General features: G+C 71.7%; 144 protein-coding genes, 14 tRNA genes, 1 other RNA gene, 7 pseudogenes and 1 riboswitch (1 of these 167 cut by a window edge). Of the genes and pseudogenes, 80 read left to right on the forward strand and 86 right to left on the reverse strand.

The annotated features are described in order from the left end of the window. The 6 genes from ACFZCP_RS24110 to ACFZCP_RS24135 form a co-directional block, all read right to left on the reverse strand. On the reverse strand, positions 1-257 hold the 5' portion of the coding sequence (locus ACFZCP_RS24110) for a hypothetical protein (protein WP_391429827.1). Its footprint begins 61 nt before the window's first position; 257 of the gene's 318 nt are visible here — the first part of the coding sequence; it begins with the start codon at positions 255-257; its stop codon lies beyond the left edge, outside the window. A gap of 1 nt (position 258) precedes the next feature. Then, positions 259-651, reverse strand: a complete 393-nt coding sequence (locus tag ACFZCP_RS24115; RefSeq protein ID WP_391429829.1) for an RRQRL motif-containing zinc-binding protein — start codon at positions 649-651, stop codon at positions 259-261. After that, the gene (locus ACFZCP_RS24120) at positions 648-1,772 is read right to left on the reverse strand and encodes a conjugal transfer protein (RefSeq protein WP_391429831.1); all 1,125 of its coding nucleotides are present in this window, start codon (positions 1,770-1,772) and stop codon (positions 648-650) included. The genes ACFZCP_RS24115 and ACFZCP_RS24120 overlap by 4 nt, the downstream gene beginning before the upstream one ends. Then, positions 1,772-2,434, reverse strand: coding sequence for a diguanylate cyclase domain-containing protein (locus tag ACFZCP_RS24125; RefSeq protein ID WP_391429833.1), 663 nt, complete (start codon positions 2,432-2,434; stop codon positions 1,772-1,774). Before ACFZCP_RS24125 ends, ACFZCP_RS24120 begins: the two co-directional genes overlap by 1 nt. Continuing rightward, positions 2,431-2,700 carry a DUF6284 family protein gene (locus tag ACFZCP_RS24130; RefSeq protein WP_391429835.1) on the reverse strand — a complete coding sequence of 90 codons (270 nt, stop codon included), beginning with the start codon at positions 2,698-2,700 and terminating at the stop codon, positions 2,431-2,433. The genes ACFZCP_RS24125 and ACFZCP_RS24130 overlap by 4 nt, the downstream gene beginning before the upstream one ends. Before the next feature lie 137 nt (positions 2,701-2,837). Then, positions 2,838-3,014, reverse strand: coding sequence for a hypothetical protein (locus ACFZCP_RS24135; RefSeq protein WP_391429837.1), 177 nt, complete (start codon positions 3,012-3,014; stop codon positions 2,838-2,840). Between the two features lie 595 nt (positions 3,015-3,609). On the opposite strand from ACFZCP_RS24135, the gene ACFZCP_RS24140 reads away from it, so the two are divergent. The 3 genes from ACFZCP_RS24140 (at position 3,610) to ACFZCP_RS24150 (ending at position 5,897) form a co-directional block, all read left to right on the forward strand. After that, entirely contained in the window at positions 3,610-3,993 is a 384-nt protein-coding gene (locus ACFZCP_RS24140) for a GntR family transcriptional regulator (protein ID WP_391429839.1), read from the forward strand. Between the two features lie 153 nt (positions 3,994-4,146). Further along, positions 4,147-4,932, forward strand: coding sequence for an aminotransferase class IV (locus tag ACFZCP_RS24145; protein ID WP_391429841.1), 786 nt, complete (start codon positions 4,147-4,149; stop codon positions 4,930-4,932). 119 nt (positions 4,933-5,051) lie between these two features. Then, on the forward strand, positions 5,052-5,897 hold the full coding sequence (locus tag ACFZCP_RS24150) for an SUMF1/EgtB/PvdO family nonheme iron enzyme (RefSeq protein ID WP_391429843.1): 846 nt from the start codon (positions 5,052-5,054) through the stop codon (positions 5,895-5,897). 166 nt (positions 5,898-6,063) lie between these two features. Here the strand turns inward: ACFZCP_RS24150 and ACFZCP_RS24155 are convergent, their stop codons facing one another. Further along, positions 6,064-7,467, reverse strand: a complete 1,404-nt coding sequence (locus ACFZCP_RS24155) for a hypothetical protein (protein ID WP_391429845.1) — start codon at positions 7,465-7,467, stop codon at positions 6,064-6,066. Positions 7,468-7,470: 3 nt separating this feature from the next. After that, complete coding sequence (locus tag ACFZCP_RS24160) at positions 7,471-8,037, reverse strand: hypothetical protein (protein WP_391429847.1); 567 nt, start codon at positions 8,035-8,037, stop codon at positions 7,471-7,473. Between the two features lie 168 nt (positions 8,038-8,205). Between ACFZCP_RS24160 and ACFZCP_RS24165 the strand changes: the two genes are divergently transcribed. Beyond that, positions 8,206-8,310, forward strand: a tRNA-Ser gene (locus ACFZCP_RS24165). A 135-nt stretch (positions 8,311-8,445) separates the two neighbouring features. On the opposite strand, the gene ACFZCP_RS24170 is transcribed toward ACFZCP_RS24165, so the two are convergent. The 15 genes from ACFZCP_RS24170 to ACFZCP_RS24240 form a co-directional block, all read right to left on the reverse strand. Further along, complete coding sequence (locus ACFZCP_RS24170; RefSeq protein ID WP_391429849.1) at positions 8,446-9,822, reverse strand: tyrosine-type recombinase/integrase; 1,377 nt, start codon at positions 9,820-9,822, stop codon at positions 8,446-8,448. Positions 9,823-9,879: 57 nt separating this feature from the next. After that, complete coding sequence (locus ACFZCP_RS24175) at positions 9,880-10,065, reverse strand: helix-turn-helix domain-containing protein (RefSeq protein ID WP_391429851.1); 186 nt, start codon at positions 10,063-10,065, stop codon at positions 9,880-9,882. Between the two features lie 162 nt (positions 10,066-10,227). Next, positions 10,228-11,475, reverse strand: a complete 1,248-nt coding sequence (locus tag ACFZCP_RS24180; protein WP_391429853.1) for a DUF3631 domain-containing protein — start codon at positions 11,473-11,475, stop codon at positions 10,228-10,230. Between the two features lie 190 nt (positions 11,476-11,665). Continuing rightward, positions 11,666-12,592: a bifunctional DNA primase/polymerase gene (locus ACFZCP_RS24185; protein WP_391429855.1), complete on the reverse strand. Its 927-nt coding sequence runs from the start codon at positions 12,590-12,592 to the stop codon at positions 11,666-11,668. Beyond that, a complete protein-coding gene (locus tag ACFZCP_RS24190) occupies positions 12,589-13,320 on the reverse strand; it encodes a DNA methylase (protein ID WP_391429857.1) in 732 nt (243 codons plus the stop codon). Before ACFZCP_RS24190 ends, ACFZCP_RS24185 begins: the two co-directional genes overlap by 4 nt. A gap of 90 nt (positions 13,321-13,410) precedes the next feature. Then, positions 13,411-13,860 carry a single-stranded DNA-binding protein gene (gene ssb / locus ACFZCP_RS24195; RefSeq protein ID WP_391429859.1) on the reverse strand — a complete coding sequence of 150 codons (450 nt, stop codon included), beginning with the start codon at positions 13,858-13,860 and terminating at the stop codon, positions 13,411-13,413. Positions 13,861-13,881: 21 nt separating this feature from the next. Beyond that, on the reverse strand, positions 13,882-14,343 hold the full coding sequence (locus tag ACFZCP_RS24200) for a hypothetical protein (RefSeq protein ID WP_391429861.1): 462 nt from the start codon (positions 14,341-14,343) through the stop codon (positions 13,882-13,884). Positions 14,344-14,551: 208 nt separating this feature from the next. Next, positions 14,552-16,723 (reverse strand): hypothetical protein, encoded by a 2,172-nt coding sequence (locus ACFZCP_RS24205; protein ID WP_391429864.1) that lies wholly within the window; start codon positions 16,721-16,723, stop codon positions 14,552-14,554. After that, complete coding sequence (locus tag ACFZCP_RS24210) at positions 16,723-17,325, reverse strand: hypothetical protein (protein WP_391429866.1); 603 nt, start codon at positions 17,323-17,325, stop codon at positions 16,723-16,725. The genes ACFZCP_RS24205 and ACFZCP_RS24210 overlap by 1 nt, the downstream gene beginning before the upstream one ends. Beyond that, entirely contained in the window at positions 17,322-17,600 is a 279-nt protein-coding gene (locus ACFZCP_RS24215; protein WP_391429868.1) for a hypothetical protein, read from the reverse strand. Before ACFZCP_RS24215 ends, ACFZCP_RS24210 begins: the two co-directional genes overlap by 4 nt. 4 nt (positions 17,601-17,604) lie before the next feature. Further along, the gene (locus ACFZCP_RS24220) at positions 17,605-18,105 is read right to left on the reverse strand and encodes a hypothetical protein (protein ID WP_391429870.1); all 501 of its coding nucleotides are present in this window, start codon (positions 18,103-18,105) and stop codon (positions 17,605-17,607) included. Between the two features lie 45 nt (positions 18,106-18,150). Continuing rightward, on the reverse strand, positions 18,151-18,489 hold the full coding sequence (locus ACFZCP_RS24225) for an RRQRL motif-containing zinc-binding protein (protein WP_391429872.1): 339 nt from the start codon (positions 18,487-18,489) through the stop codon (positions 18,151-18,153). Then, the gene (locus ACFZCP_RS24230; protein WP_391429874.1) at positions 18,489-19,463 is read right to left on the reverse strand and encodes a DUF2637 domain-containing protein; all 975 of its coding nucleotides are present in this window, start codon (positions 19,461-19,463) and stop codon (positions 18,489-18,491) included. The genes ACFZCP_RS24225 and ACFZCP_RS24230 overlap by 1 nt, the downstream gene beginning before the upstream one ends. Then, complete coding sequence (locus ACFZCP_RS24235) at positions 19,460-19,747, reverse strand: DUF6303 family protein (RefSeq protein ID WP_391429876.1); 288 nt, start codon at positions 19,745-19,747, stop codon at positions 19,460-19,462. The genes ACFZCP_RS24230 and ACFZCP_RS24235 overlap by 4 nt, the downstream gene beginning before the upstream one ends. Continuing rightward, entirely contained in the window at positions 19,747-20,004 is a 258-nt protein-coding gene (locus ACFZCP_RS24240; protein WP_391429879.1) for a DUF6284 family protein, read from the reverse strand. Before ACFZCP_RS24240 ends, ACFZCP_RS24235 begins: the two co-directional genes overlap by 1 nt. Before the next feature lie 517 nt (positions 20,005-20,521). Between ACFZCP_RS24240 and ACFZCP_RS24245 the strand changes: the two genes are divergently transcribed. The 3 genes from ACFZCP_RS24245 to ACFZCP_RS24255 all read left to right on the forward strand — a co-directional run bounded on the left by ACFZCP_RS24245 (position 20,522) and on the right by ACFZCP_RS24255 (position 22,502). Further along, entirely contained in the window at positions 20,522-21,367 is an 846-nt protein-coding gene (locus ACFZCP_RS24245; protein WP_391429881.1) for a sigma factor-like helix-turn-helix DNA-binding protein, read from the forward strand. Between the two features lie 2 nt (positions 21,368-21,369). Then, complete coding sequence (locus ACFZCP_RS24250; RefSeq protein WP_391429883.1) at positions 21,370-22,176, forward strand: hypothetical protein; 807 nt, start codon at positions 21,370-21,372, stop codon at positions 22,174-22,176. Positions 22,177-22,277: 101 nt separating this feature from the next. Continuing rightward, a complete protein-coding gene (locus ACFZCP_RS24255) occupies positions 22,278-22,502 on the forward strand; it encodes a hypothetical protein (RefSeq protein WP_391429885.1) in 225 nt (74 codons plus the stop codon). A gap of 94 nt (positions 22,503-22,596) precedes the next feature. Here ACFZCP_RS24255 and ACFZCP_RS24260 read toward each other — a convergent pair whose 3' ends face one another. Beyond that, entirely contained in the window at positions 22,597-23,271 is a 675-nt protein-coding gene (locus ACFZCP_RS24260) for a hypothetical protein (RefSeq protein ID WP_391429887.1), read from the reverse strand. A gap of 726 nt (positions 23,272-23,997) precedes the next feature. Between ACFZCP_RS24260 and ACFZCP_RS24265 the strand changes: the two are divergent. Both ACFZCP_RS24265 and ACFZCP_RS24270 read left to right on the forward strand, forming a co-directional pair. Continuing rightward, positions 23,998-25,525 (forward strand): annotated as a pseudogene (locus ACFZCP_RS24265) (serine/threonine-protein kinase). Between the two features lie 369 nt (positions 25,526-25,894). Then, positions 25,895-26,962, forward strand: coding sequence for an alpha/beta fold hydrolase (locus ACFZCP_RS24270; RefSeq protein ID WP_391429889.1), 1,068 nt, complete (start codon positions 25,895-25,897; stop codon positions 26,960-26,962). Positions 26,963-26,992: 30 nt separating this feature from the next. On the opposite strand, the gene ACFZCP_RS24275 is transcribed toward ACFZCP_RS24270, so the two are convergent. Continuing rightward, positions 26,993-27,859: a bifunctional DNA primase/polymerase gene (locus ACFZCP_RS24275; protein ID WP_391429891.1), complete on the reverse strand. Its 867-nt coding sequence runs from the start codon at positions 27,857-27,859 to the stop codon at positions 26,993-26,995. Between the two features lie 366 nt (positions 27,860-28,225). On the opposite strand from ACFZCP_RS24275, the gene ACFZCP_RS24280 reads away from it, so the two are divergent. From ACFZCP_RS24280 to ACFZCP_RS24315, 8 genes and pseudogenes are all read left to right on the forward strand, one after another. Next, complete coding sequence (locus tag ACFZCP_RS24280) at positions 28,226-28,546, forward strand: hypothetical protein (protein WP_362694391.1); 321 nt, start codon at positions 28,226-28,228, stop codon at positions 28,544-28,546. A 202-nt stretch (positions 28,547-28,748) separates the two neighbouring features. Then, positions 28,749-29,900: an acyl-CoA dehydrogenase family protein gene (locus tag ACFZCP_RS24285; RefSeq protein WP_362694394.1), complete on the forward strand. Its 1,152-nt coding sequence runs from the start codon at positions 28,749-28,751 to the stop codon at positions 29,898-29,900. Continuing rightward, a complete protein-coding gene (locus tag ACFZCP_RS24290) occupies positions 29,897-30,856 on the forward strand; it encodes an OB-fold domain-containing protein (RefSeq protein ID WP_391429894.1) in 960 nt (319 codons plus the stop codon). The genes ACFZCP_RS24285 and ACFZCP_RS24290 overlap by 4 nt, the downstream gene beginning before the upstream one ends. 1 nt (position 30,857) lies before the next feature. Continuing rightward, positions 30,858-31,889: an acyl-CoA dehydrogenase family protein gene (locus tag ACFZCP_RS24295; RefSeq protein ID WP_391429896.1), complete on the forward strand. Its 1,032-nt coding sequence runs from the start codon at positions 30,858-30,860 to the stop codon at positions 31,887-31,889. After that, a pseudogene (locus tag ACFZCP_RS24300) lies at positions 31,879-32,292 on the forward strand (MaoC family dehydratase); the annotation flags it as partial. The gene ACFZCP_RS24295 and the pseudogene ACFZCP_RS24300, both read left to right, overlap by 11 nt. 218 nt (positions 32,293-32,510) lie before the next feature. Then, positions 32,511-33,677 carry a lipid-transfer protein gene (locus tag ACFZCP_RS24305; protein ID WP_391429898.1) on the forward strand — a complete coding sequence of 389 codons (1,167 nt, stop codon included), beginning with the start codon at positions 32,511-32,513 and terminating at the stop codon, positions 33,675-33,677. Positions 33,678-33,838: 161 nt separating this feature from the next. Beyond that, positions 33,839-34,396: a SigE family RNA polymerase sigma factor gene (locus ACFZCP_RS24310; protein ID WP_362694410.1), complete on the forward strand. Its 558-nt coding sequence runs from the start codon at positions 33,839-33,841 to the stop codon at positions 34,394-34,396. A 98-nt stretch (positions 34,397-34,494) separates the two neighbouring features. Next, positions 34,495-36,150, forward strand: a complete 1,656-nt coding sequence (locus tag ACFZCP_RS24315; RefSeq protein ID WP_362694413.1) for a long-chain fatty acid--CoA ligase — start codon at positions 34,495-34,497, stop codon at positions 36,148-36,150. Positions 36,151-36,360: 210 nt separating this feature from the next. Here ACFZCP_RS24315 and ACFZCP_RS24320 read toward each other — a convergent pair whose 3' ends face one another. After that, positions 36,361-37,587, reverse strand: coding sequence for an MFS transporter (locus ACFZCP_RS24320; protein ID WP_391429901.1), 1,227 nt, complete (start codon positions 37,585-37,587; stop codon positions 36,361-36,363). Between the two features lie 121 nt (positions 37,588-37,708). Here ACFZCP_RS24320 and ACFZCP_RS24325 point away from each other — a divergent pair, with 121 nt between their 5' ends. Next, complete coding sequence (locus tag ACFZCP_RS24325; RefSeq protein ID WP_391429903.1) at positions 37,709-38,290, forward strand: TetR family transcriptional regulator; 582 nt, start codon at positions 37,709-37,711, stop codon at positions 38,288-38,290. A 241-nt stretch (positions 38,291-38,531) separates the two neighbouring features. Here ACFZCP_RS24325 and ACFZCP_RS24330 read toward each other — a convergent pair whose 3' ends face one another. Beyond that, the gene (locus ACFZCP_RS24330) at positions 38,532-43,352 is read right to left on the reverse strand and encodes a PAS domain-containing protein (protein ID WP_391429905.1); all 4,821 of its coding nucleotides are present in this window, start codon (positions 43,350-43,352) and stop codon (positions 38,532-38,534) included. Between the two features lie 462 nt (positions 43,353-43,814). Then, on the reverse strand, positions 43,815-44,294 hold the full coding sequence (locus ACFZCP_RS24335; RefSeq protein WP_362694426.1) for an SSI family serine proteinase inhibitor: 480 nt from the start codon (positions 44,292-44,294) through the stop codon (positions 43,815-43,817). Positions 44,295-44,477: 183 nt separating this feature from the next. Between ACFZCP_RS24335 and ACFZCP_RS24340 the strand changes: the two genes are divergently transcribed. After that, positions 44,478-44,568 (forward strand) — tRNA-Ser (locus ACFZCP_RS24340). Positions 44,569-44,797: 229 nt separating this feature from the next. Then, positions 44,798-44,870 (forward strand) — tRNA-Arg (locus tag ACFZCP_RS24345). Positions 44,871-44,947: 77 nt separating this feature from the next. On the opposite strand, the pseudogene xerC reads toward ACFZCP_RS24345, so the two are convergent. The 4 genes and pseudogenes from xerC to ACFZCP_RS24365 all read right to left on the reverse strand — a co-directional run bounded on the left by xerC (position 44,948) and on the right by ACFZCP_RS24365 (position 48,288). Further along, positions 44,948-46,181: pseudogene (gene xerC / locus ACFZCP_RS24350) on the reverse strand (tyrosine recombinase XerC). A gap of 401 nt (positions 46,182-46,582) precedes the next feature. Then, positions 46,583-46,819 (reverse strand): hypothetical protein, encoded by a 237-nt coding sequence (locus tag ACFZCP_RS24355; RefSeq protein WP_391429908.1) that lies wholly within the window; start codon positions 46,817-46,819, stop codon positions 46,583-46,585. A 564-nt stretch (positions 46,820-47,383) separates the two neighbouring features. After that, entirely contained in the window at positions 47,384-47,572 is a 189-nt protein-coding gene (locus ACFZCP_RS24360; RefSeq protein WP_391429910.1) for a DUF1918 domain-containing protein, read from the reverse strand. Positions 47,573-47,796: 224 nt separating this feature from the next. Further along, complete coding sequence (locus tag ACFZCP_RS24365) at positions 47,797-48,288, reverse strand: MarR family transcriptional regulator (protein ID WP_391429912.1); 492 nt, start codon at positions 48,286-48,288, stop codon at positions 47,797-47,799. Between the two features lie 84 nt (positions 48,289-48,372). On the opposite strand from ACFZCP_RS24365, the gene ACFZCP_RS24370 reads away from it, so the two are divergent. The 8 genes from ACFZCP_RS24370 to ACFZCP_RS24405 all read left to right on the forward strand — a co-directional run bounded on the left by ACFZCP_RS24370 (position 48,373) and on the right by ACFZCP_RS24405 (position 57,859). Beyond that, entirely contained in the window at positions 48,373-48,747 is a 375-nt protein-coding gene (locus ACFZCP_RS24370; RefSeq protein WP_362694435.1) for an HGxxPAAW family protein, read from the forward strand. A gap of 177 nt (positions 48,748-48,924) precedes the next feature. After that, positions 48,925-49,797 carry a DUF2797 domain-containing protein gene (locus tag ACFZCP_RS24375; RefSeq protein WP_391429915.1) on the forward strand — a complete coding sequence of 291 codons (873 nt, stop codon included), beginning with the start codon at positions 48,925-48,927 and terminating at the stop codon, positions 49,795-49,797. A gap of 182 nt (positions 49,798-49,979) precedes the next feature. Continuing rightward, the gene (locus ACFZCP_RS24380) at positions 49,980-50,342 is read left to right on the forward strand and encodes an antibiotic biosynthesis monooxygenase (protein WP_362694441.1); all 363 of its coding nucleotides are present in this window, start codon (positions 49,980-49,982) and stop codon (positions 50,340-50,342) included. Positions 50,343-50,463: 121 nt separating this feature from the next. Beyond that, positions 50,464-51,204, forward strand: a complete 741-nt coding sequence (locus ACFZCP_RS24385; protein ID WP_362694444.1) for a response regulator transcription factor — start codon at positions 50,464-50,466, stop codon at positions 51,202-51,204. After that, on the forward strand, positions 51,201-52,823 hold the full coding sequence (locus ACFZCP_RS24390; RefSeq protein ID WP_391429918.1) for an ATP-binding protein: 1,623 nt from the start codon (positions 51,201-51,203) through the stop codon (positions 52,821-52,823). The genes ACFZCP_RS24385 and ACFZCP_RS24390 overlap by 4 nt, the downstream gene beginning before the upstream one ends. Before the next feature lie 13 nt (positions 52,824-52,836). Then, positions 52,837-54,402 (forward strand): glycosyltransferase, encoded by a 1,566-nt coding sequence (locus ACFZCP_RS24395; RefSeq protein WP_391429920.1) that lies wholly within the window; start codon positions 52,837-52,839, stop codon positions 54,400-54,402. After that, a complete protein-coding gene (locus ACFZCP_RS24400; protein ID WP_391429922.1) occupies positions 54,399-56,684 on the forward strand; it encodes a glycosyltransferase family 39 protein in 2,286 nt (761 codons plus the stop codon). Before ACFZCP_RS24395 ends, ACFZCP_RS24400 begins: the two co-directional genes overlap by 4 nt. A 419-nt stretch (positions 56,685-57,103) precedes the next feature. Beyond that, positions 57,104-57,859 (forward strand): TetR/AcrR family transcriptional regulator C-terminal domain-containing protein, encoded by a 756-nt coding sequence (locus tag ACFZCP_RS24405; RefSeq protein ID WP_391429924.1) that lies wholly within the window; start codon positions 57,104-57,106, stop codon positions 57,857-57,859. A 42-nt stretch (positions 57,860-57,901) separates the two neighbouring features. On the opposite strand, the gene ACFZCP_RS24410 is transcribed toward ACFZCP_RS24405, so the two are convergent. The 5 genes from ACFZCP_RS24410 to ACFZCP_RS24430 all read right to left on the reverse strand — a co-directional run bounded on the left by ACFZCP_RS24410 (position 57,902) and on the right by ACFZCP_RS24430 (position 62,993). After that, on the reverse strand, positions 57,902-58,372 hold the full coding sequence (locus ACFZCP_RS24410) for a TIGR03618 family F420-dependent PPOX class oxidoreductase (protein ID WP_391429927.1): 471 nt from the start codon (positions 58,370-58,372) through the stop codon (positions 57,902-57,904). A gap of 55 nt (positions 58,373-58,427) precedes the next feature. Continuing rightward, positions 58,428-58,775 carry an STAS domain-containing protein gene (locus tag ACFZCP_RS24415; RefSeq protein ID WP_391429929.1) on the reverse strand — a complete coding sequence of 116 codons (348 nt, stop codon included), beginning with the start codon at positions 58,773-58,775 and terminating at the stop codon, positions 58,428-58,430. A gap of 176 nt (positions 58,776-58,951) precedes the next feature. Continuing rightward, entirely contained in the window at positions 58,952-59,773 is an 822-nt protein-coding gene (locus tag ACFZCP_RS24420; RefSeq protein ID WP_362694465.1) for a YceI family protein, read from the reverse strand. Positions 59,774-59,926: 153 nt separating this feature from the next. Beyond that, a complete protein-coding gene (locus ACFZCP_RS24425; protein ID WP_391429931.1) occupies positions 59,927-62,485 on the reverse strand; it encodes an MFS transporter in 2,559 nt (852 codons plus the stop codon). A 13-nt stretch (positions 62,486-62,498) separates the two neighbouring features. Beyond that, a complete protein-coding gene (locus ACFZCP_RS24430) occupies positions 62,499-62,993 on the reverse strand; it encodes a MarR family transcriptional regulator (RefSeq protein WP_362694471.1) in 495 nt (164 codons plus the stop codon). Positions 62,994-63,197: 204 nt separating this feature from the next. On the opposite strand from ACFZCP_RS24430, the gene ACFZCP_RS24435 reads away from it, so the two are divergent. Further along, a complete protein-coding gene (locus tag ACFZCP_RS24435) occupies positions 63,198-63,395 on the forward strand; it encodes a hypothetical protein (protein ID WP_362694474.1) in 198 nt (65 codons plus the stop codon). A gap of 21 nt (positions 63,396-63,416) precedes the next feature. Here ACFZCP_RS24435 and ACFZCP_RS24440 read toward each other — a convergent pair whose 3' ends face one another. The 9 genes from ACFZCP_RS24440 to ACFZCP_RS24480 all read right to left on the reverse strand — a co-directional run bounded on the left by ACFZCP_RS24440 (position 63,417) and on the right by ACFZCP_RS24480 (position 68,973). Continuing rightward, positions 63,417-64,187: a hypothetical protein gene (locus ACFZCP_RS24440; protein WP_391429934.1), complete on the reverse strand. Its 771-nt coding sequence runs from the start codon at positions 64,185-64,187 to the stop codon at positions 63,417-63,419. 61 nt (positions 64,188-64,248) lie between these two features. Beyond that, the gene (locus ACFZCP_RS24445) at positions 64,249-65,175 is read right to left on the reverse strand and encodes a SigB/SigF/SigG family RNA polymerase sigma factor (RefSeq protein WP_391429936.1); all 927 of its coding nucleotides are present in this window, start codon (positions 65,173-65,175) and stop codon (positions 64,249-64,251) included. Positions 65,176-65,485: 310 nt separating this feature from the next. Beyond that, positions 65,486-66,337: a SigB/SigF/SigG family RNA polymerase sigma factor gene (locus ACFZCP_RS24450; RefSeq protein WP_391430077.1), complete on the reverse strand. Its 852-nt coding sequence runs from the start codon at positions 66,335-66,337 to the stop codon at positions 65,486-65,488. Positions 66,338-66,510: 173 nt separating this feature from the next. Further along, positions 66,511-66,804 (reverse strand): Dabb family protein, encoded by a 294-nt coding sequence (locus tag ACFZCP_RS24455; RefSeq protein ID WP_362694486.1) that lies wholly within the window; start codon positions 66,802-66,804, stop codon positions 66,511-66,513. 10 nt (positions 66,805-66,814) lie between these two features. Next, the gene (locus ACFZCP_RS24460; RefSeq protein ID WP_153540120.1) at positions 66,815-66,994 is read right to left on the reverse strand and encodes a hypothetical protein; all 180 of its coding nucleotides are present in this window, start codon (positions 66,992-66,994) and stop codon (positions 66,815-66,817) included. A 185-nt stretch (positions 66,995-67,179) separates the two neighbouring features. After that, positions 67,180-67,264 (reverse strand) — tRNA-Ser (locus ACFZCP_RS24465). A gap of 45 nt (positions 67,265-67,309) precedes the next feature. Continuing rightward, positions 67,310-67,798, reverse strand: a complete 489-nt coding sequence (tadA, locus tag ACFZCP_RS24470) for a tRNA adenosine(34) deaminase TadA (protein WP_391429938.1) — start codon at positions 67,796-67,798, stop codon at positions 67,310-67,312. Between the two features lie 74 nt (positions 67,799-67,872). Next, positions 67,873-68,415, reverse strand: a complete 543-nt coding sequence (locus ACFZCP_RS24475; RefSeq protein ID WP_391430079.1) for a hypothetical protein — start codon at positions 68,413-68,415, stop codon at positions 67,873-67,875. Positions 68,416-68,757: 342 nt separating this feature from the next. Then, on the reverse strand, positions 68,758-68,973 hold the full coding sequence (locus ACFZCP_RS24480; protein ID WP_362694707.1) for a hypothetical protein: 216 nt from the start codon (positions 68,971-68,973) through the stop codon (positions 68,758-68,760). A 104-nt stretch (positions 68,974-69,077) separates the two neighbouring features. Here ACFZCP_RS24480 and upp point away from each other — a divergent pair, with 104 nt between their 5' ends. Continuing rightward, positions 69,078-69,713 carry a uracil phosphoribosyltransferase gene (gene upp / locus ACFZCP_RS24485; protein ID WP_391429940.1) on the forward strand — a complete coding sequence of 212 codons (636 nt, stop codon included), beginning with the start codon at positions 69,078-69,080 and terminating at the stop codon, positions 69,711-69,713. A gap of 113 nt (positions 69,714-69,826) precedes the next feature. Here upp and ACFZCP_RS24490 read toward each other — a convergent pair whose 3' ends face one another. Continuing rightward, positions 69,827-70,462, reverse strand: coding sequence for a LytR C-terminal domain-containing protein (locus ACFZCP_RS24490; RefSeq protein ID WP_391429942.1), 636 nt, complete (start codon positions 70,460-70,462; stop codon positions 69,827-69,829). A gap of 98 nt (positions 70,463-70,560) precedes the next feature. Next, a complete protein-coding gene (locus ACFZCP_RS24495; protein WP_003999914.1) occupies positions 70,561-70,857 on the reverse strand; it encodes a type II toxin-antitoxin system VapB family antitoxin in 297 nt (98 codons plus the stop codon). Positions 70,858-70,971: 114 nt separating this feature from the next. Here ACFZCP_RS24495 and ACFZCP_RS24500 point away from each other — a divergent pair, with 114 nt between their 5' ends. Beyond that, positions 70,972-72,543: a helicase HerA-like domain-containing protein gene (locus tag ACFZCP_RS24500; protein WP_391429944.1), complete on the forward strand. Its 1,572-nt coding sequence runs from the start codon at positions 70,972-70,974 to the stop codon at positions 72,541-72,543. Positions 72,544-72,561: 18 nt separating this feature from the next. Here the strand turns inward: ACFZCP_RS24500 and ACFZCP_RS24505 are convergent, their stop codons facing one another. The 5 genes from ACFZCP_RS24505 to ACFZCP_RS24525 all read right to left on the reverse strand — a co-directional run bounded on the left by ACFZCP_RS24505 (position 72,562) and on the right by ACFZCP_RS24525 (position 75,608). Next, complete coding sequence (locus ACFZCP_RS24505) at positions 72,562-72,687, reverse strand: hypothetical protein (RefSeq protein ID WP_391429947.1); 126 nt, start codon at positions 72,685-72,687, stop codon at positions 72,562-72,564. 49 nt (positions 72,688-72,736) lie between these two features. Further along, a complete protein-coding gene (locus ACFZCP_RS24510; RefSeq protein ID WP_391429949.1) occupies positions 72,737-73,072 on the reverse strand; it encodes a hypothetical protein in 336 nt (111 codons plus the stop codon). Positions 73,073-73,169: 97 nt separating this feature from the next. After that, positions 73,170-73,838: a DUF308 domain-containing protein gene (locus ACFZCP_RS24515; RefSeq protein ID WP_391429951.1), complete on the reverse strand. Its 669-nt coding sequence runs from the start codon at positions 73,836-73,838 to the stop codon at positions 73,170-73,172. A gap of 336 nt (positions 73,839-74,174) precedes the next feature. Further along, positions 74,175-74,834 carry an HhH-GPD-type base excision DNA repair protein gene (locus ACFZCP_RS24520; RefSeq protein WP_391429952.1) on the reverse strand — a complete coding sequence of 220 codons (660 nt, stop codon included), beginning with the start codon at positions 74,832-74,834 and terminating at the stop codon, positions 74,175-74,177. 24 nt (positions 74,835-74,858) lie between these two features. Continuing rightward, positions 74,859-75,608, reverse strand: a complete 750-nt coding sequence (locus ACFZCP_RS24525; protein WP_391429954.1) for an SIP domain-containing protein — start codon at positions 75,606-75,608, stop codon at positions 74,859-74,861. A gap of 76 nt (positions 75,609-75,684) precedes the next feature. Between ACFZCP_RS24525 and ACFZCP_RS24530 the strand changes: the two genes are divergently transcribed. From ACFZCP_RS24530 to ACFZCP_RS24580, 11 genes are all read left to right on the forward strand, one after another. Beyond that, positions 75,685-77,988: a penicillin acylase family protein gene (locus ACFZCP_RS24530; RefSeq protein ID WP_391429956.1), complete on the forward strand. Its 2,304-nt coding sequence runs from the start codon at positions 75,685-75,687 to the stop codon at positions 77,986-77,988. Further along, on the forward strand, positions 77,981-78,697 hold the full coding sequence (locus tag ACFZCP_RS24535) for a GNAT family N-acetyltransferase (RefSeq protein ID WP_391429958.1): 717 nt from the start codon (positions 77,981-77,983) through the stop codon (positions 78,695-78,697). Before ACFZCP_RS24530 ends, ACFZCP_RS24535 begins: the two co-directional genes overlap by 8 nt. Next, the gene (locus tag ACFZCP_RS24540; RefSeq protein WP_362694516.1) at positions 78,684-79,160 is read left to right on the forward strand and encodes a cupin domain-containing protein; all 477 of its coding nucleotides are present in this window, start codon (positions 78,684-78,686) and stop codon (positions 79,158-79,160) included. The genes ACFZCP_RS24535 and ACFZCP_RS24540 overlap by 14 nt, the downstream gene beginning before the upstream one ends. Continuing rightward, positions 79,157-79,918 (forward strand): SDR family oxidoreductase, encoded by a 762-nt coding sequence (locus tag ACFZCP_RS24545; RefSeq protein WP_391429961.1) that lies wholly within the window; start codon positions 79,157-79,159, stop codon positions 79,916-79,918. The genes ACFZCP_RS24540 and ACFZCP_RS24545 overlap by 4 nt, the downstream gene beginning before the upstream one ends. Positions 79,919-80,027: 109 nt before the next feature. Further along, positions 80,028-81,953: a copper resistance protein CopC gene (locus ACFZCP_RS24550; RefSeq protein WP_391429963.1), complete on the forward strand. Its 1,926-nt coding sequence runs from the start codon at positions 80,028-80,030 to the stop codon at positions 81,951-81,953. An 8-nt stretch (positions 81,954-81,961) separates the two neighbouring features. Beyond that, positions 81,962-82,564, forward strand: a complete 603-nt coding sequence (locus ACFZCP_RS24555; RefSeq protein ID WP_391429965.1) for a poly-gamma-glutamate hydrolase family protein — start codon at positions 81,962-81,964, stop codon at positions 82,562-82,564. A 419-nt stretch (positions 82,565-82,983) separates the two neighbouring features. Next, a complete protein-coding gene (locus ACFZCP_RS24560) occupies positions 82,984-83,937 on the forward strand; it encodes an EamA family transporter (RefSeq protein ID WP_391429967.1) in 954 nt (317 codons plus the stop codon). Between the two features lie 179 nt (positions 83,938-84,116). Beyond that, a complete protein-coding gene (locus ACFZCP_RS24565; RefSeq protein WP_391429969.1) occupies positions 84,117-84,848 on the forward strand; it encodes a DUF1524 domain-containing protein in 732 nt (243 codons plus the stop codon). 256 nt (positions 84,849-85,104) lie between these two features. Continuing rightward, a complete protein-coding gene (locus ACFZCP_RS24570; RefSeq protein WP_362694534.1) occupies positions 85,105-85,728 on the forward strand; it encodes a DUF6230 family protein in 624 nt (207 codons plus the stop codon). A 17-nt stretch (positions 85,729-85,745) separates the two neighbouring features. Further along, complete coding sequence (locus tag ACFZCP_RS24575) at positions 85,746-86,273, forward strand: DUF6114 domain-containing protein (protein ID WP_391429972.1); 528 nt, start codon at positions 85,746-85,748, stop codon at positions 86,271-86,273. Further along, positions 86,263-87,360: a hypothetical protein gene (locus ACFZCP_RS24580; protein ID WP_391429974.1), complete on the forward strand. Its 1,098-nt coding sequence runs from the start codon at positions 86,263-86,265 to the stop codon at positions 87,358-87,360. Before ACFZCP_RS24575 ends, ACFZCP_RS24580 begins: the two co-directional genes overlap by 11 nt. A gap of 199 nt (positions 87,361-87,559) precedes the next feature. Here the strand turns inward: ACFZCP_RS24580 and ACFZCP_RS24585 are convergent. Then, a tRNA-Ser gene (locus tag ACFZCP_RS24585) sits at positions 87,560-87,647 on the reverse strand. A gap of 120 nt (positions 87,648-87,767) precedes the next feature. Here ACFZCP_RS24585 and ffs point away from each other — a divergent pair. The 6 genes from ffs (at position 87,768) to ACFZCP_RS24615 (ending at position 97,033) form a co-directional block, all read left to right on the forward strand. Next, positions 87,768-87,866: signal recognition particle sRNA small type (gene ffs / locus ACFZCP_RS24590), an RNA gene on the forward strand. A 76-nt stretch (positions 87,867-87,942) separates the two neighbouring features. Next, a complete protein-coding gene (locus ACFZCP_RS24595; RefSeq protein WP_391429976.1) occupies positions 87,943-90,264 on the forward strand; it encodes a DNA polymerase III subunit gamma and tau in 2,322 nt (773 codons plus the stop codon). A gap of 310 nt (positions 90,265-90,574) precedes the next feature. Then, complete coding sequence (purD, locus tag ACFZCP_RS24600; protein WP_391429978.1) at positions 90,575-91,858, forward strand: phosphoribosylamine--glycine ligase; 1,284 nt, start codon at positions 90,575-90,577, stop codon at positions 91,856-91,858. A gap of 520 nt (positions 91,859-92,378) precedes the next feature. Next, the gene (locus ACFZCP_RS24605) at positions 92,379-94,316 is read left to right on the forward strand and encodes a hypothetical protein (RefSeq protein WP_391429980.1); all 1,938 of its coding nucleotides are present in this window, start codon (positions 92,379-92,381) and stop codon (positions 94,314-94,316) included. 248 nt (positions 94,317-94,564) lie between these two features. Further along, positions 94,565-96,061 (forward strand): N,N-dimethylformamidase beta subunit family domain-containing protein, encoded by a 1,497-nt coding sequence (locus ACFZCP_RS24610; protein ID WP_391429982.1) that lies wholly within the window; start codon positions 94,565-94,567, stop codon positions 96,059-96,061. 72 nt (positions 96,062-96,133) lie between these two features. Then, entirely contained in the window at positions 96,134-97,033 is a 900-nt protein-coding gene (locus ACFZCP_RS24615) for a phosphoribosylaminoimidazolesuccinocarboxamide synthase (RefSeq protein WP_362694556.1), read from the forward strand. Between the two features lie 41 nt (positions 97,034-97,074). Here ACFZCP_RS24615 and ACFZCP_RS24620 read toward each other — a convergent pair. The 8 genes from ACFZCP_RS24620 to ACFZCP_RS24655 all read right to left on the reverse strand — a co-directional run bounded on the left by ACFZCP_RS24620 (position 97,075) and on the right by ACFZCP_RS24655 (position 101,585). Beyond that, positions 97,075-97,150 (reverse strand) — tRNA-Gly (locus tag ACFZCP_RS24620). A gap of 23 nt (positions 97,151-97,173) precedes the next feature. Next, positions 97,174-97,788: a response regulator transcription factor gene (locus tag ACFZCP_RS24625; protein WP_362694559.1), complete on the reverse strand. Its 615-nt coding sequence runs from the start codon at positions 97,786-97,788 to the stop codon at positions 97,174-97,176. Next, entirely contained in the window at positions 97,785-99,029 is a 1,245-nt protein-coding gene (locus ACFZCP_RS24630; protein WP_391429985.1) for a histidine kinase, read from the reverse strand. Before ACFZCP_RS24630 ends, ACFZCP_RS24625 begins: the two co-directional genes overlap by 4 nt. 18 nt (positions 99,030-99,047) lie before the next feature. Continuing rightward, positions 99,048-99,827, reverse strand: coding sequence for an ABC transporter permease (locus ACFZCP_RS24635; protein WP_391429987.1), 780 nt, complete (start codon positions 99,825-99,827; stop codon positions 99,048-99,050). Then, on the reverse strand, positions 99,824-100,762 hold the full coding sequence (locus ACFZCP_RS24640) for an ATP-binding cassette domain-containing protein (protein WP_391429989.1): 939 nt from the start codon (positions 100,760-100,762) through the stop codon (positions 99,824-99,826). The genes ACFZCP_RS24635 and ACFZCP_RS24640 overlap by 4 nt, the downstream gene beginning before the upstream one ends. Positions 100,763-100,887: 125 nt before the next feature. Continuing rightward, positions 100,888-100,960: transfer RNA gene (locus tag ACFZCP_RS24645), tRNA-Gly, on the reverse strand. 79 nt (positions 100,961-101,039) lie between these two features. After that, a tRNA-Gly gene (locus ACFZCP_RS24650) sits at positions 101,040-101,111 on the reverse strand. Positions 101,112-101,267: 156 nt separating this feature from the next. After that, entirely contained in the window at positions 101,268-101,585 is a 318-nt protein-coding gene (locus ACFZCP_RS24655) for an Lsr2 family protein (RefSeq protein ID WP_031164632.1), read from the reverse strand. 310 nt (positions 101,586-101,895) lie between these two features. Between ACFZCP_RS24655 and purS the strand changes: the two genes are divergently transcribed. From purS to purL, 3 genes are read left to right on the forward strand one after another with little or no spacing between them, the layout of a single operon-like run. Continuing rightward, complete coding sequence (gene purS, locus ACFZCP_RS24660; protein ID WP_007383088.1) at positions 101,896-102,159, forward strand: phosphoribosylformylglycinamidine synthase subunit PurS; 264 nt, start codon at positions 101,896-101,898, stop codon at positions 102,157-102,159. Beyond that, complete coding sequence (gene purQ, locus ACFZCP_RS24665; protein ID WP_067316422.1) at positions 102,156-102,836, forward strand: phosphoribosylformylglycinamidine synthase subunit PurQ; 681 nt, start codon at positions 102,156-102,158, stop codon at positions 102,834-102,836. The genes purS and purQ overlap by 4 nt, the downstream gene beginning before the upstream one ends. After that, positions 102,833-105,091: a phosphoribosylformylglycinamidine synthase subunit PurL gene (gene purL, locus ACFZCP_RS24670; protein ID WP_391429993.1), complete on the forward strand. Its 2,259-nt coding sequence runs from the start codon at positions 102,833-102,835 to the stop codon at positions 105,089-105,091. Before purQ ends, purL begins: the two co-directional genes overlap by 4 nt. 141 nt (positions 105,092-105,232) lie before the next feature. Here purL and ACFZCP_RS24675 read toward each other — a convergent pair whose 3' ends face one another. Then, positions 105,233-105,844, reverse strand: a complete 612-nt coding sequence (locus tag ACFZCP_RS24675; protein ID WP_391429995.1) for an MFS transporter — start codon at positions 105,842-105,844, stop codon at positions 105,233-105,235. Positions 105,845-105,908: 64 nt separating this feature from the next. Here ACFZCP_RS24675 and ACFZCP_RS24680 point away from each other — a divergent pair, with 64 nt between their 5' ends. The 4 genes from ACFZCP_RS24680 (at position 105,909) to purM (ending at position 110,028) form a co-directional block, all read left to right on the forward strand. After that, entirely contained in the window at positions 105,909-106,706 is a 798-nt protein-coding gene (locus ACFZCP_RS24680) for a sterol carrier family protein (RefSeq protein ID WP_391429997.1), read from the forward strand. Positions 106,707-106,762: 56 nt separating this feature from the next. Then, positions 106,763-107,197, forward strand: coding sequence for an META domain-containing protein (locus ACFZCP_RS24685; protein WP_391429999.1), 435 nt, complete (start codon positions 106,763-106,765; stop codon positions 107,195-107,197). A gap of 193 nt (positions 107,198-107,390) precedes the next feature. Beyond that, complete coding sequence (gene purF, locus ACFZCP_RS24690) at positions 107,391-108,920, forward strand: amidophosphoribosyltransferase (RefSeq protein ID WP_362694588.1); 1,530 nt, start codon at positions 107,391-107,393, stop codon at positions 108,918-108,920. Positions 108,921-108,954: 34 nt separating this feature from the next. Then, complete coding sequence (gene purM / locus ACFZCP_RS24695) at positions 108,955-110,028, forward strand: phosphoribosylformylglycinamidine cyclo-ligase (RefSeq protein ID WP_362694591.1); 1,074 nt, start codon at positions 108,955-108,957, stop codon at positions 110,026-110,028. 66 nt (positions 110,029-110,094) lie between these two features. Here the strand turns inward: purM and ACFZCP_RS24700 are convergent, their stop codons facing one another. Further along, a complete protein-coding gene (locus ACFZCP_RS24700) occupies positions 110,095-110,352 on the reverse strand; it encodes a DUF3073 domain-containing protein (RefSeq protein ID WP_362694594.1) in 258 nt (85 codons plus the stop codon). Between the two features lie 319 nt (positions 110,353-110,671). Further along, the gene (locus ACFZCP_RS24705) at positions 110,672-111,769 is read right to left on the reverse strand and encodes a Glu/Leu/Phe/Val dehydrogenase dimerization domain-containing protein (RefSeq protein WP_362694597.1); all 1,098 of its coding nucleotides are present in this window, start codon (positions 111,767-111,769) and stop codon (positions 110,672-110,674) included. 250 nt (positions 111,770-112,019) lie between these two features. Here ACFZCP_RS24705 and ACFZCP_RS24710 point away from each other — a divergent pair, with 250 nt between their 5' ends. After that, entirely contained in the window at positions 112,020-112,862 is an 843-nt protein-coding gene (locus ACFZCP_RS24710) for a hypothetical protein (protein ID WP_391430003.1), read from the forward strand. Between the two features lie 517 nt (positions 112,863-113,379). Beyond that, positions 113,380-113,586, forward strand: coding sequence for a developmental transcriptional regulator BldC (bldC, locus tag ACFZCP_RS24715; RefSeq protein WP_003949541.1), 207 nt, complete (start codon positions 113,380-113,382; stop codon positions 113,584-113,586). Positions 113,587-114,208: 622 nt separating this feature from the next. Here the strand turns inward: bldC and ACFZCP_RS24720 are convergent. The 9 genes and pseudogenes from ACFZCP_RS24720 to ACFZCP_RS24760 form a co-directional block, all read right to left on the reverse strand. Next, positions 114,209-114,355 (reverse strand): annotated as a pseudogene (locus ACFZCP_RS24720) (DUF6274 family protein); the annotation flags it as partial. Positions 114,356-114,552: 197 nt separating this feature from the next. Continuing rightward, a tRNA-Asp gene (locus ACFZCP_RS24725) sits at positions 114,553-114,627 on the reverse strand. 95 nt (positions 114,628-114,722) lie between these two features. Further along, positions 114,723-118,679, reverse strand: coding sequence for an ATP-dependent RNA helicase HrpA (gene hrpA / locus ACFZCP_RS24730; RefSeq protein ID WP_391430005.1), 3,957 nt, complete (start codon positions 118,677-118,679; stop codon positions 114,723-114,725). Positions 118,680-118,738: 59 nt separating this feature from the next. Further along, entirely contained in the window at positions 118,739-119,050 is a 312-nt protein-coding gene (locus ACFZCP_RS24735; RefSeq protein WP_391430007.1) for a hypothetical protein, read from the reverse strand. After that, on the reverse strand, positions 119,047-119,241 hold the full coding sequence (locus tag ACFZCP_RS24740; RefSeq protein ID WP_362694612.1) for a DivIVA domain-containing protein: 195 nt from the start codon (positions 119,239-119,241) through the stop codon (positions 119,047-119,049). Before ACFZCP_RS24740 ends, ACFZCP_RS24735 begins: the two co-directional genes overlap by 4 nt. Before the next feature lie 80 nt (positions 119,242-119,321). Beyond that, positions 119,322-119,395, reverse strand: a tRNA-Phe gene (locus ACFZCP_RS24745). Between the two features lie 24 nt (positions 119,396-119,419). Next, positions 119,420-119,494: transfer RNA gene (locus ACFZCP_RS24750), tRNA-Asp, on the reverse strand. A gap of 37 nt (positions 119,495-119,531) precedes the next feature. Continuing rightward, positions 119,532-119,604, reverse strand: a tRNA-Glu gene (locus tag ACFZCP_RS24755). Positions 119,605-119,684: 80 nt separating this feature from the next. Beyond that, on the reverse strand, positions 119,685-121,262 hold the full coding sequence (locus ACFZCP_RS24760) for a metallophosphoesterase (RefSeq protein ID WP_391430009.1): 1,578 nt from the start codon (positions 121,260-121,262) through the stop codon (positions 119,685-119,687). An 83-nt stretch (positions 121,263-121,345) separates the two neighbouring features. Here ACFZCP_RS24760 and ACFZCP_RS24765 point away from each other — a divergent pair, with 83 nt between their 5' ends. The 7 genes and pseudogenes from ACFZCP_RS24765 to ACFZCP_RS24795 all read left to right on the forward strand — a co-directional run bounded on the left by ACFZCP_RS24765 (position 121,346) and on the right by ACFZCP_RS24795 (position 127,698). After that, the gene (locus ACFZCP_RS24765) at positions 121,346-121,696 is read left to right on the forward strand and encodes a metallopeptidase family protein (protein ID WP_189219145.1); all 351 of its coding nucleotides are present in this window, start codon (positions 121,346-121,348) and stop codon (positions 121,694-121,696) included. Positions 121,697-121,804: 108 nt separating this feature from the next. Beyond that, entirely contained in the window at positions 121,805-122,320 is a 516-nt protein-coding gene (locus ACFZCP_RS24770; RefSeq protein ID WP_391430011.1) for a hypothetical protein, read from the forward strand. 266 nt (positions 122,321-122,586) lie between these two features. Continuing rightward, complete coding sequence (locus tag ACFZCP_RS24775) at positions 122,587-124,737, forward strand: DEAD/DEAH box helicase (protein ID WP_391430013.1); 2,151 nt, start codon at positions 122,587-122,589, stop codon at positions 124,735-124,737. A gap of 309 nt (positions 124,738-125,046) precedes the next feature. Beyond that, a complete protein-coding gene (locus ACFZCP_RS24780) occupies positions 125,047-126,552 on the forward strand; it encodes an amino acid permease (protein WP_362694624.1) in 1,506 nt (501 codons plus the stop codon). 99 nt (positions 126,553-126,651) lie between these two features. Next, a tRNA-Lys gene (locus ACFZCP_RS24785) sits at positions 126,652-126,724 on the forward strand. 261 nt (positions 126,725-126,985) lie between these two features. After that, positions 126,986-127,141, forward strand: a pseudogene (locus tag ACFZCP_RS24790) (DNA mismatch repair protein MutT); the annotation flags it as partial. Between the two features lie 71 nt (positions 127,142-127,212). Next, positions 127,213-127,698: a MarR family transcriptional regulator gene (locus ACFZCP_RS24795; RefSeq protein ID WP_391430016.1), complete on the forward strand. Its 486-nt coding sequence runs from the start codon at positions 127,213-127,215 to the stop codon at positions 127,696-127,698. Between the two features lie 120 nt (positions 127,699-127,818). Here ACFZCP_RS24795 and ACFZCP_RS24800 read toward each other — a convergent pair. Then, positions 127,819-127,911 (reverse strand): annotated as a pseudogene (locus tag ACFZCP_RS24800) (FMN-dependent NADH-azoreductase); the annotation flags it as partial. 135 nt (positions 127,912-128,046) lie between these two features. On the opposite strand from ACFZCP_RS24800, the gene ACFZCP_RS24805 reads away from it, so the two are divergent. The 4 genes and pseudogenes from ACFZCP_RS24805 (at position 128,047) to ACFZCP_RS24820 (ending at position 132,842) form a co-directional block, all read left to right on the forward strand. Further along, complete coding sequence (locus tag ACFZCP_RS24805; RefSeq protein ID WP_391430018.1) at positions 128,047-128,712, forward strand: nitroreductase family protein; 666 nt, start codon at positions 128,047-128,049, stop codon at positions 128,710-128,712. A 428-nt stretch (positions 128,713-129,140) separates the two neighbouring features. After that, on the forward strand, positions 129,141-130,751 hold the full coding sequence (locus ACFZCP_RS24810) for a histidine kinase (protein WP_391430020.1): 1,611 nt from the start codon (positions 129,141-129,143) through the stop codon (positions 130,749-130,751). Then, positions 130,742-131,383 (forward strand): annotated as a pseudogene (locus ACFZCP_RS24815) (LuxR C-terminal-related transcriptional regulator); the annotation flags it as partial. The gene ACFZCP_RS24810 and the pseudogene ACFZCP_RS24815, both read left to right, overlap by 10 nt. 256 nt (positions 131,384-131,639) lie before the next feature. Then, positions 131,640-132,842, forward strand: a complete 1,203-nt coding sequence (locus ACFZCP_RS24820; RefSeq protein ID WP_391430022.1) for an alpha/beta hydrolase family protein — start codon at positions 131,640-131,642, stop codon at positions 132,840-132,842. A 95-nt stretch (positions 132,843-132,937) separates the two neighbouring features. Here ACFZCP_RS24820 and ACFZCP_RS24825 read toward each other — a convergent pair whose 3' ends face one another. Together ACFZCP_RS24825 and ACFZCP_RS24830 are read right to left on the reverse strand one after the other, a co-directional pair. Beyond that, positions 132,938-133,972, reverse strand: coding sequence for a GAF domain-containing protein (locus ACFZCP_RS24825; protein WP_391430024.1), 1,035 nt, complete (start codon positions 133,970-133,972; stop codon positions 132,938-132,940). A gap of 155 nt (positions 133,973-134,127) precedes the next feature. Next, positions 134,128-134,826 carry a TetR/AcrR family transcriptional regulator C-terminal domain-containing protein gene (locus tag ACFZCP_RS24830; protein WP_391430026.1) on the reverse strand — a complete coding sequence of 233 codons (699 nt, stop codon included), beginning with the start codon at positions 134,824-134,826 and terminating at the stop codon, positions 134,128-134,130. A gap of 127 nt (positions 134,827-134,953) precedes the next feature. On the opposite strand from ACFZCP_RS24830, the gene ACFZCP_RS24835 reads away from it, so the two are divergent. Next, complete coding sequence (locus tag ACFZCP_RS24835; protein WP_391430028.1) at positions 134,954-135,559, forward strand: NAD(P)H-dependent oxidoreductase; 606 nt, start codon at positions 134,954-134,956, stop codon at positions 135,557-135,559. An 11-nt stretch (positions 135,560-135,570) separates the two neighbouring features. Beyond that, positions 135,571-135,867: a hypothetical protein gene (locus tag ACFZCP_RS24840; protein WP_391430030.1), complete on the forward strand. Its 297-nt coding sequence runs from the start codon at positions 135,571-135,573 to the stop codon at positions 135,865-135,867. Positions 135,868-135,880: 13 nt separating this feature from the next. Here ACFZCP_RS24840 and ribA read toward each other — a convergent pair whose 3' ends face one another. Both ribA and ACFZCP_RS24850 read right to left on the reverse strand, forming a co-directional pair. Further along, positions 135,881-136,516, reverse strand: a complete 636-nt coding sequence (gene ribA / locus ACFZCP_RS24845) for a GTP cyclohydrolase II (protein WP_362694648.1) — start codon at positions 136,514-136,516, stop codon at positions 135,881-135,883. A 177-nt stretch (positions 136,517-136,693) separates the two neighbouring features. Further along, positions 136,694-137,341 carry a MarR family transcriptional regulator gene (locus ACFZCP_RS24850; RefSeq protein ID WP_391430033.1) on the reverse strand — a complete coding sequence of 216 codons (648 nt, stop codon included), beginning with the start codon at positions 137,339-137,341 and terminating at the stop codon, positions 136,694-136,696. A gap of 73 nt (positions 137,342-137,414) precedes the next feature. Between ACFZCP_RS24850 and ACFZCP_RS24855 the strand changes: the two genes are divergently transcribed. The 5 genes from ACFZCP_RS24855 to ACFZCP_RS24875 all read left to right on the forward strand — a co-directional run bounded on the left by ACFZCP_RS24855 (position 137,415) and on the right by ACFZCP_RS24875 (position 142,730). Then, the gene (locus ACFZCP_RS24855; protein ID WP_391430035.1) at positions 137,415-138,548 is read left to right on the forward strand and encodes a dihydrofolate reductase family protein; all 1,134 of its coding nucleotides are present in this window, start codon (positions 137,415-137,417) and stop codon (positions 138,546-138,548) included. Between the two features lie 65 nt (positions 138,549-138,613). Continuing rightward, positions 138,614-138,687, forward strand: a tRNA-Met gene (locus ACFZCP_RS24860). 257 nt (positions 138,688-138,944) lie between these two features. Continuing rightward, entirely contained in the window at positions 138,945-140,141 is a 1,197-nt protein-coding gene (locus ACFZCP_RS24865) for a SpoIIE family protein phosphatase (protein ID WP_391430037.1), read from the forward strand. Between the two features lie 248 nt (positions 140,142-140,389). Continuing rightward, positions 140,390-140,557: riboswitch (cyclic di-AMP (ydaO/yuaA leader) on the forward strand. 7 nt (positions 140,558-140,564) lie between these two features. Next, complete coding sequence (locus ACFZCP_RS24870; RefSeq protein WP_391430039.1) at positions 140,565-141,599, forward strand: peptidoglycan DD-metalloendopeptidase family protein; 1,035 nt, start codon at positions 140,565-140,567, stop codon at positions 141,597-141,599. A gap of 174 nt (positions 141,600-141,773) precedes the next feature. After that, complete coding sequence (locus tag ACFZCP_RS24875; RefSeq protein ID WP_391430041.1) at positions 141,774-142,730, forward strand: aldo/keto reductase; 957 nt, start codon at positions 141,774-141,776, stop codon at positions 142,728-142,730. Between the two features lie 175 nt (positions 142,731-142,905). On the opposite strand, the gene ACFZCP_RS24880 is transcribed toward ACFZCP_RS24875, so the two are convergent. The 4 genes from ACFZCP_RS24880 to ACFZCP_RS24895 all read right to left on the reverse strand — a co-directional run bounded on the left by ACFZCP_RS24880 (position 142,906) and on the right by ACFZCP_RS24895 (position 148,390). Beyond that, a complete protein-coding gene (locus ACFZCP_RS24880) occupies positions 142,906-144,207 on the reverse strand; it encodes a PrsW family glutamic-type intramembrane protease (RefSeq protein WP_391430043.1) in 1,302 nt (433 codons plus the stop codon). Between the two features lie 18 nt (positions 144,208-144,225). Further along, complete coding sequence (trmB, locus tag ACFZCP_RS24885) at positions 144,226-145,068, reverse strand: tRNA (guanosine(46)-N7)-methyltransferase TrmB (protein WP_391430045.1); 843 nt, start codon at positions 145,066-145,068, stop codon at positions 144,226-144,228. A 395-nt stretch (positions 145,069-145,463) separates the two neighbouring features. Continuing rightward, positions 145,464-146,681: an L-2-hydroxyglutarate oxidase gene (gene lhgO, locus ACFZCP_RS24890; protein ID WP_391430047.1), complete on the reverse strand. Its 1,218-nt coding sequence runs from the start codon at positions 146,679-146,681 to the stop codon at positions 145,464-145,466. Positions 146,682-146,962: 281 nt separating this feature from the next. Then, a complete protein-coding gene (locus ACFZCP_RS24895; RefSeq protein ID WP_391430049.1) occupies positions 146,963-148,390 on the reverse strand; it encodes an MFS transporter in 1,428 nt (475 codons plus the stop codon). A gap of 826 nt (positions 148,391-149,216) precedes the next feature. Here ACFZCP_RS24895 and ACFZCP_RS24900 point away from each other — a divergent pair. Then, positions 149,217-151,325 carry an asparagine synthase-related protein gene (locus tag ACFZCP_RS24900; RefSeq protein WP_391430051.1) on the forward strand — a complete coding sequence of 703 codons (2,109 nt, stop codon included), beginning with the start codon at positions 149,217-149,219 and terminating at the stop codon, positions 151,323-151,325. 398 nt (positions 151,326-151,723) lie between these two features. Continuing rightward, positions 151,724-155,386 carry a BTAD domain-containing putative transcriptional regulator gene (locus ACFZCP_RS24905; RefSeq protein ID WP_391430053.1) on the forward strand — a complete coding sequence of 1,221 codons (3,663 nt, stop codon included), beginning with the start codon at positions 151,724-151,726 and terminating at the stop codon, positions 155,384-155,386. An 82-nt stretch (positions 155,387-155,468) separates the two neighbouring features. Here ACFZCP_RS24905 and ACFZCP_RS24910 read toward each other — a convergent pair whose 3' ends face one another. After that, positions 155,469-157,523 (reverse strand): sigma-70 family RNA polymerase sigma factor, encoded by a 2,055-nt coding sequence (locus tag ACFZCP_RS24910; RefSeq protein ID WP_391430055.1) that lies wholly within the window; start codon positions 157,521-157,523, stop codon positions 155,469-155,471. Positions 157,524-157,911: 388 nt separating this feature from the next. Next, on the reverse strand, positions 157,912-158,730 hold the full coding sequence (locus ACFZCP_RS24915; RefSeq protein WP_391430057.1) for a TetR family transcriptional regulator: 819 nt from the start codon (positions 158,728-158,730) through the stop codon (positions 157,912-157,914). 377 nt (positions 158,731-159,107) lie between these two features. On the opposite strand from ACFZCP_RS24915, the gene ACFZCP_RS24920 reads away from it, so the two are divergent. Beyond that, positions 159,108-160,487 carry an FAD-dependent oxidoreductase gene (locus ACFZCP_RS24920; RefSeq protein WP_391430059.1) on the forward strand — a complete coding sequence of 460 codons (1,380 nt, stop codon included), beginning with the start codon at positions 159,108-159,110 and terminating at the stop codon, positions 160,485-160,487. Between the two features lie 130 nt (positions 160,488-160,617). After that, positions 160,618-162,273 carry a SpoIIE family protein phosphatase gene (locus ACFZCP_RS24925; protein ID WP_391430061.1) on the forward strand — a complete coding sequence of 552 codons (1,656 nt, stop codon included), beginning with the start codon at positions 160,618-160,620 and terminating at the stop codon, positions 162,271-162,273. Between the two features lie 372 nt (positions 162,274-162,645). Here ACFZCP_RS24925 and ACFZCP_RS24930 read toward each other — a convergent pair whose 3' ends face one another. Then, on the reverse strand, positions 162,646-163,938 hold the full coding sequence (locus ACFZCP_RS24930) for an MFS transporter (RefSeq protein ID WP_391430082.1): 1,293 nt from the start codon (positions 163,936-163,938) through the stop codon (positions 162,646-162,648). Positions 163,939-164,048: 110 nt separating this feature from the next. Between ACFZCP_RS24930 and ACFZCP_RS24935 the strand changes: the two genes are divergently transcribed. Continuing rightward, the gene (locus ACFZCP_RS24935; protein WP_362694687.1) at positions 164,049-164,597 is read left to right on the forward strand and encodes a MarR family transcriptional regulator; all 549 of its coding nucleotides are present in this window, start codon (positions 164,049-164,051) and stop codon (positions 164,595-164,597) included. Positions 164,598-165,020 lie beyond the last annotated feature (423 nt).

Consider the following 165,020-nt stretch of genomic DNA (forward strand, 5'->3'; position numbering starts at 1 on the left):
TGCCGGGCCTTCTGCAACGCGGCGATCTCGGCGGTCAGCCGGATCTGCACCGCCTCCCACACGGTGTCCAGCTTCTGTTCGGCGCGGGCGGTGTTCTTGCCACGCATGACCCGGTAGGAGCCGCCGGCCAGAGCGGCGAGGACCTGGCGCCGCTCGGAGCCGGTCAGCGGCCACATCTCCTGGTTGCGGACCGCTTCGAGCTTGCGGGTGGTCTGCAGAATCTCGCGGTCCAGGCGACGGGTGTCGGGCTTGCCCATGTCAGGTACTCCTCGGGGCGTCGGAGTGGTCGGGGTAGGCGCAGGGCGCGCAGGCGCCGAGGGAGGGCGGGATGACGTATCCGGCGTCCCGGCGGCAGTGGGGGCAGGTGCGGCGGGCGCGCATCATCGCTGCGTGCGCGTGCCATCGGGCCGGGGTCATCGGTCTCACCGGGCGGGCGAGGCTGACCCGGTACAGGTACGCGGTCAGCGGCTCGCGGCGGCGACGCGGCCGCAGCAGTTGTGCCGCGACGTCCTGACCGCCCGGCCGCAGGCCCCGCGCTCGGAGTTGGCGGCGGGTGGCCAACCCATCCGGGGCCAGACGCCACGGGTAGGTCGGGACGCCGAACCGCTCGCCGGTGGGATCGAAGCAGTCGGCGAGCGTCAGCCGCGTCACGCGGCCACCGGCCCGGCGCTGGTGTCGGTGCCGTGCTCAGCGCGTTCGGCCTTGAGCGTGTCGCGCAGCGTACGGGCCTTGGCCGGTGCGGTACGGACCGCCTTGCGGATCGCTTCCGCGGTCAGTTCCTCATCCGCCCAGTCGGCCGTCGCCTTGCGCGCCTCGGTGAGGAGTTCGTCCGCCGTGCGAGTCGGTCGGGACGATCGAGCTGCCGCCGGAACCCGACCGGTCGGCCTACGGCGCGGCCGGGCCGGGACAGAGGCGGGAGGCTCGATCGGCAGCACTTGCTCACCCGCGACCGCTTCCGAACTGGCCCGTTCGCCGTCGACCGGGGCCGGGTCGGCGGGGGCCGATTCCCGCAGGTCAGGGGTGGACTGATTTGCATTGACCTGCGATATTTCATCCTGGTTTGCGGTCACGGTGGGAGCCTCCGGGGTCGCCGTCTCGATCGAGTCGACCGGGGGGCTGTCCGGGAGTGCGGTCGGGGTGGCGAACATCGCGGCCAAGGCCGCGTCCGCCCCGCTGGTGAACCGCTCGCGCTGCACGTCCAGCAACCGCAGGCTGAGCGCGTGATCCCCGTGCCCGACCTTGGCCGCGAGCTTCCACGACGCCTTATCCGCCCTCTCGCGGGCCTTGGAGGCGGGGTGGTTGGCCGCGACCGCGCACTGATAGGCCAGTTCCCGGACCACGGCCGCCGCGCGGGCCTCGGCTTCCGCGTCGCGGCCGTCGGTGTGGACGACGATCCGGCGGGCGAGAAACGCCATCCCCTCGGCCGAGACGCACATGCCCATCGGGGTCACGGCGTAGATGACGGTCCGGCCCGGGTCGGGGCCGGCCATCGCGGCCATGACGGACGCGGCGACGGGCAGGGCCCACAGCCCGATGCGGATGATCCGGGGCGAGGACTGCCCCAGCATGGTCAGCCCGAGCAGCACGATCGCCAGCACCGCCGTCGCACCCTCGCCGGCAGCGAGCGCACCGAGGGCGGTTCCCCGGCCGTAGGCGCGGCCGATGTTGCTGTAGGTGCCGATGCCGCCGATCACGCCGGTGGCCACCATCGGCGAGAACGCGGCCGTCAGAACGGTCTTCTGGGCCTTGGACAGCGGCTTGCGCTCGCTCATCACGCCTCCCCCTTGCGGGTGCCCGGCCGGCCGTGGCGGCGGCCGTTCACGGTGGGCAGCGCGGGCGCCGTCTCATGCCGGGGGGCGATGCTGACGCCCCCGCCCTCCTGCTTGATGCGGTACATCTGCTCGTCGGCCAGCCGCAGCAGGGCCGACAGGTCGGCGGGCGCGCGCCAGTAGCGGGCGGCCCCGATCGAGACGTGCACGTCGATGTCCCCGCCCGGGAACGGCACCGGCCGCTCAAGGCCGTGGAGCAGATCCAGGAGCTTCCCGTTCAGGTTCTCGGTGACGGTGGCGGCCGCACCGCACACGTCGGTGACGGCGGCGAACTCGTCCCCGCCCAACCGGCCGGCCACGCCGTGGTGCCCGGCCGCCCACGCGCCCAGCCGCATGCCGGTCGCGCGGATCACCGCGTCTCCGGCCGCGTGGCCGCGGGTGTCGTTGATCTGCTTGAACCAGTTCAGGTCCAGCACGAGAACGGCCCGCTGCTGCCCCTTGGACAGGATCTTGCGGGCGCGCTCCTCGAACGCGTCCCGGGTCCACAGCCCGGACAGCGGGTCGTGGCGGGCGGTCTCGATCCGGCGGGTCAGCCGCAGCGCGTGAACGGACCAGCCGGCCGCTAAGGGCAGGCCCGCGGCGGCAGCAAACATCAGCTCACTCATGCCGCACCCCCCGGCAGGCTCGCCGCGGTGCTGCGGTTGGCCAGCGCCACCCGCTCGGCCAGCACCCGGGCCAGCGCGCGGCGCGTGCGCCGGGTGTCCAGCTCGGTCGGCGTGCGGTCCAAGGTGATGATCTGTGCGTCGAGCAGGTCGACCTCCGCCAGGATCAGCGGCATCTCCTGCTCGATCGCGTCCAGTTCCGCGTCCGTCGGCTCCATGAAGTCGGCGAACGCGGTAACAGCGTCCTGAACAGTGACGATGTGTTCCACGGGTCGTGGTTCCTCTCAAAGGTGGAACGGCCCAAACAGCACCCCCGGAGCTGCAACTCCGGGGGTGCACGCCGTTAAGGGGGGATGGTCAGACGGAGCGGGAGATACCGGCGATGCTGTCGCGGGCGTAGTCCTGGCTAGTAGCCGCCGTTGACCTCGCGGATCTTGACGTTCTTGCCGTGTCCGTCGCGGAGGCGGACGAGCGTGAAATAGTTGCCGCCGACGTCGGTGATCCGGTGCGGCTCGCCCTCGTGCTCGACGTCGGTGCCGACCTGGTGGACGTTCGGGTGCTTGGGGTTCGTGATGCGGCGCATGGGATCCCCTTCGAGGGTCGTTGGACGGGAAGGAGTGGGGCCCGGCTTCATAGGAGGTGCGGGAGGGGCCTCATCAAACGGGCAGGCCACCGATATGAAGCCGGCGCCCTGCCCGCATGACGAGTGACGGGCAAGCCCGTCACTGTCATCTCGCGGCTCCGTACGCGCCTCGCTCCCTTTCGCTAGCGACGGGCTTCCCCGTCTGGCCGGCGCGTGGTCACCGCGCCACTCAGTCGTCACTCGCTGAGTGGAAGCGCCCATCCCTTGCGGGTGTCATGGACCGGGTGCAGCCCAATCACCGGGATCCCCGCGATCCGGTCCCTGGGTCTACGCCCGAGGGTCAGACCAACGGCTTAGCCGATGACACCGATCGATCCGTGAAGACGACGGACTTCTACGTCTCCCCTGCCGCTCGAACCGCGTGTAAGCAGGTCCGGCGGGATCCCTCTTGGTGCGAACGTGCAGGCCAAAAGCGCCTTAGCTGAAGCGACCTAGGTCGCTTTCCGTTGCCATGAAAGCTACCTAGGTCGCTTTGGGTCGTCAAGCGCTCCCCGCGACCTGATTGCAAACGACCTAGGTCAAGTACGCTTTCGGGGTGGACTCACAGCCGAAGAGGAAGCCCAACGCTCGCGAAATCGCAGCCAGGATCAGAGGCGAGATCGCCGCAGGGACGTTCGGACCGGGGGATCGCCTCCCTGGCGCGCGGGCCTACGCCAAAAAGCTCGGTGTGGCCCTGATGACCGTGCAAAACGCCTACGCGCAACTCCAGGAAGATGGGTTGGCCGAAGGGGTCGCAGGGAGCGGCACCTACGTCCGCGACCCCGCCTCCGGCGAGCAGGGGCCCCGCGAGGCCGCGCAGCGCCTGACCGAGCTGCAGGCTGAGGTCGTGCGCGTCTCGACCGAACTCGCCGGCCTCGTCGAGCGCGTCAAGCAGCTTGAGGCGGTCGTGGGCCCCACCGAGGGGGAGCCTGGCGCTTAGCGTCTCTCGCGGTCCGTTCGTCATCATGCTCTTAGCGTGTCCCGCCGAGCGCCCCGTGAGTACGTACTCCCGCCGCCCCTGCACCGAACTAATCCGAACTTTGGCTGTCTAACAGGGTGTTGGTGGCCCGTCAGTGACTGCAAGACTGGCCGCATGGCTGAACTGAACGGAAAACCGGTCACCCTCGACGAACTCCAGAGCCTCGCCCTGACGAACTACGGGCACTTCACGTCCATGCGCATGGAGGACGGCACCATCCGGGGCCTGTCGCTTCATCTGGACCGGTTGGTACGCGACTGCCGAATCGTCTTCGGCGTCGAGTTGGACCGCGAGCAAACGCTGAGCTACATCCGTAAGGCAGCCGAGGGCGTTGCCGGGATCGCTGGTCTCCGCGTCACAGTCTTTGATCCCGCGATCGACATGGGACGTCCCAGCGATGCCAAGGAGCCCCACGTTCTGGTGAACTTGCGGCCGGCGGGAGCCATGCCCCCGCCCCCGCTCACCGCCAAGTCCTTCACCTTTACGCGCGACAGCGCGGCCGTGAAGCACATCGGTCTCTACTCGCAGCTTCGGATTCGGCGTGACGCACAGCTCGCCGGGTTCGACGATGCGGTGTTCGTCGAACCGGACGGCCGTATCTCGGAGGGCGGCACGTGGAACCTCGGTTTCGTCAACCAGGACGGGACGGTTATTTGGCCAGATGCCCCCGTTCTCCCCGGTACGACCATGCTCCTGCTCCAGGGCCTGGACGCTCCCAAGCAGGTGACGGCCCCGGTACGGCTTGCCGATGTCCCGAACATGGCCGCCGCATTCGCCACGAACACGACGATCGGCGTGCGCTCCGTGAGCGCACTCGACGACGTGCAGTTCCCTCAGGACCACCCCGTGCTCGATGCACTGCGCGACGGGTACGCCGGGATCCCCGGCGACCGGCTGTAGCCGAGTGCCGCTGCCCCCGCCAGGGCGGCGATTCACGACAGAGGTAGCCCATGCCACTCGTTACGAAATGGACCGGACGTGAAGTTAAGGCACTGCGTGAAGCCGTACGAATGAGTCTCATGGAGTTTTCCGAGAAGCTCGGGGTGTCCGATCGCATCGTCTCACGGTGGGAGGGAGACGGCGAACAAGCCAGCCTGCGCATGGTGAACCAAGCGGCTTTGGACACCCTGCTCGCCAAGGCCGACCAGGATGCTCAGGGACGCTTCGTTGGCATCCTTGCGGCGGACGACATTCCCACCCAAGCAGTCATCGAACCTGATGAAGATCAGACGAGCAGCGGCGAGTACGTGAAGCATCCCGGTGACGGGAAGCTAATGGCGCATGTTCCAGAAGGGATCTTTCTGTCAGGGGAGGACGACGATCCGGTGTGGGTGGACGAATTCCACATCGACACCTTCCCGACGACGAACGCGGACTACGCACGGTTCTGCGCGGCCACTCGGCACCCGGTTCCTGAGCACTGGGCGAACGGTCGATGCCCGCGTGAGTTGTATGACCACCCGGTTGTGCACGTGACATGGCGCGACGCCAATGCGTACGCGACATGGGCAGGGAAGTCGTTGCCAACAGCTGAACAGTGGGAGAAGGCGGCGCGCGGTACCTCCGGCAGGATTTTCCCGTGGGGGGACCAGAAGACTGCCGCGAAGTGCAACGTTCGAGAGACCGGCGTGGAGCGTACAACGTCCGTCTCTCGATACCACAGCGGCGTTTCGCCTTACGGGGTCTACGACATGGTAGGCAACGTGTGGGAATGGCTTGCAACGCCAACCGTGCCAGGGCGATACGAACTCCGTGGGAGCGCCTTCACGAGTCCGTTGTTCCGGGGTGTACCTGCCGTTCCCAACGATGCCGACGACACAATGCATGATGATGACACCGGGTTTCGTTGTGTCGGCGGTCTCTGACCAGATGTCCGTCCGTTCGGCATGACTGGTGAGAATCTCTAGGCTGCGGCCAATTAGTCGCTGGTCTCAGCCTATGACGTTATTCGCTGGATGCGTGGCCGACCTATGTTGCGACCGGTGTCCCTGACTACTCAGGCGGAGCCCCCAGGCTGCCACCTTTGTTATTTCACCAGGGGAATCGTTTGTCTTCTGTAACGAATCGCCGGAATTCCCTAAGCGTGTTTGGTGAGGCTTGATAAAGAAGATCGAGCCCTAGGTGGGCTAAGATATGGAGGCTAATGGCCACTCCTACAGACTCGACCGTAGAGCGGTCAAAGTCTACTTCAATATTTTGGCGAGACCTGGGCCATCGAAGCTCGACAGCCATGACCCGAGCGAACTCCCCGAGCGCCTCGGAAAGCGCCTGCATGTCCATGGAATCGCGCAGGCCTTCAGTAGTGCTGCTCCGAATCCGAGTTTTGCTTCCAGGGGAGGTGAATTCGATGCCTTCAATTCCGTACTGATCAAGGCGATGCTCAATTTCGAACCAGCGAGGAGCGATTCCCAGTTCGGTCCGGTGGGCAATTTTGCGTCGGTCGTCGACGAACTTGAAGTCCACCTCGCCGCATCGTAGATGCAAGTGGGAGTCCATGACTTCCCAGTAAGGAGGCCATTCAAGGTTATCGAACAAGTTGGGCTGGCTTCTGTCGACTGCCGCACCGCGCGCATTGATGCGGTCTAGATTTGCGTTGACCAGTAGGTCAAGATTCCTGCTGCGTTGCCAGTGCTCCAGCTCCTGCAAGTGCCCTAGCGTCAGATTCTCTCCGAGATTCCGCCAGAAGTCATTATTGATCACGCCTTCCAGTGAGAGCAGAAAAGGAAGAATCTGCGTTAACTCTCCCGAGGATAGGGACGTCACTGTTTCGTGAGTCCCGGGAAAGTTGTCCGCGTCGCCACCCTGGCTAACCCACATGACTTGCATGACGCGCTCGATGCGCGAAGAGAAGGCCGGTGAGAGGTGGTCGTTCATCGCCCTGACGCTAGCCGAGACCTGAGGCCTGTCTAGCCTTGAGAGCGCAGAGTCAGCGAAAGAGACAGCGCGCTGTACCGCCACGGCTGAATCGCCAACCAGATATCCCTTTCCGCCCTGCAGCAAGGATGCTTTGAGCATCTGAGTTACAGGGGTGCGGGCGTCTTCCCTGGAAATCGACTCTAGCGTCGATGTGCTTGACAGAAGGCATTCATCGTACTCATAGGTCGCGGGTTCTGACTCGTGAGGGGCGCGCCCCCCAGCGGCAATGGCGATGAATGCTGGAGAGTCTTCGTGAAGACTTTTCAAGTCCCTTTGAATCAAGGGCGTATCGACGCTGAATCTCAGATAAATGTCACGAGTGGGTCGCTGCCCACCGGAACCCCAAGTTAATACGAAGTCGGGGATGAAGGTGTGATTGAAGTAATCCGTGGACTTGATTTCGGTTTTTGGGTCCAAGGATTGAAGTTCGCGGGCGACCGCATGCTTAACGTCTCGCATCGCCGCTTCGGGAGACGCCTGGTGGAGTGCATTCTGAATCTGGGCGTCAATCGTCTGCATGCTTTACGCCCCCCTCGTAATGAAAGAGCGAATGTGGCCCAGGTACTCCCGTTTCATCATCAGCTCTTCTTGTCGTTCCGATAAGACAATGAGCCATAGTCGGTTGGCTAGCAGCTTGCCGATTTCCGGGTCGTAGTCATCCTCTCCGAGTTTAGCGGGGTAGTCCTTAACTGCTTCCTGGATCGTAGCCTCGTCGCACAATTTGGTCCACGCCCCCATGGCGAATGGATGCCATGTTATCCACATGAACTCACACTCTCGATCAAGGCCGTCTTTTATCATCCTGGCCGTAGCCGAGTAGCAATCGGTCAAGTACTCGCGATACTTGGGTCCTTGATTGTCGCTCGTGTAAGCTTTAATTTCCGCATAAAACGGGTTCTTCTTTTCGTTCTCGAAATAGCCAGCTACGTCCCAGGATTCGTGCTTCCCGTTCAGTAGTGTCAATGTCGTCATCTGCGGCGCTTCGTAAACAATCCAAGGGGCGTTCACGCGCGTGGTGCTCTCCAGCCACGCTTGCGCGAAGTAGGCGCCCTCACGGCCCCGTTCCTGCTGCTGTTCACCTGCCGCCATGGAGTAAGTATGGGGACGCCGGCGCCACTGTCACCAGGGCGATCTAGAAGTTGCTTTGAGTAATGCTCGGGCCAGCGATCGTGTTCCTGTCGCGACAGTCGACATGGCCGTGCCGATCACGCGCTAACCCTACTGGTGGGCCATGTGTGGGACAGGCGGCCCCTCTTGGGAGCTGAAACAGTGCATGACCAGGGCATTCGTTCTGCACGCTTGACGGTCTTGAAAACCGTCGTGGCAGCGATGTCACCGTGGGTTCAAATCCCACCGCCTCCGCAAAGGTCATGAGCCTTGCAGGTCAGAAGGGGTGTCTCTCGGGGAGGGGCACCCCATCTGCATGGAACCTGTCTCACCGTGGCTCGCCGGTATCCCACCTCTGATCAGCGCGTGCGGCCAAGCTGCGGCCAAGAATCAAGAGCCCTCGGCCCCCTCGCCGTGCTCTGCCAGTCCCTGCTCGATCAGCGCGTTCATCTTGGCTTCTTCGCCATCCAGGACTTTGGCGTAGTACCGCTGGAGCACGGCGACGCTCTGCCCCGCGCGGCGGGCTGTCTCGGCGAGGCTCACCCCGGAGCGGAGCCAGAACGACACACACGCATGCCGCAGGTCATAGGGGATGGCAGCGAGCGGAGACGCCACCTGCGGGGCAGTGAGCGCCTTCCTACGAGCCTCCTTCCAGACCGCGCCGTACTCCTGCGATCGGATCGGCCCGCCTCGCACGGCGCTGAACAGTTGCCCCTCAGCCGAGGTCCCGAACGCATCCAGGTGGGAGCGCAGGATGGAAACAAGAACCGGCGGGATGGGCACCGGACGGACTGCCCTGCGTGCCCGGTGCTTCAGCTGCCGCTCCTCGTACGGCTTGCCATCGTCCGTCCACGCAGAGCCCACCTGCGGGCGGGCTCCAACGAGCAGGAGCCGCCCCCATCCCTCGGCGGGTAGCTCGCACTGATCGGCGCTCAGCATGGACACCTCCTCTGGCCGCATGGCCGCGTAGTAGATACACGCGAAGAACGCGACCAAATGGGCGCCCCGCGGACCCTGAGCGTGCACGGCATCCAGCAAGGCCCGCGCCTGTGTAGGAGTGGCGACGCTACGCACATCCAGCGCCTCTACCGCCTTGGGGGTCTCCCAGTGCACGCGGTGCAAGGGGTTGCCGGGCAACAGCTCGTGTTCCACGGCAAGACGCAGGCAGTTACTCAGCACCGCACGGCGCCGCCGAAAGGTGTTCGCGGCGGCCGGCTTGCCGTCTTGCCGCTGCGCCAGGTGTTCCAGCACCGCGCGCATCCGTTTGGCGCTGTCCAGGTCGACCACGGCCGGCGCGTTGCGCTCCACCCACGTCAGCGCCCTAGCCTCAGCTTCCGGTGGAGCCTGGTCGTGCCTACCGGCGTTGAAGGCCCACTGATAGAGGGCTCGACGCAACACGTCATTGTCCGGACGCCCCTTCCCTGGCGGGCAAAGAGCCATCGTGGCGATAGTCAGGCTTTCGGCGATGCTCGCCCGGTGCTTCGCTGCCGCAGTCGGCCACTTCCGCGCAGCGTGCGAGCGGGCGTGGGCGTACCAGCTCGTGCGGTTCCGCTCACGCAGCTCCGAGACAGGAAGACCGGTCTCCGTGTCGAAAGGCTCGCCTTTGCGAGTCGCGGTCAGTAGCTCCGCGCGGCGGGCGTCCGCGAGCGTCTTGGTAGCGAATTTTTCCTGGAACTCCTCTCCAGCAACCAGCCAACGAAGCTGGAAAGGTGCGGCCTTGCTGGCGCGCTTACGGATGCTCCAAATGCGCACGTCATAGCTGTGCATCGTGCTCCCTCATGGGCAGGGGCGCCGCCACCGCGGCGCCCCTCGTATGCGGTCAGGTCAGGCAGCGATCTCGTGTTCGGCCCACCACGCGTCCAGGTCCCTGCGGCGGCAGCGGATCTGACCGTTCGGCAGCTTGATCAGCTTTGGCGCCTTGCCGCGGGCGCGCAGGCGGTAGAAGGCAGCGCGGCTCATATCGATCTCTTCGAGGACTTCGCGGAGCTTGAGCTTCTCGGTGCCAGCCAAGGCGGTAACTCCTTTGTCGTCTCTCTTCTGGGGGATCCGCCACGTCCGCCACGCCGCCACATCGCAGGTCAGAGCCTTGATCGTGTGGCGGATAGCGATTTTGTGGCGGATAGGTGCCGCCACACCCCTGGGTGGGTGTGGCGGCCAGGGGCGGCCAGCCGGTCAGCCGGTGAGGGTGGGCTGTGTGGCGGTTTCCGCGGGCGTGTGGCGGATGCTGGTGGCGTTATCCGCCACGGATTCACCCCCGTTGACCTGCGGTGTGGCGGACGTGGCGGACGTGGCGGATTTCTCGGGGGGTGGGGGGCAGTAACGCTTCCACGCGTCCGCGAGATCTTCCGCGTAGTAGCCCTTGGGGAAGCCTGAGGGGGTCCTGATGCCGCGCGGCTTGATGGGCTTGTTGTTCGGCGTGACGTACTGGCCCAGCAGCCGGGCAAGGATGCGCGCGTTGACCGGCTTTTCGTCCAAGTCGCCCCATGGGCCGTCGTCCATGCGGAGAAGGCCTTCGATGATGGCGGCAGTGGGCATGCGGTCGGCGCCGCAGAACACCTTGTCGCGCAAGTCGGTCAGCAGCCGAACCCCCAGGGAGGCCTCGTCGCCTTCCTGCGCGGCGTGGACCAGCTCCAGGCAGGCAACGCGGGCCCGCTCCGGCCAGTGCCCGCCGGCCGCGTCCGCGACCGCGAGTAGGGGTTCCCATACGTCGGCGGGCCGGTCGGACACGCCCTCGGGCATCTCGGGCCAGGCTTCGGCGACGGCTTCGCGGACGGTGTCGGCCCACTTGGCGAGCCGGTCGCGCAGTGCGTGGCCCTGCCTCTCGTGCGTACGGCGGCGGTAGGGCTCGACCTTCTCGTTCGGGGCCCGCTTGCGCATGCGGATGATGACCGAGCGGGTGAGGATCGTGTCGGGCAGGGAGCCGAGTCCGGCCATGGCGACGGCGCAGAACGAGGAGAACCAACCGGCGTTCTGGTTGGATCCGTCCCCGACACACCGCAGCGAGTTGCCGCCGCGCCGGTAGCCGGAGTTGAGGAACCCTCGTACCTCTTCGTTGCCGCCGGCCTTGGGTCCGAACACGGTGTCGATCTCATCGAAGAGCAGCGTCGGCATGCCCTCGGTGGCCTCCACCAGCCGGAACAGGGCGTTGGCGGACGCGTTGACAGTGATCGACGCGTTCGGGGTGAGGGTTTCCACGATCTCCAAGGCCCGGGACTTGCCCGACCCCGGTTCGGGGCTGAGGAATGCCAGGCGGGCGGTGCCGTCGAAGGCGTCGATCAGGTGGGCGTGTGCGTCCCACAGGGCGACGGCGACGTAGGCGGCTTCGGTGGGGAAGACGTTGAAGCGGCGATGGAAGGCTTCCACCTCGTCCAGCAGGGCGGCCCCGTTGATGGACGGTTTGGTGGGCGGGGTGCCGGTCATGCGAGGGTCCTCCCTTTCTGGGGGATCCGGGACGTACCGAGGTATCGGGAGGCGGGGGGAAGAGATGAAAGGACGCCTTCGGCGTCGTTCTTTCGGGCGCCCACCGGCCGTTCAGGGCCCGGCTGTTCGGCGCTGTACGGGCCGTCCAGGGGCCGCGGGAGGCAATCCAGGTGGGGGGAGGCGGGGCTGGTCATACGGCTTCCCGTGGTGTGGCGTGGGCGAGGATCCATTCCATGGCGCTGCGGATGGTCGTGCGGCACTCGGCCGCGGACAGTCCCGTCGATTCCCCCGCCGCCTGGATTGCTTCTTCGACCGTGTGGCGGGTGATGTGGCCCCAGGCGACGAACCGGGCCACCTTGCAGGTGCTGTTGTGCAGCGTGTTGTTCCGCCCGTCCGGGCCGCCCTCGGTTGCGGCCCTGATGACGTCGCACTCCCGCTCCAGCGCGGTGCGGGCGGCCTTGGTGCCGTCCCCCACCCTGGTGTGCGCGGCCGCGGCCGCGGGTTTGGCCGGCTCGGTGAGCAGGGCGGTGAGCCAGTCGGGCAGCGAGGCGACGGGGGCCGCCTCGGCGACCTCGTAGGCGCCCTGCGGGGTGGTGCTGCCAGCAGCGACGACGTAGCCGCCCCACGCGCGGGTGTCGATGTGCGGGGCGAGCCGCTTGACGCTGCACTTCAGCCGTGTGCCGGGCGGGGTGGTGTAGTACAGGTGCTGTCCCCCGCTGGGGGTCCGCACCTGGTAGGTGAGCGGGGTGGGCTGTCCGGCGCGCTCGCAGAGCGCCTTGAAGGAAGTGGCGCCGTCAGGCGCTCCTTCTTGCTCTTCCGTCTTCGGCACGTCCAAGTCGACCACCAGCAGTCCGGCCGGTCCGGTGGCGATAGCGACGTTGTAGGGCCGGTTCGCCCACGCCAGTTGGATCAGTTCGGGGTCGGTGGTGGCCCGCTGCTCCGGGGTGCGGTGCCCACCGGTGCAGCGTCCGGTGGCGGGGCAGGAGCGTTCGGGGTGGCCGGCCGCCCGCTTGGTGCCGGGGTGCAGGGGGATGACGGGCCAGCCGCGCTCTGCGGAGCACAGAGCGGCGGCCAACAGGTGCAGGTGCTCCAGGACCACGGTCGTCGGCTCGCTCATGCCGCCGCCTGGAGGTTCTGGGAGGCGAGGAAGGCGCGGCCGATCCACTCGGTGTAGGCCGGGGGCAGGGCCTCCCGCAGGCGCAGGTGGTCCGTGGACCAGTTGATGCCCTTCGCCTGGCGGATCTCCTCCACGGTGGCCTTGCCGCCGCCCTGGCCGTACGCGGCCACGTAGGGACCGTCGTGGTACTCGCCGTGCCTCCACCCGCGGACCCGGCCCCGGTGCTTGGGGTGTGCGGGCCTGAGGGCGGTCCAGCGGCCGAGTTCGAAGTAGCGGTGCATGAGCACGGCGAGGCCGAACTGTTCCCCGCACAGGCGGATGTCCTTGCGGACCTCGGAGCCGGCCACGTTCTCGATGACGTACGGGCGGCCCGTCGCCTCCAGCGCCGCCCTCACGGGTTTGATGAGCCGGGGGTAGGTGCGGCCGATGGCGGCATTGCGGGCCTTGTTGGTGCCCTTGGTCGGGGCGCCCTCGCCCTGGCAGGGCGGGGACACGTGGATGAAGTCGAATTCGTGGCCGTGGGCGCGGACGAACTCCACCACGTCGCCCTGGTGGAAGGCGTCGCCGCAGTAGTCGGGCTGTGGTTCCTTGTCGACGCCGGTGATGTGACAGCCGGGGAAGGCGCGCCGGTAGCCTTCGGTGCCGCCGCCGATGCAGCAGCAGCCGTCCAGGACCTGTAACGGCCGGTTCAGGGCGAACGCTCGCCCGATGAGGATGGATTGGGTCATGCTGGGAGACCTCCACAGGTCTGTTGATGGCTGGTGGACAAGGGCGGCCCCGCATTCATTGGCGTGAGGTGGGGGCCGCCCTTGGCGTAGCTAGAACGGGGGTTCGTCGCCCGGTTCCGCGGGGTTGCCTGCGGTGTTCCACGGGTCGTTGGCGGCCGGGCCGGACTGCGTGGCGCGCCGGGGGTTGATGGTCACGGTGGTGAAGCGGACGGATGCGCCGATGTCGTCGATCTCGACGGCGAGCATGGAGCGCTTCTCGCCTTCCGGGGTGGTCCAGTCGTGCTGTCGCATCCGCCCGTTGGCCACCACCCGGGAGCCCTTCTTCAGGCTGTCGGCGACGTGTTCGGCCAGGGTGCGCCAGGCGGCGCAGCGGTAGAACGCGGTGGTGCCGTCCTTCCACTGATTCGCGGTGCGGTCGAAGGTGCGCGGGGTGACGGCGATCGTGAACTTCGCGAGGGCGGCGCCGCCCTCGGTGAACTTCATCTCGGGGTCGTCGGTCAGGTTGCCGATGAGGGTGATCGGGGTCTCTCCGAACGACATGCTGATATCTCCCTGCGTTCGTCAGCCGTGGAAGTGGCTGCGCTTGATGACGGCCTTGCGGATGTTGACCGTGGTCTCGGCCGCGCCGGAGGTGGCGGCGCGGGCGGGGGTGCGGAGGGCGAGGGCGATGACGGCGAGCCAGAACAGGACGCCCGAGCCGAAGCCGGCCGCGGCGTTGATGACCTCCCCGGCGCCGTAGCCGATGCCGGCCGCGAGGGCGCCGCCGCCGATGCCCGCGGCGACGAGCCGTTGGGCGAGTGGGTCGAGCAGCGGCAGCGGAGTCAGGTCGCGCGGCTGAGGCATGGGTATCGGGGGCGGGGCGAGGTGTTTGGGCATGGGGACCATGCGGCCGTAGGCGTCGGGCACCCACACCACCGGACCGCGCTCCGCGGACAGCTCCACCGCGGCCGGCATCGTGTACGGGACGGGTTCCAGGACCATGTCCTGGGCGGGGGTCTGGTAGGGCTGAAGGGGATGGTTCACGGGTCCTCCAGGGCAGGCAGAGGCCGCCCCCACGCCTGAATGCGTGGTGACGGTGCGTGATTGTCACGGGGGAATGTCACGGCCGCTCGTGACTGTCACGAGGGCGATGTCACGGCGTTTCCGCGTGACTTTCCTATAGGCCCCCGCCCGCCGTGACAGTGACAGTCACGGCGGGCGCGACAGTGACATTCGTGACGATGCGTGATGGCTAGGCGGCGTCGGCGACCGGGCGGACGATGGTGTACTCGCCGTGGGCGTCGTGGCGGAGCACGCCCTGGCGGACGAGTTCGTTCAGCTCCTTGTGGAGCCAGCCCCGCTTGCGGCCCGCGGCCACGGCGACGGGGATCAGGTCGCCGGTCTCGAAGGCGAGACGGTCGGTTGCGGCCCACTGATCGATCTGGCCGTGGAGGATGGCGCGGGCCTCTTCGGTGGAGGGCCGGTCCTGCTGCTCGAAGGCGAGCGGGGTGTCGGGGTCGGCGTCGGGGACGTCGTCCTCCAGGCGGAGGCGGGCGTAGCCGGCGTCGGGTTCCGGGTCGGCGGGGATGTGGCCCATCACCTCCTCGTAGACGTCCTGCAGTTCCATCGCGGCGGCCTCCTCCACTGCCGGATCCACGGCGTCCATCTCGTCGTCCGTGTCGTCCATGGCGTCCTCCGGTTCGTCCCAGTCCTCCAGCTCCGGCGGCGGAACGGTGTGCAGTCGGGCGGGGGCCGCTGCGGGCGTGTGGTCGGGGGCGTTGGTGCGGTTGGTGCCGTGGTGGGTGCGTTGTTCGTATGCCAGGCCGGCGGCTCGTGCGGAGATCTCGTCCAGCGGATCCCGGTATGCGGCGGCGGCCAGGATCATGTCGCGGATCTGGTCGCGGACCGTCTTGGTCAGGGCGCCGCGTACCTCGGTCGTCCACCGCTTGGAGGGGATGCCCATGCCGGTGGCGTAGGCGTAGCCGGGCCGGTCGGAGCCCCAGTCGGGGATCGCGCCGGATTCGGTGACCCGGTCGGGCAGGCAGAACGCGGCGTCGGAGGCTTCATCGACGCCGAAGCAGGCGGCGGCCTGCAGGTTTGCGCGGACGTCGGTGTCCAGGTTTTTCCAGGTGGCGCGCTGGAGGCTGATGACCAGCCACATCCCGACCGACCGGGCGGTGCGTGCGATCTTGGAGATGACGTCGAAGTCGGCGACGTCCGCGGCCTCTTCGATCCACACCAGCATCGCGTTGAGCTTGGAGGCCGGGGTCCACTGGTCCAGCCCTTCCTCGGCGAGTTCGTCGCCGCGGGCGGCGATGACGCCGGGCAGGCAGCGGAGCATGGCCTTGGCTTCCTTGGTGCTGCCCTTCTTGCGTGTGACGAGCCAGTCGAAGCCTTCTTCCATGTGCCCGATGGTCTGCGCGCCCTTGGACAGGTCGATCAGCCACACCGACATCTGCCGGCGGGTGAGCAGGTGGGCGAGGACGGCGCGGGCGAACTCCGACTTCCCGGAGCCGGTCACCCCCATGACGAGCAGGTGCTGGAGGATCTCGGCCAGGAAGGGGTTGATCCACCAGACTTCCCCGTCCGCGTAGAGGCCGGCCGGGATCGGCTCGGTGGGCAGGAGCCCCAGTTCCTGCGGGGGCTGGAAGGGGACACCGTCCTTGAGCAGGTCGGCGACGCGGGCGGAGAACGTGCCGCGGCCGGCGTTGTCCGGGTCGCGGGTGACCGTGATCGCGGACGGCGGCACGTGCAGCGCGGCCGCGATCTTCGGGGCGGCCGACTGCACGTCCTCCACCGTCTTGCCCGGATCGGGCCAGACCTCGGCGGTGACCATGCCCTTGCCGTTGCCCTTGGCTTTCTTGACCTGTACCTTTTCCAGGCCGATGGCTTCGGCGAGCTTGCCGAGACCGCCCTTGTCGGTCTCTTCGGTCTCGTCGTGGGCGTTGCGCATGATCTGCCGCACGTTCCATGACGCCGCGAACAGCCCGCCCCCGAGCAGCCACAGGTCGGTCATCGGGTGGCCGAAGGGGCCTGCGGAGACTGCGCAGGTCAGCCAGCCCATGCCTGCGGCGACACTGGTCGTGGCCTGCGCGCGGCGGTAGCGGCGGAACTTGTTCGTGCCGCCCGCCACGGCCCACGTGACGGCCGACAGGACGACCCCTCCGGCGCCCATGCCGGCCGACGCGAGCCCGGCCGACAGGGCACTGTTGCCCCACATCTCGTGCACGCCCCACCCCGCCAGCGGGGGCAGGACGGCGGCGCCGACCCACGGCGGCAGATACGGCGCGGCCTTGGCCGCGATGTGGCTGCCGATGGTGGAGAGGATGCCGCCCTGCCCACCGGGCAGGGCGGCGAGCGCGTAGCCGTTCTGCCCGTCCCACCCACGCAGCCCAGGGCCGTTGTCGCGGTTACGGCGGGGCATCAGTCCTCCCCGATCGTGAACGTGGGGCGGGCCGTCTTGCCGTTGCGCTTCTGCCTGGCCTCCTGCTCCGGCTTGACGAAGTGCCGGTTGAAGGAGTGCGCCATCTTCAGCGCGCCCACCCCGAGTGCCTTCGCGGCCTCCGCACTGACCTTGAGGTGGGCGGAGACGAGACGGGCCTTGATCCGGGACTGGGCGCCGAAGGTATACCACTTGCCCTTGTAGGTCGACAGCACACCGTTGAGCTCCTCGGCCCGCATGCCCAGGATCAGGTGCAGCTCACGGCCAAGGTGATTGATGGCCTTGGCCAGGGCCATGATGTCCTTGTCGTTGCGGATCTCGATCCGCTCGATCGCGTAGATCAGCCGGTCACCCTGGTGCCGGTCAGCCGCCCCACCACCGCCGGAGCCGCCGTTGGTCCCGCCGCCGGCACCGCGGTTGGTGCCGATATTGACGTTGTAGGTGCGCTCCTTGTGGGTGTGCCGGGTCCGGCCGCTGCCGGAGGACGCGCCGCCGTTGCCCTTGCTGTTGCTGCTGTTCCTGGTGCTGTTGGCCGGGCCCCAGGGCCATTGGTCGTTCGGGTTCCTGCTGGGGGGAGTGCTCACTGGTCGTCCTCCTCGAAGACGAGCGGGTCACCGAGCAGCGGTGAGGTGGCGATGAAGTCGACGCTCCAGCCGTCATCGACCGCGTCCGCGGCCTGCTCGATGAGCCGGTGGGAAGCCGCGAACCGTGCCGTGACGGCCGCGGCGTACAGGTCGGTGGGCCGCCACCGGGTCTGTCCGGAGACGGCGTGAACGAGGGCGGTCAGGGTGCGGGCCGCTCGTGAGCCGAACGCCCACGAGCGGTCCAGCAGGCTGGCACGGTGTGAGCCGAACACCACGGGTTCAGCTCTTCCGGCGGATGAACAGCCACGACGCCTGTGCCGCGAGGGTGTTGACCAGCCACAGCACCAGCAGGGGCCCGGACAGGGGCCCGAGGGCGGCGGCCAGGGCCAGCCACAGCAGCACCGATGTGGCCGCGACCGTGAGCCCGACCCGCCAGGCGAGGACGGAGCGGCCGGCCGGGCGGCGCTTCAGCGCGAAGACCAGCCAGCCCGCGGGGGCGGTCACCAGCGGGACGAGGGTCAGCCCCGACCACCACGCCCACCAGTGCAAGAGGCCGGTCAGTGGCAGAGCAGCGACCGACAGGAGGAGCGGGGCGAGACCGCGGCGCCGGTCCCAGACGCCCAGCATGAGCGCGCTGCCCAGCTCGGCCAGCAGGGAGGGGCGTTCGGGCACGACGACCACGAACGGCTGATGAGAGCGGCGGCCGCGCTGGTGCGGGATGCGGACGGTGTGGACGCCCGCGGCCGTCTTCCGGACGCGGGCACGAGTACGACTGGACACAGCAAGGCTCCTAGTCAGGAGGAATGGTTTGGGGTGCTGTGCAGGTCAGGCCGCGGCCTGCTCGTCGGGGTAGGCGCAGGGCGCGCACATCCCGAGCGAGGTGGGGATCACGTAACCGGCATCCGTGCAGCACTGCGGGCACGTGCGGCGTGCGCGGTTGGCCTTGGCCAGCGCCGCCCGCTTCGCCGGAGTCATCGGCCGCACAGGCTTAGCCAGCTCCACGCGGTACAGGTAGCCCACCAGCGGCGGCCGGCGCCGACGAGGGCGTTCGATCTGCGCGACCACGTCCTGCCCGCCGGGCCGTAGCCCCTTCGCGCGCAGCTGGCGCAGCGTGGCCAGGCCCTCAGGTGCCAGGCGCCAGGGGTAGATGGGTAAGGCGGCCATCAGCGGCTCGCGATGGCCAGCTCAGCCCCACCCGTGCCGGGGTCGCGATGCTCTGCGTACCGGGTGGAGACCCAGCCCACCGACCAGCCGCACAACTCCGCCGCGGTCCGCACCGGCAGCCCCGCGCCGAAGGCCGCGGCCACGATCTGGCGGGCCTCCTCCTCCGGCAGCTTGCCGGCGGCCGGGCCGCGCTGCAGCAGCGCCTCGCGTTCACGGCGTTCACGCTCAGCGCGCTCCCGCTCCTCGTTCTCGGCCCGCCGCGCGGCCTCCCGCTCATGCTGTTCACGCTCCCGCTCAGACTGTTCACGGTCGCGTTCACGGCGTTCACGCTCGGCCCGCTCGGCCGCCTCCCGGGCCTCCCGCTGCTCGCGCTCCCGCTGAAGGTGTCGCTCCTCGCGATCAGCCTCCTCGCGAGCCAGCCGGGCTTCGTGTTCACGCTGTTCACGCGCCAGCATCGCGGCATGCTCGCGCTCCTCCCGCTCCCGCTGCCGGGCGGCCTCCTCACGGTCGCAGGCGGCCTGCTCGGCACGCTCGCGTTCGGCCCGCTGCTGCTCCTCCAGCACGCTCACGGCGGCAGCGAGGGCGCGGCGGTAGGCAAGGCCGGTCTCGGCGGTGACGATCAGCAGCAGCGGAGCCACCGCGTGCACGGCCACGCCGACCAGGTCTTTCTTCAGTCCGGAGTCGGCCGTGTTCAGCGCCAGCGTCATCGCGCCGGTCATCCACCGCAGCGTGATCGGCCACCGGCCGCCGTGCCCACCAAGGCGGGCCAGGATCGAGTCCAAGCGGACGCAGACGACCACCGCGGCATCCACCACCAGCGGCAGAATCGGTGCCGTCCACGCCCACTCGCCCGGAGTGTGGGCGGCCATCAGCGGGGTGACGGTCAGGATCGAATACAGCATCGCGCCGCAAACGATCAGCCACGTACCCACCGACAGCGCGCGCTCGGCTGAACGGATCTGAACGCCGTTCACGCGTCCGCCCCCTCCCGTGAACGCACCCGCACGCAGGCCATCAGCCACACCGGCGAGGACGGGTCGGCGGCGTCGGTGTTGTACTCCACCCACTCCCACACCGCGTCCGGCACCGGCTCGAAGCCGAGCGAGTTGAGTGCCTGCGTGCGCTGCGTGAACGTCGGCAGCGCGGTCTGCCGGAAACTGTGCGCCGGCCACGGGGCGGGCGCGTCCCGTAAGGCCACGTACAGCAGCCACCGGCCCGGGCTCCCGGAGATCAGCTGCGCCCGGTACTCGCGCGCCATCACGCGGCCTCCCCCGGGACAGCGCGGTTGGCGAGCGCCGCCCGCTCCACCAGCACGCGGTGCCGGTCGCGGCGGGCACGCCGCTGGTCCAGCTCGGCCGGTGTCCGCTCCATCAGGGCGATCTGTACGTCCAGCGTCTCGATGTCGGCGAGGATGCGCGGCATCTCCCGCTCGATCGCGTCCAGCTCGGCGTCCGTGGGCTCCAGCCAGTCGGCGAACGCGGTAACAGCGTCCTGAACAGTGACGATGTGCTCCATGGGTCCTGTCTCCCTGCAAGATGACAACGGCCCGAACCGCGCCCCCGGTGTTCCCGCACTGGGGGCGCTTGCCGTTGAGATGAGGGCCGCACTCGTACAGTGCGGCTCGACCGCGGGAAAGGCGGTCAGAGTGCCCCGGGCGGGATTCGATCCCGCGCCCTCGCGGCAGGGTGCCGGGGCGGCGTACGTGTCTCCTTCGGGGTGCCGCGCCCGTATCAGGTAGCGCGACGTGATCCCGTTGTAGGCATGTGGAGACGTGACCTTTCGGTCTAAGCCGTCCCGAAGTGACCAGGGTCGGGTCCGCCCTCGGCCCGCTCTGTCCCGGGCCCCTTGGGGCTGCAAGAGCCCCCATTAGTCGTGCATCCATGCAGGTCAAGCGGTCGCTACGGATCTTCCCCAGCTTGCTTAGGGGGGGTTGCCGTCTCGCTTGTTAGGTACCGTAGGCAAGCGGCGGGCTGCGCGCAACCCCCTCTCGCGATAAACTCCGATAGCCCCCCTAGGCATGGATGGGAGAGTCGTGCACGACGACATGGATCAGGTCTCCGGGATCAAGGACCCCGTTGACCGCGCCAAAGCCGCAATCGACCTGATGGCGCGGTATCAGAGCCGGGTGAATGAGCTATCCCGCATTCGGCGCGAGGCGATCGAAGAGGCTCAGGCAGCAGGAATGACCCAAGCCGAGATCGCGACACGGCTAGGCGTCAGCCGGGGGCGAGTAGGGCAGCTCGCGTCTGCTGGCCCTCCGCCCGAGCGGGCGTTCTTCGGCACAGACCTGGTCACGGTGTCCGTTGCCGGCATGTACGAGGCAGGCAAAGGACCTGATCAGAACCCCAGCGAAGTGGTCACCCGGGAGGACCTCAACAACTTCGAGCATCTGCGCAAGCTGGTGGCTGGCATGAAGCTCGATGCTCAGTACGAGGTGATCCCACCCGCCGGGATCGTCAATCTCAACCGGGACAACCACGTCGTCATCTGCGGCCCCCGCCGCTCTCCGATCGTGGCGCAGGTACTTGAAGGGGACGACAACCTGCGGTTTACGAAGGACACGGCGTGGCACGTAGTGGAGCAGGTGACCGGCAAGGAATACCGGTCACCCGCCGATGAAGACGGGTCGGCTGGCGACGTCGGTTACCTGGGGCGGCTCCCGCGCCTGGACGGCAAGGGGACGTTCCTCTACATCGCCGGCATCCACGCCATCGGAGCGAGCGGGGTCGTCCACTACCTGGAGAACAACCTGGCCGAGCTTTACCGAGAAGTCCGCACCCGTCGTTTCTCCACCCTCATTTCGTGCCGTTACGACCCGAAGACGCTCGAAGTGCTGGAGAGTCGACGCGTCACCCCGCTGTACCGACACGAAGGCTGAGCATGCGCGTCGCCATTGACACCCAACCTGGTGGAGCCGCTCCCAATGAAGACTGGGTGGCCGGCACGCCGACACTCGCCGTGGTGCTGGACGGACTCAGCACAGCGGGCCTGGACACGGGATGCCGACATGGCGTCCCGTGGTACGTGGCCCACCTCGGCAGTCAGCTTGTCGCCCAGTTGGCCAACCCGGGAACCTCACTCGCCATCGGCCTGGCAGGAGCGCTGGAACAGGTGGCGGCGCTGCACCCCGAATGCGACCTGGGCAACCCCGGGACGCCCTCAGCAACTGTCGCTGTCCTCCGGGAGCGAGAAGGATTCCTCGATCATCTGGTCCTGGCGGACTCCCCGGTCGTTCTCGAAGGACACCAGAACCTCACCGTGATCACTGACCTTCGCGTGGACGACGTGCTCCCGGAGCTGAGGGCCGAAGTCGAACAGTACGAAACTCACACGGCAGACCACAGAGAGGCCCTGCGGCGATTCGTGACCGCTCAGCGGCAGACCCGCAACACCTCAGCCGGTTACTGGGTGGCGGCGGCCGGTCCAGAAGCGGCCGATCACGCGCTTGTGGGCAGCACCCCCACCGACGACGTACGCGCCGCAGCGGTCCTCTCCGACGGTGCGTCGCGTCTCGTCACTGAGTACGGCATGGCAACGTGGCCCGAAGTCTTCAAGACGCTCAGGATCGGTGGCCCGCGAGAGCTGATCAACACCGTCCGGAAGGTTGAAGCCACGGATCCGACTGGACGACGGTGGCCACGCTACAAGCCGGGTGACGATGCTTCCGCCGCCTTCTGCCAGTGGTGATAGTCGCAGGTCAGTGAGGGGCAGCCTCTAATACAGCTACTGCGCGAGGATGTTGAGGGACCCGCCGTGCGGGTCCCAGCGGCTGGCGTGATGCTGGATGCATGACTGGGAAGCGCCCCATCACCGTTCATCTGCCGTCCCCGACCGGCGGTCGGCGGGTCCGTGTCGACGGCGAGATCCTTGGCCTGGCGCACAATGTGCGAGACCTTGTGGAGTTCCTGCGCCGGGCAGGGCTGGAGATTGAGCCTGAGCAGGTCGCCGACTCACCGTTGATCGATTGGCGCGGGATGGGACCCGGTCGCTGGGAAGTTGAGACCCCAAAATGAGGCGGGCTCATGGATGGAGCCCTTCAGCCTCATCCGCTGGCCTGCCCGGAGCAAGCCGGGGCAGCCCACTGCGGCACAAACCCTGGTAGTTGTTCTAGAAAATACTGAAATGATTCAAATATGCGGCCGGGGGCGAGGATTTACTATCCTTCTTGGCGTCGTTGTGGGTAACGACGCCGAATATGATCGTTGCGACAAGGGTGAGAATTGCAATCACGGCCGCCAGTGTTTCGTTGGCCGTGAATTTCCAGTACCTCTCCGGAAGCTCATCCCGTCGGATCCAGAATTCTGCCTTTCGGGCGCGTGACACCGTACGGCCAACAATCAGCCCCATGAACCCGCCTGTCACCCAGGCGGCGATCGACACGACCAGTTCCGCCTTGGTGGAACCGGTCGTGAGCCACATGGTGATCGGTGTAGCCAGTGATGCAAAGCTGACCCCCCAACTAGCAAACGACCAGCTAGGTCCGTACCAAAATTCCCGCTTGAAAGGTCTTGTGTCCCTAATCAGGGGTTCAAGTGCGGCATGTTTGCCACGCACCCATCCTGGATCCCCATCGATTCGACAAGAGACCCTCCCATCGTCATAGACGCTCACCAGGATGACCCGGTCGGGTTCGTCTTGCGATCTTCGTTCCCTGGCATGGATCTGAAAATTATCCAGAACCTCTGGATTTCCAATCTCGGTAGATTCAGCAACCGAGTCGGCCAAATCGTCGAAATTGTCAGCCTCAAGTGTGATGATTGAGCGTTCCGTAGAGATGCGCACTCGCGCGTCTGTGGGAAAGCCATCAACGATGGCGCGCAATAGGCGATCAGCGGTGCGGCGAGACAGCTTGCATCCCCGCACGCTGAAGTGAGCCCTCGCGACAGGAGGGAAGGAGTTTCCAGAAGCCACTGGCAGTCCTTCAGTGAGCTGCAGCAAGTCACGCGCAGTTTAAGTCCAGTTGGCGAGTTGTGATGCCGGATTGGCGCATCTTGGTTCCTCATCCGGTCGCGTACAGACTGTGATCAGCAATCCTGCACGTGAACACGTCGCTGCCTGCGGTTCGCGTGCTACGCGGCCATCCTCTGGCCAGGTGGATACTCCAGGAGAGTCCCGACATGGCGAACGACCAGCTCAACTGGCAGGTGGGGCCCGTCTGATTCACGGTCTTGAAAACCGTCGTGGCAGCGATGTCACCGTGGGTTCAAATCCCACCGCCTCCGCAGTGGCCATGAGCCTTGCAGGTCAGAAGGGGTGTCTCTCGGGGAGGGGCACCCCTTCTGCATGCGGCGGGTGCGGTCCGGATGCTGATGCTGTGTGCGGCGGGTGTGGTCCGGAGTGCGGCGGTGTGATCTGCCGGCGGCGTCCAGCGTCGGCCGTGCGCGGCACGCCGGGAGTTCCTGACCAAGTGGCGGTCGTGTCCGAATATTCGATATTCGGATGGGTTATCGTGCCTTCTCGACTTCGACTGTTCGCGAACGGGAAGCAGGGAAGGGGGGCGGTCCCGCGGTGTCCGATCTTGGGCGGCTCGTCGCCGACCGGTACCTGCTGGTGGAGCGGGTGGGCAGCGGTGGCATGGGCACCGTGTGGCGTGCCGAGGACAGGCTGCTCGGCCGCCACGTCGCCGTGAAGAAGCTGCGCATACCGCCGCACCTGCACGACGACGAGATCCGGACGCTCCACGAGCGGACCCGCCGCGAGGCCCGCAGCGCCGCCCGGATCTCCCACCCGAACGTGATCGTGGTGCACGACGTCGTCGACGACGAGGGCCTGCCGTGCATCGTCATGGAGTACATACCCTCGGACACCCTGAGCGACGTCCTCAAGCGCCGCGGTGCGCTGCCGCCCGCCGAGGCGGCCCGGATCGGCGGTGCCATGGCGGCCGCCCTGCGCGCCGCCCACGGCGCCGGGGTCCTGCACCGGGACCGTCAAACCCGCCAACGTCCTGCTCGGTCACGACGGGCGGATCGTCCTCACCGACTTCGGGATCGCCATGGAGTCGGGAACGTCGTCCCTGACCAAGTCCGGCGAGTTGATCGGTTCCATCCGCTACCTGGCACCCGAACGCCTCAGGAGCGGGGACGCCGGTCCCGGTCCCGCCAGCGACCTGTGGGCCCTGGGGGCAACGCTGTACCAGGCGGTCGAGGGGCGGCACCCGTTCCAGCGTGACACCCCGATCGAGACCGCGTACGCCATCGCCACCGACTCGTACGAGCCGCTGCGCAGCGCCGGGGACCTGGCCCCGGTGATCGAGGGGCTGCTCGTCAAGGATCCCGGACAGCGGATGGACGTGCACGAGGTCGAACGCCGCCTGGGCGATGCGACCGTCACACGGACCGCTCCCCTCGACCCGCCCGCGCGGCCGGACCGTGCCGCCGATCCACAGCCTCACGCGCAGAAGGAACGAAAGGGCAGCGGCAACCGCCGCCGTACGGTGCTGCGGTCGCTCCTGGCGGTGGCACTCGCCGCCTGTGTGGCGGGCGGCGCCCTGTGGTGGCTCAGGGGCGGCGCCGAGGCGCCGGGTGCCCTCGCGAACGGGGTGAAGTCCTCCGCCCCTGCACCGAGCACCAGCTTCGCCCTGCCGCCGCTGCCCGCCGGATACCGCCTTCAGGAGGCGGACACCGGCATCTCCGTGCCGGTCCGGGACGGCTGGACCAGGAAGACGCTGCCCGGCGGCGAAGTCGCCTACATCGACGCGTCGGGCCTGGTGGGCCTCAGGGTCAATGCCGTCCGGTTCGCGGGTGCCGATCCTCTGCGGCACTGGCGCGAGACGGAAGAGGCCCAGACCCGTCGCGACAATCCCGGCTACGAACGGGTGAGGATGGCCGCGACGACCTTCCGGGGACGACCCGCCGGGTACTGGGAGTTCACCTTCGACGGCAGGGAACGGAAGTACCGGGCGGCGGAGTTGGCCTTCGCCGGCAGCGACGGCACCCAGTACGTGATCTACCTGTCCGCGCCGAACGAGCAATGGCACCGGTACCGGCCGGTCTTCGACACCGCCGCCCGTGGCGTCCGCTTGAGCGACGACGGCTGAGCCACCGGCGGAAGGCACCGCCGGTGGTCCGCCCGGGCACGTTCTGCGCGACGCGCACCCGGCACTGGTCGTCGTGCGGTGACCGCCGACGCACGTCGAGGCCCCTCTCAGGAGGCCGCACAAGCGTGAGCGCGAGCCCGGCCGCCTGCCCCCTGGTCAACCGCCCGACCACCCGGCGGGATGCGCCCCTGGTCAACCGCCCGACCACCCGGCCGCCGGCCCCTTGGCCGCCCGCCCGGCTGACCGTGCGTGCGCCGAACGGGCGCACGGGGCGTGCCGGTCGCGTGCGTGGTGTGACGGCTGTCGAAGGCTGGGGCCCGTCCGGGCCCACCGACGGCCCGTCTCCGTCACCAGGAGGTGCGCACCCCGATGCGCCGAGTCCTCAAGGCCGCGGCCGCCGCTCTGCTCACGGTGGCCTGCCTGCTCACAGCAGGCCCCGCCGCGTCGGCCGCGCCCCCCGCGTCCGCCACTTCGCCCGCTTTCCTCAGGCCCCCCGTGCCCGCCGCCTCGGCCGCCTCCCCCGCGCGTTCTGCACCGCGGTATGCCGACGCCGAGGTCGTCCGGGCGCCGGCCGAGAACGCCTTCGGGGACCTGGGGACGGTCAGCTGGGGCCTGGCGCTGCTCGCCTCCCTGCCCGATCCCGACCGCTCTCCGGCCGGTGCAAACGACTTCACCTGCAAACCCTCGGCCGCGCACCCCTACCCGGTGGTGCTGGTCCACGGCACCTTCGAGAACGCCTTCGACAACTGGAGCGGGCTCGCCCCGGTGCTGAAGAACGCCGGGTACTGCGTCTTCGCCCTCGACTTCGGCGAGAGCAAACCCCACGCGGTGATGAAGGGGACCGGCGCGATCCCCGCATCGGCCGGGCAGTTGGCCGCGTACGTCGACAAGGTGCTGGCCGCCACGGGGGCGTCGAAGGCCGACCTGGTGGGCCACTCCCAGGGCGGCGGCCTGCTGCCCCAGTGGTACCTGCGCTTCGATGGCGGTGCCGCGAAGGTGCACCACCTGGTGGGCATCAACCCCAGCAGTCACGGCACCACCGCAAGCGGTCTGGCTCATCTCGCGGACGGGGTGCTGGACGTGCTGGGGCATGCCGGCAAGCCGCTCGGCCTCGACAGCCCCGCGGCCAAGGACCAGACGATCGGCTCCGCGGTGCTCCGGCAGCTGTACGCCAAGGGGGACACCGAGCCAGGCGTCACCTACACCAACATCGTCACCCGTACCGACGCGGTCGTGACCCCGTACACCAACCAGTTCCTCGACGCCGGGCCGGACGCGACCGTGCACAACATCCTGCTGCAGCACACCTGCCCGCTGGACCTCACCGGTCACGGCGGCGGCCCGTACGACCGGAACGTGTACCGGCTGGTGCTGAACGCCCTCGACCCCGCGCACGCCGAGCCGGTGCACTGCACGGTCATGCCGGTTCCGGCGTGACGGCGGCCGGCCGGTGCGGATGCGGGCGGCTCACGGGTGGTGTCCCGTCATCCGCGCCGCCGACGCGATCGTCGCCCGGGCCTCGCGCTCGGTCAGGCCGGTGTGCAGGGCCGCCTCGACCAACGGGGTGAGCAGGGCGGGGCCGAGGCCGTTCTCGTAGGCGCGGCAGGCCGCCCAGAAGAGGCGGGTGTTGCGCTGGCCCTCGTGGGCGCAGAGCACGAAGTGCACCAGGCCCCGGCCGTGGTCGCCGGCGGGCGGCGGCGCCGGATGCGTGGCGCGTGGCGGCGGCAGGAGCAGCCGTAGCAGGGCCGGCGGGCAGGCGGCGGGCGCCAGATGTGCGGTGCCGTGCGCGGTGGTGTACTCGCCGCGTCCGGTGCGGGAGCCGGGGCCCACGAGATAGCCCCCGGCGCCCCGGATGTCGATGCCGGGGGCGAGCCGGCCGGCCGAGTTGGGGACGATCACGTCCGGTGGGCCGGTCAGCCACAGGTGGCGGCCGCCGCTCGGGGTGAGGACGACGACCGTCTCGGGGATCGTGAACAGATGCCGCAGGGCCAGTTCGCTGAGGGCGGCACAGGAGTCGGTGCCGGACTTGGTGTCCAGGTCGACGCCGATGAGGTGGTACGGGGGCAGCCCGCAGGCGATGCCGTAGCCGGTGGCCCGAGGTGCGGCGGCGAACAGCTCGCGGATGCGGAGCGGGTCGGTGGAGGCGTCGTACACGCCGTGGCCGAAGCGGCCGCACTCGCCGTGGCAGGGCGTGGGGTCGGGGTCGTCGCGGTGCGGGGAGCGCAGGGCCGGGAGCTTCGTCCGGGACAGGGGGATGACGGCCAGTCCGCGTTCGGCGGCTGACAGGGCGTGTGCGAGGGCCAGCGTCGTGGCCTGCCGGTCGGTGGTGGCCATGGATCCATGTTCGTACACACGTTCGAAAAAAGAAAGAGGAGCTGGTGGCGGCGCGCCGGGGCGGAAAGGTTGGCCGGAAAGGTGCGGGAACGATTCATCTGTTGTGGCGCTTGAAGGCTGAAGGTCCGCTCTGTCACGTGATGAGGCATGAGATGCCTAAAGATGGCGTTAGGGGTTTATCGACTTGTCATCACGCTTGCGTGCGAATCGCGGCTTCCGGGGCGGTTAGTCGGTGATTCGGGGGGCAACTCTGGAGTCGCGACGTCGTCCACAACGCCGAGGCGGTCGGCCAACTGCCTTGGAAACAGCCGTACTTCACGTAGTGCCGGCCCTAGGGCCGCACAGTGCTCGGTTCTGGAGGAACACATGGCAAGCATCCGTACCGCCCGCGTTCTCGCCGCCGTCTCCGCTCTCCCACTCGCAGCCGCCCTCTTCGCCGGTGTCGCTGCCGCGGACAACGGCGCCATCGCGGACAACGGATCGAGCGCCAACGCCGGTGTGGCAGGCATCATCGGCAGCGGTGTCGGCCACAACAACAACGGAAACTCGTCCACCACCCAGCAGAACGCGGTCGGCTCCCACGCCTCGAACCAGAGCAACACCGCCCAGGTCAACGGTTCCGCCTTCACGGGCATCCAGCAGGGGAACGGGAACATCGCCGTCCACTTCACCCCTCTGTGGGGGTGAGTCCGGACCGGGGCCCCTTGTGGTGAGGGTCCTCGGGGGGTGTGCTTCGGGGTCATGAAGCGTCTGCGCGGCGGTACTTCGGTGCCGCCGCGCAGGCGTGTCCGCCGGTGTGCGGGCGGGGCCCGCGACCTTGACAGGGACCTCTACCTGACGGACAGTCAGAAACCGTCCTGTCAGGTACGCGAGGCCGGGAGGGCCCGCCGTGCACCTCGCCCCCACCGGGCGCCAGCAGCGCCTGCGCGCCGAACTGCGCTCCTACTTCCGTACCGTGATGCCCGCGAGCGGCGAACCCGCCGACGCCCGAGCCCTGCTGCGCCGCATCGGCGCCGACGGCTGGCTGGGCCTCGGCTGGCCGGCCGAGTACGGCGGCCAGGGGCGGGGCGCGGACGAGCAGTTCGTCTTCTTCGACGAGGCGTACCGGGCCGGTGCCCCCGTCTCCATGGTCACGCTCAACACCGTCGGCCCCACCCTGATGAAGTACGGCAGCGAGCGCCAGAAGGCCCGCTTCCTGCCCCGGATCCTCAGCGGTGACCTGGTCTTCGCGATCGGCTACACGGAACCCTCGGCCGGCACCGATCTCGCCTCGCTGCGGACCCGGGCCGTCCGGGAGGGCGAGGGGTGGCGGATCGACGGGCAGAAGATCTTCACCTCCGGCGCCCAGCACGCCGACTGGATCTGGCTCGCCTGCCGCACCGACCCCGAGGCGCCCCGGCACCGCGGCATCTCGCTCCTCCTCGTGCCCACCGACGCCCCCGGGTTCTCCTGGACGCCGATCGAGACCGTCGGAGGGCAGACCACGACGGCGACGTACTACGACGGCGTCCGCGTCCCCGCGCAGAACCTGGTCGGCGCCGAGAACGACGGCTGGTCGCTGATCACCAGCCAGCTCAACCACGAACGGGTCGCCCTCGCCGCGATCGGGATGCAGGCCGAGGACTTCCTGGCGGCGGCGCTCACCGCCGCCCGCACCCCCGATCCGGTGAATGGGCGGCGCCGGATTGACGAGTCCTGGGTGCGTTTCCGGGCGGCCGAAGCACACGCCCGGCTGGCGGCGAACCGCCTGCTCAGCTGGCGTCTGGTGGCGGACGTGGGGGCGGGCCGGCTCGCCGCCGGCGAGGCGAGCGGGGTGAAATTCGCGGGAACGGAATCGGCTGTCGCGACGTATCGCATGTGTCAGGAGATCGCCGGCGAGGCGGGGCTGGTCCGCTCCGGTTCCCCGGGGGTCCTCGGCGACGGCGAGCTGGAGCGGCTGAACCGGGCGGCCCAGATCAACACGTTCGGGGGCGGGGTGAGCGAGGTGCAGCGGGAGATCGTCGCGACGATGCGGCTCGGGATGACGAGGGGGCGCAGGTGAGCGAGGAGGACGTCGGGACCGACGCGCTGGGCGCGCGGCTCAAGGAGTACGAGGGGTTGCCCGCCGCCGTTGCGGCCGCGGGCAAGGACCCGGTGAACCTGCCGATGATCCGGCACTGGTGCGAGGCGATGGGCGACACCGGCGAGGCCTATCGCGGACCCGGCGCGATCGCCCCGCCCACCATGCTCCAGGCGTGGACGATGGGCGGTCTGACGGGCCACGAGGGCCGCACCGGCGCCTACGACGAACTCCTCGGCCTGCTGGACGAGTCGGGCTGCACATCGGTCGTGGCCACCGACTGCGAACAGGAGTATCTGCGGCCCCTGCGCCCCGGCGACGAGGTCACCTTCGACGCGGTGATCGAGTCGGTCTCCGGCCGCAAGACGACCAGACTGGGCACCGGGTACTTCGTCACGACCCGCATGGACGTACGGGTGGACGGAGAGCCGGCGGGCACCCACCGCTTCCGCATCCTCAAGTACGCCCCGGCGCGCCGCACACCCCCGAAGCCGCGGCCCCGGCGCCCCCGTCCGGTGGTCAACCGGGACAACGCCGGCTTCTGGGAGGGCGTGGCCGCACACCGGCTCCTCGTCCAGCGCTGCACGGGCTGCGGCACCCTGCGCCACCCCTGGCTGCCGGGCTGCAACGCCTGCGGCTGCCCGGACTGGGACACGGCCGAGGCGAGCGGCGAGGGCACGGTCCACTCGTACGTGGTGATGCACCACCCGCCCTTCCCGGCCTTCACGGAATCCGGCGGTGCCGACGGCACCGCGGGTCCCTACGCGGTCGGCCTGATCGAACTCGCCGAGGGCGTGCGCATGGTGAGCAACGTGGTCGGGGTGCCGTACGACAAGGTGCGCATCGGCCTGCCCGTCCGGGTGGAGTTCCGCAGGTACGAGGACGAGGAGGGCGGCCTGGTCCTGCCGGTCTTCCGGGTCGTCGAGGGGGAGGGCTGACATGGACTTCACGCCCACCGAGGCCCAGGCGGAGGCCCGCGACCTGGCCGCGCGGATCTTCGGCGACCTCTCCACCCATGAGCGGCTGAAGTCCGCCGGCACCGGCAGCGACCCCGAGCTGTTCAAGGCGCTGTGCACGGCCGGCCTGGTCGGCGCGGTGGCGGAGCTGGGCCTGCTCGGCCTGGTGCTGCTCCTGGAGGAACAGGGGCGCACGACGGCCCAGGTGCCCTATGCGGCGACGTGTGTGTACGGCCTCCTGGCGGTCACCGCCCACGGCACCCCCGAGCAGCGGGAGCGGCTGCTGCCGGGCATCGAGGACGGCTCGGTGGTGGTCGGCGGGGCGCTCCGGGAGCAGGGAGGCGTACGGGCGTCGGCGCACGGTGAGCTGACCGGCTCCGTGTCCGTCGTCCCCTGGCTCCGGGACGCCACCCACGTCCTGGTCGCCGACACCGGCCGCCGTCTGTGGCTGGCCCCCCTCGGCGAGGGCACCGGGATCGCCCCGGTGGAGCTGACGGCCCCCTGGTCGGCGGCCCGCCTCACCCTGGAGCGGGCACCGGCGGAACCTCTCGGCGGCCCGGGCGCGGACGCCTGCGCCGACGTCCTCGCCACCGCGCGCACCGCCTTCGCCGGGCTCCAGGCCGGGGTGTGCGCCGGGTCGCTGGCGCGGGCGGTGGCGCACACGAACACCAGGGAGCAGTTCGGGCAGCCGCTCGCCACCCGGCAGGCCGTCCAGCTCCGGGCTGCCGACGCCCACATGGACACCGAGGCGATCCGGGTGACGGCGTACGAGGCGGCCTGGCGGCGGGACGCGGGGCTGCCGTACGCCACGCATGCGCTGACCGCCGCCTGGTGGGCCTCGGAGGCCGGGCAGCGGGTCGTCCACACCGGCCAGCATCTGCACGGCGGGACGGGAGCCGACCTCGACCATCCGGTGCACCGGCACTTCCTGTGGGGGCGGCAGCTGGACGCCCATCTGGGATGCGGTGCCGAAATACTGCAGGAACTGGGGGAGTTGATCGCGCATGGGGAGTGAGAAGCGCTCCGGGAGGCCGGAGGCGGGCACCGAGCTGCCGCCGCTGGAGATCCCGGTCACCCGCACGCTGATCGTGGCCGGGGCGATCGCCTCCCGGGACTACCAGGACGTGCACCACGACGCGGAGCTGGCCCGGCAGAAGGGTTCCCCCGACATCTTCATGAACATCCTGACGACCAACGGGCTCGTCGGCAGGTACATCACGGACCACTTCGGGCCGGCCGCGATCCTGCGCAGGGTCGCCATCCGGCTGGGGGCACCCAACTATCCCGGGGACACGATGGTGCTGACGGGCCGGATCGAGGAGGTCGACGGCGACACGGCGACGGTACGCGTGATCGGGGCCAACGCCCTGGGCCGGCACGTGACCGGCACGGTGACCGTCAGCGTCCCGGCCCCGGCAGGGACATCCGGCTCCGGTCCGGCCCTGGCAGGGACATCCGGCTCCGGTCCGGCCCTGGCAGGGACATCCGGCTCCGGTCCGTCCCCGGCAGGGACATCGGGTACCGATCCGGCCCCGGCACGCACGCCCGCATCCGCCCCGGCCCCGGCACCGATACCCGGATCCGCCCCGGACCAGACCCCCGCATCCGCCCCGGGCCCGGACCGGGAGGCCGCGTCATGAGCGTGCGTACACGGGACCGGCTCGGCGGCCGGGCGGCGATCGTCGGCATCGGGGCCACCGAGTTCTCCAAGGACTCCGGGCGCAGTGAGCTGCGGCTCGCGGTGGAGGCGGTGGGGGCCGCGCTGGCGGACGCGGGGCTCACACCGGCGGACGTGGACGGTCTGGTGACGTTCACGATGGACACCAGCCCGGAGATCACCGTCGCCCAGGCCTGCGGGATGGGCGAGCTGTCCTTCTTCTCCCGCGTCCACTACGGCGGCGGGGCGGCCTGCGCGACCCTGCAGCAGGCGGCGCTCGCGGTGGCCACGGGCGTGGCGGAGGTGGTGGTCTGTTACCGGGCCTTCAACGAGCGGTCGGGCCGCCGATTCGGCTCGGGCGTGCAGCACCGGGAGCCCTCGGCGGAGGGCGTGGCGCTCGGCTGGGTGCTGCCGTTCGGGCTGCTCACCCCGGCCTCCTGGGTGGCGATGGCGGCCCAGCGGTATCTGCACACCTACGGGCTGACCCCCGAGGCGTTCGGACACGTGGCCGTGGTCGACCGCACGTACGCGGCGACGAACCCGGCGGCCTACTTCCACGGCCGCCCCATCACCCTCGCCGACCATGCGGCCTCCCGCTGGATCGTGGAGCCGCTGCGGCTGCTGGACTGCTGCCAGGAGACCGACGGCGGGCAGGCCCTCGTGGTGACGTCCCTGGAGCGGGCCCGGGACCTGCCGCGGCCGCCCGCCGTGATCGCGGCGGCCGCCCAGGGCGCGGGCCGGGCGCAGGAGCAGATGACCAGCTTCTACCGGGACGACCTGTCCGGGCTGCCGGAGATGGGCGTGGTCGCCCGCCAGCTGTGGCGGACGTCCGGGCTGGGCCCGGCCGACATCGACGTGGGGATCCTGTACGACCACTTCACGCCGTTCGTGCTGATGCAGCTGGAGGAGTTCGGGTTCTGCGGCAGGGGGGAGGCGGCGGACTTCGTGTCCGCGGGGCGGCTGCCGCTGAACACGCACGGGGGCCAGCTCGGGGAGGCGTATCTGCACGGTATGAACGGCGTGGCGGAGGCGGTGCGCCAGCTGCGGGGCACGGCGGTGAACCAGATACCGGGCGCGACCCGCACCCTGGTGACGGCCGGTACCGGGGTGCCGACGTCCGGACTGGTCCTGACGGCCGACGGATGAGCCCGCGGGCGGTGCTCCTCAGGGGCGGACCCGCAGACGAGCCGGCCGGGTACTCCACCTTCAGGAGGTGGAGAGGACCCCACCCGTACAACCTGAGGGGGACCCGGCTTCGGGACCTGGGACCGATCCGCCGGAGCACTGTCCGCTCCTAGCGTGGAGCCATGACCACACCCGTCTGCACCAGCGCCTCGGCCGCCGCCGCACCAGCGCGGCGGACCTCTTCGTACCCGTCGTTCTCCTCGTACATGAGGGCCCGTCAGCCGGTCCTGCTGCGCACTGCGCGCTCGCTGACCGCGAACCCCTGCGATGCCGAGGACCTGCTGCAGACCGCTCTCACCAAGACCTATGTGGCCTGGGACCGGATCGAGGACCACCGGGCGCTGGACGGCTATGTGCGCCGGGCGCTGCTGAACACCCGCACCTCGCAGTGGCGCAAGCGCAGAGTGGACGAGTTCGCCTGCGACGAACTGCCCGAACCGGAGCCCGTGTCCGGCGGGGAGGACCCGGCCGAGCGGCAGGCGCTGCACGACGCCATGTGGCGGGCGATAGCCCGGCTGCCCGCACGGCAGCGCGCGATGGTCGTCCTCAGGTACTACGAGGATCTCAGCGAGGCCCAGACGGCCGAGGTGCTGGGAGTCTCGGTGGGAACGGTGAAGTCCGCGGTCTCCCGGGCCCTGGGCAAGCTGCGCGAGGACCCGGAGCTGGGGCTTGTGCGCTAGACCCCAGTTTCCGTCTGCCTAGTGACATACCGCGTGGTATGCGCGGAGAATCGGCGCAACCTCTACCCCCCGTAGGCAATGCCGCCCAGGAGGACGCCGTGCTGAGCACCATGCAGGACGTACCGCTGACCGTCACCCGTATCCTCGTGCACGGGGTGCTGGTCCACGGCCGGTCCCAGATCACCACCTGGACCGGGGAGGGCGAGCCGCAGCGGCGCAGTTTCTTCGACACCGGGGTGCGCGCGGTCCAGCTGGCGAACGCCCTCCGGGACGAACTCGGAGTCCGGGGCGACGACCGGGTCGCCACGCTGATGTGGAACAACGCCGAGCACGTCGAGGCGTACTTCGCGATCCCGTCCATGGGTGCGGTGCTGCACACGCTCAACCTGCGGCTGCCCGCCGAGCAGCTGGTGTGGATCGTCAACCACGCCGCCGACCGGGTGATCATCGTCAACGGGTCGCTGATCCCGCTGCTCGCCCCGCTGCTGTCCAAGCTGCCGACGGTGGAGCACATCGTCGTCTCCGGCCCCGGTGACCGCTCCCCGCTCGCGGGCGCGGGCGCGCGGGTGCACGAGTACGAGGAGCTGATCGCGGGCCGGCCCACCACCTACGACTGGCCCGAGCTGGACGAACGCCAGGCCGCCGCGATGTGCTACACCTCCGGCACGACCGGCGACCCCAAGGGCGTGGTGTACAGCCACCGTTCGATCTACCTGCACTCCATGCAGGTGAACATGACCCAGTCGATGGGCCTCACCGACCAGGACACCTCGCTGGTCGTGGTGCCCCAGTTCCACGTCAACGCCTGGGGCCTGCCGCACGCCACCTTCATGACCGGCGTCAACCTGCTGATGCCCGACCGTTTCCTGCAGCCCGCCCCGCTCGCCGAGATGATCGAGCAGGAGAGGCCCACGCACGCGGCCGCCGTCCCCACCATCTGGCAGGGCCTGCTCGCCGAGCTGACCGCCCGCCCCCGGGACGTCTCCTCGCTCACCCAGGTCACCATCGGCGGCGCGGCCTGTCCGCCCTCGCTGATGAAGGCCTTCGACAAGCTGGGCATGCGGGTCTGTCACGCCTGGGGCATGACCGAGACCTCCCCGCTCGGCACGGTGGCCCGCCCGCCGGCCCACGCGGTCGGCACCGAGGAGGAGTTCGCCTACCGCCTCACCCAGGGCCGCTTCCCGGCCGGCGTCGAGGCACGCCTGACCGGCCCGGGCGGCGAGCGCCTGCCCTGGGACGGCGAGTCCGCGGGCGAGCTGGAGGTGCGCGGCAACTGGATCGCGGGCGCCTACTACAACGGCCCCGACGCCGAACCGCTGCGCCCCGCCGACAAGTTCAGCGAGGACGGCTGGCTGAAGACCGGAGACGTCGGCACGATCTCCTCCGACGGCTTCCTCACCCTCACCGACCGCGCCAAGGACGTCATCAAGTCCGGCGGCGAGTGGATCTCCTCGGTCGAGCTGGAGAACGCGCTGATGTCCCACCCGGATGTCGCCGAGGCCGCCGTGGTCGCCGTACCCGACGACAAGTGGGGCGAGCGCCCGCTGGCCACGGTCGTCCTCAGGGACGGCGCGAGCACCGACTTCGAGACCCTGCGCGCCTTCCTCGCCGAGGAGGGCAAGATCGCCCGGTGGCAGCTGCCCGAGCGCTGGACCGTCGTCGAGGCGGTGCCGAAGACGAGCGTCGGCAAGTTCGACAAGAAGGTGCTGCGCCGGCGGTACGCGGAGGGCGAACTGGACGTCACGAGCCTCTGACCGCCCGGGGACGGGTGCCGCGGCGGAGCACGACGGCCCTGGGACGGCGGGTCAGCCGGTCCGGGGCCTTCGTCGCGAGACACCGGGCGGCTCCTGAAGCCCCTGGCGTCGCACCCCCGTGGTCGTCCGTCCCCGCACCCGCCCCTGGCGCCGGACCTCCCGGGTCACTCATTCCCCGCACCCGCCCCTGGCGCCGGACCCCCTGGTCACTCATCCCAGCACGCGCCCCTGGCGCCGCACCCCCGTGGTCACCCATCCCAGTACCAGCCACGTCCCCGCCACCGCGGTGACGCCGCTCCAGCCCCAGTGGCCGAAGGCCAGGCCCGCCAGGGTGGAGGCGAGGGCGCCGCCGGTGAAGCCGGCAACGACGTAGGCGGTGTTGGCGGTGGCCGGGGCGGAGGTGGTCGTCAGGGCCAGCGTCTGGTTGGCGACATGGGATGCGACCAGGGCGGCGTGGACGGCGACGGCGGCCGCGAACAGCGCGATCAGCATCCGGCCGCCGAGCCAGAACAGCGGCACGGACACGGCGGCGAGCAGATACGCGGACCGTACGACCTTCGCGGCACCGAAGCGGTCGACCAGGCCGCCGGCGAGCGGAGCCATCGCGCCGGCCGTGAGGCCGAAGAGCCCGAACAGCCCGGCGGTCGCGGTGGACAGTCCGTACGCCGGGCCGGTCAGCAGCAGGGTCAGCGACGTCCACAGGGCGCTCCAGGCGCCGAACATCCCGGCCTGTCGCACGCACGCCCGCCACAGGTCCGGCGAGCGGCGGACGAGTCCGGGCAGCGCGGTCAGGCCGGCGAAGAGCGGACCGGTCCGGCGGCGGTGCTCCTTCGGCAGGGCGCGGGCGGTGGCCAGACCCAGGACGAGGGTCAGCACACCGGCCCCGGCGAACACCCACCGCCAGCCGAAGGCCTGTCCGGCGAGGGAGCCGACGACCCGGGCCGCGACGATGCCGGTGAACAGCCCCGCGATGACGGCCGCGACATGGCGGGCGCGGTGGTGGGCGGGGGCGCGCTCGGCGACCAGCGGGACGAGCAGCTGCGGGATCACGGTCGCCGCGGCGGCCACGAAGACGGCGGCCGCGAGGGCGGCGGTGCCGGGCGCGGCCGCCCCGAGCGCCAGGGCCGCAGTCGTGGCGACGGAGAGCAGCGCGACCAGCGGGCGCCGGTCGACGCGGTCGCCGAGCGGGGCGAAGAAGAGCAGCCCGGCCGCGTAGCCGAACTGGGCGACCGAGGCGATCCAGGTCACGGCCGAGGGGGTGGTGCCGAAGTCGTGGGCGATCAGGGGGAGCAGCGGGGCCGCGAGGTAGATGTTGCCGGCCGTGACGGCGGTGCAGACGGCTATGAGCAGAAGGAAGGACCGGCCGGAGGCGCCGGCCCGGTCAGGGGCGGGACTCCCCGCCTGTGGTGCCCGGCGGGTGGTGGTCGCTGACGGCATGAGCGGGGGCACTCCTTGAAGGCGATGACGGCAACCAACTGGTTGGTTGGCTGCTTCGACAGGGTGCACCTGCGCCGGATTCCCTGTCAACCAAATGGTTGGTTGGCGGTACTCTGGCCGCATGGCAGCAGTCAGGGACCCCGAGGCCACCAAGGCACGCATCTTCGAGGCGGCGGTCGCCGAATTCGCCCGGCACGGCATCGCGGGCGCCCGCATCGACCGCATCGCGAGCGGGGCCAAGGCCAACAAGCAGCTGATCTACGCCTACTACGGCAACAAGGCGGAGCTGTTCACGCAGGTCCTGGGACGGTGCATGGTCGACCTGGCCGGGGCCGTCCCCGTCGACCCGGACGACGTCGAGGGCTGGGTGGACCAGCTGCTCGACTACCACGCCGCACACCCCGAACTGCTGCGCCTGCTGTTCTGGGAGGGCATCGAGTACGGCACGGCCGAGCTGCCCGACGAGCCCGCGCGCCAGGCCCACTTCGCCCGCAAGGTCGCAGCCCTCAGGGACGGCCAGGACCGCGGTGTCATCACGGACGCGATTCCGGCCGGCGACCTGCTCATCCTGCTGACCGCCCTGACCAACTGGATGGCCGTGGTCCCGCAGATGCGGCGCATCCTCGCGGGTGCCGAGGACACCGACCGGGAGCGCCTGCGCGCCTCGATCAAGGAGGCGGCCCGCAGGCTGTTCGCCCGCTGACCGCCGCCGAGCCGAGGGGTGCGCGCCGTCCACCGCTGCGCTGTCCGCGACCCCTGCCGACCCGCTCGCTGTCCGCCGACCCCTGCCGACCCGCTCCTTGGCCGCTGACGGCTGACGGCTGACGGCTGATCGCTGCCGAGCCCACGGGTGCCTTGCCGACGGGGGCCTAGCCGTCCGCTGACCCCTGCCGACCCGTTCGCCGGTTGGTGCCCATCAGTCGGTGCCGATCAGTCGGTGCCCATCAATTGGTGCCGATCCGCGCCAGCAGGTCGACGATCCGGGCCTGCACCTCACCGCTGGTGGAGCGCTCCGCGAGGAACAGCACCGTCTCGCCCGAGGCCAGCCGCGGCAGGTCGGCCTGATCGACCGCGGCCGTGTAGACGACGAGCGGGGTGCGGTTGAGCTGCCCGTGCGCGCGCAGCCAGTCCACGATCCCGGACTGCCGCCGGTGCACCTGCATCAGGTCCATCACCACGAGGTTCGGATGGAACTGCCCCGCCAGCGTCACCGCGTCGTTGTCGTTCGCGGCCCGCGCCACCTGCATCCCGCGCCGCTCCAGCGTCGAGGTCAGCGCCAGCGCGATCTCCGCGTGCTCCTCGATCAGCAGCACCCGCGGCGGATGCTGCTCACTGTCGCGCGGCGCCAGCGCCTTCAGCAGCACGGCGGGATCGGCACCGTACGCCGCCTCGCGCGTCGCCTGTCCGAGCCCGGCCGTGACCATCACCGGCACCTCGGCCGCGACCGCCGCCTGACGCAGCGACTGGAGCGCGGTACGGGTGATCGGCCCGGTCAGCGGGTCCACGAACAGCGCGGCGGGGAAGGCCGCGATCTGCGCGTCGACCTCCTCGCGGGAGTGCACGATGACCGGCCGGTAGCCACGGTCGCTCAGCGCCTGCTGGGTCGTCACGTCCGGCGCGGGCCACACCAGCAGCCGGCGCGGGTTGTCCAGCGGCTCCGGGGGAAGCTCGTCGTCCAGCGGCACCGGTCGCGGGGTGTCCGCGATCTCGACGGCCCCGCCGGGACCGTCCAGCGGTTCGGGTCCCTCGGCCGCGTTCGCGTCCGGAGCCCCTATGGCGTACGAGCGTCCGGCACCCTCGGTGGCCGGGGCGAGCCGGGACTGTCCCGCGAGCGAGGGCTGCGCGGGCGGCTGTTCGGCCGGCGGATGCGGACGGGCCGCCTGCTCCTGCTGCGGCTCCGGACGCGCGGCCGGGTCGGGCGGCGTGCCCAGCTTGCGCCGGCGGCCGGAACCGCCCGGCGAGTGCGGAGGCGGGGTCGCGGTCGGCTGCTGCACCTGCGCGGCCTGCCGCGAGAACGGCACACCCTGTCCCAGCGTCCGCACGCTGATGGCCCGCCCCTGGGTGGAGTTCGGGTCGACGGGTGCGGCCGCGGCCCCCGTGGCCTCGGCGGGCAGGGGCTGGGCCGCCCGCGCAGGCCGGCCACCGTTGTGCTCCGGGGAAACCGGGGTGCCGGGGGCCAAAGTGGCGGTACCGGGCTGCCGCGCCGCGGGGGGCGCCTGCGGGGCGGGCACGCCCGCGCCGGACGTGTCGTCGGCGCCGGGCCACTGCTGCGGGACAGCTGCCGAGGGGGTCCCGGCGGCCGGGGTCGAGGCGGCCTCGGCCGCCGCGGGGCCGGGGCCCGCCTCCTGCGGAAGCGGCTGGGCGGGCCGGCCCGCCGTCCGGGTGCCGGCCGCAGGGGTGTTCTCGGCCGCCGCGGTGGGCACCGGCTGTCCGGGAGCCGCCTGGGCGGGAACGGGCCGGCCGGGAGCCGCCTCGGCCGGAACCGGCTGCCCCGGCGGCACGGGCACACCCTGACCTGCGGTGCCCTGACCTGCGGTGCCCTGACCTGGGGTGCCCTGCGCGGGAACGGCGGCGTCGGGCCCGGAGGCGTGGGGTACGGAGGTGTTCGGTACGGATGCGCCGGGCGCGACTGCCTGCCGACCGGGGACGGCCTGGGCGGCGGCACCGGGCTGGGCCGTGATGCCCGGCTGGACAGGCACGCCGGGCTGAGCGGCGACACCCGCCGGAGCGGCGACGCCGGGCAGGCCCGCGGGCCCCGCCGGTACGCCCGCCTGACCCGGACCCTGGGCCTGCGCCGCCATGGGCGCGGACGCCGGTGCCGGGACACCCTGTCCGGCAGCACCCTGCGCCGGAACGCCGGCGTCCGGGGTCGGCCGACCGGAAACGGGCTGCCCCGCGGTGGCAGGAGCGGCCGACGGAACCTGGCCGGACCGACCGGCCGGCGCGGGCTGCCCGGGGGCGGCCGGTACCGGAGTCGTACCCGCCGGCTGGGCAACGGCCCGTCGGCGGCGGCCGGTCGGTGCGGTCGTGGGGTGCGGCTGGGGCGGGGTGTGGTCCTCGGACTGGTCGAGCGGTACGGCGTCGTGCCGGCCGTCGTCGCCGGGCACTCCCTCGCCGGGCACGGGCAGCCGACCGGGCACGGCCACCGGAGCCTGACCGGGCACGGCCACCGGAGCCTGAGCCTGACCGGCCAGGGGTACCTGAGCCTGACCAGGGAGCTGGGCACCCGCAGTCGTACCGCCCGGAGTCGCCGGGACCGGACCGTTCAGAGCCGCCGGAGTCGTGCCCACCGGAGCGGCCGGAGCCGGACCTGCCGGAGCCGTACCGTTACCCGGGCCCATGGCCGGACCCATGTCCGTGCCCTCGCCCTCGCCCGTGCCCGTCGCCGCGTCCGCGGAGTCGGGGGAGCGGTCGGCCTCGGCCGGCGGCAGGGCGAAGACCGTACGGGCACCCGCCTCCTGCGCCGCGGCACGCTCCGCCGCGGCGGCCAGCGCGCGCCTGCGCCGCCCGGTCGGCTGCGCGTCCTCGGCCGGGTCCTGCTGCGCCGACTCGCCACCGGCCACGGGCAGTGCGGGCGGCAGGGCGGCCTGCGGCTCGCCGGAGCCGCGCCGGGCCCGGCGTCCGGTGGGCGGTGCCGGCACACCCTGCGGCGGCACGGCGGCACCGAGTCCGCTGCCCGCGGCGGCGGTTCCCGCGGCATGCTCCGCCGCGGTCATCACGGCACCCTCGGCCACGCCCGTACCTTCACCGGCGCCACCGCCGGCATTCTCGGCGGGGCGTCCGCGCCGCCGTCCGGTCCCGGACGCGGCGGGCACGGCCTCCGCGCCCTCGCCCGGGACCGGCGCCGCGGCCTCGATCGCCGCGGCACTCGCCGCAGCACGCCTGCGGCGCCGCCCGGTCGGCACGGACGCCTCCGCGTCGCCGCCACCGGACTCACCCGGTTCACCGGACTCACCGGGAACATCGCTCTCCAGGAAGGCGTCCGTGGAGGCCCGCCGGGCCCGCCGCCGTCCACCGCTGGAACCCAGCTCGGCGAGGCCGGCGCCCTCGGTGCCGTACGCGGCCAAGTCCTCGGCGTCCGGCACCCGGTCGGCGACCGCGCCGGCTCCGCCGCCGAGCGGCACTTCGAGCACGTACGCGCTGCCGCTCATGCCCGGCACCTCGTGCGTCTGCAGCACACCGCCGTGCGCCCGCACGATCCCGCGCACGATCGGCTCGTGCACCGGGTCTCCCCCGGTGTACGGCCCGCGCACCTCGATCCGGGCGACCTCGCCGCGCTGCGCGGCCGCGACCACGACCGTGTTGTCCAGGTAACCGCCCGCGGAGACGGGCGCGTTGCCGGTGGCGTCCACGCCCGCCACGTCCGCCACGAGATGGGCGAGCGCGGTCGCCAGCCGCTGCGGGTCGACCTCGGCCTCGATGGGCGGCGCGTGCACGGCGAACTGCACACGGCCCGGCCCGATCAGCTCGACGGCCCCGTCCACACCGGCGGCCACGACGGCGTCGAGCATCACCTTCGTACGGGTGATGTCCTCGGTGCCGGCGTCCAGGAGCTGATAGCCGAGGACGTTGTCGATGAGGGTGGTGATGCGCGAGTAGCCGGCCGAGAGGTGGTGCAGCACCTGGTTGGCCTCGGGCCACAGCTGCCCCGCGTCGTCCGCGGCCAGGGCGGACAGGTCGCGCCGCAGCTCGTCCAGCGGCCCGCGCAGGGACCCGCCGAGCAGCGTGAGCAGCTGCTCGTGGCGCCCGGCGAGGGCCTCGTACCGGTCCTTCTCCCGCTCGGCGAGCGCGGCGTACCGCTCCTCGCCGGACGTCAGCTGCTCCAGGTGCCGCTCGTTCAGTTCGTCGAGTTCGGCGACGTGCTGCTGGCGCAGCGCGGTCAGGTCGGAGGCGTGCTCCTCGGAGAGCCGCTCCAGCTCCTCGGCGTGCGCCGTCTCCAGCGAGGCCTTCTCCTCGGCGAGGGCGTCGTAGGGCCGCCGGTCGGTGAAGGTCATGACGGCGCCGACGAGCTGGTCGCCGTCGCGCACGGGCGCGGTGGTCAGATCGACCGCGACCTTCTTCTCGCCCTTGGACCACATCACCTGCCCGCGCACCCGGTGCTTGCGACCGGAGCGCAGGGTGTCGGCGAGCGGCGACTCCTCGTACGGGAAGGGGGAGCCGTCGGCCCGGGAGTGCAGCACGAGGGTGTGCAGCTCCTTGCCGCCCAGCTCACCGGCCCGGTATCCCAGTATCTGGGCGGCGGCCGGGTTGACGAGCACGATCCGCCCGTCGGTGTCGGTCCCCACGACACCTTCCGCGGCCGCGCGCAGGATCATCTCGGTCTGCCGCTGCGAACGGGCCAGCTCGGCCTCGGTGTCCACGGTCCCCGACAGGTCACGGACGACGATCATCAGCAGCTCGTCGCCGGTGTAGCCGTAACCGTCGTACGCCTGCTGACCGTTCTCCAGGTTCGCGCTCGTGACCTCGACCGGGAACTCGGTGCCGTCCGTCCGGCGCGCGATCATCCGCGTCGGCTTGGTCCGGCCGCTCGGCTCCATGTGATCGGGGCGCCGCATGGAGCCCGGGATGAGCCTGGAGTCGAACTGCGGCAGCAGGTCGAGCAGGCCGCGCCCGACGAGCGCGGTCCCCGGCGCCTCGAAGGCCTCGAGGGCGATGGTGTTGGCGTTGACGACGGTTCCGTTGGCGTTGACCAGGACCAACGCGTCCGGCAGCGCGTCGAGTATGGCTGCGAGGCGAGCAGCGCCTCGGGATGGCCTGCTGCTCACGAGACGCTTCCTCCCTGTTACTGCACCTTGCCGACCGCTCGGGCCATCTTGCCAAGCGGTCCGCAGCGTGTCACGCGAGGGAGTCTAAGGGCACGGGTTGCGCTCGCGACGCCGGATGAGAGGGAGGTCGCACGAGGAAGTGAAGGCGAACGTGTGACCGTATCCGTCCGTTCCGCGGTCGGCTCCGCCCCAGCTCCGCGAGACCTTCGCCGGACCTTCGCGGGACCTGTACGGCACCGGGGGGCCCGCGGAAGCGTCCGCGACCCCGTGTCGGGTACGGCCGAAAATCGCCGATGCCCGGCCACCACCCACGCCAGGCTCACACCGGACCCCTACCGGGTCCATGCCCACCTCACCCCGAGCCGGGCCCTACCGGGCCCATGCCCGCCCTGACTACGTGCCGGGTCCCCGCCGGGCCCATGCCCGCCCTCACCTGCTGCCTTCTGCGGGGGCCCGCCGGGCCTATACGGGCGCACCGATCCTCGGCAGGTAGGGCACCATCCGGTCCCACCGCCCGATCTCGCACCCGTTGCTGCGGTCGTACGAGGCGTCGACCGGCCGCCCGGCCCAGATGCCGGTGACATGGGCGGTGGCCGGACCGCCGTAGAGCATCGTGCAGGTACTGCCCGGGGCCACCGGGGCGAAGGTGTCCCGCCCCCACCGGGTGTCGTCGTCGAGCACCCGGCAGGCGCCCGCCACGTCCGGGTGATTGCCGGCCGCGGGATGACAGGAGACGTCGTACGTCCCGTCCAGCCCGGCGCCGGCGTTGCGCACCACGACGGTGAGGTGATCTGCGGCCCGGTCCTCGGGCCGCACGGGCGGCGGGACGGCGGGCGAGGCCGCGGCGGGTACGGCGGCGAGGGCGACCAGGGACGAGACCGAGACCGCGGCGAGGGACGGGATCAGGACGCCGCGCGCGACGGCCGACAGGACAGAGACCATGCCCTGCCCAACGCCCACGGCCCCCGGACGTTGCGCCCGGCCCGCCGTCCGCCGCCTCGCCGGACGAAGCCCTTTGCCCTGTGGCCCTCGCGCCTAGTACCGTGGGGGGCGATTGGTGACACCGCGCTCGACTGTGTCATCATCTGCACGCACCAATCGCGCGCTCGCGTGAGTGGTTGTGCTGGAGGCGTCGCCTAGTCCGGTCTATGGCGCCGCACTGCTAATGCGGTTTGGGCCTTCAAGCCCATCGAGGGTTCAAATCCCTCCGCCTCCGCACTTGATCCCGAAGCCCCGGTCCTCAGGACCGGGGCTTCGGCGTTGTCACGACTCCTGCGCCTTGCCGCTCCCTCCGGGCCCCATCCCCCGCTTCATTCGCGTTTTCGCAGGTCACAAGGGGTATGCGAATCGGATTTCACATGACGGCGGCAGTCATGTAATGTTCTTCCTGTCGCCGCGAGCGGGCCGGAAGGGCCAGGAGCGGAAGGGCAAAAACAAAAGAACAAGCACTCGTAGCTTAACGGATAGAGCATCTGACTACGGATCAGAAGGTTGCAGGTTCGAATCCTGCCGAGTGCACACAGGTTGAAGGCCCCGGAGAGATCCGGGGCCTTCGGCGTTTCAGGGTCGTACAGCAGCGAAGTACAGCAACGGCATCAGCCGGCGCCGCCCATCGCATCGGAGAGCTTGCCGAGCGCGGCCCGCACCTCTTCCTCACTGGCTTCGGCGTAGACCTCCATCGTCATGGCGATCTGCGAGTGCCGCAGGATCCGCTGGGCCACCTTCGGGTGCACCTTCAGGGCGACCAAGAGCGAGCTGCAGGTGTGCCGGGTGTTCCGGAGCGGGATCACCCGGAGCCCGGCACGCCGGGCCCGCAGGGCGAACATGCGGGTGAGGTTCCCCGGCTCGATCGGCGTCCCGTACTTCGTCGTGAAGATCAGCCCGCGAGTGTCCTGCCACAGTTCACCGGCCGCCTTCCAGTCCCCGGTCTGCTGGGCACGCCGCATCCGGAGCGCCCGTAGGCAGAACTCGGGGAGCGGAAGGAAGTCGTCGGACTCCTCCGTCCTGGTCTCCCGGTGCAGGATCTGGCGGCCCGCGCGCTGGATCTGGTGATCCACGTACAGCTCACCAGCCTCGAAGTCGATCGACTGCCAGGTCAGGCCCAAGGCCTCACCACGCCGCAGGCCGAGGCAGAGCACCAGGACCCAGGCCGCGAAGAGCGGATCTTCACGTGCGACCGAATCGGCCAGGAAGCGCCCCGCCTCGACTACGGACCAGGGCTTGATCCGGCGCCGCCGGGGCTTGGGCACCTTGACCAGGGAGGCGACGTTCTTGCTGATCTCCTCCTCGGTCACGGCGTGCGTGAGAGCGGCCCGCAGGGCGTCACGGGCGGCCTGGACCACCCGCCGGGACGGATAGGCCTCACAGCACTCCCCGACCGCACAGCACCGCTGCCGCGGCTTGGCCCGCTTGGCGTCCTTGCCCTGGGCGCAGCACTGGCAGATGCCGGCCAGCTTGGTCAGCCACTCCCGCGTCCCGGACGGTCAGCTTGTCGAGCCGCTTCCCGCCGAGGTGCGGATTGATGTAGAGCCGCACCGAGCCCTCGTACGACACGTACGACAGCGGAGCGAGGTGGGGCTTCACGATCGACTCGAGCCAGTAGGACAGGAACGCCTGCACCGTGCGGTGCCGGGTCTGCACCGGGCCCCTGCTGGCTTCACTGTGGAGCTTGATCCATTTCTCGTGCGTCTCCTCGCGGGTCTTGCCGTAGACGTACTTGCGCTTGCGGTCGCCGTCCGGGGTGGTGACCCAGACGTACGCCGCGAAGCCGTTCTTGTACGGGTAGATGGACCCCTCACCATTGGCCCGCTTTCCGCTCATGCCGCCCACTCCCCGGTCTCGGAGGCGCAGCGGTTCACGTACTCGTCGACCCAGGCGGGGAGGACGCGGCGGTTGCGGCCGATCTTCCCGAGCGGATCAGGGCGGACCTCGGCGACTAGGACCCAGAGGTCACGACCGGCAGCACCCAGCTCCCTGGGAAGTCGTGATCGACCTGATAAGGATGAGGCCACAGGTCCAAATCCTGTTAACCCCACCAGCACGCAGACCCCCGGTCGGTATCGGCCGGGGGTCTTCTGCGTTTGGTCAGCGTCCGGGGCTAACGTCAGCCGACCAGTGATCTACGGCCCGCGCTGAGACTTCTAATGGGTCGGCACGTACCTGCGGCTCCCCCGGCTACGCTCGCGTAGGAACGCCCCGCAGCGCGTGGCTGCGGGGCGCCTAGCGGGGGTTTAGTCGACTTCCTGCCCGTTGAACTTGCCGCCCTTGCAGGTCGGGAGGTGGGCCGAGGACAAGTTCGACCGATCGACCGTTCCGCCGCCCTGCTCGCACTCACCCGGGGTGAGGCTGGCAGGGGTGGCGGTTGTGGCGGTGGCGGTTGTGGCGGTGGCGGTGGCGGCGCCTGCAAGGCCGACCCCGGCGAGGGCTGCCGTGGCGATGACGGCGGCGAGGATTCGTCGAATGCGCATTTGGTTCGCCTTTCACGGATTGCCTCGGTTGGGACACCACTCAGCTTGATGTTCATCCATGTGGGCGACACTTCGTGTTAGGCCGTTCGGGTGACATTGCTGTCGGGTGCGGGCCGGTGACGCGACCCGTCGGACAGGCCCTAGCGCTAGAGGTGCAGTGAGTGTCCAAAAGCCCTGTTGGCCCGTGCTATCGGCTCAGGCATCGCCTAGCGCCGCCCGGTACGCCTCGTATCTGAAATGGCGTCTCAATGAGAGCTCTGCGCACACGTGCCCGTGTTCGGGCATCACGTACCGGACGGCCGCTCGCACCTCAGTCGGCGGTACAGCAGCGCGGTACAGCAACCCAAGCAACCAGCAGCACCCCGCACTGGCCCGTCATGGTCCGCCAAGCGACTTGTACGACCGTCTACGACCCATCTCTCCAGAGCTACGGATCAGAAGGTTGCAGGTTCGAATCCTGCCGAGTGCACAACAGATCAGAGGCCCTGTGGAGTGATCCACAGGGCCTCTGGCTTTTGCTCTGACGGCGGTGTTCGACGGCAACCGCCGGGGTCGGAGAGTTTCCTAGTCGTTGAAGGGGCGGACGACGGTGTCCGGGCCCGGACTCATCAGCGTCTCGTGCCCGTCGTCGAAACGGACCCGGTAGGGAGGCCCACCATCCGTTCCAAGCACCTCAATGATCTCTGCGGTGCGATCGTGCTGCCCCACGATCCGACCGTGAACAAGAATCCTGTCACCAACACTGGCCTGCACGATGTCACCCTTCTGTCGAGCTGTCCTCCATTGCCCTTCCCCCCGAATCGCCGGGTCGCGACGACGGCCGTCATCAGTTCGACCTAACCGGTGAATGTGGGCCGATCAAACCGCTACGAGGACGCCAGCCGCGCCGTCGTCATCGTCCGGCCCGTTGCCGTCCCCCTCTGTGTGCCGGGGTCAGGAACGTCAGGGCTGTTCTGGCTCAGTGCGGGGGTTCGGGCTCAGCAATCCTCTTCCGGGTCGTTCCTGTTGAGCTTTTCCAGATACTCGTGGGCCAGGGACGTGGCGCGGGTGAACCAGTCGGTGATGACGGCCAGTTCCCCGGGGCCGTAGTCGGCGAACAGGGCCGTGAGGCGCCTGTAGTGGCCCGCGTACACCGCCTCGACGCGGGTCACGGCCGCCGGTACGGCGGCCACGCGGACCCGGCGGCGGTCGGCGGGGTCGGGCCGGCGGGTGACGTAGCCGGCGCGTTCGAGGCGGTTGAGGATGCCGGTCACCGCGCCCGTGGTGACGTGTGCGCGCGCCGCGAGGTCGCCGGCGGTGAGCAGGTTCTCGCCGGCCTCCAGGACGAAGGCGAAACAGGTGAGGTCGGTGACGCTCAGTCCCAGCCGCCGGGCCAGTTCCTGCTGTCCGATCACGTGGGCGGCGATGAGGTGGTCCATCGCCGACAGTGCCTGTGCCGGGGTGGCGGGCGGGCGGGGCGTGCCGTCCATCTGTTCAGATCCCTTAGTTCGTGAGATATTCGGTTGAGTGAATTGCTTAGTCCGTGAGGGAATCTTGTCCCTGGAGGCGGCTCCATGAGTCTGTACGACGAGGGTCACACGATCGCCGGCTGGACCGGCGCCGGTATCGCGACCGTCGGAAGCGGTGTGGTGGGTCTGGGCGTGTGCACGGTCTCCGTGCCGGACCTCGTGGGCGGGCTGGCGATCGTGGGCGTGAGCGTCCTGGTCACCTGGGCCCTTCACCTGTCCGGCTGGGGCAAGCCGCCGGGCGTGCGGCCGCGGGAACAGTGGGGCATGCGCGTGAGGGACACTCAGGCCCGGCACGGGCACGCCGGGTGTGTCGGCTGCCGGCTGGCGGGGCGGGGACGGCCCGCGGTGCACGCGGCGCGGGTTTCCGCGGTCCCGGGAGAGGCGCGCACCGAATCCGTGGCCGTGTCGTCCATCGAGTGAACGTACCGTCGGCCGCGGGCCGGAGCGAGGTTGGGGCGAGGCCGGAGCGAAGCCGGAGCAGGGCCGGAGCGGGGCTGGGGTGAGGCCGGAGCGGGGCTGGGGTGAGGTGGGGGCGAGGACGGCCCGGAAGCCGTGCGGGGACGGCGTTGTCGGACCCCCCTTCTAGGCTCACTGGTGATGGCACACGTGTGGACATGCTCGGGGCTGCGCTGGACGCCGGACGGCCCCGTGCTGCTGTGGGACGGCGGGCGGCGCAGCGCGCTGCCGTGGGGGAAGCGGGTCGCGTTCGCCGTGGCGGACGGTTCGCCGCGACGGTGTGCCGGGGCGCGGGGGCATGCCTGTCCGGTGCGGGCCGCGGTCCCGGGGCGCAGCACGGGGGCGAGGTGCGAGGAGTGCGCGCGGCTGGACCGGGCGCACTCCGTGGCCGCCGACACCCTCGCCGACGACCCGCGGCCCTACCGCGTCTATCTGGCCTGGTTCGGGCCCGGCATGGTCAAGGTCGGCATCACCGCCGTCGAGCGGGGGCCGGTGCGGCTGCTGGAGCAGGGTGCCGTCTGTTTCAGCTGGCTGGGCACCGGTCCGCTGATGGCCGCCCGCCGGACCGAGGAGCTGCTGCGGGCCGCCCTCGGGGTCCCGGACCGGATTCCGTACGCCGACAAGAGGGCCGTACGGGCGGCGCTGCCGTCGACGGAGGCCGGGCGGGCCGCCGAGGTGCGGGAGCTGCACGCGCGGGCCGTGGGACTCGGCGGATGGCCCGAGTCGTTGACCCGGGAGCCGTGCCGACCGGTCGATCACGCCGGCCGTTTCGGACTCTCCGGGGTGCCGGCCGCCGTCGGTGACGTCGTCGAGCTGGTACCGGGCGCCATCGTCAGCGGTGAGCTGGTCGCGGCCGCCGGCCCCGATCTGCACCTGGCCGTCGCCGGGCGCGGGGTCGTCGTCCTCGACACCCGGCTGATGACCGGGTGGGAGCTTGCGCCGCTGCCCGGGGCGCAGGGCGGGTTCACCGTCCCCGTGCGGGAGTTCAGACGGGAGCAGGACGGCCTGTTCTGACGCCCGGGGGCCACCGTCGGCCTGGGTGGCACCGTTGGCCCGGGGGCCACCGTTGGCCCGGGTGCCGTCGTCCGCCCGGGTGGCACCGTCCGAAGGGCGATGGTCAAGACTTGGATCCCCTACGGATCCCTTTGGGCAAGGTCCATGGACCCGTGCCGGCGCCCTCGGTCATCGTGGCTGACATGAGCGATCAGCCTGTTGCCCCTGTCGGCCCGGTCCCCAGCCCTGCCCACGAACCCCCTTACTACGCCGTCGTGTTCACCTCCACCCGTACGGGCCATGACCCCGACGGATACACCGACTGCGCCCGCCACCTGTCCGGCCTCGTGCGGGACGTCCCCGGCTTCCTCGGCGAGGACTTCGCCCACACCCCCGGCGGACTCGCCGTCTCCGTCGCCTACTTCCGGGACCTCGACGGGATCGAGGAGTGGCGCCGGCACCCCGAGCACCTCGCCGCCAAACAGCGCGGGCAGGAGCGGTGGTACGACCGGTACGTGATCCACATCGCCCGGGTCGAGCACAGCCACGGCTTCACGCGCGCGTGAAGCCGCGGTTCACACGCCTGAGTGCCTCCCAGACGTTCCCTGAGAAGCGCCTGTGTGTTTCTCAGGGAAATCACAGATACGTGAAAGGACGTTCTCAGAGGGCCCCGACAGGGTGTCCACCATGACCACGACCTCGCCCCAGGGGCGCACCGAACTGCTGAGGCCGGACGGGAGCCCCGTCCGAGTGCTGGTGGTGGACGACGAGTTGTCGATCACCGAACTGCTGAGCATGGCTCTTCGTTACGAGGGCTGGCAGATCAGAAGCGCGGGGGACGGGCAGGGGGCCATGCAGACCGCCCGGGAGTTCCGGCCCGACGCCGTCGTCCTGGACATGATGCTGCCCGACATGGACGGGCTGGCCGTCCTCGGCCGCCTGCGCCGCGAACTGCCGGACGTGCCCGTCCTCTTCCTGACCGCCAAGGACGCCGTCGAGGACCGTATCGCCGGACTCACCGCGGGCGGCGACGACTACGTCACCAAGCCCTTCAGCCTGGAAGAGGTCGTGGCCCGGCTGCGCGGACTCATCCGCCGGTCCGGGGCCGCCGACCGCCGGTCCGACTCCGTGCTCGTCGTCGGCGACCTGACCCTGGACGAGGACAGCCACGAGGTCTCGCGGGCCGGGGACTCCATCCACCTCACCGCCACCGAGTTCGAGCTGCTGCGCTTCCTCATGCGCAATCCGCGGCGGGTGCTCAGCAAGGCGCAGATCCTGGACCGCGTGTGGTCGTACGACTTCGGTGGGCAGGCCAACGTGGTCGAGCTGTACATCTCCTACCTGCGGCGGAAGATCGACGCCGGCCGGGAGCCCATGATCCACACCCGGCGCGGGGCCGGTTATCTGATCAAGCCCGCCGTCTCGTGAGCGGGCGACGACGGCCGCGCACCCTGCGGACCCGGCTCGTCGTCGCGTCCGTGGTGCTGATCGCCGTGGTGTGCGCGGTGATCGGCACCGTGACCACACTCGCGCTGCGCTCCCATCTGTACAACCAGCTCGAAGGCAAGGTGTCCGAGATCGGCGGGCGCACGGTCGGTCACATGCGGCCCCCCGGCGATGAGCCCGGTGTGGGTGCCGGCCGGCCGGACGCCTCCTCGCCGGACACGGCCACGCCGAGCCAGAAGGTCGGCAGACTGCTGACCATCGGCCCGACACCGTCCAGGACCATCGCCGCGTACGTGGACGCGGAGGACGGCTCGATCGCCTCCGCCCGTGTCTCGCACCAGCTGAACGACGGCTACGGCTTCTTCAAGAAGATGCGCGTCGACGACCTCACCGCGGCGCAGAAGGCGGCGGTCGCCGAGGTGCCGAAGGACGGTAAGGCGCACAGCACGCAGATCCCGGGGCTCGGCGGCTATCTGGTCAAGTACTTCGTCGGCAAGGACAGCACCGACGCCTACTACGTGGCCCTGCCGACGCAGGACGTCGACGACACCGTCGACACGCTGATCCTCGTCGAGATCAGCGTCACCGCCGCCGGCCTCGTCGCCGCCGTCATCGCCGGCTGTGTTCTCGTCGGCGTCGCCACCCGCCCCCTGCGCAGGGTCGCCGCCACCGCCACCCGGGTCTCCGAACTCCCCCTGCACAGCGGCGAGGTGAACCTCAGCGAGCGCGTCCCGGAGTCGGAGTGCGACCCGCACACCGAGGTCGGCCAGGTCGGTGCCGCGCTGAACCGGATGCTCGACCATGTGCACGGCGCCCTGCACGCCCGGCAGCAGAGCGAGACGCGGGTACGGCAGTTCGTCGCCGACGCCAGTCATGAGCTGCGGACTCCGCTCGCCTCCATCCGGGGCTACGCGGAGCTGACCCGGCGGGGCCGGGAACAGGTCGGGCCCGACACCCGGCACGCCCTCGGGCGGATCGAGTCCGAGGCCGGGCGGATGACCCTGCTGGTCGAGGACCTGCTGCTGCTCGCCCGGCTGGACGCCGGACGGCCGCTCCGGTTCGAGCAGACCGACCTCATCCCGCTCGTCGTGGACACCGTCAGCGACGCCCGCGCGGCCGGCATGCACCACAACTGGCGGCTCGAACTGCCCGACGAGCCCGCCCCGGTGTCCGCGGACGCGACACGCCTGCAACAGGTGCTCGTCAACCTGCTGGGCAACGCCCGCAACCACACCCCGCCCGGCACGACCGTCACCGCGCGCGTGCAGCGCCGCGGGCCCTGGATGTGCATCGACGTCGAGGACAACGGCCACGGGATCCCGCCGGACCTGCTGCCGCATGTCTTCGAGCGGTTCGCGCGCGGGGACTCCGCGCGCTCCCGCGCCACCGGCTCCACCGGCCTGGGCCTCGCCATCGTGCAGGCCGTGGCGGACGCGCACGGCGGTGCCGTGACCGTGGACAGCGTTCCGGGCCGCACGGTGTTCACCGTGCAGCTGCCCGCGCTCGCCCCGGCCCTGCCGCACCCCACGCCCGCAAGCGCCTGGCAGGCGCACTCACAGGCACAGCACAGCGCCACCACATCGGTGCGACAGGGCGCCTGAGGAGAGTCGGTTCATGCGAACCGACTCTTCTCCCGGCACCCTGCCGGCGCGGGAGCACCTCCCGGCCACAGACGCCGGTACGCCTGTCCTGGACGTAGTGATCCCCGTCTACAACGAGGAGAAGGACCTCCAGCCGTGCGTGCTCAGACTGCACGAGTACCTTGAGCGCACCTTCCCGTACACCTTCCGCATCACGATCGCGGACAACGCGTCGACGGACGCCACCCCGCGGGTGGCGGCGCGGCTGGAGGCGGAGATCCCCGAGGTCGCCGCCTTCCGGCTGGACCAGAAGGGCCGCGGGCGCGCCCTCAGGACCGTGTGGTCCGCGTCCGAGGCGCCGGTCCTCGCCTACATGGACGTCGATCTGTCCACCGACCTCAACGCCCTGCTGCCGCTGGTGGCACCGCTGATCTCGGGCCACTCGGACCTGGCGATCGGCTCCCGGCTCGCCCGCAGCTCCCGGGTCGTGCGCGGCCCCAAGCGGGAGTTCGTCAGCCGGGCCTACAACCTGATCCTGCGCGGCTCGCTGCAGGCCCGCTTCTCGGACGCGCAGTGCGGCTTCAAGGCCATACGCCGTGATGTCGCCCAGGTGCTGCTGCCGCTGGTGGAGGACACCGGCTGGTTCTTCGACACCGAGATGCTGGTGCTCGCCGAACGGGCTGGGCTCAGGATCCACGAGGTGCCGGTCGACTGGGTCGACGACCCCGACTCGACCGTGCACATCGTGAAGACCGCGACCGACGACCTCTTGGGCGTGTGGCGCATCGGCAGGGCCCTGGCCACCGGTTCACTGCCGCTGGACCGGCTCACCCGGCCCTTCGGCGACGACCCGCGCGACCGCGAGATCCAGGACGTGCCCAAGGGGCTCGCCCGTCAGCTGGTCGGGTTCTGCGTGGTCGGCGGCCTGTCGACCCTCTTCTACCTCCTCCTCTACAGCGTCTTCCGGGAGTTCTCCGGCGCGCAGGTCGCCAACGCGCTCGCGCTGCTGGTCTCGGCCGTCGCCAACACGGCCGCCAACCGCCGGCTGACCTTCGGGGTGCGCGGCCGGGGCGGCGCCGTCCGGCACCAGGCGCAGGGCCTGGTCGTCTTCGGCATCGGACTGGCCCTGACCAGCGGCTCGCTGGCCGCCCTGAACGCGGCCACCGGCAGCCCGGCGCACTCCACCGAACTGACCGTCCTCATCGCCGCCAACCTCGCGGCGACCGTCCTGCGCTTCCTGCTCTTCCGCGCCTGGGTGTTCCCGGACCGCCAGGAGCCCGGCCGGGAGCCGACGGTGGCCGTGGCGCACCGCCCCGCCGCGCCCGCCCACCGCGCGACGGCGCCGTACGCACCGCCTACCCAGCGCCCGGCGCCGCCCCAGTACTTCCAGCAGCACTACCAGCACCCGTACGAGCAGGAGCAGGACCACCGGCAGGAGTACCGGCCGGGGCACCGACAGGAGTACCGGCCGGAGCACCAGCAGCCGTACCCGACCACCGAGGTCCGCGCCGGTGAAGCCGCGGACGGCAACCGGAGGGACGCCATCATGCGGCTGCAGCCGGTGCGCCCTCACGACACCGACCCGGGGGAGCCCCGATGACCACCCACTACGACCGGCCGGCCCAGCAGGGCGACCCCGCTGCCTGGGGTCCGCCCCCCACCGCTCCCCCGCGGGCCCCCGAGCCCGCCGAACCCGGGCGGCCCTTCGTCCACAGGGTGTGGCGCGGCCGCCCCGAGGACCCCCGCTGGGCACGCCCGGCCTTCCTCGGCCTGCTCGCCGTCACCCTCGTCACCTACCTGTACAACCTCAGCGCCTCCGGTTACGCCAACTCCTTCTACTCGGCGGCCGTCCAGGCGGGCAGCACGTCCTGGAAGGCGTTCTTCTTCGGTTCGCTGGACGGCGGCAACGCCATCACCGTCGACAAGCCCTCGGCCTTCATGTGGCCGATGGAGCTGTCGGTCAGGATCTTCGGCCTGAACTCCTGGGCGATGCTCACCCCCGAGGTCCTCATGGGCGTGGGCACGGTGGCGGTCGTGTACGCGGGGGTACGGCGCCGGTTCAGTCCGGCGTCCGGTCTGATCGCGGGCGCGGTGCTCGCGCTCACCCCGGTCGCCGCGCTGATGTTCCGGTTCAACAACCCGGACGCGCTGCTGGCTCTGCTGATGGCGCTGGCCTGCTATTTCGTCGTACGGGCCGTCGAGGACGGGCGGACGAGGTGGCTGGTGTGGGCGGGTGCCGCGATCGGCTTCGCGTTCCTCGCCAAGACGCTCCAGGCGTTCCTGATCCTGCCGCCGCTGGCCCTCGTCCACGCCGTGTGCGCTCCGGTGAGGCTGCGCAAGCGGCTGGTGCAGCTGGGCCTGGCGACCGTCGCGCTCGTCGTGGCCGGCGGCTGGTGGGTCGCGATCGTCGAACTGTGGCCGGCCTCCTCCCGCCCCTACATCGGCGGTTCGCAGAACAACAGCTTCCTGGAGCTGACCTTCGGCTACAACGGCCTCGGCCGGATCAGCGGTGACGAGACCGGCAGCGTGGGCGGCGGCGGTGGCGCGGGCGGCGGCGGCCGCTGGGGTGCCACCGGCTGGGACCGGATGTTCAGCGACGAGGTCGGCAGCCAGATCTCCTGGCTGCTGCCGGCCGCACTGATCCTGCTGGCCGCGGGCCTGTGGGCGACCAGGAAGGCCCGGCGTACGTCCGTCACGCGCGCCTCGTTCCTGGTGTGGGGCGGCTCGCTGCTGATCACCATGGTGGTCTTCAGCTACATGGCGGGCATCTTCCACCAGTACTACACGGTGGCCCTCGCCCCCTACGTCGCGGCCGTCACCGGCATGGGCGCCGGACTGCTGTGGGAGAAGCGGAGGCAGGCCTGGGCGTCCGTCATGCTGGCCGCCGCCGTGGTGGCCGCGGCCGCCTGGGGCTATGTCCTGCTCAACCGCACCTTGGGCTATCTGCCCTGGCTGAAGTGGCTGGTCCTGATCGGAGGGCTCGCGGCCGCGCTCGGCCTGGTCCTCGCCGGCCGCCTGGCGCGGCGGCTCGCTCTCGGGGCGGCGGCGGTGGGCCTGCTGGCCGCGCTGGCCGGCCCGGCGGCGTACACCCTCAGCACGGTGAACTCCGCGCACACCGGCTCCATCCCCACGGCGGGCCCGGCGGGCGCGAGCACGATGGGCTTCGGCGGCGGCCGCCCGGGCGGCGGCAAGGGCGGCGCCCTGCGCGGCGGCTTCGGCGGCGGAATGCCGGGGCAGCAGGGCGGCCAGAACGGGCAGAACGGGCAGAACGGCAACGGGGCGATGCCCGGCGGCCAGGGTCAGGGTCAGGGCTTCCCGGGCGGGGGCCTCGCCGGTGGCGGCATGCCGGGCCAGAACGGCAACGGCCAAGGTCAGGGCCAAGGTCAGGGCCAAGGTCAGGGCCAAGGTCAGGGCCAGGGCCAGGGGCGGAATCCGCAGAACGGCAACGGCTTCCCCGGGGGCGGCCTGATGGGCGAAGGCGGCCGTACGGGCGGCGGTGCCGGCGGTCTGCTGAACGGCGCGGACGTCAGCTCCGCGGCCAGGAAGCTGCTGGAGAAGGACGCGGGGAAGTACACCTGGGTCGCCGCGGGCGTCGGTTCGCAGAACGCCGCGAGCTACCAGCTGGCCATCGGTGACCCGGTCATGGCGATCGGCGGCTTCAACGGCACCGACCCGTCCCCGACCCTGGCCCGGTTCAAGGAGTACGTGGCGGAAGGAAAGATCCACTACTTCATCGCCGGCGGTGGCTTCGGCGGGGGCATGGGCGGTGCCGGCAACAGCGGCACGGGGTCCGGGATCACGTCGTGGGTCGAGAGCACCTTCAAGAAGGTGACGGTCGGTTCGGCCACCTTCTACGACCTCACACGGAAGGCGAGCAGCTGACCGGACGGCCGGCCGCGTAACGGACAGAACATCGCTGTACACCGCATAGAAGCAGCTGTGCGGTGTGCAGCACGTCCACTTCCCCGGGTCACCACCCGGCGCCGGCTGGTCCTCGGAGTCACCCGGCACCTGCGGTTCGTGCTCGGGTGAGGCCCACCACGGCCATCGCGACACCGCCGAGCCGCCCTGGGCGGTTGCACGGGGACTGCCGGCCGGGCCGTTGCTGATCGGGGCGGGGGCTTCGTCGAGGCGGGGCTTTTGCGGCGAGCGGGGCGGAATGTCGCCTAAGAGCCCGGGGGCTTGGGTATGGGTGCGGCTGCGGGTCGGGTGGGGTTGATCGCGCAGTTCCCCGCACCCCTTCGAGTTGGCTGCGCGCCTGGCATCTTGGGAAGCTGCCGGAGTCTCTGGGAGGTGCCTTCATGGCCAGGAGTGATGCGCGGTCGGTGCGGGCCAGTGTGTGGCTGGCGGGGGAGGCGCGGCGCGGCGGGCGCAGTGCACAGCCCTCGGGGCTCGACCGGGAGCGGATCACCGCGGTGAGCGTGCGGCTGCTGGACGCCGAGGGGCTGGCGAAGGTCTCCATGCGGCGGCTGGCCGCCGAGCTGAACGTCACCGCGATGTCCCTGTACTGGTACGTGGACACCAAGGAGGACCTGCTCGAACTCGCCCTGGACGCGGCCTTCGGCGAGCTGCGGCTGCCTGCGGCCGGGGGCGAGGGCGACTGGCGGGAGCAGCTGCGGGAGCTGGCCGCCGAGTACCGGGCGCTGCTGGTGCGACACCCCTGGCTCTCGCCGCTGGCCGGCCGGTACCTGAACATCGGCCCCAACGCGCTCGCCTTCTCCCGCAGCGTGCAGCGCGTCATCCGGCGCGCCGGGCTGCCGGCGCACCGGGTGATGGGCGCGATCTCGGCCGTCTTCCAGTTCGTGTACGGCTACGGCACGCTGGAGGGCCAGTTCATGTCCCGGATCGCGGACTCCGGTCTGGCTCCGGACGACTACTTCCAGCAGGCCATGAGGTCGGCGCGGCAGGACCCCGAGGCCGCGGACCTTCTCCAGGAGTCCCAGGAGATCATGGACGCCCGCGGCGGGGACACGGTCGCCGAGATGATGGACCGTGACTTCACCTTCGCCCTGGACCTGCTGGTCGCGGGCATCGAGGCGATGGTGGAGCGGGGCTGACCGCCGCGCGGCCGGCCGCGCCGGAAAGCGGTCGGGAGGGACTCACTGTTCCTCGGCCAGATGTGCCGGGAAGCCGCCGGTCGCCACCGGTCCCCACCGCTCGGGTGTCACCCGGATGATGGATTTGCCCTGCTTGACCATTGCCGCGCGGTACTCGTCCCAGTCGGGGTGCTCCCCGGCGACGTTGCGGTAGTACTCCACCAGGGGCTCGACGGAGTCGGGGCTGTCGAGGACCTCGGCGGTGCCGTCGATCTGGACCCAGGGGCCGTTCCACTCGTCGCTCAGGACGATCAGGCTGACCCGCGGGTCCCGCCTGGCGTTGCGGGTCTTGGCGCGCTCGGGGTAGGTGGAGACCACGATCCGGCCCGAGTCGTCGACCCCGCAGGTCAGCGGGGAGCCTTGGGGGCTGCCGTCGGTCCGGCGGGTGAGCAGGATGGCGCGGTGGCGGGGGCGTACGAAGTCCAGCAGCTCGGCCGGCGATACACGGGTGTTCGTCGCGATGTTCGGTGCCATGGGCGCAGCCTAGAGCGAGGACGGCCCGGTGAGCCTGCCCCTGGCGGGCACAGGCTCAGACGGTCATGGCCTCGGCCGGGTCGTCGTAGACGGGGACGTCCCGGCGCACTCCGGTCAGGGTGAGCACGCGGCTCGGCAGGCCCTCCGGGCGGGCGGCCACCCGGACCTCGGTGTGCGGGCGCAGCAGCCGGCGGACGTCGTGGATCAGGTGCGCGCCCTGGGAGTCCATGAACGCGGTGCGGGTCAGGTCCAGCACCAGCAGGCGCAGCCGGCGGGCATGGGCGACCGAGACGATGCGCGCGTACAGGAGGGGTGCGCTGCACACGTCGATCTCCGGCGGAAGCGTGAGCAGGGTACGGCCGGGCAGGTCGCGGGCCGCGCACGAGAACGGGAGGAAGGTCACGGCGGCACTTTCACCTGGCGGACGGACGGGCGGACGGTGGTCTCGGGTTCCGCTTCCGACGGTCCCATTTGACCATGGCCCACCGGGCGGCGGAAGCAGCCAGGTGGGCGGGCGCCGGTCGATCGCCACTTCACCGCAATGGAGCAGGACGGTGCCCGCCCGGCGGCTCGCGGGAGTCAGACGGCGGGCAGGCGGTCGCCCTGGACGGCCTGGATGTCCAGCTCGACCCTGAGGGTCGTGCCGATGGCGGCGATGCCCGCCTGGAGGACCTGGTTGTAGTTCATCGCGAAGTCCTCGCGGTGCAGTTCGGCGGTGGCGCGGAATGCGGCGCGGGTACCGCCCCACGGGTCGGCGCCGGTGCCGAGGTAGGCGAGGTCGAGGTCGGCCGGCCGGACGACGCCGTGCATGGCCAGCTCGCCGTGGACCGTCCAGCGGTCCGGGCCGGCCTGGGTCAGGCCGGTCGAGCGGAAGGTGATCTCCGGATGCCGTTCGACGTCCAGGAAGTCCGCGGACCGCAGATGCGTGTCGCGCATCCCGTTGCCGGTGTCGACCGAGGCGGCCCGGATCACCGCTTCCACACGGGACTTGGTGACGTCGTCCGGGGCGATCTCGATGCTCCCGCCGAACTCCGTGAACCGGCCGTGCACGCTGGAGATCCCCAGGTGCTGGGCGACGGCGGCGACGGAGGAGTGCACCGGGTCGATGGTCCAGGGGCCGGGCGGGGGCAGCTCGGTGCCGCCCTGCCGGGCCAGTGTCACCGTGCCGACCTCGGCCCGCCCACTGGCGGTGACGATCGCGCTGGAGGCGGCGGGCGCGTACCCGACGGCCGTCACGATCACCGTGTACGCCCCCGGCACCAGCTCGGTGGCGTCGCGTACGGCCCCCTCGGCGTCGGTCTCGGCGCGCAGCACCTGGCTGCCGGTCATGTCGGTCACCGTGACGACCGCGTGCGACACGGCCCATCCGTCCCGGGTGCGGATCTTCGCGGTCAGTCCCATCCCGTTTCTCCCATTCAATCGCTCGTTCGCCTCCGGGCGCTCGACACCGGCGCGCCCCTCCGGCTCACTCGCAGTGCAAGAAAAGCTCAGTGGTCGTCAAGAGCCCGGCCCGTGGCACGCGCCTGGCGGTGCGCGTGCCACGGGCCGGGAGAACTACTCGCCGGGGTGGGCGAGTTCGATGTCGTGGCCGTCGGTGCCGGGGCCGGAGACGGTCAGCGCGGTGGCCACCGGCGGGTAGCCGGTCGCGATGACGGTGTACTCGCCGCCGTTCAGGTCGGCGAAGGCGTACGCCCCGTCCGGACCGGTGGTGGCCGTGCCGACCACGTTGCCCGCCTGGTCGACCAGCGTCACGCGGGCGTCGGCCAGCGCACCGTGCGGGGCCCGTACGACACCCTGCAGCCGGGCGCCGGCGTCCAGGTCGATCTCGATCCGGGTGACGCCGGTCGTCGCGACCTCGACGGGCAGGGCACGCGGCCGGAACCCGCTCGCGTTGACCGCGAGGGTCACCGCGCCCGGCACCAGCTCGGTGAAGGCGAACTCGCCCTGCTCACCGGTGGCGGCGGTGGCCAGCAGGTCCCCGCGCACATCGGTGACGATCACCATGGCGTCCTTCACCGGCAGCGCGCTGCCGCTCGCCCGCACCACACCGGTCAGACCGCTGGTGCCGCTGAGCAGGATGTCGTACGACAGCGGCTCCTCGCCGACCACGATCGTGGAGGCCTGCGGCTGGTAGCCGTCGGCGGAGGCGATCAGCACGTACGAACCCGTGCCCGGCGCGTCGAGCGAGTAGGAGCCGTCGAACTGCGCGACCGAGCGGCCCAGCTGCCGGCCGGCCAGCGAGATCAGGGTGACCGCGGCCTGCGGGACCGGGGCGCTCTCGGCGCCGCGGACGAAGCCGTGCACCGGGGTGCCGTGGCCCGCGCCGGGCTCGGCGATCGTCGCGAGGGCGGTCAGCGGCTGGGTGGCGGTCGCCGTGGCCATGGCCGGGCCGGTGGCCGCGAAGGCGGCCTCGGTGGCGGCGACGGCGGCCGGGACCGGGGTCCCGACGGCCTGGGGCCCGACGGCGGTCGGGACCTGCGTCCCGGCGTCGGCCGGAGCCGCGGCCGGGGCGTTGGCGTCGGCGGCCTGCGCGAGTGCGCCCTTGGTCTTCAGCGGAACCTCCTTGATGAACAGGGTGATCAGGAAGGCGAGGGCGGCGAGGCAGCCGGCGATGAAGAAGACATCGGCGATGCCGTGGCCGTAGGCGCTCTGCAGCAGCGTGCGGATGGGGGCCGGCAGCTTGCCCAGGTCCGGGATGCTGTCGGTGGAGCCGGAGCCGCCGGCCAGGGCGGCCTGGTACTTGGGGCTCAGGGCGGCGACGCCGTCCTGGACGTAGTGCGTGATCCGGTGGGACATCACCGCGCCCAGCGCCGAGACGCCGACCGCACCGCCGAGGGAACGGAAGAAGGTCACCGTGGAGCTGGCCGAACCGAGGTCGGAGGGCGCCACCTGGTTCTGCGTGGCCAGGACCAGGTTCTGCATCATCATGCCGATGCCGAGACCCAGCAGGGCCATCCAGATGGCCATCTTCCAGTACTCGGTGTCGTAGCGGAGGCTGCCGAGCATGAGCAGCCCGGCCGTCACCAGCACACCACCGCTGACCAGCCACGCCTTCCAGCGTCCGGTGCGGGTGATGAACTGGCCCGAGACGGTCGAGGAGATGAACAGACCGCCGATCATCGGGATGGTCATGACGCCGGACATCGTCGGCGACTTGTCGCGGGCCAGCTGGAAGTACTGGCTGAAGAACACCGTGCCGGTGAACATCGCGACACCGACGAACAGCGAGGCCAGCGAGGCCAGGGTGATGGTGCGGTTGCGGAACAGGCGCAGCGGGATGATCGGCTCGCTGGCCTTGGACTCCACCAGCACGAACAGCGCGCCGAGGGCGATCGCACCGCCGACCATGGCGTAGGTCTGCCAGGAGATCCAGTCGAACTTGTCGCCGGCGAAGGTGACCCAGATCAGCAGCAGGGAGACGGCGGCGGAGATGACGAAGGCACCGCCCCAGTCGACCTTCACGTCCCGCTTCACGACCGGCAGGTGGAGGGTCTTCTGCAGCACGATCAGCGCGATGATCGCGAAGGGGACACCGACGTAGAAGCACCAGCGCCAGCCCAGCCACGAGGTGTCGGTGATGACACCGCCGAGCAGCGGGCCGCCGACGGTGGCGACGGCGAACGTGGCGCCCAGGTAGCCGGAGTAACGGCCGCGCTCGCGCGGGGAGATCATCGCCGCCATGACGATCTGCGCCAGGGCGGACAGACCGCCGACGCCTATGCCCTGCACCACGCGGCAGGCGATGAGCATGCCGGCGTTCTGCGACAGACCGGCGGCGGCCGAGCCCAGGACGTATATGACCAGGGCTATCTGGACGAGAGCCTTCTTGTTGTACAGGTCGGCGAGCTTGCCCCACAGGGGAGTGGCCGCCGTCATCGACAGCAGGGCGGCGGTGACGACCCAGGTGTAGGCGGACTGGCCGCCGCCGAGGTCGCCGATGATGTGCGGCAGGGCGTTGGAGACGATCGTGGACGACAGGATCGCCACGAACATGCCGAGCAGGAGCCCGGACAGGGCCTCCATGATCTGCCGGTGCGTCATCGGGGCGTGGTCGGTGCCGCCTCCCCCGTGCTTGGCGTGAGCCCGCACACCGGCTGGTGTGGTCGTTGCCATGAGCTTCCTTTGCTTACGTGTTCGCGGGTGTACGGGTGGTCTCTTCGAGTACGGGGGCGGGCAGCCGCGGCGGGGCGGAGCGGCAGTCGCCGAAGGACGCGCGCAGGCGCGTCATCAGCCGGATGAGCTGGCCGACCTCGTCGTCGGTCCAGTCGCTCAGCCGGTAGGCGAGCAGCTGGGTGGTCCGCCGGGACAGCTCGTCGAGCTGCGCCAGGCCCTCGGGGGTCAGGCGCAGGATGCGTGAGCGCTTGTCCGCGGGGTCCGGTGACCGCTCGATCCAGCCGCGTGCGGCGACGTGCGCGACATGGCGGCTGGTGACCGACATGTCCACGGCGAGCAGCTCGGCGAGCTTGCTCATGCGCATGTCGCCGTGGCTGCCGAGCAGCGTCAGCACGGCGGCCGAGCCGGCCGGGCAGTCGGGCGGCAGGATCCGCCCCATGTCCCGTTTCACGGCGCCGACGGCACTGAGCTGGCGCGCCAACTCCTCGAACTGCGCGTGCTCGGCCATCCCACCTCCCGTATTCGTTGCTTGGGGCAACCATAGATCTGTTGGTTGCTGCAGGCAAACAAATCGGTATCCCAGGGCGCAAAAACTTGGCAAAGGCAAGTATTGCTACTGTAAACACCCAGGTGGGCATGGGTGAGGTGCCCCCGTCTGTCCTGGTGGCCCCGCACTTGGGCCGGTCACCTGGATTCGCTAGTGTCTCGGGCCATGGCTAACACCCAGGGCCCCCAGGGCAACCACGACCCCGCCGGCAACACCCAGATGTTCCGCGCGTTCGTCGACGAGGCCCCCCAGGGCCGCCGGCAGCAGGAAGCCGCCTCCTCCGGTCCGCGCATCGGCCTGATCATCGGCATCGTCGTCGCCGTGGCCGTCGTCGCCGCGGTGGTCGCGCTGGCGATCAAGTAGGACGGACCCCCCTGGAGGGGATCACTGGCTCCACCGGACGGCGACGTCCCGCGTCTCGATGTGCATGCCGAGCGGCACGCGCCAGGCGTCGACGCACACCGTCCAGGTGGGGCTCTCGTGCGCGCCCGCGGCGAGAGGCACCGGAAGGTCCACGGTCGAAGCGACCGTCCCCCAGTCGATGCCCAGCCCGCCGATGATGTGCGTGCCGAACGTGACCGTGCCCGAACGCACGGCGGTGCCGCCGGAGTTGTGGAAGGCGACGGTCACCTTCTCGCACCAGCGCCGGTCCGTCTCCTTGCGTGTGGGATCACCCCAGCCGAGGTCGGCGGGCGCAGCAGGCGTCGTGTGCGGGGGAGTTGGCGTGGGCGAGGGCCGCTGCGGGGCGCTCGGGCTCTGGCCGGTGGCGCTCGGCGTGCTGCCGGGCACCGGCTCGGGGGAACCGGCCGGATCCGGGGCGGTGCCGACCGGATCCGATGCGGTGCCGGCCGGACCCGGGGCGGTGCCGGCCGCCGGGGTCCGCGTCCGCGGACGGTCCGAAGAGGCCTGTGCCGACGGTGACTTGGTGCTCCCGTCCCTTCCGTCCAGCGGGACCATCCGGACCGCACCCGTCGGACCGCCCGCCGTGCCCGCGGGCCGTGGCACACCGCCCACCGCCACATATCCGTCCCGGCCCCCGCCTGAGCACGCGGCCAGGGCCGCGCCCAGACACACGACGGCCGCCGACGCTGCCGCTACGGCGCCTCGGCGGCCCTGTGTCGATGTGGTCGTACGGCGTGTGCGGGTACGAGGCATCGGGCCATGATGACTGACGTGCCGTCAGGTAGGAACCCTTGCGCGCGGGACCGCGCGGGACTCAGTCGGAGATGAGCCCCTCGCGCAGCTGCGCCAGGGTCCGGGTCAGCAGCCGGGAGACGTGCATCTGGGAGATGCCGACCTCCTCGCCGATCTGCGACTGGGTCATGTTGGCGAAGAAGCGCAGCATGATGATCCGGCGCTCGCGGGGCGGCAGTTTGGCCAGCAGCGGCTTGAGGGACTCGCGGTACTCCACGCCCTCCAGCGCACTGTCCTCGTAGCCGAGGCGGTCGGCCAGGGAGCCTTCGCCGCCGTCGTCCTCGGGGGCCGGGGAGTCGAGGGAGGAGGCCGTGTAGGCGTTGCCGACCGCGAGGCCGTCGACCACGTCCTCCTCGGAGACGCCGAGCACCGAGGCCAGTTCCGGCACCGTCGGGGAGCGGTCCAGCTTCTGGGACAGCTCGTCGCTGGCCTTGGTGAGGGCCAGGCGCAGCTCCTGGAGGCGGCGCGGGACGCGGACCGACCACGAGGTGTCGCGGAAGAAGCGCTTGATCTCGCCGACCACCGTCGGCATCGCGAACGTCGGGAACTCCACGCCCCGTTCGCAGTCGAAGCGGTCGATCGCCTTGATCAGGCCGATGGTGCCGACCTGGACGATGTCCTCCATCGGCTCGTTGCGCGAGCGGAAGCGGGCCGCCGCGTAGCGCACGAGGGGGAGGTTCAGCTCGATCAGGGTGTCCCGCACGTAGGCCCGCTCGGGGCTGTCCGCGTCGAGTGCGGCGAGCCGCAGGAACAGGGACCGGGACAGGGTCCGGGTGTCGAGGTCCGCCGTGGCCGGCGGGGCCGGGGCCGGGGCGGCGGCCTGGTCGGCCGGGGTCGGCACGGCTTCGAGCGTCGGGACGTCATCGAGCACGTCGAGCGCATCGAGCTGCTTGGGCGCTGTCTCGCTCGTGGGCGTGAGCACCTTCGAGCTGCCCTGGTCTGCGGACATGCCACCCCCTTTGGGTCGCGGGACGGTCGCGGCGGCCTCGCTTCGAGCGACGCAGCCTTCACCTGAATACCGGAGCCGGAGCCTCGGCAAACGCGCTTCCCGCAGAATGTCACATGTCGGCAACGCGCTGTAGTGACATGTCGACATGCAAGATACGAATCGGCCCTGGAAAGAAGGGGTCTGACGGCTTTTCGGGGCACAACTGTCGGGAAGAGCGCTGGTGAGCGATTCGCTCGCGCCGGTTACGAATCGATCCTGCTTGCGATCCGGTGCGATCTGGTGTGTTCCGGACCGTGCTTCCGTGCGCTGGCTATGCCTCGATCCGATTCGCGGATCGCAGCCGCTGGAAGCTACGCGCGAGTAGCCGCGAAACGTGCATCTGGGATACGCCGAGTTCCGCGCTGATCTGTGACTGGGTGAGATTGCTGTAGTAGCGCAGCAGAAGGATTCTCTGTTCCCGCTCGGGGAGTTGGACGAGGAGATGGCGGACCAGATCGCGGTGCTCCACTCCGTCCAGTGCCGGGTCCTCGTAGCCGATCCGGTCCAGCAGGCCCGGCAGTCCGTCGCCCTCCTGCGCGGCCTCCAGCGAGGTGGCGTGGTACGACCTCCCCGCCTCGATGCAGGAGAGCACCTCCTCCTCGCTGATCCGCAGCCGCCCGGCGATCTCGGCGGTCGACGGTGAGCGCCCGAAGGCGGTGGTGAGGTCCTCGGTCGCGCTGTTGACCTGCACCCACAGCTCGTGCAGCCGGCGCGGCACATGGACCGTGCGGACGTTGTCCCGGAAGTACCGCTTGATCTCGCCGACCACGGTCGGCATCGCGAAGGTCGGGAACTGCACGCCCCGGTCGGGGTCGAACCGGTCGATGGCGTTGATCAGCCCGATGGTGCCGACCTGGACCACGTCCTCCATCGGCTCGTTGCGGGAGCGGAAGCGGGCGGCCGCGTAGCGCACGAGCGGGAGATTGGCCTCGATGAGCGCCCCTCGTACCCGGTGGTGCTCCGGCGTGCCCGGCTTGAGGTCCTTGAGCTCGGCGAAGAGCACCTGGGTGAGGGCGCGGGTGTCGGCGCCGCGGCGCTTCTCCGGGGCCGGAGGGGCCGGGGCCTCGGGCGCGGGGGCGGGTGCCTCCTCCTGGGGTGGCGCAGTACTGGCCGACACGGTCAACGCCACCTCTTCATCGGTCAATCATCCGTCAAAAGCGGTCATAGCATCACAAGACATGTGCACTGTGTGCAAGCACCCGATAACGCCGTGTTGTGGCTAAACGACGGCAAGTTGGGTCGTCAAACACAGGAAAGCCCCCCGCCTTTCCGGTGGGGGGCTGGTGCCGCGAGGGCTCAGAATTCGTAGTCGGCGATCACCCACGTGGCGAACTCCCGCCACAGGGCGACGCCCGCCTGGTGGGCCGGGTGGGCCAGGTAGCGCCCCAGCGCGTCCGTGTCCTCGACCGCCGAGTTGATCGCGAAGTCGTAGGCGATCGGCCGGTCGCTGATGTTCCAGGCGCACTCCCACAGGCGCAGCTCGTCGATCTGGCCGCCGAGCGCCCGGAAGGCCTCCACGCCCGCCACGACCCGCGGATCGTCGCGCTCGACGCCCTCGTTGAGCTTGAAGAGGACCAGGTGGCGGATCATGGGATGTACCTCAGCTCTTTCCTCCGTTGGCGACCCAGGTCATGAAGTCGCCTATGGCCTTGGCCGCGTCCGAGATGCCCTCGAAGCCTATCTGGACATAGTCCGCGGCCTTGGCCGGGTCTGTGATGATCACGTACAGCGCGAAGACCACGAGCGCGTACACGGCGATCTTCTTGGCGTTCACCGCCACCGCGGCCTCCCTGTGCCTCTGCCTCGTGGGCCCCTCCTGCCGGCGGCGAGTGTAACCTTCACGCCCTGCGCCACAGCCAACGGCCCGCCCGCCGAGGTCTCTTGCCGTGCGTCCCCGCGGGGAACGGAGCGGACGGCGGAGAGGACGCACGAAGGGCCCCGTCTTGCGACGGGGCCCTTCTCAAGCGGTAGCGGAGGGATTTGAACCCTCGGTGACTTGCGCCACACTCGCTTTCGAGGCGAGCTCCTTCGGCCGCTCGGACACGCTACCGAGGGAGACCTTACAGCAAGGTGGTGCATGGTTTGAAATCGGTATTCAGCGGTCCCGGAAAAACTCCGTGAGGATCCGCGCGCAGTCCTCGGCGAGGACGCCTTCCACGACCTCGGGCCGGTGGTTGAGCCGGCGGTCGCGTAGGACGTCCCAGAGGGAGCCGGCCGCGCCCGCCTTCTCGTCCCGGGCGCCGTAGACCACCCGGTCCACCCGGGACTGGACCAGCGCGCCCGCGCACATCGTGCAGGGTTCGAGCGTGACGACCAGCGTGCAGCCGGTCAGCCGCCACTGCCCGAGCAGCGCGGCGGCCCGGCGGATCGCCAGCACCTCGGCGTGGGCCGTGGGGTCGCCGGTGGCCTCGCGCTCGTTGTGTCCGGCCGCGAGCACCGTCGTACCGTCCGGGGACAGCAGGACGGCGCCGACGGGGACGTCGCCGCCCCGGACGGCCAGGGCGGCCTCGTCCAGGGCGAGCCGCATCGCGGGCCGCCAGCGATCGCGCACCGGGTCCGTGGCCATCGGGTTCATGGCCGTCATCGGGTCCGTGGCCACCGGGTGGCGGGCCTGCTGCGGGTCCTTCGGCGCTGCGGGCCCGGGCGTGTGCGGCGCGGTCAGCGGACGGTCTCCAGCACCTCCGAGGCGCCCAGGGCGTCGGCGATGGCGCCCAGCGCGTCCTCGGCGTCCAGCGCGCGCAGCTCCTTCTCGCCGACGCCCAGGTCGTCGAGAATCTGGCTGTCGCCCACCGGGCTGTGCGGCACCGCGTCGGCGGACGGGCCGCCCTCGTCGCTCTCCTCGTCCTCGTCCTCGTCATCGCCGTCCTCTGTGCCGTCGAGGTCCAAGGAGTCGAGGTCGGAGACGTCGTCGGCGCCCGGGTCGCGGCCCAGCAGCTCGTCGGTGAGCAGCAGCTCGCCGTATGCGCTGCGGGCGGCGGCGGCCGCGTCGGAGACGTAGATGCGAGGGTCGTCCTCGCCGTCCACGCGGACGACACCGAACCAGGCGTCCTCCTGCTCGATCAGGACGAGCACCGTGTCCTCGTCGGGATTGGCCTCCCGGGCCAGGTCGGCCAGATCCGACAGGGTTTCCACATCGTCGAGCTCTGTGTCGCTCGCTTCCCACCCGTCTTCGGTGCGCGCGAGCAGTGCGGCGAAGTACACCGTGACTCTCCCACTGGTCATAGGCGTGCCGGTTGGGGGTCCCCCCGGCGGAGGTTCTTGGGCGGGGAGAGCTGTGCTCCGAGCCCCACCCACTCGGAATCGTGGCAGAAACAAGGCGTTCAGGGGACGTCTTCGGCTCCCTGTGTCTTGCTGTTTTGATCGTGCGTCCGAACTGAAGGGCAAACGACCCACCAGCGCGCTTGTTGCCGCCACCTGCGGATCGTACGCGGCTTTTCCGGGCGCTCACGCACCCCCACGGCCTGAACACCGGCGTGGGCGTCGATCTTCCTTACCGGGTTCTTTCCGGCAGGCCAGGCGAACTTGACCGTACGCCGGTTCCGCCTACCAGCGGAACGTCCGCATCCGCATGGCGTGGCGCAGCCGGGCCGCCTTGGCGCGCCGGGGCTGGACACGGGCCCGCAGCGCTCGGGCCTCGGCGAGGTCGCGCAGGAACTGGGCGCGTCGCCGCCGGCGCTCGGCGTCCGTGCCGGGCTGCTCCGCTCCGGACTGCTCCGGTCGGGCGGCGTTCTTCGCGTCGTCGGATTCGTGGTCAGGCAGGTCAGGCACAGTCACACCACCCCCGGTCCGTCCTTCCACTTTCCCTCGGACGGGCGGTTTGATGCCAGAGCGAGGGGCGGCCCGGCGCGGTTACTGTTATGGACATGCGTCTCCACGTCGTCGACCACCCCCTGGTCGCCCACAAGCTCACCACGCTGCGCGACCAGCGCACCGACTCCGCGACCTTCCGGCGGCTCGCCGACGAACTGGTCACCCTGCTCGCCTACGAGGCCACGCGGGACGTGCGCACCGAGCAGGTCGACCTCCGGACCCCGGTCGCGCAGACCACCGGCGTCAAGCTGGCCCGCCCCCGCCCGCTGGTCGTCCCGATCCTGCGGGCCGGTCTCGGCATGCTGGACGGCATGGTCCGGCTGCTGCCGACCGCCGAGGTGGGCTTCCTGGGCATGATCCGCAACGAGGAGACGCTGCAGGCCTCCACGTACGCCTCGCGCATGCCGGAGGACCTCTCGGGGCGCCAGGTGTACGTCCTGGACCCGATGCTGGCCACGGGCGGCACGCTGGTCGCGGCCATCCAGGAGCTGATCAGGCGCGGCGCGGACGACGTGACCGCCGTGGTCCTGCTCGCCGCCCCCGAGGGCGTCGAGGTCATGGAGCGCGAGCTGGCGGGCACCCCGGTGACGGTCGTGACGGCGGCCGTCGACGACCACCTCAACGAGCACGGCTACATCGTGCCGGGCCTGGGAGATGCCGGGGACCGGCTCTACGGGGCGGCGGAGTAGGCCGCAGCGCCGGGGAGCCGCAGGGGTGCGGCTGCGTCGGTGACCGCCGGTTCGTCGTGGCTCGTCGCGCAGTTCCCCGCGCCCCTTCGGCGCGCACCCTTCGGGGTGCCGCCTCAGCAGCTCTTCTTCGTCGGAGCCGTTGGCCGGGGGGCGGTCAGGGCCGTCAGGGCCTTGGTCGCGTCCGGGCGGCTGGTCAGGTTCTTGAAGCCGTCGCCGATGATCAGGTCGAGGTCGGTGCCCTTGCGGCCGGCCTCGGTGCGGCGTTCGGCGCCGGACAGCTGGGTGGCGAGCACCGGCAGCGAGGTGTCCAGCGCGGAGGCGGGGCCGAGGAGTATCCCGGTGCCCTTGACCTTCTTGTCGAAGTCCTTGCCGGCGTTGCCCACGTCACCGATCTTGAAGCCGCGCTTCTTCAGCTCGTCCGCGGTGGTCTTGGCGAGCCCGGTGCGCGTGGTGGCGTTGTAGACGTTCACCGTGATGTCGCCGGGCCCGGGCAGCGTCCTGGCCGGCGTGACGGGGTGCGTCTCGGTGCGGCAGTCCGTCTTGGTGGCCACCGCCGAGGATTTCTTGGTGCCGCCTGTGAAGACGTCGATGAGCTGCAGGGTGCCCCAGCCGATCAGGCCGAGTGCGGCGACGGACGCCACCACGGCGAACGCAAGCCTGCCGCGCCGCGGGCGTGGGCGCATCCGAGGGTATTTGTCCCCCGTGATCCGGTACTGGCCGCCCATGCCGGGTGGAGTCAGCATGCTCATGGGCGCAGCGTAGTGCGCCCGAGCGGCGATGCCTATTAGATGATCAGTAGACGCTGCTCAGCCGAACCCGAAAGGGTCAACCTCCGGGCGCAGTCGGGTCAGTCGAGTTCGAGCACGCGCGCGTGCAGCACCTGGCGCTGCTGGAGGGCGGCGCGGACCGCACGGTGGAGGCCGTCCTCCAGGTACAGATCGCCCTGCCACTTCACGACGTGCGCGAAGAGATCGCCGTAGAACGTCGAGTCCTCGGCCAGGAGGGTCTCCAGGTCGAGCTGCCCCTTGGTCGTCACGAGCTGATCGAGGCGGACCGGGCGCGGCGCGACGTCCGCCCACTGCCGGGTGCTTTCCCGGCCGTGGTCGGGGTACGGCCGGCCGTTTCCGATGCGCTTGAAGATCACACGGAAAGCCTACCGGTCAAGACGTTCCGGGCGCAGCCATGGCGACGCAGTGCGACGCTGGAAAAGCCGTAGCCAAACGGGCAAACCGGGGATTATCGGGAACAGGGGCCGGAGATGAGTGACAGCGAGACGCTCCCCGCGAAGGCTCAGGAGATCGCCGCCGGGTACGCCTTCACCGGCCCCGCCCTCGACCTCGGCGCCCTCCTCTGGGACGGGCGGTGCCACCCGGGCGCGTCGGTCCGCATCCCGCTGCCCATGCTCAACCGGCACGGGCTGGTCGCCGGCGCGACCGGCACCGGCAAGACGAAGACCCTCCAGCTGATCGCCGAGCAGCTCTCCGCGCAGGGCGTACCGGTGTTCCTCGCGGACATCAAGGGCGACCTGTCCGGCATCGCGCAGCCCGGCCGGGCGGACGACCGGGTGCAGGGGCGGGCCGCCGAGGTGGGACAGCAGTGGGCGCCGGCCGGCTTCCCGGCCGAGTTCCTCGCCCTCGGCGGACTCGGCCACGGCATCCCGGTACGGGCCACCGTCACCAGCTTCGGCCCGGTCCTGCTCTCCAAGGTGCTCAGGCTCAACCAGACCCAGGAGCAGTCCCTCGGCCTGATCTTCCACTACGCCGACACCAAGGGCCTGGAGCTGACCGACCTCAAGGACCTCCGGGCGGTCGTCGCGTTCCTGACCGCCGACGAGGGCAGGGCCGAGCTGAAGAACATCGGCGGCCTGTCCACCGCCACGGCCGGGGTGATCCTGCGCTCGCTGACCGCCTTCGAGGCGCAGGGCATGACGGACTTCTTCGGCGAGCCCGAGTTCGACACGGCCGACCTGCTGCGGACGGCGCCGGACGGGCGCGGTGTCGTCTCGGTCCTGGAACTGCCCGCCGTCCAGGACAAGCCGCTGCTCTTCTCGACGTTCCTGATGTGGCTGCTGGCCGCCCTCTTCCACGACCTGCCCGAGGTCGGCGACGTCGACAGGCCCGGGCTGGTGTTCTTCTTCGACGAGGCGCACCTGCTCTTCGACGACGCCTCCAAGGAGTTCCTGGACGCGATCACCCGGACGGTGCGCCTGATTCGCTCGAAAGGAGTGGGCGTCTTCTTCGTCACGCAGACCCCGAAGGACGTGCCGTCCGATGTCCTCGCCCAGCTCGGCAACCGGGTCCAGCACGCGCTCAGGGCCTTCACCCCGGACGACCAGAAGGCCCTGAGGGCGACGGTGAAGACCTTCCCGAACTCCGCCTACGACCTCGAAGAACTCCTCACCGGCCTCGGCATCGGCGAGGCCGTGGTGACCGTGCTCAGCGAGAAGGGCGCCCCGACGCCGGTCGCCGCCACCCGGCTGCGGGCCCCGCAGTCCCTGATGGGCCCGGTGGACGGGGCCGGACTGGACCGGGCGGTGCGGGAGTCCTCGCTCCACGAGCGTTATGCACAGGCTGTGGATCGCGAGTCGGCGTACGAGAAGCTGACGGCGGCTCAGGAGCAGGAGCAGGAGCAGGTACGGGCGCGGGTGCCTGAGCGGACGCGGGGCCGCCCGGAGAGTGTCCCCGGGCCGAAGCCGCCCGAGGAGGAGCCCTCGCTCGTCGAACAGGTGGTGAGCAGCGGGATGTTCAGGTCCCTGGCCCGCTCGGTCGGCACCCAGCTGGGCCGTGAGATCACCCGGTCGCTGTTCGGTACGGCCCGGCGGAGGCGGTAGACCGCCTCCGCCGGAGCATCAGCGGTCGTCCTTCTTCGCCGGCCGCTGCGGTTGCGGGTTCTTCTGTTCGCCCTGGGGCAGCGCGCTGCGCCTGGCCTCCGCGCGCAGCAGGGCGCGCAGGACCGCGTACGGGTCGGTGGGCATGGCTGTGTTCCTTGCGTCGGGCTGACAGGCCTGCGGAAGCGGGCGTCCGTCAGCAGCGCAGGACCACCGTGCGCAGTAGGGGCAGGGCGTGGGGCGGCCGCGGCAGGGCGGGGCACGCGCGTGCCGCCGGGCGGGCGGGCGCCGGGCCGGGCAGGGGAGCGGGGCGCTCGGCCAGGTCGGCCCGGTGGACGGCGCCGGCGGGTGGCCGTACGAGCGCGCCGGGGGCGTCGTGTTCGGCGCTCTCCGCGGTCTCGGCGGCCGCGGCGGCCGGGGGTGCCGCCTGGGCCTGCACCTGGCCGCCGGGGACCAGCAGGACGAGCAGCAGCAGCGCGAGCAGCCGCAGCCGGGCGCGGTGGCGCGGCGTGCGGCGGCGTGCGGTGCTCACACCGGTCACCTGCCCACGGAAGGGGCCGCCCGCAGCCTCCTGCCGCCGAGATCCGCTCGCTCGGCGTACCTGCGGGGCGTGGTGTTGACGGCGGCGGTCACAGCGTGCGCGGAACCTGACGGGCGCGCCCGCGGATGCGGATCGCGGTGATGATCTCGATGATGCCGACGGCCACCAGCCAGCAGCCGCCGACGAGGGTCAGCACGGCGACCGACGTGAACGGCGAGTCGATCAGCACGATCCCGGCGATGAAGGTGATGATCCCGAGCAGGATCTGCCAGCCGCGGGCGGGCATACGGCTGTCGGAGGCGGCGGCCAGGGTCTGGGTGATCCCGCGGATCAGCCAGCCGATGCCGATCCACAGCGCGAGCAGCAGGGTCGACTGCATGGGCCCGCGGAAGCAGAACAGGCCCAGCAGGATCGACAGGGCACCGCTGATGAAGGCGAGCACGCGCAGCGAGGTCGTCCTGTGCGTACCGAAGGCGGCGACGAGCTGGAGGATGCCGCTGACGACGAGGTACACGCCGAACAGGACACCCGCGACCACCAGGGAGGGCCCCGGCCAGACCAGCACCAGCACCCCGAGGACCAGCGAGGCGATGCCGGTGCCCAGGACGACCTGCCAGGCGGCCCGGGACAGGGCGTGCAGGGGGCCTTCGAGCGGCGGCTCGGGCTCATGGTGTCCGTGCGGCCCCTGTCCCGCGTGGACGCTGCGGTCGTCGTACTCCCGGCCCCAGGTGGGGCCGCTGCCGGGTGGCTCGGTCATGCCCCATGCTTGGCCCGCCCGCGCGGTTCCTGCCACCGGGGTGGGCCGGGCGGCTGAACCACCCGGCCGAGCCACCCGGACGGGTCAGGGGGTTGAGCCACTCGGCCGGGTTGCGGCATGGAGCGACGCGGGCCGGTTCCCGGGTCGGGCCGCTCGGGCCGGTTCCCGGGTCGGGCCGCTCGGGCCGGTTCCCGGGGCCGGGCCGCTCGGGTGGGTCGGGGGGTTGAGCGGCGCCGGTGGGTTGCGGGGTCGGGCCGCTCGGCCGGGGCACGGAGGTCGAGCGACCAGCGGGGGCACGGAGGTGAGCCACCGGCGGGGCGCACCCGGCGCGCAGCCCTACTTCTTCCCCGCGGTCCTGGCCGCCTTGGACGCCGTGGAGGGCTTGGCCGCCGGCGAGGACTTGGGAGTCGGGGAGGACTTGGCGGCCTTGGCGGCGGCCTTCATCTCCTGCTTGTGGGCGCGGACCTTGGCCAGCGACTCGGGCCCGGTGATGTCGGCGACGGACCGGTACGAGTGCGCCTCGCCGTACGCCCCGGCGGCCTCCCGCCAGCCCTTCGGCTGCACGCCCAGCTGCTTGCCGAGCAGGGCGAGGAAGATCTGCGCCTTCTGCTTGCCGAATCCCGGCAGGCCTTGGAGCCGTCCGAGCAGCTCGGTCCCGCTGCCGACGCCCCGCCACACCGCCTCCGCGTCCCCGTCGTAGTGCTCGACGAGGTACTGGCACAACTGCTGGATCCGCTTGGCCATCGAGCCCGGGTAGCGGTGCACCGCGGGCTTCCCGGAGAGCAGCGCGGCGAACGCCTCCGGGTCCATGGCCGCGATCTCGTGCGCGTCCAGGTCCTCGGCGCCCATCCGCCCGGCGATGGTCGCCGGCCCCTTGAACGCCCACTCCATCGGGACCTGCTGGTCCAGCAGCATCCCCGTGAGCGCGGCGAGCGGACTGCGCCCGAGCAGCGCGTCGGCCTCGGGGTCCTGGGCGAGATGCAGGGTGACGTCCATGGGTCGATGATCCCGCCTGCCGCGTCAGGACGCGCGCCAGTACCCGAGGGCGTGCACCCGGGCCTTCGGCACGCCCAGCTCCCTGCGCACGTACGAGGCGAGCGTGCGGGTGGTGGCCGTGTCGCAGGCGATCCAGACGTACGGGTCGGGGGTGCCGTCGAGCACGGCGGGCAGCTCGGCGCGGACACGCTCGGCGAGATGGGCGCCCGCGTCCCGTCGGGGCACCTCGCGGATCTCGTGCCGGGACGGATCGGCCCGGCAGGGAAGGCCGTCCAGGGTGCCCTCGAACCAGATCGTCGCCGGGGCGGCCTCCCGGTGCCCGGCGCCGGCCGGCGGAGCCAGGGCGGTGAGGAGGGAGTTGAGCGCGGGCAGCGAGGCCGGGTCGCCGATGGCCACGACGTGCGAGGGCGCGGGGTCGGGGTGCTGGAAGCCGGTGCCCTGGACGGTCGCCTCGATCGTGTCCCCGGGCCGTGCGGTGCGCGCCCAGTCGGCGGCGCACCCCTCGTGCAGCGCGAACTCCAGGCCGAAGGTGCCGGTCGCCGGGTCGGGGTCGACCAGGGTGTAGGCCCGCTGGTGCGGGCGGCCGGCGTCGGAGAACCACAGCCGCACCCACATGGTGGGGTGGACGCCGGTCGCGGCGAGCAGTCCGCCGTCGCTCAGCCGGAGCCGCCGGTAGTGCGGGGTGACGTCCTCGGCCTCCATGACCGTGCACACGAAGTCCTTCGCGCGCAGCAGTCGCAGGACCGCTCCCTCCCAGCCCCGCCCCTGCCCCATGGCGCGCCACCCTTCGCGTACGATTCCCTCGCCAATGACTTAGGCAAGGCTAACCTAAAACGAAGGGGTGTCCAGGGTGACCACCGAGACCTACCGCGACGCCTGGGGCATCCCCCATCTGCGCGCCCGTGACGCCGATGCGCTCGCCCGCGCCCAGGGGCGGGTCACCGCCCTGGACCGCGCCTGGCAGATCGAGGTCGAACGGCACCGCTTCCAGGGCACCTCGGCCTCCTTCCTCGGCGCCGACGCCCTCGCCTGGGACGTCTTCGCCCGCCGTGCCCGCCTCGAAGACACCGCGCGCCGCTGCTTCATCGCGCTGGAGCGACAGGACCCGGAGACGGCCGCCTGGGTCCGGGCGTACGTGGACGGCGTCAACGAGGGCCTCGCGGACGGCGCCCGCCGCGCCCCCGAATTCGCCCGGACCGGCCTCGATCCCGCTCCCTGGCAGCCCTGGGCCCCCCTCGGCATCTGGCTCGGCACGCACATCCTCTTCGCCGGCTTTCCCGCGAAGCTCTGGCGCGAGCAGGTGATACGGCACCTGGGCAGCGAGGCGGTCGCCCTGTTCGCGACGGACGGCCCCGGCACCGCGGGCAGCAACGGCTGGCTGATCTCCGGCGACCGCACCGTCACCGGCCACGCCCTGCTCGCCGGCGATCCGCACCGCTTCATCGAGGACCCCGGTGTCTACCAGCAGATCCGCCTGTCCTGCCCCGAGTTCGACGTCATCGGCCTGGCCGTCCCCGGCGTCCCCGGCATCGCCCACTTCGGCCACACCGGCACGGCCGCCTGGTCCATCACCAACGCCATGGCCGACTACCAGGACGTCTACCGCGAACGCCTGCGCCGCACCGGCGCCGGCGTGGAGGCCCTGGGCCCCGACGGCCACTGGCACCGCGCCCGCCGCCACACGGAGAAGGTGGAGATCGCGGGCGAGGACCCCATCGAGATCGAGCTGATCGAAACAGAACGGGGCCCGGTCATCGCCGGGGGCCCGGAGGGGTTGGAGTCGGGGGTTGCCGTCGACCGCACCCCCGTCCTCGCGCCGCAGGCTGCCGACAGCTGCACTTCCGCCCCGCCGGATGCCGTTGACCGCACTCCGGCCTCCGCCTCGCAGGCCGCCGTCGGCCGCATTCCCGTCCACGGTCCGCAGGGGTCACCCGCACTCGGCGACGAAAGCCGCACGGGTGGTGCGGGTGGGAAGGGGGATGACGCCGAGGGCGGAGCCGAGGCCGGGCCCACCGCCCTCACCCTCCGCTACCCACCCCGCGTGACCGAGGACCTCGGCTTCAGCACCCTCCTCCCCCTCCTCCGGGCCCGCCGCGTAGAGGACATCGACGCCGCCTTCGACTCCTGGGCCGAGCCGGTGAACGTCGTACAGGCGGCCGACACCGAGGGCGGCCTCCTGCACCGCGTCGCCGGCAGGGTCCCGCAGCGGGCGCAGTCCAACCGCCTGCGCATGGTCCCCGCCTGGCGCCCCGGCCACGCATGGCACGGCAGCCACGACACCCCGTACGCCGGCCTGGCCGACGGCATCGCCGTGATGGCCAACCAGCGCGGCCCGGCGGCCCCCCTCGGCATCGAGTTCGCCCCGCCGCACCGCGCCGACCGCATCCACGCCCTCCTCCAGGAACGCCGCACCTGGTCCGCCGCCGACCTCCCCGCGATCCACACCGACACCTTCCTCGCCTCCGCCGCCCCCCTCCTCGACCACCTCGCCGCGCTCGACGACCTCACCCCCGGGGCGGCCCGTCTGCGCGACCGCCTGCTGTCCTGGAACCGCCGCATGGACGCCGACAGCACCGAGGCCGCCGCCTATGCGGCGGTGCGCACGGCACTCGTGCGCCGGCTCGCCGCGCACCCGGCGTTCGCCGCCCTGGCCGAGCCTCCCGCCTACCCGGAGGTCCTGCTTCCCTGGCTGGCCCTCGCGCCCCGCATCGGCTACGCCCTCGAACACCTGCTGCGCGCCGAGGAGTTGTACGGCATCGACCGCGCCGCCGAGGTCCGGGCGGCCGTGGAGGAGGCCGCCGCCGCACCGCCGGCCGGCACCTGGGCCGACACCCACCGCCTCGCCGCCTGGAAGGCGCTGCCGGGGGGGCCGTACGAGGAACCGGGCCTGGCCGGCGACCACGACTGCGTGCTGTGCACCTCGGCCGTCCCCGGCCTCACCGACCGTGCCGCCCGAGGCCCGGCCGCCCGCTACGTCTGGGACCTGGCCCGCCGCGAGAACAGCCGCTGGGTGGTCCCCTTCGGTGCCGACGGCGTCCCCGGCGCCCCGCACCACCGTGACCAACTCCCCTTGTGGCTCGGGGGAGAACTGGCCCCCGTCGTCACCGACTGGACCCTGCTCACGCTCGAACACACCGAGGAGACCGATGACTGACGCGTACACCTCCGCCCCCGTTGCCGCCCCGGCCGCCGTCCCCGCCCCCGGGTCCGCAGCCGCTCCTGCCCCCGCCTCGGGGTCCGTCCCCGCCCCCGCCGCCCCGCCTGCCGCCACGCCCGTCCACGAGCAGCACATCGACGGCTTCGGCGCCGTCCGGATCCGCCCCCTCGACCCGGTGGCCGACGCGGACGTGGTCCACTCCTGGGTGAGCGACGAACGCGCCGTGTTCTGGGGGATGACCGGCCTCACCCGGGACCAAGTGGCCGACGTCTACACCCACCTGGCCACCCTCGACACCCACCACGCCCATCTCGTCCTCAAGGACGGCCGACCGGCTGCCGTGCTCCAGACCTACGAGCCCACCGCCGACCGGGTCGGCGAGTGCTACGAGGTCCGCCCCGGCGACATCGGCGTCCACCTCCTCCTCGCCCCCGCCCCGGCGAAGGGCCCGCGCCCCGGCTGGACCTCGGCCCTGCTCACCGCGATGGCCTCGTACGTCCTGCTGGTCCTGGACCGCCGCCGGGTCGTGGTGGACCCGGACGTGCGCAACACCAGGGCGATCGCCCGTTTCGAACGCCAGGGATTCGGCCAGGGCCCCGAGGTGGTGCTCCCCGAGGTCGACCTCCCGGACGTGTACCTGCCCGAGAAGCGCGCCCAACTGGCCTTCCTGGAGCGGGAGGTAGCCTTCCCGGGTGACCACGCCTGACGAGCTGATCGCCCGTTACGACCTGGAGCCGATTCCCCGCGAGGGCGGCCTCTTCCGGCAGACCTGGGCAGGGCCCGGGCGCCCGGACGGCCGCCCCGAGGGCTCGGCCATAGTGGCGCTGCTCATGGCTGACGACTTCTGCGCCCTGCACCGTCTGCCCACCGACGAGATCTGGCACTTCTACCTGGGCGACCCGCTCCGCCTCCTGCTCCTCGCCCCCGACGGCACCAGCCGCACCGCCGTCCTGGGCCCCGTGCCCGGGTCCGGACAGCACGTCCAGTTCACCGTGCCCGCCGGCACCTGGATGGGCGGCCGGGTGGCACCCGGCGGCGCATGGTCCTTCTTCGGCTGCACGATGGCCCCCGGATTCACCTACGAGGGGTACGAACACGGCGACGCGCAGGAGCTCACGGCGCGTTACCCCGCCGAGGCCGCCCGGATCGCGGAACTGTGCCGCCCATGACCCTGCTCGACGGACAGACCGCCCTGGTGACCGGCGCGGGCGGCGGCATCGGGCGCGCCATCGCCCTGCGCCTCGCCGAGGAGGGCGCCGCGGTGGCCCTCCACTGCCGTACGGCCGTGCAGGCGGCCGGTGAAGCCGCCGCGCGCATCCGGGACTCGGGCGGCGAGGCCGTCGTCCTGGAGGCCGACCTCACGGACGACGAGGCGTGCCACCGGCTGGTCCGCGAGACGACCGACTGGTCCGGCGGCCGTCTCACCGCCCTCGTCAACAACGCGGCCGTCCAGCCGGTCCAGCCCCTGCCCGGCATGACGGCGGCGCAGTGGCGCACGGTCGTCGACACCAACCTCACCAGCGTCTTCGCCTGCACCCAGGCCGCCGCCCGGCACATGGGCGGTCACGGCGGCGGCACCATCACCCACATCGCCTCCATCGAGGCCGCCCACCCCGCCCCCGGCCACGCCCACTACAGCTCCGTGAAGGCCGCCGTCGTCGTGCACGCCCGCGCGGCCGCCCTGGAGTACGGCCCCCACGGCATCCGCGTCAACTCCGTCTCGCCCGGCCTGATCGACCGCGAGGGCCTGGCCGAGGCCTGGCCGGACGGCGTGCGCCGCTGGCTCGACGCCGCCCCCGCCGGCCGCCTGGGCCGCGCACGGGACGTGGCCGACGCCTGCGTGTTCCTCGCCTCGCCCCTCGCCTCCTGGATCACGGGCCACGACCTGGTGGTGGACGGCGGGGTGTCGGCCCGGCCGACCTGGTGAGGACCGCGGTGAGGGACGCGGTCAGGGATGCGGTGAGGGATGCGGTGAGGGACGCGGTGAGGACCGCGGTGAGCACGGAAGCCGATCTCCGCGTATCCATGGGGAGGGCATGCGGAGGACCCGTGGACGGAGGGATCAGGTGCGCGACGAACACCGGTGGCTGCGGCGGCTGACCGCCCTCGCCGCGGGACTGCTCCTGTTCCTCCTCGGCACCGCGGCCCCCGCCTCGGCCCACGCGGCCCTGCGCGCGACCGACCCCGCCGACGGAACCGTCCTCAAGTCCGCGCCCCGGCACGTCACGCTCACCTTCACGGAATCGGTGGGCCTGCTCACCGACTCGTTCCGCGTCTACGACCCCGACAACCACCGCGTGCGCACCGGCGAGGCCGGACACGCCCCCGGACGCTCCGACACCGCCCGCGTCCCGCTGCCCTCCCGGCTGGGCACCGGCACCTACACGGTGGCCTGGCGGGTGGTGTCCGCGGACAGCCACCCGGTGTCCGGCGCGCTGACGTTCTCGGTGGGCAAGCGCACCACCACGGCCGCCGGCGTGCTCCCGGACCGCACGGAGAACCGGGCGACGACGAGCCTGTACAACATCGCCCGCTATCTCGCCTACCTGGCGGTGGCGCTGCTCCTGGGCACGGGCGCGTTCGTGGCCTACTGCCGTCCGCCGAGGCCGGCCCACCTGCGCACACCGGTCCTGGCCGCCTGGGCGACCCTGTTCGCCTCCACGACCGCCCTCTTCCTCCTGCGGGCCCCCTACGAGGAAGGCACGTCCCCGCAAGGGGTGTTCGCCCTCTCCGCCCTCACCCGCACGGCCACGACCCGCCCCGGCGAACTCCTCCTCGCCCGCCTGGCCCTGCTGCTCCTGGCGGGCGCCTCGGCCCTGGCCCTGCGCAGATGGCGGCGGCGGATACCCCGCCGGGCCGCCCTGACGGCCGCCGTGGTCCTCGCCGCCGCCCTGTCCCTGACCTGGGCGGCCTCCGAACACGCCTCGGCGGGCCTCCAGGTGCCCGTCGCGATCACCTCCACCGCGCTCCACCTGCTGGCCATGGCGGCCTGGCTGGGCGGTCTGACGGCCCTGCTGCTGACACTGCGCCGCACGGCACCGGAGTCCGCCGCCCTGCCGGCCCGGGCCGTCACCCGCTTCTCGCGCCTGGCCTTCGCCTCGGTGACGGTCCTGGTGGCGACCGGCGTCTACCAGTCCTGGCGGGGCCTGGGCTCCTGGCAGGCGCTCACCGACACCACCTACGGCCGCCTCCTGCTGGCCAAGCTCGCGGCGGTCGCCCTCCTGCTCGCGGCCGCCTCCCGCTCCCGCCGCTGGACGGCACGCCTGGCGAGCCTGCCCGCGCCGGCGCGGCGGGACCGCGTCCCGGAGCCGGCCGGCGGCCCCCCGCTCCCCGCGCCCCCCGAACCCGCCGCCGCGCTCCCCGGGGACCCCGCCCCCTCCGCCCCGCTCCCCCCGGACCCCGATCCCCCCGCCCCGCTTCTCCCGGACCCCGAACCTCCCGCCCCGCCCCACCCGCTGCCGGAGCGCCTGCGCCGCTCGGTGCTCGCCGAGGTGGCGGTGGGCGTCCTGGTCCTCGTCCTGACGACGCTCCTGACGAGCACCCTGCCGGGCCGGGCCGCGGCCGAGGCGGCCGACTCCACGGCCTCCACCGCGCCGGACACCGGCATCCAGACGGCCTCGGTCACCACGATCCCCTTCGACGTCGGCACCCCCGGCGGCCACGGCAAGGTCCAGATCACGCTGGACCCCGGCCGGGTCGGCACGAACTCCGTCCAGGCGGTGGTCTACGGCCCCGACGGCGGCCTGTCCTCGGTCCCCGAACTGCGCATCACCCTCACCCTCGCCGCCCAGCAGATCGGCCCCCTGGACACCAAGGTCACCGACCGGGGCGGGTACTGGGCCGCCGACTCCTTCAACCTGCCGATCCCGGGCACATGGACCATGAAGGTGACGGTGCGGGTGTCGGAGGTGGACCAGGTGACCGTGTCGAAGACCGTGAGCGTGGGGCGCCGGCAGTGGTGACCGGCAACGTGCGGACCGAGAACGTGCTGATCGAGGGCACGGAGTTCGCCGCGGCCCTCACGATCCGGTCGGACATCGGACTGCTGGCCCTGCACGGCAGCAAGGAGGGCGGCACGGCGGAGCTGGCCCAGGAGGTCGCGGCCCGCACGGGCGCCGGCTGCCTCGTCTTCACCCAGCCGGCCGGCGACCCCGTCCACATCCCGTCGCACCGGATGGCCGTGCCCCACTGCGAGGCCCTCCGGGAGTTCCTCGCCTCCGTGACGGTGGTGGTCTCGCTCCACGGCCACCTGCGGCCCGAGTTCCCGCGCACGATCTTCCTGGGCGGCGGCAACCGCGCCGCGGCGAGCATCCTGGCCGACGGCCTCGCCCCGCTCGCCCCGCCCTTCGACACCGTGACGGACCTGGCCGCCATCCCGAGCGGCCTGCGCGGCCTGCACCCGCGCAACCCCGTGAACCTGGCCCGGGCCGGAGGCGTCCAGCTGGAACTCCCCCTCAGCGCCCGGACCCAGCGCCCCGAGAAGGTCCAGGGCGCCCCGGACCTGCCCCCGCCCACGGTGACGGCGGCGCTGACCGCGGCTGTCGAGCGGCTGGCGGCCGACCGGCCCGGATGAACAGCGCCGGCCCCGCGGGCGCCGCTTCCACCCCTCACACCGGCAGCGCCTGCCACGGCGACGCGGGGGCGACGCGAAGCGCCGGTCAGGGTGCGCGGACCGAGGGGAACCGCCTGTCACGGGGGTACGGGCCGACGGAAGCCCTCGTCGGGGTACGGGCCGACCGGAACTGCCTGCTCACAGGGGCGCGGGCCGACCGGGAGCGACCGCCCGTACCATGGCAGCGTGAACTCGTACTGGCACGTCGTACTGCCGCCCCTCAGCGCCTGACCGGGCGCGGACACCGGCGGCTTGAGCCCCGGCCCTCCACCGAGCCGTAGCTCGGTGCCCCCACCGAGCCGTAGCTCGGTCAGGGCCTCCTGTCGTGCGCCCGTTCCGGATCCAGTCCCTGACGCATTCGACGACGGAAGTTCACGACTGTGCCGAACCGCACTTCTCACCTCAGTCCCGCACGCCCTGCCGCCGCCGGCCCGCGACCCGCCCGCTCCGGCTTCTGCGGCGGCCCCGCACCCATCCTGGCCTCGGCCGTGCTGTGGGGCACGACCGGCACCGCCGCCACCCTCGCACCGGGCGGCGCACCCGCGGCAGCCATCGGCTGCGCCGGTCTCGCCCTCGGCGGCATCCTGCTGTTCCTCACCTCCCGGGGCGCCCGTTCCCTGCCCGCCGCCTGCACGGGCCGCGAGCGGTGGCTGCTCGTGCCGGGCGCGCTCGCGGTGGCCGGGTATCCGGTCACGTTCTATCCGGCCGTGGCCCGCACCGGGGTGGCCGTGGCCACCGTGATCGCACTGGGCAGCGCGCCGGTCTTCGCCGGTCTGCTGTCCTGGCTCGGCGGACGGGCCCGGCCGACCGCACGCTGGACGGCCGCGACCGCGGCGGCCGTGCTCGGCTGCACCCTTCTCGTGCTGGGCCCCGAACTGGCCGGGCGGGCCACGCCGATGGACCTGACAGGCGTCGCACTCGCCGCCTGCGCGGGACTGTCGTACGCCCTCTACTCGCTGATCGGCGGCAGGCTCATCACGCACGGACACCCCTCCGGCGCGGTGATGGGCGTCCTGTTCGGCGCGGCCGGGCTGCTGGTGCTGCCTCTCGTGCTGTTCGCCGGTCCGCACTGGCTCGCCACCGCCCGGGGCGCGTCGGTGGCCGTGTACCTCGCCCTGTTCACCGTCTGCCTGGCCTATCGGCTCTTCGGGCACGGGCTGCGCCGCACGCCCGCTTCGCTGGCCACGTCGCTGACCCTGGCCGAGCCCGCCGTCGCGGCGGTCCTGGGTGTCACCGTCCTCGGGGAGCGACTTCCGGCCGCCTCCTGGAGCGGGCTGGCCGTCCTGGCCCTGGGCCTGGTCCTGCTGGCCTTCCCGGGCAACCGGGGCCGATAGCCCGTCGACTGCCCTGCCGGGAGGGGGCGGAGTGCTCCCGCCGACTCGTCTTGTCGGCACACCCCGCCCCCTGTCGGGTGACGGTTGGCACACCTGTCCGGTGAACGAGCGCCTCCATATGGCTCATTCATTCGAGTCAGAACCCTCGAACGAGGTACTTGAAGTCAACCCTGCTTGACGTGATCAAGAACCTCAGGCCGGCCGCCCTCGTGGCCGCACTCCTCGTCGTGCCCCTCGCGGCACCCACCCCGGCCCAAGCACAGAACCGCTCGGCCTCCGCCCCGGCACAGGGCCGCTCGGCCCCCGTCCAGGCACAGAACCGCTCCGTCCAGACGTACACCGTCCCCATCGAGGCCGCGGTCCACACCCTCCCCATCGCCGCGGAGAAGCGGGAGGGCTACCAGCGCACGAGCTTCAAGCACTGGAACGCGGGCAAGAACCCCACCGACGGCTGCAACACCCGGGCGGAAGTGCTCATCGCCGAGGCGGTCGACGCTCCGCAGGTCCTCCCGGGCTGCAAGCTGTCCGGAGGGAGCTGGTGGTCGTACTACGACGCCAAGACGATCACCTCGGCCGCCGCCCTGGACGTCGACCACATGGTGCCGCTCGCCGAGGCCTGGGACTCCGGCGCATCGCAGTGGACCGCGGAGCGTCGCGAGGCCTACGCCAACGACCTCGACGTCCCGACCTCCCTCGTCGCCGTGTCGGCGGCGTCGAACCGCAGCAAGGCCGACCAGGACCCGGCCGAGTGGCTGCCGCCGACCGTCTCGGTCACCTGCCGGTACGTCTCGGAATGGGTCGCGACCAAACTCCGCTGGGGACTCACCGCCGACGCCGTCGAACTCGACGCGCTCGACCAGCTCGCGCAGGCGTGCCCGGAGACGACCGTGACGTACCGGCCCGCACCATGACGCCACGGCCCCGCCCCCGCGCGGGCGGGGCCGCTCTGCGGGCCGGGGCCCCGGCCCGCCCGGCGGGGGTCGCCCGGCTGCGTCACTCCAAGGGCCCAGCACACGGCGGCTCACCCGTACGGCGGACCTGGCGAGCCGCGGGCTGACGCATCCGGGAGACTACTATCCGTCACCGAGTGAACGCGGGCGGTCGACGACGCGGGTGGTCGACTCCGCCCGGCGTGCGCGAAGGCCCGTCACGACCGGAGGAGACGGGATGACGCACCGCGCCGGCAGAACCTGCTGGAGGCGCTTCGCTCTGATCCTGGTCTGCGGGACCGCCGCCTCCGCCGCTCTCGGGATCGCCATGGCGCAGGGAGTCCTGGCCGCATCGTTCTTCATCTCCGGCCAGAAGATCCAGGTGACCGCGGACAGGCTGGCGAGCCGCGGCGTCAGCATCTACGGCATGGTCGACGTGACCCGGAAGGGCAAGCTCGTGCCGGTCCTGGTCACCGGGGCCCGCCGGGCGACGGTGAGCGGGCTGTGCCAGTCCGTGGTGGTCGACGTCCCCGTCCTCGGCCCGCAGACGCTGCGGCTCACCGGCGGCGAGGAGCGGCCCGTCGAGGCGTCCGAGCTGTTCCTCGACGAGATCTACGAATCCGCCGGGCAGGCGGACTTCCGCGGCCTCGATGTCGGTATCGCACAGGGCGCGATCACCAAGGGACCGATCAACCCGGGCGACAGGCACTCCCGGCTCTTCGACCCCGACGGTCCCGGCCAGCAGGCCGATTCGGCCGTCCTCACCGACGTCCGCCTGACCGCGGTCGCGGTCACGGCCGGCACGTTCAACGTCCCCGGCCTGCGCGCGCGCATCGTCCCGGGCCGTGACGAATGCTTCTGACCCCGAGGGCAGGACACATGCTCGGCGACGTCTTCGGCAGACCCGCGAAACTGCGTGCCACAGCCGTGGGCGCCCGGCACAGGTTCAGAGTCTGGCGCGGTGAACGCCCTTTCTGGGCCGGTCTGTTCACCTTCAAGGCCGGCCTGCCCATCCTGTACCTGCCGTACGCGCATCTTCAGCTGGGCGGCATTCCGCTGGCCCTGTCCACGACGTCCGGCGCGGGGTCCCTGGTCATCGGAGTTCTCCTCATGGTGCTGGGCCTCAGCCTCTGGTACCGCCTGCACCTTCGGATGTTCGCCGGCGTCGCCACCCTGCTGCTCGCGCTCATCTCCTTCCCCGTAGCGAATTTCGGCGGCCTCCTCCTCGGCCTGAGCTCCGCCCTCATCGGCGGCGCCCTGGCGTGCGCCTGGATCCCTCCCGCACCCGACCCGGGGCCGCCTTCCACGGAGTCGCTTTCGACGGCCCCGCCTGCCACGGCGCCGTCGACGGCGAGCAGCGAGTCAACGGCCGTGGAGACGGCGGGAGAGGGACCAAGTGGCACCTGACGACCACACCGGCCCGGCACAACCGGCCGACGACGGCCACTCCGGTCTCGTACGACCGGACAGGGACGGCCACACCCGCCCCGCACCGGCCGGCGACGGCCACACCGGTCCTGTACGACCGGCCGGCGACGGCCACACCGGTCCCGTACGACCGGACGGCGACGGCCACAACCGCCCCGCACCGGACGAACCCGAGCCCGAACCCGAGCCCGAGCCCGCGCCCTGTCGCCCGAACCGCATCGGGCCGCACCCCCGCGTGCCACGGCCCCTCGTGTGCGCGCTGGCCCTGGCGGCAGTGCCTCTCGCCCTCCAGGTCGCCCTGCACGGCGCCCCGCCCGTGACGACGACCACACCGCCGACGCCGTCCATGAGAGCCACGCCGGGTTCCGCGGGCGCGACGCCGGCGTCCGGGAACACCCCGCCGAGCCCCGAAGGCGCGACGCCGACGTCGCCGACGTCAGGGAGTGCCACGCACAGCCCCGCAAGCGCCGTGCCGAGGCCCGGGAGCACCGTACACAGGCCCACGAGCGCCACGCCGACGTCCACCGGCAGGGCGCCGGCACCCACCCGTGCCGCGCGGGCGTCATCCCCGGCACCGGCCGCCCGTCCGCCGGTCCGGCCCGCCTCCGCGCCCTGGGTGCTGAGCGCCACCAGGCTCGTACTGCACTCCGGCACCTTCCACGGCCCGGTCACCGTGCGCACGGCCGGCGGGACCGTGCGGGCACTGGAGTTCACCGTACGGTCGCTGGACGTCACCCGGCTCGACGTGACCGCGGGCCACGGTTCCGCAGCCCTGCGCCTGAGCGCGCGTCCCGCGACGGTCTCGACCCTCAGGGGCGAGGGCGGCCACGGCGTGGTCACCCTCTACATCCGCAAGTTGTCGGGCACGGTCGAGAGCCTCGGCGGTGCCCCGCTGCCGGCGGACCGCACCGTCACCGTCACCCCCGACGCCGTGCCTCGCTGGCTCTCCCACCCCGCCGTTCCCGCCCGCACGCTCACCTTCCGCAACGTGACCGTCAGGGTGGTCGCCCAGTTCGGCGGCACTCTGTCCATCACGGGGCCGAGGCTCCGCGTCTCGGCGGGGTGAGCGGGCGGACGGCACAGGACCGGGACCGTGACCGGGACCGGGATCGGGGATCGGGATTCGGCGCCGACGTACGGCGGCGCGCAGCCGGCACCGAAGAAGAAACCGACTGGGACGAAAACCGGGACGGCCAACGTCGGACAACGTCGAAGGGCCCCACTGCGAACAGTGGGGCCCTTCGACATCGTGCCCGGTGAGGCACTGGCGGAGGATACGAGATTCGAACTCGTGAGGGGTTGCCCCCAACACGCTTTCCAAGCGTGCGCCCTAGGCCTCTAGGCGAATCCTCCGCCGGAAACATTACATGACCGAGGGGGGTGCTCGCGAACACGTTCCCGCAGGCCGTCCTCGGGTACCGACCGCAGGGGGCATCCGGTACAGCCCGTGGGTCGCGATCGGGTACTGTTGGGCGCAGCCCCTCACGTGGCGCTATCTGACTGAACTCCCCCAGGGCCGGAAGGCAGCAAGGGTAGGTCGGCTCTGGCGGGTGCGTGGGGGGCGCTTGCGTTTCCCGGACGAGGGCGACGGCGAGGGTGACGGCTCGGGCGGGGCTGGTTGTCAGCGGGCGCCTATAACCTCGTATGCGTGTCGTCTCTCGCGCTGTACCGCCGCTATCGCCCGGAGACCTTTGCCGAGGTCATCGGGCAGGAGCATGTCACCGACCCGCTGCAGCAGGCGCTGCGGAACAACCGGGTCAATCACGCGTACCTGTTCAGCGGGCCGCGTGGGTGCGGGAAGACCACCAGCGCGCGCATCCTGGCCCGCTGTCTGAACTGTGAGCAAGGTCCCACCCCGACGCCCTGCGGGGAGTGCCAGTCCTGCCAGGACCTCGCGCGAAACGGCCCGGGGTCCATCGACGTCATCGAGATCGACGCCGCCTCCCACGGTGGTGTGGACGACGCCCGTGAGCTGCGCGAGAAGGCCTTCTTCGGACCCGCCGCCAGCCGGTACAAGATCTACATCATCGACGAGGCCCACATGGTCACGTCGGCGGGTTTCAACGCCCTGCTGAAGGTGGTCGAGGAGCCCCCGGAGCACCTCAAGTTCATCTTCGCCACGACCGAGCCCGAGAAGGTCATCGGGACCATCCGGTCGCGGACCCACCACTATCCGTTCCGGCTCGTCCCGCCGGGGACGCTGCGCGACTACCTCGCCGAGGTGTGCGGGCGGGAGAACATCCCCGTCGAGGAAGGTGTGCTCCCGCTCGTCGTGCGGGCGGGCGCCGGCTCCGTGCGTGACTCCATGTCCGTCATGGACCAGCTCCTCGCCGGTGCCCGCGAGGAGGGTGTGACCTATGCCATGGCCACCTCCCTCCTCGGGTACACCGACGGGTCCCTGCTCGACTCCGTCGTCGAGGCCTTCGCCACCGGAGACGGGGCGGCGGCCTTCGAGGTCGTCGACCGGATCATCGAGGGCGGCAACGATCCCCGGCGTTTCGTCGCCGATCTGCTGGAGCGGCTGCGGGACCTGGTGATCCTCGCCGCCGTGCCGGACGCGATCGAGAAGGGGCTCATCGACGCCCCGGCCGACGTCCTGGAGCGCATGCAGGCCCAGGCAGGCATCTTCGGCGCCGCCGAGCTGAGCCGTGCCGCCGACCTGGTCAACGAGGGCCTCACCGAGATGCGCGGCGCCACCTCGCCCCGCCTCCAGCTCGAACTCATCTGCGCGCGCGTGCTGCTGCCCGCCGCCTACGGGGACGAGCGGTCCGTGATGGCCCGCCTCGACCGCCTGGAGCGCGGCGTCAGCTTCGCGGGCGGGGGCGGCGCGCCCGCCATGGGGTACGTCCCCGGGCCCGAGGCCCACGCCGGCCCGGCCCAGGGCGGCGCGCCGGTGCCGCCCGGCGGCGGACCCGCCGCGGCCCGAGCGGCCGTCCGGGCGGGCGGTCCCGGTGGGCAGGGTCCCGGCCAGGGCCACGGCGGTCCGGCTGCCGCGGCGCCTGCAACTCCCGCCCCCGCGCCGACAACTGCCGCGCCCGCCCCTGCGCCGGCCGCACCCGCCCCTGCGCCGGCCGCACCCGCCCCTGCACCGGCCGCTGCCGCCGCTGCCCCTGCGGCCCAGGAACCCGCGCCCGCCCCGGCCGCTCCCGCCGCCGCCCCTTCGGCCCCCGCTCCCGCCGCCCCCGGTGCCTGGCCCACCGCCGCCCCCGTCGGCAGCGGCCGCCGGGCCGGGAGCTGGCCCACAGCCGCTGCGACGGGTGCCCAGCAGAGCCCCGCCGCCGCTCAGCCCCAACAGCACCAGGCACCGCAGGCCGCTGCCGCACCCTCGGCCCCGGCCGCAGCCGCCCCCACCGGCGGCGTCGACCCCCGCATGCTCTGGCCGAACATCCTGGAGGCCGTCAAGAACCGCCGCCGCTTCACCTGGATCCTGCTCAGCCAGAACGCCCAGGTGGCCGGCTTCGACGGCACCACCCTCCAGCTCGGCTTCGTCAACGCCGGTGCCCGTGACAACTTCGCGAGCAGCGGCAGCGAGGACGTGCTGCGACAGGCGCTGTCCGAGCAGTTCAACGTGCAGTGGAAGATCGAGGCGGTCATCGACCCCTCGGGTGGCTCCGCGCCTGCCCCGTCCGGCGGCTCACCGGGCTTCGGCGGCGGCACGGGCGCAGGCGGCGGTGCGGGCCACGGCGGTGCGCCCGCCGGTGGCTACGGCGCCCCCGCCAGCCCCCACCCGGCAGCGCCGCCACCGGCCTCCCCGGCGCCCGCCGCACCCGGGAGCCGCACCGTGTCCGCCCCGGCGGCGTCCGCCCCTGCCCCGCGGCCCGCGTCGGCGCCCGAGCCGCCGCCGGTCGCCCCCGAGGACGACATCCCCGAGGACGACGACCCCGACCTCGACGAGTCGGCCCTGTCCGGCCACGAACTGATCGTCCGGGAACTGGGCGCGACGGTCGTGGAGGAGTTCTCCAACGAGTGACGCTCCCCCGATCCCCTTCGGCTTCCGCCCCTTCGGGCTCCGCCGCTCAGGCCCTGCGGTGATCCCCTTCGGCCCTCCGGCCCTCTCCGGCGCCGGTCGGTGAAACGGCGGCTGGTCCGGCGTTCGAGCCCCGTGCCGGTGACGGGCCGAGGAAGGGGCCGCTCGGGCCGAGGGGGTTCGTCGGGGTCGAGGACAGGGCCGCAGGCGGCCGTCGCCGGTGCCCGGCCCGCACCAGCTTGGGCCTCTTGGTAGGAACGCACAACTTCCCCGGCCCCCGAGCTTCGGCAACCTTGCCATTAGGCTGACCCCCGTGAAGGTCCTCGTCATCGGCAGCGGTGCCCGCGAACATGCCCTGTGCCGCTCCCTGTCCCTCGACCCCGACGTCACCGCGCTGTACTGCGCCCCCGGCAACGCCGGCATCGCCGAGGTGGCCGAACTGCGCCAGGTCGACGCGCTCGACGGCAAGGCCGTGGCCGCGCTCGCCGGCGACCTCGGCGCCGGCCTCGTCGTCGTCGGCCCGGAGGCCCCGCTGGTCGCCGGTGTGGCCGACGCCGTCCGCGAGGCGGGCATCCCGGTGTTCGGCCCCTCCGGGCAGGCCGCGCAGCTGGAGGGGTCCAAGGCCTTCGCCAAGGACGTCATGGCGGAGGCCGGGGTGCCGACCGCCCGCTCGTACGTCTGCACCACGCAGGAGGAGGTCGCCGAGGCCCTCGATGCCTTCGGCGCTCCCTACGTGGTCAAGGACGACGGGCTGGCCGCCGGCAAGGGTGTCGTCGTCACCGACGACATCGAGGCCGCCAAGGCCCACGCGGCCGACTGCATGAGCGCACCTCCCGCGCCTTCCGGGCAGCGGGGAAGGGTTGTCATCGAGGAGTTCCTCGACGGCCCCGAGGTCTCCCTCTTCGCCATCACCGACGGGCGCACCGTCGTCCCGCTGCAGCCGGCCCAGGACTTCAAGCGCGCCCTGGACGGCGACGAAGGCCCGAACACGGGCGGCATGGGCGCCTACTCGCCCCTGCCGTGGGCGGATCCCGAGCTGGTCGAAGAGGTGCTGCAGACGGTGCTGCAGCCGACCGTGGACGAGATGCGCCGCCGTGGCACGCCCTTCTCCGGGCTGCTCTACGCCGGGCTCGCGATCACCTCGCGCGGCGTCCGCGTCATCGAGTTCAACGCCCGCTTCGGCGACCCCGAGACCCAGGTCGTGCTGGCCCGTCTGAAGAGCCCGCTGGCCGGTGTGCTGCTGGCCGCCGCGAACGGCACCCTGGACGACCTGGAGCCGCTGCGCTGGCGCGAGGACGCGGCCGTCACCGTGGTCGTCGCCTCCCACAACTACCCCGCCACCCCGCGCACCGGCGACCCGATCGGCGGCCTGGACGAGGTGGCCGCCGAGGACGCCCCGCACGCCTACGTCCTGCACGCGGGGACCAGGCAGGACGGCGACACGGTCGTCAGCGCGGGCGGACGGGTGCTGTCCGTCACGGCGACCGGCCAGGACCTGGGCGAGGCCCGCGAGCGGGCGTACCGGGCGGTGGCCCGTATCCGCCTCGACGGATCGCAGCACCGCTCGGACATCGCGGCGAAGGCCGCCGGAGAGTAACGGCCGAGCGGAGCGCAACGAACCGGACGGAGTGCACGACCGGGTACGACCGGGCCGACGGCGGAGCGCAACGACCGGACCGGCGCCGGGGCGTAACGGCCGAGCGGAGCGCAACGACCGGGCCGACGGCGGAGCGCAACGAATCGGACGGAATGCGCCAACCCTCCTGGCACCGGAGTGCCAACTGCCGTGGCACCTCCCGTGTCGACCACCGTGCGACGGCCGCGGTGCGGAACCGGTGAAACCGCCGGTCGCACGGACCCCGCGCCCCCCCGGGCCCCGGATGAGAAATCCGGGGCCTGATCATTGCTGTCTGTCGCCCACCTCTGACCAGAGCCATTCCATCGAGTGAGCAATCCCCCATCCGGCTGACGGGGGCCGGGGCCCCAACTAGGGTGCGGCGCAAGCGTTCCGGCACTTGGCCCACCGGCATTGCGATGTCGGTGGCGGGTGCCACAGTGGGGGAGTGAGCAACGCCAGGACAGCGCGGGATTCGGCAGGGAGGGGGTGAGGTCGGCTCGTGACCGGAATCGGTGTGGAGGCGGGCGCGCAGGCGGCGCGCTCCCGGGCCCTGGCCGTGCTGCGCATACGCGGCCGGGCGCTGGCGGTGGCCGTGCTGCCCGCGGCCGCCGAGGTGATCCTGCTGGCCGGCGGTTCCACCGGCCATCTCGTCGGCCCGGGATGGGACGCGGCCCGCTGGATCGTGGGTGTGCCGGCCGTGCTGGTGCTGCTGGCCACCGCCTGTATCGCCCTGGTCGTGGCCCGGGCCCGTCCCGCCGTGAGCCCGACCGTCCCGATCCCGGAGGCCTCCGCCCCGGATCTGTACCGGCTGGTGCGCGATCTCGCCGACCGCCTGGAGGTCCCGGCCCCCTCGGCCATAGCACTCACCCCGGACTGCGACAGCTGGCTGGAGGACCGTACCCATCCGGCCCACGGCCCGCCCCCGCGGCCGGCGCATGACGAGATAGCGGGCCCCGGCTCCGGGTTCGGTGCCCGGCGTCGTGCCGTCACCGCCCCTGTGCTCGTCATCGGTTCACCGTTCCTGTGGTGGATGCGGGTCGGCGAGCTGCGCGCGGTCCTCGCCCCGGTCGTCGCCGGTACGGGCCCCTCCGCGCACCCGGACATAGCCGCAGCCCGGCGCTACGTGCGCGGTCTGGACGCGGCGGTGGCCGTCGCCTCCACCGCCGGCCGCTGCCCGCTGACCCGCGGGCTGTGCGCGGTCCTCGGCTGGGCCGCCCGCCTGCTGCTGCGCGCCTGCCGCGAGCACGCGACGCTGATGGAGCGCGGGGTCGCCGCGGCGGCGGCCGAGCGCGCGCAGGCAGTGGACTACGGACTGCGGATCGTCGCCCAGGAGCAGGTCGGTCTCGCCTACGCGGGGTGGGACCGTCTGCTGACCAGGGTGGCGGTGCCCGCGTGGCGCATGGGCCGCTGGCCGTCCCGGCTGGACGCGGGCGTCGTGGCCGCGCTCACCGAGCTGTCCCGGCGCGACCGGCTGGCCGAGGGCTTCGCCTCCCGCCTCGGCGAGCGCCCCGCCTGTGACCTGCTGGAGGAGCCCGGCACGATGGACGAGGCCGCCTCCCTGCTCGCCGCCCGCCTCTTCCACGGCGTTCCGGCCGAGTCCGGCCCGGACTGGGCCCCGGTGGACTGGCAGGCGTATCCGGAGGAGGTCGTCGACCGGACCTGGCGCGCGGATGCGGCCCGGCTGCACCGCGTCCTGGACTCCCTGGGCGTCCGCCCCACGCTCGCATCCGACGCTTCCGGCCCCGGCGCCCCCACCCTGGCCCGTGTGCTGGACCACTTGACCGAGCCGGGTCAGGCGGAGGGCGACCGTCCCGGCCCTGCCCACCCGGCCGCGCCCGACGAGGAGTACGCCGACCTCACGGGATACGGCTCCGTCCCCGCCGGGCACGAGAGCGCCGGCACGTTCGCGCACCAGCACACCGGCACGTGCGGGGACGAGGACACCGGTACCCGCGGTCGTGAGGACGGCGGCATGTCCGAGTACGAGGACGCCGGTGTCCTCGGGTACGAGGACGAGGACATCGGCTCCGGCACCGAGCGCAGCGCCGCCCTCGCCGCGGGCCTGAGCGCGGAACTGGCCCGCGAGGAGATCTGTGCCCCGCGCGGGGCGACCGCCGCCGGCCAGGCCCTCGACAGCGAGAGCGCCCGGTGGGACGACGGCGCCCTGCCCCTCTTCCCGCTCCAGCCCCCGCGCACCGCCCGGGATCTGCTCGCCGACCATGTCACGGCGATGGTGTGCTGTGCCGCCGTGGACACGGCCGGTGCCGTCCCCGGCCTGGACTGGCTGGACGGCCCCTCCCTGCTCGTCGGGGGCGAGAGAGCGGCCGACCTGGCGCCCAAGGTGCTCAGTCTGATCGAGGAGGGAGATCCGGGCCCGCTGCGTGCCTGGCTGGCCGAGTCCGGCATACGCCCGGAGAAGCCGGTACGGCTCGTCTGACTCGGCGTCCCGACCGGCGAGTCGGCAGGTGGTGCGACGGATCGGCGCCACCGGGTGCCATGGCCGACCCGACGGCGTAGCGGAACACCGTCTTCCACTTCAGGTCAATTCGCAACGAATAGTGACCGAGCCCGTGCGTTATGTGATGTGCTGGGACCGACCACGCACATGGCAAGGGCATGCGACATACGACAGCGCGACCGAGCACCACCGACACAGGGCACGGGGGCTGAGGGAGGGGAGCGACCATGGCCTCGGATCGCATCCGCCGCTGGGAGTCCGGAGCACTCGCGCACGCCGTCACGGATCCCTTCGGCCAGGGCCCGGTTCCCTGGCTTCGCGGCAGTGAGACCTACTTCGACGACACGGGGCACGTCGTGCCCTGGTACGTCGACCCGAGTCCGCGGCAGCCCGCGGGCGAGCTGCCGCGCGTCCCCGCGCCGCGCGCGTCCGCCTCCGGACCCCGCTCGGCCGACGACGTGCACCGTCAGATCAAGGGCTTCACCTCCACCGGAGCGGTCACGCCCGGGCAGGCGATCGACTTCCACGTCACGGTCGACCCGCCGCAGCAGTTCAGTGTGGACATCTACCGGATCGGCCACTACGGCGGCGACGGCGCCGCCAAGATCACCACGAGCCCGCGGCTGTCCGGCATCGTCCAGCCCCCGCCGCTGGCCGCCGACCGCACGGTCTCCTGCCACCACTGGTGGCTCTCCTGGCGCCTCCAGGTGCCCTCCTACTGGAGCATCGGCGCCTACGTGGCCGTCCTCACCACCGCCGACGGCTACCGCTCCCACGTGCCGTTCACGGTCCGCGACGACCATCCCGCCGATCTGCTCCTGCTGCTGCCCGACATCACCTGGCAGGCGTACAACCTCTACCCGGAGGACGGCCACACCGGCGCCAGCCTCTACCACGCCTGGGACGAGAAGGGCCGGCTGCTCGGCGAGGCCGACGCGGCCACCACGGTCTCCTTCGACCGCCCGTACGCGGGCGCCGGTCTGCCCCTGCACGTCGGCCACGCCTACGACTTCATCCGCTGGGCCGAGCGCTACGGCTACGACCTCGCCTACGCCGACGCCCGTGATCTGCACGCCGGCCGCATCGACCCCAGCCGCTACCGGGGCCTGGTCTTCCCGGGCCACGACGAGTACTGGTCCGCTCCGATGCGCCGCGCCGTCGAGGACGCCCGCGACCACGGCACCTCGCTGGTCTTCCTCTCCGCCAACACCATGTACTGGCAGGTGGAGTTGGGGCCCTCCCCGTCCGGCGTCCCCGACCGGCTGCTGACCTGTCGCAAACGCAAGGGCCCCGGAAAGCCGGTGCTGTGGCGCGAGATCGACCGGCCCGAGCAGCAGCTGGTCGGCATCCAGTACGCGGGCCGGGTGCCCGAGCCGCATCCGCTGATCGTCCGCAACGCGGGCCACTGGCTGTGGGAGGCGACCGGCGCGCACGAGGGCGACGCGATCGACGGCCTGGTCGCCGGGGAGGCCGACCGCTACTTCCCGCGCACCCCGCTGCCCGAGCACGAGGAGCGCATGCTGCTCGCGCACTCCCCCTACACCGACAACGACGGTGTCCAGCGCCACCAGGAGACGTCCCTGTACCGCGCGCCCTCCGGCGCCTGGGTGTTCGCCGCGGGCACGTTCGCCTGGTCCCCGTCGCTGGACCGTCCCGGTCATGTGGACCCCCGGATCCAGCGGGCCACGGCCAATCTCCTGGACCGCATCTGCAAACGGGACTGACACCCCTGGCCAGAACCGACCCCCCTGATGGGGGAGAATCGAGGCACTTGGACAGAACCACGGGGAGGAACCGTGTCCGGATTCGTAGAAAAGCCTGAGCCGATCCAGGTTCCGGGCCTGGTGCATCTGCACACCGGAAAGGTGCGCGAGCTGTACCAGAACGAGGCGGGCGACCTCGTGATGGTCGCCAGCGACCGCATGTCCGCCTACGACTGGGTGCTGCCCACGGAGATCCCCGACAAGGGCCGTGTGCTCACGCAGCTCTCCCTGTGGTGGTTCGACCGACTGCGCGACCTGGCCCCCCACCATGTGCTCAGCACCGAGCTTCCCGAGGGTGCCCCCGCCGACTGGGCGGGCCGCACGCTGGTCTGCAAGTCCCTGAAGATGGTCCCGGTCGAGTGCGTGGCCCGTGGCTACCTCACCGGCTCGGGTCTCGCCGAGTACAACGAGTCCCGCACCGTCTGCGGCCTCGCCCTCCCCGACGGCCTGACCGACGGCTCGGAACTGCCCGGCCCGATCTTCACCCCGGCCACCAAGGCCGAGGTCGGCGAGCACGACGAGAACGTCTCCTACGAGGAGGTCGCCCGCCAGGTCGGCGCCGAGACCGCGGCCCGGCTGCGCCAGCTCACGCTCGCCGTGTACTCCCGCGCCCGGGACATCGCCCGCGACCGCGGGATCATCCTGGCCGACACCAAGTTCGAGTTCGGCTTCGACGGCGACACGCTCGTCCTCGCCGACGAGGTCCTCACCCCGGACTCCTCCCGCTTCTGGCCGGCCGACCTGTGGCAGCCGGGCCGGGCGCAGCCGTCGTACGACAAGCAGTTCGTCCGCGACTGGCTGACCTCGGCCGAGTCCGGCTGGGACCGCAGGAGCGAGCAGCCCCCGCCGCCGCTGCCGCAGCAGGTCGTCGAGGCGACCCGGGCGAAGTACGTGGAGGCGTACGAGCGGCTGACCGGCACCAGCTGGTCGTAGGAACGCGAAAGGCCCCCGGGAGAACCGGGGGCCTTTCGGTGTGGAGCGGACGACGAGGCTCGAACTCGCGACCTCAACCTTGGCAAGGTTGCGCTCTACCAACTGAGCTACGTCCGCATTGCGCCGTGGCGCGAGAGCAACTATACCCAACCTCGCTCCCGTGCGAGACGCACTGCCGCATGCCGGTTCTCGGCACCGAGCTTGGTGACGGCCGACGACAGGTAGTTCCGCACGGTCCCGGGCGAGAGCGCGGCCCGCTCGGCGATCTCCGCGACCGGCGCCCCGTCGGCGGCCAGCTCCAGCACCTCGGCCTCCCGCGCGGTCAGCGGGGAGTCCCCGGCGGAGATCGCGTCGGCGGCCAACTCCGGGTCGACGTAACGGTTTCCCGCGTGCACGGTCCGGATGATCTCGGCGAGCCGCTGGGCGCTGACCGTCTTCGGGACGAACCCGCGCACACCGGCCGCGAGCGCCCGCTTCAGATGCCCGGGCCGCCCGTGACCGGTGACGATCAGCACCTGGCAGCCGGGCAGTTCGGTGCGCAGGAATGTGGCGACCTTCACACCGTCGGCGCCCGGCATCTGAAGATCGAGCACCGCCACATCGGGCCGGTGCGCCCGGGCCATCGCCAGCGCCTCGGGCCCGCTCGCGGCCTCCGCGACCACCAGCAGGTCGTCCTCCAGGGAGAGCAGGGCGGCCAGCGCACCCCGGATCAGATGCTCGTCGTCGGCGAGCAACAGCCGTACCGGGCTGCTCACGAGGTGACTTCCCTCACTTCCTGCCTCAGGGGCACCTCGGCCACCAGCCGGAACCGGTCCTTGCCGACGAGCCCCGCCTCCAGCGTCCCGTCCACGGCGGACAGGCGCTCGCGCAGCCCGGGGAGGCCGGAACCCCCACCCCCGTCGGGGGCTGCGGCCACTCCGTCGTTCTCCACCGTCAGCACCACGCGTTCCTCCCGTATCCGCAGTCGCACGGCGCACCGCCCCGCGTCCCCGTGCCGCAGCACGTTGGTGGCCGCCTCGCGCACGACCCAGCCGAGCGCCGACTGCACCTCGGCGGGCAGCTCCGCGGCCTCGGCGCGGACCTCGCAGTCGATGCCGGCGGCCGTCAGCACGCCCTGAGCACCGGCGAGTTCGACCACGAGGTCGGCCTCGCGGTAGCCGCGTACGACGTCCCGCACCTCGCGCTGGGACTCCTGGGCGATGCGCTGCACCTCGATCATCTGCTCCACGGCCTCCGGCCGTCCGCGCCGGACCAGTTGCACGGCCAGCTCGCTCTTCAGGGAGATCACCGACAGGTTCCGTCCCACCACGTCGTGCAGATCCCGGCCGAACCGCAGCCTCTCCTCGGCGACGGCCAGCCGGGCCTCCACCTCACGGCCCCGCTCCGCCTCCCACAGCACGGCGAGGGTCCAGGCGCCGCAACGGCCGGCGAGCAGCGCGAAGACCGCCTGGGAGACGGTCATCGCGCAGGTCGCCACCAGGCCGGGGACGTCGCGATCGGCGAGCCAGATCCCGGCCGCGAGCAGGACCGTGAGGATGGCCGTCCGGCGCAGGAACACCCGGACCGGAACCGTGAGCCCGTACAGCAGCGCGAACGGCAGCAGGAGACCGCCGATCGCGAACCGGACCGTCATCGGGGCGGACGCATGCAGACCTGCGATCGCCACGAGCAGCCCCAGTGCCAGCCCCAGCAGGACGGCCGGTGCGCGGTGTGCGCCGGCCGGCAGCTCGGCGCGCCCGAGGTAGTGGTCGAGTGCGGTCCTGGTGAGCCGGTTCGAGAGGGCGCACTGCAGGATCCCCACGAGGGCGAGGAGGGCGCTGAGGGCGTATGCCACGGGCCGGTGGGGGAGAGTGCCGACCAGGGGCAGCAGGAGCCAGCAGGCCATGATGAACCAGACCGTGCAGTACCAGGTGAGGACGCTGAACAGCTCGACCCGCTCGGCCTTGCTCCGGTCCTCCCAGTGCCGCTGCTGCCACCGCATGATCCGTCCCGGCATCCGCGCCTCCCCCGTTCCTCAGCGCCGCGGCTCCCACCGGAACCACCGCTGTACAGCAAACACCGCCACGACGATCCAGGCCAGGGCGGTCGCCGTCGTGCCGAGGGCCTGGGCGGCGCTCAGCCGGTCGGTCCAGCCCGCGCGGACCAGCCGGATCGCCGGGGACAGCGGGAGGAATGCGCAGACGGAGGCGAGCCGGCCGGGCAGGATCTCGATGGGGATCGAGATCCCGGAGCCGATCATCGAGACGAGCACCAGCGGCAGCGCGGTGACCTGTCCGCTCTCGGTGGTCCGGGTGAAGGACGCGGTGAGTGCGGCCAGCGCGGCGCTCAGGACGAGCCCCGCCGCCAGCCCCAGCAGGGTCAGGTACGGCGCCCTGGGCGCCCCGGTGTGCAGCAGCGCCATGCAGCCCGCGGACACCAGCAGGGCCTGGACGAGGCCGAGACCGACCGGGGGCAGGGCCGTGCCGATGAGGATCTCGCTGTCGGAGAGCTCGCCGGTGCGCATCCGCTTGAGGACGAGTTCCTCGCGGCGGGCGGTGTAGGCGTTGACCAGGGAGGTGTAGACGGCGAAGAGGAAGGTGAACCCGATGGCGGCCGTCGCCGTCATCGTGCCGATGCTCAGCCCCTGCTTGTGCAGGTCTATCCCGCCCAGGGCGGGCCGCACGCTGAACGGCAGGACGAGCGGCATGGCGAGCGCGGTGAACACGACGCTGCGGTTGCGGCCGAGGAGGGCCAGTTCCGCCTGGGCCAGCGCCCGCAGTCGGCGGCCCGCCGGTGCCCGGGTGATGCTGCTCATGCCCTGACCTCCAGTTCCCGTGCGATCCCGAGGAATGCCTCTTCCAGTGAGGCCGAGCGCACCTCCAGGCGGTGCAGCTCGACCCCGGTCCGCTCGGCCCAGGCCAGCACCCCGGAGGCGGTCCGCTGGAGCTCGCGGGTGCGCAGCCGGACGATCCTGCCGTCGCTCTCGTGGCCGCAGACGCCAAGGCCGGCCAGCGGCGGCAGGTCGCCGAGGAAGTAGCCGTCGGGCAGTTCGAAGGACATCCGCGAGGGCCGGCCGGCGGTGACCGCGGCCGGGGTCCCGCAGACGGCGATGCGGCCCTCGTGGAGGATGGCGAGCCGGTCGGCGAGGTCTTCGGCCTCTTCCAGGTAGTGCGTGGTGAGGAGCACGGTCGTGCCCGCGTCGCGCAGGGCCCGCACCAACTCCCAGGTGTCCCGGCGGCCTTCGGCGTCGAGCCCGCTCGTCGGCTCGTCGAGGAAGAGCACCTCGGGATCGCCGAGCAGGGCGAGCGCCAGGTCCAGGCGCCGCCGTTCGCCGCCGGAGAGCTGCTTGACCCGTACGCCGGTCCTCCCGGCCAGCCCGACCAGCCCGAGCACCTCCGCCTCTGGCCGCCCCCCGCTGGTGCAGGCCGCCCACAGCCGGGCGGTCTCGGCGACGGTCAGGTCGGACGGGAAGCCGCCCTCCTGGAGCATGACTCCGGTACGGGGGCGTACGGCGGCCCGTTCCCGGAAGGGGTCGTGGCCCAGGACGCGGACCCGGCCCCCGGCCGGTGCCGCGAGTCCTTCCAGCAGCTCGACCGTCGATGTCTTGCCCGCGCCGTTGGTGCCCAGCAGCGCGAAGATCTCCCCGCGTGCCACGGAGAAGGTGATTCCGCGTACGGCCTCGAACCCGCCCCCGTAGACACGCCTGAGGTCGGTGACCTCGATCACGTGCTCGTGTCCGTTGGTGTTCATGGTTCCAGCGTCCCGGCGGGCCGGGCGGATCAGCAGTGCGCGGTGTCATCACTCGGCATGACAAATGTCAGCTGGTCGGGGCAAACGAAAAGACCCCGGTCCAGAGGACCGGGGTCTCATTCCCGAGCGGACGACGAGGCTCGAACTCGCGACCTCAACCTTGGCAAGGTTGCGCTCTACCAACTGAGCTACGTCCGCACTGCTCCCGATCGGCTCCCACCGATCGGTGCGAGCACCAGCCTACCCGATCCACAAGAGTGGTCGTGACCGGTGCCAGAGCGGGTGACAGGAATTGCACACTGCGCCTTCCCCCTGGAAGGGGGATGTTCTGCTACTGAACTACACCCGCACGGTCCGTGGGATCCGGCCTTTCGGCCTCGCCCCTCGGCGTGTCCCAGACATTAGCTGATCAGCAGGGGGGTTGCGCAAGTCGGTTCCCTCCCCGGCCAAGTGAACGGCTCCCAGGGTCCGCTGACGGACCCTGGGAGCTGCCCCTTCGCGGGCTTCACTGGGCGGCGCTGAACGCCTCGTAGACCTTCTTCGGGATGCGTCCGCGCGCGGGCACGTCCATCTTGTTCGCCTGGGCCCAGGCGCGCACGGCCGCCGGGTCGGGAGCGACCTCCGTCTGCTTGTACGCCTTGCCGGACCGCGACCGCTTGCGGCCGGCCTCCACGTAGGGCGCGAGCGCCTTGCGCAGTTTCTTGGCGTTGGTTTCGTTCAGGTCGATCTCGTACGACTTGCCGTCGAGTCCGAAGGCGATCGTTTCCGCCGCTTCCGAGCCGTCGATGTCGTCAAAGAGAGTGACCACGACCTTTTGCGCCACGAATATCGGTCCCTTCGTGCGGCACGTCGATACAGCTCATCGGCGATGACGTGCCGAGTATCGGCTATTGCCAATTCATTTGTACAGTGCCCGGCAATGCAAAGTGAAGCCCGACTAAAACCGTCCGCGTGTCCCAGTGCAATAGATGTCGGCGTCGGACTCCCGAACTTTCCCAGAAGTTTTCACTAGCGCCCGGCTTCGACACCCGATCGTGATGCGCCTCACGTAGTTTCCTACAACTCTACTCGCGTAGAAATTTTGTGCGGGTAGTCTGAAGGAACCTGCTCAGCACCACACACCGGGAGTGCCAGTGGCACGCGTCGTAGTCGACGTCATGCTCAAGCCGGAGATCCTCGACCCCCAGGGCCAGGCGGTCCAGCGTGCGCTGCCGCGCCTGGGTTTCGACGGGATCTCGGACGTACGTCAGGGAAAGCGATTCGAACTGGAAGTTGACGGGCCGGTCGACGAGGCCGCACTCGCCCGCATCCACGATCTTGCGGAATCCTTCCTCGCGAACACCGTGATCGAGGACTTCACCGTCAAGGTGGAGGAAGTCGCGGAGGCCGCGAAGTGACCGCTCGTATTGGCGTCGTCACTTTCCCGGGGAGTCTCGATGACAGGGACACCCAGCGCGCGATCCGCCTCGCGGGCGCCGAACCGGTCGCCCTGTGGCACAAGGACAAGGACCTGCATCAGGTCGACGCCGTGGTGCTGCCCGGTGGTTTCTCCTACGGCGACTATCTGCGCGCCGGGGCGATCTCCCGCTTCTCGCCGGTGATGGAGTCCGTCATCGAGCAGGCGAAGGCCGGACTTCCGGTCCTCGGTATCTGCAACGGCTTCCAGGTCCTCACCGAGGCGCACCTCCTCCCCGGCGCGATGCTCGGCAACGACCACCTCCACTTCATCTGCCGCGACCAGAAGCTGCGGGTGGAGAACGCGGAGACGGCCTGGACCGGCGACTACCGCCAGGGCCAGGAGATCCACATCCCGCTGAAGAACATGGACGGCCGGTACGTCGCCGACGAGTACACGCTCGACAAGCTGGAGGCGGAGGGCCGGGTGGTCTTCCGTTACGTCGACTTCAATCCCAACGGCTCGCTGCGGGACATCGCCGGCATCACCAACGAGGCCGGGAACGTCGTCGGCCTCATGCCGCACCCCGAGCACGCCGTTGAGCCGCTGATCGGCACCGGCCGCACCGACGGCCTCCCGTTCTTCACCTCGATCCTCAAGAAGCTGGTGGGCGCATGAGCCGGACGCCTCTGGACACGGTCGAGCACGCGGCCGCGACCCCCGACGTCGAGCTGCCCTGGGCCGAACTCGGCCTGAAGAAGGACGAGTACGAGCGAGTCGTCGAGATCCTCGGCCGCCGCCCCACCGGCGCCGAACTCGCCATGTACTCGGTCATGTGGTCCGAGCACTGCTCGTACAAGTCGTCGAAGGTGCATCTGCGCCAGTTCGGCGAGAAGGCTCCGCAGTCCGACGCGCTGCTCGTCGGCATCGGCGAGAACGCCGGCGTGGTCGACGTCGGCCAGGGCTACGCGGTCACCTTCAAGGTCGAGTCGCACAACCACCCCTCCTACGTCGAGCCCTATCAGGGCGCGGCCACGGGCGTCGGCGGCATCGTCCGCGACATCATCGCGATGGGCGCCCGCCCGGTCGCGGTCGTGGACCCGCTGCGCTTCGGCGCGGCCGACCACCCCGACACCAAGCGCGTCCTGCCGGGCGTCGTCGCCGGCATCGGCGGCTACGGCAACTGCCTGGGTCTGCCCAACATCGGCGGCGAGGTCGTCTTCGACGCCTGCTACCAGGGCAACCCGCTGGTCAACGCCGGGGCCATCGGCGTGATGCGGCACGAGGACATCCACCTCGCCAAGGCGTCCGGCGCGGGCAACAAGGTCGTGCTGTACGGCGCCCGGACCGGCGGCGACGGCATCGGCGGCGCCTCGATCCTCGCGTCCGAGACCTTCGACGACGCCAAGCCCTCCAAGCGTCCCGCCGTCCAGGTCGGCGACCCCTTCCAGGAGAAGCTCCTCATCGAGTGCACCCTGGAGGCCTTCAGGGAGAAGCTGGTCGTCGGCATCCAGGACCTCGGCGCGGCAGGCCTGTCCTGTGCCACCTCCGAGCTGGCCTCCAACGGCTCCGGCGGCATGCGCGTCACCCTGGACGACGTACCGCTGCGCGACTCGACGCTCTCGCCCGAGGAGATCCTCATGAGCGAGTCGCAGGAGCGCATGTGCGCGGTGGTCGAGCCGGCGAAGGTCGACCGCTTCCTGGAGATCTGCGCCAAGTGGGACGTCATCGCCACGGTGATCGGCGAGGTCACCGACGGCGACCGCCTGGAGATCTACTGGCACGGCGGCAAGATCGTCGACGTGGACCCGCGGACCGTGGCCCACGAGGGCCCGGTCTACGAGCGCCCCTACGCCCGCCCGTCCTGGCAGGACGCTCTGCAGGCCGACGACGCGAACAAGCTGCCCCGGCCCGCTTCGGCCGAGGAGCTCAAGGACCAGGTCCTCAAGCTGGTGGGATCCCCCAACCAGGCCTCCAAGAAGTGGATCACCTCGCAGTACGACCACTTCGTGCAGGGCAACACCGTCCTCGCCCAGCCCGAGGACTCCGGCATGATCCGCATCGACGAGGAGTCCGGCCTCGGCGTGGCCATCGCCACCGACGGCAACGGCCGGTACGCCAAGCTCGACCCGTACGCGGGCGCGCAGCTGGCCCTCTCCGAGGCCTACCGGAACGTGGCGACGACCGGCGCCAAGCCGCTCGCCGTCTCCGACTGCCTGAACTTCGGCTCGCCCGAGGACCCGGCGGTGATGTGGCAGTTCGCGGAGGCCATCCGCGGTCTGGCCGACGCCTGCCAGCAGCTCGGCACCCCGGTGACCGGCGGCAACGTCTCGCTCTACAACCAGACGGGCGAGGTCGCCATCCACCCGACCCCGGTCGTGGCGGTCCTCGGTGTCATCGACGACGTCGCCCGCCGCACGCCGGTCGCCTTCCAGGAGGAGGGCCAGCTGCTCTACCTCCTCGGCGACACGCGCGAGGAGTTCGGCGGCTCGGCCTGGTCGCAGGTGGTCCACGACCACCTCGGTGGTCTGCCCCCGAAGGTCGACCTGGAGCGCGAGCGGCTGCTGGGCGAGATCCTGATCTCGGCCTCCCGCGACGGCATGATCGACTCCGCGCACGACCTGTCCGACGGCGGTCTGGTCCAGGCGGTCGTGGAGTCGGCGCTGCTCGGCGGCAAGGGAGTGCGTCTGGTCGTACCGGACGGGCTCGACGCCTTCACCTTCCTCTTCTCCGAGTCGGCCGGCCGCGCGATCGTCGCCGTGCCGCGCTCGGAGGAGGTCCGCTTCAACGACATGTGCGGTGCGCGCGGCCTGCCGGTCACGCGGATCGGTGTCGTGGACGGCGACTCGGTGGATATCCAGGGCGAGTTCGCGCTCTCCCTCGACGAGCTGCGCGAGGCGCACGAAGGAACGATCGAGGCGCTGCTGGCGTAATCCGCCGCAGGCCCCCAGAAGGCCCCGTCCGGGATTCCGGGCGGGGCCTTCACCCGTGTCGGGGCCGGCCGCTCAGCCGGCGATCGTCTTCGGGAGGGCCGGCGGCTCGGCCCCGGGCGGTCCTCCGGGAGGACCGCCCGTTCAGGCCGCGACCGCCTCCCGTGCGGTCTCCGCCCGGGGTACCGGCCGGGTCTTCGGCAGGCGCAGGGCGAGCAGCAGGGACAGTGCCATGACGCCCGCCCCGCACAGGAACACCGTGTCCAGCGCGGAGACGTACGCCGTCATGCCCTGCGCGCGGGCCGGGCCGTGCAGGGCGGCGAGGGAGCCGACGTCGCCGGGGCCGTCGTAGAGGCGGCTGAGGAGGGTGCCGAAGCCGGTGGCGCCGAGGGCCGAGCCGAGTGTCTGGAAGAAGCGGATCGCGGTGGTGGCGACGCCGAGCTGGTGGCTCGGTGCCTTCTGCTGCACCAGCAGGATCAGCTGGCCGGGGAACTGGCCGAAGCCCAGCCCGATGAGCAGCAGGGCCACGCACAGCTGCCACAGGGCGGTGCGGGTGCCGGTGGTGGCCAGCAGGAGGAAGGCGGCGGCGCTGATGGCGGACCCGCTGATCACGAAGGTCCGTTCGGGCCAGCCGCGGTCGCCCAGCCGGCCGGTCACGATGCCCACCGCGATCCGTTCTTCCAGGAGCATCACCGCGCTCTCGCCGCCGGCGAGAGCCCGGACGCCGTCGCGGCCGGCGCCGTCGAGCGGGCGCACCGGGCCTTCGACCTGGTGGAGAACGGCCTGAGGGGCTACGCGCTGAAGGCATAGGGTCGCTGCCATGCCCCCGGCCAAGAAGCGCGCCCGCAGCTATGACCCCGCAAGGACCCGCGCCGCGGTCCTCGCCCAGCTCGCCAACGTGCGGGAGGGCGTCCGCGGCCTGACCCCGGATCACCTCGCGCTGCCCACCCGGCTCGGCGACTGGACCGTGCGCCACCTGGTCGCGCACATCGGCATGGCCGTCACGGCCGTCCACCGTGCCCTGGACCTGCCGGCCCCGCCGAAGCAGGACGTGCAACTGGTCGAGTGGCCCTTCGCCACCGCCGCCCACTCCGCGGCGATCGCCGACTTCAGCCGGGGCCTGGCCGCCCGGCACCCCGATCTCGACGGCTACCTCGCCGACGTCGGGCAGAGTCTGCGCGCCCTCCTCGACGCCCATCCCGGCAGCCGGCTCCTGGCGACCAACGCGGGCGCGCTGCCCCTGGACGACTACCTCGTCACCCGCGCCGTGGAACTCGCCGTCCACACCGACGACCTCAACGCCGCCGTCCCCGGCCTGGACGTGCCCCACGACCGCCAGGCGCTCGCCGCCGCCACCCGGCTGCTCGCCGACGCGCTCGCCGTGAAGGCGCCCGGTGCCTCCACCGAGGTGCGCGTGCCGCCGTACGCCGTCGTGCAGTGCGTCGAGGGGCCCCGGCACACCCGCGGCACCCCGCCCAACGTGGTGGAGACCGATCCGCTGACGTGGCTCCGGCTCGCCACCGGCCGGGTGTCCTGGACGGTCGCCGTGGAGGAGGCCAGGGTCAGCGCGAGCGGGGAGCGCGCGGACATCGGGAACCTGCTGCCGCTCATGTCCTGACGGAACCGGTGACCGGGGCAGGCCGTCGAATCCGTATGAACCGGCACAAGCAGCACATGATCCTGACAGCGGTCGCCCTGCTCGTCCCGCTCACGCTGGCCTGTGGCAGCGCACGCCCGGACAGCGGTCCGCCAGGCTCCGGGCAGCCCGTGACCGGCGTCGACTGGCGCATCGACAGCCTCACCGCCGACGGCACCACCCGGCACGCGCCCGCCACCGCACACCTGCGCATCGACACGGACGGAAAGGCGGCCGGCAACCTCGGCTGCAACTCGTTCAGCTCCCGGGCCACCGTGCACGGCGACCGGATCACCCTCGGTGACCTGCGGACGACGAGGATGGCCTGCGCCCCGGACCGGATGGACTTCGAGCGGGCCCTGGCCCGCACCCTCACCACCGGCACGCTCACGGCCAGGGCCGATGACGGGAAACTGACGCTCACCGACGGCGACGGCGACCGCATCCACCTCAGTCGCCGCGCCCCCGAATGATGTGCGACACCTCACTCATGCATACGGCGAGCGGGCCGGGGCCCACCGGCTCGCCGTCGGCCCGCCATGACTCCCCATACCGTTCTGACCAGTGAAAACGAAGAATCCACCAAGGTGATCGACTAGCGCCGTCGCGTTAAGGTCGCGCATCCCCAATTCGGACCAGTGGTCGACCTCGCCTACACTCGGTGGCGTGCCACGTGGTGACGGTCGACTCAATCACGATCTGCTCCCCGGCGAGAAAGGCCCCCAGGACGCGTGTGGCGTCTTCGGTGTCTGGGCTCCGGGTGAAGAGGTCGCAAAGCTCACGTACTTCGGGCTCTACGCCCTCCAGCACCGGGGTCAGGAATCCGCGGGAATCGCGGTCAGCAACGGCTCCCAGATCCTCGTCTTCAAGGACATGGGCCTGGTCTCCCAGGTCTTCGACGAGACCTCTCTAGGTTCGCTCCAGGGTCACATCGCGGTCGGACACGCCCGCTACTCGACCACCGGCGCCTCCGTGTGGGAGAACGCCCAGCCGACGTTCCGCGCCACCGCGCACGGTTCGATCGCGCTCGGCCACAACGGCAACCTGGTCAACACGGCGCAGCTCGCCGAGATGGTCGCCGCCCTGCCGAAGGACACCAACGGCCGCTCGACCCGGGTCGCGGCCACCAACGACACCGATCTGCTGACGGCCCTGCTGGCCGCCCAGGTCGACGAGGACGGCAAGCCGCTGACCATCGAGGAGGCCGCACACGCGGTGCTCCCGAAGGTGCGGGGTGCCTTCTCGCTCGTCTTCATGGACGAGCACACCCTCTACGCCGCCCGTGACCCTCAGGGCATCCGCCCGCTGGTCCTCGGACGCCTGGAGCGCGGCTGGGTGGTCGCCTCGGAGAGCGCCGCCCTGGACATCTGCGGCGCCAGCTTCGTCCGCGAGATCGAGCCGGGCGAGTTCGTCGCCATCGACGAGAACGGCCTGCGGACCTCCCGATTCGCGGAAGCGAAGCCCAAGGGCTGTGTCTTCGAGTACGTGTACCTGGCTCGCCCGGACACCGACATCGCCGGCCGGAACGTGTATCTCTCCCGGGTGGAGATGGGCCGCCGCCTGGCGAAGGAAGCGCCCGTCGAGGCGGATCTCGTCATAGCGACGCCGGAATCCGGCACCCCGGCCGCGATCGGGTACGCGGAGGCGTCCGGCATCCCCTTCGGCGCAGGCCTGGTGAAGAACGCGTACGTCGGCCGTACGTTCATCCAGCCCTCGCAGACCATCCGGCAGCTGGGCATCCGCCTGAAGCTGAACCCGCTGAAGGAAGTCATCAAGGGCAAGCGCCTGGTCGTCGTCGACGACTCGATCGTGCGCGGCAACACCCAGCGGGCGCTCGTGCGGATGCTGCGCGAGGCCGGGGCCGCCGAGGTCCACATCCGGATCTCCTCGCCGCCCGTGAAGTGGCCCTGCTTCTTCGGTATCGACTTCGCCACCCGCGCCGAGCTGATCGCCAACGGCATGAGCATCGAGGAGATCGGCACCTCGCTCGGCGCCGACTCCCTGGCGTACATCTCCATCGACGGCATGATCGACGCGACCACCATCGCCAAGCCGAACCTGTGCCGCGCCTGCTTCGACGGCGAGTACCCGATGGAGCTGCCGGATCCCGAGCTGCTCGGCAAGCAGCTGCTGGAGACCGAGCTGGCCGCAGGGCCGGCCGCCACGGCCGCGGCCGACGCGATCCGTCGCCCGTAAGCCCCGTAGAAACCAACCCGAAAGATCCCAGGCAATGTCTGAGACCACCCCTGCCGGTGCTTCCTACGCGGCTGCCGGAGTCGACATCGAGGCGGGCGACCGCGCCGTAGAGCTGATGAAGGAGTGGGTGAAGAAGACCCGGCGGCCCGAGGTCCTGGGCGGCCTCGGCGGCTTCGCCGGCCTCTTCGACGCCTCCGCCCTCAAGCGCTACGAGCGCCCCCTGCTCGCCTCCGCCACGGACGGCGTCGGCACGAAGGTCGACGTCGCCCGGCGCATGGGCGTCTACGACACCATCGGCCACGACCTGGTCGCCATGGTCATGGACGACATCGTGGTGTGCGGTGCCGAGCCGCTGTTCATGACCGACTACATCTGCGTCGGCAAGGTCCACCCCGAGCGGGTCGCCGCGATCGTCAAGGGCATCGCGGAGGGCTGTGTGCTGGCCGGCTGCGCCCTGGTGGGCGGCGAGACGGCCGAGCACCCGGGTCTGCTGGGCGAGGACGACTTCGACGTCGCCGGCGCCGGTACGGGCGTGGTGGAGGCCGACCGGCTGCTGGGCGCGGATCGTATCCGTACGGGTGACGCGGTGATCGCCATGGCGTCCTCCGGCCTTCACTCGAACGGGTACTCCCTGGTCCGCCACGTGCTGCTGGAGCGCGCGGGCATGGCCCTGGAGTCGGAGGTCGCGGAACTCGGCCGCACCCTCGGCGAGGAGCTGCTGGAGCCCACCAAGATCTACTCCCTGGACTGCCTGGCGCTGACCCGCACCACCGAGGTCCACGCCTTCAGCCACATCACCGGAGGCGGACTCGCGGCCAACCTGGCCCGGGTCATCCCGGACGGGCTGCACGCCACCGTCGACCGTTCGACGTGGACCCCGGGTGCGATCTTCGACCTGGTCGGCAGGACCGGCGACGTGGAGCGCCTGGAGCTGGAGAAGACCCTGAACATGGGCGTCGGCATGATGGCGATCGTGCCGGAGGAGTCCACGGACGTGGCCCTTGCGACCCTGGCCGACCGCGGCGTCGACGCCTGGGTGGCCGGAGCGATCACGGACCGGGGCGACAAGGCGACCGGTGCCGAGATGGTCGGAGACTACGCTGCCTGAACCTGCGGGCAGCACAGAACCCGGTCGGTGGCAGTGCCACCGACCGGGTGAGTGCTCAATGCAAGGTCAAGCGCCGCGACGGTGTTGTGAAGAAGAGGGACCGTCTTCCTCGCTCTCGTCGTCGTCCTCATAGAGGTCGGCGTACCGAGAGTAAAGATCGTCCTCGTCATCCTCATCGTCCTCGAACGGCTCGCCGTTCGGCGGCTGGCTCGAAGTCGATGCGCCCAGTTCATTGGCCAGACGCGAAAGGTCTGTCCCACCGCTGTTGTACTTCAGCTGGCGGGCGACCTTCGTCTGCTTGGCCTTGGCCCGGCCGCGCCCCATGGCTCGACCCCCTCGGTGACGGGGCTCGATGGCCCCAGAGTCTGACACGCGTTCATGATCCGGAACGGACCCTCCGCAGAGAGGCCGGTCCGTAGGGCTTCCACGGTACCTGAGCCCGCGCCCATACGGTACGTCGCCCGCAGTACGCGCGTGTGCACAGGACCCTCGAGGTGCCCTGTCCTCGCTGGTCAGTGGCGATTTTAACCACTTATCGGGGTACGACCCGCCGGTGGAAGTGAGAGTTCTCTCTAAGTTCCCGCCGACGGGTACCGCGCATGCGTGCGATCGGACACCCGATCGGAGTCCGATCGCACCCGTGTCAGCGTGCCGCGCGGGCGTCGGCCATGCGCTGCTCGGCGATCCGGTCCGCCGCGGCGGCCGGCGGAATCCCGTCTTCCTTCGCACGTGCGAATATGGCCAGCGTGGTGTCGAAGATCTTCGCCGCCTTCGCCTTGCACCGGTCGAAGTCGAACCCGTGCAGCTCGTCGGCCACCTGGATGACCCCGCCGGCGTTCACCACGTAGTCCGGCGCGTAGAGGATCCCGCGGTCGGCGAGGTCCTTCTCCACTCCCGGGTGGGCGAGCTGGTTGTTGGCGGCGCCGCAGACCACCTGGGCGGTGAGCACCTGCACGGTGTCGTCGTTCAGGGCGCCGCCGAGGGCGCAGGGGGCGTAGATGTCGAGTCCCTCCACCCGGATCAGGGCGTCGGTGTCGGCGACCGCCGACACGCCCTCGGGGTGCTGCCCGAGGATCCGCGCGACCGCGTCCGCACGCACGTCCGTGACGACGACCTCGGCACCCTCGTCGCGCAGGTGGCGGACCAGGTGGTGGCCGACCTTGCCGACGCCCGCGACGCCGACCTTGCGGCCGCGCAGCGAGGGGTCGCCCCACAGGTGCTGGGCGGAGGCACGCATGCCCTGGTAGACGCCGAACGCGGTGAGGACGGAGGAGTCGCCGGCCCCGCCGTTCTCGGGGGAACGGCCGGTGGTCCAGCGGCACTCGCGGGCCACGACGTCCATGTCCGCCACGTACGTGCCGACATCGCACGCGGTGACGTAGCGCCCGCCGAGCGAGGCGACCATGCGCCCGTAGGCGAGCAGCAGTTCCTCGGTCTTGTCGCGCTCGGGGTCGCCGATGATCACGGCCTTCCCGCCGCCGTGGTCGAGTCCGGCCATGGCGTTCTTGTACGACATCCCGCGCGCGAGGTTGAGGGCGTCGGCGACGGCCTCGGCCTCGGTGGCGTACGGGTAGAAGCGCGTGCCGCCGAGGGCCGGGCCCAGGGCGGTGGAGTGGATGGCGATCACGGCCTTGAGGCCGCTGGCGCGGTCCTGGCAGAGCACGACCTGCTCATGGCCGCCCTGGTCCGAGTGGAACAGGGTCTGCAGGACATCAGCAGGCGCGCCGGTTACGTCGGTCACTGTGGTGACTCCTGTGTAAGTAGCGGCGAGTGGGGCGTAGCCCCTGGGGGTCCCCCCACACTTTTGGTAGTGGGGGAGGGTGGCGGGGTGCTGCCACGCGGCTGTTTAGGCCGCAAGCATGAGCGTAGAGCCTGTGCCTTCCGGCCATCCGTGCAGTGTTCAGGATCACTCTCCCGGACCGTTCGCGCACGCATGACCGTGGGACGATTTGCAAGGGTTTCGAGCCGGGTCCGATGGGGAGGGAGCAGGCGTGCCCAAGGTGTCCTCCGTGGTCGTTCCCTATGCTGCGTACCTGCGTGTCTACGAGCCGCTGGCCGCCTTCCCGGAGCCCGAGCGCACCCACTGGGCGCGCTACGCCCGGCGTCCCGACCGCCCCTCCTACCAGGACGAACTGCACCGCTCGCTCGCCGACTTGCTGCCCACGCCGCCGATCCCGGTGCCGGTGCACGAGAGCAGCGACGCCTTCGTGCTGGACGTCGACGGGGTCGTCTGCGTCTGCCCCTGGCGGACCCGGCTGCGCGGCTGGCAGGCCCTGGGCGGTCTCGCCGAGGAGCTGCCGCCGACGGTCCTGGACGCGGTGCTGCCGCCGATGGTGCGCCGCCAGGCCGCGCAGGACTACGAGCGCTGGCTCGCCCGCAACCCCGACGCCCGGCCCTGGATCCGCACCTCGACCTGGCAGATCCCGCTGAACTGGTTCGTGCTGGTCTCCGACGAGGAGCGCCGGTACGACAAGGGGTCCGGCGAGGTGCCGCCGATGCTGCGCTACCGCACCCCGATGGTGCAGGCCCGGCGCCGGGTGGCGCGGGCGCTGCGCACGCTGAAGGACACCATCGAGGAAGGGCCGCTGATCGACGGCCTGGTGGACGTCGGCCGCTGGCTGGAGGAGTTCCACCCGCGCTCGCTGGTGGAGCTGGACTACGGCGGCCTGGTGCACGCGGTGCCCGCCGGCGAGCTGGCGGACGACCACTCGGCGGCCGATGTGGCCGACGGCATCGAAGCGCTGCGCCGGGGCGACGGGATGGCCGCCGGAGAGGCGTACGGGCGGCTGGTGGAGCGGTGGCGGGCGGTACGTGATCGACGTTCCGCGAACTGAGTGACGTGGATCACGGTCAAAAGCCACCGAAGGACGTACGGTCTACGGCACTTGACCACCTGACGGGATGTTGGTCCCGATCCGGGCTTTTGTCCCAAGGGTGATGGACGGCACTTACCGGGCCCTTGCGCCTCTTGCCGCCCCTCGTGCCAAAATAGGACAAGGAGTCCGGGGAGGGCTCCGTCCGTCCCGCTATGCTCCAATGTGGGCGGAATCTCTGCATTGCACGCTTTGGGGGGTCTGGTGGCTCCTGATTGTCCTGTGACTGATCGTCACAGTGGCGTGACTGTCCGCTATGGCATGGTCCATCGGCTTCCGTCGCTGATGAACACCTGGGAGGGCAATTCCATCGGTTTGGCCGACGCGGCTGGACAGATGGTGTAGTTGTAGTGCCGAGGACAAGCCGTTCGTCCTATAACCGACTCGACTCGCGTCCGCCATTTCGGGCAACGCGGGTCAAGGTGCAGAATTTAGAGGAAAGAACCGAGAAGGTTCGGTTCTCCCGAGGAGGCCGCTCATGACCGCTCGCACCCCTGATGCCGAGCCGCTGCTGACCCCCGCCGAGGTCGCCACCATGTTCCGCGTCGACCCCAAGACGGTCACGCGGTGGGCGAAGGCCGGCAAGCTCACTTCTATTCGTACGCTCGGCGGGCACCGCCGCTACCGCGAGGCCGAGGTCCGCGCTTTGCTCGCGGGCATCCCGCAGCAGCGCAGCGAGGCCTGAACAACTGCATAACCGGGCAAACCGGCCGGTCCCCCAACTGGTCGAGACGCCCGGAACCCTAGCTCCAAGCGACGCGGGACCTGCCCCAACAGGGCCCACGCCCAAGCCGAAGAGAACGCTGTAGGCATCGCAACAGGGTGCGTCGTAGATCGCGCTGGACTCCGCCGGGTCCAGCGCGATCTTTTTTGTGCGCCGGCCGGGGTGGGGCGACGCCCGGGTGAGCGGCCCTGTCGGAGTCTGGGGAGGGTTGTCGGAACGGCCTTGCGGGACCGCGGGGAGGGGTGCAATTGCACATATTAAATTGACCAGTTGTAGGTAGGGGGTAAGTTCCACTGTTTCAGAAACTCATGCAGTGACTCCCGTCACATGCCGTGGTGCTTGTTGACATCGGCATGCGTGCGCTAATGGAACTTCTCGTTCCAGCGTGCCACGTCCGGGCGGGTGTTGGGCGCGGCAGGGGTCACGCGCTGCGGGGACTCTCGTCCCCGGCGGCCTCGATGGCTTCGATGACCTCGATCACTTCGATGGCTTCGGCGGTCTGTGCGACCTCGACGACCGTGACGGCCTGGGCGGCCTCGACGACCGTGAGGGCGTGGGCGGCCGCGATGACCTCGACGCCCGGCTCCGCGGGCCGTGGGCCGCCGGCCATCGCCAGCCGCAGCAGGTGATGACAGATCGGGCAGTGGCGGGTGAGGTGCCGGTAGGACGAGGCAGCCGCGAGATGTGCCCTCAGCAGCGCCCGTGTCTCGTGCCTGGCTGATGCCGCCATACGTCACCTCCAGGGACCGCACAGGGGGACGGGCCCTGGTTTCTGGGTACCGGCGGAATGTGACGTCGTCAAGGGCGCGAGCGCCCGCCCCGGGCCTGGGCAGGGCGCGAACGGCTGCGCCCGGCCCGAGCGGGGCGGCGGATGCGCAGGTCCCGGCGGAACAGCAGAAGGGCCCCCTCGCGGGGGCCCTTCGTTTGCGGTCCTGACGGGATTTGAACCCGCGGCCTCCACCTTGACAGGGTGGCGAGCACTCCAAACTGCTCCACAGGACCAGGTTTCGCGGCGCTTATTGCTGCGTTGCGCTGCGAGAAGAGACTGTACAGGAGGGTGAGCCCGCTGGTCGAACTCACCCTGTGTACGCGCTCGATTACGGTACCGCAGCGTCGATCGCCTTCACGATCCGCTTGTCGGAGACCGGGTACGCCGTGCCCAGCGCGTGCGCGAAATAGCTGACCCGCAGCTCCTCGATCATCCAGCGGATGTCGAGCACCTGCCGCGGCACCGGCCGGCCCTGCGGCAGCTGTTCCAGCAGCCAGGCGAACTCGTCCTGCATCTCGTGGACCTTCTCCATGCGGGTGGTGTCCCGCTGGACGCCGGTCGGCATCTGCTGCAGGCGCCGGTCGGCGGCCACCAGATAGCGCATGAGGTCGGGCAGGCGCCGTATGCCCGCCCAGGTCACGAATCCCGGCTTCACGAGGGCGTCCAGCTGCTTTCGGACGTCCGCCAGGTTCGCCAGCAGGGCGGGGCTCTTCACGGCCTTCAGGCGGCGCTCACAGGCCTGCCAGGCCGCGAGGACCTGCTGCACCTGCCCGACCGCACGGACCGTCGTGTCCACGATCTCCGCGCGCACCTTGTCGTACAGCTTCCGGTACGACTCCTCGTCCCACACCGGCCCGCCGAAGTCCGCGATCAGCTTGTCGGCCGCGGCCATCGCGCAGTCGTCGAAGAGGGCCTGGACCGAGCCGTGCGGGTTGGCGGAGAGCGCCAGCTTCTGGGCGTTGGTCAGCTTGTCGGACGCAAACTTCGCGGGGTTCACGGGGATGTTGCGCAGGATGAGGCGCCGGGTGCCCTTCCACATCGCCTCGGCCTGCTCGGCCTCGGTGTCGAAGAGGCGGACCGAGACGGTGTCGCCGTCGTCCACCAGCGCCGGGTACGCCTTCACCGGCTGCCCGGCCCGGCGCGTCTCGAAGACCCGGCTGAGCGTGCCGATCGTCCAGTCGGTGAGCCCCGTGCGCTCCAGGGACTCCCCGCCCTGCCGCGAGGCGGTGGCGGCCGCGGCCTGGGAGAGGGCCTTGCGGGCCTTGGGCTTCAGCCGGAGCTTGAGCGCCTCCAGGTCCTTGTCCTCGGCCAGCTTCCGGCGCCGCTCGTCGACGATACGGAAGGTGATCTTCAGGTGGTCGGGAAGCCTTGCCCAGTCGAAGTCGTCCGCCTCGAAGGGGACGCCGACCACGCGCTTGAGCTCGCGGGCCATCGTCACGGTCAGCGGCTCCTGCATCGGTACGGCCCGCTCCAGGAACGCCTTCGCGTAGTTCGGCGCGGGCACGTAGTGGCGGCGGATCGGCTTGGGCAGCGAGCGGATCAGCTCCGTGACCACCTCCTCGCGCAGGCCCGGGATCTGCCAGTCGAAGCCCTCGTCGGTGACCTGGTTGAGCACCTGGAGCGGGATGTGGACGGTCACGCCGTCGGCGTCCGCGCCGGGCTCGAACTGGTAGGTGACGCGGAACTTCAGCGGCCCCTGCCGCCAGCTGTCCGGGTAGTCGGCCTCGGTGACCGCCTCCGCCGACTCCCGGATGAGCATCGCGCGCTCGAAGTCCAGGAATTCGGGCTGCTCGTGGCGCTTGTGCTTCCACCAGGAGTCGAAGTGGGCGCCGGAGACGACGTGCTCGGGCACCCGCTGGTCGTAGAAGTCGAACAGCGTGTCGTCGTCCACGACGATGTCCCGGCGCCGCGCCCGGTGCTCCAGCTCCTCGACCTCGCTGAGCAGCTTGCGGTTGTCGGCGAAGAACTTGTGGTGCGTGCGCCAGTCGCCCTCGACCAGGGCGTTGCGGATGAACAGCTCGCGGCTCGTCTCCGCATCGATCCGGCCGTAGTTGACCTTGCGCTGGGCGACGATCGGGACGCCGTACAGCGTCACCTTCTCGTACGCCATCACGGCCGCCTGGTCCTTCTCCCAGTGCGGTTCGCTGTACGTCCGCTTCAGCAGGTGTCCGGCGAGCGGTTCGACCCACTCGGGCTCGATCTTGGCGTTGACCCGGGCCCAGAGCCGGGAGGTCTCCACGAGCTCGGCGGACATCAGGAACCGGGGCTGCTTACGGAACAGCGCCGAGCCGGGGAAGATCGCGAACTTGGCGCTGCGGGCGCCCAGGTACTCGTTCTTGTTGCCGTCCTTCACGTCCTTCATCCCGATGTGGGAGAGGAGGCCGGCGAGGAGCGAGATGTGGACCCGGTCGCCGGGGGCGTCGGTGCCCGCCGCAGGCTCTTCGAGGTGCATGCCCATCTGCTTCGCCACCGTGCGCAGCTGGGTGTAGATGTCCTGCCATTCGCGAATGCGCAGGAAATTCAGGTACTCCTGCTTGCACATCCGGCGGAAGGACGACGAGCCGCGCTCCTTCTGCTGCTCGCGGATGTACCGCCACAGGTTCAGATAGGCGAGGAAGTCGCTGGTCTCGTCCTTGAAGCGGGCGTGCTGCTGGTCGGCCTGGGCCTGCTTGTCGGCCGGCCGCTCGCGCGGGTCCTGGATGGACAGCGCGGCCGCGATGACCATGACCTCGCGGACACAGCCGTTCTTGTCGGCCTCCAGGACCATGCGGGCCAGCCGGGGGTCGACGGGCAGCTGGGCCAGTTTGCGGCCGGTGTCGGTGAGGCGCTTGCGCGGGTCCTTCTGGGCCGGGTCCAGCGCGTGCAGCTCCTGGAGCAGCTGCACGCCGTCGCGGATGTTGCGGTGGTCCGGCGGGTCGATGAAGGGGAACTTCTCGATGTCACCGAGGTCGGCCGCGGTCATCTGGAGGATGACGGAGGCGAGGTTCGTCCGGAGGATCTCGGCGTCCGTGAACTCCGGGCGGCCGTTGAAGTCGTCCTCGCTGTACAGCCGGATGCAGATGCCGTCGGACGTACGGCCGCAGCGGCCCTTGCGCTGGTTGGCGCTGGCCTGGGAGATCGCCTCGATGGGCAGCCGCTGGACCTTGGTGCGGTGGCTGTAGCGGCTGATCCGGGCGAAGCCGGGGTCGATGACGTACTTGATGCCGGGGACGGTCAGGGAGGTCTCGGCGACGTTGGTCGCCAGAACGATCCTGCGTCCGGTGTGCGGCTGGAAGACACGGTGCTGCTCGGCGTGCGAGAGCCGCGCGTACAGCGGCAGGACCTCCGTGAACCTGTACTTCTTCTTCTCCAGCGCGTCCGCCGTGTCCCGGATCTCCCGCTCACCGGAGAGGAAGACGAGGATGTCGCCCTTCCCCTCCGCCATCAGCTCCTCGACGGCCTCGGTGATCGCGGTGATCTGGTCCCGGTCGGCGTCCTCGGAGTCCTCCTCCAGGAGCGGGCGGTACCGCACCTCCACCGGATACGTCCGCCCGCTGACCTCGACGATCGGGGCATCCCCGAAGTGCCGCGAGAAGCGCTCGGGATCGATGGTGGCCGAGGTGATGACGACCTTCAGATCGGGCCGCTTCGGCAGCAGCTGGGCCAGGTACCCGAGCAGGAAGTCGATGTTGAGGGACCGCTCGTGGGCCTCGTCGATGATGATCGTGTCGTAGGCGCGCAGCTCGCGGTCCGTCTGGATCTCGGCGAGCAGGATGCCGTCCGTCATCAGCTTGACGAAGGTCGCGTCCGGGTTGACCTGGTCGGTGAAGCGGACCTTCCAGCCGACGGCCTCGCCGAGGGGCGTGCGCAGCTCCTCGGCGACCCGCTCGGCGACGGTCCGGGCGGCGATCCGGCGGGGCTGGGTGTGCCCGATCATGCCGCGGACGCCCCGGCCCAGCTCCATGCAGATCTTGGGGATCTGCGTGGTCTTGCCGGACCCGGTCTCACCGGCCACGATGACGACCTGGTGATCGCGGATGGCCTCGGCGATCTGGTCCTTCTTCTGGCTGACGGGCAGCTGCTGCGGGTAGGTGACGGCGGGCACACGGGAGCGCCGTTCGTCCATCCGTGCCGTGGCCTTGCCGATCTCGGCCTCGAGCTCGGCGAGGACGGCGGCGCGGGCCTCCGGCTGACGGATCTTGCGCGCGCCCTCGAGCCGCCTGCCGAGCCGGTGCGCGTCGCGCAGCGTCAGCTCGGTCAGACGGGAGGCGAGGGTGCCGAGGGCGGGGGCTGGATGCGTAGACATACGCGGTCCAGGATCTCACCTCGGGGAAATCACTGGCGAACGATTTGCTTCGGACGCGCTCAGGGCGTGCGCTGGGCGGGCGGCGCGGCTTGTGTGCGCTGTCGGGCCGAGGGGTCCCCGAGGGCGATCGACTTCGCGGTGTTGGACACCGCCTTGATGCCGAGATAGGCGGTGGTCATGCTGCTCACCGCGGTGAACGCGGCGGTCACCACCCCGACGATCACGCCCTTGTCGCCGTTCAGCCGCCACACCCCGACGATCGCGACCATGGCGATGGCGACATTGCTGATCACGACCGCGAGCAGCCCGTACCGCGCCCGGTCCTTCTCCAGCTCCGCGTCCTGGATCGGTCTGGTCTCGCTCCGGCTCATCGTCCTCGTCCCCCGCTTCGCAGCTGCTCCACCCGGGCGTCCACCTGTGCTCGGTCGTACCCGCGTCGGACGATGTCGAAAACGGGCGGTGCGTCGGATGCCGGGCCCGAGGCCAGGAGGTCGAGATAGGCGTCCACCTGGGCGCGGTCATAGCCGCGCCGTGCGATGTCGAAGCGGAAGTCGCTTTCCATGGCTGTCTCCCCCGAGAGCAGGCCGAGAACCCGGCCGGAACGACGAAGGCCCCGTTCTGTCGAACGGGGCCTTCTGACTGTGGCTGGGGCCGGGGTCGAACCGGCGACCTATCGCTTTTCAGGCGATCGCTCGTACCAACTGAGCTACCCAGCCACGAGGTTTCACGTGAAACCTCAGCGGTCCTGACGGGATTTGAACCCGCGGCCTCCACCTTGACAGGGTGGCGAGCACTCCAAACTGCTCCACAGGACCAAGCTGTGTGTACAACAGTGTTGCACACGATCTTGCGTGCCCCCAACGGGATTCGAACCCGTGCTACCGCCTTGAAAGGGCGGCGTCCTAGGCCGCTAGACGATGAGGGCTATCGGCCCGCCTGGGCGCTTCTCAGCGCGTCGGGGACGTGAGAAGCATATGGGATGGCGGGGAGTATCGCCAAAACGGTTTACGGCGACGGGGACGAAGGGGTGGGGGAGGCGGGCGAAGGGGAGCGCGGGGGCGGTGTGGCGCCGGGCATGTTCTCCTCCGGGAGGTGGCGGCTGACCTCCGCCGTCGTCAGGCCCAGACCGCCCAGCCTGATCGCGTCCCAGGCCTGCAGACGCCGGCTGTCGCGGTCGAAGTAGAGGATCGAGGCCTCGATGGGGGCGGGGTAGCTGCGTTCCACCGCGCGCAGGCCGCTGCCGCCGGTCGAGCCCTCCATGCGCAGCCGGGTGCCGTACTTCAGCATCTCCGTCCCCTCGTGGTGCAGATGGCCGCAGAGCACCAGCGGGACTTCACCGTCCGTCTCCCGGGCGGCGGACGGCTCGTGCGCGATCGCCACGTCCACCGGGGTGCCGGCCGCCCGCTGGTCGCGCAGGGCCGAGGCCAGGCGGTCCCCCGCCAGCTGCTCGGCCGCGTTCCCGCCGGGCGTCACGGAGCGGTCGGGGGTGAACTGCGGGTCTCCGATGCCCGCGAAACGCAGGCCCCCGACCGTCTGGGCCCTGCCGTCGTCCAGGACGTGCACGTTCTTCATGTGCTGCAGGTAGTGCTGGGTGACGGACGAGTCGTGGTTGCCACGGACCCAGACGTAGGGCACGCCCAGGTCCCGGACCGGGTCCAGGAAGCCGTTCTCCGCCGCCGTGCCGTGATCCATCGTGTCGCCGGAGTCGACGATCACGTCCACCTTGTACTGCTCCACCAACGAGGCGATGATCTTCCAGCTCGCCGGGTTGAGGTGGATGTCCGAGACGTGCAGGACCCGCAGGGTGGAGGGGTCGGGCTGGTAGGCCGGGAGTGTGGAGGTGACGTCGTACAGCTTGGTCACGTTCGTCACCAGGCGTGCCAACTCCTTCTGGTACACGTCGAACTCGGTGACGATGCTGCGCGCGTTGCCGACCAGGGACGGTGCCGAGGACAGCAGGCCGGAGAACCTCGGCTCCAGGACCGACTCCGGGTTCCAGGTGGCGTACGCCGCCGCGCCCGAGGCGGCGAGCAGGGTGAGGGCCAGCCCGCCGGCCGCGAGGGCCCGGCGCGGGCGGCGGTAGACGGCGAGGCCGAGGGCCGTCGCCCCGGAGACCACGGCGACCGAGGAGCGTACGGCCAGGTCGAGCGTGCCGTGCTCGACGTCGCGGGCGACCTCGTCCTGGAGGCCGGAGAGCCGCTCGGGGTGGTCGACGAGGGCCTGGGAGCGCAGCGGGTCGAGCTGGTCGACGTTCACGTCCAGGCGGACGGGTGCGACATGGCTGTCCAGGGTCAGCGCGCCCAGCGGGGAGACATTGATCTTCGTGCCGCCGGTGAGGGACGGGCGCAGCGCCATCGTCGTGTTCATCGGGCCGACGGGCGCCCGCACGTTCCCGACGATCAGCAGGCCCAGCCAGGCGCCGACGAGGACCACCGCGCCGAGGCCGAGGGCACCGGCCCAGGGGCGGGGGCGGGCGGCCAGCGGGAGGTCGGGAAGGGCGTGGGCGGTCCGGCGGGGGCGGCGCATGCGGTGCCGGATCCGGCTCGGCATGCGGGTGAGGGCTGCGACGGGGACGCGGGCCATTGGTGCCGTATGCCCATGCTCCGGCGGGGGTATGCGACGGTTCGCCGCACTCGTACGGGCGTTTCGTACCGGACAATGACCGTGTGCTGGAGATGACGCGCGAGGAGTTCGAGGAACTGGTCGCCGAGGCGCTCGACCGGATTCCCCCGGAACTGACACGGCTGATGGACAACGTCGCGGTGTTCGTCGAGGACGAGCCGCCCGCCGACGATCCCGAGCTGCTCGGGCTGTACGAGGGGACTCCGCTGACCGACCGGGGCGAGTGGTACGCCGGCGTGCTGCCGGATCGGATCACCGTCTACCGCGGGCCGACGCTCAGGATGTGCGAGACCCGAGAGGACGTCGTCGCCGAGACGGAGGTCACCGTGGTGCACGAGATCGCCCACCACTTCGGCATCGACGACGCCCGGCTGCACGCGCTCGGCTACGGGTGACCGGCCGGGCGGCCGGCGGCCCACGCGGGCGGGCGCGCCGCGTGTCCTCTTGCGGGCGGCGGGAGTTGGGGAGGTCGACTCCCTTTCTTGTCTCCGGAGGTGGCCGCCGTGCGCCCCTTGAACGTACCCGTCCGTCTGGCCGTCGCGGTGCTGGCTCTCACCGCCGCGGCCGGCTGTGTGAGCGTGGGCGACGACGCCGGCCGGGCCAAGCCTTCGCACCCGGCGGCCCAGCAGGGCGGCCCGGCGCCCGACGGCGGCCCGGCGGGCGGCCGCGGCGGGCTCGGCTACGGCGGCCCGGCGGGGGGCGGTGACGGCAAGCACGGGCACGGCGGCAAGGCCAGGCCGGGCAGGTCGGCCTCGGCCTCGCCCACGCCGTCCGGGGCCGCCAGCGCCTCGGTGACACCGCCGAAGCCGCGCAGGAGCGCGGGGCCCGCGGAGCCGGCGCCGACCAAGGCCCAGCCGACGCCTCCGGTGACCTCCGCCCCGCCCGAGCCGCCGCCGACCACCCCGCCCGCGCCGACCACGGATCCGCCGACCGCCGAACCGTCGTCCTCGGCCCACGAGGAGACCGGGCCGCAGATGGCTGCCCGCGAGCCCGCGCCCGAGGCGGGCACGCCGGCGTGATCGCGGCCCGCCCGGGGCAGGGCCGCTGACCTGTGGCGATGGGGCCGGTTTGCCTTCAGGGGTGGTAGGTGCGTATGGTGGTAGATCGTTTGATCCCATTTGCCCGGCGCCATCACAGAGCGCGCCGTGTGGCGCGTACTCTCCCTTGCCGTGGCGGACCGCATTGAGGCGGTCGTGAGCGAATCACGGAGTTGACGGGCGCGTGCCGAAGAGACTCCGGAAGGTTTCGCATTCGCATGTCCGTGTCCAGTACTGATCACATCGTCATGTCCGAGAACACCCAGGACGACGATCTGGTGACCGAGGTCACCGAGACCACTGACACCCCCCAGACCACCTTTGCCGACCTCGGTCTCCCCGAGGGCATCGTGCGCAAGCTCGCACAGAACGGCGTGACCACCCCCTTCCCCATCCAGGCCGCGACCATCCCGGACGCCCTGGCCGGCAAGGACATCCTCGGCCGTGGCCGCACCGGCTCCGGCAAGACCCTCTCCTTCGGTCTGCCGACCCTGGCCACCCTGGCCGGCGGCCGCACCCAGAAGCACAAGCCCCGCGCCGTCATCCTCACCCCGACCCGTGAGCTGGCCATGCAGGTCGCCGACGCCCTCCAGCCCTACGGCGACGTCCTCGGCCTGAAGATGAAGGTCGTCTGCGGCGGTACGTCCATGGGCAACCAGATCTACGCCCTGGAGCGCGGCGTCGACATCCTCGTCGCCACCCCGGGCCGGCTGCGCGACATCATCAACCGCGGCGCCTGCTCCCTGGAGGACACCCAGATCGCCGTCCTGGACGAGGCCGACCAGATGTCCGACCTGGGCTTCCTGCCCGAGGTCACCGAGCTGCTCGACCAGGTCCCGGCCGGCGGCCAGCGGATGCTCTTCTCCGCCACGATGGAGAACGAGATCAAGACCCTCGTCGACCGCTACCTGAACGAGCCCGTCCTGCACGAGGTGGACGCGGCTCAGGGCGCGGTGACGACCATGTCGCACCACATCCTCATCGTGAAGCCCAAGGACAAGGCGCCGGTCACCGCCGCGATCGCCTCCCGCAAGGGCCGCACGATCATCTTCGTCCGCACCCAGCTGGGCGCCGACCGCGTCGCCGAGCAGCTGCGCGAGGCCGGCGCGAAGGCCGACGCGCTGCACGGCGGCATGACCCAGGGCGCCCGCACCCGGACGCTGGCCGACTTCAAGGACGGCTACGTCAACGTCCTCGTCGCGACCGACGTCGCCGCGCGCGGCATCCACGTCGACGGCATCGACCTGGTGCTCAACGTGGACCCGGCCGGCGACCACAAGGACTACCTGCACCGTGCCGGCCGCACGGCGCGCGCCGGCCGCACCGGCACCGTCGTCTCCCTGTCCCTGCCGCACCAGCGCCGCCAGATCTTCCGCCTGATGGAGGACGCCGGCGTCGACGCCGCGCGCCACATCATCCAGGGGGTCGGCGCCTTCGACCCGGAGGTCGCCGAGATCACCGGCGCCCGCTCCATGACCGAGGTCCAGGCCGAGTCCGCGGGCAACGCCGCCCAGCAGGCCGAGCGCGAGGTCTCGCAGCTCACCAAGGAGCTGGAGCGTGCCCAGCGCCGCGCGACCGAGCTGCGCGAGGAGGCCGACCGGCTGGTCGCCCGGGTCGCCCGCGAGCGCGGCGAGGACCCGGACACGGCAGTGGCCGAGGCCCAGGCGGCCGCGGCCGAGGCCGTGGTCGAGGCGTCCGAGACGCAGGAGCCCGCCGAGCGCCAGAGCGAGCGCGAGGAGCGTCCGGCGGCCGCGTCGTACGACCGCCGGGAGCGTCGTGACGACCGCGGTGACCGTGGCGGCCGTGGTTTCGAGCGTCGTGACGACCGCGGTGACCGCGGTGGCCGTGGCTTCGAGCGTCGTGACGACCGCCGTCCCATCGACCGCGACCGTGACCGTGGTTTCGAGCGTCGTGACGACCGTGGTGACCGTGGTGACCGCGGTGACCGCGGTGGCCGTGGCTTCGAGCGCCGCGACGACCGCCGTCCCTTCGACCGTGACCGTGACCGTGGTTTCGAGCGTCGTGACGACCGCGGTGACCGTGGCGGCCGTGGTTTCGAGCGTCGTGACGACCGCGGTGACCGCGGTGGCCGTGGCTTCGAGCGTCGTGACGAACGCCGTCCCTTCGACCGCGACCGTGGCGGCCGTTCCTTCGAGCGCCGTGACGACCGTGGCGGCTTCCGCCGCGAGGAGCGCGGTGGGCACCGCGGCAGCGACCGTCCGTTCAACCGTGACCGCCGCGACGACCGCCCGGGCTTCCTCCCCCACTCCCGCCGTCCTTCGAGCGGGGGGACCCCCTCGGCCGGCCACGACCGCCCCTCGGGCCGTCGTGACGACCACCGCGGCACCGGCTCCTTCGGCCGCCGCGATGACAAGCCGCGCTGGAAGCGCAACGGCTGACACCGGCCGACGCCGGCCGAGACCACCGTCGACACCACCGGCTGACGCCGTGACTACCGGCTGATGCCGTGACCGGCGGCTGACGCGGCCGGCGCGAGTGACCGGCAAGGGCCCGTACGACTTCGTTCGTACGGGCCCTTTCGGCATCCTGGGGCCCGAATGCAACGGTCGTTCGTTCTCGTCCGAAGGCCGGTGCCGGCCGGCGGAGCCGCAGGGGCGTTCTCCGGCAGCGTTCCCGCCCGGCCGGACAGCGTTTTCCGGTCACCGAGTGGCGCATGTCATGCCCCGGGTGAGGGAATTGCTGGGGGCATGACAGATGACGCGAGAGCGAATGGCCTGTCGGACGAGGAACGGCTGGCCCAACTCGGTTACACGCAGGTCCTCGCCCGCCGGATGTCGGGGTTCGCGAACTACGCCGTCTCCTTCACCATCATCTCGGTCCTGTCGGGCTGTCTGACCCTCTACCTCTTCGGCATGGTCACCGGCGGCCCCGCGGTGATCACCTGGGGCTGGGTGGCGGTCGGGCTGATGACGCTGTTCGTGGGCCTCTCGATGGCCGAGATCTGCTCGGCCTATCCGACCTCGGCGGGCCTGTACTTCTGGGCCCACCGGCTGGCCCCGCCCCGCTCGGCGGCTGCCTGGGCGTGGTTCACGGGCTGGTTCAACGTCCTGGGCCAGGTGGCGGTGACGGCGGGCATCGACTTCGGCGCGGCCTCCTTCCTCGGTGCCTATCTGAACCTCCAGTTCGGCTTCGAGGTGACCCCGGGCCGCACGGTCCTCCTCTTCGCCGGAATCCTCCTGCTGCACGGCCTGCTGAACACCTTCGGCGTCCGGATCGTCGCGTTCCTCAACAGCGTGAGCGTGTGGTGGCACGTGCTGGGCGTCGCGGTGATCGTCGGCGCGCTGGCCTTCGTCCCCGACCACCACCGGTCGGCCTCCTTCGTGTTCACGAAGTTCGTCAACGAGACCGGCTGGGGCAGCGGGCCGTACGTGGTGCTGCTCGGACTCCTGATGGCGCAGTACACCTTCACCGGGTACGACGCCTCGGCCCATATGACGGAGGAGACCCACGACGCGTCGACGGCGGGCCCCAAGGGCATCGTCCGCTCCATCTGGACGTCGTGGGTGGCGGGCTACGTCCTGCTCCTCGGCTTCACCTTCGCGATCCAGTCCTACGACAAGGAACTGGCCTCCCCGACCGGCGCACCCCCCGCCCAGATCCTCCTGGACGCGCTGGGAGCGACGACCGGCAAGATGCTGCTGCTGGTGGTGATCGGCGCCCAGCTCTTCTGCGGAATGGCCTCGGTGACCGCCAACAGCCGCATGATCTACGCCTTTTCCCGCGACGGCGCGCTGCCCTTCTCTCGCGTCTGGCACACGGTCAGCCCGCGTACCCGCACCCCCGTGGCGGCGGTCTGGCTGGCCGCGCTCGCCGCGCTCGCCCTGGGCCTGCCCTACCTCATCAACTCGACGGCCTACGCGGCGGTGACGTCGATCGCGGTGATCGGCCTCTACATCGCCTACGTCATCCCGACCTTCCTGCGCATCCGCAAGGGCGCCGGCTTCGAACGCGGTCCGTGGCATCTGGGCCGCTGGTCGGGCGTGGTCGGCGTCGTCGCCGTGACCTGGGTCGTAGTGATCACGATCCTCTTCATGCTCCCGCAGGTCTCCCCCGTCACCTGGAAGACCTTCAACTACGCCCCGGTCGCCGTCCTGGTCGTCCTGGGCTTCGCGGCCGCCTGGTGGCTGGCCTCGGCCCGCCACTGGTTCCTCGATCCGGCGCACGTCCGGGCTCCCGAGCCGGTCGAAAACTGACCACACCCACCCGCACCGCCCACCCGACGCGGCCGAGTCGCCGATACCCGATCGGAGACTCGGCTCCGTCCGGCTATGCTCGGACAGGCAACATCGCCTGGGCCCTTAGCTCAATTGGCAGAGCAGTGGACTTTTAATCCATTGGTTGTGGGTTCGAGTCCCACAGGGCCTACGGGTTGTGGGCGGGGGGTACTCCCTCTGACCTGCTACGCAGCGCTCGGGTCGGCTTCGGTCGACTCGGGCGCTGACTCGTTTGCGGGCTCGGGTCCGAGCGCGTGCGGGAGCGGATGTGACCGTGGATCCAGGAGGCGAGCCGTCCTCCTTCGTGAAGGCCTCGCCGTACTCCTGGTCTCTGTGACGCACCCAAGGGTCAGGCGCCCTACGGGTCCTGGGGATACGGCAGGGCCGGCGAGCAGCAGCCCTTCGCCGACCCACCGCCGTACGGGAGTTGTACGAGGAGACCGGCCTGACGGTGAAGCCGGAGGCCCCGAAGGCCGCCCAGGTCGCCCACGGCGCCCGGGGCGTCGAAGCACGCAGCGGCTTCCTCACCGTCGTCCCGCTGTCGAGAACGTGGACGTCGCACAGTGAGACCGACAGGGCCGTCGCTACGCCCCCATTCAGTATCATTCGATACCGTATCGAATGAAGTAGCCTGACCTCATGGCAGCCGACGTTCCTCACCGCACCACCGCCTCGCACGCGACCGACCGCCCGGGGGACACGTCGCCCTTCGCTCTGGGCCTGCTGCTGCGACGGGCGCACTGGCGCGCGGCCGCGGTGATGGGAGAAGCGCTCCGGCCGCTCGGTATCGAGCTGCGGCATTTCGCGGTGCTGATCGAGCTGGTCAATCACGGGCCCACGGTGCAGCGGGATCTGGTGGCGGCGACAGGGTCGGACAAGGCGGGAATCATGCGGGTCGTGGACGACCTGGAGCGGAAGGGGCTGGCCGTACGCAAGGCCGTTCCGGGGGACCGGCGGGTGCGGGCGGTGGAGATCACCCCCCAGGGGCTGGAGCTCTTCGACGCGGTCCATGGGGCGGCGGAGCCGCGGGCCGAGCGTCTGGTTGCCGAACTGGGGCCCGGCGAGCCCGAGAAGCTGATGGATCTGCTGACCCGGCTCGCCCATCCGGCGGACGACGAGGCGTGAGCGGGCGGGCGCACCGGACGCCGGGCGACCTCCTGGGGCGGGGCGTCGCGCGGCGTCCACGGCCCGGGGGTACGCGGCCAGGCGCTCCGCGAGTTCCTCGGGCTTGGCGGTCGCGTCCTTGTGCATGGGGGCGCCGATCAGGACGGCGTCCGCCTGCTCCAGCTCCTCGATGAGCTCCACGCGCGCGGCGAATGCGGCGGACTGCTCCGGGGTGCAGTGCCCGCGGCAGGGAGCCGAGGGATGAGGATTCGCACTCCAGGATAGTTTCACTCGATACGGTTGCGAGTGATACCGTCGTGAGTGTGATGAAGAGGGCTCGGCTCGGGGAGCAGAGGGAGGCGGGCGGCCATGGACGTCTACGAGGCGGTCGCGAGCCGACGGGCGGTGCGCGGGTTCAGCGGCCGGCCCGTCCCGAGGCAGACGCTGGAGAGGGTGCTGTCCGCCGCGGCCTGGGCGCCCTCCGGATCGAACATCCAGCCGTGGCACACCTACGTGCTGACCGGTGAACCGCTGGCCGAACTCAAGAAGCGCGCCGGCGAGCGCCTGGCTTCGGGGGACCCCTGGGACGAGCCGGAGTACGAGCAGTACCCGCCCGCGCTGAAGTCCCCGTACCGCGAGCGCCGATCCGCCTTCGGGGAGCAGCGCTACGGCGCGCTCGGCATTGCGCGTGAGGATCTGGAGGCGCGCCAGCGGGCCGCCTCCGCGAACTGGGACTGCTTCGGCGCGCCCGCCGCGCTGTTCTGCTACATCGACCGCGACATGGGCCGGCCTCAATGGTCCGACGTCGGCATGTATCTGCAGACGGTCATGCTGTTGCTGCGCGCCGAAGGGCTGCACAGTTGCCCGCAGATGGCGTGGTCGGTGTACCGCAGGACGGTCGCGGAGATCCTGTCGCCCCCGGACGGGCTCATCCTCTTCTGCGGCATGTCGATCGGCTTCGAGGACGTCACGGTGGGGTACGCCCGTACGGGCCGGGCGCCGCTCGACGAGACCGTCACGTTCGTCGAGGCGTAGATTCGAAGAACCCCTCTGACCTGCTACGCAGCGCTCGCTCGGCTTCGCTCGGCTTCGACCTGCTTCGACCGGCTCGGGTGCTGCGGCGTTGTCGGGGTTCTGCGTGAGCGGACGCGCCTGGTGGATCGCGGATCGGTCGCCCCTGGGGCGGAAGGCCCGGCCGCTGCTGGGCGAGACCGGGGGACCAGCTGCGCACGGCGTGTTCATGCTGCCCGGCGCGACCGTGTGCGCGCTGCTGCCCGCCTTCCGTACGAGACTTTCCGGCCGGGGTAGGTGTTTGCCCACCCCAGAAGTAGGTTTCGGTCCATGGCAGTTGCCGGCTCCCTCGCAGCAGCATGATCTCCAGGCCGCAGCGCGTGGCCCGGATGACGAGACGAGGGACGGATATGTGGCCGTTTCCGGTGGGTGGGGCGCCCTGGCCTGCGGGCGTGCTCGTGGCGTTGACCGCGGTCTGCGCGGTGCCGGCCTTCAGGGCGGAGCAGGCACGGGACCGGCCGGGGCGTAGCGCGCGACAGGCCGGGCGGATCGGCTGGCCGGTCGTGGCGGGACTGGTGGGTACGGCCGCGTACGGCAGTGTGCCGACCCTGCTGCTCGCCCTGCACAACTCCGCCGGATCGGGCGGCTACGTCGTCACCGTGCCGGAACTGCAACCCGACGGGCTGCTCCCGGCGGCGCTGCTGATGGCCGGCCTGCTGGCCACCACGCTGCTCCCCTCGGCGCGCGTGCCCAGGGGGTGGGTACTGCCCGTGGTCGCAGCGGTGACCGGTGAACTGCTGGAATGGGTGTACTGGGCCACTCATGCGCTCATGCGGTCCCCTGTTTCCTACGGCCTGACACCCCTGAATGTCCTGGTGGGCTGTGTGAGTATCCCGGTGCTCGCCGCCTTCGCCGGTGCGGCGCTGCTTCGGCCGGTGAAGGGCAGGCCCGCGCGTCTGGCCGGAGCCGATGCGCCGAGGTCCGCGCGCTGGGCCCTGCTGCTGCCCGCCGTCGTGGTGATGACCGGCAACCTGCTCGGCCTCGATCTGTGGCAGCCCGCGTCGCCGGGCACCGGGATCGGGCCGGCCGTGATGAGTTACCTGGTGGGGCTGGCGCTGCCGGCGGCCGTCGTGGCCGGGCTGGTGCGGTGGCCGAGGGCGGCCGCGAGCCTGGCGGCCCTGGGGCTGGTGGGAATCGGGGCGTACGACGTCGCCCAGACCGGGTTCGGGCAACACCTGGTGGAGGTACGGAAGTTCGGCTCCCCACGCGTGCCGGCGCCGTCCGGCCCCTTTGAGCTGGTGGCTCACCATGCGTCGGTCCTCGGCGGCATCCAGGGGGCGGTGCTGCTGGCCCTCGGGCTGTGGCTGCTGCCCAGGACCGTGCTGGCGGATGCCGGCCGGCTGCTCGGTCGGGGGCCTGACCCGGCGCTGGCCCGGCGGGTGATGGAGCTGACCGAGACGCGGGCCGAGGCGGTCGGCTCCGCGGCCGCGGAGCTGCGCAGGATCGAGCGAGACCTGCACGACGGGGCGCAGGGACGGCTGGTCACCATCGGGATGAACCTCCGGGTCGCCGAGGAGATGATCCACAGCGATCCGCACGAGGCCGCCGCGCTGGTCGTGGAGGCCCGCGTCGCCTCGGCGGCGGCGCTGGCGGAACTGCGCGGCCTGATCAGGGGGATGCACCCGCCGATGCTGGCCGACCGGGGCCTGGGGGAGGCGGTCCGGGCGCTCGCGCTGGACCTGCCCCTGCCGTGCGAGACCGAGATCGATCTGCCCGGGCGGCTGGCCGCCCCGCTGGAGTCGGCCTGCTACTTCGCCGTCGCCGAGGTGGTCACCAACGCCGTCCGGCACGCCTCGGCGCACGCCGTCCAGATCCGGATGGCCCGGACGGACGGGCTGCTGCGCATCGAGGTGGCCGACGACGGGGTGGGCGGCGCGGATCCTGCCGGGGGCACCGGGCTGGCCGGGGTGGAGCGACGACTGGCGGCCTTCGACGGCATCCTGGCGGTCAGCAGCCCGCCCGGGGGGCCGACGATCGTGGTCATGGAGGTGCCGTGCGCGTAGTCGTCGCGGAGGATCTCTTCCTGCTCCGGGAAGGGCTCGTCAGGCTCCTCAAGGCACGCGGGTTCGAGATCCTGGCGGCCACCGACAGCGCGCCGGGCCTGCTCGCCGCGCTGCTGGAGTTCCGTCCGGACCTCGCGATCGTGGACATCAGACTGCCGCCCACCCACACCGACGACGGACTCCGTGCGGCGCTGTCCGCGCGGGAACGGATACCCGGACTGCCGATCCTGCTGCTCTCGCAGTACGTCGAGCAGATCTACGCCGAGGAGCTGCTCGCCGACCGGGCCGGAGGGGTCGGCTACCTGCTCAAGGACCGGGTGTTCAGCGACGACCAGTTCGTCGACGTGATCCGTACGGTCGCCGCGGGTGGCACGGTCATGGACCCCGAGGTGGTCACCAAGCTGCTCGGCCGCCGTAGCCGCGGCGAACGCGGGCCCCTCGCCGGGCTCACCGAGCGGGAACGTCAGGTGCTCGAACTCATGGCCGAGGGACGCTCCAACAGCGCCATCGCGAACCGGCTCTTCATCAGCGAGAAGGCCGTGTCCAAGCACAGCACCAGCATCTTCACCAAGCTGGGGCTCGCCCCCTCCGAGGACGACAACCGCCGCGTGCTGGCCGTGCTCGCCCACCTCATGTCCGCGCCGCGTGAAGGCCGCGTTCCGCCGAGCCAGGGCCGCGTTCCGCCGAGCCAAGGCCGCATCTCACCGACGCAAAGCCCGTTTCCACCGAGCCGAGGCCGGATCCCGCCGAGCCAAGGCCGGATCCCGCCGAGCCACTGAGCCGATCAAGACCGAGACAGTGCAGGCACGGGCCGGCGGCCCGAGCGCCGTGCGCCGCCCAGTGCTGCCCAGAAACCCCCAGAAGCCCCCAGAAACCCAGGGAGGGTCCGTGACCACCACGCCGTTCATGCACCAAGAGGGAATGACGCGCCGCCGCATGCTGGGAGCTGCGCTGGCAGCCGGGGCCACCGTGCCGATCGGCGCCGCAGGCCGGGCGTGGGCGGCTTCGGCCGGCCCGGGCCCGGTGCAGCTCACCCTGCCCGCGCCCACCGGACCGTACCCGGTGGGCACGGTGCCCCTGCACCTCGTCGACACCTCGCGTCCGGATCCCGTGGCCGGCCCCGGGCATCACCGTGAGTTGATGGCCGGCCTCTGGTACCCGGCCCGGGGCGTCGGCCGGTATCCGCGCGCGCCCTGGACGTCCCCCGCGGTGGCGCGGGCACTGCTCACGGCGGCGCAGTTTCCGGCCGATGTCGCGGTGGCGCCGCTCACGGCCGCCCACGAGGGCGCACCGGTGCTGCGTACGGGCCGACGGCTGCCCGTCGTCGTCTTCTCGCACGGCGCGCACGATCACCGGGCGGACACCACCATCGTGGTGCAGGAGCTGGCCAGCCACGGGTATGCGGTGGTCACGGTGGACCACACGTACGACGCGTTCAGTGTGTTCCCCGACGGCCGGCTCACGGTCCCGCTCGACCAACCTGCCCTGACACCAAGGGACTTCGCCACCGATGTCCGGTTCGTGCTCGACGGTGTCGAGGACCTCGCGGCCGGGCGCAACCCCGACGCCGGGCACCGACCGCTGCCGGCCGGCCTGCTCGGTGCCCTCGATCCGCAGCGCATCGGCATGTTCGGCTGGTCGAAGGGTGCGACGGCGACGGCCTTCGTGATGAGCGAGGACCGGCGCGTGAGGGCCGGGCTGAGCTTCGACGGGCCGATGCAGCCGATGGTCACCACCGACCTGGACCGGCCGTTCATGCTGATGACCGCCGAGCACCCCCGGGCCACGGACCCGAGTGTCGCCGAGTTCTGGTCGCACCTGCGCGGATGGCGGCTCAACGTGCAGGCGCAGGGCGCGGTCCACTCGTCGTACTGCGACATCCAGTTCCTGATCCCACAGCTGGCACAGGTCCTCGGGATGAGCGCGGCGGACCTTCAGGGCTGGATCGGCACCCTGGATCCCGCCCGGGCGGTGCGGATCCAGCAGGCCTACCCGCTCGCCTTCTTCGACCTGCACCTGCGGCACCGGGGGCAGGGGCACCTGCTCGACGGCCCGTGCCCGGCCTTCCCGGAGGTGACGTTCATCCCGTGAATCGGCGGACCGCGTCTCCCCCGCGTGAATCGGCGGACCGCGTCTCTCCCGCGTGAAGCAGCGGACCGCGTCGGGCGCGAGGGGCCGAGGCCTCCTTACGCCGCATCGACCGCCGGACGGCGCCTCCCGTCGACGTTGTCGGGCTGGATCTCCATGGTGAACGCCGCGTCCCGGTGGGTGCCCTCCCAGCCGCGCCAGACGTGCACATGGACCGGTCGCGCGGACCCGTTGCCGTGGATGCTCCACTCGGCCCTCAGCTCGCGGGCGACGAGGGCCGCGGCGTACTCGGCGCCCTGGTCCGGGCCGTCGGTGGTGATCCTTCCGCGCCACTGGCTGGGGTGGATGCCGTAGGTGCGGCAGCCGTCGGAACCGTACGGCTCGTCCACCCGGTACACCCACTGCGTCGTCCCGTTCGTCCCGGGCAGCGGTAGGTGCCCGTCGAAGGGCGTGCCGTTGTGTTCAAGGGCGGCCGGACGGCCGTCGACGGCGTGGCCGGCCAGGTGCCGTGCGATGACCTCGCCCGCGAGCTGGCCGTACAGCTCCATGACCCGCAGGTCCTGGTCGGAGGGACGGCCGGGCTGTGACGTGTGCGTCGAGATCATCCCCATCAGCCGCCCGGCGCGATCGACCAGCGGTGTGGACTGGACCGAGCGGACCCCGGCGGCACGGAAGACCTTCTGGTGGGGCGCGAAGGCAGGCTCGTCGCGGACGTCGGCCGATACCGCCTGGACGCCCTGCCAGGCGGCGCGTCCGCAGACGGAGAGGCTGTCCCGGACCACCGCGAAGTGGTCGAGGAACTCGTGGCGGAAGCCGGACTGGGTGACGAGGACCAGCGAGTCGTCGCGCGGGTCCACGAACTGGATGTTCCCGAACTCGGCGCCCATGAGCGCCATCGCCGCTCCGGCGACCCGTGGGAGTACGCCGGCCAGCTGAGGGACGTCGCGCAGTTCCGCCGCGGCGTCCTGCAGGTTCTTGAGGGCCGAAGGCTCGTCGAGGCTGAGGGCGACCCACGCGGTGAGCTGGTCGGCTCTCTGCGTGACGGCCACCTTGCGTGCCGCCCGGGGCCGCGCAGATCGGTAGGAGGCGGTCACCTGTTCGAGCGGCCTCACGAGGTTGTGGGAATGGTCCATGCGCACCACACCTCGATCCGGTTGCCTTCCGACGAGCCTACGTCTCCGTCGTCGTTCTGGACAGCCATCCGGCCCAGTCTCCCGGTCCTGCCCCGGCCCGGTTCCCTGGCCCATTCGGCCCAGTCCCCCGGCTCACCTCCCGGCCGGGCCCCGGCTCACCGCCCCGCGCCGGATGATGCGTACGCCCTGAGGAATGCCGCGACCCCGCCCGTGATCAGGCGGTCCGTCTTCTCCTGCGGGAGGGGCAGGACGCCGTAGTGGGTGAACTGGACGATGGTGTGCGAGGTCAGGGCCGTGAAGTGGCCGGCCGCCAGCGCCGCGTCGCCGTGCACGTCGAGCAGTCCGGCCTCGGCCAGGTGCGCCATCGCCTCCGTGACCGCCCGGCCGACCGGTTCCGGCCCGGCCTCGTGCCAGGCCCTGAGGACCTCCGGCGGTACGTGGTCGGCCTCGGCGTGGATGTGGCGGACCAGGGCGAAGTGGTTCGGGTAGTCGGTCATGAGGCCGACGAACCCGCGGGCCAGGGAGACGAGGTCGCGTTCGAGGTCGTCGGGGTGCGGCGGGCGCCCGGGGTCCAGTACCGAGCGCAGGATGGCCAGCTGGGCGTCCCGGACCTCGCTCGACGTCCAGGTCACCACGGTCCGGAAGAGCTGCGCCTTGCCGCCGGGGAAGTGGTTGTAGAGCGTGCGCGTGGAGACGCCGGCCTCCGCGGCGAGGGCGTCGACCGAGGCGCGCGTGTAGCCCTCGCGGCCGAAGACCGTGCAGGACGCGCTCGCGAGGGCCATCTGCTTCTCCAGCTTGCGCGGGGAGACCTCGCGCCGTGCCTGCTCCAGCCGGGACTCGTTCGTTTCGCCCACTCTCGCCTCCTCCTGACCCGCACCCTACCCGACTTACAACGAGCGTTGTAATTTTTACAACGAGCGTTGTACTTTGCTGGGCGGGAGGCCGCACCGGGCGGCCGGCACCCTGAGCTGGGGGATTCCTGTGTCCGCTGTCAGCAATCAAGCACCGCTGCGTGTGGCCGTCGTCGTCGGCAGTGTCCGTGAGGGCCGGCAGGGCCGGGCCGTCGCGGACTGGTTCCTCACCACCGCCGCCGGTGACGACGGCCTCGCCCTCGACGTCGTCGACCTCGCGGACGTGGACCTGCCGCTGGTGCTGCCCGGCTGGGGCGGCACCCCGGACCCCGCGGCCGTCGCCGCGCTGGAGGACGTCTCGCCGCGGCTCGCCGCCGCCGACGCGTTCGTGGTCGTCACGCCGGAGTACAACCACAGTTTCCCGGCGTCCCTGAAGAACTTCATCGACTGGCACCACGCCCAGTGGCAGGCCAAGCCCGTGGGCTTCGTGTCCTACGGCGGCCTCGGCGGCGGCCTGCGCGCGGTCGAGCAGCTCCGGCTGGTCTTCGCCGAACTGCACTCGGTGACCGTGCGCGACTCGGTCAGCCTGCACGGTCCCTGGTCCGGCCTGGGCGAGGACGGCAGCCCGCGGGACGCCGCCGTGTGCGCAGGTGCCGCCAAGGGCATGCTCGGCCAACTCGCCTGGTGGGGAAGGGCGTTGCGGGCCGCCCGCGCCGACCGTCCCTACGCGGCCTGAGGGCCGGGCGGATGCGTGCCACCGCGTCCGTCGCGGCACCGGGCCGCCCGGCGCCCGTCATGTCCGGGGCGCTGCGGCGGACCGTGGCCGTCGTCGTCATCGGCGCCGACCGGGCGGCCGCGGCGAGCACCGCGCTCGGCATCAACTCCCAGCCGGGGGCGTCCGTCGGGACGGCCCTGCTGTCGGTGGTGCTGGGGTCGGCGGGCACCGACCTCGCCGGGTTCCGCCTCGCGTACGCGGTGGCCACGGCCCTGCTGGCCCTGGCGGTCCTGCCCGCGCTGCGGCTGCCCGCCCGCCGCCGGGACTGAGCCGGGTCGGCCGTCAGCCCGCGTGCAGTTCGCTCAACTCCGCGAGCGGCAGCGTGTGCTGGGTCTGGAGGACCTTCGCGCGGAGGTAGCGCACGTTGTGTGCCGTCGTGAAGACGCCGGTCGGCACCCGGTCGCGGACGACGACGCCGAGTGCGCGCAACTGCTCCGCCTTGTCGGGGTTGTTGGACAGCAGGTCGATCTCCCCGATGCCGAGCGCCCGCAGCATCTGCGCGGCGGCCGTGTAGTCGCGGGCGTCCTCCGGGAGGCCGAGCGCGGCGTTCGCCTCGTAGGTGTCGAGGCCCTGGTCCTGGAGGGCGTAGGCGTCGAGCTTGTTGTACAGGCCGATGCCGCGCCCCTCCTGGCGCAGGTAGAGCAGGACGCCCCCGCGATCGGCGATGCGCTCGACCGCCTCGCGCAGCTGGGGGCCGCAGTCGCAGCGCGCCGAGCCGAAGACGTCCCCGGTCAGGCACTCGGAGTGCAGACGGACCAGCGGGGTGGGGCCGGGCTCGCCGAGGACGACGGCGATGTGCTCCTGGCCGTCGGTGAGGCCGTGGAAGGTGACGAGTTCGGCGTCGACGCGGTAGCCGTCGGCGAAGCGCAGCGGTACCCGGACGCGGGCGCGCGGCGTGGCGGCGGGGGTGTCGGGCATGCGGGTCCCTCCGAGGCAGTTGCTTCAGTTTTGAAGCAGCGGGTCGAGGAGACCCTACCCCATGCTTAAAAGTTAAAGCAATCGATTCTCGCGCAGTCCGGTGCGACTCCTGGTGCCCCCGACGCTCCCGGTGCGACTCGGGGCGCCCCTGTGCGCTCCGTGCGCCCCCCAATCGCCTCAGTGACTGCCGGAGCTGTCGGGGCTGCCAGGACCGCCGGTGCTACCGAGGCTGCCGGCGCCGTCAGGGCTGCCGGTGCTGCCGGTGCTGCCGGTGCTGCCGGTGCTGTCAGGGCTGTCGGTGCTGTCGGGCCGGGACGAGGAGCACGACGAACGGCGGCGCCACGGGACGTCGCCCGCCCCGGCCTCGGCGTCGTCCCCCTGCAGCCCGCGCGTGATCCCCGTGCAGATCTCCTCCAGCTGCCCCACCTGCTCCGGCGTGAGCCGGTCGAAGAGGGTCGCGCGGACCGTCTCGACGTGCCCGGGCGCCGTACGCTCCAGTACGGCCATCCCCTCGTCCGTCAGCACCGCGAGCGAGCTGCGCCTGTCCGAGCAGCAGTCCTCGCGGCGCACCAGCCCGTCCCGCTCCAGGCGGGTCACCGCGTACGTCAGCCGGCTGCGGGTGATCTTCAGCTTCTCGGCGAGGTCGGTCATCCGCAGGCGCCGGTCGGGCACCTCGGAGAGGTTGGCCAGAACGGAGTAGAACAGGTGGGGCATGCCGGTCTCCTGCTGGAGCTGCCGGTCGATCGCATCCTCCAGCAGCTGGGAGGCGGCGATGTAGGCGCGCCAGGCGCGCTGCTCCTCGGGGGTGAGCCAGCGGGTCGTCATGCCGCCAGTGTAGGTTTGTTTCAAACTTGAACCAAGACCGACAGTCCTCCGCCTCGCCAGGGAGCGCGCGCCGATGCCGTACCCGTACGTCCTGCTGTCCGCCGCCGTCTCCCTCGACGGCTACCTGGACGACACCGGCCCCGAACGGCTGCTGCTGTCCAGCCCGGCCGACTTCGACCGGGTCGACGAGGTGCGGGCCTCGGTCGACGCCATCCTGATCGGCGCGGGCACCATCCGCGCCGACAACCCGCGCCTGCTGGTGAACTCCCCCGAGCGCCGCGCGGCCCGCACGGCCGAGGGCAGGCCCGCGTACCCGCTGAAGGTCACCGTCACCGCCACCGGCGACCTCGACCCGGCGGCGAACTTCTGGCACACCGGCGGCGAGAAACTCGTGTACACCACCGACAAGGGCGCCGAGCGGGCCACGCGCGCCCTCGGCCGGAGCGCCGACGTGGTCCCCCTCGGCCCCGGCCTCGACTGGCGCGCCCTGCTGGAGCACCTGCACGACGTGCGCGGCGTACGGCGCCTGATGGTCGAGGGCGGCGGCACCGTCCACACCCAGCTGCTCCAGCAGGGCCTCGCCGACGAGCTGCAGCTGGTCCTCGCCCCGCTGTTCGTCGGCGACCCGGCGGCTCCGCGCCTGTTCGGACCCGGGGACTACCAGGGCGGCCGGCTCCGGCTCACCGAGACCCGCCGGATCGAGGACGTCGTCCTCATGCGCTACGAGCCCACGGCGCCCGGCACCGGCCCCGTGGCCACCGCCGCCGACCACCACTGGCTGCGCACCGCCTGCGACCTGGCCGCCCTGTGCCCGCCCTCCGGGACGGCCTTCAGCGTCGGCGCCGTCGTGGTCGCCGCCGACGGCACCGAGCTGGCGCGCGGCCACTCGCGCGAGGCGGGCGACCCCGTGGCGCACGCCGAGGAGGCGGCCCTCGCCAAGCTCGGCCCGGCCGACCCGCGCCTGGCGGGCGCCACGGTCTACAGCAGCCTCGAACCCTGCTCCCGCCGCGCCTCCCGCCCCGCACCCTGCGCGGAGCTGATCCTGCGGGCCGGGGTGCGCCGGGTGGTCACGGCCTGGCGGGAGCCGGACACGTTCGTGACGGCGGCCGACGGCAGCGGGGTCCTGCGGGGCGCGGGCGTGGACGTCGTCCTGCTGCCGGAACACGAGGCGCGCGCGAAGGCGCCGAACGCCCACCTGCTGTCCTGAACGGGGGCTCACGCCCACCTGTGTCCTCGGTGTCCTGCGGATGGAGTACAGTAGAGACACAACGACGCGGGGTGGAGCAGCTCGGTAGCTCGCTGGGCTCATAACCCAGAGGTCGCAGGTTCAAATCCTGTCCCCGCTACTGAAGACTCAGGGCCGGGATCCAGCAATGGATCCCGGCCCTGAGTGTTTTCTGCGGCAGTGCCACGCCCCCTCGGGCCTCGTCGCCTCGTCCCCGCGTCCCCCGGGCCCCGTAGCCGTGCCCCGGACCTGCGCTCACCCCCTCCGGCGCGCCGAGTGTCGTACATCACAGTCGGTCATCCGCTCGGTCCACAGCAGTCGCCCGCCGTTGTGGCCCCCGCCACGCTGGACGTACGTCAAGAACACGGGAGACGAGCAGTGCGTCCTGGTGAGGTGGAGGAGGAGAGCCCGCGCGCCAGGGCCGGCGGCCGGCTCCCCGGCGATCCCGTCCCGGACCCCGGTCTGGGCGACGGTCCCGCACCCCGCCCGCCGGACGGGCGCCGCGGCCCCCGGCCGACCCCCCGCGCCCTGGTCGGCGCCCTGCCCGCGCTGCTGATCGGCGGCGGGATCGTCTACGACCTGCTCACCCCGCGCGCCTTCACCGCCGTGCCCTTCTTCACCGCCGCCCCGCTGATCGCCGCGCCCCTGTCCTCGCTGCGCACCACGGTGCTCACCGGCCTCGCCTCCCTGGCCGCCACCGTCGCGGTGCACGCCGGCTACGGCCTGCGCCCGGACGCCGGCACGTTCACCGAGGTGTTCACGGTGGCCACGGTCGCCGTGCTGGCCGCCGTCATCAACCAGGTCGTACGCCTCGGCGACCAGCGGCTGGCCTCCGCCCGGGAGATCGCCGTGGCCGCCCAGCGGGCCGTCCTGCCCGAACCCGCCGCCCGTATCGCCGGTTTCGACATCGCGGCCCGCTACGAGGCGGCCCAGCGGGACGCGTTCATCGGCGGCGACCTGTACGCGGTGCAGGACAGCCCGCACGGCGTCCGGCTGATCGTCGGGGACGTGCGCGGCAAGGGCATCGGTGCCGTCGCCGCCGTCGCCGTGGTGATCGGGGCGTTCCGGGAGGCCGCCGAGCAGGAGGCCACGCTGGAGGCGGTGGCCGAGCGGCTGGAGCGCGCCCTGGCCCGCGAGGGCACGCGACGGGAGGGGCTCGACGCCTTCGAGGGCTTCACGACCGCCGTCCTCGCCGAACTCCCGCACGGCGAAAGGGCCGTACGGATCGTCAACCGCGGCCACCCGCCGCCGCTGCTGCTGCACGACGACGGCACCGTGCGCACCCTGGTCCCGTGCGAGCCCGCACTGCCGCTCGGCATGGGCGACCTGGGCCTGTGGCCCGACCGGGCGACGGAGTACGGCTTCCCGGGCGGCGCCACCCTGCTGCTCCACACCGACGGCCTGTCCGAGGCCCGCGACGGCCACGGCCGTTTCTACGATCCCGCCCGGCGGCTCACCGGGCGCAGCTTCCCCGACCCGGGCGCCCTGCTCGGCCGCCTGGCCACGGAGGTGCGCCGGCACTCCGGGGGAGGGACGACGGACGACATGGCGCTGCTGGCCGTACGGCGGCCCTGACCGGCCGGCTCCGGCTCCCATGACCCACAGTGACCGGACGACAGCCCTCCGCATAACATCTGAGTCACCATCAAAGCCTCTGTGACTGCTGAACGTCGGTCAACTCGCCCGTTTTCCCCCGGTCATACCCCGTACGTCCGCGTCGAAGAACGTTAATGATCAAGCCGAACGGCTTGGAATCTCACAGGTGGGTCTATTAACGTTCGATAACGCAGCGCGGTCGTCCCAGCCGTCACCCGAGGCGGCTCCGTGCGCACGTGCCGAATCCCGCAAGGGAACCGGGGAACCACCACCTTGGGGTGAATCGCGCAGACACCGTCGTGAACTTTGCGAGTCCACGGCCGGTTTACGCGCGTAGGAGACCTTCCGCTCCGAACCCGTCAGCTAACCCGGTAGGCGGAGGAAGGAAAGGAGCACGCCTTCGTGGCGTCCAACCGGCCTGCCCCAGAAGCCCCGTTCATCCCGGCTCAGCGCGAGACCGAGACCTTCGGCTACGGCGACCACCGCACTGACGAGGGCCCCTGGGAGGAATGGAACCCCACCGAGGACTCCGTCCGCCCGGTGCGGGGCCGGCACCGCGTCGCCAAGCAGCGCGGCGGACTCGCCCGCAGCTCCACCGTCCTCGGCGTCGGCGTGATAGCCGCCGTCGGCGCGGGCGGGATGGCCAGCGCCCACACCGGCAAGCCGCCGGTGTCCCTCTCGATGCCCGACCTGCCCTCCGTCGGCTCCCTGTTCGACGACTCCTCCGCCTCCGACGCGGCCAAGGCCACGACGCCCACGCTGAGCAAGGTCGGGGTGACCTCCGCCGACAGCGACCGGAGCGGCAACGCAGGCGAGGCCCTGCGCAACCGGATCATGGCGCAGGCCGAGCAGCAGCAGAGCAAGGCCGACAGCAAGGCCACCGCCGCCGCCCTCGCCGACGCCGAGAAGCAGAGCGCCGCCGCGGCCGCCAAGGCGCAGAAGGAAGCCGCCGACAAGGCCGCGGCCGCCAAGGAGAAGGCCGAGGCCGCCGCGAAGAAGAAGGCCGAGGAGGAGCGCCTGGCCGCCCTGGCCAAGGAGTACAAGCTGCCGGTCGTCTCGTACACGATCACCGGCACCTTCGGCCAGCCCGGCTCGATGTGGTCCTCCGGCTACCACACCGGCCTCGACTTCGCCGCTCCCACCGGCACCCTCATCAAGGCCATCCACAGCGGCACCATCACCCAGGCGGGCTGGGCCGGCGCCTACGGCTACCGCACCGTCCTCACCCTGGACGACGGCACCGAGCTGTGGTTCTGCCACCAGTCCTCGATCGGCGTCTCCGTCGGCCAGAAGGTCAGCACCGGAGACGTCATCGGACGCATCGGCGCCACCGGCAACGTCACCGGGCCTCACCTCCACCTGGAGGTCCACCCGAACGGCCAGGCCACCGGCATCGACCCGGCGCCGTGGCTGCGCGACAAGGGCCTCAACCCCTGACCGGCCGGGACGCCTGAGCCTCGGCACCCTCTCATCCGGTCCCCGGTACCCCCTCATCCGGTCCCCGGCAGCCCTGACGACAACCCCCCGACGTCAGGGCTGCCGGTCGTCCGGCCCCCACCATTCGCAGCAATCGCGGAATGGACGGGACGGATGTGATCGTTGAACCGGGACATGACCGACTCCCATGCCTCACGCCGCACCCTCGGCTCCTCCGACCTCCGCGTCTTCCCGCTCGCCCTCGGCGGCAACGTCTTCGGCTGGACCGCCGACGAGGACACCTCCTTCGCCGTCCTGGACGCCTACACGGCCGCCGGCGGCAACTTCGTCGACACCGCCGACGCCTACTCGGCGTGGGCCGAGGGCAACAGGGGCGGCGAGTCCGAGACGATCATCGGCAAGTGGGTCAGGGCCCGCGGCAACCGCTCCGACGTCGTCATCGCGACCAAGGTCAGCCAGCACCCGGAGTACCAGGGCCTGTCCGCGGCCAACATCAAGGCCGCTGCCGACGCCTCCCTGCGCCGCCTGGACACCGAGTACATCGACCTCTACTACACCCACTACGACAAGCCCGAGGTCCCCGTCGAGGAGATCATCGGCGCCCTTGACGACCTGGTGAAGGCGGGCAAGGTCCGTCAGATCGCCGCCTCCAACATCACCCCCGAGCGGCTCCGGGCCTCTCTGGACTTCTCCGAGCGCGAGGGCCTGGCCCGCTACGTCGCCCTCCAGCCCCACTACAACCTGGTCTCCCGCGACACCTACGAGGGCCCGCTGCAGGACGTCGCCGCCCGCGCGGGCCTCGCGGCGGTCCCCTACTACGCGCTCGCCTCCGGCTTCCTCACCGGCAAGTACCGCCCCGGTACGACGGTCGACAGCGCCCGCGCCGGTGCGGCCGCGAGGCACCTCCAGTCCGAGCGCGGCCGGCGGGTCCTCACGGCCCTGGACGAGATCGCCACCGCCCACGAGGCCCCCGTGGCCACGGTCGCCCTCGCCTGGCTGGCCGCCCAGCCCACGGTGACGGCCCCCATCGCCTCGGCACGCACCCCGGAACAGCTTCCGGCACTGCTGAAGGTCGCGGAGCTGCGACTGACCGACGAGGAGCTGAAGCAGCTCACGGAGGCATCGGCCTGAGCCCAGCCGACCGGGCGCCGACTTCGGGTCGGGCTTGGCTGGTGGGACGCCGACTTCGGCCTGAGCCCACCCGATCGGACGCCGACTTCGGGTGGGCTTGGCTGGTCGGGCGCCGGATGCCCTCCGCAACCCTTGCCCGGGCTGCCCCTGCACACCCTGTCCAGGTGCGATCTGCCTAGGTGCGATAGGGGTTGTACGCGGGATGGGGCGCTGCCGGATGGCCGTACCAGTAGGCCACCGGCGCCCCGTACAGCGGCTGGGCCGGGGCGGCCGACAGCGCCGCGTGCTCCAGCGCCGGCCGGGCCACTTCCCGGCGCTTCCACAGCTCGGCCAGCAGTTCCTGCTCCCGCGCGACGAAGTCGGCCCCGGCCCGCCCGCGCCGCCCCCGCTGCCGCAGGAACGCCAGCGAGGTGGCGTACGCCTCGTACTGTGCCACCGCCCGCGCGGCCGGCCGCCCCCCGAAGTGCCTGCGGGCATGGTCCCGCGCCGTTCGCCGCGCCCGCATCGACCCGAGCACGAACGGCTCGGCCGGCCCCAGCCATCCGGCGTGGACGTACGCCGGCAGTTCCTCCCGCACGGTCCGCAGCTCCCGTTGCCGCGTCCAGACCGCCAGCCAGGTCAGCAGCCCGAACGTGGGCACCATGAAGCCGCCGTAGACGGCGAAGAAGCCGTACTCGCCGAAGGTCGAGGAGCCGTTCCAGAAGGCGTGCATGCTCATCGCGAGCAGCAGCCCGCCGAGCGGGACCAGGACGCGCCGGACGTGCTGCCTCTCGGCCGAGAGCGCCGCGATGCCGAAACCGATGCCGGTGAGGACGGTGAACAGGGGGTGCGCGAACGGCGACATCACGATGCGCACGAAGAAGGTGGCGGCGGTGACGGAGGCGATGCCGCGGTCGCCGGTGATCTGGTCGGTCCCGAAGGCCGTGCCCAGGTAGAGGATGTTCTCGGTGAAGGCGAACCCGGTGGCGGTGAGCCCGGCTATGACGACGCCGTCGACGATCCCGGTGAAGTCACGGCGGCGGAAGAGGAAGACCAGCAGCACGGCCGCGGCCTTGGCGGACTCCTCCACGACCGGCGCTATCACGGTCGCGCCGAGGGTGTCGGCACTGGCCGGGTCGGCCGTCGCCGTGGCGATCCATTTCGTCGCGAAACTGTTGGCGACGATGGCTATCAGCGCCGCCGCGCAGGCGCCCCAGGCGAAGGCGAAGAGCAGATTGCGCCAGGGCCCCGGCTCGACCCGGTCCAGCCACCGGAACGCGGCTATGAGCCACGGCACGGGCAGGACGGCGAGCCCCAGCCCGACCAGGAGGCCCTCCGTGCCGGTCTGCCGGCGCACCAGGGCGAGGATGACCAGACCGGACATCGCCAGCAGCGTGATCAGCGCTCCGTAGCGCACCCACCGACGCTGCCACCAGTGCGGATGCGCTCCGCTTCGGGGGCCGGGGGAGTAGGTCGGGTACGGAGGGCTGGTGGCCAAGGCATCGACCTCTGCTCGCTACTGGTCCTGATGCGGTACGCGGCGAAAGAGCAGATCGTTCACCACATGTCCCTTGTCCAGTCCCTGCCCCTCGAAACGGGTCAGCGGCCGGAACCCGGGGCGCGGCGCAAAACCGCCGTCTGCCTGGGTGTTCTCGAAGTCCGGATGCGCGGTGAGCACCTCAAGCATCTGCTCGGCATACGGCTCCCAGTCGGTCGCGCAGTGCACGATCGCCCCGGGCTTGAGCCGGGTCGCGGCCAGTGACAGGAACTCGGGCTGGATCAGGCGCCGTTTGTGGTGCCGCTTCTTGGGCCAGGGGTCCGGGAAGTAGACGCGCAGACCGTCGAGCGAGTCGGGCCGGAGCATCTCCCTGAGCAGGATGATGGCGTCCCCGTTGCCCACCCGGATGTTGGACAGGCTGTTCCGGTCGGCGAGGTTGAGCAGGTTCCCCTGCCCCGGCGTGTGCACGTCGACGGCGATGATGTTGGTGTCCGGGTCTCCGGCGGCCATCTGCGCGGTGGCCTCGCCCATCCCGAATCCGATTTCGAGGACGACGGGACGGGCGTTCCCGAACATCTCGTCGAGGTCGAGGACGCACTGTCCGTCGATGTCCAGCCCCCAGGTGGGCCACAGCCGCTGCAGCGCATCGGCCTGCCCGACGGTCACCCGGCTCCGGCGCGGCTGGAAGCTGCGGATCCGCCGCTCGAAGTGCGATCCGGCGGGGTCGGCCTTGGGCCCGTCCGGAAACCTCGGCTCCCCCTTGTCCCGGGTGTGCCGGACGGAGACACCGGGGACATGCACGGACGACGACGCGCCGGTGGCGGGCCGCGGGGCTTCGGAGGCATTCAGGGAGTCAGACACAGTGACACCGATTTTACGGCGCCTCCTCAAATCCCCGAGCCGCCCGCCTCGCCCCTGCGCCCGCCCCTGCCACCCCCCGCGCCTGCCACCCCCCGCCCCTGCCACCCACTGCCCCGGCTCCCGCCCCGCCGCCTTGCCGACTCGCCGAGCCGGGGACCCGCCGCCCGCTGCCGCCCCACGGCGCCGGGGACCCGCCTCTCTGCCGCCCACCGAGCCGGGGACCCCCCGCCCGCTGCCGGCCCACCGAGCCGGCTGGTCCGGTGCCTTTGAAGCAGACCGAGTCGGGTGGTGGGTGGGCATAGGTCCGGGGGGCCAGGGGGCGGAGCCCCCTGGGACAGCGCCCACAGCACCGCGCAACCTCACCGCGCACCCCGCACCGACACCACGGCCGGTACCTACAGAGCGCCCAGCATCTCCAGCGCCCGCCGCCCGACCTCCCTCCCGATCGGCAAGGACGCAGTAGCCGCAGGAGACGGCGCGTTCAGCACATGCACGGTCCGCGCCCCCTCCTGGATCAGGAAATCGTCCACCAGCGTCCCGTCCCGCAAGACCGCCTGCGCCCGCACCCCGGCAGGGGCCCGCACCAGATCCCCCTCCTCCACCGCGGGCAGCAACCTGCGCACGGCTTCCAGGAACGCCCCCTTGGACACCGACCGCCGCAGCTCCCCGGCCCCGTACCGCCAGTGCCGCCGGGCGATCACCCACGACCCCGGCCACGCCACCGTCCCGGCCAGCTCCCGGGGCCGTACGACCCCCCACTCGTACCCCTCCCGGGCCAGCGCCGGCACCGCGTTGGGCCCGATGTGCACACCGCCGTCGATCCCCCTGGTCAGATGCACCCCGAGGAACGGGAACGCCGGATCCGGCACCGGATACACCAGCCCCCGCACCAGCTCGGGCCGCGCCAGCTCGTAGTACTCCCCGCGGAACGGCACGATCCGCACCCCGGGCTCGTCCCCGGTCAGCCGCGCCACCTCGTCGCAGTACAGCCCGGCACAGTTGACCAGCACCCGCCCGCGTACGACGTCCCCGGCCGCGGTCAGTACGGCCACGCCCCGCTCCGGCCGCCGGTCCACCCGTACGACGTGCGCGCCGTACCGGATCTCGGCGCCCGAGGCCTGCGCCAGCTGCCGTGCGACGCCCACGAAGTCGCACACACCGGTCGTGCCGACGTGTATGGCGGCCAGGCCGCGCACCTCCGGCTCGTACTCGCCGATCTGCGCGGTGCCCAGCTCCCGCACGGGAATCCCGTTCTCCCGGCCGCGCTGCACGAGTGCGTGCAGCCGCGGCAGCTCCTCCCGCTCGGTGGCGACGATCAGCTTCCCGGTGACGGCGTGCGCGATGCCGTACTCGGCGCAGAACTTCACCATCTCGGCGGCGCCCCGCACCGCGTAGCGCGCCTTGAGGGAGTCCGGCCGGTAGTAGATCCCGCTGTGGATGACCCCGCTGTTGCGCCCCGTCTGATGCCGGGCCGGGCCGGCTTCCTTCTCCAGCACGGTCACCCGCGTACCCGGCGCGCTCCGCGTGATCGCATACGCCGTGGACAGCCCGACGATCCCGCCTCCGACCACGAGCACATCACAGTCGTACGCACCCACTCGCACCTGCACCACCTCCCTTCTCGATAGTGCACTGCGCCACTGACAACGCCTTCAAACCCGGGGTGGCGGGAGCGCCGCGCAGGGGGCGCGGGGCCGTGCCCGCAGGCGGCTCCGCCGCGTCCGCGCGACCGGCCGAGGACGACCCGGCGTCCCAAGATCACACAGACCCGGCGGACACCGAGGCACCGGCCCCCCTGCGCCGGAGCCGTCGGCGAAGCCCGACCCCCGGCGCAAGGGTCGTCAGCGAAGCCCCGACCCCCTGCGCAAGGGTCGTCAGCGAGGCCCCGGCCCCCCTACGCCGGAGCCATCATCAGAAGAGGCCGGGCACGCTCCCGCAGCTCCACCACCCGCGGCTCGTCCCCGTAGGGCTCCAGCCGGTGCAGAAGATCCTTCACGTACTCCGTGGTCCGCGCGGAGGAGATCCGCCCGGCGACCTCCACGGCCCGTACCCCCTGTTCGCAGGCCGCATCGAGATTCCCCGACTCCAGCTCGGCGACGGCGGAGACCACCAGCCGCAGCCCGTGCGACCGCACGAACTCCTCCGTCGGCTTCGACAACGCCTGCTCGGTGAACCGCCGCACCTGCCGCGGCGCCTTCAGATCGCGGTAGCACTCCGCCGCATCGGCGGCAAACCGGTCGTATCCATAAAAACCAAGCCAAGAGGGGTCGTTGTCACCTTCCCTGGACCGCTCCAGCCAGCCTTCGGCCGCCTTCAGGGCCGCGCCGGCGGCCTGTGCGTCCCCCGCGCGCGCGTGCGCCCGGGCCTCGATCAGCCGGAAGAAACTCATGGTGCGCGCGGTCGCCAGTCCCCGGTTGCGCTCCAGGGCGGCCTGCGCGAGATCCACGCCCTCGTCGCCGAAGCCCCGGTAGGTCGCCTGCAAGGACATGGACGCCAGCACGTATCCCCCGAGAGGGACGTCCGCGGCCGCGCGGGCGAGCCGCAGCGCCTGGATGTAGTACCGCTGCGCGGCCTCCTGCTGACCGGTGTCGAAGGCCATCCACCCGGCCAGCCGGGTGAGTTCCGCGGTGGCCCCGAACAGGGCGCGGCCCACCTCGTCGGAGTACGCCCCGAGCAGCAGCGGCGCCGCCTCCACCCGCAGACACTCGGGCACCATGGACGAACGCCAGTCGCCGCCTCCGTATTTGGAGTCCCAGCGCCTGGCGTCCTCGGCAGCCTCCCGCAGCTTCTGCACGTCGCTGTGGCCGACTTTGATCGGTGCGCCGGAGCCTTCGGCGGAGTTCGCCTCCCGCGCGACCGAGCTGTCGGCGGGGGTTATCAGCCATCGCGAGGCGGGCGTTGCGTAGGCGCTCACTGCGAACGACCCGGCGAGCGACTGCCAGATGCCGCCGGAGCCGGCCCGGCGTCCGGCGAGGTCGAGCCGGTACAGCTCGGTGGCCGACTTCACCGCCTGTCCTACGTCTCTGGGGAAGGCGAGGCCCACTTCGGGGGCGGGATCCGCATCCGCCAGGCCGATCTCGTGGAGCGGCACCGGGCGGCCGAGCTTCTGGCCGATGGCGGCCGCGATGAGGTGCGGCGCCGCTCCCTGCGGCACCATCCCCTTCGACACCCAGCGCGCCACCGAGGTCTTGTCGTAGCGAAGTGTCAACCCGCGTTGCGCGCCAAGATCGTTGACGCGTCGCGCGAGGCCTGCGTTGCTGATTCCCGCGAGGGCGAGAACGGTGCCGAGTTTGTCGTTCGGCCCGCGTTGCTCCCTGGACATGCGTCACCCCTCGACACAGACGGCTGCCGCGCTGGCATAACCGTGCGGCATTCGTAAACCCAGCGTAGTTCGCCGCATCCCAAGCGTTAAGGGGCATTGTTCCGGATGGCGGGATTGTGGCCCGTACGGAAGTACGGCCCTGTACGCACCGTGCACAAGCTGTCGCGGCGTGCCCCCGCTCGTGTGGCCGTGCGCCCGTCCGTGCGCTCTTCTCCGGCCACCGGGGGAGCGGTTCCATGGCTCTTGCGTGGGTCGGCCCGCTGTACTGGATCCAGCGGGCTGGGGGACACCGCCACCTTCATCCCCGCGGGTGGCGGACCGGTCCGGGAGGCGATGCCCGCCTCCCGGACTGTGCGCGTGGCTGCGTCCGTGCGCCTTCTGCAGGCCTGTACGGAGCGTGCTCGAATCCGGGCGGTCGTCCGCGAATTGGCCGAAAATCGACCCTGCTCTTCGCGGGTGAATTCTGCTCCCACCATGGAACTTGAGGGCGCGAAGGGAGTTTTCGGGGAGCGTATCGGGGGCGCATTCGCGTCGCACCCCTCATGTGGTCTCTGCACACCCGGCCCGCCCTCGCCCCCCACCCGGCTTGCTCCCGCCCCGCACCCGGCCTGCCCTCGCCCCGCATCCGCCTTGGGCGGTACGGTCGTTCGCTGCTCCGCTCGCCGTTCCGTTCGTCGGGCCCTTCCCCTGCCGCCCTCCCCCGCCGCCTCCCCCGCATTCCCCCGATCGAAGGCCGCGTCACCGCCCCTCCCCGGCGCGTTCTTCATGGCAGCATGGGGAGCCGGTTCGTACGGTGCACTGTTGTCCACAGCCTGTGGAGGCGTCGATGCGGTGGTTGGTGGGTTGGAGCAGCACCGCCGCGGGCGCCGCGATCGGCTCCGCGGGTGCCACCGGATACGACGGCGAGACCCTGCACCCCGTCGGCTCCCAGCTCCTGTGGGGCGACCCCGATCCCCTGTGGGCCGTCGGCGACTGGCGCCCGGACGAGGTGCGCGTGGTGAACTCCGACGCGCAGAACCGGATCGCCGTCCTCGGCACCTGCGCCGCCTCCGACGAGGAGCTGCGGCGCAGCCTGTTCACCGCGCGCGGGGGCGCACTGCGCCATCTGACCACATGGCCCGGCAGTTACACGGCCGTCGTCCAGGTGGGCCGCCGCATCACCGTCTGCGGCGATCTCGCGGGCGCCCGCCCGGTGTTCCACACCCCCTGGGCCGGCGGCACGGCCTACGCCACGGCCGCGCTGCCGCTCGCGGACCTTGTCGAGGCCAACCTGGACTTCGCGCACCTCGCGGCCCTGCTCGCCGCCCCCGAGGTACCGGCCGCGCTGCGCGACACCACCCCGTACGACGGCGTGCGGCGCATTGCGCCGGGGCATGCGCTCGTCCTGCGCGCCGGAGCGCGCGAGATCGTCGGGTACGAGCCGGTCGCCTCCCTCGCCGTGGCCGCGCCCCCGGCCGACCCCGACCGCGCGGTGGACGCCGTACGGGACGCCCTCGTCGAAGCGGTCCGCGCGCGCCTGTCGGCGCCCCGGCACGTGCCCGACCTCGACCCCGGTCCGGTGCCCGGCATGGGCCCCGCCGAGCGGCGGGCCGCGCGCGGGATGCCGGTGCCGGGGATCGGCGCCGACCTGTCCGGCGGTCCCGCCTCCGGCACGCTCGCGTTGCTGGCCGCCGGACTTCCGGGCAGACCCGGCACGCTTCTCGGCCACGGCACCGGCGCGGGGGAGCGGCTGCTCGCCGTCACCTTCAACGACCTGGCCGTCAGCGGCCGCGAGGCCGAGGTGGAGCGGGCCGGAACCCTCGCGGCCAACCCGCGCCTGCACCACGTGGTGGTGACCGGTGGCGAGGAGACCCTGCCGTTCGCCGACCTCGACGGTCCCCTCACCGACGAACCGGGCCCCTCGCTGGTCACGGCGGCCCGCCATCGTGCCCGGTTCGCCGCCGGCAGCGCCGACCACTTCACCGGCCACGGCGCCCGCCAGGTGCTGGACGCCCATCCCGCCCGTCTCGCGGACCTCCTGATGGACCGCAAGCGGCGCCATCTGGTCCGGCCGGTCGCTGCCCTCGCGCGGGCCGACGGCTCCGTGATGGTCCCCGCGCGCGTGTACGGCGCGGCGCGGCGGCTGGCGCGCACCCCGTACCGGGCGGGTCTGGAACTGCTCGCCGAGCGGCTGATGCGGCGCCGCTTCGACGACCCCAAGGGGGCGGTCGATGCCTCACTCGCCGGGCTGGCCTGGGCGAGACCCGGGCCGGCGGCGCGCTGGCTGACCGGGGAGGCACTGGCTGAAGTATCGGTTCTGCTCCAGGGCGGGGCGGACCGCTCGGCAGGGGGCTCCGGGCAGCGCCCCGGTGAGTTCCGCGCCCGCGCGGTCCTCGCCCGGTCCGCCGCCGATCTCCGCGTGCTGGAGCAGGCCGCCGAGATCCGCTCCCAGCGCCTGCACGCGCCCTTCCTGGACAACCAGGTCGTCCGCGCCTGCCGCGCCCTCCCCGAGGCCCTTCGGGTCCGGCCCGGCGCCCGTTCCGCCGTCCTGCGCGCGGTCCTGGAGGGCGCCGGCGTCACCGACCTCCCGCCCGGCTGGGGCGCCCCGTCCCACGCCTCCTCCGCGGCGGCCACGCGCGCGGGCCTGCGGGTCGCCGCCGACTCCCTGGTGGACCTCTTCGCCACGCCTCTGCTCGCCGAGGCCGGCCTCGTCGAGGCCCGAGTGGTCCGCAAGGCCCTGCGCGACGCGGCGGCCGGCGAACCCCTCCCCCTCGACGGCCTCGCCGACCTGGTCTCCCTCGAACTCTGGCTCGGCCGCCTCCTGGCCCGGCGGGGCACCTGCTGGACCGGCACGCCCGCACGCGCGCGTGCGGTGCCGGCAGGGATCCCGCCGCGCAGGGGCGCACTGGGCGCGGGAGCCGCAGGGGCGGCGGGACCCGCGGGGCTGAGCGGATAGTTCCGCTTGCGGCTCGGTCTGTGCTGCGGTGGGGTTCGGTGGGTTCTCGGGTGTGGCTTGGTCTGTGCTGCGGTGGGGTTCGGTGGGTTCTTGGGTGTGGCTTGGTCTGTGCTGCGGTGGGGTTCGGTGGGCTCTTCGGCGCGGCCCGGACCGTTCTCCGGCGCGGCCCGGACGGCTCTTCGGCGCGGCCCGGATCGCTCCCCGGTGAGGTTCGGTCGGCTCTTCGGTGTGACTCGGTCGGCTTCCCGGCGTGGTTCGGACGGCTTTCCGGTGCGGCCGTTCGTTCGGCTCCTCGGCGAAGCCCGTGAGGCCCCTCGCCGCGGTCCGGGCACACGTCCCGGGCGGGGTGCACGGGCAGCCCCCGTGCCTGTGCCGATGCGTCCGGCGACAATGTCCCGGTGCGGTACAGAATCCTGGGCGTCACCCAGGCGGAGGACGACCGGGGAGCCGTCATACCCGTTGGCGGCCCGCGCGTGCGCGCGCTGCTCGCCGCGCTGGCGCTGCGCCCCGGGCGGGTCGCCGTCCCGCAGTCCCTGATCGAGGAGGTCTGGGCGGACGATCCGCCCCAGGACGCCCCGGCCGCGCTGCAGGCCCTGGTGGGCCGGCTCCGCCGCGCTCTCGGCAGGGACACCGTGGTCTCCGCACCCGGCGGCTACCGTCTCGCCGCCGCCGAAGACGACGTGGACCTCTTCGTCTTCGAGTCCCTGGTGCGTACGGCCAGGGCGGCGCTGGACGGCGGTGACGTCCTGGCCGCGGTCCGCGGCCTGGACGAGGCGCTCGCCCTGTGGAACGGACCCGCCCTCGCCGACCTCCCGGACCGCACCGCCGCCGCGCGCCCGGACGCTCTGCGTCTGGAGGCGGTCCGGGGCCGTGCCGAGGCCCGCCTGCGACTGGGCCGCGCCGAGGACGCCGTACCGGAGCTGACGGAACTGACGGCGGCCCACCCGTACGACGAGTCCCTGTACGCCCTGCTCATCCGCGCCCTGCGCGACACCGGCCGTGCCGCCGACGCCCTCGCCGCGTACGAGTCCGCCCGCCGCATCCTCGCCGAGGCCTTCGGCGCCGACCCCGGTCCGGAACTCCAGGCCCTGCACACCGCGTTGCTCAGGCAGCCGTTGCTCAGGCCGCAGCCGCCCGCCGCCCCGGTGGCGGCTCCCTCGCCTGCTGCTGCCCGGGTCGGGGCCACCTCGTCCGGCTCCGCCCCGGTCGTGGCCGCCTCGCCCGCCGCCGCTCCGGTCGTGGCGGTGCCGTCCTCCGCCCGGCCCCCGGAGCGGACGGGCAACCTGCGCCCGCGCCTGACCTCCTTCGTCGGCCGGGAACCCGAACTCGACGCCATTCGTTCCGACTTGCACAGGGCCCGCCTGGTCACCCTCACCGGACCGGGCGGCTCCGGAAAGACCCGCCTCGCCGAGGAGGCCGCCGCAGGGCTGCCCCAGGCCTGGCTGGCCGAGCTGGCCCCGCTCGACCGGCCCGAGGCGGTGCCCGGCGCGGTGGTCAGCGCGCTCGGTCTGCGCGAGACCGCACTGCTGACCAACGACCTGGGGACGACGCCGGCCGACCCCACGGCCCTGCTGATCGAGTACTGCGCACCGCGCAGCCAGCTCCTGATCCTTGACAACTGCGAGCATGTCATCGGCGCGGCTGCCGCCCTCGCCGAGACCCTCCTCACCCACTGCCCGGGGCTCACGATCCTCGCCACCAGCCGTGAACCCCTGGGCGTCCCCGGTGAGTCGGTGCGCCCGGTCGAGCCCCTCGTCCCCGATCAGGCGCGCCGCCTCTTCGAGGAGCGCGCACAGGCCGTCCGCCCCGACGCCGCCGCGGTCCTTCGCGACACCGGGGCGGTGGCGGAGATCTGCCGCCGCCTGGACGGGCTCCCGCTCGCCATCGAGCTGGCCGCGGCCCGGCTCAGGCTGCTGACCCCGCGGCAGATCGCCGACCGGCTGGACGACCGCTTCCGCCTGCTCACCTCCGGAAGCCGCACGGTCCTGCCCCGCCAGCAGACCCTGCGCGCCGTGGTCGACTGGTCCTGGGACCTGATGGACGAGCAGGAGCGGACGGTGCTGCGCGAGGTGTCGGTGTTCGCCGGCGGCTGGGACCTCACGGCGGCCGAGGCCGTGTGCACCGGCCCGGCGGCGGACCTGATCGGCGCACTCGTGGACAAGTCCCTCGTCGTGGCCGATCCGGAGGGCCCCACCGGTCCGAGCGGCTTCGACGGCCCCACCGGTCCGAGCGGCTTCGACAGTCCCGGCAGTCCGAACGGCTCCGGCAGCCCCGGCCATCCGGACGGCCCCGGCCATCCGGACGGCCCCGGCCATCCGGACGGCCCCGGCGGTCCGGACGGCTCCGGCAGCACCAGCCGTCCGGACGGCCCCGGCGGTTCGAACGGCCCGAGCGGCCTCCGCGGCCCGGACGGCTCCGCGGGCATGCGCTACCGCATGCTGGAGACCATCCACGAGTACGCCAACGAACGCGCGGCCGAGACCCCCGAGCTGCGCGCGGCGGCCGAGCGGCGCCACCGCGCCTGGGTGCGCGCACTGGTCGAGGAGGCCGACCCCCAGCTGCGGTCCGCGGCCCAGCTCCCCTGGATCTCCCGCCTGGAGAGCGAGCACGACAACATCCGTGCGGCCCTCGACCGCGCGGTCCGGGCCGGCGAGGAGGCGCAGGCGGCAGGGATCGCCCTGGCCATGGGCTGGTTCTGGTGGCTGCGCAACCACCGCCAGGAGGCGGTGCGGTGGGTACGGCTGGTGCTGCGCCTGGGCATGGCCCTGGACTCCCTGCCCGACGGCGCGCACAGGGACGACCTGCGGGCGGCGACGGAGTCGGCCGATCCGGTGGGCGCCTTCCTCGCCGCCCCCGACGGCGAGGAAGACCATCCGCTGCGGGAACAGCGCATGGACCTGCGGATGCTCGAACTCTTCATGATCGCGGAGTCGAGCCCCGAGCACTTCGCGGCCGACGAGCGCACCCCCGGGTACCTCGCGCGCGTGCGTGCCGCCTACGCGGGCGGCGGTCCGCAGGCAGCCCGTCTGCCGGGCATCATCTGGCCGCTGACCGCCTACTACCTGGGCGACTCGGCGAGCGACGTGGGACCGGACATGGCCGCGGCGCTCGCCAACTGCCTTGAGTACGGCGGGGACTGGGAGGTCGGCGTCACCCTGATGTACCGCGCCCATGTGGTCGTCGACTCACCGGGCAACCTGCGGGGCGTGGACGAGGACCTGGCGCGGCTGCGGATCCTCAGCCGCCGCGTCGGGGACCGCTGGATGCGGGCCCAGGTGTGCAGCGCGGCCGGCGAGGCCGGCATGGCGCGCGGCAGGTTCGAGGAGGCCCGCGGCGAGTACGAGGAGGCGCTGCGCCTCGCCTACGAGGTGGGCGCCTACGCCGAGTCCCCGTTCCTGATGGCACGCCTGGCCGAGATCGCCTACCGCTCCGGCGACCGCGAGGCCGCCCTGGCCGCCCTGAACGAGGCGGGAGCGGCCGCCGACCGGTACGGGCTGGCCGAGTCCCGGGCGTTCGTCCTGCTGATGCGGGCCCACCTCGCCCATGACGACGGGGACATCGCCCGCGCGCGCGAGCTGTACGAGGCGACCTGCCTGGCGGCGGCAGGAGGGACCCTGCCCCCGCAGTTCGCGGCCGCCCTGCGCGTGGTGGAGGCCCGGATCACGGCCGCCGAGTCCGGCCCCGAACCCGCCCTGCCGATCGTGGCCGGGGCACTGCGCGAGGCGATGGAGCGGCGCTGCGCGGAGTCGATCACGGCGGGACTGGTGGACACCGGAGCCGATCTGCTGGCCCGGCTCGGCGATCTGCCGGGCGCGATACGGCTGTTCACGGCCGCCGAGCAGTGGCGCGGCGGCCATCCGCGCCCCGAGCCGGAGCGCACCCAGGCAGAGAGGATCGACGCGGACGCCCGCGCGGCGCTGTCCCCGGACCGGTACGCGGCCGAGCGCGCCCGGGGTGCCGCCCTCGGCCCGGACGACGTTCTCGGACAGCTGGAGCAGACCGCGCCCACCGGGGCAGGCGAGCCGGGCAGACGGCCGGTGAACCGGTCCGACGGCAGCTGAGCGGGGACGGCGACAGCGAACCGGGACGGCGACAGCGAACCGGGACGGCGACGGTGAGCCGGGACGGTGACCGTGAACCGGCCTAGCGGCAGGTGAACCTGGACTGCGCCCAGTCCGCCAGCGCCACCTGGTCGAAGACCTTGTCGTGCGGTTCCACGACGAGCCGTACGGTCCTGCGCCCGGTCAGGTCCACATGGACGGGCACGGCCGCGTTCCCGCCCTCGACGGTCCCGGACCTCCACAGCCGGACCCCGTCGGCGTAGACGGAGAAGGAGACCTTGCCCAGTCCGAGGGTCAGGTCGTCCACACCGGCCAGGGCGTCGTAGGCGGTGCACTGGCGGTTGAGGTCGATGGTGACGGAGGACTCGCCGTGGACGGTGACCCCGGGCGCGTACCGCCGGCCGCCGATCGACATGCCGTACCGCCGCCACACCCAGCTGCTCTCGCCCAGCCGCATCTCCGGCTCGGTGCCGTCGCCGACGACGTCGTAGCGCAGCTCGCTCCACTCGTAGACGACGGGGACCGGCGGGGGCGGAGGCGTCGGCGTGGGAGTCGGCTTCGGGGTGGGCGTGGGCGTCGAGGGTGGTGTCGGAGTCGGTCTCGGGGGCGGTGTCGGTGCTGGTGTCGGCTTCAGGCTGGGCCTGGGAGTCGGCGTGGGCGTGGGCGTGGGGGCCGGCACCGGAGCGCGGCTCGGCGTGGGGGCCGGTCGTGGGGCCAGCTCCACCGGCTGCGGAGCGGGCTTCTTCTTCGCCGGCGGCGCGGGGCTCGGCGCCCTGGGCGAGACGAGCGCAGAGGACGGCGACGGATCGGCCACCTCCTTGGCCGGGTGGCTGTCGTTCGCCAGAGCCAGGGCCACCACGGCGGCCGCCACCGCGACCACACCGGCGGCGATCCCGGCCTTCACCGGCGCCCCGAGCCCCTCCGAGACCGCCGCGCCGCCACCGGCGCCGCCACCCGTGGAGGACCCGCCGGCCGCGGCAGCCGCACCGGCCGCGCCCGCCCCGGCACCGCCCGCGATGATCCCGAGCGCCTTCCCGTACCCGGCCGCCCCGAACCAGCCGATGACCGCGACCGGCACCATCGCGGGGATACCGCCGGCGACTTCCTCGATCTGCGCGGCCGCCAGCCGGCACCGGGCGCACTCGTCCAGGTGCTTGCGCAGGCCTCGTTCGGCGCGGATGCGCAGCTTGCGGCGGGCGTAGGTGCCGAGCTGGTCGGCGTAGCGGGCGCACGCCTCGTCGCCGGCCAGGGAGGCGCTCACATGGGCCTGCAGATAGGCCTGCTTCAGCCCCTCACGGGCGCGGCTCGCCAGCACCCGGGTGCCGTTGGCGTCCAGCCCGAACAGGACGGCCACCTCGCTCGGTGACTCGTCCTCCACCTCGGTGTGCCACAGCACGGCCTGCCAGCGCTCGGGCAGCGAGCGGAAGGCCTGCATCGCCATCGACTGCTCGGCCTCGTGCAGGGTGCGCACATCGGCGCCCAGGTCCAGGCCCGCTCCGAACGAGCCCAGGGACGCCCTGTCGTCGGGCACCTCGGAAGCGCGCGAGGCCTGCTGGGCGAAGACCGCGAAGTCGTCCACGAGCTGCTCGCGCCGTGCTGACCTGGCCCAGTGCGCGGCGACGCGCCGCACCGACGTCAGCAGATAGGCGCGCACGGCGTACTCGGGTCCCGCCCCGCCGCGCACCGCCTGGAGCATGCGGGCGAAGACCTCGGCGGTCAGGTCGTCCGCGGTGTGCCCGTCACGGCAGCAGGTACGCGCATACCGGCGCACCGCATCCGCGTGCCGCCGGTACAGCTCCTCGTAGGCGGAGTCGTCGCCGGCCCGCATCCGCTCGATCAACTGGCCGTCGGCGGACGGCGCATCCCTCGACGGCGGCAGCGCACTGCCGTCGCGCTGGGCGGGCACACCCCTGTCGCCCGGCCCACTTGCCGGAGGTACCGATCCTGCCGGGGGCACCGATTCTGCTGGGGGTACCGATCCTGCCGGGGAGGCTGGAGATACCGGGGGTACCGATCCTGCCGGGGACGCTGGGGAAACCGAGGCCCGCCCGCCCTGGCTCGGCACCTGCGGCGAAGTCAGCCCATCGGGTTCCGCGTCGCCGTCACCGCGCGACTCGTCCCACCCCTCAACGCCCATTGCGGAAAGCCCCCGACACCGGCCCAGCCCAATCGGTCACCGGCTCAGAGTGCCACATTGTCTTTCGTTCAAGAACCGTCCCTGCGCCCATCCACTCATCCGAGCGCACTTGCCACCGCCGCGAACCGAACACCCCCCGAACGCGATGCCCTCACCAAGCCCAAAGGCGGCAGGGCTCCGAGGGATGCACTCACCGATCCCGGGCTCGGCAGGATCCCGAGAGACGCCCTCACCGAGCCGGCCGACGACGGGCAGAACCCCTACGGCGTCCACCCGCACAGGCGGTGAGAACCCCTACGGCACCCACCCGCCCCGCCCGTGACGACTGCACGGACGGTGCGGGTGGGAGACACACCGCTACTCAGGGCAGGGCGAAGCCGAGGCGCACTCACGCTGGCCGGGACCGGAGTCCCTCCAGCAGAATGTCCAGCAGCCGAGCCGAAGCCGCGGCCTGCTGCGCCGCATCCGGCAGGGACGGCGCCGCCGTGGCGATCACCAGCAGCACGTCCGCCACGGACACGTCCGCCCGCAGCTCCCCCGCCGCCCGGGCCCGCTCCACCAACTGCCCCACCACGTCGAGCAGCGCGGCGATCCCCGTGTCGCCCTCGTCCGCGACCACGACGGCAGTCGCGGACACGGTCGCGGTCGAGTCCGACACCAGCCGCAATTCACCGGCACCGGCCCCCGGCTGAGACCGCTGCTGAGGCACCCGGGTCCCGTCGCCCGGCACGGCGGAGCCCACCTCGGGCGAGTCGGCGGACTCCTCCTCGACGACCCCGACCCGCAGCACCTGCGGCGGCAGCAACCGCCCCGCCCCCGACGCCACGGACGTCCGCAGGAACCGGGACAGCGCCGACCACGGCTCGTCCTCCTGCCCGAGCGCGGTCCGTGCCTGCTCGGTCAGCCGCGCCGTCTCCTCCTCGGCTATCCGCCGGACCAGTACGTCCTTGCTCGGAAAGCGCCGGTACACGGTGCCGACACCGACCCGCGCGCGCCGCGCCACGTCCTCCATCGGCGCGCCGTACCCCAGCTCGCCGAACACTTCACGCGCCGCACGCAGCACGTGCTCCAGATTGCGCTGTGCATCCACGCGCAGCGGTGTCGTACGCGGCCCGTCCGCGCGTCCGTTGCCCACCGCCGCGCTCACCGCTGCGCCGCCGGATGCGACGACGGCTGCCGATGACCAATGCGTGTCCTGAACATGCATGTGTTTCCCCCGGTAATGACGTCTCCCCCCGGAGACTCCCCGCCACTGATTCCGGAGTGCTCGGAACCGGCCTCGGTCCTTGATCGGGACCGCCCGTCGCGGACCCGTTCAGCCACATTCCCTACACCCCGTCGACACACGAACATAGTTGAGAGGGGGTCAATTCAGAAGGGGCAGGTTCCGTACAGAGCGCCCCTCGATCGGAGTACGGGTCATTTATGTCCGGATTCCATACCTTCGCACCCGCCCGTCCGCCCCTGCTGACCTGCCCGCTTTCGCCCCACCCCGGCGGCGCGTCCGGCCTCGCGTACACCCGCTCGCCGGTCACACAAATTGCCGGGGCTGTGGACAAACAACTGCGCCGGGTGCGTCATGGGATGGTGAAGGAACGTGCGCGCATTCTCGTTGTCGGCGGCGGCTACGTCGGGATGTACACGGCCCTGCGCCTTCAGCGGAGGCTGAAGCGGGAGCTCAGGCAGGGAGAGGTCGAGATCACAGTCGTCACCCCCGACCCCTACATGACCTACCAGCCGTTCCTTCCCGAAGCGGCCGCCGGTTCGATCTCCCCTCGGCACGTCGTCGTACCGCTGCGCCGCGTCCTGGACCGGTGCCACGTCGTCATCGGCGAGGTGACCTCCATCGACCACGCGGTGCGCACCGCCGCCGTCACCACCCTCGCCACCGCCGAGGAGGGCAAGGCCTCCGAACTCCTCGGCTACGACGAACTCGTCCTCGCCCCCGGCTCGATCTCCCGCACGCTGCCCGTCCCCGGCCTCGCCGAGTACGGCATTGGCTTCAAGACCGTCGAAGAGGCCATCGGCCTGCGCAACCACGTCATCGAGCAGATGGACATCGCCTCCTCCACCCGCGATCCCGCGATCCGCGACGCCGCCCTCACCTTCGTCTTCGTCGGCGGCGGCTACGCCGGAGTCGAGGCACTGGGCGAACTGGAGGACATGGCCCGCTACACCGCGCGCTACTACCACAACGTCCGCGCCGAGGACATGAAGTGGATCCTCGTGGAGGCCACCGACCGCATCCTTCCCGAGGTCGGCGAGGAGATGGGCCGCTACACCGTCACCGAGCTGCGCCGCCGCAACATCCAGGTCCTGCTCGGCACCCGCCTGGACTCGTGCGTGGACCGCGTCGCCGTCCTCAGCGACGGTCAGCGCTTCCCGACCCGCACGCTCGTGTGGACCGCCGGCGTCAAACCCCACCCCCTGCTCGCCGCCACCGACCTGCCCCTCACCGCGCGCGGCCGCCTGAAGTGCACCGCCGAGCTGACGCTGGACGGCGCCCCGCACGCATGGGCCGCGGGCGACGCCGCCGCCGTCCCCGACGTCACCGCCGGCGAGCCCGGCACCGAGACCGCCCCCAACGCCCAGCACGCGGTCCGCCAGGCCAGGGTCCTCGGCGACAACATCGTCCACGCGCTGCGCGGCGAGCCCCTGGAGACGTATGCGCACAAGTACGTCGGCTCCGTCGCCTCCCTGGGCCTGCACAAGGGCGTCGCCCAGGTCTACGGGCGCAGGCTGAAGGGCTACCCTGCCTGGTTCATGCACCGCGTCTACCACCTCAGCAGGGTGCCCACCTTCAACCGCAAGGCCCGGGTCCTGGCGGAATGGACCCTGGCCGGTCTCTTCAAACGGGAGATCGTCTCGCTCGGTTCGCTCGAACATCCCCGAGCGGAGTTCGAACTCGCGGCCGGTGGAAAGCCTCCTCACAGCCCCTTCGACGACCCGAAGGGGTCGTCCTGACCGGACCCAGGAACTCCACGGCCCGCCCCGGCGTCTGACGGATACCGCCACGGACGGCCACCTGCCAGACTGCCCCACGTCCTCGGACGGGCACCTGCCCGCCCTCAGCACCCACGAGGCTTTCCCCACTGTGAACTTCACGCGCTGGAGCGCCCGGCTCCCCGGAACGCAGCGCCGCGCCGCAGCGCGGACCGAGACCCCGGTCTCCCCGGACCGGAGGGGGGAAGGCTCCGTACCCGCGGCCCGTGCCGAGCAGCAGACCGACGGCGCACAGCCGCCCTCGCCCGCCGTCGACGAACTGCCCGTGCGCGACGTCCTCGACCGCGTCCCGGCCCTTGTCGCCCTCGTCCACGGGCCCGACCACCGCATCGCCTACGTCAACGACGCCTACGCCGCGGCGTTCGGCGCACGCCCCCCGGGCGCACCGGCCCGCGAAGCCCTCCCGGAACTCGCCGAACTGGGTCTCCTGCCCCTCCTCGACCAGGTGCTGCGCAGCGGCAAGCCCCGCACGCTGAAGTCCCGCAAGGCCGTCGACGGCCACTCCTACACCTTCACCTGCACCCCCGTGGCCGAGGACGGCGAGCGCGACGGCGACGGCGCGGTGCTCGTCTTCGCCACCGACGTCACCGACCACGCCGAGGCCGCCGAGCGCCTTCGCGCCAGCGAGCGCCGCCAGCGCGAGACCGCCGTCACCCTCCAGCGTTCCCTGCTCCCCCAGGAACTCGAACAGCCGGACGACCTGCGCATCGCCGCCACCTACCAGCCCGGAGGCACCGAGGCCGCGGTCGGCGGCGACTGGTACGACGTGATCACCCTCGGCGGCGGCCGCACGGCACTGGTGATCGGCGACGTCATGGGCCGAGGCGTGCGCGCGGCAGCCGTCATGGGCCAGCTCCGCACCGCCGTCCGCGCCTACGCCCGCCTCGACCTCCCGCCGCACGAGGTCCTGCAACTCCTCGACGGCCTCGCCACCGAGATCGACGCCAACCAGATCGCCACCTGCGCGTACGCCGTGCACGACCCCAACGAGGGCCGGCTGGTGTACTCCTCCGCGGGCCATCTGCCGATCCTGGTCCGCGACGAGAACGGCACGGTCCTGCGCGCCGACGAACCCACCGGCCCACCGCTCGGCACCGGCGGCTGGATTCACGCGTCGGGCTCCATCCCGCTGGGCCCCGGCTCCACGGCGGTCCTCTACACGGACGGCCTGGTCGAGCGCCGCGACGAGGACCTCGACGAGGGCATCGCAGCCCTGCAGCGCGCCCTGTCCGGGGCGACCGGCACCCCCCAGGTCGTCTGCGACCGCCTGGTCCGCTCGGCCGGCGTCACCGCCGACCATGATGACGACGTCGCCGTCCTCGTTCTTCAGCACCCCGCCCGTACGGGCCCCGAGGGCGACCTCTTCCGCAACGCGGCCCTGGAACTCCTCGGCGGTGTGGAGGCGGCGCCCCGCGCCCGCGCCTTCGCCTCCGGTGTCCTGACCAGCTGGCGCTTTCCCGCAGACCTGCACGACCTGGGCGTCCTGGCCACCAGCGAACTGGTCGCCAACAGCCTCCAGCACGGCACCCCGCCCATGCGGCTGCGGCTGCGCCGCACCGACCGCCGCCTGATCATCGAGGTGACCGACGGCGACGACCACCTGCCGCGCCGCCGCCGAGCAGAACCGGGCGACGAGTCGGGGAGGGGGATCGCCATCGTGGCGACCATCGCGTCGAGCTGGGGGTCGAGAAGGACACCGGGCGGCGGAAAAGCAGTGTGGTGCGAATTCCTGCTCCCGAAGGGGTAGGCGCCGTGGGCTGGGCGCCGTAGGGCCGACCGACGTGTGCGGGCCGCCGTGGAGCCGACCGCCGTAGGGTCGGCCGCCGTAGGGTCGACCGACGTGTGCGGGCCGCCCTGGGGCCGGCCGCCGTTGGGCCGCCACTGCGGAGCCGGCCACTGCGGAGCCGTGGGGCGTCTGCCGTGGAGCCGTGGGGCGTCTGCCGGGCGCAGGCGTGCGGGGGCCGGCCGCGCAGTTCCCCGCGCCCCCTTTTTTTCTGGGCGCCCCTGACCAGCTCAACTGCGGGCAGTCGTGCCGCCGGGGGCGGCACGGGTGGGCGCAGCGGCACCTTGCCGGCGCCGACAAGCGTCCCCACCCCGGGCCGCCCCCGGCACCGGATGCCTACGCCTCCGCGGCAACCGGCTCCGCAGATGCCTCGCCCCGGGCCACCACCCGGCTGCTCCTCGCGGCAGCCCACGGCTGATCCTGCGCAACGGTGAGACGCCGTCCCAGCCGCAGCGCCAGCACGGTGATCCCCAGCGAGAACAGCAGGAAGGTCACGATGTACGGCGCGTGCAGCGAGGCCCCGAGCGGCCCGCCCACCGCCGGCCCCACGGCCAACGCCAACTGCTTGACCAGCGCAAACGCAGAGTTGTACTGCCCGGCCATTCCCTCCGGCGCCAGATCGGCGACCAGCGGGGCGACCGTCGGCGACAGCATCGCCTCACCCAGCCCGAACAGCGCGTAGGTCGACACGAACGCCGCGGTCGCCATCTCCTGGCTGCCGTGCCCGAGCCCCGCGTAGCCGGCCGCGAGCCAGGCGACGGCCCAGATCAGCCCCACACCGGCGATCACGCGCGTCCGCCGGCGCCGCTCCACGAACTTCAGCACGGCGAACTGCGCGACGACGATCATCAGCGTGTTCGCGGCCAGCGCCGTACCGAGCGCGGAGGTGGAGATCCCCGCGGCCTCGACGCCGTAGGCGCTCAGCCCCGACTCGAACTGCCCGTAGCAGGCGAAGAACATCACGAAGCCCAGCACACACAGCTGCACCATCGCCCGGTTCCCGAGCAGCTGCTTCCAGCCGCCCTTCGCCGAAGCGGACGGCGCGTCGGCCATCTGCGGGGAGTGCGGCATCCGCACCGTCGCCATCACCACGACCAGCAGCAGGAACATCGCCGCCTCGATCGCGAACAGCAGCGTGAAGGAGGAGACCCGGGTCGTGTCGACGAGGTGACCGCCGATGAGACCGCCCACGCCGAGTCCCAGGTTCTGCAGGAAGAACTGCATCGCGAACGCCCGCGACCGCGTGTCCGCCGTCGAGCAGTCGACGATCATCGTCGCCAGCGCCGGCTGCATCACGGCCTGCCCGGCCCCGAGGGCAGCGGCCGACAGCAGTACGGCGACGGCGTTGCCCGCCAGTCCGAGGCTCAGCGCGCCCAGCGCGGCGGTGACCAGGGCGGCGAGCAGGACCGGCAGCGGGCCGCGGCGCACGATCGCCCGGCCGGCGAACGGCAGCACGATCAGCGCGGCCACGGCGAAGACGGCGAGCACGAGTCCCGCCGTCATCGCCCCCAGGCCCCGCACCTGCGCCACATAGACGTACAGGTAGGGGACCGTGAAGCCGAGCCCGAACGCACTGAGTGCGTTGCCCACGTGGATCCGGCGCATCGCTGCGCCCATCGCCCTGGTCACGTTCACCTCTCTCACTAGTTAGGAGTGAAGACTTCAAAGCTAAAGTTCGAAGCTAAAGACTACACAGCGAAGGACTTCAAAGCAAAGTCGGTCCGTGCGATACTGCGGCCATGGCCGACACTCCAGGCGTCACGGAGCCGACACTCGAAGAACAGATCGCCGCCTACCAGCGCGAGTTCCTGGACCTCGACCCCCAGGTCGAGAAGATCGTGTCGGCGCTGTCGCGGCTGAACCGCCGTATGAACGTCGCCTACGGCCGCCAGACCGCAGCCCTCGGCATCAGCAACGCCGAGTGGGAGGTCCTCAAGGCGCTCGTCCTGGCCGGAGCCCCGTACCGCCTGGGCCCCAGCGACCTCGCCAAGCGGCTCGGCCTGACCCCCGCCGCCATGACCCACCGGATCGACCGCATGGTCGCCGAGGGTCTGGTCACCCGGGAGCGCGACGAGTCCAACCGCGTCCGGGTCATCGTCGAGCTGACTCCCGAGGGCCGCGAGAAGTGGCTGGAGGCGATGCGCCTCGCCACCGTCTTCGAGGAGGACCTGCTCCAGGACCTCGCCCCCGCGGAGCGCGCAGCCCTGGGGGAGGTCCTCACCAGGCTCCTGCGCCGGGTGGAACACGCCCAGCCGGACGCCGGCGGTCGACTCAGCGACCTGGACTGAGGTCCGCCGGTCCGCCGAGGTTCACACAAAAGATCTTGACAGGGGTGGTTGACACGCCCCTGCGCGATCCGTACAGTTCTCCGGGTTGCCACGGAGCCGTAACGGTTCCTCGACAACACCTCCGCCGCCTCGTGCGGCACTCCAACCACCAGCACGATCTCCCGATGGGATTGTTTTCGGCATGCCCGAATTCAATTCGAATAGGGACCCGGCGGCCCGATTGGGAAACGCCGGAAGGATCCGCTAAGGTTTGAGACGTCGGAACGGCCCAACGGCCGGGAAGACAAGCCCCCCTGACTGGGAGTCAGACACCGAAAGGATCTGATAGAGTCGGAACCGCCGGAAAGGGAAACGCGAGAGCGAGAACCTGGAAAGCACCGAGGAAATCGGATCGAGAAAAGATCTGATAGAGTCGGAAACACC

The sequence above is a fragment of the Streptomyces sp. NPDC007971 genome (genome assembly GCF_042958635.1).
Classification (GTDB): domain Bacteria; phylum Actinomycetota; class Actinomycetes; order Streptomycetales; family Streptomycetaceae; genus Streptomyces.

Bases quoted from the DNA above. Each gene is read 5' to 3' on its own strand.
- ACFZCP_RS24500 (WP_391429944.1), top strand. From the start codon at position 70,972: ATGAGTGACAGCGAGACGCTCCCCGCGAAGGCTCAGGAGATCGCCGCC.
- ACFZCP_RS24225 (WP_391429872.1), bottom strand. From the start codon at position 18,489: ATGGCCGCCTTACCCATCTACCCCTGGCGCCTGGCACCTGAGGGCCTG.
- ACFZCP_RS24400 (WP_391429922.1), top strand. From the start codon at position 54,399: ATGACCACCCACTACGACCGGCCGGCCCAGCAGGGCGACCCCGCTGCC.
- ACFZCP_RS24550 (WP_391429963.1), top strand. From the start codon at position 80,028: ATGCGGAGGACCCGTGGACGGAGGGATCAGGTGCGCGACGAACACCGG.
- ACFZCP_RS24445 (WP_391429936.1), bottom strand. From the start codon at position 65,175: ATGTCCGCAGACCAGGGCAGCTCGAAGGTGCTCACGCCCACGAGCGAG.
- upp (WP_391429940.1), top strand. From the start codon at position 69,078: ATGCGTCTCCACGTCGTCGACCACCCCCTGGTCGCCCACAAGCTCACC.
- ACFZCP_RS24630 (WP_391429985.1), bottom strand. From the start codon at position 99,029: ATGCCGGGACGGATCATGCGGTGGCAGCAGCGGCACTGGGAGGACCGG.
- ACFZCP_RS24875 (WP_391430041.1), top strand. From the start codon at position 141,774: ATGACCGACTCCCATGCCTCACGCCGCACCCTCGGCTCCTCCGACCTC.
- ACFZCP_RS24840 (WP_391430030.1), top strand. From the start codon at position 135,571: ATGCGTGCCACCGCGTCCGTCGCGGCACCGGGCCGCCCGGCGCCCGTC.
- ACFZCP_RS24305 (WP_391429898.1), top strand. From the start codon at position 32,511: ATGAGCGTGCGTACACGGGACCGGCTCGGCGGCCGGGCGGCGATCGTC.
- ACFZCP_RS24365 (WP_391429912.1), bottom strand. From the start codon at position 48,288: ATGGACGGCACGCCCCGCCCGCCCGCCACCCCGGCACAGGCACTGTCG.
- ACFZCP_RS24760 (WP_391430009.1), bottom strand. From the start codon at position 121,262: ATGGCCCGCGTCCCCGTCGCAGCCCTCACCCGCATGCCGAGCCGGATC.
- ACFZCP_RS24635 (WP_391429987.1), bottom strand. From the start codon at position 99,827: ATGAGCAGCATCACCCGGGCACCGGCGGGCCGCCGACTGCGGGCGCTG.
- ACFZCP_RS24135 (WP_391429837.1), bottom strand. From the start codon at position 3,014: ATGCGCCGCATCACGAACCCCAAGCACCCGAACGTCCACCAGGTCGGC.
- ACFZCP_RS24385 (WP_362694444.1), top strand. From the start codon at position 50,464: ATGACCACGACCTCGCCCCAGGGGCGCACCGAACTGCTGAGGCCGGAC.
- ACFZCP_RS24545 (WP_391429961.1), top strand. From the start codon at position 79,157: ATGACCCTGCTCGACGGACAGACCGCCCTGGTGACCGGCGCGGGCGGC.
- ACFZCP_RS24435 (WP_362694474.1), top strand. From the start codon at position 63,198: ATGGCTAACACCCAGGGCCCCCAGGGCAACCACGACCCCGCCGGCAAC.
- ACFZCP_RS24270 (WP_391429889.1), top strand. From the start codon at position 25,895: ATGCGCCGAGTCCTCAAGGCCGCGGCCGCCGCTCTGCTCACGGTGGCC.
- ACFZCP_RS24395 (WP_391429920.1), top strand. From the start codon at position 52,837: ATGCGAACCGACTCTTCTCCCGGCACCCTGCCGGCGCGGGAGCACCTC.
- ACFZCP_RS24145 (WP_391429841.1), top strand. From the start codon at position 4,147: ATGGCTGAACTGAACGGAAAACCGGTCACCCTCGACGAACTCCAGAGC.
- ACFZCP_RS24190 (WP_391429857.1), bottom strand. From the start codon at position 13,320: ATGACCCAATCCATCCTCATCGGGCGAGCGTTCGCCCTGAACCGGCCG.
- ACFZCP_RS24370 (WP_362694435.1), top strand. From the start codon at position 48,373: ATGAGTCTGTACGACGAGGGTCACACGATCGCCGGCTGGACCGGCGCC.
- ACFZCP_RS24455 (WP_362694486.1), bottom strand. From the start codon at position 66,804: ATGATCCGCCACCTGGTCCTCTTCAAGCTCAACGAGGGCGTCGAGCGC.
- ACFZCP_RS24185 (WP_391429855.1), bottom strand. From the start codon at position 12,592: ATGAGCGAGCCGACGACCGTGGTCCTGGAGCACCTGCACCTGTTGGCC.
- ACFZCP_RS24850 (WP_391430033.1), bottom strand. From the start codon at position 137,341: ATGACGACCCGCTGGCTCACCCCCGAGGAGCAGCGCGCCTGGCGCGCC.
- ACFZCP_RS24355 (WP_391429908.1), bottom strand. From the start codon at position 46,819: ATGCGCATTCGACGAATCCTCGCCGCCGTCATCGCCACGGCAGCCCTC.
- hrpA (WP_391430005.1), bottom strand. From the start codon at position 118,679: ATGTCTACGCATCCAGCCCCCGCCCTCGGCACCCTCGCCTCCCGTCTG.
- ACFZCP_RS24795 (WP_391430016.1), top strand. From the start codon at position 127,213: ATGGCAGCCGACGTTCCTCACCGCACCACCGCCTCGCACGCGACCGAC.
- ACFZCP_RS24335 (WP_362694426.1), bottom strand. From the start codon at position 44,294: ATGGTCTCTGTCCTGTCGGCCGTCGCGCGCGGCGTCCTGATCCCGTCC.
- ACFZCP_RS24535 (WP_391429958.1), top strand. From the start codon at position 77,981: ATGACTGACGCGTACACCTCCGCCCCCGTTGCCGCCCCGGCCGCCGTC.
- ACFZCP_RS24775 (WP_391430013.1), top strand. From the start codon at position 122,587: ATGTCCGAGAACACCCAGGACGACGATCTGGTGACCGAGGTCACCGAG.
- ACFZCP_RS24900 (WP_391430051.1), top strand. From the start codon at position 149,217: ATGCGGTGGTTGGTGGGTTGGAGCAGCACCGCCGCGGGCGCCGCGATC.
- ACFZCP_RS24275 (WP_391429891.1), bottom strand. From the start codon at position 27,859: ATGGCCACCACCGACCGGCAGGCCACGACGCTGGCCCTCGCACACGCC.
- ACFZCP_RS24780 (WP_362694624.1), top strand. From the start codon at position 125,047: ATGACAGATGACGCGAGAGCGAATGGCCTGTCGGACGAGGAACGGCTG.
- ACFZCP_RS24420 (WP_362694465.1), bottom strand. From the start codon at position 59,773: ATGGGACTGACCGCGAAGATCCGCACCCGGGACGGATGGGCCGTGTCG.
- ACFZCP_RS24685 (WP_391429999.1), top strand. From the start codon at position 106,763: ATGATCCTGACAGCGGTCGCCCTGCTCGTCCCGCTCACGCTGGCCTGT.
- ACFZCP_RS24805 (WP_391430018.1), top strand. From the start codon at position 128,047: ATGGACGTCTACGAGGCGGTCGCGAGCCGACGGGCGGTGCGCGGGTTC.
- ACFZCP_RS24855 (WP_391430035.1), top strand. From the start codon at position 137,415: ATGCCGTACCCGTACGTCCTGCTGTCCGCCGCCGTCTCCCTCGACGGC.
- ACFZCP_RS24935 (WP_362694687.1), top strand. From the start codon at position 164,049: ATGGCCGACACTCCAGGCGTCACGGAGCCGACACTCGAAGAACAGATC.
- ACFZCP_RS24240 (WP_391429879.1), bottom strand. From the start codon at position 20,004: ATGGAGCACATCGTCACTGTTCAGGACGCTGTTACCGCGTTCGCCGAC.
- ACFZCP_RS24700 (WP_362694594.1), bottom strand. From the start codon at position 110,352: ATGGGGCGCGGCCGGGCCAAGGCCAAGCAGACGAAGGTCGCCCGCCAG.
- ACFZCP_RS24575 (WP_391429972.1), top strand. From the start codon at position 85,746: ATGCTCGGCGACGTCTTCGGCAGACCCGCGAAACTGCGTGCCACAGCC.
- ACFZCP_RS24525 (WP_391429954.1), bottom strand. From the start codon at position 75,608: ATGGGGCAGGGGCGGGGCTGGGAGGGAGCGGTCCTGCGACTGCTGCGC.
- ACFZCP_RS24425 (WP_391429931.1), bottom strand. From the start codon at position 62,485: ATGGCAACGACCACACCAGCCGGTGTGCGGGCTCACGCCAAGCACGGG.
- ACFZCP_RS24320 (WP_391429901.1), bottom strand. From the start codon at position 37,587: ATGCCGTCAGCGACCACCACCCGCCGGGCACCACAGGCGGGGAGTCCC.
- ACFZCP_RS24740 (WP_362694612.1), bottom strand. From the start codon at position 119,241: ATGGAAAGCGACTTCCGCTTCGACATCGCACGGCGCGGCTATGACCGC.
- ACFZCP_RS24120 (WP_391429831.1), bottom strand. From the start codon at position 1,772: ATGAGCGAGCGCAAGCCGCTGTCCAAGGCCCAGAAGACCGTTCTGACG.
- ACFZCP_RS24825 (WP_391430024.1), bottom strand. From the start codon at position 133,972: ATGGACCATTCCCACAACCTCGTGAGGCCGCTCGAACAGGTGACCGCC.
- tadA (WP_391429938.1), bottom strand. From the start codon at position 67,798: ATGACGGCCATGAACCCGATGGCCACGGACCCGGTGCGCGATCGCTGG.
- ACFZCP_RS24910 (WP_391430055.1), bottom strand. From the start codon at position 157,523: ATGGGCGTTGAGGGGTGGGACGAGTCGCGCGGTGACGGCGACGCGGAA.
- bldC (WP_003949541.1), top strand. From the start codon at position 113,380: ATGACCGCTCGCACCCCTGATGCCGAGCCGCTGCTGACCCCCGCCGAG.
- ACFZCP_RS24735 (WP_391430007.1), bottom strand. From the start codon at position 119,050: ATGAGCCGGAGCGAGACCAGACCGATCCAGGACGCGGAGCTGGAGAAG.
- ACFZCP_RS24310 (WP_362694410.1), top strand. From the start codon at position 33,839: ATGACCACACCCGTCTGCACCAGCGCCTCGGCCGCCGCCGCACCAGCG.
- ACFZCP_RS24895 (WP_391430049.1), bottom strand. From the start codon at position 148,390: ATGTCCAGGGAGCAACGCGGGCCGAACGACAAACTCGGCACCGTTCTC.
- ACFZCP_RS24520 (WP_391429952.1), bottom strand. From the start codon at position 74,834: ATGGACGTCACCCTGCATCTCGCCCAGGACCCCGAGGCCGACGCGCTG.
- ACFZCP_RS24490 (WP_391429942.1), bottom strand. From the start codon at position 70,462: ATGAGCATGCTGACTCCACCCGGCATGGGCGGCCAGTACCGGATCACG.
- ACFZCP_RS24505 (WP_391429947.1), bottom strand. From the start codon at position 72,687: ATGCCCACCGACCCGTACGCGGTCCTGCGCGCCCTGCTGCGCGCGGAG.
- ACFZCP_RS24160 (WP_391429847.1), bottom strand. From the start codon at position 8,037: ATGGCGGCAGGTGAACAGCAGCAGGAACGGGGCCGTGAGGGCGCCTAC.
- ACFZCP_RS24515 (WP_391429951.1), bottom strand. From the start codon at position 73,838: ATGACCGAGCCACCCGGCAGCGGCCCCACCTGGGGCCGGGAGTACGAC.
- ACFZCP_RS24405 (WP_391429924.1), top strand. From the start codon at position 57,104: ATGGCCAGGAGTGATGCGCGGTCGGTGCGGGCCAGTGTGTGGCTGGCG.
- ssb (WP_391429859.1), bottom strand. From the start codon at position 13,860: ATGTCGTTCGGAGAGACCCCGATCACCCTCATCGGCAACCTGACCGAC.
- ACFZCP_RS24440 (WP_391429934.1), bottom strand. From the start codon at position 64,187: ATGCCTCGTACCCGCACACGCCGTACGACCACATCGACACAGGGCCGC.
- ACFZCP_RS24325 (WP_391429903.1), top strand. From the start codon at position 37,709: ATGGCAGCAGTCAGGGACCCCGAGGCCACCAAGGCACGCATCTTCGAG.
- ACFZCP_RS24250 (WP_391429883.1), top strand. From the start codon at position 21,370: ATGCGCGTCGCCATTGACACCCAACCTGGTGGAGCCGCTCCCAATGAA.
- purL (WP_391429993.1), top strand. From the start codon at position 102,833: ATGAGCCGGACGCCTCTGGACACGGTCGAGCACGCGGCCGCGACCCCC.
- ACFZCP_RS24295 (WP_391429896.1), top strand. From the start codon at position 30,858: ATGGACTTCACGCCCACCGAGGCCCAGGCGGAGGCCCGCGACCTGGCC.
- ACFZCP_RS24170 (WP_391429849.1), bottom strand. From the start codon at position 9,822: ATGCACAGCTATGACGTGCGCATTTGGAGCATCCGTAAGCGCGCCAGC.
- ACFZCP_RS24180 (WP_391429853.1), bottom strand. From the start codon at position 11,475: ATGACCGGCACCCCGCCCACCAAACCGTCCATCAACGGGGCCGCCCTG.
- ACFZCP_RS24410 (WP_391429927.1), bottom strand. From the start codon at position 58,372: ATGGCACCGAACATCGCGACGAACACCCGTGTATCGCCGGCCGAGCTG.
- ACFZCP_RS24610 (WP_391429982.1), top strand. From the start codon at position 94,565: ATGGCCTCGGATCGCATCCGCCGCTGGGAGTCCGGAGCACTCGCGCAC.
- ACFZCP_RS24915 (WP_391430057.1), bottom strand. From the start codon at position 158,730: ATGCATGTTCAGGACACGCATTGGTCATCGGCAGCCGTCGTCGCATCC.
- ACFZCP_RS24920 (WP_391430059.1), top strand. From the start codon at position 159,108: ATGGTGAAGGAACGTGCGCGCATTCTCGTTGTCGGCGGCGGCTACGTC.
- ACFZCP_RS24430 (WP_362694471.1), bottom strand. From the start codon at position 62,993: ATGGCCGAGCACGCGCAGTTCGAGGAGTTGGCGCGCCAGCTCAGTGCC.
- ACFZCP_RS24205 (WP_391429864.1), bottom strand. From the start codon at position 16,723: ATGCCCCGCCGTAACCGCGACAACGGCCCTGGGCTGCGTGGGTGGGAC.
- ACFZCP_RS24155 (WP_391429845.1), bottom strand. From the start codon at position 7,467: ATGCAGACGATTGACGCCCAGATTCAGAATGCACTCCACCAGGCGTCT.
- ACFZCP_RS24640 (WP_391429989.1), bottom strand. From the start codon at position 100,762: ATGAACACCAACGGACACGAGCACGTGATCGAGGTCACCGACCTCAGG.
- ACFZCP_RS24375 (WP_391429915.1), top strand. From the start codon at position 48,925: ATGGCACACGTGTGGACATGCTCGGGGCTGCGCTGGACGCCGGACGGC.
- ACFZCP_RS24255 (WP_391429885.1), top strand. From the start codon at position 22,278: ATGACTGGGAAGCGCCCCATCACCGTTCATCTGCCGTCCCCGACCGGC.
- ACFZCP_RS24125 (WP_391429833.1), bottom strand. From the start codon at position 2,434: ATGAGTGAGCTGATGTTTGCTGCCGCCGCGGGCCTGCCCTTAGCGGCC.
- ACFZCP_RS24150 (WP_391429843.1), top strand. From the start codon at position 5,052: ATGGAGTTTTCCGAGAAGCTCGGGGTGTCCGATCGCATCGTCTCACGG.
- ACFZCP_RS24235 (WP_391429876.1), bottom strand. From the start codon at position 19,747: ATGGCGCGCGAGTACCGGGCGCAGCTGATCTCCGGGAGCCCGGGCCGG.
- ACFZCP_RS24280 (WP_362694391.1), top strand. From the start codon at position 28,226: ATGGCAAGCATCCGTACCGCCCGCGTTCTCGCCGCCGTCTCCGCTCTC.
- purM (WP_362694591.1), top strand. From the start codon at position 108,955: ATGTCTGAGACCACCCCTGCCGGTGCTTCCTACGCGGCTGCCGGAGTC.
- ACFZCP_RS24570 (WP_362694534.1), top strand. From the start codon at position 85,105: ATGACGCACCGCGCCGGCAGAACCTGCTGGAGGCGCTTCGCTCTGATC.
- ribA (WP_362694648.1), bottom strand. From the start codon at position 136,516: ATGCCCGACACCCCCGCCGCCACGCCGCGCGCCCGCGTCCGGGTACCG.
- ACFZCP_RS24380 (WP_362694441.1), top strand. From the start codon at position 49,980: ATGAGCGATCAGCCTGTTGCCCCTGTCGGCCCGGTCCCCAGCCCTGCC.
- ACFZCP_RS24680 (WP_391429997.1), top strand. From the start codon at position 105,909: ATGCCCCCGGCCAAGAAGCGCGCCCGCAGCTATGACCCCGCAAGGACC.